This is a genomic window from Bradyrhizobium sp. CB82 (genome assembly GCF_029714405.1).
In the GTDB taxonomy this organism is placed as follows: Bacteria; Pseudomonadota; Alphaproteobacteria; order Rhizobiales; family Xanthobacteraceae; genus Bradyrhizobium.
The window spans coordinates 7174080-7401029 of the sequence record NZ_CP121650.1 but is presented as its reverse complement, the minus strand read 5'-3'; the positions used below and the strand labels follow the sequence as shown (position 1 = coordinate 7401029).

Here is a 226950-nt window from a genome sequence, read left to right as displayed (position 1 = left end):
GCAGGTCGAGACCATGATGGCGGTGGACAATGAGTTCGCCGGCCTCGTGCAGGCCTGGCAATTGCGGCTGGGCGTGTTGAACCAGATGGTCGGCTCGGTCGAGCCGCGGCCGATCGTGTGGGAAAACATCAAGGCCGCGATCGGGCCGACCCGGGCAACAGAGGAGCCGCAGGCGATGCCTGAGGCGCCGCCGCCTCCGGTGCCGGAGGTGCCAGAGCCACCGGTCGAGCCGGAAGCTGCGCCCGACATCGCGCCGCAATTCGGGCAGCAGGTCCATACGCCGGATTTCACGATCCCGCAGGTGCCGATCGTCGACGACACCAATGTCATCTATCTCGAAGGCCGCGTGAAGCGCTGGCGCAGCATCGCGTCCGCCGTCGGCGCGCTCGCCGCCGCGCTCTTCGTGGTGCTGTCGCTTCAGATCCTGCGGCCCGATGCGCTGCCTGGGGCGCTGCGTCCCGCGCCGCGGATTCAGACCGTCGAGGTGAAGACGCCTGCCGCGCCGCTTACGCCGTCATCGCAATATGTCGCGCTGTTGCAGGGACAGGGCGGTGGCCCCGCCTTCATCCTCACCATCGACGGCGCGACCAAGAATTTCACGGTCCGTAAAGTGGGCGCCACGCCGGAGCCGGGCAAAAGCTTTGAGCTCTGGCTGATCTCCGACAAGCTGCCCCGCCCGCGCTCGCTCGGCGTGATCAACAATGGCGACTTCACCGCGCGCCCAGTGCTCGCCGGCTATGATGCCGATGTCATCAATGCCGCGACCTACGCCGTCACCGTCGAGCCCGCCGGCGGCTCGCCCAGCGGCCAGCCGACATCCCCGCCGGTATTTTCCGGCAAGCTGATCGAGACCGTGCCGCCGTCCCAGCCGCAGGCCCCCGCAGGCGCCAAGAAGTAGCCGCGCCAATCCGGCGTTCTAGCCCACCCACCGCTGTCATTCCCCGCGAAGGCGGGGAATCTAGTACGCCGCGGCTTCTCCGTATCCTCGCGCTGTCTCCGGAATACTGGATCGCCCGCTTTTCGCGGGCGATGACACCGAGGGGTGGCGCGTCCCTTTCGCCCCCGCCTCGATGTCGCCGTGGTCCATTTCACCGTCGCATCTCGACAATCCGAGCGGACTCTGACGTCCCATTTGAACCTCCTGCCGTTTCAGTGCGTCAAATCCGCGCGATTGGGCAGTCCCGGCGGTGTTAGTGCCGGAGAGAAGGGGCGAGATAACCAGATGGATCCAGCGAAGACGCCGGGCATCTTCATTCATCAATATACGGGGCTGCCGCGTGGCCCGGCGTTCGAGCACTGGCGCGAACGGGCCTTTGGATCGTGCGGGCTCGACGTCGTGCCGAGCCAAGGGGACAGCATCGATTGCAGGCTGCAGGTCAGCCTGGTCGGCAACATCGTGCTCGCAATTCCCGAAGGCGCCTCCGCGCGGTTCTCGCGCACGCAAAGCGGCCTCGTCGACGGCTGCGACGATCTCGTGCTGATCTCGGTGCATTCGGGTCTCGTCCACGTCCAGCAGAACGGCCACACGATCGAGCTCGCGCCGTCGCAGATGGTGCTCGCTGATCTCAGCATCACCGGCTCCGTCGGACACACCGAGCAGGATCGTTTCACTACTATCCGCATGCCGCGCCGCGCGCTGCTTGAGATCAATCCGCGCGCCGAGGAGAAGATCTCGCAACTCCTCTCCGACGGCGCGGTCGCCGAAACCATCACGCGCTATCATGCGCTCGCCGCCAATCACGCGCCGCATCTCGATGCGGTTGGCCAGCGCCTCACCGCGCAGCACATGGTCGATCTCGTCGGCCTGCTGCTCGGCACCGATGCCGAGCACGCAGCGCTTGCCCGCGGCCGCGGCCACGCTGCCGCACGGCTCGATCTGATGCGCGCCGACGTGATGGCGGCCCTTGGCCGCAACGATCTCAGCCTGTCGGAAGTCGCCGGACGCTCGGGTCTGAGCCCGCGCCAGGCGCAGCGCCTGTTCGAGCAGGCGGACACCACCTTCACCGAATTCGTGCTCGAGCAGCGCCTCCTGCTGGCGCGAAAGCTGCTGCAGGATCCGCGGTCGCGCGCACGCAAGATCAGCGACATCGCGCATTCCTCGGGCTTTGCGGATCTGTCCTATTTCAACCGCGCCTTCCGCAAGCGGTTCGGCGCGACGCCGTCGGATCTGCGCGACGCGTGACAGCACCAATCCCGCTGCTTCGGAAGACCCGCATGGAATTTCACAAGACTCACGTTCCGCCGTTACGTTGGGGAACGGGACGGACGAATATCTCGAGCGAGAGCTGCTGGACGATGACAACCATCAGCACCTTGCGATCGGCATTTCCAGCGGCCAGCGGCAACTCGATGAGTTGGCAGCTACGATCGCGGATCTCAGATCAGTGAAGGCTGACCTGCTGGCCCGCTTTCCGGATCTGAAACGGCTGGACTGACGCACAGGGGTCAGCGAGCTCAATTTCGCATTGAGCGTGAGCGCGGTGGCGCGCCACGGGCGAAATCGAGGCGTTTTGTCGCTGTCCTATGTCGCTGCGAGGCTGCTTTTGCGCCTCGTGAAACACGCCTGAAACATTCAGCTTGCATCATCGTCCGATTGACGAGAGCGTCTCGGCGGCTTCGCAGAGTGACGCTTGCGAATTGCGCGGCGGGTTAGCTGTTTTCGAAGCACGTTTTGAAGCGAAGTCATTTTTAAGGTCACGCTGACGTGGCCGGGAGGGTCTCATGGGCGGGTTCATCGACCGGCCGTTTGCCCTGTTTGCCTTGCTGATGTCTGCTCTTTCCTCGCCGCTCGCGTCGGCGCAAACCATTGAGCAGGCTCCGACCAGCCTAGCATTGACGAGCACTGACGCAGCGATACTCGGCATGCGTCCGTCAAAGCCGCTGTCGCGTGGCGAGGAGGCGGCGCTCATGCCCAAGGATCGCTTCAGGGAATGCGCGCATTGCCCCGAGATGGTGGTCGTCCCCGACGGCAACTTCATGATGGGTGCAAGCGCAAGGGAGATGGGTAGCAGCGAGGACGAGCGGCCGCAGCATCAGGTGACGGTGCAGCGCTTCGCTGCGGGACGTTGGCCCGTCAGCCTCGCCGAATGGGGCGCCTGCGTGGCGGCAGGAGTGTGCAGTCCTCATCCGACCGAGGCCGGGCACGTGCGCGATCCCGTGACCGGCATCCTCTGGCAGGAGGCCAGCCACTACGTGCAGTGGCTGTCGCGATTGACGGGCCGCCCCTACCGGCTCCTCAGCGAGGCCGAACGCGAATACGTCGCGCGCGGAGGCACGATCACCGCGTTCTGGTGGGGCGATGGCGCCGATCCGCATCTCGCCGACATTGCGGCCGCCAATCTGGTCGCCGATATCGGCATCGTTACGATTGCGACCACGCCACCATCGGCCAATCCCTTCGGACTCTTTGGGGTTCACGGCGGCGTCTACGACTGGGTCGAGGATTGCTGGCACGACAACTATGTCGGTGCGCCGAATGACGGCTCGGCGTGGATCGCGGATGATTGCAAGGGCCACGTCCTGCGCGGCGGCGCCTTCAGCCGCGCGCTCCAGACCCGCCGCTCCGCTGCGCGCCTTTGGTTTGGGCCGCCGAACCGGATGAGCTATATGAGTGTGCGCGTGGCGCGGACGCTGGGGCCGTAGGAAGCGCAGAGCAGGACTGGGATGGCGCGTGTCGTTGTGCTCGGTGCTGGGTTTGCGGGGCTTTGGGCCGCCATTGGTGCTGCGCGCAAGCGCGACGAGATTGGTGCGGCCGGCAGCGACATCGAGATCCTCGTCATCGACCGCAATCCCTATCACAACATCCGCGTGCGCAATTACGAGGTGGATCTCAGCAAGGTCGCGCTTCCGCTGTCGCAGCTTCTCGATCCGGTTGGTGTCGGTCACAGGCTCGGTGACGTCGAAGCCATCGACGTCGAACGAGGCAACGTCACCATCGCGGCGAACGGTGCGCGCGACGCGGTGGCTTATGACCGGCTGGTGCTGGCGCTCGGCAGCGAGGTGCTGCGGCCGGATATTCCCGGTCTCGCCGAGCACGCGTTCGATGTTGATAATTATGCCGCTGCCATCAGGCTCGAGAAGCATCTGACGACGCTCGGTCGTAGCGCGCTTGCGCCGGGGCGAACGACGGTCGTGGTGGTTGGCGCCGGGTTCACCGGCATCGAGGTGGCCGCCGAGATGCCGGACCGGTTCGCGCGGGCCGGCATCGCGGGCGGCCGCATCATCCTGGTCGATCCGAATCCAGTGGTCGGTGCGACCATCGGCGAGCACGCCCATCCTATCATCGACGAGGCGCTCGCAGCGCTCGATGTCGAGACCCGGCTCGGCGTGCGGGTCGAAGCGATCGATGCGGCCGGCATCCGCTTGAGCTCCGGCGAAGTCATTCCGACGCGGACGGTGATCTGGTGCGCCGGCATGCGCGCAAGCCCGCTCGCCGTGACGCTGCCGGTCGAGAGGGACCGCCTGGGTCGCATCCTGGTCGATCCCTTCATGCGGGTCGCTGATCTCGCCCACGTCTTCGCGGCTGGCGATGTCGCCTCGAGCGTGGTCGACGGGCGGCACCCGACGGTAATGTCCTGCCAGTTCGCGCGCCCCATGGGCCGCTTCGCCGGCCACAACGTAATCGCCGATCTCACAGGTCGGCCGCTGCTGCCGCTACGGATCGACTGGTACGTGACCGTGCTCGATCTCGGCTCTTGGGGCGCACTCTACACCGAGGGTTGGGACCGCGAGGTGCGCACGACGGGGGCTGCGGCGAAAGCGACGAAACAGATCATCAATCACCAGCGCATCTATCCGCCGCTCACTGGCAAGAAAGAAGATTTGCTCGCAGTTGCTGCACCGACGGTGCAGGCGCCACCGCCGAGGAAATGACCTGCGTCGGCGTAGCAGGTTTCGTGCCGCCTTCTCAGCGTCATCGTCTGCCTTGTGCGCAATTGCGCACTTGGGCCGACGATCCAAATCCAGTGGCGATGCGAGGATACGGAGAGGCCGCGGCGTACTGGACTCCCCGCTTTCCGCGGGGAATCCAGCGATGAGTTTGGCAACAGCCACGTCTGCTCAACAACCATCACCCAGATATGAGAAAGCGCCCGTGGGGGGCGGGCGCTTTCTGTAGTCGACTTGGGGTTGGGGTCGTCTACATATCCACATGGCGACTTTGGGGGGCTGGTAAAGAGCCACGTGAATTCTTGAATTCCGTCAAATCTCCTCAGCGAACCAATGAAGCGTTGGAGCTCGTGATCGCGACCGGCTTGCCGGCCTTGACGACGCGAGCAGTCTGGGTCGTGCCGTCATCAGAAGTCGAGCGCGCCGTGACGCCGAGGCCCGCCACTGCGATGCCAGCGACGAGGGCAACGACCACGATCTTGAGATGGGTCGACCGATCCGCGCTGTAGATCGAGTGGTTCATGGAAGCCTCCTGCCGCCACCTACCGAAGTAGTCGCCGGCTTCATCGGCGAGGTTCATGCCTTCGGTGCCCAACAACCTAGTAATGCGGGGATTTGTTCCCAAGGGGCGATCACAAGGGCGTGAATAGACGTGAACAATCGCGATCGAAAAGTCCCGATCGTGAATATTTATTCAGGAAATTCAGCTTGTTAAGCCCTCTGGCGCGAGTTCCTGAGCCAAATCAGTGAGTTGCTTTAAAACTGTAAAAACCAGTTGCCTGTGGCGAAAAAACACAGGCGAAAGCCCGGGCAAATCAGAAGCAAATCAGATGCTTCCAACCGTTTTCAGCCGCGCCCGCGGATGGATTTCCGCTTGCGACAGCACGGTGGTTTGGGCGCGGAACCGCTCCACCAGGGAACGCACGAAGGGACGAATTGCCGCAGAGGTGACCAGTACCGGCGCCTCTCCCTCGCGGGCGGCGCGCTCGAACGCCTCGCGCACAGAGGTCATGAACTCGGAGAGTTTGGAGGGCTGCATGGCGAGGCTGCGCTCCTCGCCCTGGCCGATGATGGATTCGGCGAAGGCCTGCTCCCACTTCGCCGACAGCGCGATCAGCGGCAGGTAGCCGTTGAACGAGGTGTTCTGCGCGCAAATCTGCCGGGCGAGGCGAGCGCGGACATGCTCGACCATGGTCGAGGGATTGCGCGAGAAGGCGAGCGAGTCGGCGATGCCTTCCAGAATGGTCGAGAGATCGCGGATCGAGATGCGCTCGGCGAGCAGAAGTTGCAGCACGCGCTGGATGCCGGAGATCGTGACCTGGCCCGGCACGATGTCCTTGACCAACTCGCTCTGCTCCTTCGGCAATTCCTTGAGCAGCTTCTGCACCTCGCCATAGGACAGCAGATCGGACATATTCGTCTTGAGCAGCTCGGTGAGGTGGGTGGAAAGCACGGTCGCGGCATCGACGACGGTGTAGCCCTTCAGCGAAGCCTCCTCCTTGAGGCTGGCATCGATCCAGGTCGCGGGCAGGCCGAACGTCGGCTCGGTCGTGTGGATGCCGGGCACCTGCACCTGGTTGCCCGCGGGGTCCATCACCATGAACTGGTTCGGCCAGATCTTGCCGGCACCGGCGTCGACCTCCTTGATCTTGATGATGTAGGTGTTGGCCTCGAGCTGGACGTTGTCGAGGATGCGGACGGCCGGCATCACAAAACCCATCTCGATGGCGAGCGAGCGGCGCAGCGCTTTGATCTGCTCGGTGAGGCGGTCGGTGCCGTCGGGTCCATTGACCAGCGGCAGCAGCGCATAGCCGAGCTCGATCTTGAGGTCGTCGATTTTCAGCGCGGCCGAGATTGGCTCCTCGGCTGCGGCGGCGCCGGGCGCGCCCGGCATTCCCGGGGCGGGCGCGGCCTTGGCGACTTCCTCCGCCCTGATCGTGGTCCGCTTGTGGTTGCGCGCCGACCAGGCCAGCACGCCGGCGCCCGCGCCGAGCGCAAGGAAGGGAATGGTCGGGATGCCCGGCAGGATCGCCAGTACGAGCATCACAGCCGACGACATTGCGAGCGCCTGCGGATAGCCCGAGAACTGCTTCATCAGCGCCTTGTCGGCGGCCCCCGAGACGCCGGCCTTGGAAACGAGCAGGCCCGCCGCGGTCGAGACGATCAGCGCCGGCACCTGCGTGACGAGGCCGTCACCGACGGTCAGCAGCGTGTAGCTGCGCCCAGCGTCGGCGAAGGACAGGCCCTGCTGCGCGACGCCGATGATCATGCCGCCGACGACGTTGATGAAGACGATCAAAAGGCCGGCGATGGCGTCGCCGCGGACGAATTTGGAGGCACCGTCCATGGCGCCGAAGAAGCCGCTTTCGTCTTCCAGCGCCTTGCGGCGCTCCTTGGCGACCTTCTCGTCGATCAGGCCGGCGGAGAGATCAGCGTCGATCGCCATCTGCTTGCCAGGCATGGCGTCGAGGTGGAAGCGCGCCGCGACCTCGGCGATGCGGCCCGAACCCTTGGTGATGACGACGAAGTTGACGATGATCAGGATGGCAAAGACGATGATGCCGATGACGAAATTGCCGCCCATCACGAAGCTGCCGAAGGCTTCGATGACGTGGCCCGCGGCGTCCGTGCCCTCGTGCCCGCGCGACAGGATCAGACGGGTCGAGGCCATGTTGAGCGACAGCCTGAGCATCGTGGAGATCAGCAGGATGGTCGGGAAGGCGGAGAATTCGAGCGGCGCCTGGATGAACAGCGAAGTCATCAGGATCAGGATCGAGAGCGTGATCGAGATCGCCAGGAAGAGGTCCAGCACGATCGAGGGCAGCGGCAGGATCAGCACCACCAGGATGGTGAGGATGCCGAGCGCCAGCGCGATGTCGCCGCGCTTGAGGATGTTGCCGATCTCGGTAAGGGAGGGGAGGCTTGGCTTCGGGCCGCCCACGCCCTGACCTGCGGTGACGTCGACCATGGTTGCTGCCTCCCCGCGCGATTGCCGCCCACGCGCGCCAAACGTCTGCGCGGCGGCCGATGGGCCGCCGTTCCGAAAGTGAGGCACCGCACTGGCGTCCACGGGGGATCTCCCGTCTTACGCGGCCGACGACACTCGACTTCACCCGGCAATTTTTGCCCGGTGTATGGTTAGCAAAGGGTTAACGGAGGGTGCGGAGAGTACGAATCAGGGTCTTTTCAGACCGTCATTCCGGGGCGCGCGAAGCGCGAGCCCGGAATCCATCGTGCCGCTAGCGATGTGGAGATATGGATTTCCGGGCTCGCGCCAAGAGGCGCGCCCCGGAATGAGTGAAATACTGCCCGCCCTACTTGGCCTTCTGGAGCCTGGTCACGGTATACCCCGACGCCGCTTCCTCGGCCTCGAAGCTGACCTTGTCGCCGATCTTCACCTGCTTCAGCATCGCCGGGTCCTTGACGCGGTAGACCATGGTCATCGGTTCGTCCATGCCAAGGCTTTTGGCGGGACCGTGCTTGAGCGTGAGCTTGCTGGCGGCCTCGTCGATCTTCTTGACCTCGGCGGTGATGGATGCGCCCTCGGCCGCGAGGGCGCCGAGAGACAGGCCGGTGCTCAGCGCCAACGCTGCGGCGATACGGATGATCTTGCGCATGGGAGTCTCCATTGCTCACTTCACGGTGACGTGGCCGACCATGCCGTAGTCGCGGTGGTCAGGAATCAGGCAGGAAAATTCGAACGTGCCGGCCTTGGTGAATTTCCAGACGATCTCGGTCGTCTTGCCTGGCGCGAGCCGCACCCCGTTGGGGTCGTCGTGCTCCATGTGCGGATGCTTCTTCATCACCTCGGCATGCGCGAGATTCTCCTTAGGCGTGGCAAGCAGGAATTCGTGGTCCTCCCTGCCGACATTGCGCAGCACGAAGCGGATCTGCTCGCCGCGCCTGACTGTGATGTTCGAGGGCTCATAGGCCATCTCGCTCAGCGCGATCTCGATGACGCGTGCCGGTTTCTTGGGATCGCCGGGCTCGCCGGCCGAAAAGGTCTCGTGGGCGTGATGCTCGTGGGCGAATGCAGGCGCGGCCAAAAGCGAAAGTGCCGCCAGTGTGATCATCGTCGTCTTCTTCATGTTGTTCTCCAGTTGGTGGTTCGTCGAAACGCTCGTTCACATCTTCATTTTCTTCATCGACGCGCCTTGTTGTCGCGCCGGCTCCGCAGCCGGCGATGCGACCTCATAGGCAACCGTGCCCTGCGGGAATTGGTAGGGGCCGGGGTCGCTGTAATCGCCGCCCGCCATGCCTTCGCGGATCTTCATCACCGTGAACATGCCGCCCATCTCAATCGGCCCGAACTGGCCTGAGCCGGTCATCATCGGCAGCGTATTGTCGGGCGCCGGCATCTCCATGTTGCCCATCGCCATGCCCGACTGGCCCATCACCATGGCGTCGGGCGCGAGCTTGCCGACCGCACGCGCGAGATCCTTGCGCGAGACTCCGATGAGATTGCGCATGTCGTGGCCCATCGCGTTCATGGTGTGATGCGACTTGTGGCAGTGCAACGCCCAATCGCCGGGATTGTCGGCGAGAACGTCGAACACGCGCACGGCGCCGACCGGCACGTCGGTCGTCGTCTCCGGATATTGCGCGCTCTCGGGAATCCAGCCGCCGTCGGTGCAGGTCACCGCAAAGCTGTGACCATGCAGATGGATCGGATGGTTGGTCATGCTGAGATTGCCGATGCGCACGCGCACCTTGTCGCCGAGCCGCACCGGCAAGGGATCGATTCCGGGAAACACCCGCGAATTCCAGGTCCACATGTTGAAATCGGTCATCTCGTTGACCTTCGGCAGATAGGTGCCGGGGTCGATGCGATAGGTGCTCATCACGAAGACGAAGTCGCGGTCGACGGGCCGAAAATCTTGATCACGCGGATGCACGACGACCATGCCCATCATGCCCATCGCCATCTGCACCATCTCGTCGGAATGTGGGTGGTACATGAAGGTCCCGCTCTTCTTCATCTCGAACTCGTAGACGAAGGTCTTGCCGGGCGGGATGTGCGGCTGATTGAGCCCGCCGACCCCGTCCATGCCGCTCGGCACGATCATGCCGTGCCAGTGAACGGTGGTGTATTCGGGCAGCTTGTTGGTGACGAAGATGCGGACCTTGTCGCCCTCGACCGCTTCGATCGTCGGTCCCGGCGATTGGCCGTTGTAGCCCCAGAGGTTGGCCTTCATGCCTTCGGCGAATTCGCGCACCACGGGCTCGGCGACGAGATGGAATTCCTTCCAGTCGCCGTTCATGCGGAACGGCAGTGTCCAGCCATTGAGCGTGACGACGGGGCGATAATCCGGCCCACTGATCGGATGCAACGGCGGCTGCATCACCACCTTGTCCATGTGCGGGGCTTCCGGAATCGATGCGGCCTGCGTGCGGCCGCTAACCAGTGACGCGCTTGCAAGCGCGGCCGTGCCCAAGAATCCTCGGCGGGAAAACATCTCGGCCTCCATCTCAGTGCCCGCCATCGGCAGGCGCTGCCGCGGCGAAGGTCGTTGAATTGTCGGTGCCTCCCACAGCGGTGCCGCCGCCATTGACGGCGGTCTGCAACTCGGACTGCGCGAGGAAGAATCTTTGCTTGGCGTCGATCGCGCCGCGCAGCGAGGCGAGGCGCTGTCGCGCTTCGGCAAGCAGCGCGAAGATGTCGACCTGCATGCTGGAGAAGCGAAGCTGCATCTCCTCGGTGATGATTTTTCGCAGAGGCAGGATCTCGCGCTGGTAGTGGCTCGCGATGTCGTAGGTCGAGCGATAGACACGGTAGGCCTCGCGCGCTTCCGAGCGCACGTTGACGGCTCGCTCGGTGAGGCGATTGAAGGCGAGATTGTAGGTCTCGGTCGCCTGCCGCACGCGCACTTCGCCGCCGTCGAAGATCGGGATCTGGAACTGCACGTCGAAGCCGCGCTCGCGGAATGGCGCGCCTTCCGGATCCTGGGTCCGGCGGGAGATGCCGGCGAGATCGAGCAGCGTGACGAAGCGCGTCGCTTCCGTGAGGTTCAGCGACTTGGCCAGCGCCGTCAGTTCCAGCCGCGCGATCTGCAAGTCGATGCGATGGGCGACCGCATCGGCCTCGATCGAGGGCAGCGCCAGCGGGCGGCGCGGCAGCGGCGGCAACGCGTTGGGAAGCCGGAAGTCGAGCCCGGCGTCCCATAGCCCCATGAGCCGTGCGAGCCTTTCGCGTGCGCTCGTTGCCGCCTGGCGGGCGGTCGCGAGGTCGGCGGTGGTCTCGGCATAAAACACCTGCTCGCGGGCCTGATCGAGCTTGTTGATCGATCCGGTCTCGCCGAGCTTCACGGCGAGTTGCGCCGTGGACTCCGCGGTCGACTTCGCATCAGTCAGGAGCGCAACCATCTCGTTGGCGGCAACGGCGCGGACATAGGCGCGCCGCACGTCCGCGGCGAGCCGCAGTGTTGCCAGCGCCGCACGCAACTGCGCCTGGCGGAAACGGTCGCGGGCGATGTCGGAGCGAAATGGCAACGTCGCCAGCGCCAGGATATCGCCGACGACCTGGCGCTCGACTTCGCTGACGCCATCGCCAGCAATCCGCGAAACCGAAAAGACCGGATTTGGCGGCAGACTTTGCTCGACGAGATCGGTCTCGGCCAGTGCCAGCTCGTTATAGGCAGCTTGCAGCCCCTTGTTGTTGACTAGCGCGACCTGCACGGCGGCATCCGCGCTCAGCGTCCGCGACAGCAGGCGGCGAACACCGTCGTTGACTGCGTCGGCCCCCTCGGCCGTCCGAACGAAAGCGATATCCTTGTTGATGGTCCCTCTGGTCAGGTCGGCCACGGCGGTCATGCCGCTGTCCGGCGAGAACGCGGCGCAGCCGGACAGGCCGAGCGCGACGAATGCAAGCAGGCCGCGCGCGAATGGGTGTGCCATGCCGCTTTCCTACTGGTTCGACTTCGCTGGAGGCGTGGCCCCGTCGTTGCGCTCGCGCCACGGCGCCGGCGTCGCCGGCCTGAGGCTGCTGTAAGGCGCGATCGTCGAGCGGTAGCGGGCGGGCGCGACCTTCGCGGCGGGATCGGCAGGATCTGCGCTGGCGAGCGGTGCGGTCGTCGCGGGCATGCAGCCGGACAACGCGAGTGCGCTCGTGGCAACGATCGGCCAAATGAATCCAAAGCGTCCGCGCGCCGCAGATGCGGCGGCAAACTTCGCCCCGAGAAGCGTAAGCATCGGCAATCCCTGATCTGTCTGATGACCACGAGCCCGCGCGAGGATGCGCAGGCCTCAAATCGTGACGTCAGATCAGGCGATGGGAGGACGATAGAGCAGGGGCGGCGCCTCGCTGTGCAGGCTCACCGCGATCTCGGGCGCACAGGCGGAGATCGGCTGCACCGGCTTGGCGACATCCGGCAGGGCTGCCGGTAGCGCGCTCGCGCACATCATCGCGCAGCAGGGGCAGGGCGTGCCCTTGCCATCATGGTGATGTTGTGCGGGTCCATGCTGCGCAGCGGTCTGGTGATGCGCATGCGCAGCGGCGTGATCATGGCGGCCGTCAGCGTGCATCTCGCCCGCAGCGTGATGGTGCTCCGGCGCGAGAACGACCGACTGCAAGTCATCGCCAATGCAGGGCGCGGGACCGCTGCCCCAGGCAAGGGCAGCCGCCGGCGCGAGGACGCAGAACAGATAGGCGAGGGCGACGAACCGCCCTACCCTGATCCGCATGGCTCGCGTCAATTGCAACAACATCCCGTCGACATGTCCGTTGCGCGGCAATGTTGCACACGCAGATTGCAAACTAATGGCAAAGTGCGGTTCCGCCAAGCTCTTCTTACCGCTGCGCACCGCGCATGCCCAATATCGCAGCAGGATGCTTGACCGCAAGGCGGTCAGCGAAGAAGGTCGCGCCGTGCACGCGCCATATCATCCAGCCCAGAGACCAACCGGCTTCACCCCTGATTCGCGTCAGGCCTGGGTGCGGCTCGTGCTCGCGCTGGTGATCGGCTCGATCGGCGCTGTCGGCATGTGGGCGGTCGTGGTCGTGATTCCCGTGGTGCAGGCCGAATTCGCTGCCACCCGCGGCGCGGTGTCGCTCGCCTTCACGCTCATGATGTTCGGCTTCGGCCTCGGCGGCGTGATCGCGGGCAGGATCACCGATCGTTTCGGCATCGTGCCCGCGATGGCGATCAGCATCGCCTTTCTCGGCGTCGCCAACGTGCTAGCTGGGCTGTCGACCATGCTCTGGCAGTTCGTGGCGGTGTATTTCCTGATCGGGCTCGGCACGTCCGCGACCTTCGCGCCGCTGATGGCGGAAGCCTCGCACTGGTTCGAGCGCTATCGCGGGCTCGCCGTGACGATCGTGGCAAGCGGCAATTATGTCGCGGGCGCGATGTGGCCGCCGATCGTGAATTGGGGCGTGCAGACCGCCGGCTGGCGCATGACCCACATCGGCATTGGCGTCGTCTGCGCGAGCACGATGGCGATCCTGGTGCTGATCCTGCGCGCCCAGATGGGGGACGACAAGGTCAGCAATCACGCCAATGCGGCCCCGCCGCGCGTCGATCTCGGGCTGTCGACCAACACGCTGACGGTGCTGCTTTCGATCGCGGCGATCGCCTGCTGCGTGGCGATGGCCATGCCCCAGGTCCACATCGTCGCCTATTGTGGCGATCTCGGTTACGGCGTGGCCCGCGGCGCGGAGATGCTGTCCCTGATGATGGGGTGCGGCATCGTCAGCCGGATCGGCTCAGGCTTCCTGGCCGACAAGATCGGCGGCATCCCCACGCTCCTGGTCGGCTCGCTCGCGCAGGGCTTTGCGCTCGTCTTCTATTTGTTCTTCGACAGCCTGACCTCGCTCTACCTGATCTCCGCGATGTTCGGCCTGTTCCAAGGCGGCATCGTGCCGAGCTACGCCATCATCGTGCGCGAGGCGATGCCGGCCAGCGAGGCCGCGACCCGCGTCGGCATCGTGATCTTCGCCTCCGTATTCGGCATGTCCTTCGGCGGCTGGATCTCAGGCGTGATCTTCGATGCCGCCGGCTCCTATGCTGCCGCCTTCGCCAACGGCGTGGCGTGGAATGTGATCAATCTCGGCATCGTCCTGTTGCTCCTGGTCCGCTCGCGCATGAACGCTGCGAAGGCCGGGCCGGAGTTTGCGACCCCGAAGCGCGCGAACTCATAAAGCGTGGCATCGGTCTTGGGGCTAAACAGACTTTGGCTAAACAGACTTGGGCTAAACAGACTTGGGCTAAACAGATTTCTGCTCAATCAGAGCATTGTCGTTTTTCACCCTGCTGAGACATTGGCGCGGGGCCCCCGTCCCGCGTTTAGGACCACGGCGGCTCTTCGCTCGGCCCGGCTGCCTCGTGGTGGATCGTGCTACCCGCCGAACGCAACCCCGTCAGCAATACAGATCTTACAGAGGCGGCATCGAATCCAATATCCTTGGCGTTTGGTGGATGTGCCTCGCTGCCCTTCAATCGGAGCGCCAAGTGCAAGTGCTCGCAAAGGTGCTGAACGACGAGATTGACCTGATCGTCAGTCATGATCTGCTTTTCCTGCTACCATTTTTCTACCCGACTAGGTAGCACAAATGAAAACAGGGCGGTACGCGATTGAACCGCCCCAAGGATCAACCCCACGCGATTGCCGTTGGGCGGGCTCCAAAATCGTCCGCCTCTAAACGCACATCGCGGGTTCATGGCTGCACCCGCTAAACCGCCTGTCCAGCCTTCAGCAGCGAGCACCCCGTGATCTTGTAGCTTCCATCGCCTTGTTGCTCGAGCGTGTAGAGCGCTTCCCAGACTTCGCCATTGACGTCGATGATGTGGACGTGCTGGCCGATCCAGTCGCCCTCGACCTTGGTCTCACCGAACTCAAAACTCTTGTGCCGGTAGATCGGTGCGTAGGCATTCTCAACCATCGCCATGAAGATGTCGGCGGCCGGAAAGATCTGCTTGATCGCTGGCGCTGCGTAGGAATAGGCGGCCGCCGCATCGTCGCGGGCAAAGGCCTGCTCCTGGGCGCGGATCACGCTCTTGGCGGCTGCGATGTCGTCGGCATGCGCGGCCGTAAAACTCAGGAGTAACGTGATCAGCAACACCGCAATGCGCATCACTGGCTCCGTACTATCGTTTTCGCTTCGCCGCCGGTTTTGTCGTCTTGACGGTGGCGCGCGGCGATTGCTTGGACTGCACGCGCAGCCCGTCGACGAATACGTCGAGAAGCCGCAGCGTCGTCGATTGCCAGCCGGGCTGATCGTGCATATAGCACATGCCGATCAGCGCGCGCAGCAGGTCTTCGGGGCTGATGTCGGCGCGGACCTCGCCGGCCGCGACTGCGCGGGCAAGCAAGGTGCCGACGGCTCGGGTCAGGCGGTCGAGCGAAAAGGCATGCAGCTCCGATCCGCTCTGCACAGCGAGCGCCAGCGCTGCTGACATGCCCTTCTTGGTGGCGACAAACTCGACGTTCGAGCGCAGCCAGCGCCGCAGCGCATCAACCGGATCCTTCGCGCTTCTGAGTTGCTCGGCGAGCTCGCCGAGTTGCTCGACCTCGCGACGGTACACCGCCTCGAACAAGGCCTCGCGCGTCGGAAAATGACGATAGAGCGTACCGATGCCGACACCGGCGCGCCTGGCCACCGCTTCCAGGCTCGCTTCCGGCCCGCCGGCGCTGAAGACGGCTTTCGCCGCCTCCAGCACGCGCTCGCGATTGCGCACGGCGTCGGCGCGCGGCTTGCGGATGTTGTCGACCCGATCGTCCATGCGACCAATCTAGATCACGATCTGGTTAGATTGAACCCTTCACGAGGCGCATCGCGTTGTTTGCGCACGGGGTTTTGACCAATTCCAGAATCTTGGCTGCCACTTGCTAAACGGAGGATGCCTCCGTATATCTGGGCTCACATCGTCCCGGCTCGTGAGCCGGGGGCGGCGACAGACCGACTGCGGCCACGGCGGTGGCGTGCATGCGATCGACCATGTCCATATCTGATCGGAGCCCTGTATGACCCACTCCATCAGCCTCACCGTGAACGGTGCGCGGCGCGATTTGCAACTCGACGATCCTCGCGTCACGCTGCTCGATCTGCTGCGTGAGCGCCTGCAATTGACAGGAACCAAGAAGGGATGCGATCGCGGCCAGTGCGGCGCCTGCACCATCCTGGTCGACGGCAGAAGGATCAACGCCTGCCTCGCGCTCGCCATCAGCCATGACGGCGCCGACATCCTCACCATCGAAGGCATTGCGCGCGGCGACCAGCTTCATCCGGTGCAGGCCGCCTTCATCGCCCATGACGGCTTCCAATGCGGCTTCTGCACGCCAGGCCAGATCATGAGCGCGATCGGAATGATGCGGGAAGCGCAGGCGGGCGATGATCCCGAGCGCATCAGGGAATGCATCAGCGGCAATCTCTGCCGCTGCGGCGCCTATGCCGGTATCGTCGATGCCGTGCTCGAGGTGCAGACCAGTGAAGCCAACCAGAGGCGTTCCGCATGAAGCCGTTCGATTACGTCAGGCCCGCGTCCATTGCCGAGGCCGTTGCCGCCGCCGCGCAGCCCGGCGCGGCCTATCTTGCCGCCGGCACCAATCTGCTCGACCTGATGAAGGGCGGCGTCAGCCGCCCGGATCGTCTGGTCGATGTCACGCACCTGAAGGGGCTCGATCGGATCGAGCACCTCGCCGACGGCAGCCTGCGCATCGGCGCGCTGGTGCGCAATGCCGATCTCGCGCATGACACAGCCTTCGCAAAGGCCTATCCCGCAGTTGCGGAAGCGCTGCTGTCGGGCGCCTCCGCGCAGCTGCGCAATGCCGCGACCCTCGGCGGCAACCTCCTGCAACGAACGCGCTGTGCGTATTTCTATGATCCCGCCAGCCGCTGCAACCGGCGCGAGGCCGGCAGCGGCTGCGACGCGAACGGCGGCGAGAACCGGCTGCATGCCGTGCTCGGCTGGAGCGAGGGCTGCATCGCCACCCATCCGTCCGATTTCTGCATCCCCCTGGTTGCGCTCGACGCCATCGTCGAGATCGAAGGCAAGGGCGGCCGGCGCGAGCTGCCCCTCGACGAACTGCATCGTCTGCCGGGTCCAACGCCCGAGCGCGAGACGGCGCTCGAGCCGGGTGATCTGATCGTTGCGGTGCGCCTGCCGGCCTCAGCTCGCGATTTCGCGGGCCATGCGCGATACCTCAAGGTTCGCGAGCGCACGTCCTATGCCTTTGCCGTGGTCTCCGCGGCCGCGGCGCTCAAGATCGAGAACGGCACGATCGGTCACGCCCGCCTTGCGCTCGGCGGCGTCGCCGCAAAGCCCTGGCGCGCTCGCGCTGCCGAAGCGGCGCTGAAAGGTGCTTCGCCTGAGACATCCGCTTTCCGCGAAGCGGCGCAAGCTGCGCTCGCCGATGCAAAGCCATCCGGCGATAACGCCTTCAAGATCGAGCTCGCGCGCCGCATCGTCGTGCGCGCGCTGACCCTTGCCGCCACTGGAACGCCCGCGCGCATTCCGGCGCTGCCGGCCTCTCCCTTTGCTTCCGGAGCCCTGCATGCCTGAGATCAGCCTCACCTCCGCGCCCGCCCATATCCGTCACGGCTCGAACATCGGCCAGCCGCTGACTCGCCGCGACGGCGTTCTGAAGGTCAAGGGGCAGGCCGCCTACGCCGCGGACCATCATCCCCCTCGCATGCTGTTTGCGGTGATCGCAGTGTCCAGCATCGCGCGCGGCCGCGTGGCGGCGCTCGACGTCGCGGCAGCCAGGAACCACAAGGGCGTGGTCGACGTCATGACGTCGAAGCACAAGCCTGAGCTCGCGATCGACCCTGACATCAAGACCAACCCGTTCGTATTCCGGATGGAAGTCCTGCAGAGCGATGAGATCCGCTACGCCAATCAGCCGATCGCCGTCGTGATCGCGGAGACGCTGGAGGCGGCGACTGAGGGCGCGGTGCTGCTGGCGCCGCGCTACGACAGGCTTGCACCCCGCGTCGGTCTCGACGCCGGCGAAACGTTCGCGCCGCCCGTCGTCGGCGTCGGCAATCCTGCGGAAGTGCAGCATGGCGATATCGACGCCGGGCTCGCCTCGGCCGCAAAGCGGATCGAGGCGACCTACGAGACGCCGCCGCAATATCACAACGCCATGGAGCCGCACGCGATCGTAGCTAGCTGGGACGGCGACACGCTTTCGATCGATACGCCGAGCCAGGCCATGGTGATGGCGCGCGCCCGTGTCGCCGAGCTGTTCGGCCTTGCGCCGGACAAGATCCGCATCCGCAGCCCGTTCCTCGGCGGCGGTTTCGGCTCGAAAGGATTTTTGACGGGACCGCAGATCCTCGGCGTCATGGCGGCAAAGCTGGTCGGTCGGCCGGTGAAGCTCGTGCTGCGCCGCGAACAGATGTACGGTCCGGTCGGCCATCGCGCACCGACGCGGCAGCGCTTGCGCATGGGCGTCGACGCGGACGGGCGCTTCACCGCGATCGATCACCATGCGAAGACCGTGTCGAGCAGCTACGACGATTTCTACGAACCGGCTGCGGGCGCCTCGCACACGCTCTATGCCAGCCCTGCGATCAGAACCTCGCACGAGGCTGCGCGCGTCGACACCGGCACGCCGCTGTTCATGCGCGCGCCCGGCGAGGCAACGGGGTCGATTGCGCTCGAAAGCGCGATCGACGAGATGGCGCTCGCCTGCGGTATCGACCCGCTGGCTTTCCGCCTGAAGAACTATGCCGAAGTCGAGCCGACAACGGGCAAACCATTCTCGTCGAAGGCGCTGCGTGCCTGCTACGAGCAGGGCGCGGCGCGTTTCGGCTGGACGAAGCGGCCGCTTGCGCCACGGCAGATGCGCGATGATTCCGGTCTCCTGGTCGGCTGGGGCATGGGCACCGCGACCTTCCCGGCGCTGATGTTCCAGGCCGAGGCGCGTGCGGTGATCCGGCGCGAGGGCACCGGCGTGATGGAGACCGGCGCACATGACATGGGGCAGGGCGCCTGGACCGCATTCGCGCAGATCGCGGCTGATAGCCTTGGCCTCGACGTCGATCGCGTCGAGTTTCGCTCCGGCACCTCGGATCTGCCCGATGCCGGCATTGCCGGCGGCTCGGCGCATACGGCGACCGCGGGCAATGCGATCCACAATGCCGGCGCGGCGGTGATCGCGAAGCTCGCCGATCTCGCCACCAGCGACGAGCGCTCGCCGCTGTTCGGCGCCGGCAATGCCGGTGTGATCGCGCGCGACGGCAAGTTGTTCCGGCGCGACGATGAGAGCCGCGGCGAAAGCTATGCCGATATCCTCGCGCGGGCTGGCCTTGCCGAGATCGAAGCGCGCGGCAGCGGCGCACCCAACCCGGCGGCGCAAACCGACTACGCCATGCATGCGCATGGCGCCGTGTTCGCCGAGGTGAAGGTCGATCCGGAGCTCGGCCAGATCCGCGTCTCGCGCATGGTCGGCGCGTTCGCCGCGGGCCGCATCATCAATCCGCATCTGGTGCGGAGCCAGCTCCTCGGCGGCATGATCTGGGGCTTGTCCTTTGCACTGCACGAGGAAGCCATCACCGATCGGCGCAGCGGCAGGATCATGAATGCCAATCTCGGCGAGTACCACATCCCCGTGAATGCCGACGTGCCGCCGATGGACGTGCTGACGGTCGAGGAGCATGATCCACACGTCAACGCGCTCGGCATCAAGGGCGTCGGCGAGATCGGCATCACCGGCAGCGCCGGCGCGGTGGCCAACGCCGTGTGCCACGCGACCGGCGTGCGCGTCCGCCGCTTCCCGATCCGGATCGAGGAGCTGCTGACGCCGCGCTGACCTCGTGGCGCCGACCAAGACGAAGCGGCGCCGGCGTGCCTCAAAACGTCGGCGGCGTACAGGCCGAGACCACCTCGCACGGCTTGCCGCCGACGCAGCGGAAACGGTGTGGCCTGCGGCTTTCGAAATAATAGGCATCGCCGGGATTGAGGATGCGCCGCTCGTCCTCCACGGTGACCTCGAGCTTGCCGGAGATGACGACGCCGCCTTCCTCGCCGTCATGTACCAGCGGCACGCGGCCGGTGTCGCTGCCGGGCTCGTAGCGTTCCTTGAGGATCTGCAGGCTCCGGCCGAACAGATTATCGCCGACCTGGCGGTAGGAGATCGGCTTTTTGCCGACCTCGGTCAGCTCCTCCGCGCGATAGAAGATCTTGCGCCGCGTCTCCGGCTCGAGCGCGAAGAACTCGGCGAGGCCCATCGGGATGCCGTCGAGAATGCGCTTGAGCGCGCCGACGGAGGGGTTCATCTGGTTGGACTCGATCAGCGAGATCGTCGAATTGGTGACGCCGGAGCGTTTGGCGAGCTCGCGCTGCGACAGCTTGTGGCGGGCCCGGATGAATCGCAGCCGTCCACCGATGTCGACGCTCATGCCCAGAATCCCTGTTGCAGGTGTTGCGGATCGCGCAAATATGGACCGGCCGCCCCAGCCAAATCAATGGTTTGCGGATGCACAGAAAAGGACTTGTTGCGCTTTTGAAGCCGTGGCTCTGCTAGCAGGTCAGCAAAGGAGCGGCCCGTGACCCTTCACCAGATTCCGAACACCATCAAGACCGATTCGCACTGGATGCCGTTCACGGCCAACCGGCAGTTCAAGAAGGCGCCGCGCCTGTTCTCCTCGGCCGAGGGCATGCACTACACCACTGTCGACGGCCGCAAGGTGATCGACGGCTCCGCCGGCCTCTGGTGCGTCAACGCTGGTCACGGCCGCAAGCAGATTGCCGCCGCGGTCGAGAAGCAGCTGATGACGCTGGACTTCGCGCCCTCCTTCAACATGGGCCATCCGCTTTCGTTCGACTTCGCCGAGCGGCTGGCCGGGATCGCCCCGAAGGGGCTCGATCGCATCTTCTTCACCAACTCCGGCTCCGAGTCGGTCGACACCGCGCTCAAGATCGCGCTCGCCTATCATCGCGCCACCGGCCAGTCGAGCCGCACCCGCCTGATCGGCCGCGAGCGCGGTTATCACGGCGTCGGCTTCGGCGGCATGTCGGTGGGCGGAATGGTGGCGAACCGCCGCGCCTTTGCGACGCATCTTCCCGGCGTCGATCACATCCGTCACACCCATGATCTCGCCCGCAACGCCTTCGCCAAGGACCAGCCGGCGCATGGCGCCGAGCTCGCCGATGATCTCGAGCGCCTCGTCGCGCTGCACGGCGCCGAGACGATCGCCGCCGTCATCGTCGAGCCGGTGCCCGGCTCGACCGCGGTGCTGCCGCCGCCGCAGGGTTATCTGAAGCGCCTGCGCGAGATCTGCGACAAGCACGGCATCCTCCTGATCTTTGACGAGGTCATCACCGGCTTCGGCCGTCTGGGTACGCCGTTTGCCGCCAATTTCTTCGGTGTTACGCCGGACCTGATGACGACGGCCAAAGGCATCACCAACGGCACGGTGCCCTGCGGCGCGGTGTTTGCGAGCCGCAAGGTGTATGACGGCGTGATGACCGGCCCAGAGGCCCAGATTGAGCTGTTCCACGGCTACACCTATTCGGCGCACCCCGTCGCCTGCGCCGCCGGCCTCGCGACGCTCGACATCTACAAGGACGAGGGCCTGCTCACCCGTGGTGCAGGGATCGCCGACTACTGGCGCGATGCGCTGCATCAGCTCAAGGGCCTGCCGAATGTCGTCGATATCCGCAATTGCGGCCTGATGGGCGCGGTCGAGCTCGCGCCCCGCGAGGGCATGGTCGGTGCGCGCGGCTATGACGTCATGGTCGACTGCTTCAACACCGGTCTTTACCTGCGCATGAGCGGCGACTCCTTTGCGATGTCGCCGCCCCTGATCGTGGAGAAGAGCCACATCGACCAGATGGTCTCCATTCTCGGCGACGCCATCAAGCGCGTGGCCTGATAATTGCTCTCGCGGTCCTCGACCAGTTGTTCTTGCTAGCGGCGCGACACACGCCGCGGGAGTGGTGCGAAACGTGAAAGTCCTGATCCTCGGCAGCGGTGTCATCGGTGTCACTTCTGCCTACTACCTTGCGCGTGCCGGCCATGAGGTGACGGTCGTGGACCGTCAGCCGGAGCCGGCGCTCGAGACGTCCTTTGCCAATGCCGGCGAGGTCTCGCCCGGCTATTCCTCGCCCTGGGCCGGTCCCGGCGTGCCGGTGAAGGCGATCAAATGGCTTCTGATGAAGCACGGTCCGCTGGTGATCCGGCCGAAGGTCGATCCCGTGATGTGGGTCTGGCTGCTCAAGATGCTGCGCAACTGCACGTCCGCGCGCTACGCCGTCAACAAGAGCCGGATGATCCCGATCGCGGAATATAGCCGCGATTGCCTGCGTGATCTGCGCCGAGACATCGGCATTCAATATGACGAGCGCTCGAAGGGTACGCTCCAACTCTTCCGCCACCAGGCGCAGCTCGACGGTACCGCTGAGGACATCGCCGTGCTCAAGCAGTATGGCGTGCCCTATGAAGTGCTCAATCGCGAGGGCTGCATCGCAGCCGAGCCCGCGCTCGCCGGCGTGAAGGAAAAGTTCGTCGGCGGCCTGCGGCTGCCGGAGGATGAGACCGGCGACTGCCACATGTTCACGCAGGCGCTGGCTGCAGAGGCCGAAAAGCTCGGCGTGCGCTTCATGTTCAATACGTCCATCGACGGCATCGTCACGGACGCCTCGCGCGTCACGGGCGTTGCGACTGGTGCCGGCTTGTTGCAGGCGGATGCTTACGTCGTCGCGCTCGGAAGCTGGTCGTCACGCCTTGTTGCGCGGCTCGGCATCTCGCTGCCGGTCTTTCCGGTGAAGGGCTATTCGATCACGGTGCCGATCAAGGACGCCTCCGGCGCGCCGGAATCGACCGTGATGGACGAGAGCTACAAGGTCGCGATCACGCGGCTCGGCAATCGCATCCGCGTCGGCGGCACCGCCGAGATCTCCGGCTATTCCGACAAGCTTTACGCCGCGCGCCGCGCCACGCTCGACCATTCGCTGACGGATCTCTTCCCGCGCGGCGGCGATCTCTCCAAGGCGACGTTCTGGAGCGGTCTGCGGCCGATGACCCCGGATGGCCCGCCCGTGATCGGCGCGACGCGCTACTCAAATCTCCATCTCAACACCGGTCACGGTACACTTGGCTGGACCATGTCGTGCGGTTCGGGGCGGGTGCTCGCGGACATGCTGTCGGGCAAGAAGCCGGAGATTGACACCAGTGAGCTGACGGTGGATCGCTACGCCCACCGGTTTGGGTAAACGCCTCTCTCCGCGTCATTGCGAGGAGCGAAGCGACGGGCTATCCAGAGCGTCTCCGTGGTGGGATCCTGGATTGCTTCGCTTCGCTCGCAATGACGATGGGGAAGAGTCAGCTCGCCCCCGTCACGCAATTCACCCACAGCACCACGGCCTTCGCGCCATCGGCCGGGTTGGAAAACCGGTGCGGTCTGCGGCTGGCAAACCGAAAGCTGTCCCCTCGCTTCAGCGACCAGGTCTCCGTGTCCACCGTCAGCATCATCTCGCCCTCGAGCACCAGGCCGGCCTCCTCGCCGTCATGGGTGTAGAGCTCGTCGCCGGTCGAGCCGCCGGGCTCGAGATGCACCAGGAACAGGTTGAGTCGGTTCTCGGCGCCCGCGGCGCTGAGGAGCTGTTTCGAAATGCCGGTGCGCCAGAGCTTCAATTCGGGGCGTTGCATTCCACGCGTCACCACGGAATCGGATGCGCCATCTGTGCTCGGGCTTGCGCCAAACAGCGCGGCGATGCCGACGCCGAGCACGTCGGCGAGTGTCGCGAGCACGCGTAGCGAGGGCGAGGACAGGCCGCGCTCGATCTGGCTGAGGAAGCCGATCGACAGCGACGTGCGCTCGGCGACCGTCTCGAGCGAGAGTTGCCGTGTCCGCCTGAGATCGCGGATGCGACGGCCGACCGCGACGTCCATCGCCGGCTCGGCCGGGCTCATGGCCGGTTTGGCGACGGCCTTCTTCTTCACCGCCTTCGCGGCGGCCGGTTTGCGGATTCTTTTGCCACCGCTCACGTCAAACCGCTTCCTTCATGTGCATGAAAACCGCTTGCCAACGCCGCCAAAGTGTGGCCAAATTTTCATATTGGTGAAAATAAGCCGAAACGGCCCGACCCGCAATATCTGCCGTCACAAGCTGCGTGGATGCCGTCATCGGCCGAACCCAAGAGGGGGATTGCGATGAAGCGTTTCGTTCAAGCCGCGGTCGCGGCGCTCGCCCTTGCAGCCAGCGTGCCGGCATCCGCGCAGCAGGTTCTGAAGGTCGGCTCGACCCCGACAGGCATCCCCTTCACCTTCCTCGACACCAAGACCAACACCATCCAGGGAGTCATGGTCGACCTCATCACCGAGGTTGGCAAGGACGCCGGCCTCAACGTGCAGATCGAGCCGATGCAGTTCTCGGCACTGATCCCCTCGCTGACCTCGAGCAAGATCGACATCATTGCTGCCGCGATGTTCATCACCGCGCCGCGCAAGGAGGTGATCGACTTCTCCGATCCGATCTACACCTATGGCGAAGGGCTGGTGGTGCCGAAGGGCGACACCAAGGCCTATGCCTCGCAAGAGGATTTGAAGGGTGAGGTGGTCGGCGCCCAGGTCGGCACCGCCTTCGTCGATGCACTGAAGAAGTCGGGTCTCTTCGGCGAGGTGAAGGCATACGACACCATCCCCGACATTCTGCGCGACGTGAACACCGCCCGTCTCAAGGCCGGCTTCGCCGACTATCCGATCCTCGCCTACAATCTCAAGCAGGGCGGCTTCCCCGAGGTGCGCCTCGTTGCGAGCTACAAGCCCGTGACCGTCGGGTCAGTCGGCATCGGCGTGCGCAAGAGCGACACCGAGCTGCTCGGCAAGATCAACGCCTCGCTGGCGAAACTGAAGGCGAACGGCACCGTGGACAAGATCCTCGACAAATGGGGCCTGAAGGGCTGATCGCCGATGCAGGGCTTTTGGCGCGACACCGTCGAGTTCTTCCCGATCCTCCTGAACGGCGTCGCGCTCACGATCGTCGTCACCATCGGCTCGCTGATCCTGTCGACGTTGCTCGGGCTGGTCTGGGCCCTGATGCGGGTCTCCGGCGTCGGCTTCCTCGCGAGCGTCAGCGCCAGCGTGATCAACGTGATCCGCGGCATTCCGATCATCGTGCTGCTGTTCTATCTCTACTTCGTGATGCCCGATCTCGGCGTCACGCTCACCGCGTTGCAGGCTGCGATCCTCGGGCTCGGCATCGCCTATTCGGCCTATCAGGCGGAAAATTTCCGCGCTGGCATCGAGGCGATCGACAAGGGACAGATCGAGGCGGCGCAGACCATCGGCATGGGCTGGTGGCTCACCATGCGCCGCGTGGTGCTTCCTCAGGCGGTGCGCATCGTGCTGCCGCCCTATGGCAACGTCATGATCATGATGCTGAAGGATTCGTCGCAAGCCTCGACCATCACGGTCGCCGAGCTGGCCTTACAGGGCAAGCTGATCGCCTCCTCGACCTTCAAGAACACCAGCGTGTTCACGCTGGTGGCGCTGATGTATCTCACCATGAGCATCCCGCTGATCCTCCTGGTCCGTCATTTCGAGAAGCGGGCCGGCAAGCGATGATCGAGCTCGAAGACGTCCACAAGAGCTTTGGCAAGGTCGAGGTGCTCAAGGGCATCACCGCGTCTGTGCAGAAAGGCGAGGTGGTCTGCGTCATCGGTCCGTCCGGTTCCGGCAAGTCCACCATCCTGCGCTGCATCAACGGGCTCGAAAGCTACGACCGCGGCGACATCAGCGTCGAGGGTACGCGCGTCGATCGTAACGCGCCGTCGATCGTCTCGATCCGCACGCAAGTCTCGATGGTGTTCCAGCGCTTCAACCTGTTCCCGCATCGCACCGCGCTCGAGAACGTCCTCGAGGGACCGCTCTACGTCAAGAAGGAGCCGCGCAAACAGGCGATGGAGCGCGGCCGCGCCCTGCTCGCGCAGGTGGGGCTGGCCGAGAAGGCCGACATGCATCCGCCGCAGCTCTCCGGCGGCCAGCAGCAGCGCGTCGCGATCGCGCGGGCGCTCGCGATGCAGCCCAAGGCGATCCTGTTCGACGAGCCGACTTCGGCGCTCGACCCCGAGCTCGTCGGCGAGGTGCTTTCCGTGATGCGCAAGCTCGCCGACGACGGCATGACCATGGTCGTCGTCACCCACGAAATGGGCTTTGCCCGCGACGTCGCCGACCGCGTGCTGTTCATCGACGGCGGCGTCATCGTCGAGCAGGGGGCCGCGAAAAGCGTGCTCAACCAACCGCAGCATGCGCGGACGCAGGACTTCTTGCGCCGCGTGCTGCATCCGCTCTGATCTGGTGTCCGACATGACTGCGCCCGTGCGCCTGCCTTTGCCTCCGTCGCTCTACGCCGACACCGCTGTTGCGCCGGTGGTCGCGCCGCCGCTCGATGCGGACAAGACCATCTCCGTGGCGATCGTCGGCGGCGGTTACACCGGCCTGTCCACTGCGCTGCATCTGGCCGAGCAGGGTGTCGGCGCGCTGGTGCTGGAGGCGCAGGAGCCGGGCTGGGGCGCGTCCGGCAACAATGGCGGTCACACCAATCCCGGGCTGAAGCACGATCCCGATCGGATCGAGGCCGATTTTGGCCCTGATCTCGGCCGCCGCATGATCGAATTCTCCTACGGCACGACGAATTTTACCCACGACCTGATCCGCCGTTACCAGATTCCTTGCGAGGCGCGGCAGAACGGCACGCTGCGCGCGGCCTATAACGAGACGAGCGCTGCGGCGATCCAAAGCACTGCAAAGCAATGCATTCGCCGCGGCATGCCCGTGACGCTGCTGGGTCGCGCGCAATTGCGTGAGATGATCGGCACCGATCGTTACCTCTGCGCCATGCTGGATGCGCGTGGCGGCGATCTGCATCCCCTCAGCTACGCCCGTGGCCTGGCACGCGCCGCGATCTCGGCCGGTGCGAGCGTGCACGGGCAAACCCCGGCGCTCTCCCTGCGCCGCGAGGGCACGCAATGGCGCATCGAGACACCGCGCGCGGTGGTGCGCGCCGAAAAGGTGCTGCTCGCCACCAACGGCTTTACGGACGATCTCTGGCCAGCGCTCCGCCGTACCATCGTGCCGGTGTTTTCGTCGATCGCTGCCACGGCGCCGCTCTCCGACGAGGTTGCCCGTTCGATCATGCCGACGCGCCCCGTGCTCTACGAAAGCGGGCACATCACGGTCTACTACCGCATCGATCAGCAGAACCGCCTGCTGATGGGCGGCCGCGGCCCGTTGCGCTGGATCAATTCGCCGTCCGACGTCGCCTATCTCATGCGCTATGCCGAGCGGCTGTGGCCGCAGCTCAAGGGCACGAGCTGGACCCATGGTTGGAATAGCCGCCTTGCCATCACCAAGGATCATTATCCGCATGTGCACGAGCCGGCGGAGAACATCCTGATCTCGCTCGGCTGCAATGGCCGCGGCGTCGCGCTCTCTACCGCGATGGGCGCGCAGCTCGCACGCCGCCTGATCGGCGGCAGGAGCGTCGAGATCGACATGCCCATCACCGGCATCAAGCCGATCCCGCTGCATGCCCTCTGGCCGGTGGCGGTGACGAGCGCGGTGATCGCGGGCCGCGCGAGAGACCGGTTGGGGATCTAGAGAAGCGCCGCCCGATTTGGGGCGGCGCCTGGCAGGTTGTCGGCGATTTCAGCAGCGGCCCTGCTTCCACAGGCCGGGAGGGCATCCCGTGCCGCGCCAGCCGACCTTGCGCCCGTGATACCAGCCCGGCGGCGTGCCATGGTGATGTCCATGGAATCCGCCGTGGCCGTATCCATGACCGTGGCCACCTCCGGCAGATGCCGCGTTTGGCATGGTGAAGCCGGCCGCGATGATCAAGGTCGCGGCGAGCGCAAGCTTCTTCATTGGAATGATCTCCTCTTTGACGTACGCTTCTGTCCGTTCGATGAACGGACATCGGACGGGACTTCGCCCGCAAATATGGAGGAGTCGTGACGCTCAGCTCTCCGCCACCGCGTCGGCCCAGGGCTGGAAGATATCGACCGCGCCGGAGTTGACGTCGCCCTCGCGCATCACCACGCTCGGGCAGGCGAATTTCATCGGCACGGCCTGCACCTGCGTCTCCTCATAGTCGAACCGCGCCGCGAGCGCCTTGCGTGCGTCCTCCGGCAGCCGGCGGTCGCCGATCACGACGGCGCCTTCGCTGGCATCGATGCGTGGCTGGTGGATCGCGGCGTCGAGGTCCATGTCGTAATCCATTACGAAGGAGAGGAGCTGGGTCACCGCTGGGAGAATGCGACGGCCGCCGGAGGCGCCTACGGCGAGGCGTTTGCCGTCCTTGGTTTCGGCGATGACCGGCGTGATGTTGGCGAGGCAGCGTTTGCCGGGCGCGAGTGAGTTGGTCGTGCCGGGCGTCGGATCGAACCACATGATGCCATTGTTCATGGGAATGCCGGAATGCGGCGTCACGTATTTCGAGCCGAAGGTCGATAGCAGCGTCTGCGTCACCGCGGCCATGTTGCCGTGGCGGTCGACGACGGAGAAGTGCGTGGTGCAGCCGGGCGCGAGATATTCGGCGCCGAGCGAGCGCTTGCCGTCGGCATCGCCCATGTCCTGGAGCCGCTCGCGATAGGCGGCTTGTAGGGCGGAAGCGTACTCGCCGTACGCGACCGCATCAGGCGTGCCGCCGGGTTTGAGGTTCTGCTGCAGCAGGCGCAGCGCATGCGCGAGCGTCGGGCCTGCGGTGAGCTCGGGTGTCGCAACCACCTTGCCGTTACGATAGGGAATCGTGAGCGGCTCGCGCAGATGCGCGCGGAAGGCGGCCAAATCCTCGACCGAGAGGGTGCCGCCGTCGGCCCTGATGTCGGAGGCGATGCTCCTTGCGAGATCGCCCTGATAGAAGTCGCGCGGGCCTGATGCGGCGAGGTGCGCCAGCGTCGCCTGCAATTTCCGCTGCGGCAGCCGTGTCTCGGCCTTAATGCCCCACGGCGCGTTCGGCGGCAGCCCATCGATCAGGAACGCCTCGGCGCTCGCCGGATAGCGCCGCAAGTCGACGGCCGAGCTTGCGATCATCAGCGTCGTCCACCAGTCCACGAGCAGGCCTTCGCCGGCGAGCTTTGCGCTCGGCGCAACCAGGTCTTTCCACGGCAGCTTTGCGTGGCGGCGATGCGCCTCCTCCATGCCGCCGACGATGCCGGGCACGGCGATCGCGCCGGGGCCGTGGATGTTGCGATCGTCCTTCACCCGCGCCCAGGGGAAAAGATCGGAGGCAGCGCCTTGGCCTGTGATCGGATAATCCTCGACGCGCAGGCTTTGCGGCGCACGCATGTTGTAGTCGATCACCTCGTAGCGGTTGTCGCCGGCGCGATAGAGCACCATGATGCCGCCGCCGCCCATGCCGCTCATCCAGGGCTCCAGCACGTTCAGTGCGAAGGTGGTGGCGATCACCGCGTCGACGCAGTCGCCGCCCGCAGCCAGCACCTCCGCCCCGACCTCGGCCGCCCGGCGCGACTGCGCCGCGACGATGCCGCCCTTGGCGCGGTTGGCGGGCTTGCGGGGCTCTTGGGCGTAGCTGAACTGGTGGGACATCATGCGGGTCTCGGAGCCGATCTTGTTGCGTGAGACGGAATTGCGCTGGAGGGGCGCGGGAAGCGAACAATGGCATATCGCGGCCGACGATCCAGACGGAAGCGCCGCATGGCAGGTGTGAAGGAGACGCAAGAAGGCGCCGCGCATCTTAGCTCGCCCCGCTTGCGGGGAGAGGTCGGATTGCATCGCAAGATGCAATCCGGGTGAGGGGGAGTCTCCGCGAGTCCAACTGCCACCGTAATTTGTGGATGCAGCCCCTCACCCCGACCCTCTCCCCGTAAGAACGGGGAGAGGGAGAAGACCTTAACCCCCAATCCTCGCAAAGACTTCTTCGACCGGCACTGGCGGCTCGACGTTGAAGGTCTCACGCAGCACCTGGTCGAGTTCGTCGGCGCTGTCGATCGCGCGCTCGCTTCGCACCTCGCCGTCGCGCCCTTCGACCGTCAGGCGGCGGTCGGCGAGCTTGTAGCGCGCGTCCGCAGCGACGCGCTCCATGATCAGCCCTATTGAAAGCCTCAAATCGGCGTCGGGGCGATGGGAAGGATTTTGCGCTCCGGTCCGGCGAGCCAGGACCCGGAGTCGGGCTCAGAGCCGGTCGTCCCGGCGGCCGTTGCCGTGCTTGGCGTGCCATTTCGGCCCCGGGCCGCGCATGTAGTGCAGCTCGGGACGGTAGGGACTGCCCGCGAGCTTCACCAGCGTCTGCCACCGGGTGGCGATCGCGGAGACGTGGTGGCGAAGCAGCGTGAGCGAAGCGATCAGCATGGCCTTGTCCTCAGTGCGGCCTGCCGAGCATGGAGCTGAACGGCAAGTCGAAGATTTCCTCGCCGTCGTCGTCGCTGACGTGCAGGATCCAGTCGCGCCAGTCTTCGTCGCCGGGCACCATGATCATCGAGCGCATGATTTGCGCGGCGCGGTCGCGGGCCTCGGTCAGGTTCGACACGGCTGTGCCGCGCCGGTCGATCAACATGCCGTCAGTATTCGAGCAGTGAAAATAAACTTGGACCATAGCCGCCTCCTTGGGAGAGCGATTCGATGCAACCACTAATATCATTCTGACGACGTCCGAAATATTCGGGTTCAACCCGGTAAGGGAATTTACGGATGTTTCGCTTCACGGGACGGTGAGCGCCTTACGGATCATTAACCTTCGGCTGGACGGCGCTGTCGCGGCGTGGAACTCTCGATTTGCCGGGTCGGGGGAGGGTTAGCTAGCTTGCATTCCACGAGAACAACCTGTGGTCGCCTGCACATGTTCGCGGGCGTCCTGCTCGCCGGCCTTGGCCTTGCGTCGCCGGCATCGCCGGAACAGATCCGGAAAAGCGGCTATGCGATCGGCTCTGAAACCTGCGGCAGCGGCGATTTCGCCTTCCCGAGACTCAAGATCGACCTGAAGCAGGGGTTTTGCGCGGGTCTCGTCGCCAGCGAAGAGGATCATCTCGCGTTCCCGCGATCGATCATCCAGATTCCCGGTCACGAACTGTTCGTGGTCGCCGACATGGGCGGCTGGGGCCACTCCGACGGCCGGCTTCTGCTGCTCGATCCGCGCGCGGCCGAGGGCAAGCGCATCAAGGAGCTGCTCACGGGGGTCGAATATCCCTTCGGCCTGGCGATCGGCCCCGACAAGAAGCTCTATGCCTCCACCGACGAGACCATTTTCCGCTTCGAACCGCTGGCCGACAATCCGCACAGCACGGTCGAGACCATCCTCCATCACCTGCCGGGTCGCCGGCTGACGCTGCCTGACGGCACCAGGCTCGAGGAGAGCGCCCATCCACTCAAGCAGTTCGTGTTCGATCGCACCGGGCGGCTGTTCGTCAATGTCGGCTCGCATAGCGATGATTGCATCACCCACCCGCCGATCACGCGGCCCTGCGCGCCGGCGGAAGGTGCCTCAGCGCTCGCCGCGATCTGGATGTTCAAGCCGCCGTCCGGCGGCGTCTTCCCTGCATTGAAGCCCAACGATCCCAATCCGCCGCACGAGGTCTATGCGCGCGGCCTGCGCAACTCGATGGCGCTGGCGCTGCATCCGCAATTCCCTGATCCGGGCTATGCCTTCCTGCAAGGCGAGAACGGCCGCGACCTGCCTGATGTCTTCAAGCCGAACGAAGAGATCAACGCGATCGAGCAGGGCAAGCACTATGGCTGGCCCTATTGCTACGACCTCTCGACGGTGAGCCCGGAATTCAGGCTGGTGCTGCAAGCGTGGCCTTACAAGAATTTCTGCACCAACGGCGCGCTCTACAAGCAGCCGTTTTCGTTGCTGCCGCCGCACGGCGCTCCGCTCGGCATGCTCTATTATCACGGCCAAAAGTTTCCGGAACTGGAGGGCAGGCTGCTGATTGCCCTTCATGGTTATCGCCCGACCGGCAGTCGTCTGCTGGCCTATGACGTCGATGATCACGGCTTTCCCAGGATAAGTCCACCGCCGGTGCGCTATCATGTGAGCTGTGCCGCCGAGCCGACGCGCAGCTTCCAGACCAACGCGGGCGAGGTCGCGGCGGCGCCCTTCGAGGAGCTGGTCGCCGGTTGGCACCGCGTCAACGGCGCGCGGCCGCAGGGCGCGCCGGTCGGGCTTACCGTTGCGGAGGATGGCGCGATTTGGCTGGTCGAGGACAAGAACCAGACCGTGATCCGGATCGATCGCGCCGAGGGCAATGCGCCGGAGCCGCTCCCCTGCGACGTGCGAAGCGCGGCGCAGATCGACGAGCTCGCCGCGTTCGTTGCGAACGACGCGCAGCGCAGGGATCGGCTCTCGGCACTGCGCAAAGAGCTCGTGGAGAAGCACTGTGTCGGCTGCCATTCGGATTTCGGACTGAAGCAGGGTCAGTCCGACACCGAGAAGGATCGGACCGTGCTGCGCTTCATGTTGTCACAGGACGGCTGGATCTACCCCGGCGATCCAGACTCCGGAAAGCTGCGCACGCGCCTGCGCGGGCTCGGCGCGGAGAAGCTGATGCCGCCAGGCGGCGAGGCGCTGGCGAAGACCGAGACCGGCTACACCCGCCTGCTCGACTATGCGGACTTGCTGGTTGCGAAGATGGTTCCGGGAACACGCATGCGCATCAAGTCCGGCCCGCCGACGCGCAAATTCGTCGCGCGCAGCGGCAAGGAATGCGGCGAAATCCCGGTCGCCAAGGTCGTCGTCGTGACACAAAGGACCGCTGTAGACAAAGCCGGCTTCAGCCGGTTCTACCGGCCGGCCGATCCCTATCTCAATGGCGAATGCACCGACGACGATGGCTATTACATCCAGCAGAACTTTCTGGTGCCTTTGCAGTAGCATCTTCATGATCGTGGCGGCGCCGACGGCCCCTGCGCAGACAAAGCTGTTCGAAAGCGCGCAGGTGACGCCGGCGGGGGAATACACCTTCGGCATCGAAGGGCCGGCCGTCGATCTCGACGGCAATCTGTTCGCGGTCAATTTCGGCAAGCCAGGCACGATCGGCAGGTTGCCGGCGGGTGGTGCGGCCTCCGAGACGTTCGCCGAACTTCCGCATGGCAGCGTCGGCAACTCCATCCGCTTCGATCGCGACGGCACCATGTTCGTCGCCGACCACAAGGGGCACAATATCTTCGCGCTTCCCAGGGGCACCGCGGAGCCGCGACTCTGGTTTCATTCCGACGAGATGAAGCAGCCCAATGACATCACGATTGCGCGCGACGGCACGATCTATGCGAGCGATCCGAACTGGAAGGGACGCGAGGGCCACGTCTGGCGCATTGCCAAGGCTGCGGATGGATCGGTGCAGGGCCAGCTCATGACGGCGCCGCGTGCAATGGGCACCACCAACGGCATCGATCTCAGTCCCGACGGCAAGACGCTTTACGTCGGCGAATCCAACAGCGGCGAGGTCTGGTCTTACACCATCCGCGGCACAGAGCTCACCGACGCGAAGCTGCTCAAGACGTTCCAGCCCGACACCATCGACGGCTTGCGCACCGACGTCAGCGGCAGGCTCTATGTCGCGCGCATTCTCAAGGGCACGATCGCGGTCATGAAGCCCAACGGCGCTGTTCAGCGCGAGGTCGCGTTGAAAGGCAGGGAGCCGACCAACCTCGCCTTCGGCGGCGACGACGGCAAGACCGTCTTCGTCACGCAGCGCCAAGGCGGCTTCATCGAGGCCTTCCGCACCGATCAGCAGGGCCGCGAGCATTGCCTGCAACGCGGCCGTTGCTGAGCCGCGGTCGGCGATCCGCGCTCCACGCAGGGCACGCACGCAAGATGCGGCGTTCTTGCTTGCATCGTAGCGCCGCTAGAGCATGATCCGGAAAAGTGTGCAGCGGTTTTCCGAAAGGATCATGCTCAAACAATAGCCTAAAGCGCGATGACGATTCATCTCAATCTCATCGCGCTTTAGGATCAAGTCATCAGCGATCCCAAGGCAATGGAGCCGTCCACGTGAAAGCCGTCCATACCGAACTGCATCGCAGCCACGATCCACAATTCTTCCTGGTGCGCGGGGTCGTCAAGCGCACGACCGAACAGCCCGAGCGCGCGCACCGGCTGCTCAACGGTTTGAAGGACGGCAAGCATCAACTGGTCGAGCCGACCGCATTCGGGCAGGGGCCCCGCGCACGTATCCATAGCCCGGAATATCTGGCTTTCCTCTCCGAGGCCTGGGACGCCTGGACCGCGCTCGGCGATTCCGGTCCGGAGATGATCGGCAACATCCATCCGGTGCGGCATGCGGCGACCTATCCGACGCATATCGTCGGCAAGCTCGGCTGGCACACCGCCGACACCGCTGCGCCGATCGGGCCGGGCACCTGGGCTGCGGCCTGCGCTGCGACGGATGTTGCGACCACGGCGGCGCAGCTCGTAATGGACGGCGAGGATGCGGCCTACGCGCTCTGCCGTCCACCCGGCCATCACGCCTATCGCGACATGGCCGGCGGCTTCTGCTTCCTCAACAACAGCGCGATCGCGGCCGCGCATCTGCGGCTCAGACACGAGCGCGTCGTGATCCTCGACGTCGACGTGCATCATGGCAACGGCACGCAAGGCATCTTCTATGCGCGGCCCGACGTCTACACCATCTCGATCCATGCCGATCCGGTCGCGTACTATCCGTTCGTGTGGGGCTATGCGCATGAGCGCGGAGAAGGTGCGGGGCTCGGCACCAATCTCAACATCCCGCTGCCGATCGGCACAGGTGACGACGGGTACATGCAGGCGCTCGTGCGCGCCAAGACCGCGATCGATGCGTTCTCGCCCGGTGCGCTCGTCGTGGCGCTTGGCCTGGACGCCTCGGAGCACGATCCGCTGAGGGGACTTGCCGTCACGACGCCCGGCTTCCGCCGCATCGGCCAGGCGATCGCGCGGATGGGACTGCCGACCGTGTTCGTGCAGGAAGGCGGCTACCTCTCCGATATCCTCGGCGCGAACCTGACCTCAGTGCTCGCGGGCTTTGAAGAGGTGCGTTGAGGCCTGGCTTCGCCTCTCCCGCGCGCGGGAGAGGCCGGATTTTGCGAGAGCAAATTCCGTGTGCGTGATGCCGTGCCTTTTCGATCCAGTTGAGCTATTCTTCAAAAAACTGTGAAACGCGTCCACTCCGAGGTGGAGTTTTGGCTCTCAAAGTTTGTGGTTGAGGGCATATTCTCTTCGGCGGAGTGTACAGTCGAACGGAAGCAGCATGCTGGAGACGGAGCCGAGCGCGGCGACGGAAGCGGGTTTGAAAGGCTGGCTTGAGGGCGCGGGGCTCGGCCAATACACCGAACTTTTTGCACAGCATCGGCTCGATCTCGACGTCATGTCCGACCTGACGGAGGCCGATCTCGCGGAGCTCGGGCTGCCGCTCGGCGATCGCAAGCGGCTACGCCGGGCATTAGCGACGCTGCTTTTGCCGGAATCCGCCGAACCCCCGCCTGCCCTGCGTCCCACGGCGCGCACCGAGGTCGGCGCCGAGCGCCGGCAGCTAACCACCATGTTCTGCGACATGGTGGATTCGACCCCGCTCTCGGCCCAGTTCGATCCCGAAGACGTACGCGACATGATCGCGAGCTTCCGCGAAACCTGCGTCCACGTGGTCAAGCATTATGAAGGTTTTGCCGCCCGCTTCGTCGGCGACGGCATCCTGGTCTATTTCGGCTATCCGACCGCGCATGAGGATGATGCCGAGCGTGCGGTGCGCGCCGGGCTCGAGATCGTGCGAGTGCTGTCGACGGCCCGCGCGACCGAGTCGCGCGGCGCGCTGAGCCATGCGCCGGCGGTCCGCATCGGCATCGCCACCGGCCTCGTCGTGGTCGGCGATCTCGTCGGCCAGGACACGGAGGAGCGCGATTCGGCGGTCGGCGAAACCGTCAACCTCGCCGCGCGGCTCCAGGGGTTGGCGCCGCCGAACGGCGTGGTCATCTCCGCCTCCACCCAGTCGCTGCTGAAGGGCAAGTTCGACTACCGCAATCTCGGCGTCCAAGCGCTCAAAGGGCTCGCCGAGAAGGTCCAGGCCTGGCACGTGGTGCGGCCTTCGCGGGTGGAGACGCGCTTCGCCGCGTCCATGGGCACGCGGCTGACGCCGCGGGTCAACCGCGAGGAGGAGGTCTCGCTGCTGACGGCGCGCTGGCAGCAGGCGAGGCAGGGCGACGGGCAGGTCGTGGTACTGTTCGGAGAGCCCGGGATCGGCAAGTCCCGAATCGTGCAGGAGATATTTGCGGCCATCGCTGGTGACCGGCACGGGCAGATCTCGCTCCAATGCTCTCCATACTATACCTCAACCGCGTTCTATCCGTTTAGCGCGCAGCTCAAATTCGCGCTTGGGCTCGACCGTGAGGATGCGACAGCGACGTCGCTCGCCAATCTCGAAGCCGTCGTAGCCGCCACGGGAAGCGACGTTGCTCGGGTGACCCCGCTGTTCGCTGCGCTACTGTCGATCCCGACGGCAGATCGCTACCCGCCGCTCGATTTGTCGCCGCAGCAGCAGAAGGACGCGACGGTGTCCGCCATCGTCAACCATCTGGTCGGGCTCGCGCGCGCGCAGCCGCTGGTGATCGCCTTCGAGGATCTGCACTGGATCGATCCGACCTCGCGCGAGGTCATCGATCTCCTGGTCGACAAGGTCCAGGGCCTGCCGATCCTCGTCGTCATCACCGCGCGATCGGAGTTTCAGCCGAGCTGGAATGCGCATTCGCACATCACGACGCTGGTCTTGAACCGGCTGAGCCGGCAATTGCGCACGACCCTGGTCGAGCGCGTCGCGGGCCGGGAGCTGCCCAAGGAGGTCGTCGAGGAGATCATCGTCAAGACCGACGGCGTGCCGCTGTTCCTGGAGGAATTGACCAAGACCGTCCTCGAATCCAACCTGTTGACCGAACGGCACGGCCGCTACGTGCTGTCGGGCGAGTGGCGGCAGCTCGCGATCCCGGCGACGCTGACGGATTCGCTGATGGCGCGCCTCGACCGCATGGGCCCGTTCAAGAAGATCGCGCAGATCGGCGCCACCATCGGCCGCGAGTTCTCGTACGAGACGCTTCACGCCGTCGCCAACACGCCGGGCGACCAGATCGAGGCGGCGCTCGATCATCTGGAGGAAGCAGGCCTGATCGTGCGCCATGGCCACCCGCCGGATGCGCTCTACGCGTTCAAGCATGTGATGATCCAGAACGCGGCGCATGCCAGCCTGTTGCACAGCGAGCGGCGCAGGTTGCATTCGCGGATCGCCCAGGTGCTCGCCGAGATGTATCCGGAGAAGACCGCGCGCGAGCCCGAGCTTCTCGCCCATCATCTGACCGAATCCGGCCAGAGCGAGGGCGCCGCGAGCTTCTGGCTCAAGGCCGGCAAGCAGGCCGCGAAGACCGGCGCCAACCTGGAGGCAATCGGGCACCTGCGCCGGGGCCTGGGCGTCGTCCAGGCCAATGCCCGCATGCAGGGCGCCGACGAGATCGAGCTCGATCTGCGCATCGCGCTCGGCAACGCGCTGATCGCGGCCAAGGGCTACGCGGTGCAGGAGGTCGAGGAGAACTACATCCGCGCGCTCGAGCTCGGGCAGCAGCTGGACGACGAGGAGAAGGCGTTCGCGGCGACGCGCGGGCTCTGGGTCTGCCATTTCATCCGCGCGGACCTGACGCGTGCGCACGATCTCAGCGTCGAGCTGTTGAAGTTCGCCAAGCGCGTGCGGCTGAACGAACGGGCGCAGCCCGCGCAGAAGGCCGGCTATCTCATGGAGGCCCATCGCGCCATTGCGATGACCATGCTCTATCGCGGGCGTTTTGCGGCTGCCCAGCACCATCTGCGCCGCTGCATCAATCTCTACAGCCCCGATCTGCACGCCGACCTGATGGTGCGGCACGGCACCGATCCCGGCGTCGTGTCGCTATCCTATCTCGGCTATCTCCTGTGGTTCCTTGGCCGCTCCGATGCGGCACGCCAGCACAGCGAGCAGGCGATCGCCAACGCCGAGAAGATCCGACATCCCTTCACGCTCGCCTTCGCGCTGGTGTTCGGCGCCTATCTCTGCCAGCACCTGCGCGACGTCGAAGGCACCCGCGATCACGCCAACCGCGCCATGATGATCGCCACCGAACACAATTTCCTGCACTGGAAGCAGCAGGCCGCGATTCTGCGCGGCTGGGCACTGACGCAGCTCGGCGATGTCGACGAGGGCCTCAGCCAGATGCGCGTCGGCCTCGACGAGTACGAGGCGATGGATTCCTGGCTGGCCGGCTGCTGGTTCTGATGTCTTTTGGCCGAGGCCTATGCGAAGGCCGGCTTCCGCGAGGCGGCCTTGCGTGCGCTCGACGGCGCGCTGGCAACCGCGCGGCGCACCGGTGATCACTCCTACCTCGCTGAAGTCTATCGGTTGCAGGGCGAGATCACGCTCACCGAGGGCGGCCCGACCTCGGCCCGTGACGCAGAGGATCTCTATGAGCTCTCGCTCGACGTTGCCCGCAAGCAGGGTGCGCTGTCCTGGGAGCTCAGGACCTCGATCAGCCTGGCGCGGCTCTGGCGGGACACGGGCAAGGCCGGGCAGGCCGAACGGCTGCTCGGCCCCATCGTCGGCAAGTTCAGCGAGGGTTTCCTGACGCTTGATCTGACGCAAGCGATGCAGTTGCTGAAGGAACTCGACACCGAGGCCTCCGGCCGTCAACAGGTCGACGCGGAGTGATGAGCTTCGCCGTTTGATGGGGTGCGCGCCCTTCCGCGCCGTTGCGCATCCGACGCGACGGGCGAGTTTCATCAAGGCCATCGAAGCGACCTTCTAGCCCGCATTTCTCACATGGCCAATTGCTCTTTGACGAAGGAGAGGTGGATCGGCGGAAGACGATAAGGACCGTGGCGCCGAAGGCGCTGATAGCGATTTGGTTTTGAGTGTCTCCGTTGGGCCTTGGTGACGATGCCGCCGATTGAGCGCGTCGCAGCTTCGCGTGTCAGGCCGGCGAGGCGCGGGCTCGGGCGGCTTCGGCCAGGCGGCGCGCGGCGATGCTCCACTGTTGGGCGGCTGGGCAGGCCGAGGCCATGGCAATCTTGATGCGGCGGACGCTGATGCGCACCAGGGCCCCGATCTTGAGGAGCTTGAGGCGGATGGTGCCGCAGGTGGCATCCGCAAAGGTGGTTTCAGCCAGGCCGATGCGCCGCAGGGCACAGATCAGCACATAGGCCATCGAGGCGAACCACAGCCTGAGCTGATTGGCGCGCATGGTCGCTGCGGAAGTGCGGTCGGCGTAAAGGTCGAGCTGGCACTCCTTGATGCGGTTCTCCATCTCGCCGCGGGCGCAGTAGATGTCCTCATAGAGCTGTCGCGCGCCCGCCTCGCTGCGCTTGAGCGAGGTGACGACGAAGCGCGGATTGGCCTCGCCCTGCGTCCACTCCGCCTTGGCGACGACGCGGCGCCTTCGGCTCCAGGTGTCGAGCGTGCTCCACTGGAAGTCCTTGAAGCGGCGCGCCGGGCGGCCGGTCTTCTCGGCCGCAGCTTGAGCCGTTGCCAGTTCGTCTGCGATCGTGGCGACCAGGCGCGTGTTGCGGGCGAGCCCGAACAGATAGTCCACGCGGTTGTGCTCGCACCACGCCATCAGCGCCTCGCGCGCAAAGCCCGAGTCCGCCCGCAGCACGATGCGCACGAACGGCCAGCGGGCGCGGATCTGCCGGACAAGCCGCTCGACCTCCGCGATGCTGCCCGCGCTCGCGTCGATGTCGGAGGGGCGCAGCTTGGCCGCCAACAGATGCCGGCCGCAGAACACGTACAGCGGCAGATAGCAGTAGCAGTCGTAATAGCCGTGGAAGAAGCGCCCCTCCTGATGCCCGTGCAGCGGGTCGTCGGTGGCATCGAGATCGAGGATGATCTGCGCCGGCGGTCGCGTGTGCGCCTCCAGGAACAGCGTCACCGGCAGTGCCTCGATCGCCGCCGTGTCATGGGCGATCTTGTGATAGCGTGAAGGTTCGCTTTGGCTCAGCTCCAGCCGGTTCAGCGTCGACTTGCCGGCCACCGGTGCGCAGTCCCCGCGCCGGGCCGCAAGCTTGCCCGAAAGCACCGCCATCAGCGGATCGTGCCGCAATTCGTCATGGTCGTTGAGATCTTCATAGCCGAGCGCGATGCCGAAGACCCGCTGCCCGATCAACGTGCCGACCGCATGCTCGATCAGGTGCTGACGACGATGATCGCGAAAGCAATCCGCAAAGCGACCCACCAGATCGATCGCCCGATCCGTCGCGCCCAGCAGCAGCGCTCCGGCATCCGACGTCACCAGGCCAGCATCAAAGGCCGCTTCCACAGCCCGACCTTCAACCCTTCCAAAATCAAACTGCTCTGCGCTACACTCTGTTGGCATCGGGGCATTCCTTGAATCATCGCAAAGTCCTTCTCGCAAAAGAACTTTCGCTGATTCGCGCCCCGATGCGCCTCAACGCTGTGAAAAATGCGGGCTAGCTAGAAGCACTTCGCCATGATCCTGCCGGCGTGTCCCAAGATCGATTGCCAGGACGACTGAGACTCAGGCTCCGCCAATTTCGCGATAGGCGCGGGCTCGCGCCCCGCGGCGACGAAGCCATCACATAATGTTGTTGGATTAAGACGGCGGCAAATCGATCTCGCAAGAAGAAGAGCGAGCCTGTCGGAGGCCGCTCGATCGTTCGCCGTAGCCATCGGCACGGAGACTCGCAATGATAGTTGATAGGCGACGTGCCATTCTCGTGTACGCACTGTTGGCGGTGAGGATTATTGCTCTTGGTACTCCCACAGCGCTTGCGGCCAACGTAGAGGGCGCCTCGCCCCTTCACGTTGGACCATGGCCGATTCACAATGGCCACAATTACCAGCCAACTGAGCGTGAGCTGAGAGCGTTGCATCTGGAGGATGTCACGCCCGATCAGGCGCGCCAGATCGACCGATTGTACGACCAGCTACTGGCAGGCAGTGAAAAGGTTCGGGATCGACACCCCACGCTCAAGCAATGATCGCGTTTGTTGCCGAAGTCGATTTCGAAGGCTTGTTCGTTGCGGCCCTTGCGGGATTCTTGCACGACCAGGGAGACGGAAAATGCCCTGCAGGGCCTCCACGGCGTTGATCGTCTTACTCGTTCTTGGCTTTCCCCTGGTTGTTTTGGCGGATACCAATAACCGTGCCGGCCATCATGGTCGATTTGTGCAACGCCCCATGTCGATGACGCTCAACGGCCGCACCTGGGCTGTGAATGATGCCGCCAAGCCATTCAACGCCGAGCAGAAGGGGGCCTTTGCCGCATCACCGCTCGTGCCGAGTGTCCCATTCTGTCCAGGTGGCAGCTCCGGCAAACCGAAGCTACAGCGGGGCTTTACCTTGATTTGGAAAGTGAGTTCCCCGTCGTAGCCAGCCTCGGTAAATTGGCCCGCGATGACCCCTGATAATTCGTCCTGAGCGCGTTCATGCATTCCGTTGCACTGCTGACAGCCAGCTACGCCAAGGATCTCGAGCGCTTCTCGCTGCTCGCCGAGAGCATCGACACGTGGTTAACGGGATACACCAGGCACTACGTCGTCGTTAACGACGAGGACGTTCCCCTGTTCGCACGGTTCGCTTCCGAGAGGCGCGTCATCGTGCCGGTGTCGCGCTATCTGCCGCGATGGCTGTTCGCCGCGCCCTCGTTCCTGCGGCGGGGCAACCGGAAGGTCTGGCTGTCGCTGTTGTCCTCTCCGGTGCATGGCTGGCACATCCAGCAGATCGTCAAGATCGCGGGCGTGCTTGGTGCTTCCGAGCAGCGCGTCTGCATCCTGGATTCCGACAATCTGTTCTTCCGGGAGTTTGACGTCGGCCAATATGCAGGCTCCGCGAAGGCGCCGCTGTTCGTCACACGCGGTGCGATCGGCGCCGAGACACCGTTGCACTGCCTGTGGCTGCGCACCGTCGATCAACTGCTCGGCGTGCTGCCCGACACGCCCCTCCCGGCGGACGACTATGTCGGCAATGCGCTGGTCTGGGACAAGGATTCGCTGCGGGCGATGACCGATGCGATCAGGTCGGCGACGGGAACGAACTGGATCCTGGCGCTGTGCCGCCGCAAGAAGTTCTCCGAATATCTGCTCTACGGCCACTTCGTCGCCCATTCGCCAAAACATCTGGCGGCGCATGAGATTACCGAGGACAGCATTGCTGTGTCGCACTGGGAGGACACGCGGCTCGACCGCGCGGCGATTGAAGCGATGATGCGCGCCGCTTCGCCCCGGCAGGTCGCGCTCTGCATCCAGTCCTATTCGTCGACCTCGATCGAGGACATCCGCGACGTGTTCCGCCTGCGCTCACGCGCGCCGAGCCTTGCGCCGAGTGATCATTTCGGTGATGGCGCCCGGCTCGAAGCACCGAGAACGGTGCGATAGCAAGGCGAGCCGCTCAGGCGGCCTTCGCGAACTTGCTGATAACGTCCATCAGCGGCTTCGGCTGGAAGCTGCCGTCGAGCGGCAGCGGCCGGTTCGGCTGCTTGTCGGGCCGCTTGAACGTTCCGTTGATCCAGCTGTAGCGGTCCGAGATGCCCCAGCTCAGGATCGAATTGAGCGGGCCGCTCGCGGTGATCGCCGTCAAGAGGTCGTCCACGCGCTTTGCCACGATGGCATCGCGCTGCGCCGGATCGCCGGGCAGCTTCTGATCGTCGACGTCGAGTTCGGTGACGAGGATCTCGAGCCCCCACGAGCGCATCTCGGCGACGAAAGCGGCGAGTCCATCCTTGTCGATCTCGAGCTCGGCATGCAGATGTGACTGCAAACCGACCGCGTGCAGCGGAACGCCCTGATCGAGCAGGTCCCGGATCAGGTTGCGATAGGCCGCGCGCTTGGCGATGAAACTGTCCTTGGCGGACTCGATATCGTACTCGTTGATCGCAAGCTTCACGAACGGATCGGCAGCCGCCGCCGTGCGGAAGGCCAGCGGAATCCAGCGCTCGCCGAGCATACTCGACCAGTAGCAGTCGCGCCGATCGGTGATCTTGCGCGGATTGTCGGGGATCGGCTCGTTGACCACGTCCCACGAGGTCAGCTTGTCCTTGTAATAGGCAACGACGGTCGAGATGTGATCGACGAAGGCCCGCTCGGCCGCCTTCGTCTCCTTGATCTGTGTCGTCCAGTCCGGGATGTCGTGATACCAGGCCAGCGTGTGGCCGCGCATCGTCAGGTCATTTCGTCTCGCGAAATCCAGGATCGCGTCGGCGCGCTCGAATGCAAAGGTGTGCGGATCAGGCCGCAGCATCGGCCATTTCAGTTCGAGGACCGGTACGACCTGCGTGCAATATCTGCTGATGGCTTCGCCGAGCCGCGCATCCGCCTGCAAATCCCACAACGTGGCCGCGGCGCCATAGCCCGGACGTCGGCTGAGCTGCTTTGAGGTCTGGGCACCCGCAGATGAACCCGCAGCGAGCGCCGCGGTTGAGCCGAGGAGAAATTCGCGTCTGTCGAGGCTCGCCATGTGGGCACACCCTAGCGCGTCGACAGACGCTGCATTACGGCCTGCGCGATCTCGTAGTAGTGCAGCGCGCCTTTTTCGAGCGTGAGGTTGTCGAGGATGTAATCGCGCGGCTTGAAATCGTCCGCCTGGCTGTGTGCCCAGAACTCCGCCCAGCGCGCCCTGAAACCTTCCGTGTGCGCAAATTTCATGCCGCAGCGCTCGTCCCAATAGGGCACGGAGGAAACGCCTTCGAAGCTGACCTTGTGCGGAAAGTAGTTCGGATCCTGCCAGGCGCCGGCGCGATCCCAGGCGAACACCGGCACGTTGCTCGCAAGCGCCTGCTGGCAGGCGATCCCCTGGCTCTCGTGCTCGCACAGGAAGATCATGGTCCGGCAACGCGCGAGCGCGGCCTGATAATCATCCTCCTTGTAGTTGCCGTAGCGGATCTCGTCGAACGAGCGGCCGCTCGCGCGCAGATGCGCGCGGATCGGCTCGATCAGTTCCCGCTCGTAGCGATCGTGTTCCCAGCGGACCTTGTCGTAGAGCAGCACGTCGACGCTCTTCTGTGTGGCCGGCGTGGGCGCCCAGGCATCAGTATCGATGCCGACCGGCCAGGCCTCGACACTCGGCCAGCCGGGCCTGCACATTTCAACGTACCAGTCGCAGGGGACCACGATGTGTTTGATCGGGGCGCGCGTCAGCAGATCCGGATCGTCGATCGGATGATTGTACATGGCGACGCCGAGCAGGATCGGATTCTTCCATTCGATCCGGTCGAGCACGAAAGGCCGGCCGATGATGCAGGCGAGCTCCTCAGGATGCTGGCGGATATGGCGGTAGTCATTGACACGATAGCGGATGCCGAGCCTGTCGAGGCCAGCGCACAGATTGAGGAACACGCGCTGCTGGCCGCTGATCCACGGCTTGCCGAGCAGCAGGCGCCTGAGCAGCGGCCGCAGATGCCGGTCGCCCGGAAGCCAGCGGTCGTCCCTTTCCTCGAAGAAGAGATTGAGCACCATGGGCTCGCCGCGCGCGGTCGCGGGCTTGATCGGCAGCAACGCTGCGCTCATACCCTGTCCCGCGCCCTTGCGGCCGGCATCGGAGCAGCGCACATCCGCCCGCGCACGTTCAACAACTTCCATGTCAGTCGGGTCCACACTTGGCAACGCTCGGCGATGCTCGAAGGCATTGTTTCTATTGGGCGATTGAACCTACGAGTTCAAGACAACCGCAAATTTAACGCTAACGTACGAAATAGAGCCTAACGGGGAATTCGGCGGGCCGAATAGCCAAGTTATGTGAGTATTCTCGGGCGTGCTGCGGCGCAGTCGTCAAGATAGCCAAACCAACGTCCGACTGATTAACGAACCGTTAATTGCTGGTCCATTCACGCTCCCGTACTCGCATGCTGAATCGCCATTTCTCGATCTATCTAGCGGCCTACATCCTGCCCGCCGCCGTCGGCTTTTTCGCGATCACGACATATACGCGGCTCCTGAGCCCGGCCGAATACGGCGTCTATGTCGTCGGCCTCAGCATCGCGGGTATCCTGGGCGCGATTTTCTTCGCGTGGATCAGGCTGTCGGTCTCGCGCTATCAGGCGATGTCGCCGGAGGTGGATTTTCGCGGCACGGCGATGGTGGCCTTCGCGCTGACCGTATCCGCTCTCTGCGCCACCGCGCCGCTGACGTTCCTGTTCCATCGCGACGTCAGCTATGAGCTGCTGCTCGCCAGCGTGTTCGTCGCCATCACCGCGAATGCGGTCGATGTCGGTCAGGAATTCGAGCGCGCCAAATTGCGCCCCTACAGGTTCGCGGCAATCGCGATCGTGCGCAGCCTGTCGAGTGTCGGTTTCGGGCTGTTCGCGATCTGGCTGGGCTGGGGCGGGCTGGGTCTGCTCGCGGCGTTCGGGCTCGGCTCGCTGACCGGCGTCATTCTCAATCTCGCGGGCGATCAGACCAGGATCGCGCGCTGGCAGAAGAGCCAGCTCACGCAGCTCGCCCGCTACGGCTTGCCGCTGACTATCGGCGGCCTCTCGGTCGCGCTCTACTCGACCAGCGACCGGCTGATCGTCGCCTACCTTCTCGGCAAGGATGCTGCCGGCATTTTCGGCGTCGCCGCCGATCTGCCGCGGCAGTTCCTCGTGATGCTGGCCTCGAGCGTCGCTGCGGCCACCGTGCCGATCGTGTTCCGGACGTTGAGCCAGGAGGGCCATGCCGCGACCCGCGAACGGCTCAACGAAAGCCTCGAGCTCCTGCTCGTCGTCATCATGCCGGTCGCGATCTGGCTCGCGCTCGCTGCGGATCAGGTCGCCGGAACGCTCGTCGGCGTCGACTTCCGCGCCGGCGTGTCGGCGTTGCTGCCGATGCTGGTCGTCGCGCGGATGCTTGGTATCGCCAATCAGTTCTATGTCCAGATCAGCTTCCAGCTCGCAGAGCGACCGTTCATGCTGGCCGCGCAGTCGTTCCTCACGCTGGTGCTGAGCATCGCGCTGATGTTCGCCCTGATTTCGGGCTTTGGGCTGTATGGCGCAGCGCTGGCAACCTTCGCGACCGAAGCCATCGGCTTCGTGGCTGCGGTCGTTCTCATGCGCCGGGCCTATGTGCTGCCGTTCGACCCGAGCCGGCTCGCAGGCGTGGGCACCGCGGCCGCGATCATGGCTGTGGCGATCCTCGTGGCCCGCTCAGAGTTCAAGGGCACCGGCCTGTCGTCCCTGATCGCGGTGAGCTTGGCCGGCGGTATCGCCTATGCCGGCGCTGCCTGGCTGCTCAATGTCGCGAACGCCAGAATGTTGACGCTGCGGCTGTTGCGAAGCTTCAACCGGAAAGCCCTCGGTGTCTAGCTGATAGAACGAGCCGTGCAGCGGCGTCGCCGCCGCCTTGCCGAGGACGGTGCGCAGCGCGGAGCCGGCCAGCGCCTTCAGGCCTTCCGTCATCACGGTCATGCCGAGCAGAAAAAGACCTACGCCGCCGAGTACCGAGATTGCCGTGGACATGCGGGCTCCTGAAGTGAACGACGATCAGGCCAGCCGCTCGACTGTAGCGCAGTAGCAGACGTGAAGGCAGTCGACGAAATCGCATTGGAATTGCAGCGCATTGAACGTTCAGTAAAACTATTTGCTAAACACGGCCGTCGCGCTTCGATCGCGTGAAGCCAGGCGGCGTTGGCGCGGCCTGCATTCAAATGCAGAGAGCGAATCCCCCGAGAGGACAGCTATTTTGCTGCATCGCAGCGGGTCCGCAGATGAGCGCGGCCGCCGGAGAACTTTCGTCGTGCTTGCCGAAAACCGGCTTGACGACCTCGAGAATTTAGTAATAGGTTTAGTACTGTAAAAAAATAAACATCGCGCATCGAGCTGATGTGTGGGAGGAGCCCAGCCCGTCCGGATCCGTTTCCGGGCGCGGTCAGTCTCGTTCTCCATCACCTCATCGCTCATCAACTCGGTTTCAGGGTCTTGGCGTCGTTCCGAAAAAGGCGCGCGCCGAGCGGGTTCGGTGGTTCAACGATAGAGAGGAAACGGACATGCGAAGACTCAAATGGCTAGGTGGTGCAGTGACGTCTGCGGTCCTTGGGGCCGCCGCGCTGGTAGGGACGGGCGGCGGCGAAGCCGCGGCCCAGGGGAAGCAGCTCACGCTATGCTGGGCGGCTTGGGATCCGGCCAATGCCCTGGTCGAGCTCGGCAAGGATTTTACCAAGCAATCCGGCATCGAGATGAAATACGAGTTCGTCCCCTGGACGAGCTATGCCGATCGCTTCCTCAACGAGCTCAACTCGCACGGCAAGCTCTGCGACCTGATCATCGGCGACAGCCAGTGGATCGGCGGCGCCGCCGAGAACAAGTGGTACGTCAAGCTCAACGACTTCTTCGACAAGGAGAAGATCTCGATGGACGATTTCGTCCAGGCGACCGTCGTCGGCTATTCGCAGTGGCCGAAGAACTCGTCGAACTACTGGGCGCTGCCGGCGATGGCCGATGCGGTCGGCTGGACCTATCGCAAGGACTGGTTCTCGCGGCCCGAGATTCAGTCGGCGTTCAAGGCCAAGTACGGTCGCGATCTCGCGCCGCCCAAGACGTTTGACGAGCTGAAGGAGATCGCCGCGTTCTTCCAGGGCCGCGAGATCGACGGCAAGAAGGTCTATGGCGCCTATATCTTCACCGAGCGTGGCTCCGAAGGCATCACCATGGGCGTGACCAACGTGCTCTACAATTACGGCTTCAACTACGAGAACCCGAAGAAGCCGTACCAGATGCAGGGCTTCGTCAACTCGGCTGATGCCGCCAAGGGGCTTGAGTTCTACAAGGAGCTCTACAAGTGCTGCACCGCGCCGGGCCTGACCAACGCCTACATGCAGGAAGGTCTCGACGCCTTCAAGTCCGGCCAGGTGGCGATGCAGATGAACTGGTTCGCCTTCTTCCCCGGGCTCTACAAGGATCCGAATGTCGGCGGCGACAAGATCGGCTTCTTCGTCAATCCGGCCGGCCCGAATGGTCACTTCACCCAGCTCGGCGGGCAGGGCATCTCGGTCGTGGCGACGTCGGACCACAAGGACGATGCACTCGCCTACATCAAGTGGTTCGCGCAGCCGACTGTGCAGCAGAAGTGGTGGCAGCTCGGCGGCTACTCGGCGCTGAAGGCCGTCGTCAACGCGCCCGACTTCCCCGCGAGCGCGCCGTTCGCTCCGCAGTTCCTGGAGTCCATGGCGATCGTGAAGGACTTCTGGGCCGAGCCGTCCTACGCCCAGCTCCTGCTCGACATGCAGAAGCGCGTGCATGACTACGTCGTTGCCGACAAGGGAACGGCGCAGCAGGCACTCGATCTCCTCGTCAAGGACTGGTCCAAGGTCTTCAAGGAGCAGGGCAAGCAGGTCGCCTCGCAATAAACGAGACCGTTTGCATCGACCCAACTGGTTTCCCCGGGGAAGTGTCCCGGGGAAGCCGAACCAGCCAGCCGATGGACAAGATGACGACCATTTTGCAACCCGATCATGTTACGATCCCCGGCGTGAGCGAGCCCGCCAAATCTCGTGCCACGCGACGAGTTCGCGGCCTGTCGGACCGGGCCATCGCCTGGCTGTTCGTCGCGCCGACGATCGCGCTTCTGCTCGCGATCAACATCTTTCCGCTGGTCTGGATGATCCGGCTCTCCTTCACGAGCCTCAATCTCAGCATGTCCTACCTGCCGCTGCGGTTCGTCGGGTTGGACAATTTCACCGACATTTTATCCGACGAGGATGTCTGGATCAGGCTGCAGACCACGGCGCAATTCGTGATCTCGTCGGTGGCCTTGCAGGTGGTGATCGGGCTTGGCCTCGCGCTGCTCATCAACCGCCAGTTTCGCGGTCACAGCTTCTGGACCACGATGATCCTGCTTCCCATGATGCTGTCGCCTGCGGTGGTCGGCAATTTCTGGACCTTGCTGTTCCAGCCGCAGATCGGACCGTTCAATTACCTGATCAGCCTGTTCACCGGCGTGCCGCCGAGCTCGTTCAGCATGACAGGCGAGGTCGCGCTTGCGCCATGGACGATCGTCCTCGTCGATACCTGGATGTGGGCGCCCTACGTCATGCTGATCTGCCTGGCCGGGCTGCGCTCCATTCCCGACTACATCTATGAGGCCGCGGAAGTCGATCGTGCCTCGGCCTGGCGTCAGTTCTGGTCGATCACGCTGCCGATGACGGTGCCGTTCCTGATGCTTGCGGTCCTGTTCCGCGCCATCGAGAACTTCAAGATGTTCGACATGGTCAATCTCTTGACCTCCGGCGGACCGGGATCGACCACCGAGCTCGTCTCGATCACTCTGAAGCGCGCCGCGTTCGAGAAATGGCGCACCGGCTATTCCTCCGCGCTCGCCATCATCCTGTTCGTGACCGTGTTCGGTGCAGCCAACATCTACGTCAAGGTGCTCAACAAGGTGAAGCAGCGATGACCGCCACTGTTGCCAAATCTACCGCTCACTCCATCGTCGAGTCTACGCCGCGCGCAAGGGCGGTGGCGGGCAGCCTGGTCATCCTCTATGCGGTGATCACGATTCTACCGCTCGTCTGGATCGTCGCCACCGCGTTCAAGTCGCAGAGCGATGCCATCGCCTATCCGCCGAAGGTGCTGTTCCAGCCGACGCTCGAGGGCTATGTGAACCTGTTTACGGTGCGCACGCGGCAGACGCCGGACTTCATCGCCAAGCTGCCGCCGCCGGAGACCTGGTACGACAAGCTCGTGCGCCAGCACGATATGGTGATTGCCGGTCCCTCGAAGGTCGTGCCGCGTTTCGTCAATTCGCTCATCATCGGCTTCGGCTCGACGTTCCTTGCCGTCTTCCTCGGCACGCTCGCGGCCTACGCATTCTCGCGCTTTCGCATTCCGCTCGCCGACGATCTCCTGTTCTTCATCCTGTCGACGCGCATGATGCCGCCCGTTGCCGTCGCGATCCCTATCTATCTGATGTACCGCCAGCTCAATCTGACCGACACCAGGCTCGGAATGATCCTGCTTTACACGGCGGTCAACGTCTCGCTCGCGGTCTGGCTGCTCAAGGGGTTCATCGACGAGATTCCGCGCGAGTACGAGGAGGCGGCGCTGGTCGACGGCTACACGCGATTGCAGGCGCTGCGCAAGGTGGTGCTGCCGCAGGCGGTGACGGGCATCGCGGCAACCGCAATCTTCTGCCTGATCTTCTCCTGGAACGAATATGCCTTCGCGGTTCTCCTCACCAGCGGCGAAGCCCAGACCATGCCGCCTTTCATTCCCTTCATCATCGGCGAAGGGGGGCAGGACTGGCCGGCCGTCGCTGCCGCGACCACGCTGTTCGTCGTCCCGATCGTCCTGTTCACCGTTCTGTTGCGCAAACATCTGTTGCGCGGCATCACCTTCGGAGCTGTACGCAAATGACCGGTTCTGCGATTGCCAATGGCGGCTTGATGCGCTGGTTCCGGCGCGGCCCCTGGGAGACGGGAGCGACGATTCTGATCGGCGGCGGCATCGTGATGCTGATGCAGCCCTTCTCGCTCGATCTCTACAGCTATTCATTCGTGACGATCCTGGCCGGCACGCTCGGCTACGTCATTGTGAGCCATTTTCCGGAATAGGGCGGCAGAGATGGCACAGATCCGCGTTGAAAACCTGCGAAAATCGTTCGATCAGTTCACCGCCGTCGAAGGCTCGAACTTCACGATCGACGACGGCACTTTCTTTGCGATGCTCGGTCCATCCGGCTGCGGCAAGACAACGACGCTGCGCATGATCGCCGGCCTCGAGCTGCCGACCGAGGGCAAGATCCTGCTCGATGGCGAGGACGTTACCTTCGAGCGGGCATCCGCCCGGGACATCGCGTTCGTGTTCCAGCTGTTCGCGCTCTATCCGCACATGAACGTCGCGGGAAACATCGGCTTTCCCCTGAAGTGCCAGGGCATGGGTCGCCGCGAAATCCGCCAGCGCGTCGAGGAGACCGCGCGGCTGCTGCGGATCGAGCATCTGTTGCCGAGCAAGACGTCAAAGCTGTCGGGCGGCGACCGCCAGCGCGTGGCGCTCGGCCGGGCGATGGTGCGGCGGCCGAAGGCCTTCCTGATGGACGAGCCGCTGGGGGCGCTCGATGCCGAATTCCGCCATCTGATGTGCGGCGAGCTCCGCGATCTGCACGATCGCATCGGTGCGACCACGATCTACGTGACCCATGACCAGCTCGAGGCAATGTCGATGGCGGATCAGATCGCGGTCATGAACAAGGGACGCGTCGAGCAGATCGGCTCGCCGCAGGAGATCTACGACCAGCCGGCGAGCATGTTCGTAGCCGACTTCATCGGCTCGCCGTCCATGAACTTTCTGCGCTTTACGGGCGGCCTGCACCGCGGCGACCGCGCGATCAGCTTCCACGGCACCGACATTGCCGTGCCCGAGATCCGTGAAGACCGCGCGAGCGCCCCACTGGTGCTTGGGGTTCGCCCGGAGCACATTCGCTTTGCCGATACGGCTCGGGTTCGCGGAGAAGTGTTCGGCGCGGAATATCTCGGCACCACTCAGATCGTAACGGTCGACACGGCGCATGGGCGGGTTGCCGCGCGGCTGCCCTCCGCCACGTCAGTGCGGATCGGCGAGACCGTTGGCCTCGAACTTCACTCCGAGCGGCTGGCACTGTTTGACGCCGGCAGCGGCCTGGCGATACGGACCGCAAACGAAGGGAGCTCCCGCCATGGCTGACGTCATCCTGCGCAATATCAGCAAGCGTTTCGGCACGGTCGAGGCGGTGCGCGAACTTTCGCTGGAGGTCAATGACGGAGAGTTTTTGGTTCTGCTGGGGCCGAGCGGCGCCGGCAAGACCACGACGTTGCGGCTGATCACCGGACTGGAACGGCCCGATGCAGGCGCGGTCATGATCAATGGCCGCGACGTCACCCTGGACCCTCCGGGATCGCGGGATATTGCGTTTGTCTTCCAGCAATATTCACTGTATCCGCACCTGACGGTCTACGACAATCTGGCGTTTCCGCTGCGCTCTCCGGCGCGGCGCGTTCCCGAGCCGGTCATCCGCAAACGAGTTGAGCAAACGGCGGACCTTTTGCACATCGCGAGCAAGTTGAACAATCGCGCGACCCGCCTGTCCGGCGGTGAGATGCAGCGCGTGGCCATCGGACGCGCCCTGGTTCGGGACCCCTCGATCTTCCTGATGGACGAGCCGCTTTCGTCCCTGGATGCGAAGTTGCGCGCCGAGCTTCGTCTCGAGCTCAAGCGCATCCAGCTCGAACTTGGTGCGACCATTCTGTACGTGACGCACGATCAGGTAGAAGCGATGACCATGGCTACCCGAATCGGCGTGATCAAGGACGGTCAGCTTCTCCAGCTCGGCACGCCGCGGGAGATCTACCAAAGCCCGTCCTCCAGCTACGTCGCATCGCGGCTCGGCATCCCCCAAATCAACTTTCTCCCGGCCCGTCTTCTTTCCGGGATTGTTCTCCCGCCCGGAACGGAAACGGTCGGCATCCGCACCGAGCATCTGCAGGTCGCTGCGCGCAACGGCGGGCGGTTGGTCGGTCGCGTGCATCGGGTCGAGCACCTCGGCGAACAGAATCACGTTCACCTGGACTATAAGGGCCAGACGCTGGTGACGCTCGCGGATCCGCATCAACCGCTGCATGCCGGACAGGAGGTCGAATTGCGCCTGATGCATCCGCTTTACTTCGACGGAGCGGGGCAACGCATCAACGCGATGGTTCACTGAGGATAATTCAATGTCGCTGCAACCCGAGACATTCAAATCGCTGGTCAAGGTGGCCGCAGAGCAGGTCATCGCCAGTGCGTCGGAGCTCACGTCGCTGGATCAGGCGATCGGCGATGGCGATCACGGAGCAAACATGAAGCGCGGCTTCGAGGCGGTGCTGGGCAAGCTCGACGCGATCTCCGCGCAGCCGTTCGACGAGGCGCTCAAGACGATCGGCAAGACGCTGGTGATGACCGTCGGCGGCGCGTCGGGCCCCCTTTATGGCAGCTTCTTCCTTGCTGCGGGCGAGGCGCTCTCGCATGACAAGCATTTGCCGGACGATCTGGCGGAAGTTTTCGCAAGCGGGGTCGACGCGGTGAGCAAGCGCGGCCGCTCGCACGCCGGCGAGAAGACCATGCTCGACGTGCTCGTTCCCGTGCTGGAGACGTTGAAGACCGATGCCGGCCGACCCGACATCGTCGAGCGAATTCGTAGCACGGCGGCCGAGGCCGCGGCGCGGACTGCGCCGATGCAGGCGACCAAGGGACGGGCATCGTTCCTCGGACCTCGCAGCGTCGGACATGTCGATCCCGGCGCGCGGTCGAGCTGCGTCCTTCTGCAAGCCGTGTGCGCGAGCCTGGAGGGACGGCCATGAACGACACCGTCGGCATCGTGATCGTCTCGCATTCCAAGGACATCGCCAAAGGCACCGCCGACATGGTGCGGCAGATGGTCGGCAGCGAGATCAAGGTCGCCTTCTGCGGCGGCAATCCCGACGGCGGATTGGGTACCAGCGTCGCGCTGATCGTCGATGCCATCAATGACGCTTGGTCGCCCAAGGGCGTTGCGATTCTCGTCGATCTCGGCGGCGCGGAGACCAACAGCGAAATGGCGGTCGAGATGCTGGACCCTGAGCGGCGGGATCTCGTTGTCGTCTGCAACGCGCCGATCGTCGAAGGCGCCGTGATGGCGGCGACTGAAGCGGCTGGCGGCAGCTCGCTCGCCGAGGTGCGGGCCGTGGCCGAGGAACTCTCTGCCGACTGACGTCGGCGAAGCGATGATGGAATATGGCTATGCTGGAAACTTCAAATGTGAACGGACAGTTCTTCGCAGGCAACGTGCGGCTGGTGCACGCGGTCGGCATGCATGCGCGCCCCGCGGTCAAGCTGACCAAGCTTGCCAAGAAGTTCGAGGCGCAGATTTCCGTCCGCGTCGCCGGCGCGGCCGAGTGGATCAACGCCAAGAGCGTGGCCAAGATCATGGCCATGCGCGCCGCCCATGGCAGCATCATCGAGATCAAGGCGTTGGGCAGCGATGCCGAAGCCGCTGTCGCCGCGCTGGTCGATCTGATCGCGACCGATTTTCCGGATGGGACCGCCTAGCATGCGAGACAGCGCCTCAGGACCAGCCTACCGCGGCAGAACCGCCTCGATCGGCTTTGCCCAGGGCCCGTTCGTCCGGGTCGATGCGGGCGCGAACGGCGAACGGGTCGCCGGCACCCTGGTCGATGAAGCGCTGGCGCTGCGGAGTGCAATCGACACTGCGAGCCGGCAGATCGCCGAGCTTGCTGCAATCGCCGGTGGCGAAGCCGCGCAAATCCTGGAATTCCAGGTCGCGCTGCTGGAGGACGAGGATCTGATCAGCGCGATCCTGGCATCGATCGGCGAAGGTGAGCCCGCGGACGCCGCCTGGCGCACGGCGCTGGACGAGCATATCGCGGATTACAATTCAGCGCCGGACGAATATCTGAAGGCGCGCAGCTCTGATCTTGCCGATTTGCGCGATCGCGTGCTGAACATTTTGCGTGGCGGCGAAGGCCAGGCGCTGAAAATTCCGAGCGGCGCGGTGGTCTGCGCCGACGATCTGCCGCCTTCGCGCTTCCTCGAGATCGACTGGTCCGATGGCGGCGGCCTTGCGCTGCTGCGCGGCAGTCCCACGAGCCACGTCGCGATGCTGGCGCGCGCCCGCGGCATCCCGATGGTGGTGCAGCTCGGCACCGTCCCGGCGGCAGGGACAACGGCGCTGCTCGATGGCGAGGGCGCGACCCTCGAGCTCGATCCCAGCGTCGAGCAGATCGGCCTGTTCGAGAAGCGGCGAGAGATCCACCGCAAGAGCAGGGCTTCCGCACGGGCGATCCTGAGGCGGCCGGCGGCGTCCTGGCGCGGCGAACGGATCAAGCTCCTCATCAACATTCAGCGCGTCGAGGATCTCGACTATCCGGATGCGCAATATGCCGACGGCGTCGGCCTGATGCGCACCGAGTTTCTGCTGTCGGAGCGCGGCCTGCCAGACGAGGAGACGCAGTTTCAGGTCTACGACCAGGTCTTGCGCTGGGCCGATCGGCGTCCGGTGACGATTCGCACCTTTGACGCGGGCGGCGACAAGCCGGTGCCTGGCTTCACTCCTGACGGCGAGGCAAACCCCTTCCTCGGCGTTCGCGGCCTTCGTCTTTGTCTCGCGCGGCCCGAGATCTTTGCGGTTCAGCTCCGCGCGCTTGCGCGCGCGGCGGTGCGCGGAAATCTCAAGGTCATGTTCCCGATGGTCACCTCGGCCGACGAGGTCGAGGCGGCACGAAAGCTGTTCGCCGACGCCGTGCAGGGCTTGCAGGCGAAAGGCGCGGCCGCGATGCTTCCAGAGCTCGGAATCATGGTCGAGGTGCCGGCAGCTGCGCTTTCGATCGCCAGCTTCAAGAGCGCGTTCTTCTCGATCGGCTCGAACGACCTTGCGCAATACGTCCTTGCCTGCGACCGCTCGAATGGAGCGCTCGCGCCCCTGATGGATCCCCTGCATCCTGCGGTTCTCGAACTGATCAAGCGGACCGCGGAGCACGGCCGGCGCGCCGGGTTCCCGGTCAGCCTGTGTGGCGACATGGCGAGCGATTCACGCTGCATTCCCGCGCTGCTCGATTGCGGGCTGCGCGAGCTCTCAGTGAATGTTTCCGCGCTTGCGCAGATCAAGCAAACGATCGATCGTCTGGGCAGCGGAGGTGGGGCTTGACTGACGCCGTTGCCGATGAACCGGCGGAAGCCGGCGCCGTTGCCGTCTACAAGCGCATTTTCAAGGAGGTCCTGGACAAGCGTCCTTCGGGAATGCGGCTGCGGCTCGCCCATGCCATGGGAAAGAACCGGAGCTTCGTCAGCCAGATCTCCAACCCGGCCTATCCGGTGCCGATCCCGGTGCAGCATCTCAACACGATCTTCGACGTCTGCCACTTCCCTCCGCAGGCGAAGGCAGCCTTTCTGCGCGCCTATGCGCGCGCCCATCCGCGCAGGATCAGCCGGCTGACCGAGGGACCGCACGAGCGGACCTTGACGCTGCATTTACCCGATCTCGGCAGCGGCAAGCGGAATGCTCAGCTCGACGGGCTGCTCCAGGAGTTCGCGCGGCGGCTGATTGCCATCATGCAGGAAAAAGAATGAGGCAGGAAAATGAGGCATCAGTGATGGGGAGGGTCGCATGAAGAAGTTCATCAATTCCGTCGACGACGTCCTGGCCGAGAGCCTGGATGGCTTTGCCGCGGCGCATGCCGATCTCGTCACGCTGGGATCGGAACGCAAATTCGTGCGCCGCCGTGAGCTCAACCGGAGCAAGGTCGCGCTGGTTTCGGGCGGCGGCAGTGGGCACGAGCCGCTGCATGCCGGGTTCGTCGGCTACGGCATGCTCGACGCCGCCTGTCCGGGGCAGGTCTTCACGTCGCCGACGCCGGACCAGATCGTTGAGGCTGCCCAAGCCGTCGCTAGCGAGGCCGGCGTGCTGTTCATCGTGAAGAACTACGCGGGCGACCGCATGAATTTCGAAATGGCAGCCGAGATCGCCGAAGGCCGCACCGCCACCATCGTGACGGATGACGACGTCGCGGTCGAGAGCTCCACCCACAGCATCGGTCGCCGCGGCGTCGCCGGGACGCTGATCGTCGAGAAGATCGTCGGCGCGGCGGCCGAGAAGGGCCTTGATCTCGCCGGCTGCGTTGCGCTCGGCGAGCGCGTCAACGCGCACACGCGCTCGATGGGCGTGGCGCTGACGAGCTGCACGGTCCCGGCCGCGGGCGGGCCGACCTTCGCACTCGCCGAGGACGAGATGGAGATGGGCGTCGGCATTCACGGCGAGCCCGGACGCCGCCGCGTCAAGCTGGAGCGGGCCGATGCCGTCGCCTTCGAGATGACGACGGCCATCGCGGAGGATCTCGACGCGCGCGCGGGCACTGAAGCGCTCCTGCTCGTCAACGGCTTCGGCGGTACGCCCACGATCGAGCTCTATCTGATGTACCACGCGGCGCGCAAACTGCTCGAGAAGCGCGGCCTGCGCATCAGCCGCTCGCTGGTCGGCAGCTACGTAACCTCGCTCGACATGGCCGGCTGCTCGCTCACGCTGAGCCTGCTCGATGCCGAGACGACGGCGCTGTGGGACCATCCGGTGCGCACCGCAGCCCTTAAATGGTGAGCGTCGCCTGATATGGACCGCCGACCGATCCCGAACTCCGCCGCGATGGAATGCCGGCACCGCTAGCGGGCCGTCCACGCGCCGGTTTGCTCCCTGAAACTGGCCGTGCCATCAGGCACGGCAATTTTTTTTGGAAACGCGCGCGGCTCAATTTTCGGTGTTTTTCAGATTTTGGTTGGGCGCGCGACTCGACCGCCGGTGCAGCCGGTTGCCCGTACGGGACTGGAACCCCTGTGCCGGGATCTACGTTAGTCCGCCGGTACCACGCTGCTATTCCTACGGATGCGATGAACGGTGATATGCTTTTGGCTCGCGCCAAGGCGGCCACTCGCAATTCGGAGTGGTCGCGCCACGGTGGGACGGGCCCATGAAACGAACGGATCGCGCCAATGCAACTGAAGCCGTCGATCCTCGCTTCACGGATTTGGACGCGTGGTCGGGGATTGCAGCATTGGAGGCGATGTGGGAAGGTCAGCTCGCGGCCGTCGCGGCCGTTGGCCAATGTCTTCCTGCGCTCGCCGCGGCGACGGATGCGGCGGCGGACGCGCTCGGAGATGACGGGCGCCTGGTCTATGTCGGCGCAGGAACCTCGGCCAGGGTGGCCATCCAGGACGGTGCCGAGCTGACGCCAACCTTCGCCTGGCCTCAAGGGCGGGTCCACTTCATCATCGCCGGCGGAGAGAGCGCGTTTGTCACCAGCGTTGAAGGCGCGGAAGACGACGTCGACGACGCGATCGCCCAGATCGACGCCGCAAGGCTGTCATCGCACGACGTCGTCATCGCGGTTGCGGCGAGCGGTACGACCCCGTTCACCGTAGCGGCCTTGCGCCAGGCCGGCCGGTACCAGGCGGTGACCGTCGGCATTGCCAACAACCGGCAGGCCCCGCTGCTTGCAGCTGCGACATATCCGGTCCTCGTCGAGACGGGGCCGGAGCTCATCGCCGGCTCGACGCGGATGAAGGCCGGCACCGCCCAGAAGATCGTGCTCAACCTGATGTCGACCGGCATCATGCTGCGCCTTGGGCGCGTCTACCGCGGCATGATGGTCAACATGCTGCCCACGAACGTGAAGCTGAAGCGCCGCGCCGAGGCGATGGTCGCCCGCATTGCCGGCTGTAGCGAAGCGCAAGCCGCCTCTGCCTTGGAAGAGACCGGCGGCGACATCAAGTTGGCCGCCCTCGTCGTGCTCGGATACGACAAGACGGAAGCGGAAAAACTTCTCGCCAGCCACAAGGGCAATCTGCGTCGGGTGTTTGATGATTTGAGGTAATGGCAGCGAGTCGCCCCCGCTTGCGGAGCTCGTACGCCTCGCGTCACCTCGAAGGGGCGTTCGCAATTGCGCGAAGCCCTGGCGCCGTGGAACGAAGATCCTTCAACCGAACGCCTGTCGCCCCATACGCAAATGCCTGTTCGACCACGTCAAGGATCTGTGCGGCGGCCGCTTCGGGCGAAAGGCCTGCGGGCCGGATATTGGATATGCAGTTCCGGGTCGAATCCATCGTACCGATCCTCGGTCGCCAAGTGATGTAGGCACCGAGCGAGTCGGCAGCTGACAGACCAGGCCGCTCGCCGATCAGAACCATGGTCAGCTTGGCATCCAACAATTGGCCTATCTCGTCGCCGATGGCGACCCGTCCTTGGTCGACCAGAACCAGTGGACCTATGGTGCGGCCGCGGGCAACCAAGAGCGGCCGCAAGCAGTCGAGCACCGGCAGCAGGTTGGTTTCGATGGCCAGGGCCGACAGACCATCAGCGGCGATGATCGCGATGTCATCTCCCCGCGTCGAGCTCTCCAGAACAGAGCGCCCGCTGGCAGACAGGCGTCGCCCCAGATCCGGCCGGCGCAGATATTCCGTCCGATCTCTGGCGGCACTGTGGACGCGAGCGACACGCCAGTCCCGCTCACCAAGTGATTGCCCGAGAGCCTCGAAATCAAGCGCGGCATGAACGGCATCGCGGGCGCGCGCGTGATCGAGCATGAACTGGAGGCTTGTTGCGGTCAGCTGTCCGGAACCGGCGCGCCCGAGCCCGATCCGTGCCGGCGTGAAGCGTCGCAGCGGCGCGAGATGGTTGGCGACTGCGAGCTGACCGCTTTCATCTGGTGGACGGTCCGGCATCATCAGGCTTCCATGGCTTCGATCAGCGCCACAGCCGGGCCGATCGCTCCGGATGCCGGGCTTTCAAGCAGACGTCCGTCCGAGTCGGCAAGCCCCGTCCTGCGCAGCCAATCCTCGAACTCCGGCGCGCATCGCCGGCCGAGCGTGTGGCGGACAAAGAGAATGTCGTGATACGCCAGGCTCTGATAGTTCAGCATGACGTCGTCGGCGCCGGGAACGGCGATGACGAACGTCACCCCCGCCGCACTGAGCAGCGTGAGCAGCGCGTCCATGTCGTCCGCATCGGCTTCTGCGTGGTTGGTGTAACAGACGTCGCAGCCCATCGGCAGGCCGAGCAGCTTGGCGCAAAAATGGTCCTCGAGCCCGGCTCGCGTGATTTCCTTGCCGTTGTAGAGATATTCGGGACCTATGAAGCCGACGACCGTGTTCACCAGCAGCGGCTTGAACCGCCGCGCGACGGCGTAGGCGCGCGCTTCCATCGTCTGCTGATCGACTCCGAAATGCGCGTCTGCGGACAAGGCGCTGCCTTGCCCGGTTTCGAAGTACATGACGTTCTTGCCGATCGAGCCGCGGCCGAGCGAAAGCGCGGCATCATGGGCTTCCGCCAGAACGGACAGATCGATCCCGAACCCCCGATTGGCTTTTTCCGAGCCTGCGATGGATTGAAAGACGAGATCGACGGGGGCGCCGAGATTGATGGCCTGAATCGCGGTGGTGACGTGGCCGAGGCAGCAGGTCTGCGCCGGAATGTCGAGACGCTGCCGGACTTCATCGAGCAGCGTCACGATCCGCACATAGTCCTCTACGCTATCGGTCGCCGGGTTGACGCCGATCACGGCGTCGCCCACCCCGAACAGCAACCCGTCAAGCAGGCTGGCGGCAATGCCGCGGGAATCGTCGGTCGGATGGTTCGGCTGCAGCCGCGTTGAGAGCCGCCCGGCAAGCCCGATCGTATTGCGGAAGGCCGTCGTGACGCTGCATTTGGCGCCAACGACGATCAGATCCTGCGCGCGCATGATCTTGGATACAGCAGCGGCCATTTCCGGCGTCAGGCCCGGAGCCAGGGCAGCGAGATCGCCTGTGGTCGTCCGCGGGTCGAGCAGCCATTCGCGGAATGCGCCGACAGTCAAATGCGATACCGCCGCGAAGGCGACCTGATCATGACCGTCGAGGATCAATCGGGAAACCTCATCCTCCTCATACGGTACGAGATCGACATTCAGAAAGGTCTTGAGCGGAAGGTCGGCGAGCGCCATTTGCGCCGCGACGCGCTCGATGGCGCTCTGCGCCGCGATTCCGGCCAAGATATCGCCGGAGCGCGCCGGGGAGGCCTTGGCGAGCAGCGTTTTGAGGTCGGCAAAAGTCCAACGCGTGTCGTTGACCGTTGTGTGATAAGACATGCAGGAACGCCTCTCAAGAACGCCTCTCATGGAGATGCCGTACGACGCCGGCCTACTCGGATTCGGCGCCGGCTTTCCCCCGCGATCGACGCGCAAGCAAATTCGCGACGATCAAGAGGAGGATCGACAAGCCCATCATCAACGTGGCCGCCGCCGTGATCGCGGGACTCAACTGCTCGCGCAGGCCCGTGAACATTTCGAGCGGCAGGGTGCGCTGCTGGGCATTGGCGAGAAACTGCACCACGACGACTTCGTCGAACGACGTCACAAAGGCGAATGCGGCGCCAGACAAGACGCCGGGCAGGATCAGCGGCAGCATGACGCGAAGGAACCCGGTCAGCGGCTTCGCCCCGAGGATGGACGTCGCCCGCATCAGGTTGCGGTCGAAGCCAGCCAGGCTGGCGCTGACGGTCACCACCACGAATGGACTCGCCAGAACGGTATGCGCAAGGATGATGCCGCCGTAGGTGTTGGCGAGGCCGATGCGGGCGTAGAAGAGGTAGGTGCCGACCGCCGTCACGACGACGGGGACGATCAGAGGCGAAATCAGCAGAGGTACGACGAACCGCCGGCCCGGAAATTTGGGATCGGACAGGCCGATCGCGGTCAGGGTTCCCAATACGGTGGCCAGGATGGTCGTGCCAGATCCGATCAGCAGGCTGTTGCCGATAGCGGCGCGCCAACGCGGCGTCCCGAGCACGACCTCGTACCAGCGCGTCGAGACGCCAGCGAGCGGGAAGGTGAAGAAGGAGCCGCTATTGAAAGACAGCGGCACGGGTACGAAGATCGGCACGACCAGGAAGATCAGCACCAGCACGCACCAGAACCAGAGCGCTGCGACGCGGATCCGTTCGGCATTGGTCGGATAGGGCGACAACAACATGGCGCTTCATCCCATCTTGAAGAGGTCGAGCCCGAGATAGCGCGTCATCGTGATGTACAGGCCGAGCGTGGATGCGAGCAGCACGAAACTGAGCGCGGCGGCCATTTCCCAGTTGAGCTCGGCATTGACGTAGTTGGCGATGAAGTTGCTGATGAGCTGGTCGCTGGCCCCGCCGATCAGCACGGGCGTGATGTAGTAACCGAGGCACAGGATGAAGGTGAGCAGGCAGCCCGCCAGAACTCCCGGCATGACCTGCGGCAGGTAGATCCGCCGGAATACGGTGAATGGCCGGCCGCCGAGCGACTGGGCCGCTCTGAGTTGCGAGGGCTGAACCGAGCGCATCACGCTGTAGATCGGAAGAAGGGTGAAAGGCAGCTGAATGTGCGTCATCGCAATGATGAGGCCCGTGCGGCTGTACATCAGCTCGATGCGGTCGGACGTCACGCCGAGCCAAAGCATGAGATCGTTGAGGATACCGTATTTCTGCAGGATGACGGTCCAGGCGGCTGTGCGCACGAGGATGGACGTCCAGAACGGCAGCAGCACCAGAACTAGAACTATGCTGGCAATCGCCGGCCGCAGGTTGGTCATCAAGTACGCAAGTGGAAATGCAAGTGCCAGTGTCGCCAGCGTGACCAGTGTCGCGATCAGAAAGGTCCGGCCGAAGACACGCAGGAAAACCGCCTGATCGGCAGGAACCGTGCCGATCGTCCACTGGCCGGTCCAGCGAAGATCGAAGGCGCTGAGGAGAAAGAACGATGTGAACCTGTTCGTTCCTGCCCGGATTGCGCTCCAGCTTTTCTCCTCGCCGAGCATCGGCGCGGCCTTGATCATGGCCTCTTTAGTGGCCGCCGGATCCTGCGCGGCGAGGCGGGTCACGCGTAGCACTTGGCTGCGCACGCCGGGCAGGCGCGTGTTGAGGTTCTTGGCGAGTTCATAGACGGTCCCCGCGGCCTGGCCGTCTTTCAGATCGGTGGCGAAGGCGCGGAAGACCGTCTCGTCCGGCACGCCGGCGCCGCTGTCCTGCCGCAGCGCCGCGATGGTGTGCGGCAGCGCGTTGGCGATGGTCGGTTCGTAGACAGCTCGCGACAGCAACGCCACGATCGGCGCGCCGAAACTGAACAACAACAGCAGGAGCAGTGGCGCGGCCAGCGCGAGGGGGCGCAGGCTGTCGCTATGATCTCTCGCGCTGATCCATGTTTTGGGCGTTGGCATTGCGATCGACGACATGAAGCGATTCTCGCGTGGTGCGGGATCGGGCACAATGATCCGATCCCGTGGTGCCGGTGCTGCTATTGGGCGAGCCAGGCGTTGAAGCGCTTGACCAGATCCTCGCCGTGATCACCCCAGAATTCCACGTCGCCGACCAGATAGTTCTTCATGTGGTCGGGAGCGGTGGGCAGTTTCGGCAAGACATCCTTGGGAACGAACGGGGTCGAGTCCGACAGCACCGGACCATAGGGGATGAAGCGGCCGAGCTGGGCGCCTACATCGGGCTGGGCCACGTAGGCGAGATATTTGTAGGCAAGGTCGAGATTCTTGGCGCCCTTCGGGATGGCGATCATGTCGTACTCGACGATCTGGTTGTCCCAGACGATCGCGAATGGGCGCTTGTCCTGATCAATCGCGCTTTGAATGCGTCCGTTCCACGCCGTCGTCATGATCACCTCCTTGGAGGCAAGGAGTTGCGGCGGCTGTGCGCCGGCATCCCACCAGACGATGTCCTTCTTGATCGTGTCGAGCTTCTTGAAGGCGCGGTCGACGCCATCAGGCGTTCCCAGCACCTTGTAGACCTCGGCGATCGGCACACCGTCGGCCATCAACGCCCATTCGAGATTCTGCGCGGGCGCCTTGCGCATGGCGCGCTTGCCGGGGAATTTCTTGGTGTCGAAAATATCGAGCACCGAAGTCGGCGCCTCCTTGAGCACGCTGGTATCGTAGGCCAGCACGTCGCCATAGACATCGATGCCGACGCCGCAATCCAGCGCCGTGCCCGGAAGGAATCTCGAACGATCGGCGACCTTCGAATAGTCGATACGGATCAGAACGCCGGCGTCACACCCCTGGAGCACGGTCGAGGTTTCGACCGTGACGAGATCGATTGGCACATTGCCCGTCTCGACCATCGCTTTGATCTTGCCGAGCTCGCCGGTATATTCCTGCTCGTTGAACTTGACGCCCGCCTTCTTGGCGAAGGGCTCGAACCAGGCTTGCCGCAGCGCGGCCTGCCATGCGCCGCCGGTAGCCATGATGGTGAGCTCTTCGGCGCCGACGGGTTGAAGCTGGCAGATCATCGCGGCGCCCGCCAAGGCAAGCAAATTCGTCCTGCATACGCTCTTCATGAACCACTCCCCGTGTTCGATGCCTTGCCGTCTGCGACGGCGCCCGCCGGAAAAGCCCGGCAATCGGATGCCGGCCAGCAGAGCTCGATAGCTTCGCCCGCCGCCATTGTTGCTTCTGGTCCGATCTTCACCGTCAGCACCTGTCCGCTCGCCAGACGTGCGAGCAGACGCTGATGATCACCGTGATAGATGCAGCCGTCGACCGTCGCCTGAAGACGATTGTCCGATTGGCCGTTCGCGTTGGACAATGCGATCCGCTCGGGCCTGACCGTCAAGTGGACCGGAGCGCCAGGACGGAGGTCGCCGATCGCAAGCGCAGCGACTTTTGATCCCTTCGGCAGGGCAACGACGCAGCGCCCGTTGCTGATGCTTTCGACCTCGCCGTCCAGCGCATTGTTTTCGCCGATGAACCCGGCGACGAACGCAGTCGCCGGCTCGTTGTACAATGCGTCGGGCGTTCCGATCTGAACGATGGACCCGCTTTCGAAAATGGCGACGCGATCCGACATGGTCAGCGCTTCGCTCTGGTCGTGCGTCACATAGACGATCGTGACGCCGAGCATCTCGTGGATTTGCTTCAACTCGATCTGCATGTGTTCGCGCAGCTTCTTGTCGAGCGCGCCGAGGGGCTCGTCCATCAGAACGAGCGCCGGCTCGAACACGAGCGCGCGGGCGAGCGCGACGCGCTGTTGCTGGCCGCCTGAAAGCTGTGTCGGCTTGCGGTCCTTGAAGCGATCGAGCTTCACCATTTCGAGCGCGCGTGCGACGCGCGGTCCGATCTCGGTCTTTGGATACTTCCTTACCGAAAGCGGAAAGGCGACGTTGTCGGCCACGCTCATATGCGGGAAGAGCGCGTAGTTCTGGAACACCATGCCGATGTTGCGCTCGTAGGGCGGCAGGCGGTCGACCGATTTGCCGTCGAGCGTGATGACGCCCTGGCTTGGCCGCTCGAAGCCCGCCAGCATGTTGAGCGTCGTGGTCTTGCCCGACCCAGACGGCCCGAGGAAGGTCAGAAACTCGCCGCGTCCGACGCTCAGATTGAGCCGCCGCACGGCCTGGAAGGAGCCGTAGTTTTTCTCGACGTCGATGAAATCGACGAATTTGGCGTCGCGGCGTCCATCGCCGGCCGGCTTGCGGGTCAACGCCGAACCCGCCTGCTGGCTGACGCTTCCGGGGGCGGTCCACGAATTGGGACGGCGCTGCGCGGCCGTGCTCGAATTCTCGGGAATCATCGACTCTTGCTTGGCCCCAATCATTGCTGACCTCCAAGAACGCGTCTTCGTTTCCCAGTTATTGTATGACCATACAAGTCATCATTGAATGACGGTACAACCAGACAATAAGGGCGTCAATGCCAACTTATGCACATTTTTAGGTCAGATATGTGGACATTTGCTCAACGCTGACGCTTATTCTCTGGAGACAAGTTGAATTGTCTGGCGTATTCGCCCATGATAGGTGAAGCGTTCGGAGGAATGTGAACGCCAAGGACGCCGGCGCGGCATGCTCGAAAACCTGGAACTGCCCCAAAGCGATGCACCCATCTATCAGCGCCTGGCGGATGCCATCGGCGAGCGCATTGCGCGCGGCGAACTGGTAGCGGGCGAGAGGCTGCCGCCTCACCGCGAAATTGCACGCTCGCTCGGCATCAACGTCACGACCGTCACGCGCGCCTTCTCGGCTTTGCAACAGCGTGGTCTGGTCGAGGCGCGTCCCGGCCGCGGAACGCTGATCGCGATACGAGAGACGGAAGAAAGCTCCTTCAAATCCGCGCCCAGTGACGAAGCCGGATTGATCGATCTGTCGGTGAACCGACCGGCGACGTCAGCCTATCTCGAGGCACTGTCGACGCTCATGCCGCGCCTCGCCAGGGATCGCCGGTTCGGCAGCTTGCAGGACTATCACCCGCCCGAAGGTCCGCTATGGGCGCGCTCTGCGGTCGCGGATTGGCTCAATGGCGTTGCCGGCGACGGGGATGCCGGCCGCGTGGTCCTGACCGACGGCGCCCAGCACGGTCTCGCCTGCGTCTTGCGCGCATTGGCCCAGCGCGACGACGTCATCCTGGCGGATGCCATCACCTATCAGGGCATCGGCGCGCTCTGTCGATCGCAGGGGCTCGACCTGCGCGGGTTGCCGATTGACCGCGAGGGCATGCGGCCGGACGCGTTCGACACCGCCTGTACGACGTTGCGGCCGCGCGCCGTTTTTCTCGTGCCCAGCCTGCACAATCCGACGACGGTCACCTTGAGTGAAGAGCGCCGTCGTGCGCTTGCCGTCGTCGCCCGTCGCCACAACGTGCTGATCATCGAGGACGACGTCTACCGTCCTCTGCTTGATCGCGTCATTCCATCCTTCGCAGCGCTCGAGCCGGAACTGACGGTTCACATCAGCGGGCTCTCCAAATGCATCGCGCCCGGTCTTCGCTACGGCTTCGTTGTCGCGCCCCGCGCGGTTCTGGGCAATGTCGCGGCCGCGCTGCGCCTCGATTGCTGGAGCATCAGCCCGCTCACCGCGCTCATTGCCACCAATCTGCTCGAAGATGGGACTGCGACGCGGATCATCGAAGTCCAGCGTGAGGAACTGCGCAGGCGGCAAGCCGTTTTGCGCGAGGCGCTGGCGGCTTTCGACGTTCAGACCCACGAGACCTCGCCGCATGCCTGGTTGCATTTGCCCGAGCCCTGGCGAGGCGCCGGATTCGCCCGGGCCTGCCGTCAGCGTGGCGTCGGCTTGCTTCCGGCAGACGCATTCGCCGTCGGACGCGAAACTCTCGCCCACGCCGTGCGGATCAATCTGGGCGCGGCGCCTTCGGTCAATGATCTGCGTCATGCACTCGCGATCATCGCTGCGCTGTTGAATTCCGGCCATCTCGAAATCTCCGGCTCAGTCTGAGGCGTTATGGCAGCGCCGATCAAAACGGACGTCGCAGTCGTCGGTGCCGGCATCATCGGGCTTGCGATCGCGTTTCGGCTGGCGGCGGAAGGCCGGGAGGTTGTCGTCATCGACCCGAACGAGCCGGGGTCGGGAGCCTCATATGGCAATGCCGGAGCCATCGCGCCCTATGGCTGCGCGCCGATCGGCAACCCCGACGTTCTGCGCAGCTTGCCGAGCCTGCTCATTGGCTCGGACAGCCCGCTTGCCATCCGTCTTGCCGCACTGCCGGCCTTGCTTCCCTGGCTGTCGCGCTTTGTTTGGCAGTCCATGCCGGCTCGGGCGCGCCGCAATGGTCAAGCATTGGCGGGTCTCCTGAAGGACGCCATCCCCACCTGGCGTGATCTGGCGATGCAGGCGGGCGTTTCGGATCTCTTTCGCCACGAAGGCTGCCTCTATTTCTATCGCGACAAGATGCCGCCCCGAAACAGCGAATGGGCCGCGCGGCTCAGAGACGAATTGGGTGTTCGGCACGACAGGCTGACCTCGGCCGAGGTCGCAAAGCTCGAGCCTGCGCTTCCTCCTGCGGCTGGCGGTGTGTTCTTTCCGGATGCGGCGCACGTTGTCGACCCCGGCGCCTTGACTCGACGATTGGCGGCTGCGGCGGCGTCCAGAGGCGCTTCGTTTCAACGCGCTCGTGTCGAGCAATCGGAGCCTGGGGACGGCGGGCGCATCACGCTCAATTGCCGCGATCTCGTTGTCGATGCGCGCGCCGTCGTGCTCGCCGCCGGCGCATGGTCGCGCGCTCTCGCGCGGCAAGGTGGAGTGAACGTTCCCCTCGATACGGAGCGTGGCTACCACGTCGAATTCGCGATGGAGACTTGTCCCATCCAAAGGCCCGTAAGCCCTGTCGATCTCGGGTTCTATGTCACGCCGATGGAAGGTCGTCTGCGAGTTGCCGGCACGGTCGAGCTTGGCGGCCTGTCCGCGCCACTCAATCCCAATCGTATCGCTGTTCTCGAGCGCGGTGTGCGCAAATTGTTTCCGAATCTGGGATCCGTTCAGAACCAATGGTTGGGCTTTCGGCCGTCGCTTCCGGACTCGCTGCCGGTGATCGGACGCAGCCGACTTCATCCGGGTATCATCCTCGCGTTTGGTCATGGGCATCTCGGCCTGACGCTCGCCGGCGTGACGAGCCGCATCGTCGCAGGCCTCCTCGAAAATCGAAATGACATTTCGAACCTTTCGGCATTCCGGCCCGATCGATTCGGATGAGATGTTGTGCAGTTGAGAAGCAGAAATCATCTGCCCGAACTGAGCCTTCCTCCGTAAACCGAAGCGGACTTGGAAGCAGGCAATCCTCCGAAACTCGATACGAGCGTCGCGGCAGCAGGTGCGTGAGAGTCCCCTTAGAGCTTGAAATCGACGGCCTGGCGAACAACGGCCGCCTTGTCGAAGTCATTGATCTCATCGATAAGCTCGTTGGTAAAGACAGCGGCTGGCTCCCCGATCTGCCGGGGCAGATCCGAGTTCTTCGTGCTCTCGGATGAAATCCTGATCCAGGATTCCCACTCGGCCCTCGTGGAGGCGTCCCATCGCTGATCCGGATCGTCGGGCAAACGAATCCAATTTTCCTTGCGGCGGCGTAGTATTGTCTCGATCTCCCGCCTGCTTTCTTCCTCGGTTGGGCGTTCATCCTGGCGCCGTCCGGGTGCTACCCGACAAGGCGATCGCGTCCCCCAAAACTTGGCTCGTAGAGTCTTCTTGTCGACCTTGCCCACGCCTGTCATTGGCAGCTGATTGACGAACTTCACCTGCCTCGGAGCATGGGTGGCTCCTGTTCGCCTAGATATGAATTGCGTGCCCCAGCGATTTCAGCGCGGCCTCGTGAAAGGCTTCGCTTTGAGTGGGGTGCGCGTGGATGGTCATCGCGACATCCTCGAGGCGTGCACCCATCTCCAGTGCAAGACTGAAGGCCGCTGAAAGCTCGGCGATGCCGGCGCCGACGCCCTGGATACCCAACAGGAGGTGATTGTCGGCTCGCACGACCGTCCGGATGAAGCCGTCTTCCCGCTCCAGCGTCAGTGCGCGGCCGTTGGCCTTGAACGGAAAGAGGTCCGTCTTGACGTCGAAGCCCTGGCCGCTCGCCTCATTCGGTGACAAGCCGACGGTGACGATCTCGGGATCGGTGAAGCAGATCGCGGGGATCGAAATCCGGTCCCAGGCGCGACGGCGACCGGCAACGATTTCGGCCACCATTTCGCCTTGCGCCATGGCGCGATGCGCCAGCATCGGCTCTCCCGTGACGTCGCCGATCGCGAAGATGCCGTGCATCGAGGTGCGGCAGCGGTCGTCAATCCGGATGAAAGGTCCGGTCATGTCGAGATCGAGAGTCTCGAGGCCAAAGCCGGTCGTCGAGGGCCTTCGGCCGACTGTAACAAGGATTTTATCGGCATCCAGCGTCGTCTGCTCGCCGCTGGCAGTCTGGATCGCGAGCCCGGTGCCGTCGGCGACCGACGCTCTCGCGCCCGTCAGAACCGTGACTCCGAGCGCGCTCAGGCGCCTTGCGACGGGCTCGCTCAGGTCGCGATCATATTGGGGGAGAATGCGTGGTGCGGCCTCGACGACCGTGACCGCCGCGCCGATTTTAGCAAACGCAGTGCCGAGCTCAAGGCCAATGTATCCGCCGCCGACCACGACAAGCTTCTGCGGGATTTCGGTGAGCGCCAAAGCCTCGGTCGAGGAGATCACGCGGCCCCCAAAGGGAAGAAACGGCAGCGCAACCGGCTCGGAGCCCGTCGCGATCACCACCGTTTCGGCATGGATCACCTGTCGGCCGGATTGCGTTTCGACCTCGACGGTTTTGCCGTCGCGGAAACGGGCGTAGCCAGCCGCAAGCCTGACACCACCCCTCTTCAAAAGACCGGCCACCCCGCCGTTCAGACGTCGGACGATATTGTCCTTCCAGGCGATTGTTTTGGCGAAGTCGAGCGACGGCTTCGCCGCGATAATACCGAGCGCGCTCCGGCCCTCCGCGGCGCGCGCAACGGTTTCATACTCACCGGCCGCATGGATCAAGGCCTTGGAAGGAATGCAGCCGACATTGAGACAGGTTCCGCCAGGCTTTTCGGCCTCGACGATGATCGTATCGATGCCGAGCTGGCCGGCGCGGATCGCGCAGGTGTAGCCGCCGGGGCCCGCGCCGATGACAAGGAGCTTGCAGGTGATTTCGGTCATCGTCCTATGCGTCAATGAAGATCATGGCCGGTGTCTCCAGCTGTGTCTTGATCCGTTGTACGAACTGGGCCGCATCGAACCCATCGATGACCCGGTGATCGAAGCTGGACGACAAGTTCATCATCTGGCGCGGCACGAAGGCGGCGCCATTCCAATGCGGACGGACTGCGATGCGATTGACTCCGACGATTGCGACCTCCGGATGATTGATGATGGGTGTCGTCGCGAGCCCGCCCAGTGCGCCGAGCGATGTGATCGTGATGGTCGAGCCGGTGAGATCGTCGCGGGTGGCGCTGCCGTTCCGAGCCGCTTCCGCGAGCCTTGCGACCTCGGCGGCGCAACTCCAGAGGTCGCGCGCTTCCGTATGCCGGACGACGGGGACCACCAAGCCGGTCGGGGTTTGCGTGGCGATCCCGATATGAACGCCTGCGTGCTGGTGAACGATCCCGGCCTCGTCGTCGAAATGGGCATTGAGATGCTGCTGCTCGGCGATCGCGCGCACCATGGCGCGCATCAGGAACGGCAACATTGTCAGCTTGGGTTTACCCGGCTGCTTCTGGCTGTTGAGCTTCGCGCGCAAATCCTCGAGCGCAGTGACATCGACCTCCTCGACATAGGTGATGTGCGGAATGCGCGAGCTCGCAATCGACATCTTCTCGGCGATCTTGCGGCGCAAGCCGACGATCTTGACGTCGGTTACCGCGGTTTGGGTTGGATACGGCGTCGCCCTCGTTCCGGTACGGCTGCGCGCGAGATGGGCATCAAGATCATCATGGGTGATCCGCCCAGCGGGACCCGTACCGCGGATCTGACGCAAGTCGACGCCTGCCTCCCGCGCGCGGAGTCGAACCGCGGGGGCGGCCAGAGGCCGATCGCCAGCTCGGTCGAGCGGCGCTGCGGAGGGCTGCGATTTCACTGGGTTGGGCGGCACGTTCGCCGGCCCCTGCGGAGCGCTTGCGGCATGATCAGGCGTTTTGGCCGAAGCACTTGCTGCGGGCGATCCGAGCTTCACTACCTCCGGCGCCGGCTCATTCTTGCCGCCCACCTCGAGCCGAACGAAGTCCGAGCCGATGGCGAGCAGGTCGCCCACATTGCCCGCGAGCCAGATGACGCGCCCGTCCGTCGGCGAGGGGATTTCCACCGTCGCCTTGTCGGTCATGACGGCACCGAGCACGGCGTCTTCGCGCACGACATCGCCGACCTTCACGTGCCATTCGACGAGCTCGGCTTCCGCAATGCCTTCGCCGACGTCGGGTAGCCTGACCACGCGCTCGGCCATCTCAAGCCTCCAGCGTTTCCATCAGCGCGCGACCGATTCGCGCAGGGCCCGGAAAGTAATCCCATTCCTGCGCGTGCGGGTAGGGCGTATCCCAGCCGGCAACGCGCACGATGGGTGCTTCAAGATGATAAAAGCATCGCGTCTGAACCAGCGCGCAGAGCTCGGCGCCGAAGCCGGATGTGAGCGTTGCCTCATGCACGATGACGCAGCGTCCGGTCTTCTTGACCGAGGCTTCGATGGTGTCGAGGTCGAGTGGCAGCAGCGAGCGAAGATCGATGATCTCGGCATCGACGCCGGTTTCGGTCGCGGCGGTTTCGGCGACATGAACCATGGTGCCGTAGGCGAGGATGGTGACGGCCTTGCCCTGCCTGCGGATCGCGGCGCTACCGAGGGGAACTGCAAAGTGCCCGTCGTCGACCTCGCCGAGATCATGCTTCGACCACGGCGTCACCGGCCGGTCGTGATGACCGTCGAATGGACCGTTATAGAGCCGCTTCGGTTCGAGGAAGATCACGGGATCGGGGTCTTCGATCGCAGAGATCAACAGGCCCTTGGCGTCGCGTGGGTTCGACGGCACGACGGTCTTGATACCGCAGACATGCGTGAACAGGGCTTCCGGGCTCTGGCTGTGCGTCTGGCCGCCAAAAATGCCGCCGCCGGTCGGCATGCGCACCACGAGCGGGCAGGTGAATTGGCCGTTGGAGCGATAGCGCAGCCGCGCGGCCTCGGAGACGATCTGGTCGTAGGCCGGATACATATAATCGGCGAACTGGATTTCGACACAGGGTCTCAGGCCATAGGCCGCCATGCCCACTGCGATGCCGACGATGCCGAGCTCGCTGATCGGAGTATCGAAGCAGCGGCTCGTTCCGTATTTCGCTTGCAGGCCTTGGCTGGCGCGAAACACGCCCCCGAAATAGCCGACGTCCTCGCCGAACACGACGACGTTATCGTTGCGCGACATCATCACATCCATGGCGTCGCGAATCGCCTCGATCATGGTCCGCCGTGGCATGGTTCAGACTCCGGCTTCCTGGCGCTGGCGGCGCAGGTGGGGCGGCATATCCGCGAATACGCCCTCGAACATGTCGCGCGCCGAAGGACGTTGATCGGAATGGAGGGTACCGTAGCTCTCTGCCTCCTTTTGGGCCGAGACCACGGAGTCCAGGATCTCCGCCTCGGCCTGCTTGTGCCGCTCCTCCGACCAGGCGCCACGGACGATCAAATGGTTCTTCAGCCTGATCACGGGATCTCCGAGCGGCCACGCTTCGGACTCAGTCTTCGGCCGATAGCCGGCAGGATCGTCCGAGGTCGAATGCGCGCCGACGCGATAGGTCACGTGCTCGATCAGGGTCGGGCCGAGATTGCGGCGTGCACGCTCGCACGCCCATTTCGCGACCGCATGGGCTGCGAGGTAGTCGTTGCCATCGACGCGTAGCGCCGGAATGCCGAAGCCGAGACCGCGCGCCGCGAACGTGCCGGAGCCACCACGCGCGATGCCCTGGAAAGTCGAGATGGCCCATTGATTGTTGACGATGTTCAGCACGACCGGCGCGCGATAGGTCGAGGCGAACACGAGGGCCGCGTGGAAGTCGGATTCGGCCGTTGCGCCATCGCCGATCCAGGCGATAGCAATCTTCGTGTCGTTCTTGATCGCTGAGGCCATCGCCCAGCCGACCGCCTGAATGTATTGGGTGGCAAGATTTCCCGAGATCGTGAAGAAGCCGTGCTCTCTGGAGGAATACATCACGGGCAGCTGGCGCCCCTTCAGAGGATCGTGTGTGTTGGAGTAGATCTGGCAGGCCATCTCGACCAGCGAGTAGCCGCCGGCGATCAAAAGCCCGGCTTGGCGATAGGTCGGAAAATTCATGTCCCCCGGTTTGAGCGCCTTGCGAAAGGCGCAGCTCACGGCCTCTTCGCCCATGTGCTGCATATAGAACGACGTCTTGCCCTGACGCTGCGCCATCTGCATGCGCGCATCAAACGCACGCAATGTCATCATGTGACGCAAGCCCTCGAGCAGTTCGCTGTCCGAGAGCGCGCCAGCCCAGGGACCGACGGCCTCGCCGTCGCGATTGAGCACGCGAATGACCGAGAAGGCGAAATCACGTATCGTCTCGGCATCCACGTCGACGTCGGGACGATTGACCTGGCCTGCGCGCGGAATGCGGATGTTCGAGAAATCCGGTGTGCCGCCCGGGCGAACCGCCGGCTCCGGCACATGCAGCCTCAGTGGCGGATACTCGGCGGATTGAGCCGCCTCGTCTTGCGGGATCACGTCACGGATGAGGTTGGGGTCGGGCATTGGCTTTCACCTCTCACCTCGATTGCATCGATGCAGAATAACGCACCAACGCGGCGAACGAGCCGGTCGATGACGTCGCGGTCATTGATGTCTATGGAAGCCGAGATGCGGCAGGCGTTCGCGTCTGCCCGCGCGCTGACCGCAGCAACGGGCAGCCCTGCAACACGGGCCTGGTCGAGCAGGCGGCCGAGTGCGGCGTGCATATCGCTGGTCTGCAGTTCGAGAAAAAACACCGCATGCGTCTCATTTTGAAGTACATCGTACTGGTAAAAACCAGGATTGTTGTTCTTTTGATCTGGGTATAGTCTGAAATCGCGATAGGAATTTTCTATATCTCAGTCGCAAAGCCAGAATGGAGTTCTTGGTATGGCATCGGTCGGACGTGCCACAGGGCCTGCCAAAGCTCCGCGCAAGGATGCGCTTCGGCTCGACGAGATTGATCGCAAGATCCTGCGCGCCTTGCAGCAGGATGCGCGCCTGACGACGGCGCAACTCGCCGACAGGATCGGGCTCTCCACCACGCCATGCTGGAACAGGCTGAAGCGTCTCGAGACGCAGGGCTATATCGATGGCTACGTCGCGCTGCTCAATCAGGACAAGCTTGGCCTGCCCGAAACGGTCATCATAGAGCTGACGCTCGACCGCCACGACGAGGAGATGCTCGAACGCTTTGGCCAATTGCTTACGAATTTGCCGGAAGTGATCGAGGCCTATCTTACCACCGGCGATTACGATTACATCGTGAAGGTCGCGGTCGAAAGCACCGCCGGCTATGAACGCTTCCTGCGCGAAAAGCTCTATCGCATTCCGGGCATCCGCCACAGCCGCTCATCGTTTGCGCTGCGCTGCCTGAAGAAGCTGACCTCGGTGCAGGTTTAGTCACATGCGTCCGCGGCGATGGGAGGACGTCACGCGGTGTGACGCCCTCTCCTTGCGTTCGAGTTGAAAGCGTGCGGCTCGCCAGAACGCGGTCTTCTTGCCGATGATGCCGATATAGCTGGATCGCACCAGAGCTCACCAGCGCCCGTTCTTCTTGACGATGGACGCCGATCTGCTCCTCCAGGTTGCGGATCTGCATGCTGACCGCAGAAGGAGACCGGTTCGATTCCTCGGCAGCCTTCCGGAAGCTTTCGTGCTCGGCTGCAAGCAGGAAGGTTTGGAGAAGCTTGAGATTGATGTTCGACAAGTCTTTTTGCCTGGGGTTTGCGCTTAGACACGGCTTGGCCGAACGCGTGCCGGGGAAGGGCCTCGGTCGCGTAGTATATCTTGATTCAGGTCAGCAGCGGGTCAAAGCTGCCGCGCAAGGGCAACTCTTGAGGCAAAGCGGCGCTTCCGGGCACAATTTTCTAACCTCCTACAGAGCGTGAACGCCGCCGACTGCGCGCTGGCGGGCGGGAGTTTTTATTCCGGGACCGCAAGGCGATTGGCCGGCTTGTCCGGCGATCCGTAGGATGGGTGGTCGCGGACTTAACGTTCAGTAAAACGCAATACTAAACATAACTTTTCAAACTCGGGGTCGTTCTCGCCGCGCGCCGGAGCGGTGCGCTGCTGGCCATCAGAAGACTTTCCGGGGAGCAGATGGTCGCCCCTTGAACGTTGGTTCCCACGAGGAGAGCGAACGAGTCGTCCGCACGCAGATTGAGATCACTGTTGCTAACCTGCCTACTATCTGAAGGTGGAGAAATTCCGAGCGGCTCCGGCTTTTTTCGCACCGCATCCTTCGCAACGATCGAATCGCACCAAGCTCCGGTGATGCACTGCGGCGGTACAAAGCGCCCACATCAATAATTTTCATCGGTCTCGAAGAAAGCCACTTGACGGCCCATCGAATTTAGTATTTTGTTTAGTGAAATAAAAACATAAACATCGCTCGTCGAGGCGATGTTTGGGGAGACCGTCCGGACCCGTTTCCGGAGCGGCCCGTCTGGAAACCCGAGAGGAGACAACAATGCCCCACTGCTCCGAGCGTCTTGGATCTGGCAGAACCGCCCGTTGCGCAGTTTGTGATGGCAAGTTTGGTCTCGTCCGGTACTACTCGTGGCAAACTCCCCTTTGTTCCAAGAAGTGCGTCGATCGCTTCAGAGCCCGCCGGGCAAGTGACTGCAATTGGCTGGGCCGGCTCCAAATCGCCCTGTTCCGGGCGCCAGGCTTCACAACGTTGTCCGGTGGCCCTTAGCCAACGCGTTCTGAGGGACGCGGCCGACGTAAGCTGCGGCTCACGCCATTGAAATTGGGTGTCCCTCAGGTCGAGGCGCTGCCGTCGCCGTGACGCGGTCGCGTCGAGGTCGAGGGCGATGCCGTGCTCGACGTAGTGCGCAGGCAAAGGCCTTACGCCTCGTGCGGTAGTGGCCGGCTATAGCGGCGAGCGGCTAAACCTTCGTATCGTTCCTTGATCCCTTTGGATACCCGACGACCACATACATTCAATTGAGCCGCTGATCGCGATTATCTAGCTTTGGTGTGCGGTAGCGCTCCCGCTATCGCTGCCCTCTTGGGCGTTTCCTCCCTAGACTTGGGCCGCTTGTGGCAACGCAGGCGGCCTTCTTTTTGTGTGCACCCCCATCGGTTTCTCGGGTCCTTTGAGCCGCGGGCGTATGGTGCCAGAAACGCGCGACCGCACATTATGCAGAATGTCTGTTGCGAAGAAATTCGCGGTTGCAGTTACACTGGGGAGGCTCGCCAGAAGTCCGCTAAGCGCTTATAGCGACCAATTTCTGCTTCGTAGGGATGAGCCAAATCCGAACATCGCTTGCGATCCGTTTCCCCAGCTATAGCTTTCGCCGCGCTAGACCCGCACATACCCAGCAACCAGGTCGTCTGGGCGACCGCCTGGCACTCCCTCAGACTGCAAGACGATCCAAAGGAATCAAGACCCTCAACCTAAGCCCGCTCGATAGCCAACTATGCTCAACCTTGCCGCCGAGCTGATCAGCAATGCTGCGCTCCGCAAGCACACTCCCAAAGCCTTTAACTGACGGCGGAGCAACAATAGCCGGGCCGCCTTTCTCTTCCCAATCAAGTTGGAAGTCCCCGCCATGCGTCTCCCATGTGATGCTGATCGAACCGGTCGGCTCTGATAGCGCGCCATACTTGGCCGCATTCGTCGTGGTTTCATGCAGCGCGAGAGCGAGACTTGTCACGGCCATAGCACCCACGGGCACGGCAGGTCCCCTTAAGATGATGCGTTCGCCGGACGTATCATCTTCGTACGGCCGCACGATTGTTCGCACGACGTCTCCGACCGTCGTTCGCTCGCTGTGTGCCTCCGTACCCATGATCCCAGGACGGATTAGGTCCTTGGCCCGCATGAGAGCGTCCAGACGGCCTCGTAACGATTGAGCCATTTCCTGCGGCGTTCGAGCTGACCGAGCACTCAGACTGATGATGCCGTGGAAGATGGCGAACAGGTTCTTCACCCGGTGGTTCGCCTCGCGAGCAAGCAACCGTTGGCGCTCTTGTGCAACGACCCGCTCGGTCGTCTCACTAACGATGCAAAGAACACCGCCGATTTCGCCCGTTTCATCCTGAACCGGTGAATAGGAAATGTCGAAGTAAACGGTCTCTGGGTAGCCGTGACGCTCGATGTAGAATGGGCGATCCTTGGCGAAGACCGTCTCGCCAGTATCGAGGACGCGTCGGAGCAAGGGTTCCAAGTCGTCCCACAGCTCGGCCCAATTCTCGCGGGCAGGTCGTCCAAGAGCCCTCGGATGCTTCTGGCCTATCGTCGGCGCATAGGCGTCATTGTACAGCGCCACAAACTCCGGCCCCCAGAACAGCACGATCTGTGCTTTGGCGGGCAGCATAAGGCTGACCGCGCCCTTAAGGTGGGTTGGCCATCCGACGATTGGCCCCAAGCTGGTGGCAGACCAGTCAAGAGACCTAATGAGTGCGGCAGCTTCGCCCTCACCCTGGGGAAAATCGCCTTCAACTTTGCGAACGGTGCCCATGGCGTTCAACAAGCAGATTTTACCGTCGGGAACAAGGCTCGCGACACCAGCCTGTGTCAAGTCCGTTTCGTCTTGGCCGTGTAAAAACGGCCTTGCAGGGCAGCCAGTCTTGAAGCCAAGACTGGGCCAGCATCAGGCCGCGATCACGGCGACCAGCGGCCTGATCCGAGGATATTCATTGCTCGGGTCAGATTATAGGCCAGGACCGAGAGGGCCATCTCGGCGCGGCTACCTTTGGGAGAGTTTTGGTCAGGAATGCGTCGCTCCCATGCGTGCCTTCATCGTGCCGAACGGATGCTCGACAGTCTCGCGACGACGGCTGCGCGACGAGACGAGCGGGCCGATCCCAAACACCTCAATTTGGAAATGTTTGTCACGTGTGCAACTCATCGAGCAGAGCTTTGGCCTCCTTCAAGTCGAGCGTATCGAAGCCTTCGGTGAACCAACCATAGACCGGAGCGAGAAGATCGTGGGCTTCGCTGCATTTGCCCTGGGCGCGCCAAAGCCGGGCGAGATCGGTGGCGGCGCGCAGCTCAAGCGATTTCGCAGCTTGGCTCCGGGCGAGCTTGATTCCATCCTTCAGCCAGACCTCCGCTTCGATCCTCTCGCCCCTTGCCGCATAATACGCGCCTCTCAGCCTGTACAACTCCGCCTGATAGAACAATTGCGCGGTCGCCGCGGCGGTCTCGCTAGCACGGTCGAGCGCGTCGAACGCGGCGTCGAACTGGCCAGTGGCCGCATGAGCTTCCGCAGTGAAACAGTGCCACATGGGATCGTAAAGTCGGGCGCCGGTCCCATGCCAGCAGGCAAAGCCCGCGCGAACCTCCGCGATCCCTTCCTCATGTTGGCCGAGGTGGGCGAGTGCCACGCCCCGGCAGATGGTTCCTATAGCAAGTCGCGCAGAAAGGCCATGCTCGCGCGCGACGGTGATCGCTGCTTCAGCTTGCCGTCGTGCCGCCTGAAACTCCTGTCGCCACTGGCGTACGATTGCGGAAAAGGTTAGGGCCAGCGCATGGAAGCTTGGTGTCGCAAGTGCTTCGCTGAGAACCAGCCCCGCCTCGAGCGTCGCCACAGCGCGCTCTGGGAAGCCGAGGAGCCATTGGATACAGGAGAGATGAAGGCGGCCAATGACGCCGGGGGAATCCGCATAGAGCGAGATGTAGGCACGGCGGTTTCCCGAAGCCGCCGCTTCGTCAAATGAAATGGCTTGATCGAGCTGTTCACGCGCCTCGCTGAAGCGGCCGAGGAAGAATCGCGTGGAGCCCAAGCTGCGGTGGGCAAGAGCGCGTTGCAGCGATCGCCCCTGTTCCTGTGCGAGCACCGCCAGCTGTTCGGCGAGATCGCCAGCCCTGAGGAGTTCGCCGCGGGTGAAATAGCAATTCCACAACCCGCGCAGAACCGGAAACAGCTCGCTTGAGCGGCGGAGCCGCTCGCACAATTCCCTTGCCCGGAGATAGGTCCGCTCGACCTCCGGAGCGGCGTAGCCCTTAGTTGCGGTCAGCGGACCACCAATCGCCATTTGAAGCGCGAATTCTGTCTCGACACGTTGGGGCGTATCGGGCAGGGTCTCGACGAGTTTCAGCCCATTGCTGAGATGCGCGATCGCCTCGATATTTGCGGAACGCTCGCTCGCGCGCTCGCCACCGCGGAGCCAGTACCGAATCGCCCGCTCCACCATCTTTGCTTCCGCGAAGTGATGAGCCAACAGCTCGGGCCGCGTTTCCACTATTTCCGGAAAGTGACCCTCCATCGCAGTTGCGATTTGGGCGTGCAGCGACCGACGTGGGCCGCGCAGCAGCGTGCCGTAGGCGGCGTCCTGCACCAGCGCGTGTTTGAATAGGAAGGTCGCCTGCGGTGGCGTGCCTTGGCTGAACACGAGCCCGGCATCGCTAAGCCGCCCTAGTGACCTCTTCACCGCCTCTTCGTTGTTGTGCGCAACGAGGACCAGCAGCTCATAGGAGAACTCCCGGCCAATTGCGGCACCGATCTGTGCTATCTCTTTCGCGGTCGTCCCGATCCGGTCGAGCCGAGCCATCAGCGACGCATGCAAGCTCGCGGGGACTGCCCGCGCCGGCGAGGGAACCGCCGCCGCAATCTGCGTCGCTTCCAGCTCTTCCCCGGTCTCCAACACCGCTTTTGTCATCTCCTCGACGAACAAGGGGATGCCGTCGGTGCGTTCGATGATGTCCTTGCTAATGTCCGCCGACAGCGGTTTGTTACCGACGACGCGCTCGATCAGGGTGTTGACGTCACGCTGTCCGAGCCGGTTGAGGGCAAGAGTTGTGACGTGCGGCTGTCCGATCCATGGCGCCTCGAACTCCGGCCGAAACGTCACGATCAATAGCACGCGAAGGCTCGCAATCTGATCCACCGTGCGGCCAAACGCTTCCAGGCTCGTGGGGTCGGCCCAGTGCACGTCCTCCAAGATCATCAGCACGGGGCTGGAGCGCGCCAGGGCTTCCAACCGTATGCCGAGGGCCTCCAGCGTCTTCTGTCGGCGCTGTTCGGGACTAAGGTCCAGAGCGGGATAGCGTCCGTCGGCAGCGGACCGGGCATGGATTTCTGTTCCGGATATCTCTGAAATAGCAGGCGCAGCGCTTTTTCGCCTTCGACCGGATCGTTCACGACTTCGGCCCGCGCCGCCATGGACAGCCCGGTGATTTCCATGACCTGCGACGCATCGTCGTCGATCGCGAGAGATGCGCGGTTGTCGCGGGTCAGATTGAATGCTTTTTGGCTGTCTTTCCCGCACAGGAAATAGATCGCAAAGCCGTCGTTGGCGTAGCCTACGGTAGTTACCTGGGGCCAGCCGTCCGGGCGCAGCGTCGCGATGCGCATGGTGCGGTGCTGATCGAGCAATGCCTGAATCTTGCGCCTTGATATATCGTCCATGGTCAACCTTCACGTTCGCCCGCAGCATGGAGCACAATAGCGAAGATGAGCGAAGAGAGGTTGAGGCAAATCAAGGCGATGGCTGAGCGTACGCCGAGCTCGATCGTGTTACGGCCGGTGCAGCGATAAGAGTTCGCCGTTCAGTAGCCGGATCGGCCGTATCCGCGCATGTGGCGCTAGTTCAAGCACGATCTAGTTCTCGAAGGATTTGATCGCGGTGCGCAATGAATTGCGCTTGCGTGCAGAGAAATGTTTCCAAGAGTGTGCGGGGCCAAAGTTGCGTCGTACCCATGATGTTCAAGGTCTTCGATACGATGTTCTTGGTCGGAAACGTTCTGCTCGCCACGCAGCAGGTGACGCTCAGCTTGCTCTAGATGTTGAAGTTGGCGGGACCGATCCATCTTGGCTCCTCGCAATAGGCGGGAGCGCGATCGGGTCTCTCAGCCACCGACGCCTACGGCAGAGCCTTTGCCGGTGATGCGCGAATGATACACTAGATGGCGGCTTATTTCCGTTGTGGGCGCAAATTTAATTCAGGCGGCGAACGGCGTTGCCCCGGCAGGGCCCGATCAGGTGGACGAGCACGCGACCTCGCCGAGCCAATAACCATGACGATGAAAGGATCCGCCAACTAAGGCGGCCTTACTCTTGCGCCCTGTTCTGCCCTTGCACTGCAATGACGCCAAGGACTTTGAACGACTGCTCGAGCACGTCTCGCGACTGTTCAAGCGCTGCGCGGGTCTGCTCGAATGCTCGCCGCGCTCGTTCACAAGCCAGCTTCGCCGCCTTGATCTCTTCGCTTGTCATGATGCGGTAGTTCGCTTCTTCAGCAAGGTGGGCTTCAAGGGAATGGATTGGTTTGAATGGACGGCGATGCTGCATGAAAGTCTCCCTCCGCTTGCGGGTCCTAATCCGCATGGTTCAGCACCGGCGATCCTAATCAGGCCACTGCGATTTTCAACTCAGACCACGTCGGAAGCAGGCCAGCGGCCGGACCCGCATGCGAACGCCTTGGCAAATGAGGGTTTCGGGAACCCGCAGGTGGTCCTTGCGTCCGTTTCGGGTCGATTTCTGAGGCCGCCTCCACCTTGCGTTCATTAGGCGGGCGATAACGGCACGGCGGTAGGAGTATGTCCTTTGACCCGATGGCCGCTGCGGTCGATTGGCTCGACGCCTACCGTGATGGCGATATTACAGCAATGCTTGCAATGTACGCCGATAATGCCGTGGTTCACTGCAGTTGCGGGGACCGCGCGACGCAGTTGCCTCTGCGTTTTTGAACTTTTCCATAAATTTGGTACCAACTTCCAACAGATGGCAGCGCGATGTGGCGCAGTGCTGTATTCCAACGGCCCTAGTGCAGCCGTTTTGGCGCAAAACGGACACTTGGCCGAACCTCAAAGTCTCCGAAGGGCCCAGGCTGTGTAAAAAAAATCGTATCAGCATCGTGTGCAGACCGCACCGCCGGCAACTTGCCCGGCTGAACACATTTCTTCCTGGAAGCCGTCTCCGGGCGCGCGTAGCGCCCCCTAAAGCGTGATGGCATTAAGTTCGATAGCCTGAATTTTTGAGGTAGTTGGCGCATTCCTCTGAGGTAAAGGCATCGAGTGCGTTGCCGATTGCGGCGCAGACTGCGTCGACAGTTCGCGCGGCAGCTTTGCGAAGCAGGTGCTTGAGCTTGGCAAAGACCTGCTCGATCGGGTTCAGGTCGGGCGAGTATTTTGGCAGGAAGAAGAGCTTGGCCTCGACCGAACGGATGAGCTGGCGAACTGCTTTGCTCCTGTGGCTGCCGAGGTTGTCCAAGATGACGATATCGCCGGGTCGAAGGACGGGCAGAAGAACCTTCTCGACATAGGCGCGAAAGCTCACGCCGTCGATCGGCCCCTCGATGAACCATGGAGCATCGATCCGGTCGTGGCGCAGGGCCGCCAGGAAGGTCATAGTCTTCCAGCGGCCGTGGGGAACCTTGGCGTGAAGTCTACACCCGCGCGGCGCCCATCCCCGCAAGGGTGCCATATCGGTCCTGGTCCAGGTCTCGTCGATGAAGACCAGGCGCTCAGCTTCGACGCGATTTTGATACTTTGCCCACTGGGCTCGTCGCCGCGCCACCTCGGGTCGATCCCGTTCGCCAGCCGCCACGCTTTTTTTTGAAGCTGAGCTTCTCGGCATGTACGAAGTCCCAGACCGAGTGGTAGTCGACCTTCAGACCGCGACCGGCAAGCTCGGTAACGAGACCACGTATGGTGAAATCGCCGTCCTTGATCCGCTGCGACAGCCAGACGGCGTGGTCTCCCGAAACAGCCTTCGGCTTGTGACCGCCCATCTGGCCGGGTTCAACGCTGCCGGTCTGCTCGACCCGCTGCATCCAGCCGATAGCCGTGCTGATCGCTACTCCAAACTGTTTGGCCGCCTGATTGCGGGACATCCCGCCCTCGATCGCAGCCACGACACGCTTGCGAAGATCCAGAGAATACGGCTTGCCCATCCATGCTGGCCTCCGTCCAGCCAGCATGATGAATCAGAAACAAGCTGATTTGGGAATCCCAAATCGATTCAACTTAACCCCATCCCGCTTTAGGCCTTCTGTTGGCGTCCATTTGAATGCGCAAGTCCTTGGCTCAAGTAGCCAAGGCCTCCAGCAGCCCAGTCACGCCGATGATCGCCATCACGCGCTTTATGTTATAGGCGAGCACATTGAGCGCCATCTCAGTTGCCACCTTCGGCAGCCGTTTCGTGAGAAAGTGCGTTGCTCCCATCCAGCTCTTGATGGTGCCGAACGGATGTTCCGCTGTCGAACGACGCATTGTCATTTTCTCTGGATGGTGATCGAGGCGCGCCTGCACAGTCTCAAGCACGGCCTCGTGTTCCCATCGGGAGATCAGTCGCTCCTTGCCAGTGGTGCAGCTATGCTTGATAGCGCAACTCTGACAGGCGTCGGTCCGGTAGCGTCGTAACACCAAACCTTTGTCCGCGGTCGTAAAGAAGTAGGTAAGCTTTTGTCCGGCAGGACAAATGTACACGTCTTCCGCCGCCACGTACCGGAAGTCCTGCTTGCCGAAACCCCCTGCCGCCTTCGCGTTCGAGGTCATAGGCTTTGGTAGCGTGACGGCGATGCCGGCCTCTTCGCAGGCGCGAATCTCTTCGCTCGCGTAATAGCCGCGATCCGCCACAGCATCGAGCCTCTCAACGCCCATCTCAGTTCGCGCCTGCTCCGCCATATTCGACAGTTGATGGCGATCCGTGCCAACGTTCGTCACCTCGTGGGCCACAATCAGATGGTTCTTAGTATCGACTGCGGCTTGCACGTTGTAGCCGACGATCCCGGTGTCCTTGCCACTCGTTGCCATCGAACGCGCATCAGGATCGGTCAGCGAGATTTGCTTGTCTTTACTCTTCACCATCTCGGCATTGATTATACTGAGCCGCGCGATCTCCTCGTTCAGTTTCGCGATCTTGTCCTTAAACCGCTCAACCTTTGCCTCTGGCATTGCATCACCGCGGCGGTCGGCGGTCTCCAATTGCGCTATGTAGCGCGCGATGCTCTCCTCAATCCGCTCCAGACGCCGTTTCATCTTGGCTTCGGTGAAGTTTTTATCGCGCGCATTGACAGCCTTGAATTTGGATCCGTCAATGGCGACGCTCGCCTCGCTCAGCAAATCAAGCTCGCGGCACAGCGCCACGAAGGCACGGCAAACCTCACGAATGGCCTTGCCATTGTCCTTACGGAAATCCGCGATGGTCTTGAAGTCCGGTGCCAGATGCCCCGTCAACCAGATCAGCTCGATGTTGCGCTGGCACTCGCGCTCTAAACGACGGCTCGATGGGACGCGATTGAGATAGCCATAAATGTATATCTTGAGCAGCGTCGCCGGATGATAGCAGGGCCGCCCTCTTTCCAGCGGGACAAACCGACCAAAGCCGAGCTGGCCAAGATCAAGACCCTCAACGAAAGCGTCAACCGCGCGAACCAGATTATCCTCGGCTACATAGTCCTCAAGTGCCGCTGGGAACAAACTGCTTTGACTCCGATCAATCCCCTCCACGAAGCCTGACATCCAGCGCTCCCGATTCGCCGATTCACGCGCAGAATCATAGCATCGATGGGACTTTTCACACAGCCTGGACCATCAGCGACATCGGAAGGATGAAGACGCCAAGCGAGGCGGCTAATTTTCTTCTAGGTCTTGCACGGTACGAATTGTCTCAGCGCGACGAGCTAGGTCGTCATATTGTTGCGCGACTGTAAGCAAGGTCTTTTTCGTCTCGCTATGCTCCGCATTATCGGATTTGGTGCGGAACTCTTCCGCTCGCATCCGCCAATATCTAGCTGGGCGCATCCGTTCTATTCCCATGAGGATACCTCCCGCCGGAGCTTACGGGTCAAGTTGCTTGATCGTTTGAGCGGCTATCTCTTGGGGATTGCGAGTGCCGTCTTGGCCGATCTCGATGATCTTGCGGGCCACGATCTCGCAAATCGGATCGTTGCGATCCACCAGATACAGGTCCGTGAGCGCCAAATTGAACGCCTGCCCAAGCGTTTCGGAACGTTCCGATCCTATGCCGCGCCTTTCGAGTAAGCGATCTAGCGGCATCGTTCGCCTGTGGGCCGGCTGATCATTCCCGAGCCTGCGCTCCATACCATACGAAATCAAGAAAACAGTTGTTAGTTCAATCAGTTGTTGGTGGCTTCGCCTGTCTTGGCAATTTGTCCCTTAAACTATGTTAGTGCGATTAATTAGCCAAAATAGTAATTGGGGCATTCCAAGGCTTTTGCGTATTAGGAGTGATGCGGATGGGTGAACTCAGCAGAGCCGAACGCCTCCAAATCATGCTGTCGCAAACGGAACTCCGTGCCGTAGATACGTGGCGTTTTAGGAAGCGAATGCCGAGCAGAGCGTCGGCGCTACGCGAGTTGCTGAAGCGGGGCCTTGCTGCCGAAGGATTTTTGGAAGCGGATGAAGGGCAGAAGTCCAAGGATTTCTCTGTGGTCGATTGAGCGCTTCGTGCGACGAGAAGAAGAAACCGCTTAGGTTTCAAGACGCGACTGCGTTCTGTGTTGGCTTCTAGGCCGGTGCGGACGTTCGCGGGCCTCCACGGTGCCGAGGGCCCACACAGCCGATACGCCTCATCCTCGTACTCATCACATCACCGGTCGGTGGCGGGATCAGCTTCGCCCGCCGCCCTCAGGACGAGGGCAATGTCGACACCTCCTATCAAGCAGGCCGGATCGATTGGAGCGGCGAGCGGTGGTTCTTGAGCCGCCGCCGAACCGTCCTCACTTCGACGTAGAGATTGCGTCAGAGATCGGGTAGTGGTCGCCGCGGGCGCGATGCTGGTCGCGCAGTCACAACCAGAATGTTCGGGTCGGGGCTTTCTACCCTAAGGTACCCTGCAATCCTGTTTGCCAATTGCGCAACGCCAAGCCGCCAGGCCACGGTAAGGCCATTTGCGGATGTACTGGCCCGTTGAAGTCGTTCCACCAGAACTGCCTTCCTGCAGCTGCGGAAAGGTCAACCAGCGTTCTTCGCCGAAGCGCCGATGCTTGTCGGCGTAGACCGTCTCGCGCCGGGGCCCGGATGAACATGGACTGCCTTCGCCGTCAGCGGCTCACCGCATTCGGAGCAGATCATGACAGGATCAAACATCTTGTGGCAGTTCTTGTGTTCATGCAGCAGCGGTCGTCCGCGCGAGTCGACCATGTGGACGTTGCCCCAGTGCACAATCGACATGATGATTGGATAGAGATCGAGACCTTTTTGCGTCAGGATGTACTCGTAGCGCTTCGGCGCTTCTTGATACGGAATCTTTCGCAGTACGCCAAAGCGGACAAATTTCTTCAGCCGATCGGCCAGGAGATGGCGGGTGATTCCGAGCGACGTCTGGAAGTCATCAAATCTGCGGATGCGCAAGAAACATTCGCGCAGGATGAGGAGACTCCAGCGGTCACCGATCACCGCCACGGTACGGGCGAGAGAGCATGGCTCCTCCTCAAGGGTATCCCATTTCATTGACGTCTCCAGCGAATCCGTAGCGGCACTGCAAATAAATTCTAAATCAGAACTCACGGAAAATCAATGAGATGCGCGCATTCGCGCATCGTTATGCGCATTGTATGATAAACATCATATTGACAGTTCTAAAATAGAACTTTATCGGTGCAGCACGATCAATCGGGTGGCGAACAACGCCGCCGTCCAAGGGAAGGGCGTTCCATGGCTGCTCCGCTCAAGATCGAGTTTCATTTCGATTTCGGCAGTCCCAACGCTTACCTCGCCGAGCTCGCGCTGCCTGGCATCGAGCAGCGAACGGGAGCCAAATTCGACTACGTGCCGGTGCTGCTCGGTGGCGTCTACAAGGCGACCGGCAACATGTCGCCCGCCGAGTCGCTGCGCGGGATCAGGAACAAGCCGGAATACAATGCGCTCGAGACCCAACGCTTCCTGCGCCGACACAACATCACGAAGTTCACGATGAACCCGTTCTTCCCGGTGAACACGCTTGCGCTGATGCGCGGCGCTGTTGCCGCGGAGTTCGAGGGGGCGTTCGAGCCCTACTTCCGCGCGGCCTATCACCACATGTGGGTGGAGCCCAAGAAGATGGACGATCCGCAGGTCTTTCGCGAAGCCTTCCTTTCATCCGGGCTGGATATCGATCGCATTAGCGCCCGCGCCCAGGACGACGACGTCAAGAAAAGGTTGATCGAGAATACAAGCAACGCTGTGGCGCGCGGTACGTTCGGCTCTCCCACGTTCTTCGTTGGCAACGAGATCTATTTTGGCAAGGACAGCTTGCGCGACGTCGAGGACGAAATCCTCGCGCAATTGAACTCGGAGCGGCGCAAGAGCGCCTGACGGCGCGGAGGTATCAGAAAGAACCGAGCCCGCAAAGGGCCTCTTCAATGGGAGGTGTCATTGGCGAACTGGCAGCAGGTTGCAGCCGAAATCACGAATGCATTGCCGCAGCGCATCCATGAGGTGATGGACCCGTATGTTGCCGCCACGCCCGATCGGACAGCGCTGATCGATGACAACGCCAAATTGACCTATTGCGAGCTCGACCGGGCGGTCGGTGCGACCGCGGACGCGCTGCGCGCGCTCGACATCCGCGCCGGTGACCGCATCATGCTCGTCAGCGAAAATTCGATCGCGCTCGCCTGCCTGCTGTTCGCCGCAAGCCGCCTCGATGCCTGGGCGATCGTTGCCAACCCGCGGCTTTCGCCGCGCGAGCTCGACCAGATCAGGGATCACAGCGGCGCTCGGCGCATGTTCTTCACGGCAAAGGTCTCGGAAGAGGCGGCCGCACACGCGATGCGTTATGAGGCTCCGCTCCAGGATGTCGGGCCGCTCAACGGCATCGGCGTGTCTGCGCTGAACCGGGAAACCAAGGCCGAGCCGGTCGAGACCGACGGCGCACGCCAGGTGGCTGTGCTCATCTACACGTCCGGAACCACCGGAACGCCGAAGGGCGTCATGCTCACGCACCGGAACCTGCTGTTCTCGGCCCGGACCACCGCGACCTTGCGCAGCATGACCGCGGACGACGTGCAGTATTGCGTGCTGCCGATCTCGCACATTGTCGGCATCTCGCTTCTGACGATGACGCTGATGGTCGGTGCGGTCACCCGGCTGGTCACCAAATACAACCCCGCCGCGCTTGCCAAGGCATTGGCAGAGGAGGGCATCACGCTCCTGAACGGCGTGCCCGCCACCTACCAGCGGCTGCTGGAATACAAGCAGATGGCAGGCCTGCCGAAGCTGGAGCGCGGTGCGCTGCGCCTGATGAGCGTCGCCGGCGCGCCGCTCGACCTCGAGCTCAAGGCAAGGGTCGAGAAGGAGCTCGGTCTTCCGCTTGGCAACGCCTTTGGCATCACCGAATGTTCGCCCGGCATTTCCGGCGTTCGGGCGGAGGCGCCGCGCAGCGACAATTCGGTCGGCACTCTCGTGCCGGGCATCGAGGCTCGAATCGTCGCGCGTGACGGCACCATCGTGACCAACGGCGAGATCGGCGAACTGCACGTCCGCGGACCGAACGTGATGCGCGGCTATTACCGCGCCCCCGACCTCACGGCGAAAGCGATCGATCCGGACGGCTGGTTCAACACCGGCGACCTGGCGCGCTTCGAGGGCGATGCGATGTTCATCGTTGGCCGCACCAAGGAGATGATCATTCGCTCCGGCTTCAACGTCTATCCGGCCGAGATCGAGGCGGTGCTGAGCACGCATCCAGACGTGGTGCAATGCGCCGTGGTCGGGCGGCAGGTCCCAGGCAATGAAGAGATCGTAGCCTTCGTGCAGCTACTCAAAGGCTCCTCGGCAACCGCGCAGGACGTGATGGCGCATGTCGCGCCTGAGCTCACCTCCTACAAGCGACCGTCCGAGATCATCCTCATGGACGCGCTGCCGGCCACGTCGACCGGCAAGTTGCTGAAACGCAAGCTGGCGGAATCGCTGCGCAACTGAAGCGGGCGAGATCGCCTCAACATTTCACGAAGCTGGAGAAGTCATATGCAGAAGAGAAACAGGACGGTTGCGGTGATTGGCGCCGGTGACTTCATCGGCGGCGAGATTGCCAAGAAATTCGCCGCCGAAGGCTTCACGGTCTTCGCTGGCCGCCGCAATGGCGACAAGCTCGCGCCACTGGTCAAGGACATCGAGGCCGCAGGCGGCGAGATCCACGCGCGCTCACTGGACGCGCGCAAGGAGGAGGAAATCATCTCCTTCCTGAACGACGCCGACAAGCACGCGCCGCTCGAAGTCTGCATCTTCAACATCGGCGCCAACGTCAATTTCCCGATCCTCGACACCACCGAACGGGTGTTCCGAAAGGTCTGGGAGATGGCCTGCTATTCCGGCTTCCTTGCGGGGCGCGAGGCGGCGCGGTTGATGCTACCGCGTGGCGAAGGCAACATCTTCTTCACCGGCGCGACTGCGAGCTTGCGCGGCGGCTCCGGCTATACCGCCTTTGCCAGCGCCAAGTTCGGCCTGCGAGCCGTCGCACAGGCGATGGCGCGAGAGCTCGGGCCGAAGAACATTCATGTCGCGCACCTCATCATCGACTCCGGCGTCGATACCGAATGGGTGCGGCAGCGCCGGCTCGAAGCGCTCGGCCCCAATGCGCTCGACAATCCGGACCTGCTGATGCCGCCGGCGTCGGTGGCCGCGTCCTATTGGCAGCTCTACCAGCAGCCCAAGAGCGCCTGGACGTTCGAGCTCGAGATCCGTCCCTTCGGCGAGAAGTGGTAGAGAGCACGCCGATGGAGCTCGCGCTATCCGCGGAGGACGCTGCGTTTCGCGACGACGTCCGCGCATTCATCAAGAATAATTATCCGGCCGAAATGCGCGTCCCCAATCCGGAGACCGATCTTTCCAAGGAGCAGATGCTGCTGTGGCATCGCATCCTCCACAAGAAGGGCTGGATCGCGCCGCTCTGGCCCAAGGAATATGGCGGGCCCGGCTGGTCCATCACCCGCCGCTTCATCTTCGAGCAGGAGACCACGCGCGCCGGCACGATGCCGCCTTTGGCGTTCAGCATCACCATGGTCGGTCCCGTCATCTTTACGTTCGGTAATGAGGCGCAGAAGAAGAAGTTTCTTCCCCGCATCCTCTCGGGCGAGGACTGGTGGTGCCAGGGCTATTCGGAGCCCGGCTCGGGCTCGGACCTCGCCACCGTCCGAACCAAGGCGGTGCTCGACGGCGACCACTACGTCGTCAACGGCCACAAGACCTGGACCACGCTGGCGCAGCACGCCGACTGGATCTTCTGCCTGGTGCGGACCGATCCGGCCGCAAAGCCGCAATCCGGCATTTCTTTCCTGCTGATCGACATGAAGTCGCCGGGCGTGACCGTGCGTCCGATCATCACCATCGACGGCTCCCATGAGGTCAACGACGTCTTCCTCGAAAACGTCCGGGTGCCCGTCGAAAACCTGATCGGCGAGGAGAACAAGGGCTGGACCTATGCCAAGTTCCTGCTCGGCAATGAGCGCACCAGCATGGCCGGCATCGGCCGCTCGACGCGCTATATCGCGAAGCTGAAGAAGATCGTGAAGGCGGAGATCCCGGTAGACGATCCGGCGCATCTCGAATTCGTCAGGGACATCGCCCGCATCGAGCTGGATGTGCTGGCGCTGGAGGCAACCGAGCTGCGCGTCGTCGCCCAGATGGCTCGCGGCATCGATCCGGGGCCGGCGGCCTCGCTGTTCAAGATCCGCGGCACCGAAATCTTCCAGGACATCACCGAGCTGACCCATCGTGCGATCGGCAATTACGGGCTGGCGATCCGCGAGCATCCGGTGAGCGCCAATCATTTCATGCCGGGGCCGGATTACGGCCACACCGCATCGGAGAAATATTTGAACTCGCGCAAGCTCTCCATCTACGGCGGATCGAACGAGATCCAGCGCAACATCATCGCCAAGGCCGTGCTCGGTCTCTAGCGAACGGCGGCACGGGAGGAATCGGATGGATATCCAGTTCACGGAAGAGCAGGAGCTGCTTCGATCCAGCGTCCAGCGCCTGCTGCGCGACCAGTATGGTTTCGATGCGCGCCGTAAGACCGTCGCGAGCGAAGAGGGGTACAGCCGCAGTCAATGGCAGTCATTTGCCGAGCTAGGCCTGCTGGCGGCGCCGTTCTCCGAGGACGTCGGCGGTCTCGGCGGCGGCGCGCTGTCGACCATGATCGTCATGCAGGAGTTCGGCCGTCATCTCGTGGTCGAGCCCTTCGTCGAGACCGTTGTGCTCGCGGGCGGCCTGCTCGAGCGCGTCGGATCCGCCGAACAGAAACAGGCGTTCATTCCGGGCATCATCGCTGGCACCAGGACCTGGGCGCTGGCCTGGACCGAAAAGAACTCGCGCTTCGATCTCGCCAACGTCACCACCACGGCACGGCGCCAGGGAAACGACTATGTGTTGACCGGCGGGAAGACCGCGGTCATCGGCGCGCCCTGGGCGGACTTTCTGATCGTTTCGGCGCGCACTTCTGGTCAACAGCGCGATCGCGGCGGCGTCAGTCTCTTCGTGGTTGATCGCCGGGCCGCCAATTTGGCTCTACAGAGTTTCAAGACGATTGATGGCCGCCGCGCGGCGGAGATCAGCCTGCGTGGCGTCGCCGGCCAACTGCTGGGTGAGGAGGGCAAGGGGGTGGCCGCGCTGGAAGCCTGCCGCGACCGTGCCATGGGCGCGCTCTGCGCCGAGGCCGTCGGTGCGATGGCTGAATTGAATGCCGCGACGCTGGACTATTCCAAGACCCGCAAACAGTTCGGCACGACGATCGGCTCGTTCCAGGTGCTGCAGCATCGGATGGTCGATATGTTCATCGCCCATCAGGAAGCGCTCTCATTGATGCAGCACCTCACGCTCAGCCTGGATGCAGGCGAGCCCGGTGTCTCGCGTCTCGCGTCGGGCTCCAAGTCGAAGATCGGCTATGCCGGCAGATTCATCTCCGACCAGGCGGTGCAGCTGCACGGCGGTATGGGCATGACCGAAGAATTGAACGTCGGACATTATTTCAAGCGGATTTCCTCCATCAACATCCAATTCGGCGATCCCGCCTTTCACCTGTTGCGCTACGCGCAGCTCGATGCGGCCGCCTAGCAGAGAGGCACACATGACGACTGAAGCAGTGATCGTTTCCACCGCGCGTACCGGGGTCGGCAAGGCCTATCGGGGCGCGCTCAACAACACTGACGGTCCAACCCTGGCCGGGCATGTGATGGCGGAGGCCGTGAAGCGCGCAGGGATCGCGCCCGGCGAAGTCGAAGACGTGGTGACGGGCTGCGCGATGCAGCAGGGCACCATGGTGATGAATGTCGCCCGCAAGGGCGCAATCCGCGCCGGCCTGCCTGTCACGGTGGCCGGCACCACGATCGACCGCCAGTGTGCTTCCGGTTTGCAGGCGATCGCGGTGGCTGCGCGTTCGGTGATGCTCGACGGCGTCGAGATCGCGATCGGCGGCGGCATCGAATCGATCAGCCTGGTGCAGAACGATCACATGAATCGCTTCCACGCCATCGACGACGAACTGATGGCGATGAAGCCAGAGATGTACATGTCGATGCTGGAGACGGCTGAAGTGGTTGCCGATCGTTACAAGATCGGACGCGACCAGCAGGACGAGTACAGCCTCGAATGCCAGCGCCGTGTCGGTGCCGCGCTTCAGGGCGGCCGCTTCAATGACGAGATCGTGCCGATCACGACCAAGATGGCCGTCGTCAACAAGGACACCAAGGAAGTGACGTATCAGCAGGTGACCTTGTCGAAGGACGAGGGCCCGCGTCCTGACACGACCGCCGAGGGCCTTGCAAAGATCAAGCCGGTGTTCGAGGGCAAGACCATCAGCGCAGGCAATGCCAGCCAGCTCTCGGATGGCGCCTCCGCTTGCGTGATCATGAGCGACAGAATCGCCGCGCAGAAGGGCTTGAAGCCGCTCGGCATCTTCCGCGGCTTCGTCGCCGCCGGCGTCGAGCCGGACGAAATGGGCGTCGGCCCGGTTGCTGCGATCCCGCGGCTCCTCAAGCGTCACAACCTCAAGATCGATGACATCGATCTCTGGGAGCTCAACGAGGCTTATGCGGTTCAGGTGATCTATTGCCGCGACAAGCTCGGGATCGATCCGAATAAGCTGAACGTCAACGGCGGCTCGATCGCGATCGGTCATCCCTATGGCATGACCGGCGCGCGGCTTACGGGGCATATCCTGCTCGAAGGCCGGCGGCGCAAGGCGAAGTACGGCGTGGTGACCATGTGCATCGGCGGCGGTATGGGCGCGGCCGGTCTGTTCGAAATCGTCCACTGATCGGAAACGGAGTTTTCACGTGAAGACAGCAATCACCGAACTGTTCGGCATCCAGCATCCGATCATCCAGGGCGGCATGCACTATGTCGGCTTCGCCGAGATGGCCGCGGCCGTGTCGAATGCCGGCGGTCTCGGCATCATCACTGGCCTGACGCAGAAAACGCCGGAGCTCCTCGCCAAGGAGATCGCGCGCTGCCGTGACATGACCGACAAGCCGTTCGGCGTGAACCTGACCTTCCTGCCGACACTGTCGGCTCCGCCCTATCCGGAGTACATTGCAGCCATCCGCGAAGGCGGCATCAAGGCGGTCGAGACAGCGGGCCGGAGCCCAGAGGCCTACATGCCGGCGCTGAAGGCCGCCGGCATCAGGGTGATCCACAAATGCACCTCGGTGCGGCATTCGCTGAAGGCCGAGAAGATCGGCTGCGACGCCGTCAGTGTCGACGGTTTCGAGTGCGGCGGTCATCCCGGCGAGGACGACATCCCCAACATGATCCTGCTGCCGCGGGCGGCGGATGAGCTGAAGATCCCGTTCGTGGCCTCCGGCGGCATGGCGGACGGGCGCAGCCTAGTTGGTGCGCTCGCGATGGGCGCGGCCGGCATGAACATGGGCACCCGCTTCGTCGCCACCAAGGAAGCGCCGGTCCACGACAACGTGAAGCAGGCGCTGGTCAAGGCGACCGAGCTCGACACGGTCCTCGTGATGCGCGCGCTTCGCAATACCGAGCGCGTGCTGAAGAACAAGGGCGTCGACGAGCTGCTCGAGATCGAGCGCGAGAAGGGCGCAAATCTGAAGATCGACGATATCCTCGACCAGGTGGCCGGCGTCTATCCGAAGGTGATGGTCGATGGTGAGATGGATGCGGGTGCGTGGAGTTGCGGCATGGTGGTCGGGCTGATCCACGACATCCCGACGGTCAAGGAGTTGATCGACCGCATCATGGCAGAGGCGGAAGCGATCATCCGCCAGCGGTTGACCGGCTTCCTTGACGGCAGGGTCGAGACGCAGCGGGTGCGCGCGGTCGCCTGACGAAGGATGAGATACGAGCACGTCAACACTGGGATAGCTGACGGCTTCGCGACGCTGACGCCGCAGCGGTGCAGAGAAAAGTACACCAGGGAGGAAGAGCATGCCCGTCGTCGGTAGCCATCAATATCCCACCATGGAAACCGTGATCTACGGCAAGCCCGCGGCGGAGGCGTTGCGGGAGGAGGCAGAGCGGCTGGGCGCCAAGCGCGTCTATCTGATCGCGAGCCGCACGCTCAACACCACGACCGACGAGATCGAGAGGATCCGGACGGCGCTCGGCGCGCGCCATGCCGCGACCTTTGACGGGGTGCCGCAGCACACGACCCGGGACGTGGTGACGCAGATCGCTCGGCAGGCCAAGGACGCCCAGGCTGACCTCGTCGTCGCGATTGGCGGCGGTTCGGTGGTCGATGCGGCAAAGATCGTGCTGATGTGCATGGAGCACGAGATTTTTGAGCCAATGGGGCTCGATGGCTTCGAAACCACGCCGGACCGCCGCTTCGGGCCATTCCGGACCCCGAAGGTGCGGATGATCGCCATCCCGAGCACGCTCTCCGGCGGCGAATACAATTCGGGCGCGCTGGTCACCGACACCAGCCGCAAGCTGAAGCAGATTTTCAATCACCCGATGATGATGCCGCGTAGCATCATCCTTGATTCGGCGATCACCAGATACACGCCCGAGAAGCTTTGGCTGGGATCTGGCACGCGCGCAATGGATCACGGCATCGAGGCGATCTGCTCCAGCCGTCCCAATGTGCTCGTCGACGCCGTGTGCCAGCAGGGATTGCGTTATCTGTCCGACGGGCTCCGTCGCACCAGGGATAATCCGAACGATGAAGCGGCGCGGCTGAGCTGCCAGTTGGGGTCCTGGATGTCGGCCTTCGGCTTGCAGTCGCGCGTTCCGATGGGCGCCAGCCATGCCATCGGCCATGTCCTTGGCGGGACCTGCGACGTGCCGCATTATTTCTGCACGGCGGTGATGATGCCAAGCGTGCTCCGATACAATCGCCCCGCCACGGAAGCCGCACAGAGGTTGGTCGCAGCGGCGCTTGGCGCACCGGAACTGGATGCCAGCGACGCTTTCGCGACGTTCGTCGCGGAGCTCGGCTTGCCGCGGAGGCTCGCGGACGTCGGCGTTGCCGAGGACCATTTCGAGTTGATCGGCAAGAACGCAATGCTCTCGATCTTCACGCGGGCGAACCCTCAGCCGATCCGTGAGCCCGGCGACATCGTCAAGATCCTCAAGCTGGCCGCCTGACGCGGCCACCGGAAGTCTGTCACGCCTTGCCGCAGGCAGGGCGTGCGTAAACAACAATGGAGGGAATCTGCGATGTCCTGGGGCATGAGACTGGTTTGCGCACTGGTGATTACGATGTCCGCGCCCTGTTGGGCGGGGGATGCGCCCGGCGTCACAGCGACGAAAATCAAGATCGGCGGCATCTTTCCCCTGAGTGGACCCGCCTCCTCGATCGGTCAGGTCGGGCAGGGCGTGCAGGCCTATGTGCAATCGATCAACGATCGCGGCGGCATCAACGGCCGCAAGATCGAATATGTCATGCTCGACGATGCCTATAGTCCCCCCAAGGCTTTCGAGCACGCGCGAAGGCTGGTGGAAAGCGACGAGGTCGCGTTCATGTTCAGCCAGCTCGGCACAGCGGGCAACTCGGCTGTCGCCAAATATCTCGCTGCGAAGCGCGTGCCGTCTATTGCGATTGTCACCGGCGCGAGCAAGTTCACCAACGTCAAGGACTATCCGCTGACGACCACCGGTCTCGTCAGCTACGACACCGAAGGCAAGATCTACGCAAAATACCTGACGCGGGCGCTGCCCGCGGCGAAATACGCAATCCTCTACCAGAACGATGATCTCGGCCGCGACTACGTCAACGCCTTCAAGGCGGTGCTTGGCGCCGATTTCGACAAGCGTGTGGTCACCGCCAGCTACGAGGTCACGGAGCCGACGGTCGACTCGCAGGTCGTTGCGCTCAAGAGCTCCGGCGCGCAGGCGCTGTTCGTCGCGGGCACGCCGAAATTCGCGGCACAGGCGATCCGTCGTGCAGCCGAGACCGGATGGAAAGCGACGGTCCTGATCAACTTCCCGTCGTCGTCGGTCGCCGGCACGCTGAGGCCCGCAGGCCTCGAAAATTCGGTCGGTGTCATTGTCGGCACCCCGAACAAGGACCCGAACGACCAGAAATGGACGGACGATGAGGCGGTCAAGGCCTATCGCGCCTTCTTCGAGCGATATCTGGCCGGCTCCGACATCACAAACACCAGTTACCTGACCGGGTACCAGCAGGGCATGGTGCTCGAACAGATCCTCAAGCAATGCGGCGACGATCTTTCGCGCGAGAACATCATCAAGCAGGCAAAGTCGCTGAAGAACTTTGATCTGCCGACCGCGCTGCCCGGCATCAAGATCAACACCAGCGACAGCAACAACATGATCTGGACGCAGCTTCAGCTTCAGCGCTGGAACGGCTCCCGCTGGGAGCCGTTCGGCGACATTCTGGACGCAAGCTCGGAGTAGCGGTTCTGCTCCGGCGCTTACCTGCGAGTTCATCAGGAGAAATCCACGATGGCCGATTTGCGCATCTTCTCATATCTGCCGAACCCGCGTGTGTGGAAGGCAACCATCGCTGCACGGTTCTGCAGCGTGGATGTCGAGGTCAGGGGCGCGGCCGCCAAGGAACTGAGAGGCTGGCTGTGGGATTACGACGCCCGTCCTCTGGCCGAGGAGGAGCGCCAATCGCTGTCATCCCTCGCGCGCACCGGGCGGGTCGGGCTGACCGGCGCGCAGCTCTTTAAGACCGATGCCTTTCTGGCGGCGCAGCCGTTCGGCAATGTGCCGGCCGCCTTCGGGCCCGGCGGCGAGGTTGGGATCTTCGAGTCCAACAGCATCATGCGGGCAGTGGCGCGTCTGGGGGAAGCGACGTACCGGCTCTACGGTCGAGACGCCTATGAAGCCTCCAGGATCGACGGCTTTCTCGATGTCAGCCTGGTATTTGCGAGGGATACGCAGATCTATCTTCTTGCGCTGTCGGGTGGCACAGTCGATGCGAGCATTCACGCCCGCGCGAAGGAGGCGTTCGCGATCTACATGTCGGGGCTCGAACAGGCCTTGTCGCCGCGGCGGGATACACTGGTGGGAAACGGGATCACGTTGCCTGATATCTGCTTTGCGGCCGAACTTGCGCTGTTCATGAACGAGCATGCGCGGGCCGACCAGTTGCACAAGCTCGGGCTGGACAGGATCCTGCATCCGGCGGTGCGGGATGAATATCCGCGGACCTTTGCTCATTTCGCTCGTCTCGTAGAGCACGTGCATTTCCAGCCTGATCTGAAGCCATACGTCGAAAAGCTGTTGGCGAAGGCTGGCAACTGACCTGCCGGCCGAACCTGGAGGACTAGACTAATCGCATGACCACGCCTGTCTGCCTGATATCCGGTGTCGGCCCTGGCACAGGTTCCGCTCTCGCCAGGCGGTTTGCCGAGGGTGGCTATCGCGTCGCTCTGCTCGCCAGGAACGAGGAGCGCCTCGCGGCCCTTCAGAAGGAACTGCCGGGCGCGAAAGGATTCCGCTGCGATGTTTCCGATCCCGAGCAGATCGACGCGGTAGGGTCGGCCGTGGAGCGCGATCTCGGCAATCCCGCCGTGGTCATCCACAACGCCGTCGGTGGTGCGTTCGGCACATTCCGCGAGATCGATCCGTCGATCCTGAATCGCAACTTCCAGGTCAATACCATGGGACTGTTGTATCTGGCGCGGCGGTTCGTCCCCGCGATGGTGACGGCGGGAAAGGGTGCGATCGTTGCCACAGGCAACACCTCGGCCCTGCGCGGCAAAGCCGGTTTCGCCGGCTTCGCGCCGACCAAGGCGGCGCAGCGAATCCTCGCCGAAGCGATGGCGCGTGATCTCGGGCCACAGGGCGTTCACGTCGCTTACGTCGTGGTCGATGCCGTGATCGACCTCGAGTGGACACGGAAACGCTGGCCAGATCGGCCGGACGATTTCTTCATCAAACCGCGCGCTATCGCCGAGGAGATCTGGCACGTCGCCCACCAGGATCGAAGCGCATGGTCGTTCAATGTTGAATTGCGGCCGTTCGGAGAAAGCTGGTAGCCGAGAAGCGCTTCGTTGCCGGCAGGATGTGGCAGATTACTGCTACAGAAGCGGCGAAAATTTCGTGTGTGAATCGGGCGCGAATGACCGCGGCGCGGCTGAAGAACTTGGAGGCTGCCGGTCTGGTGAAGCGGCGGGTCTACAGCAAGCGCCCGCTACGCTACGAATACCTTCTCACCGAGAAGGGTGAAGTGTTTCATCCGGTGATCCTGGCACTTCGGGCCTGCGCAGAGACCTGGATCAAGCCGCAAAGGGAAACTCGCGCGGTGAACGATACCCACCTGATCTCCGGTAAGTCGGCGGGCCTCGGTCCGACCTGCGAATCCTGCGGCAGTCTCCTCAGTCGGAAGGATATGATGGCGCAGCGGAGGGAGCGGGGCGCGGGCAGAAGCGTTCAGGGCGAAGCGTCAGGCGGCCGACCCTCAATGCCGCGTTGACCGTTATGCTGAAAAGGAGCAGACGCGTTGGCAAATCGCTGACCCAGCCTCGACAATTTGGCTGACAAGCAACCCAGCTGAACCTCATCGGTAGTTTGCGTTCTTCGAGGGTGGCTCTGGCGGGCGCCGCATCGCCCCTCATGACCACCAACAAAATCCACACGATGTAACCGGCGGTGGTGCCGAGCGACAACCAGGATCGATAGCTGGTCCGGTGAGTGCGCATCAGACGTTACCTCGGTGAGCTATCGCGTTTGATTGACCATGTTGCGGCGGCGTGTGTGTTCCGACGTCATGGCAATCAGGGTATTCGCTTATTGCTGTTTCGGCGGTGCATGCCGGTGGGCCATGCAAAGCATGGCCTATCGTTGGCTTACGAAGCGGCTGGGAAGAACGCCGGTCCACATGCCTGCATTTCCGGACACCTTGATGCAGCCGGTGGGATCCGCCGTTGTCCGGACGGCGCCGATGCAGCCATCCGGCTTCAGGACGGATACGAACACGAAGAGGCAGAGCACTTTGGCGGCGAACACGGCGAGGGTAAAAACGTCTTTCATGTCTGCACCTGATCAGTCGAATTCGGCTATGGTGGTCATACGACTTCCGCGCGGCCGCGGCTTTGCTCGGATTGTCGATGTTTTGTCATTTGTTGCTGTCGGCGCGATTGCTTCCATTGGCGCGAACGCGTCGCGTGGATCGCGCCGCTTGGACTGGTCGAGGTCTTGGTTTGAAACGACGTCCAGCTTGGTCGCAGATTCAGCCGGGAGTGGCATTCCCGAATGCGTGGTATCGAACACTACCCGTTCCGGCCATTTGTGGTCCGAACGGATGCGCAGACTGATCCTCTCGTCGGGAGGAGGGGCCGAATGCAAATGCGCAGGGGAATCTGGCAGCCACCAATCGGCGGCAAGCAGCGCGACGAGGAGGGCGCTTCCCACCCACACAAAATACTGACGTATCGGCATAGCAGTCAGTCCCGTCGTGGCCGGGCAACCGCCGTTAGGCGCGACGGCGAGTTTGCCTTATGCGGAGATAGTTGAATCACGGGCCGCGGGCTTTGCGCCCGCTGCTATGGTTTTGTCATTTGTTGCTGGGATCACGCCATTCGGCTTCACACGAGATAACCAGCGACTCCATCCCATAACAATTTCAGCGCCGTCACGACCAACAATCCGTAGCAGACCCGATAGATCTGGCGCTGGTCCAAGCTTCCGTGAAGCCGCCAACCCGCCCACACGCCAGCGGGAATGGCGAGCAGGCAAATCGCCATCAACGTCCAGACGTTTCCTGTCGGCTTCACCAGCAAGAGCCAGGGCACGGCCTTGGTCGCGTTGCCCGCGGTGAAGAACAGACTGGTTGTTCCTGCGTAGACCTCCTTGCTGAGGCCGAGGGGCAATAGATACATCGCAAGCGGCGGCCCGCCCGAATGCGCTACCATTGTCGTGACTCCCGAGGCGATGCCGGCGGTGATCGCCTTCGGTGTTGAGCGTGGACTTGCCGTCACCTCCGCGCCCGCAACAAGCCACAGAGCGACAAAGATCAAGGTGATCGCGGCCATCGCGATCGCGATTGCGCGGTGGTCCAGGAAACGAAACAGCAGATACCCGAATCCAATTCCGGTCACGAGACCCGGTAACAGCAGTAGAAGATCTGGCTTCGACCATGTCGAAGGCTTCCAGTAGCGTAGGACGAACAAGTCCATCGCGATGAACAATGGCGCGAGAAGGCCGCCGGCGGTGACCGGATCCATCACGAGCGACAATAGCGGAATGCCCACAATCGAGAATCCGCCGCCAAACGCGCCCAGCCTGAGAAAGGGCCGTACGCGGAAAGGGTCCTTCCAGGCAGCTGAAGGTTCGCTCGATATGGGCCAGCGATCCTCCCAAGCGAAGCCGTCTTCCGAAGTCCGGGGCGATATGGCAAAATCGGAAGGTATCCTCCCGGATTATGGAAGGGATCCGATGGATCGCCTGGAAGCGATGTCGACCTTTCTGACCGTGGTCGAGCAGGGTAGCTTGTCCGCGGCGGCGAGGCGATTGAAAACGCCACTCACAACAGTCAGTCGCAACGTATCCGAGCTCGAGGCTCACCTGCGGACGAAGCTCTTCAACCGATCGAGCCGGCAGCTGGTGCTGACGGATGCAGGTACGTCCTACGTTGCGGCTTGTAAGCGCATCCTCACTGATGTGCTCGAAGCGGAGCGTACCGCCTCCGGTGAGTATACCACGCCGACGGGAGAGCTGGCCGTGACGACCCCGCTGGGCCTTGGGCGCATCATTCTGATGCCGATCATCGCGGACTTCCTCAAGACCTATCCGGATATCAAGGTGAGGATGATCCCCATCGATCAGAAGCTGAACCTGGCCCAGGAGCAAATCGATGTCGCGGTGCGCATCGGCGAGTTGCCGGATTCGAGCCTGGTCGCGCTGCGGCTCGGCAGGACGCGCCGGGTGGTGTGCGCCAGTCCCGCCTATCTGGCGGCGCGCGGAACGCCGCGTACGCCTGAAGATTTGGCCGGACATGATTGCATCAGCTATCCCTGCTTCTCGCCACCCGATGTCTGGACATTCCTCAAGGGCAAGGCGACCATAGCCGCGCCGGTGCATACGCGGCTCACCGTCGGCAGCGCGGAAGCGGCTTGTACGGCAGCCCGCGCTGGCGTGGGAATTTCCATCCGTCGGGAACGCACAACTCCGACGAGGCCGTTGTTGGTGCCTTTACGAGCCTCGATGCAATTGGCAGTGTGGTCGGGTGGCGAGTCCAGCAAGCGAACTCCAAGCTGCTCCGAAGGCTGGTCAGGTCGAGATCGCCTTGGCCGATCCGACCCTGTCGCGTAGAACGAACTTCTGGATCTTGCCGGTGGACGTCTTTGGCAACTCTCCGAACACGACGGCCTTCGGCGACTTGAACCCCGGTAGGTGCTCGCGGCAGTAGCCGAGCATGTCGGCTTCGGTGGCGGTCGCGTCCGGCTTCAGCTCGACGAAGGCGCAAGGTACCTCGCCCCACTTTGGATCCGGCTTGGCGACCACGGCAGCGAACAGCACCGACGGATGCTTGTAGAGCACGTCCTCGACCTCGACCGAGGAGATGTTCTCACCGCCGGAGATAATGATGTCCTTGGAGCGGTCCTTGATGATGACATAGCCGTCTTTGTCGACCACGCCGAGGTCACCGGTATGGAACCAGCCGCCGGCGAAGGCATCGCGCGTGGCGTTGGCGTTCTTGAGGTAGCCCTTCATTACGATGTTGCCGCGGAACATAACCTCGCCGATGGTCTCACCGTCACGCGGCACCGGCTGCATGGTATCGGGATCGATGACGGTGACAGCCTCCTGCAGCGGGTAAGGCACACCCTGCCGGCGGGTGAGCTGCGCGCGGTCATCGGTCGAAAGGTCGTCCCAACCAGGCTGGACCGCGCAGAACGCCGCTGGGCCATAAACCTCGGTCAGGCCATACACATGAGTGAGTTTGATGCCGATGCTCTCGGCGCCGGCGAGCACGGCGACCGGCGGGGCTGCGCCGGCGATCAAGCCGTGGACGGATTTGGCCGCGTTGCCACGAGGCGCGCCCGGCGCATTGATGAGCGCGTTGTAGACGATCGGCGCGCCGCTCATGTGGGTGACGCCATGTCGGGCAATCAGGTCGAAGATCTTGGCGGGGTCGACCTTGCGCAGGCAGACGTTGATGCCGGCGGTAACCGCAATGGTCCAGGGAAAACACCAGCCATTGCAGTGGAACATCGGAAGCGTCCACAGATAGACCGGGTGCGTGCCCAGGTTGGCTGCCAGCACATTGCTGACTGCGTTGAGATAGGCACCGCGGTGACAGGTGACGACGCCCTTGGGATCCCCCGTGGTGCCAGATGTGTAGCTGAGCGCGATGGCATCCCACTCGTCTTCGGGATAGCGGGGCAGGAACTGCGAATCGCCCTGGATGATTGCCGATTCATATTCGACCTCGCCGATCCGTTTGCTGTCCTTGAATGCAACATCGTCGACGTCGAAGATAAACGGCTTCGGCGCGGTCATCAGTGTGGTTGCCTCCGCGATCAGGTCAGAGAATTCCGGGTCGACGAAGACGACCCTTGCGCTGCCATGGTCCAACTGAAACGCGATTGAAGCAGCATCGAGCCGCAGGTTTAGTGTGTTCAGCACCGCTCCCGCCATCGGTACGGCAAAGTGAAGCTCATGCATGGCCGGCACGTTTGGTAGCATGGCCGCGACGGTGTCGCCCCCACCGACGCCGAGCGCGGTGAGATAGGAGGCCAGCCGCCGACACCGATCGTAAGTCTCGGCCCACGTGAAGCTGTGGTCCTCATAGATAGTGCTCGTGAGGTGCGGATACACGGTGGCCGTGCGCGCGAGGAAACTCAGCGGCGTCAGCGGTTGGAAATTGGCCGGGTTCTTGTCCAGGCCAATGTTGTAGGGGTCCAGCATGTCTCCTCCTGTTGCACGAACATTGGGCTGGCGTTCCGAACGGCTTGGTCGCGAGCCAACCGGGCGCCGTCTTAGCATCGCGCCTGCAGCCGCAGAATCGGTCAACTAACGTATTGCAGCAATCCGATGCGCAACGCAGACTCAACCATACCATCCGGCCGTTTTCGCAATTCAAATGACAAAGCTCGAAGGACTATTCGAGCGAACTCGACGGGAGAAAATCTACAGGAGGAGCAAATGCCCAACAGCTCGCAACATCTTCGGAATAGAGCAGCAAAGCGCTGTGCGATCTGTAACGGAAAGTTTGGTCTCGTCCGGTACTACAGTTGGCGAACTGCCCTCTGTTCAAAGAAGTGCCGCGAGCAGTTTAAATGCCGCGAGCAGAACGATCGTAGATGGTTGCTCCGCAGGGTTCAGGCCGCCTGACAAATAGCTTCTGTCGTGAGGCGCACATAAGAAAATTTCACCGCTCGCATTGTAATGTTGTCCGCGCGAAAACGTTGGGTGCGTGGCCCAGGTAGGGAACGCTCGCGAGATGCTGGTCATGAGCGCTTCGAATGTCCATTCGTACCTTCCGGCACTCGAAGCATTAAACTCCTAACTATCCGCAGTGTTCGGCGAACGGATTATCGAAATCGGTCAACTGACGTATTGTCGAATGGCGGTGCGCGGAAGAAAATTCGGCTGTCTGTAGCGAGAAAACCGGGCCAGGCGTTCGTCCGATGAGAAACGATCCGTCGAGGTGTGATCTGCATTCGGAATGCCCGGCGGCCGTCGCGTACGGCCGGTGTCGCAGCGGTATTGCTCAAAATGGATGCACGTGTGCGTGCGCATTCCGTCGCTGCGCTCGTCTGCACCCAGTCGCCTATGCAAGGAGCTAACCTATGGACACTGCCACCGCCTCGTCGTCCTGCACGTGCATCCCGGACACGCCTAACACGGATGCCGTAAAGCATCCTCTCGATCCCTTGACGGCCGCCGAAATCGCTGCGGTGATCCGGATCGTCCGCAATGATCTACAGTACGGCGCCGAATTTCTCTTCGAGACGATCGAACTTCTCGAACCTGAGAAATCACTCGTACGTCAGTACAGGCCCGGAGATCCCATAAAAAGAGTGGCGCGGGTCAATCTGTTCGAGGTCAGGGAGGATGGCATCTGGCGTCTGACGGTTTCGCTTGCGCAAGGAAAAGTTCTCACGTCGAAATATTTGCGAACCGCCAAGCCGATGATCCAGCTCGAACAGTTCACGGCCATCGAAGACGCCGTGCGGGCGGCTCCCGAGTTCATTGCCGCCTGCAAGAAGCGCGGCATCGATGACATGTCGCTTGTCTGCATCGATCCGTGGTCGGCGGGTAATTTCGACATTCCGGGTGAGGATGGCCGATATCTCGCGCACGTCTTCGCCTGGCTGCGTCTGCGGGAGAACGACAATCTCTATGCGCACCCGATCGGTGGCCTGAACGCCGTCGTCGATATCAAGACCTACGAAATCATCCGCGTCGACGACCATGAGATCATCCCGATTCCTGAGGCAGAGGTGAATTACGAGGCGGAGTTCATCAAGAACCCGCGCGCCCCCTACAAGCCGCTCAATATCGTACAGCCCGAGGGCGTTTCGTTCAGGCTCGATGGACATCGGCTGGAATGGGATCGCTGGTCCGTGCTTGTCGGTTTCAATTCGCGCGAAGGCCTGACTCTGCATGACATCAGCTACGACGGGCGGCCGATCGCGCATCGCGCGTCGCTGGTGGAAATGGTCGTCCCGTATGGCACCACAGACAAGGGACATTTCCGGAAGAATGTTTTCGACATCGGCGAGTACGGCATCGGCAAGCTCGCCAATTCGTTGAAGCTCGGCTGCGACTGCCTCGGCGCGATCGCTTATCTCGACGCACATCTCGCGACGATGGACGGCAGGGTGGTCACCATCGAAAACGCCATCTGCATCCATGAGGAGGACGCTGGCCTGCTGTGGAAGCATTGGGACTTTCGCTCCAACAACGTCGAGTCGAGGCGTGCCCGCAGGCTGGTCATCTCTTGCATCGCGACGGTCGCCAACTACGAGTATGGCCTGTTCTGGTACTTCCACACGGACGGCTCGATCCAGTTCGAGCTCAAGGCGACCGGCATCATCAACACCGCCGCATGCCATCCGGGCCAGCCCGGCAAGTATGGCAAGGAAGTCGCCCCCGGCGTCGTGGGCCACATCCACCAGCACATCTTTTGCGCGCGGCTGGACATGAACGTCGATGGCGAAGACAACAGCGTCGTCGAGCTCAACACCCAGGCTGATCCCTGGGGACCCGACAATGTCTATGGCAACGGCTTCTATGAAGAGGAAACGGTTCTGAAGACGGAGCTGGGCGGGTGCCGTCAGGCGAACCCGGCGACGCATCGGGCCTGGAAGGTTATCAACCCCAATCGCAAGAATTGGGTCGGCACGCCGACGGGCTACAAGCTCGAGGCCAGCCATCCGGTGACACCATTCATCCATCCGGAGTCGCCGTCGGGCAGGCGGTCGACCTTCATCAAGAACCAGCTCTGGGTCACGGCCTTCGATCCCGAAGAGCGATATCCGGCTGGCGAACACATGAACCACTCGGACGGAAGTGGTGGCGTCGCTGATTTCGTCAGGAAAAACCGGAATATCGAGAACACTGATATCGTGCTCTGGCACGTCTTCGGTCTTCACCATCAGGTCCGTCCCGAAGACTTTCCCGTTCAACCCTGCATCTTCACCGGCTTCAAGCTGATGCCCAGTGGCTTTTTCGATCGCAATCCCGGCATCGATCTCGCGCCTGACAGGAACGCCGCGAGTTGTCATGCGCAGGCCGCTGAGTAGGGCACGGCTCGCTACCGGATCTGTTGCATCGCAGCTCGTCCGACCGGCATCGCGGGCCGGTCGCCTCTCGTCGGTTGGATGGGCAGCGCGCTCTAAGTCGATGACCTCTGCAATCTTCGCTTTCGCGATCTTTGCAGGCTCGGCCGCGCGCGTCCTCCCCGCGTTGCTGGCCGTCCCCATCCAGCAGGACCTGGGGTGGCAAACCTCCGACGTGGCCTGGCCGATTACGCTCGGCGTCGCAGTCTCCGCATGCGCATCGCCGTTCGCGGCGCATGGCCTCGAACGATGGGGCGTTCGATCGCCGCTGGTCGCCAGCCTGGTTCTCCTTGCGCTATCGCTTGCATCGACGACGCGCGCGACGTCGCCATGGCACCTCGCTGTGGCCTGGGGACTGGGCGTTGGATTCAGTGGCTCTTTGAGCGCCTCCCTTCTAGGCGCGATAGTCGGGAGTCGTGGCGACGCGTCGCATTGCGGCACACGCTCCGGTCTCCTGGCGTCGATGCAGTTGCTGGGATCGGCGGCGGGACTGCTGGTGGCATCGCGCGCGGTCAGTGCGCTCGATTGGTGCTTCGTGTTCCAGGCCGCCGCCGTCGGCGTGCTGGCCACGGCCTTCGCAGTCGCTCTTGTCCCTGCATCCGGACGAGGAGCCACTCCACAGAAGCCCAAGCCCAACCGATACGCGTCACCGTGTCCAACGGGGAAGAACTGGCGGTTCTGGGCCCTGGCAACGGTCTTCTGCATCTGCGGCGCGTCGACATCTGGCTTGATCGACGGCCGGCTCGGTATGCTCTGCATGGGCGCGGGCCTCAGCCTCTCGTCGAGCGCCGACGTAATGGCCATCGTTGTGATCGGCGGCGCGATCGGAAGCACGGTGAGCGGATATCTCGCGGATCGTTATCCCGCGCAAACGCTGCTGGCGGTCTATTTCGTGCTCCGCGCGCTCCTCTTGCTTTGGCTTCCGTTTACCGGCTTCAGCGTTGTCGAATTGGCCCGGTTCGGCGCGCTCTATGGCCTCGATGCGGCACTGACGTTTCCTGCGCTCATCAGGCTGATGTCCGGAAATCTCGGCATGTGCCGCGTCGGCAGAGCGATGGGCTGGATGACGGTCGCACACCTGGCAGGAGCCACGATTGCCTCTGCCGGGGTCGGAGCCCTTGGTCTCGCAGCCTATGCGGTCGGATTCGCCTGCGTTGGCCTTGCCTGCCTCGTGGCCGCGGGGCTCGTGGTGCTTCTGAGGGATGCGCCCGCGCAAGACGCGCCATCCGGCTGACGTGGTCGCGGCCCGTCAATGGCCGGCGAGGTTCCGAGACCGCCGGGAAGGGGACTCCGCCAGCAGCAGTCCTTCGGACACCGCAAGTGCCGCGAGTCGCGTGCGCGAGTCGCAGCTCATCTTCGAGGATGTGCTCGATATGCGTGGAAACCGTGCGGGGCGACACGAAGAGTTGCTCGGCGATGTTGGGATTTGAAGCGCCACTGGTCACGAGATGCAGGATCTGAATCTCCCGAAGCGAGAGATTATACGGCCAGCGAATGCATTGCTCAGTGATAAGGAGGATATTTCCGCGGCAGGGCGTGATCGTGACCTGGTGGCAGCGGCCGGCCTCGTCCGGCCAGACGAAACGTTGAGCTCTGGCGGACTTCGCCTTCTCCAGCACGAGCCGACGAAGCTCTCCGCCCTCGATGAGATGGGGTCCCGGACTGCGGTTGGGTAAGTGAAATGCAAAACCGTTCGGCGAGACCGCGATCGCGTAGGCGCCTGGCGCCAGCTCATCGGCCAGAAGCTGTGGTGTCCTGAGCTGATCGCAGATGTTCAGCAGAATCGGGCGGAAGCGCTCCGTCATCTCGCGGTGCTCGTCCTTGGCGTGCGCCTCCTTGGACCAGCTCATGTGGATGGCCCCGATGTAGCGGCCATCCGCGACGCGCAGGCACATCGTCGAGCCTTCCCTGAATCCATCCGGCATCAGGTATTCCTGAGCGGTGAATGTATCTGGCAAATTGAGATTCCAGTCACGCTTGTAGTCTCGCCACCGCAGTGAGTGCGTGTCCTTCTCGCGCGCGATGGCGTAAGCCGGGCATGAGTTAGGGAATCCGTCGAGCACGTAGGACATCGTTCTGTCCGTATACCCGTCGACGGCCAGAAAGCGATGGGTTCGGGATATCGGATCCATCGCGACCAGGGCGATCGCCTCGCTCCTCACGAACTCGCGCAACAGACGGGTTACCTGCGTTGCCTGATCAATGATCTGATCATTCAGGGCTGCCGCCGGTGTATCGAGCCGTATTGCTGCTGTCATCGTATGGTCGATCGCTGCCGATTTCACGGTGAGCCTCCAGCTCGTGAAAGATCTTGCCGACGGTTCGTGATCGAATCTTCTTCTTGGCCGCTAACTATCCGTTAGCCCCGGCGGGATTGCGGAGACCTCCGCGGTCTAAGAGCAAGGACCGCGCCAACCAATTCGAGGTGCCACATCGCTACAGTGGCCATTCGCTCCGCCGATCTCGACCGTCCTGGATCGAAGCCACAAGCGGAGGCGAAAGCTGCAATTGCATGTTAGAGGCGGTCATTCCTTTAGTCAAAGCAGTGTCACAATCAGGGCCAGCAATTCTGACGCAAAAGGGCTGCAACGCCGTCGACTGATGAAAATCTGGGCTTGGCTTGCTGCGCAAGTTATCACCCCAAGCCCTGTTCGCGCCCGCAGCGTAGGTTCTGGATCACCTCCTGGCCCGTCCCGACCGGCTCCAAAATCGGTCAGCTGACGTATTGCTGAAAATCGCCGGGAAACCGAAGCTTCGATTGCGCGGTTCGACTGTACTTCACCAGTCCGGTCATCCGGATGCAGGTCCAGGGCCGCAATCACCCGGCGGTCGCATGGATGCGCCGTCGTCATTCACATGAAATCCGGCCGGTCTCGGTTGCGATGCCGAGAACCCACGCGCGCGATTGCAGGAGGTCACTCAGATGGTTTTGGGACTCACCAGGCGTTCAGTGACTGCGGGCATCGGCGCGGCTATCGCTGCGCCATTCGTTGGACGGCCGGCGCTTGCGGCGCAGCCGATCGTTCTCGGCGTTCCCTACTGTCAGACGGCCGCTGCCGGTGTTGCGGATCATCAGGATTTCCTGAATGGCACGACGCTGGCGATGGAAGAGATCAATGCTGCAGGCGGCATCCTCGGGAGGCCGCTAAAGCTGTTCACAACCGACATGAACGTTCTTTCGCCGGAATCCTCCAAGCAGGCGCTTGCCGCCTGCGTGGACGCCAAGGTCGACGCGATCTCCTTTGCTTTTACGCTCGTCCCGTTGCCGGCGATGGACGCGACCGTGAAGTACAAATGTCCCTACATCAACGGAAACGCACAACGCGCCGGCACCTCTGCCGTGAAAGAGCAACCGGATAAATACAGCCACATCTTCCAGTTTTGTCCGTCTGAGGTGAACTATGGATGGAGCTACGCTCTCTGGCTGGAAGACCAGGAGCAGGGGGGCGTCTGGAAACCAAAGAACCGCAAGGTTCATATCATTCAGGAGCAGATCGGTTACTGCCAAACGATATCGCGTGCGGCCCAGGAAGCGATCAAGCGGCGCGGCAAGTTCGAAGTCGCCCGCATTACGGATATCCAGTATCCCGTGCAGGACTGGGCACCGGTCATTCGCGAGATGAAGGAGGTCGATGCCGCCGCGATCATGGTGGACCATTGGGTGGCTGCTGAATACGCCGCTTTCTGCAAACAGTTTGTGGCAAGCCCGGTGCGCGATTCGCTCGTCTATCTTCAGTACGGCCCCTCGCAGCCGGAATTCCTCGAGCTTGCCGGTTCGGCGGCGAACGGCTTCGTCTGGGGCACGACCATGGGCATCTATGGTGACGAGAGGGGGCTCGCCTACAGGCAGAAGTACAAGAAGCGTTTCCCCGGCATTGCCGGGCTTGCCTACACCGGCATTGCCTACGATCAGACCTACTACCTCAAGAAGGCCTGGGAAGCGGTCGGCGATCCCCGGAAGTTCAGGGAGGTCTGCGACTGGATCCGGGCCAACCCGCAACGCGGCGTCTGCGGCTACGTCGATATGGGCAACCCATATCAGGAAGCGCTCCATTTCCCAGACAATGGGGGGGACGAATTGCAGGCGCGCAAGCTCGAGGCCGGCGTCGCGCAGCTCTATGTCCAGATCCAGGGTGGCGAGCACAAGATCGTCTATCCCGGTCCGGTCTCGGAAACGAAGCTGAGCTCTGCGCCGTGGTGGAGCTGATGCTCAGACAACTCTCACGAAACGGTACGGCTGAACAGGGCGGAAAGGCCGCCCTGTTCTCCTGCAGCGGCATCTCGCTCGATCTCGGCGGTCGCGAGATCCTCCGCGATATCAACCTGCATGTTGAGGCCGGGGAAGTGCTGGGCATCATCGGACCGAACGGCGCGGGCAAGACCAGTCTGTTTGAAATCCTCTCTGGCCGTATGCCGCCAAAGAGCGGCTCAGTGTGGTTCAAGGGCGAGAATGTTACGGGCTTGCCGTTGTATTCCCGCTCGCGCCTGGGGATCGGCCGCACGTTCCAGACGCCGGTGGTCCCTGACGAACTGACCGTCGGCGAGACGTTCAAGGCGGCGCGTCAGGCTCATCGTCCGTTTCTCACCAGGTTCGATGCTGAATATGGCGCCGATCTCGTCGGTCTGAAGATCAGTGACGATACGCCGGCGACGCAGCTCGAGACCTTCAACCGGCGCAAATTGCTGCTGGCCTGCCTGCTGATGCGCCGGCCCTCGTTGCTGCTGCTGGATGAGCCGGCGGCCGGCCTGATCAATTCGGAGGTCGACGAGATCGATACTCTGCTGCGGATCCTCGCCAAGGAAATGAACATTGCGATCCTCATCGTCGAGCACCGCATCGAGCTCCTCGGGACGATCGCGGACCGCATTCTGGTAATGGATGCCGGGGAGGTCATTTCCGAGGGGCTGATGGACGACGTCATGGCGGACCCGAAGGTCCACGCGGCCTACTTCGAGGATTTCAGCGAAGAGGCCGATGCATGAATATCTCCGTGAGCAACCATTTGCCGGGCGCTCCGGCGCGTCAGCCGCAGCGCGAGGTCCTGAACGTCAAGCGACTGTCCGCAGGCTATGGGCCGGTTCGCGTCATCCACGATCTCGACCTCGTCGTTCAGTGTGGGGAGCGGATCGGCATCGTCGGCTTGAATGGCCATGGCAAGTCGACCCTGTTCTATGCAATCGCCGGACTTACCGGCTGGCAGCGCGGCTCGATCAAGCTGAACGGCAGGGAGGTCGGTCGCACGCGAAGCCAGGGGCCGGGGCGCTACACCCACGAGATCGTGCGCGCAGGATTGGCGTTGATTCCTCAAGGCGACGAGATCTTCCATGGCCTGACCGTCGAGGAGCATCTCGATTCCGGGGCCTACACCGCGGCGGCCTGGCGCGATCGCGCTGCGCGCAAGCTCCGCATCCTGGAGATATTTCCACCGTTGCGGAAGCTGATGGGCGTACCCGTGGGGCGCCTGTCGGGCGGCGAACGGCGCATGGTGTCGATCGGCCGCGGCCTGATGACGGATGCGTCGCTCTTCCTCGTCGACGAGCCATCGCTCGGGCTGGCACCCAAGATCGGCAAGAGCGTGATCAACGCACTGATGGCTGTCAAGCTCGGGAATGCCGCGATGATCATTGCGGAGCAGAACGTTGCGCTGCTCGAGGGACGGGTCGATCGCGTCATCGGCATGCATGTCGGAAAGCTCAAGGGTGAGGCTTCGGCGGCACTCGCGTTGAACGTTTATCGAAAGGCGTAAAACGTGGATATCTGGTTCATCGTCAGCAACACCATCGTCCTTGCGTGCATTTACGGCACGCTTGCGATCGGAATTTCGATCACGTGGTCGAGCCTCGGCCTGCTCAACCTCGCCTACGGCTTCATATTTGCATTCGCGGGCTATGGCGCCTGGCTGTTTGCCCAGCATGTCTCCACATCGGGGCCTGCAGTACTGGCCGCGGGTATCCTCGCAGGCGCGCTCGGGGGAGTGGTCATCTGTGCGGTTGGGTTCATACCGATCCACGACAAACCAAACTTCACCATTCGGGGTCTGATTGCGACGCTCGCGATCAATCTGATCGGCACGCAATTCCTGCTCTGGTGGTTCGGCCCGCGATCGAAGAGCCTGCCTGAAATCTTCGGCAACTGGTCGGTGTCCTTGCCGGGTGTGGTCTTCACCGCGGACAAGGTCGGGAACGTGGCGACATCCGTCCTGATATTGGCGGTCGTTCTGAGGTGGATGCAGTCGAGCCGCCGCGGCCTCGAAATCCGCGCCATGATGATGAATCCGCATGCGGCATCCATCGTCGGCATCGGCGTTCGGCGAACCTCGTTTTACGTCATGGGCATCACGGGCGGGTTGGCGGGCCTCGCGGCCGTTCTCCTCTCCCAAACCTACTATATTTCGCCGTTCGGCGGACTGATGCCGATGATCAAGGGCGTCAGCATTGCGCTTTGCGGCGGGCTGGGCAGCGTGCGCGGCGCCGTTATCGCGGCGATCGTGCTCGGCCTGAACGAGGCGCTGACGGGCATATCGATCGGCGGCCGCTACGTTCTCATCACCCAGTTCGTTGTGATCATCGTCATCCTCTTGGTCCGTCCGCGCGGCATCGCCGGGCTGCTCGACAAGGCGAGGGAGGCCTGAGCAATGTCAATTGATAGCGGCGTCAAGTGGCGCAATCCGCTCTTCGTCTGGGGCGGCAAGCGTGACGTCGAAGAGCTTCCGACCATTCCGTTCCGCAGCCACCAGGAGGTCTGGGAAAGAACTCGTCGATCGGCGACGAAGCTGAATGCCGTCGGCCGTCTTCGCTACTACTACAAATGGCCAGGCCACGGCGGAACGATGTGGAATCGTCTTCGCTACTGGCCGACGCGTCGCCGCGTGCTTCGCCTGCGCGGGGAGTATAACCCAAAGACCTTGCGCGCGGAGAAGACGATCGTCGACAAGCGGCCGATCTGGTGGATGTTGGGGCTTCTTGCGCTGGCGATCGCTCCCCTGTTCACGCCCGGCGATCTGCAGAACACGCTGCTGACGGCGGGAGCCACCTTCGGCATCTATTCCGCCATCAGTCTGTGCTGGATGCTCATCATGGGCACTGCGGGCGTCTTTTCGCTCGCCACCTATGCAGTCGTCGGGACGGCCGCGTTCGTCACGGCATTGCTTGCGGTCAAGTTCGCATTACCCTGGTGGTTGTTGCCGCCGATCGGCGCGCTGGTAGGGCTGGTCTTCGGCGGGATCATCGCGCTGCCGGCCACGCGGCTCGACGGATTCTATTATGCGCTTCTCACCCTTGGGCTCAACGAGCTCTGCCGGGTCTACTTCGTGACGTCGAAGGAGTTCGGGTCCGCGAATGGCGGCCTGTATGGCGCCAGGACCTATATACCGGAAGACTGGTCGCAGCTCGGTCAGCTGCTCCTGGCGTATTACGCCTGCTTCGGCCTGATGCTGCTCGCGTTGCTGCTCTACCGGTTCGTCAACGGCCGCAGGCTTGGACGAATCCTTCGCATGGCGCCCGAAAAGCGCGAGGCCTTCGCCGAGGCGACGGGAGTCAACTTTCGCCAGGCGCGCGTCTGGGTGTTCCTCATCTCATCTGCGGCGCTGGGCTTCATCGGCGGATTCTACACCTCGAATTTCGGCGGCGTGGCGTTCTCGATCTTCAACTTCGATACCGTGCTGCTCGGCCTCGCCATGCTGGTGATCGGTGGCGTTGGACGTGCGGAAGGGGCGGTGGTCGGCACCCTCATCGTTGTATTCTTCGACCAGGTGCTGAATACGTGGGGACCGGCTCGTTTCATGATCATCGGGCTCATCATGCTCCTGGTCGTGCTTTACCTCCGCAACGGGCTGTTCGGGATCAAAGCGCAGTTCCGTGCCTGGCGCGACAAGAAGAAGAGCGAGCGGCGATCGACCCGAGCGGAGAAGGGCGGCGAGATGCTACCCGAGGAGGCGACCGAGGCCGACGACAAGAGCGTCATCTACCAGCGGCGCCACGACAAGATGACCCGCGACCATCTCAAGACGCTGGTGTCGCCGGAGATCATCGAGGAGCATCGCCATTCCCTCAACGGGCAGCACAGTGAGGCGCTGGAACGGCTGCTGATCTACTTCCGCACTCGTCCTCAGGTGGAGAAGTACGCCATCATGGCCGTGGAACGCTTCGAAGGCTATCGCATCGTCGCTCTATCCGGACATCGCGGCGTGGCGCCGCGTGTAGTCGAGGACCGGATCTACGCGACGCCGGATGAGGCCTGCCACGGCGTCTTCATGCGGCGCGTTCAGGATCTGCTGGAGTCCTGATCACGGATGAAGCGTGTCCGTCCTGCGCGGCGGACGTTGGGCTCGTAAACGAGGGAGTTGGTGGTGACACCGGTCAGACTTTTTGGCTACACGGACAGGATCTCGGTCAAGCCGGGCGAGACCATTCAGTTTCATGTCAGCGCCGAGGGGACGGATACCGCTGAGGCGCAACTGGTGCGCCTGATCCATGGCGATCAGAACCCAGCAGGACCAGGCTTCGTCGAGGAACAGGTGGCGTGTGCCGCGAACGGCAGGTGGCGGGTCGAGCCGCAGTTCACCCAGGTAGGATCGTTTCTCGAGGTCGATGATCCCGAGGGGCGGCTGGCGTTCGCAAACAGCTTCACTCTGTTCGCCTTCGTTCACCCGACTTGGCCAGCATCCGGAAAGCGGCAGACCATAATCGGCCGATGGGACGGCGATCGAAAGCAGGGCTACGGGATCGGCATCGACGAGAAAGGCTATCTGCAGTTTTGGATCGGACGCGGCGAAGAGATCGAGCGCCTGACGGCCAACGTGCCGCTGCAGGTGCAGATGTGGTATTTCGTGGCCGCGACCTTCGATGCCGAGACCCGGCGTGCGACCTTGCACCAGGTCGGTGTCGGCAACAGGTACAACGGCCTGTTAGGCAAGGTTGCGCTGGTGGACTACGAATCCCGCAAATCTGCGGGCTTCCGGAGCAGGCCCGGCAGCCTGGACTCAACTCCGTTTCTCATGGCAGGTTCGCGTAGCCGCGACGCGCAACAGCGTACGTGCGTGTCGGAGCTCTATTGGGGCAAGATCGACCGGTGCGGCGCGTTTGACCAGGCCCTACAGCCCGCCGAGCTCGACACGATCAGGAGCGGGCTCGTACCCGCGATGGACAGCCTGGTCGCGTACTGGGATACGAGCGCTGGATACACCGACCGCGGCATCGGTGATCTCGTGGTCGACGTCGGCCGGCACAAGCTGAATGCCCGAGGATACAATCGGCCCGTTCGCGGCCAGACCGGCTGGAACTGGGACGGCTTCACCGATTGTTTCCGTCTGGCTCCGCAAGAGTTCGGGGGGATCGAGTTTCATGCCGACGCGCTGACGGATTGCAATTGGAAGGCGACCAAGACCGTCGCCCTGCCGCTCGGCCTCAAAAGCGGCTGTTATGCCATGAGGCTGCGATCTGGCTGGGGAAAGAGCGTGAGCGAGGAGCATGTCGTCTTCTTCGTGCGGCCGGGAAGGCCGCGGGCGCGTATTGCATTCCTGTTTCCGACACTCACCTACCTTGCCTTTGCGAACGAGCGCCTGAGCTTCGATCACCCGGAGCGCGAAGCTTTGACGGGACAGCCGGCTGTGCTGTCCGATATCGACATCGAGATGTATATGCGAGCCGATTTCGGGCTGTCGACATACGACATGCACGCCGATGGCATTGGCGTGTGCTACAGCTCCTATCACCGTCCGGTCATGAACATGCGGCCGAGGTACAGGATGCCGAGCCTCGATGTGGCTTCGGGATTGGCTGCGGACCTATCGATCATCGCATGGCTGGACCAGAGCGGCTTCGAGTACGAGGTCCTGACCGACGAGGACCTCCATCGCGACGGGTCGGAGGCGTTGTCGCCGTACGCATGCGTTATCAGCGGCTCGCGCCCGGAATACTACACCGAGCGAATGCTGGATGCGACCGAGGATTATATCGCCGGCGGCGGTCGTTACATCTATGCAGGCGGCAACGGGTTCAACGCCACGGCCGGCATTCGCGACGGCGAACCATGGATCATGGAATGTCGACGTCGCGATGATGGGTACAAGCCGTGGGTGTCACGTTACGGCGAGCACTACATGGCAACGGACGGGATGCGTGGTGGTCCCTGGAAGGTGCTCGGACGGGCGACCCAGAAGCTGGTTGCCATAGGCCTGAGCAGCTCGGGCGGTGGACGAAGCGAACCATACCGGAGGATGCCGGACAGCTATCACCGCACCGTATCCTGGATCACCAAAGGTGTCGATGGCGAGATCATCGGTGACGCCGGTCTTGCCAATGACGGCGCCGCGGGGCTGGCGCTCGACTATTATGACCGCGCTCTGGGCACGCCGCCGCACACCAAGATCATCGCCTCGTCAGGGGGCCACACGGACAGCTATGTCGTGAACCAGCAACTCGTCCTCTATTCCTACCTTGGGCTCTATGGGTCGTACGACTGGCGGGTTCATGCCGACATGACCTACTTCACGGCCCCCCATGGCGGCGCCGTGTTTGCATGTGGCTCGGTCGCATTCGCGCAATCGCTGCCGATCAACACTTTCAGGAACAGCGCATCCCGAGTGCTGGCGAATGTCGTGGAGGCATTCGCGGGGGCCGGCAGATTACCCGGGTTCGCATGGGTCAATGAGGAAAAGCAGTGGGCATGAAACAGCCGTCGCAGAATGGCGTGCCGGTACGCCCGGCCGACATGCTTCGCGTCAGGCATTTGCAGTTCTGGAGAGTTGAGAATGTTGCCTCTCGAGTATGACAGGTCCCAGGACCGTGACATCATCGTCCGGGATCGGTTCGACGGCTGCCGCCGCGAGTTTTTGCGGACACTCGTGACTCCCGAGGTGATCGAAGAGCACCGGCGGTCGCCTCTGGGACAGCACAGCGAAAGGCTCGAGCGACTGTTGATCTATTTCCGTCAACGACCGCTCGACGAAAGATATGCGGTCAGAGCAATCGAGCCGTTCCGCCGTTATCAGGTGGTCAAGCTGTCGGGGCGTCGGGGAGTTCCACCGCGTGTGATTGATACGGGCATCTACACATCCGCGAACGAGGCCCGTCACGGCCTGTTCCTGCGCTGCATCCGCGACCTTCTCGAAACCTAGCGCAACACGCCCGCCGGGCAGGGCACCTTGTCCGGCTTCTCGATGGGAAACTCCGCACCATGGCGCAGATCAAGATATTCGGTTACGCAGACAAGATCTCGGCGAAGCCGGGCGATACCATACAATTTCATGTCAGTGCCGACGGCACGTCGACCGCTGAAGCTCATCTCGTGCGCCTGATCCATGGCGACGAGCATCCGCATGGTCCGGGATTCATCGAGGAAGAAATCGACTGCGTCGCCAACGGCACCTGGCAGGTCGAGAAGCAGTTCACGCAGGTTGGTGCCTTCCTCGAGGTGACCGACCCCAATCGCAAGCTCGCGCTGGATAGCAGCATCACGCTCTGTGCATTCATCTGGCCGACATGGCCGGATGTCGGGCATCGACAATGCCTGCTCGGCCGCTGGGACAATGACAAGAATCACGGCTACGGCCTCGGGATCAATCCGAGCGGTAGGCTGGAGTTCTGGGTCGGTTGCGGAAACGAGATCGACTATCTCCAGGCTGAGCTGCCGTTGCAGAAGCAGGCCTGGTATTTCGTCGCGGCCACTTTCGATGCGCGAAGCGGTCGCGCCACGCTGTACCAGGAAGGCGTCGTGAACCGCTACAACAGCCTGCTCAGCAAGGTCGCGCCGGTCGACTACCGATCGCATGTGTCGGAGGTGTTTCGGTTCAGACAGAACAACCTGGTCGATACGCCGTTCCTCGTGGCCGGCTCGCGCGACTGGCACGCACTGCGCGGTCACTTCGTATCGCAGCTCTACTGCGGAAAGATCGATCGTTGCGGTGTGTTCGATCGCCCGTTGGGTCGCGAGGAACTCGACGCGATCCGCGCGGGCGGACAGCCTCCATCATACGGCATGGTGGCATATTGGGACACCACGAAGGGTTACACCGACCACGGCATCGGCGATGTCGTGGTCGACATTGGACCAAACCGCCTTGACGCGAACGGCTACAACAGGCCGGTACGTGCGCAGACCGGCTACAACTGGAACGGCCGCAACGACTGCTTCCGCCTCGCCCCGCATGAATACGGCGGCATCGAATTCCATGCCGACGCGATGATCGACAGCAACTGGAAAGTCACAAAGACGTTCGAGCTGCCCGAAATACTGCGCAGCGGCGCCTACGCCATGAGGTTACGCGCCGGCGACGGCAAGGGCCTCGCCGAGGAGTACATCGTTTTTTTCGTCCGGCCCCGCGTGCCGACCGGGCGCATCGCTCTGCTGTTTTCCACGGCAACCTATATCGCTTATGCCAATGAACGTTTCGCGACCGACGGCCAGATCGTGCAGCCAATGGCCGGTCAACCGCCGACAATCTCCGAGGTCGACATTGAAATATATGAAAATCCGGAGTTCGGCGGGGGCTGCTACGACTCGCATGCAGATGGCGCAGGCATCTGCTATTCGAGCTATCGCCGCCCGCTGGTGAACATGCGGCCGAAATACCGGATCTCCGCCTTCGACCTGCCCTGGAATTTTCCGGCTGATCTCTCGATCCTGGCGTGGCTTGAGCACAAGGGATACGACTACGACGTCCTGACCGATGAAGATGTTCATCTGGAGGGTGTCGCCGCAATGGCCCCCTATGCATGCATCCTCAATTCCACCCATCCGGAATATCATTCCGAGCGCATGCTCAATGCGCACGAGGATTACATCGCCGGCGGTGGGCGCTTCATCTGCATGGGCGCGAACAGCTTCTGCTGCAATGTGGCGTTTCGCGATGACGAGCCGTGGATTATGGAGTGCCGCAAGACCGGTGGACACTGGATCGCCTGGGCAGCACGGCCGGGCGAATACTACCTTGCCACGACGGGGCAGATGGGTGGAATCTGGACCGGCTTTCAGCGCTGGGGGCAGAAGCTGGTCGGCAATACGTTCGCCGGCGAGGGCTTCGCCCATAGCCAGCCCTACCGGCGGATGCCCGACAGCTACGATCCTGCGCTCGCCTGGATCACCGAAGGAATCGAAGGCGAGATCATCGGTGATTTCGGCCTGGGCAACGGCGGGGCGGCGGGCATTGAGATCGACTGCTACAAGCTGGGGTTCGGCACGCCGCCTAACACGAAGATCATCGCATCCTCGGGTGGTCACCCCGACAACTACATTGCCCACGACGAGGAGGGTGCGCACGCGCATCAGGGTTTCAGCGGAACGCACAACTACATCCTGCGGGCCGATATGGTGTACTTCGAGGCGCCGAACAACGGTGCAGTGTTTGCAACCGGATCCATCGCATTCGGAAGTGCCCTTCCCATCAACGGCTTCGAGAACAACGTCTCGCAGCTCCTGAGCAACGTGGTGAACGCGTTCGTCAAGCCGGGTCCGTTGCCCGGTTCGTCGAACAGGCCTAGGGAGAATATAGGAAGATTTGAGCGAGTTGATCCCTAGATCGAGCCAAATCCAGCTCACGTGGCGAGGTGTCGAGTCCAGGGTCCAGAGATGACAAGCAGAGCGCGCGCAATTGGGTCGATTGTGATTTCGAGGAAGGTCCGGAATGATTGACTTGCACTACGCGCCGACCCCTAACGGTTGGAAGATCTCGATTCTGCTTGAGGAACTGGGGCTGCCGTATACTGTCGTTCCTATCGATATTCGCGCCGGTGAGCAGTTCAGGCCCGAGTTTCTCGCCATCAGCCCGAACAATCGTATTCCAGCGATTGTTGATCGCGCGCCGGCCGACCGTGGCGAGCCTATCTCCGTATTCGAGACGGGTGCTATCCTGATCTACCTGGCAGAGAAGACGGGACGCTTTCTGCCAGTGGATGTGCGCGGCCGTACCCGGGTTGTCCAATGGGTGATGTGGCAGATGGGCGGTCTTGGACCGATGCTTGGTCAGCACGGTCATTTCCGTCTCTATGCGCCGGAGAAGATCCCGTATGCGATTGACCGTTATCAGCGTGAGGCGACGCGATTATATGGTGTGCTTGACGCTCAATTGGGCAAGACCGGGCGCTTTGTCGCTGGCAACGAATACACGATAGCCGACATGGCCTGTTTCCCGTGGACGATGACCCATAAGGCGCAAGGTTTCACACTCGACGACTACCCGAACGTAAAGCGCTGGTATGCGGAAGTTCGCGAACGGCCGCAAGTGCAGGCCGGCCTTGCGGTCGGCAAATTCGTGAAAGAGCCGTTCTCCGACGAGGCAAAGCGAATCATGTTCGGCGCATCCGGGGTCGTCACGGAATGAACGGCGATGGAGGCCTCTGGCGAGTGAAGATCGAAATGCTGGCTCGCAGCATCGCGTACCGGAGAGATGGTGAGTGTAACGATCGATGATCGAGTTTTTCTTCGACTGCTCAAGTCCGTGGACCTATCTCGCCTTCCACAACATTCAAAAATTGGCGAAGGAGTTTGGCGAGTCGCTTTCGTGGCGGCCCGTGCTGGCTGGCGGCATTTTTAATGCGGTCAATCCGGGCGTTTATGCCTCGCGCGAAAATCCGATCGTGCCGAAAGCGCAGTACATGCTGAAAGATCTCGCCGATTGGGCTCGTTCGGCCGGTCTTGTGATCAAGATGCCACCGACGGTCTTTCCGGTGAACAGCGTAAGGGCGATGCGCGGCTGCGTCTGGCTCGGCAGCGACGGGATGGTCCCGTTCGCAACTGCCGTGTTCGAAGCCTATTGGGGTGAGGACAAGGACATCTCCCAGGATTCTGTGCTGACGAACATTTGCAAGAAGGTGAGCATCGATCCTGCGGAATTTTTCCGAAGTATCAACGAAGAGGCGGTCAAGAATCAGCTCAGACTCAACACAGACGAGGTAATCGCACGCGGCGGCTTCGGATCGCCGACAGTCTTCATTGACAGAACCGATATGTATTTTGGCAATGATCGTCTGCCTTTGATCCGCGAAGTGTTGGAGTGTCGGAAGACACGGTGTCATTTGGCCTGCAATATTGCCCCCTAAGCCAGCTAGGGGATCGGCGCCCAAAGTTTGCGGGCTGATTGACAAAGCGATTACGACAACTTGGGAAGCTCGAGGCGGTGGGCGGCAACGATTTCATCCAAATGCGGAGGCGAACCGCCAGTTTTCGGCCGTAGCTCGAATGGTGGTTTCGGTCTAAGAAGGCCAAAATGCCTTATCTTTCAATGGGGGGTGACTGACACTCTCTCCGCCGCACTGCTGTTCCACGTATCCGGCGGTTTTGCTATGGCCGCGATCGAGTGAGTCGCGCGACACCGGCTGCTTCGACGAGATCGCTTGCGCCTGATCGGCAGCCCTCGTTCGATATTTCTCTATGAGCGTAGAGCTGCGCTCTCCCCGTACTCACCAACCGCTCGGGGTCTCGTCCAGGGGAGATCGGTAGCGTCTCCCAGATGCGAATGAGTCTGCTGATCGAGGCAGCCTGCGTCTTCCGCATGACGTTGGCGCGACAGAGCTTTACCGCCACCTCGCTGCTCTCGGGATCGAAAGCGACCTGCTTGTTGACAAGACCGCCCGGGTTGCTCGGGTTTGTCCTCCTCACAACGGGTCTAGGCGCCAACTCCGCTGATCCTTCCCATCGGCTGCGACGATCTTCCAGGCCTTGTTCGGAAACGGCCGCTTGCAGCACCTTGTCCCGTTCCCGTGAGGCGCATCCCGGGTGTCGTACTCCTTGGTGGTGAGGATCGCGACGTTTGTGCCTGGCGCTGTCAGAGGCCTTTGTCGGTGCCGGTGCCCAGCGCGCCAAGCACTTGGAGGCTTGCCCCCCTTTCGGTGTGAACGCGAGCTTGCCATTTGCCCGGAATTTGACCGCATATTGCGCGGGCGATATCCTATGCCGGCAGGGGCCCTTGCAATTTGTATGGGGTGCTCATGGAATGGTCGACCAAGCCGCGACGCGCGGACCAACCCTTTGGAAGCTGGGCGGACGACCTTGCCGCGGCATTTGTTCGTCTTGAGCCGCGCAGGCTTGCGGACGAGCCGTTTGAAGGCGCCATTTCCAGAGCTGACGCTGCGCCAATCCAGGTCTCCCTGGTGACGGCGACGCGGCATACGGTAGTTCGTCTTGCCTCACATATTTCCGGGAGCACCGACGATCTTTGTTTCGTCAACCTCCAGATCGAAGGGCTCGGGCGCACCAGCCAACGCGACCACGAGCAGACCTGTGCGCCCGGCGATCTCGCCGTCGCCGATACGACGGAGCCGTTCGAGATCGCCAACTGTCACAATTTCAAGCTCTTCTGCTTCGCCGTCCCGCGAAGGCTGCTGCCGAAGCAACTGCTCGATCGTCCGCAGCTCAACCTGTCTCGCACGGAGACGGGCCGGGCTCTCTCCAAAACTCTTTGCGGCTATGCCGAAATCTGCCTCGCCGATCATCAGCGTTTGAGGGCCTCGGCCCTGATCGGTTCGCATGTGGTCGATCTGATCGCACACGCGCCCGACGTGCTGAGCGATCTGTCCGCCGAGCGCGTGCACGTCCCCGTTCTGCTGTCGATGATGATCGATCATATCGAGCGTCACAGCGAGGATTCCGAACTTGGCGCGGCGGCGCTTGCCGCGAAGTTTCGTTGCTCCGAGCGCTACGTCCATCGTCTGTTTGCCATGACGGATCGCTCTGTCAGCGAACACGTCAATGACCGGCGGATTGCGGCCTGCACGCGCGTGCTGGTTGATCCCAAGTCCGCTCACAGAACCATAGCCGAAATCGCCTTTGGCGCGGGCTTTCGCGACATCTCGCATTTCAACCGTCTGTTCAAGCGCAGCCATGGTTTGGCTCCCCGCGAGTTCCGTCGCGCGAGCAGCGCACGCTGACTGATCCGGTTCACTCCACGCCAAGAAATCGGACGGTGCCGTCCAAGATTATCTTCTGATCCCGGGATAGCCATGCCCCGACGGCTGACATCCGGGATCAGAGGACATGGCCATGGCGATCGATTTCACCCTCACGACCCAACAGCGGGACCTTCAGCGCGCGTCGCGCAAGTTCGCCAAGGAGGTGCTCAGCGAGGCCCGGCGCGCCGAGCTGCTGGCAACACCGGAAGAACGCTTTCTCGCGACCAGGCCCGCCTATGAGGCGATGGTCGCGGCCGGCAATTTGCGCAAGTGCATTCCGGCCACGGCGGGTGGCGAGAATGCTGGCTTGATCGACATGGCGATCCTGGCCGAGGAATTCTATAGCGTGAACGCCAGTGTGACGCTGACGGTGCTCGGCACCGTGCTCGGTCTCTTGCCGATTCTGCTCGGCGGCACGCCGGACCAGTGCAAGCGCCTGCTGGTGCCATTCCTGAAGACGGGTGGAGCGCCGCTCGCAGGCTTCTGCTCCAGCGAGCCGGGCGGCAGCGCCAATTCCGGCTCGCCTCCGCCCGGCGAAGGTGTCCGCACCACCGCACGGCGGGAAGGGGACACTTGGGTGATCAACGGCCGCAAGAAATGGGTGTCCTCGGCAACGGGATGGAACCGCGAAGGCGCCGATGTCCTGTGCGTCGTGTGCCGGACGGATGCAGCGGCGCCACCCAATGAAGGGATCTCGATCATCGCCGTCGAGGGACCGGTCAAAGGACTGATATTCGAGCGCGCCATCGACACGATCGGCCACCGCGCGCATTTGGTGCCGCAGTTCGGATTGCAGAATGTTGCGACACCGCGCCGCAATCTGTTGGGCCAGGAGGGGGCAGGTCTCGCGCTTACGGCGGCCGCCTTCACGGGGACCGCGGCGCTCGTCGGCATCTTCGGCGTGGCGTTGATGCGCGCGGCCTTCGAGTTCGCGCTGCATTTTGCCCAGACCGAAAAGCGCGGCGGCGTTCACCCGATCATCGAGCATCAGGCGGTCGGATACGCGCTGGCCGATGCCAAGACCACGATCGAGGCCGCGCGCTACCTCAGCTGGCGCGCCTGTCACGCGGTCGATACCCAGTCCCCGGGGGCCGATGAGCTTGCCATCGAGGCCAAGATCTTTGGCTCGGAAGCCGCGGTGCGCGTGATCACCGATCTCATGCGGGTGGTGGGCGTCGACAGCTACGATCACGAAGCGCCGTTCGCTCGTCTGCTCCAGGACGCGCTGGCACTCCCAATCTTCGACGGCGGCAATATGGGCGTGAGGCGACGGCAACTGCACATGATGTTTCGGCAAGGCAGCTACGATCCGCTTGCGGCAAGCGGCGCAGCTTGAGGGAGATGGCCATGGGCACAGAACGGAAAGTCGCCGTCGTCACGGGAGCATCCCAGGGGATCGGCGCGGGGATTGCCGAGGCCTTTCGGCAGCGAAACTACAGGGTCGTCGCGACATCGCGATCAATCAAGTCAGGCGCTGATGCCGACATGCTGGTCGTGCCGGGCGACGTCGGCGATCCCCAAACGGCGCAGCGGGCGTTCAGCGCGGCGCTCGAGCGTTTCGGCCGGGTCGACACGCTGGTCAACAATGCCGGCATGTTCATGGCGAAGCCGTTCACCGCTTACACGCTGGCCGATTATGAGGCCTACGTCTCGACGAACGTTGAAGGGTTCTTTCACATGACCCAACGTGCGCTCGACATCATGGGCGAGCAGGGGCGCGGCCATGTCGTCACGATCACGACGAGTCTCGTCGACCAGCCGATGAACAGCGTCCCGGCCGCCCTGGCGTCGCTTACCAAAGGCGCCTTGAATGCGGCCACCAGGGCGCTCGCGATCGAGTATGCGAGCACTGGTGTCCGCGTCAACGCCGTCTCACCCGGCATCATCAAAACGCCGATGCATCCACCGCAGGCGCATCAAGCGTTGGCCGCACTCCACCCCATGGGCCGGATGGGAGACATATCCGACGTTGTCGATGCGGTGCTGTACCTCGATGGCGCAGGGTTTGTAACAGGTGAGATTCTCCATGTCGATGGAGGGCAGGCTGCCGGCCACCACCGCACTTAGGCAGGCGCATGCGGTCGATCTGCTAACTCGCTGCTCTTGCCCAGCGGAGGCCGCCACCGCAGTGCTCACGAAGAGAGACTCTGTAGCGATTTGGGCGCCAGCTCGACCGCCGCTGCGTTGGGGCTGCCCAGCTGAGCAACTTTGTCGGTAGTGATGAGATTAGTCGCTCGCAATTCCTCCCGAGAGAGTTCATGTAAATCTTCCCACGGCGGAACGTTCAGCGACAGTGACAACAAACTCGGGCAGATCCTGTCGGGGGGAACGTAGGTAGCGCTCCAGTGACTCGCACCCCCAACGCCTGACGGCGGCCCCGACATGTTGGATAGTAGGTACGCCGCACTGCAGCATACTGTTCTCCGTCTCCACCTCGCGCCTTTGGGCGATCAGGGCTATTCTTTCCTCACTTGATCCTAGTTTCGGCGAACCGCACGAAGCGGGCCCCGTACCGTTGGCGGCTTCCCGCGTGCGAGAGATTAGGTGCCCAGCTTTCGTTAGTGATCAAATGACGCATGGTGGCCAAAAGGGTTTCGGCATGACCAAGCACGGCCGATCGGGGCACGCAACCCGGTCGCCCCGTTTCCGCTTCCTGCAGAAGCTCGAGGCACAGAAGAACGATCGCAAGGATCGCTCCCGGATCAAGGACCCGAAGCAGTCCGTCGACGAGCTATTCCATTCGCGGAAGCCAGCGCGAACCTAACGGACTATTCGGTCAACCGACCATGCCTGAGAACGCGCAACGAAATCGCAACGAATTGGGTGAAATGACCGTGAACAAAGCGGGACGGAAGTGGCCGCCACAGCAAGAAAAATCAACAACTTAGAGACAATGTTCACTACGTTCGGGACGCAGGGAACGCCCTCGGTCGGTCGCCACCTGAACGGAATGTCGGTATCGGTGGTTGCGCTTCCCGATTTGAACCTATCGATCGATGGCCTCGTAGTCGCAGTTGAACCGGTAAAGTCCGAGTAGCGCGGGTTCGGATCAGGCAGTGCAATCACTATGATCGTGCGACGAATGCCCATTTTATTCTGTTGTCCGGCTATGATCTCAAGCAGGTCATTCTCAATCCGCCGTCAAGAGAGGTCGGAATTGGTCGGCGAGCGCGGTGACCCGCTGCCAGCGACACCACACCTTGGGGACACGACCTCACGTCAACTTGCATTACGCCAGCATGTCCGACGCGAAGCAACGGAGATGGCATCGAGAAAGCGGTCGATATCCTCCTCGCTGGTGTAGGCGTGAGGTGCGACGCGATTGACGGCCTCGAGGCCTCGTGCCTCGAGATCCGCCCGCGCATAGTCGCGATCGACCACCGCCGCGGCGATGTTAGCTTCGGCGAGATAATCGTTCAGCTCGGCCGGCGCGAGAGCGTCGGTCGTGAATGTAAGGAACGCGGACTCGGCCGCGTCGTCTTCGAACACGGTCACGCCCGGAATGGCCGTCAGCCCCGCATGGATACGGACGAGGCGCGCGCGGATCAGGTCACGAATATTCTCGATCCCGTGCTGCAGCATGTGCGTGATGGCCGCACCCAGCCCGAGCCTGCCGGCGACCGAAAATTCGTAGGTTTCGAAGCGTCGCGCATCGGCGCGCGTGGCGTAGCTGTCGATCGCTGTCCAGCTCGAACCGACCTGGCTCAAAACGGGAGGATCGCCGAGCCGCTCCAGGGCACGATCCGAGAGCGCCATGATGGCCTCGCCGCGAGGACCGCGCAGCCATTTGCGGCTTGGCGCGACCAGCAGGTCGGCGCCCGTATTCGCCATCCCGACGGGAAATTGTCCAACTGCCTGGGCGCCGTCGACAAGGACTAGGCATCCCTCCGGCCGCGGCAGCGCGGCGAGGAGCTCCACGGGTTGCCTCACGCCAAATCCGCTCGCCGCCACCGGAAGGCAGATCGCGACTGTCCGCTCATCGATCAGATCGGCAACACGCTTCACGTCAATGCGGCCGGTCCGCTCGTCGACCGGCATGATGTCGATCGTGATGGCGTCGACCAGACGCCGCTTCATCAGGTTGAGGACATTGCCGGCCCATTCCGACCGTGCGACCAGGACGCGCGAACGCCGCTTCACCGGCATGGCCAGGAACGCCATGGCCCACATCGTGCCGGCGCTGCCGCCGAATGCAACATTGTGCGGGCGGCATTGCAGGAGTTCGGCGGCGGCGGCACGGACGCCATGGAGGTCATCCCGTGCCCGCGCGGCTGCCCAGTGCGGGCCGACGCCGGCTTCCTCGGCGAGGTGACGCATGACCGTCTCGGTCACGATGCGCGGTGGCAGTCCGGCGCCGGCCGCGTTCAGATGAACAACCGTTGCAGTGCCGGGCGTGTCGGCGCGAAACGCGGCTGCGTCGAAATGGTCGCGGGAAGGGGCGATGCGCATGGTCATTTCTCTCCTTGGTGTCGTTCCGGCGAGTCATTTGCGACCGCCGCCGGAGTGATGAGATCGAAATCGTCATCGGCTCCGGATCATTGTTCGAGCATGGTCTCCGCGCAGACGCCTGTAGCGCCTGTTGCGAGGGAAAACCGCCGCGTGCGTCTCCGGATCATGATGGGAATCTCATTGGCGCAATATCTTGGACAGGAAAATGCGTGCGCGCTCGGTCGAAGGCTGTGCGAAGAAGACGGAGCTCGGAGCATCCTCAAGGATGCGTCCGCCGTCCATGAACACGACACGATCGGCAACATGGCGCGCAAACCCCATCTCGTGGGTCACGACCATCATGGTCATGCCGTCGCGCGCGAGCTCGGTCATGACGTCGAGCACATCCTTGATCATTTCGGGGTCGAGCGCCGATGTCGGTTCGTCGAACAACATCGCGATCGGATCCATAGCCAGTGCGCGCGCGATGGCGACCCGCTGCTGCTGGCCGCCCGAGAGCTGGGCCGGATGGCAACCGGCCTTGTCGTCCAGGCCGACACGGCGAAGCAGCGTCATGCCCTTTTCACTGGCCTCGGCCTTCGACCGGCGCAGCACCTTGACCTGAGCCAGCGTGATGTTCTCGAGCACCGACAAATGCGGATAGAGCTCGAAGTGCTGGAAGACCATGCCGATCCGGCTTCGGAGCCGGGTGAGGTCCATGTTGCGGTCGCCGACGGACACGCCATCGACCACGATCGACCCGCTCTGGAAGGTCTCGAGACCGTTGACGCATTTCAGCAGGGTTGACTTGCCCGACCCCGACGGTCCGCAGACGACGACGGCTTCGCCTTTCCGAATGCTCATGGAGCAGTCGTTCAGGACTTCCAGCGCTCCATAGCTCTTCGAAATCCGCGTAATCTCGATGGTTGCGGGCTGCTCGACGGATGCGGGTACGATCGGGGACGCCTTACGGACGGCGGAGATGGTCATGGACTTACCGACTGCCTGTTGAGGAGCTGGATCGATTGGGAGGCGGCGAAGCAGAGCGTGAAGTAGATGACGACGGCGAACAGATAGAACTCGACCAGATGTCCTTCCCGGTTCGCCGTCACGGAGACCGCCGTCATGAAGTCGTGCAGGCCGACGACATAGACGAGCGAGGTGTCCTGAAACAACGCGATGCTCTGCGACAACAGGATCGGCAGCATCTTCCGGACCGCCTGCGGCAGGATCACGAAGCGATAGGCTTGCAGCGGGCCCAGCCCGGATGCGAGGGCGGCCGCGAGCTGCTGCTTCGGTACGCTCTGGATGCCGGCGCGTATGATCTCGGCATAATAGGCGGCCTCGAAAATGACGAAAGCGACCAGCGCCGATGTGAACGCGCCGATCGGACGGCCGATCACCAGCGGCACCAGGAGATAGAACCAGAAGATCACCATGATCAGGGGCACGGAGCGCAGCCCGTTGACATAGCCGGCCGCCAGGGCGGCGATCGGTCGTGGCCCGGCGATGCGCATCACGGCGAGGAGGGTGCCGAGCAGCCCGCCGCCGGCCATCGCCAACAGCAACAGGCCGAAGCTCGTCAGCAGGCCGTCCCAGAGAAACGGCGCCACGGCCTTGAGGAGATCGGGATCGAAATCGCTCATGGATCAGGCCCGCGCCATCAAACCGGGAATCGCAACCAGCCGCTCGACGGCACGCAGCGCGACGATCACCACCGTCGTCAGGACGACATAGGTCAGCGTCGCGGCGGTGAACGCCTCGATGCCATGAAACGTCGCGCTTTCGATCTGGCGGCTCTGACCGGTGAGCTCGAGCAGGCCGATCGTCAGCGCGAGCGAGGAATTCTTGACCACGTTGAGAAATTCGGACGTCAGCGGCGGCAGGACGTTCCGCGCAGCGATCGGCAGCAGGATGTAACGATAGCTCTGCGCAAGGGTCAGGCCGCTGGCCGCCGCGGCCATCGCCTGGCCGGGCCCGATCGCCTGGATGCCGGCGCGAGTCTGCTCGGCAACGCGCGCCGCCGTGAACAGGCCGAGGCCGATGACGGCGGTCCAGTATTCCGGCAGCGGCAGGTCGCGCTTGATCCAGTTGCCGATCGGAGCCGGCAGCAGTTCCGGGAGCACGAAATACGAGACGAACAATTGCAGCAGCAGCGGGATGTTGCGGAAGGTTTCGACATAGGCCGTGCCGAACGTTCGCGCAGCACGGTTGGGCAAAGTCCGGAGCATACCGACCGTCACCCCGACGGCGAGGGCCAGCACCCAGGCCGCGCCCGCAACCAGCAGGGTCCATCCCAGCCCTGCCAGCAGCCAGCCGAGATAGGGCTCCGAGACCAGCACGCTCCAGTCCCAGCGATAGGTCATTGCGGCAGAGCCTGGATCGCGAAGGCCGTCTTGAGCTCGGGCTCGATCTCGATTCCGAGCGGGCCGAACCATTTCGCGTAGAGCTTCTCGGCCTCGGGCGAGCGGAACGTATCGGCGAAGGCGCGCTTCACGAGCAGGGCGAATTCCAGGTCCCCGCGCTGCATCATGGCCGAATAGGGATCGTAAGTGAGCAGGCGCCCGATCACCTTGAGCGCTCCCTTCGGCTGCGCCTTGGTCGCGGCGTAGACCTTGATCTGACCGCCATCGGCCGCAAAGCCGTCCACCCGGCCGCTGGCCACGAGCAGCGCGCCTTCGCCGAGATCCTTGGCATAGACGAGCTCGATGCCGAGCTTCTCGGTATCGTTCAGCATCCGCAGGGACTGCTCGTTGCTCGATCCCTGAAGCACGGCAACCCGCTTGCCCTTGAGATCTTCGACCTCCCTGGCGCCGTTGTCGGTCTTGACCAGGACCTGCGTGCCCGTGATGTAGAAGATCGGCGAGAATTCCACCTGCTCCTGCCGCGACAGGGTGTTGGTGGTCGTCCCGCATTCCAGGTCGATGGTGCCGTTGGCGACCAGCGCAATGCGGTTCGTGGTGTTGATCGGCACATATTTGACCTCGAGGCTCGGCATCTCGAGCCGGGCCTTCACGGCCTCGACGACCTTCATGCAGAGGTCGATGGAATAGCCTTCGACTTTCTGGTCACGGTCGATGAACGAGTAGGGGGCGGACGCTTCGCGATGCCCGATGGTAATCGCATTGCGCGCGGCGATCCGTTTCAGGATCGGACTGTCGCCAGGACCGGCCGCGTGGGCCTGGGCCGCCAGGGCGATCGCGCCCCACAGGCCGGCAATCGAGTAACACCAAAAGCTTCGCCCTTGCATGGAGGTCTCCTCAAGAATGATGGCCGTACGTCACCGCTCGCCGCGGCGGCAGCACAGCCGGCGGGCGATCGGGGAGTCCCAAGAGATGTCCCAGATGAGGTCAACACCCGGCTCGGCCGAAATCGACAGCGCCGGGATCAAGGAAGATTAACCGTGGCAAAGCGGCTCGGCCAATGCCGATCGCTCGGTCTGCGATGCGAAATTCGCATGATGCGCCGCGAGTGTGACGTGTCATCATCATGCCAAGGCGGTCAGGGCCGCCTTGGCATGAGTGGTGCGATGCTCGACATACGCTGGCTTGAAGACTTCATCGTCGTCGCCGAGACGCGCAACATCACCAAGGCCGCCGAATTGCGCAACGTCACTCAGTCCGGCCTGAGCCGCCGCATCCAGTCGCTGGAGAATTGGGCCGGCGCGCCCCTGATCGACCGCCGCCACTCACCGCTCGAACTCACCGAGGCCGGTCACAAGCTGGTGGATGTCGCCAACGAGGCGCTCGGTCGCCTGAACGGCATTCGCCGCACGATTCGTGAGGACCAGAACGAACGCCTGCGAAGCATCCGCTTCGCGGCCCCGCATATTCTGTCGGTCACGTTCTTTCCGCGCTGGCTGCTCGCCATCCAGGCGAAGCTCGGCTCCACCCGACTGTCAGTCACCTCGGACAATCTGCCGGGCTGCGCCAGCCTGTTTGAAGATGGCGCGGTCGATTTCGTCGTCTGTCTTGTCGATGCGGAAGGAGCGATTCTGCGCGGTGCGGGCCGGCCATTGGCCATCGAGCGCTGCGCATCGATCTCGATCGGCAAGGAGCGGCTCATTCCGCTCTCGGCCCCCGCCGCCGACGGCAAGCCGCTGCATCGGCTCGACCTCAACCCGCGGCTCTCAACATCCTATCTCGCCTATAGCCGGGAATGCTCGCTCGGCTGGGCGGTCGAAGACCTCATCGCGCGCCGGCCCGATCTGGTGCAGCTCCATAGTCTCTACGACAACTCTCTGGCCGATGGCCTGCGGACCATGGCGCTTGCAGGCCTGGGTGTTGCGTGGCTGCCGCTGACGACCACGCATAACGACATCATTCGCGGCAAGTTGGTGCGAACCGGCGATCCGCTACTCGCCATCGATCTCGATGTTCGGCTCTATCGTCCTGCGCAGCGGCTGGCGAAGAAGGCCGAGGAGCTCTGGTCCCGGTTGACGACCGAAGGACTGGGAGCTCTGCTGGGGCCCGCTGCTTTCCCTCCTGACATCGCCACGACGATTCACACCGAGGACGTGCAGACGCTTCGTCAGTAAGCCGGCGAGGCTGCTCCTGTACCTTCAATCGAATGCTTGGTTAACGCTTTGTGGTTGTCGGCAGGTGACCACGGCTTACGGCTGCATCGTTTGTCTCAACGTCTGCTTGTTATGACGGCAGATTGCACCGGCTCGTGCCGCCGATATGAGCGGATATCGGCATGATGCGAAGTTGTCATGGTCGAATTCGTCTTCGGAATTGGACAAATCATTTCGCGCCGCAATAATTCGACCATCGCAATCGCAGCAAAGGGGCTGACGCGATGCTCGACCGACGTGGCTTCATCGCATCAGGTGGTGTTCTCGCGCTTGTCCCCGGCGGAGCCGCAGCCGCGCCCACGGCGGACGTGGTCACGAAGGACAATCCCGCCGCGACTATTGATGCGACCGTCGAACCTCTTTACGCCCTGACGCCGCGCGAAGCAGAGTTTCTGGCGGCCGTTGTGGATGCCTTCATTCCAGCCGACGACCTGTCGCCATCAGGTTCCGAATGCGGTGTGGTCGCCTTCATCGATCGGCAGCTCGCTGGCGCTTACGGCGCGGGCGCGCGGCTCTATCAGGAGGGCCCTTTTCAGCCGAGCAACGGACAGCCGCAGTTCGGATCGCAGTCTCCGCTGGCGCCGCTGGCTTTCATCCGCCTCGGCATCGCCGAGCTCGACGCGTGGGCGGCCGCGCAGTGCGGCGCCCGGGTCAGCCAGCTGTCGCCACCGATGCTGGAGGCGCTGCTGCGGGACGTCGAAGCAGGCAAGGTCGCTTTTCCGCGCATCGATGCGCGCGCATTCTTGGCCGCGCTGCTGCAACTTTCGATGGAGGGCTTCTTCTCGGATCCGATCTATGGCGGCAACCGCGGGAAGGCATCGTGGCGGATGATCGGCTATCCAGGGCTGCCCGCGACCTATGCAAAGGCAATCAAGAATCATCGGGGGCGGCGCTATGAGGCCGAACCTCGATCGATTGCAGATTTCCTCTGACCGATTGGTGAACAGGAGCGCGTCATGGCAAAGGTCTTGAAGGCGACGGATGCCGTGATTGTCGGCCTCGGATGGACGGGCGCGATCATGGCGCGCGAGCTCACCCGCGCCGGCCTCGACGTGGTGGCGCTGGAGCGGGGACCGGATCGTGACCCCGCTGCTGACTTCGCATTGCCGGCGATCCGCGACGAGCTACGCTACTCGGTTCGCCAGGAGCTGATGCAGGACCCGAAGATGGAAACGGTCACGCTCCGCCACCGCCTCGACGACAAGGCGAGGCCGGTTCGGCGGTTCGGCGCCTTTCTGCCTGGTGACGGCGTCGGCGGCATGGGCACGCACTGGAACGGCAATACATTCCGCTTCCTTCCCTCCGACCACAATCTCAGAACGCATCTCACCGAGCGTTATGGTCGTGCGCGCATTCCCGACGACATGACGATCCAGGACTGGGGCGTCACCTATGATGAGCTGGAGCCGCATTATGCGCGGTTCGAAGCCCTCTGCGGCGTATCGGGCAAGGCCGGCAATATCGGGGGCAGGATTCAGGCGGGCGGCAATCCTTTCGAAGGGCCCCGCAGCGGCGAATATCCGAATGCGCCGCTGGTATCGTCTCATGCCAACGAGCTGTTCCGGCGCGCGGCGACCGAGCTCGGTTTGCATCCGTTTCCGGCACCGGCCTCCAACTCCAGCGCACCCTATCGCAATCCGGAAGGGGCCCAGCTCGGGGCCTGCCAGTACTGCGGCCATTGCGATCGCTTCGGATGTGAAGCGAACGCCAAGGCCACGCCGCTGAGCACGCTCGCGCCTGCGCTCGGCAAGGCGCCCGGCTTTCGCAAGGTGACCAATGCCTACGCGACGCGCGTGCTTTACGATGCGCAGACCCGACGCGCGACGGGGGTCCGCTACATCGACCTGAGGTCCGGCGAGACTTACGATCTGCCGGCGGAGATCGTCATTCTCTCGGCCTGGGTGTTCGGCAATACCCGCCTGATGCTGTTATCGGGGATCGGCCAGCCCTACGATCCCCGCGCCGGCACCGGCGTCGTCGGCAAGAACTACTGCTACCAGATCCAGCCGACGGTGCAGCTGTTCTTCAAGGACGAGGAACTGAACCCGTTCATGGGCGCCGGCGGTCTCGGCATGGTGGTAGACGACTTCAACGGCGACAATTTCGATCACGCCGATCTCGGCTTCCTCGGCGGCGGTTACATCTCGTTGAACAGCACCAATGGCCGACCGATTTCGTTCCGCCCAACTCCACCCGGAACGCCCGCATGGGGCGCGGCCTGGAAACGGGAAACCGCGAAATGGTACCGCAAGACCGCGTTGGTGCTGTGCGAGGGCATGAACTACGCATCGCGCGCCAACTCGATCGATCTCGATCCGACCTATCGCGACATGTTCGGTCAGCCGCTGCTGCGGATGACGTTCAATTTCACGCAGAACGATCGCGCGATGGCCGATTATCTGCTCGGGAAGGCTGCGGAAATCGGTCGCGCGATGAATGCGACCATCGTCGCGCCGCAGCCGCGCAAGGGCGATTTCAACGTCGTCTCCTACCAATCGAGCCACAACACCGGCGGCACGATCATGGGGCGCACGCCCGCGGACAGTGTGGTGAACCGCTATCTGCAGAGCTGGGACGCGCACAATCTGTTCGTGCTGGGATCATCGGTCTTTCCGCAGAACGCCGGCTACAATCCGACTGCAGCGGCGGCGGCCACGGCCTATTGGTGCGCGGATGCGCTGGTCAAGACCTATCTGAAATCCCCTTCGCCAATGGTGCAGCTGTGACGATACTCTGGATGCCTGGACTGGGTCTTGCCACGCTGCTGTTCGCAGCGACTGCCAACGCCCCGATCGCCGTGGCCGATATCGTCGCCGGCAAGGCGCTGTTCGAACAATGCGCGGCCTGCCACGGCGCGACCGGCGATGGCACCGAACAGGGCCCGTCGCTGCATGGCGTTGTCGGTCGCAAGGCCGGCCAGATGCAGAATTTCCGCTACTCGCGCGCGATGCAGCGTAGCGGGATCGTGTGGAGCGAGGAGACGCTGGCGCGATACCTGTCCGATCCCCAGGATGTCGTTCCCGGCAATCGCATGCCTTTCGGGGGGCTCGCCACGCCCGAGGAGAGCAAGGACGTCGTGAGCTACCTGGAAAGCCTGAAGTAACCCATCGCGAAAGACCGATCGAATGCACATCCGGCGCATATCCCTGCGCCGGACACGCCACCCCTTTGCCTGAAGCCGGACCAAGCAACGATCAGATTCCCTTTCCAATAAGCAAGAGGACGAGAATGCCGAAGACCCTGATACTTGGATGCTGCTCGACCGGTGCAAAATATACGCCTCTGAATCACCATCTGTCCGGCGATGCCGTGCTCGATCGCATCTGCACCGGCGTCGACATCGCCGTCACCGAAGAGGAGATCGCGCGCGAGGTGGAGGAGCTGACCAATCTCGGCTGCCGCTATTATCACTATCATGGCCGCAATCCGTTGACTCGCGAACAGACCACGGACAACGACATATATCGCAGGGTCAGCCTGCTGGTACAGCGCCTGTCGCCCGACATGTTGATAAGCTTCGGGGCCAGCCGGAACGGCCGGGAGGTGATCCAGCGGATCAGCGCGCATGGCGAGTGGGAGCGGGTCAGCCACGCCGGCCTGTCGCTCGGCGCGGGCGGCGCACATTTCATCACAATGCAGGCCGCCATCGAGCTGCAGATCGTCTGCGACCTCGAAGATCGCATCGGTCCGCTGACCCGCGAGCTTGTCGACAGCGACTTATTCCTGCGCGAGGTCGAGCGTTATCAGCCATCGACCCGTCAGGAGGAGGTGAAGATGAACACCAACTCGACGGCGAACGGCAACAATTACGGCCGGTCATCGCCCGCGGTGCAGCTGACCGCCTATGGACAGGCGGTGGCAGCACGCCGGCGGCTGCATCTTCTCGACGAGATCGAGTGGGTCCAGACCATCCGCAGCTATGCGATGTCGCGCATGGCGATCGCGCGGCATGACATCAGGCTGGCCGGAGCCGACCAGCTCAATGTCACCCTGCTGTTCGGCTTCTCGCCGAAGCTGCCGTTCCCGGAGACCTACGATCAATTCCGGTCCGTCGTCTCCGTGGCCAAATCGCTCGAGCGCGATACCCCCGAAGGGGTGCGCAAACGAAAGGTCTCGATCACGGTCGGAGCCGCGATCCTGCCGCATCATGCCGCGCGCGAGGTTCGGGTGATGGACGTGGGGCGGTTGGCAGGCCATCCGCTCGACGCCATGCGCAGGGTGATCGGCTATGCCGCGCAGGATGACAGCGAGGTGGATGTCGTGCGCGTCGGCATGGAAGACACACCGTTCCTGCTCGGCCACGACGGCAAGATCAGGCCGACCACCAATGTCGAGCTGTGCACCGTGGCTGCCGACATGCTGGATCGTCACGGCGTCACGGTGCAGACCGATCCCTCCGATATCACCGAGCGGCGGGCTCCGTTGATGCGCGCAGCCGCATGATCAGCATTGCGCCGGGCCGGGCCGGCGCGATTCCGACAGTGCAAATCCGTTGAGAGTCATGATGACCTTGACCGTCCTCGTGCCGATTTTCGCGATGCTCGCTCTGGGCTTTGCCGCCGCCCGGAGCGGGCTGCTCACGGCAGAGGCCAATGGCGGGCTTCTCAAGCTGGTTGCCTGCTTCGCAATTCCGGCGCTCCTCTTTCGATCGCTCGCGGGAGGCGCGCCGGCGGCTGGCGACGGCGAGATAGCGTTGATCTATCTGCTCGGCTGTGCGGCACTGCTCGTCATCGCCTTCATTTACGGGCGTCTTGCGCTCGGCTTGAGTCTGGCCGAATGCGTCGTGTTCGGGATGGGCGTGATCTATTCGAACTCCTCGCTGATCGGTGTTCCGATTGCCCAGGCTTTGCTCGGGAACCAGGGCGTCGCACTGCTGAGCCAGATCATCGCCATTCACACGCTCGTCCTGATTCCGCTCGCTACGCTGTTGCTGGCATTCGGCAACAGCGCAAGGGGAGGCTCGAAAGCGCTGATGTCCGCAATCAGCAACCCGATGACAGTCGCTCTGGCCGCCGGCCTCGTCTGGCGCCGCACCGGGCTCGCTGTTCCGGAGCCGATCGATCACGTCATCGGCATGCTGGCGGCCGCGGCGCCGGCATTGTCGTTGATTGCACTGGGGGCGACCGTGGCGCGCGTGCCGCTGCCGACCAATTTCGCGGCGCCAGTCGCGGCGGTCGTGCTCAAGCTCGTCATTCACCCGCTGCTGATCTGGTCGATTGCGCATGCGATGGGTTTGCCCAAGGAGCAGATCCTGATCGCAACGATGACCGCGGCGCTGCCACCCGGCATCAACGTCTATGTCCTGGCGTCGCATTTTGGTCGCCATGCCGAGGACGCCGCGCGCTCGTTCGCGCTGGCGACGACGCTGTCGGCCGTCAGCATTTCCATTGTCGTCCAGGCGATCGCCTGGCGCTGAGTCCAGTCACGAAGGGAGAGCACGCATGACACCGACAATTGCGATCATCGCACCTGGTGCAATGGGAAGCGCCATCGCGGCACGCCTGAACCGGCAGGGCGTGAAGGTCCTCACGTCCCTCGAGGGCCGCGGCTCCAAGAGCAGGGCACGGGCGGAGGCGGCGGGCATGCAGCATGCCGAGGATCAGCGCCTGGTGGACGAAGCCGGCGTGATCTTCTCGATCGTGCCGCCAAGCGAGGCGAATGCGCTTGCCCAGCGCTTCGCCGTGAGACTTGGGCGCGCCGTTCATGCGCCGCTCTTCGTCGATTGCAACGCCGTCGGCGTCTCGACGATGACAGGCATCGACCGTCTGTTCCGGCGCGCTGGCGCGCGCCTCGTTGACGGCGCAATCATCGGCTTTCCGCCGAAAGGCGATGATCCGGGACCCGCCTTTTATTTTTCGGGCGATGCGGCGCCGGAACTCAAGGAGTTGACGAAGTATGGTCTCGACGTCCGCATCGTCGACGGTCCAATTGGTGCGGCCTCGGCATTGAAGCTGTCCTACGCGGGCATTACCAAGGGGCTGGTGGCGATCGCGACCGCGATGGTGCTGGCTGCCGAACGCGCGGGAGCAAGCTCTGCGCTGAAGGCGGAACTGGCGGCGAGCCAGCCGCAACTGTTGGCCCGCTTCGCCAAGACGCTGCCGGACATGTACCCGAAAGCCTATCGCTGGGTCGAGGAGATGCACGCGATCTCCGAGTTCATCGGCGGGGAGTTCCCGGAAGCGCTGATCTACAAGGGTGCGGCCGGTCTCTATGAGCGGATTGCTGCCGACGTCTCGGAGGAGGGTGACGCGTGCGGGCGCATCGATGCTTTCCTGGCGTCGTAGCGGTGCCAACGGCTGCGGAGACGTAGCGCGATCGCCGCGAATCCTCGCAGACGACGTGTCTTCGAACCGGAGCCCTTCAGCGCATTCCAGGCTGCCTGATTGGCTTGATCGAACGACTTGCGGGATTCCGCGAGCGCTGCGCTTAGGACGGACCATGACTCGCTGCCAGCTTGCTTCAGATTCTGCAGGCGTGCTTCCGCCTCTGATGCATCGGATTTCATCTGCTGAAGCTAAAAGACCAGAGCTTTGCCACGTGCTTGAATAGCGTCGCGCGCCGGCTGTTGCAGATAGTCGTGCACCACCTTGCCGAGGCCGAGCGTGAGGTCGGCGCGGATGTGGACGGCTGAGACGATCTCCAGGACCGGCAGTTCGGCGACAGGCGCCAAGGCGTGTGGGGTAAGGGCCAGGGCCGCCGGTCCGGTCCATGCACCTTTCAGCACGATGTCCTCGAGATGATATTGAACGAGCTCGCAGATGCGTGGGCTGCCGTCGACGTGCGGGATGATCTTGAGCAGGAAGTTCGGCTCGCTAAGCGTGGCCTTGACCTTCGCCAGGTCGGCTTCGCGGTGCTTGTAGCCCATCGTCCCCGTGGCGACACGGAGCGGGCCGTAATCCAGCGTGCCGATCAGGGTGTCGATCTCGGTCCGCAACGTCGGCTGTGCGAGCTTTTTCGGGAAGCCCCATAGCTCGCGCCCGCCCGCAATGGGTCCTTCGTCGTTGAGGAACATGCAATGGGTGTAGCTGCCCTTGCGCCCGCGGAAGGAGACGGGGATGACCTGTCCGCTTTCCGTGTAGTCGCCAAAGCCGTTGGAATCGGGCATGCGGATGAACTCGTATTTGACGAGAGCTTCTCGCTCGTCGACCTCGAGTGGACCCGGAACCACGGCCCGGAGCTTTGTCGGATCAGTATGATAGGTGATGATCAGGTACTCGCGATCGACGAACCGGTAGGGCCCGGGCGAATAGGCCGGGTTGGTCAGTGGCATGGCGAAGGCCCGTTGTTTCACATCAGTCTCGCGCATTTGCGTTATCTCCAGGCGATGAGGTTCGGTTACTCGCGGCCGTCGTGTTCGAGATCGAAGGTGAAGACCCCGTCAGGACTCGAAGGCCGAGCGAGCACCTCGGGATGGCGCAAGGTGCGCAATGCGTCGTGATAGCCGGCAAGCCAATGGTCCTGCATGGACAGCCGCGAGAACTCGTAGTCCTTGGAATGCCCCTCGTGATTGCGCGCGCGATAGATCAAGTGGACGATGTTATAGACGTTACGCGAGACCGCCGTGCTGAGCAGTTTCACGGTTTCATGCTGACTGAGATCGTCGGGCAGCCTCCCCAATAGATCGGTGAGTGCGCGCCGCAGGCGCTGCACGTGCTTGAACTGGTCGGTGCTGGCGCGCGTGCGGCTCGAATACTGGATTTCCTTGTGCCGCGTGACGACCTCAGCCATGTTGCGGGGAAGTTGACCGCGCGCGCTCCAGAGGTCGACCTGGAATGCGAGCATGTCCTGCGGGGCATCAGATTCGATCACCCACTGCAGCGGCGTGTTGGAGACGAGACCGCCATCCCAATAGTGCTCGCCCTCGATCTCCACCGCCGGAAAGCCCGGCGGCAGCGCGCCGCTCGCCATGATGTGCTCCGGCCGGATCGTATGGGTCGTGTTGTCGAAATAGACGAAATTGCCGGTTCGGACGTTGACCGCGCCGGCGCTGAAGCGCGTCATCCCGGCATTGATACGATCGAAATCGACCAAGCGCTCCAGCGTGGTCTTGAGCGCGCGTGTGTCATAGATGCTGGTCGCATCGCTGGCTCCGCCGGGCTGCAGCCAGGGCAGGACGGGACGGGCGGAGAAGAATCCGGTGGCGCCACACGTGGCCGCCAGACCTGCGCTCATCTGGTTGATGAGGTTGCGCGTATTGTCGCTCCGCGCCCAATCCAGGAAAGGATTGCCGGACCAATCCCAGGGGGCCGTCGAGGTCACCTGGGTCCAGAAATCGCGCAGGCGGTTGACACGGGACTCGGGCGGATTGCCAGCGATGATGGCGGCATTGATGGCTCCGATCGAGATGCCAGCAACCCAGTCGGGATGAATGCTGGCTTCGGCCAAGGCTTCGTACACGCCCGCCTGGTACGCGCCAAGCGCACCGCCGCCTTGCAACAGCAGCGCGATGCAGTCGAACGGAAGCTGCCGTTGTGCGGATGAGAGCTGTGATCGAGGCTGGAAGTTCATGGCGTGTGTGCTCTTTGAGTGCTGATGAACATGCTCGTGTTAATGGCGGCTCGTGTCTTGCTTTCCGACCTTGGGAGGCTCGAGCAGCACCTCCTTCAAATGGTCCCCGGAGGCGACGACGATCACGAAGTTGAGTTTGCCGTCCTGTCGGATCAGTCCACCGGCCAGCGCGCTGCCGGCCGCCGCTTTCTCGGCGACCTGCACGGCATCCGACAATTCCGGCTTGATCCATTTCAAGGCGACGATGTTGGCGAGGTCTTCCCGATCGAGCTCCTTCAGCGACGACGTCATCTCCTTGCCGGTGATGCTTCCGGTATTTGCGTCGATGGCGTTCTCCCACACGTGCTCATTCCGGATCGTGCGAACGCGGTAGACGGGCGGGCCGTCGATCTCGAAGCTGATGTCGGCGGTCTTCGAACCGTCATGCAGGCGCTCCGCGATCGCCATCGCCCGGCTGAGCGGGACGCGTATGGTGCGAAATTCCGAAAGCACGCGTTGGATAGCGGCCTCTTCGACCTGGCTTTGCGCGCTCGCGCTTCGGCTGTCTGCATCTGCAGATTTTTGTACGTCAGCGACGGCGCCGGTCGCGGCGAGCGTGGCGGACCACATGATCAGGGCAAACAAATGCTGCTTCGACATCGGATCAATCTCGGTGTGGTTGGTCAATCGCCTGCGACGGGCGTGTGAGCGACGACGATCTCCTTGTCGGAGGGCGTGGGCAGCGACTGATTGGTATCGATCACGACGCGCTCCGGTGCCTTCACGTCGGAGTGAATGCGGATCGGAGGCCGCGCAGGATCCGGCTCCGCGAAGCGGCTTGGCAGTTGGGCCGGGAGCACCCAACCGGTTGCCCAAAGCAAGCAGAGCAGGGCGGCGCCGACCGACAGAAAATAGCCGCGCAAGGGAAGGGCGGTGTCGGTCGATCGGCTCGTGCGCATTGACATGACGGATCGTCGGCTCACGGCACGCGGCTCCCGACAACGGCATCACTCTGTCGCATCGTCAGATACTCCACGGGCGCGGATGCCGGCGCGCACGTTCGGCGTCGAGATAACCGCGCTCGTCGAGCCATTCGGTTGGACAATAGGCTGCGGCCTTCGGATCGATCATGAGCCCGTCACGCTGGAGCGCTGACCGTGTTCCGGTCACACCAGTCCACACGACCTCGCCGCTGGTCGGGTCCACTTCCATTCCGTCAAAGACTTCGATGAAGTTCAGCATCTCGGTTCCCAAGTCTTTCCTCACGCCGTGTGCGTGAGGCGGTTGATTTCATCAGGCGCAATGCGTCTGCGCGCGAGTTCGGACTCGATCACGTCGAACACGCATTCGACCGGCGCGATCCAGACGTTGACCCAGTAGATGATGCAGTCGCGGGCGATCAGCAGGGCCGGTGTCATGCGACCGTCCTCCGCTCCAGCCGGACGGTGCTGGGTTGGCGTGTGGCGAGCGTATGAGCCCACGCGATCATCGCGATCGCGACGCCAAGCAGCAGGCTCAGGGCCACGAGGAACAAGGCGACAATGACGTTCAGCGATGCGGCGGCGAGGCCGGGCAACGGATTTTCGCGCATCAACGCAAACAGCAGTGTTGACATTCCGCGTCTCCTTAATAAAATACACCGTATAGGTCATATAAATCATGCGCTGCGGCCGAAGTCAAGACGAGTGCGTCACAAGCGCGTGTGCAGGATCAGGGCGGCGAAGCTCCGCCAGGTTCAACCAGAAGCCTTGAGCAGAGAAGGGATCTGACATGACGAGATTGATGCCGGCGTTGTTCGTAGCGGCCGTAGTCGCGCTTGGCAGCGCAGCAGCTTTTGCCCAGGAGAACCGCGGCACACCGGAGCAGCGGGCGGCTTGCACGCCAGACGCCTTTCGCCTGTGCAGTGCCTACATTCCCGATCCATCCGGAGTCGAAGCCTGTCTGCGGCTCAGGAAATCGGATCTGAGCGAAGCCTGTAAAGCGGTGTTCGAGCAGGCGTCCACCGGATCAGTCAGGGGCAGATAACCACCGACGTTGCGGCGTGATGTGACCTGGGCTGCCTTGGACCACATCCGCACTGCAACGGGATACAGGAGCGATCTTATGAGCACGGTGTACATACCGGCCCTGGCTGCCTTCGGCGGCTCTGCGTTCGGCGCGCTCTCGACCATCGTCAGTGGATGGTTTAGCGGACGCCGAAGGCGTCGCGAGCTTCATCATGCCCGCTCCTTCTCGAAGCGCGAACAATTGTACCATAGCTTCATCGAGGAGGCATCACGGCTCTATGCCGAGGCCCTGGTCAATGATCAGGCCGAAATCCCGCAACTGGTCAGCCTCTATACACTGGTCGGGCGCATGCGGATCTTGTCGAGCAACGAGGTCGTTCAGGCCGCCGAGAGAGCCGGGCACCTGATCATCGAAACGTATCTTTCGCCAAATCGCACATTCGTCGATCTCCCCAGATTCATCGAGGAAATGGATCCCTTGCGCGATTTCGGGGAGGCCTGTCGCCGCGAGCTGATGAACCTTCCGGCGCAGTGAGAGACGTTATGCGCAGGCAGATTGAAGATCGAACGAGCAGCGCCCCCCGAAGGATCTTGCAGACCGCCATTCATCTCTATGGCGAGATGGGACACAACAAGAATGCGAATGCTTCCAAGCCAACCGTTCAAAAAAGACAGCTAGTACGACCAGTCCGTCTCGCAGGCTGCCAGGAAAAAGCCGACGCGCTCGCGCACGAATCCCGGAAGTTCCTTCTTCAGGTCCTTCTGAGTTTCACCGACGAGTGAACGAAACAGCATCGGTAGCAGAATCAGGTCGAGAAAGATCTGCGCGGTAGCACGGCTTCGCTTGGCGCTGAAAGGGCTCTTCGGGGTGCGAGCGAGCTTCTGCGTGGCGTCGTCCAGCAGCTGGGACACCGCGGCCAGGGAGCGATCGCGCGCAGCGTCGTGAACGTTGCGGCTCAGTTCGGGGAACCGCTGCGATTCCGCGATCGTCACGCGCACCATGCCGAGCGATTCTTCGACCACTCTTTCGACGATGGCTGTCCCCAGGCTCATCAACTTGTCCTCGATGGTGCGGCCCTCGGGCGAGAAGCCCTCGAAGTCCGTCAAGCCGTCGATGGTGCGGGCAACCACCGCCGCGAACAGCGCGTCCTTGCCGGGGAAATGGGCGTAGATCGTTGGCTTGCTCGCAGGAGCGAGCTCGGAAATGTCGTCGATGCTGGCGCTGCGGTACCCCTTCTCCAGAAACAGCTGCTGGGCAGCGTCGAGGATTCGCGCCTGCGCGTCGCCGGCAAGATCCTTGGGCGGTCTGCCACGCTTCGTCTTCTTCATTTTGGACCTCCGAATTCACGAGTCTGTGCGCATTGCTTTCCGACTTGACACGACGGGTGAAGAAAGGCAAGAAAAAGAAAATATACGGTATAGTTTATTAACTCGTCAGGTCGCAACGCTTCGCAGGCTTGGCGAGTGCTCCCGAAAGGTCGGGGTCGCAAAGGTGGAGCGTTTGCCCCCCGATCGTTCGTGTCGAATAGGAGAATGTCGTGACTGTTTTGAACCCGGACCGGCCCGGCTTGCAGGAAGGCGTGCTGCTGCGCGAGCTGCATCACAGGGTCACCAACGGTGTTGCCTTCGCCATCGACCTGGTCTCCGCCGCCGCCATCCGGGCCGAGGGGACGGAAGCCAAGTGCGCGCTCAGCGATGTCGTCGAGCTGCTGCATGGCTACGCCGATGTGCATCGTGCGCTGGCCATGCCCGCGGGTGAAACGCTGATTCATGCCGCGACCTACATTCGCAAACTGGGCCTTGGCATGCGCCGGGCACTCCTGGACCGGATGAACATTCAGCTGGCATTCGCGACCCAGTCCCTCGCGCTTCAGCCGGAGCGCTGCTGGCATCTGGGGCTGATCGTCCATGAGCTCGTGATGCACGCGACAAGGCACGCTTGTTTCGACGCACGGGCCGGGCAGATCAGGATCAAGCTGACGCGTACCGGTGCGCTGGTGAACTGCATGATCCTGGACAACGGCTCGCGTCCCGCGCGGGAGACTTCCGACCGCGAATTGCGAATTGCCAGGGATATCGCGCGGGTCCTCGGCGGCCGGATTGAGCAGGGCTTCGGCCCCGAATTCACCTCGATCGTCCTCTCGTTCCCGCTGACCGAACGCGAACGGGGCGCAAACTGGTCGATCGCAACGCGCCAGATGAGGGCTCTGCGCCGCACGAGAGCCACCGCTACAAACGAAGCAGTGCTCACCGCAAGCGCCGCGGCCGATCAACGCGGGCCCACCGCTGTGACAGATCCCTTTGCGGGACGACTGCGCCAGCAAGAACGCGAATTGGTCGTCCCTCACCAATCCGCCGATGCGCTTGGCGGGCTGTTGTCGCCTTCCCATCATACGGACGCGCCATGACAAGCCAATCCTCCAACCCCGTTCGAACGCCACATGTGGGGAAGGCCCTCGCCGCAGCGACCGTGCTTGCCAGCGTTGCGCTGACTGGTTGCAACGATCACGCGGCGCAGACGACCACACGGGCAACGCTGGTCAGGACCACGATCGTGCAGCCGCGCGACCGGCAAGCCGCCATCACATTGACCGGAGAGGTCCAGGCGCGCTTCCGTGCCGACCTTTCGTTCCGCGTCAGCGGACGTGTGATCGCTCGCACCGTGGACGTTGGTGCTCACGTCAACAAGGGCGACGTCCTCGCCCGGCTCGATCCGGCCGAGCAACAGGCCGATGTCGATGCCGCGACCGCGGCAGTGGCCTCCGCCGAAGCCCAGCTGCGCGTGGCGAAGGCTACGTTCGAGCGGCAGAAAGCGCTGATCGCAAGCGGCTTCACCACCCGGACCGTCTACGACCAGGCCCAGGAAGGCTTGCGGATGGCGGAGGGTGTGCTGGAAGCGGCCAAGGCGCAGCTGGGCACTTCAGCGGATGCGCTTGGCTATACCGTGCTGCATGCCGAAGCGGACGGCGTCATTACCGCACGAAATCTCGAGGTCGGCCAGGTCGTTCCGGCTGCCCAGCCCGTGTTCTCGCTTGCTCAGGACGGGGAGCGGGATGCCGTCTTCGAGGTCTACGAATCCGTCTTCCTTGGCCAGACCGAGAGCCGCCGCGTGACGCTGGCGCTAGTCTCCGATCCCGACGTGATAGCGACGGGAGAGGTGAGAGAGATTTCACCTGTTATCGACGCGAAGAGCTCCACGATCCGCGTCAAGGTGTCTATCGACACTCCGCCGGCCGCGATGACGCTGGGCAGCGCCGTCGCCGGAACGGTCAATGCGAAAGCTCAGCAGGAGATCACCTTGCCCTGGAGTGCGCTGATGGCCACCGGCACGAAGCCCGCGGTCTGGACGGTCGATCCGAAGACGCAGACAGCGTCGCTGAAGCCGGTCACGGTCGGCGCATACGAGGCCGGTCAGGTGCTGATCAAGGCAGGCCTCGAGCCCGGCGAGCGTGTCGTCGTCGACGGCGGCAAGCTTCTGAGCGTCGGCCAGTCCGTCACCGAAGAAGGAGCTCGGTCATGAAGCGACGGGGCGTGATGATCGCTGGCACGCTCGCGGCGGCCTCGTTGCTCGCCGGCTGTCAGCAGGAGACGAGCGCGCCTGAGCCGGTGCGCCCGGTGCTCTCGATGCTAGCCAAACCGAACAGCGGAGACAGTACGCTTGCCGTCGGTGTCGTCGAGCCGCGCTACAAGACCAATCTTGGCTTTCGCGTGCTCGGACGGCTGACCTCGCGTCCTGTCTACGCTGGTGACATCGTCAGGGAAGGACAGATCATCGGCACGATCGATCCCACCGCGCTCGATCTCGCCGTTCGCGCGGCGAGGGCGCAGCTGGCGAAGGCCGAGGCGCAGCTTGCGACGGCCAAGGCTACGGAGGAGCGGCAACGCACGCTCATCACCAGCGATGCGACGACGAAGCAGACACTCGACAATGCAGAGCAGGCGCGCGCCGGCGCCGAAGCGAGCGTCGCGCAGGAGCAGGCGAGCCTGACCAAGGCAATCGAGCAGCTCGGCTATGCCCAGATCAAGGCCGACTTCGGCGGCGTCGTCACCGCCGTCGGAGCGGAAGTCGGCCAGGTGGTCTCGCCCGGTCAAACCGTGGTGATGGTCGCGCGCCCGGACATTCGCGAGGCGGTCGTCGACATCGGGGAAGACCTCCCGGTCCCGCTCGAAGTAGGTCTGCCGTTCACCGTCAGTCCCCAGCTTCTGCCCGCCGTTCAGGTTGTGGGCAGGATTCGCGAGATCGCGCCGCAAGCGGATCCCGTGACGCGGCTGCGGCGCGTCCGGATTGCACTCGACAACCCGCCCGAAAGCTTCCGTCTCGGCGCAACCGTCACGGCAAAGCTGGGCAAGGAGCAGGCCAAGGTGCTGCGCCTGCCTGCGTCAGCGGTGCTCGCCAAGAATGGCGCCGATTTCGTCTGGGTGGTCGATCAATCCACCAGCACCGTCTCCTTGCAGAAAATCGAGGGTATCGCCGAGCCGGCGGGCATCCGCGTCACCGGCGGGCTTGCCGCAGGCACTCGCGTCGTCACCGCCGGCATTCACAGCCTCAAGCCGGGACAGCACGTCCGCATCGAACAGGATCAAGAGCCATGAAGTCGTTCAACCTCTCCGACTGGGCGCTCGGGCATCGCTCGCTCGTCTGGTATTTCATGATCGCCTTCATGGCGGCCGGCCTGTTTGCCTATCTTCAGCTCGGGCGTCAGGAAGACCCTGACTTCACCATCAAGACCATGGTGATCCAGGCGCAATGGCCCGGCGCCTCGCCCGAGGAGATGACGCGCCAGGTCACCGACCGGATCGAGAAGAAGCTGGAGGAGCTCGAATCGCTCGACTACACCAAGAGCGTGACGGTCGCGGGCCAGACCACCGTCTTCGTCTACTTGCGCGATTCGACCAAGGCGGCCGACGTCAAGCCGACCTGGGTGCGCGTCCGCAACATGATCGCGGACATCAGGGGCGATTTCCCGCAAGGCGTGATCGGACCCGGCTTCAACGAACGCTTCGGCGACGTCTTTGGCAACATCTATGCCTTCACCAGCGACGGCTTGAGCCAGCGGCAGCTCCGCGACCAGGTCGAGGACATCCGCGCCAAGGTGCTGACCGTGCCTGATGTCGGCAAGGTCGACATTCTCGGCGCGCAGGACGAGGTGATCTATCTCGAATTTTCCACCCGCAAGATCGCGGCGCTCGGCCTCGACATCCACGCCATCATGAATTCGCTTCAAGGGCAGAATGCGGTGGCACCCTCCGGCATGCTCCAGGAGGGGCCGGAGCGGATCAGTGTGCGCGTGAACGGCCAGTTCACCTCGGAAGCGAGCCTGAAGGCGGTCAATCTTCGCATCAACGATCGCTTTTTCCCGCTGACCGATGTTGCGACCATCACGCGTGGTTACGCCGATCCGCCCTCAACGCTGTTCCGATACAACGGCCAGCCTGCCATTGCCCTCGCGATCGGCATGAAGTCCGGTGCCAACCTGCTCCAGTTCGGCGAGGCGCTGAAGGAGGAGATGACGAAGATCATCGCCGACCTGCCGATCGGCGTCGGAGTGCACCTCGTTGCCGACCAGCCCGTGGTGGTCGAACACGCCGTCTCGGGCTTCACCGAAGCGCTGTTCGAGGCCGTGATCATCGTGCTCGGCATCAGCTTCCTGAGCCTGGGCATGCGGGCCGGCCTCGTGGTCGCGATCGCCATTCCGCTCGTGCTCGCGATCACCTTCGTCGTGATGGCCTATTGCGGCATCTCGCTGCAACGCATTTCGCTGGGGGCCCTGATCATCGCGCTTGGCCTGCTGGTCGACGATGCCATGATCGCGGTCGAGATGATGGTGGCGCGGCTCGAGATCGGCGATCCCCTCGAAAAGGCGGCAACCCACGTTTATACGTCGACCGCATTTCCGATGTTGACGGGAACGCTGGTCACCGTGGCCGGCTTCATCCCGATCGGGCTCAACAGCAGCAACGCCGGCGAGTTCACCTTCACCTTGTTCGTGGTGATCGCGGTATCTCTGATCGTCTCATGGATCGTGGCCGTATTGTTCACGCCGCTTCTCGGCGTCACCATCCTGCCTGCGAAAATGAAGGGACATCACGAGCAGAAGGGCCGCCTGGCGCAGATGTTCGCGCGCCTGCTGCTGTTCTGCATGCATCACCGCTGGAGCACCGTCGCCGTGACGGCCGGCGTCTTCCTTCTCGCCCTGTTCGGCTTGCAGTTCGTGCAACAGCAGTTCTTTCCTTCGTCAGACCGTGCCGAGCTCGTCATCGACTGGAACCTGCCGCAGAACGCTTCGATCACCGAGACCAACACGCAGATGGCTCGCTTCGAGCGCGAGCAGTTGCAGGGCAATAACTCGGTCGAGCACTGGTCCACCTATGTCGGCACCGGTGCGCCGCGCTTCGTGCTGTCGTTCGACCTGCAGACCGCCAACACCTGGTTCGGCCAGCAGGTGATCGTGACCAAAGGCGGCATCGCCGCGCGCGACAAGCTCAAGTCGCAGTTCGAGGACTATTTGAGGAAGACCTTCCCGGGCACCGACACCTACGTCAAGCTGCTCGAGGTCGGCCCTCCCGTCGGCCGTCCGGTGCAATACCGCCTGAGCGGTCCTGACATCGCTGAGGTCCGCGACCTCTCGCAGAAGCTTGCCGGCGTCATTCGCAGCAGTCCTGATCTCGGCAACGTGGTGTTCGACTGGATGGAGCCGGCGCGTGTCGTCAAGGTCGATGTGCTCCAGGACAAGGCGCGCCAGCTCGGCGTGACCTCGGAAGACATCGCTACCACCCTGAATTCGGTGCTCCAGGGCTCGCCGATCACGCAGGTGCGCGACAGCATCTATCTGGTCAATGTCACGGGACGAGCGACTGCGCCGGAACGCGCCTCGATCGACACGCTGCGCGACCTGCAGATGACCGGGCTCGGCGGCCAATCGGTGCCGCTCGGGGCCGTCGCCAATCTGCGCTACGAGCTGGAGCAGCCCACGATCTGGCGGCGGGCGCGGATTCCCACGATCACGCTGAAGGCCGGCGTCGTCAGTGACGTTCAGCCGAAGACGATCGTCGACCAACTCGCGCCGAGGGTGGCGGAATTTGCAAAGCAGCTGCCCGCGGGCTATTCGATCAAGATCGGCGGCTCAGTGGAAGAGAGCGCCAAGAGCCAGGGGCCGATCATCGCGGTCGTGCCGTTGATGCTGTTCGTCATGGCTACCGTGCTGATGGTACAGCTGCAGAGCTTTTCGCGCCTGTTCCTGGTGTTCGCGGTTGCGCCGCTCGCGTTGATCGGCGTCGTCATGGCCATGTTGCCGAGCGGTGCGCCTCTGGGCTTTGTGGCCATCCTCGGCGTGCTGGCCCTCATCGGCATCCTGGTCCGAAACTCCGTGATCCTGATCGTGCAGATCGAGGATCTCAAGAGGGAGGGCAGGCCGGCTTGGGATGCCGTAGTGGAAGCGACCGAGCATCGCATGCGGCCGATCTTGCTCACGGCCGCCGCGGCAAGTCTCGCGCTCATTCCAATCGCGCGGGAGATTTTCTGGGGCCCGATGGCCTATGCCATGATGGGCGGCATCATCGTCGGCACGCTGCTGACGCTGCTGTTTCTGCCGGCGCTTTACGTGGCGTGGTTCAGGATCCAGCCGGACGGCGAGGACAGATCGCCTCCCCAGGAACGCGGAACTCCTGCGTATGATACAGAGGCCGGACTGACGGCTACTCACGAAGCGCCCGCGCTTGCGCTCGAGCCGTAAATCTAGAGCCGTTTGGAAATGGAGAGGGTTACGACGATGCGGGTGATCCCGGCCCTGTCGGCCTATCTCCAGGGCCTTCATCCAATATAGGCCGCGCAGACTACTCGGTGGAGCTCCGTTGGGTGCCCATCGTAGAATAGGATGTTGCAGCGAGGAAAACGGACGAGCAGCCGAAAGGTGCGCTCTTGCTTTTGGCAGATGGTCCGCTTCACTAAGAGCGCGCTTGGTAAACTCGCAGGCCCGGCCTCGCAGGTGAAAAAAGCTGAGCTCCCGCCGAAGAAAATCAAACATGCGCGATGTCGGCGACAAGCACTGAACCCGTCGAGGATTCGGTTATTGCCGATGTATCATTAGCCGCATTCCGCGCGACATTGGTACAGGCCGGACCTGCGCAGGATTTGACGCGGGCAACGCATTCGCCATTCGCCTGCAAGACAAAGACGTGACCGAGCGAGGCATGGGCTACGAACAGACGGCCGTTAGTGTCCATCGCCAATCCGTCAGGGCCGCTCGTTCCGAAGAAAGTATGGAATCGCCCGACTTTTGCGACTCCACCATCATTCGTCAGCGGAACGCGCCAGACGCTATTGTCGCGTGTCATTGCCACGAAGAGAACCGCTTCTTCACGATCGAGCACGAGGCCGTTGGGGCTTGGTCCGTTTGCAATCAGGCACTCCAGCCGGCCATCGGCACGCAGGCGATAGACGCGCCCGGTCGGATCATGCAGCCCTGTCTGTCCCTGGTCGGTGAAGTAGATGTCCCCGTTTGAAGCGATGTGGAGATCGTTGCATCCCTTGAACGATTCCGAATTGCGATGCCGTAGCAGCGGTCGGATCGCGCCCGCTTGCAGATCGACTTCCATCAACCCGTTCAGGTAGTCGGCGACCAAGATGCGTCCGTCACGGGCAATCTTCAGCCCGTTGGGCCAGCCGTCATACTCTACGACGAGAGACCAGACCCCCTCGGACGAAATCCGGAAGATGCGTCCGAACGGGATATCGACGATGTAGAGATTGCCGTCGCGATCAAATGCGGGCCCTTCGATGAAGCAGTCGACTGGTGCGCCGCCCTTGTTGGCGTCCGCCCAGGCGGAACGTACGCCGCGGCGACGGAATTCTTCTGGCATGGCCGAGAACAGCCGCGTCAGGACGAGCTTCGGTGGCTGCTCCAGATACATCATGGCGCGACATACAGATGGCGGCGCTGCTGGCCCTCATACTTATAGCCGAACAGCTTGGGCATCGGCCCCTTGTTGCGGTCCTTGCGTCCGGCCTGCTCCCAGGCATGGGACAGGATACCGACGGCGCGCGACAGGCAGAAGATGCCACGAGCCAGCGGTGCGGCAAAGCCGAGTTCGCCATAGATGACTGCGGTAGCGCCGTCGATGTTCATCGGAATGAGCCTGCCCTTGCGTCGCTGCATCACGCGTTCGATCGCCCGCGCCGCCTTGGCATAGTGGCCTTCGACGCTGCCGTCTGCGACGGCCGCATCCACAAGCGCCAGAAGCGGCGCCGCGCGCGGATCGACAGGATGGAAGCGGTGACCGAATCCGGGCAGATATTTGCTGCGCGTCGCGGTGAAGTGGTCGATAGCGGCTGCCGCCGCCGCGTCGATCTCTTCTTCCTGGCTGCGGCGGAGCACGTAGTCATAGAGCTCGATTGCCTGCTCGCCGGCGCCGCCATGCACGTCATCGAGCGTGTTGATCGCTGATGCCATCGCGCCGTTCAGTGGCAGGCCACAGCTCACGGCCATCTGCGCGATCGCGATCGACGGTGCATGCGGTCCGTGATCGACGGATGCGACGAGCGCGGCCTGCAGCAGCTTCTCCTGCTGCGGTGTCGGCAGTTCACCGCGCAGCATCAGCCAGATCATCGCCGGGAACGAGATGCGGCCGATCAATTCCTCGATCGGATATCCGCGATAGGCGATGCGCCCGGGAGATCGCCACCGACTGCTTGCCGGCATTGACGGCGACGAAGGACAGCCCCTGTAGGCGCTCCGACATTTTGGGGTCAGCGCCGAGCCGGCGTGCAAGATCGCCGCCTTCGGGATTTTCGATCTTGATCACCTCGGCGCCGAGGCGGGCGAGGTGATACCCGCAGAACGGACCGGCGAGCACGTTCGACAGGTCGAGGACACGAATGCCTAATAGCGGCAGGGACATCTGATCAACTCCAGAAGATGAGGCGAGTGAAGCGCCTCATCACTTCAATTGCTTTGCGGCCTGTTCGACGAACTTGTTGGTGAAGGTCTTGGAGAGGTCGATCTCCGCCGCTGCGATCTTGGGATCGTAGTCGCTCAGCACAGCGAGCGGCACTTTGGCGGACTCCGGGTCCATCAGACCGGTCTGCGAAAACAGGTCTTTCGACGCCTTGAGGATCTCGATGTTGACCTCGGTGTTGTCGGTCTTGTAGCCGGCCGGGATGGCCTCGACCAACTGCTCGGTCGGCACCGAATTGATCCAACGATGGGTTTTCAGCAAGGAGTTGACGAGCCGCTGTACCGTCTCCAGATTCTTGTCGATGAAGGATTGCTGCAAATAGAGGCAGGCGGTCGGATAGACGCCCCCGAACGCCTGCTTCGACCCTTCGTGGGTGCGCGCGTCGAACAGCGGCACCGCCGCCTTCTTGCGCGCGAGCATCGTGGCGATCGGATCGAAATAGACCAGCGCGTCGATGTTCTTGGCCTCCAGCGCGACCATGCCTGGCGCACCGCTGCCGACCGCGATGATGTTGACGTCGCGGGGGCCGAGCCTGGCCTTCTTGATGTAGTAGCGCGCCATCGTGTCGGTCGACGAGCCCGGTGCGGTGATGCCGAGCTTAAGTCCTTTCAAGTCGGCGCCGGTCTTGACCTTGTCGGCGAGGTCGCTGCGCACCCCGATCAGCACGCCCGGAGTGTCGTTGAGCAGGAACATGCAGGAGATCGCCTTGCCCTGAGCCTGCATCTGGCGAGCGTGATCGCCTCGTCCAGATCGTGGGTGATGAAGATCAGCGAGCGGCGATCGGCCTGCCAGAGATCGAGCAGGATGCGGTGCATCAGCCGCCTTGTATGGACATCGAGCGCCGAGAACGGCTCGTCCATCAGCACGATCCGCGGTTCCATGATCAGCGTCTGGGCCATCGCCACGCGTTTGCGCTGGCCGCCCGAGAGCTGTTGCGGATAGCGCTCCTCGAATCCCCTGAGTCCAACCTTGGCAAGCCACGGCCGTGCGTGCGCGCGCGCCTGTTCGACCGATTTTCCCTGAAACACGAGGCCGAGGCCGACATTGTCCTGCGCAGTCTTCCAGGGCAGCAGTCCTTCCTGCTGCAGCATGTAGCCGGATTGATCGTTCAGGCCGGAGAGAGGCTTGCCGAATATGCGGACATCACCGGCGGCGGGCTTCAGCAGTCCGGTGACGGTGTTGAGGATGGTGGATTTGCCGCAACCGGTCGGGCCTACCACCGCGACGAACTCGGTCTCGCCGACCATCAGGTCCATGCTTTTGACGGCGATGAACTCGCCGAAGCGGATCATCACGTCGCGCAAATCCACGGCTGTTGCGGGCCCTTCCATAATCAAACTGATTTTGATTCCGCCATTCGGACATCGACGCAAGCCCGCGTCATCTGCCCTGCGGACGCGCATTCGGCCCAAATAGTGTCGCGGATTGCCCTTGGAACCGGGGGCTCGTAGAGTTGCTCCCGGTCCGTGAGCGAAGGCCGTGCGAGATGTCCGATACGGTATTCGATCAGAAAGCTTGGCTTCAGCGGATCGGCTATTCCGGGCCAGTTGCGTCGACGCTGGCAGTATCCAAATGACCAGGATGGAAAAGCTGAAAAATCCTTGAGACAGCGAAGTGCGCTCCAATCGACGTTTATCGGATTGCATCAGGCGCAGCGCGTTTTAGCTCGATCCGCGGCCCGGGCCGCAGCGACCATCATCCAGTCCCGCAGTAATCCTCTGTCTTCCCTCGAGAAGGAGGCCCGGCGCTTGAGATCCTCCAGTGTCTCGCCAGGATGGCATTGCTCGTAATCCTCTCGGATCAAGGACTCCAGGTAAATCCGCTCCTCCTCAGCGGAGAGGTGCGAATGGCTGTGAGAGTCGGTCGGCATGGTTTACGACTTGCGGCGCCGGCACAATGGTGAGCGTGGAGATTTAGTTCATCAAGATGAGCGCGACGAGGGCCGATGGCAGCCGATCGTAGACGGTACGGCCCAAGCTTCGATTTCGTGGGGGCGAGTCAGCTCCCGATAGGTGTCGAGCACTCATTGCCGGCTGCTTGCGGTCAAGTCATCATGATGCGTCTCGCATGGGTTCCCTTCTCGGCATTCTGCCAACATTCTGCTTCATTGACCGCGAGGAGCGGCTGCCTGTGCATTGTCTGGCGCGCCTTCGGCGAGGTTGCGAAGATTGTCGGCGGCTCACCGATTTTCGCGGCACCAACGTGTACGTTGGCAAAAAGCGATCGTTAGGACCATCTCCGGAACCATACAGACTTCCTCCCGAGGGGGTTAAGGTTCTTCGCAAGCGTACGGGCTGTTTGAGGCTCAAAGATCCATTTCGCCGGCACCAGCGGGGACGCTTTGGCCAGCTCCATTCTTCTTTTTCGGCACCTCAGCAACCATCGCTTCCGTCGTGATCAACAGCGCGGCGATCGAAGCTGCATCCTGTAGCGCGGACCTCACGACTTTGGTCGGATCGATGATGCCTTTCGCGAGCAGATTGCAGTACTCTCCTGTCTGTGCATCAAAGCCCCAGGCGTAATCCTTGCTCTCAAGTATCTTCCCGACAACGAGTGAGCCGTCGTCGCCGGCATTCTCTGCAATCTGGCGTGCGGGCCAGCTGAGAGCTCGCTTGACGGTGTCAACGCCATGGCGTTGATCGTCGTTTGCCGGCTTGAGTTTCGCCAGCGATGCAGTGGCACGCAGCAGCGCCACCCCGCCACCCGGAAGAATACCTTCTTCGACAGCAGCACGCGTCGCATGCATGGCATCATCGACGCGATCCTTGCGTTCCTTGACCTCGATTTCGGTTGCGCCGCCGACTCGGATCACGGCGACTCCGCCGGCTAACTTTGCGAGCCGCTCCTGCAGTTTTTCGCGGTCATAGTCCGAGGTGGATTCCTCAATCTCCGTCTTGATCTGCCGGACGCGCGCCTCGATTTCAGACTTTTTGCCGGCACCGCTGACGATCGTTGTGTCATCTTTGTCGATCATCACCCTCTTGGCTCGTCCAAGCATGTTCAACGTGACATTTTCGAGTTTGGTGCCAAGATCTTCGCTGATGAAGTTGCCGCCGCTGAGGATAGCGATGTCCTGCAGCATGGCTTTGCGACGATCCCCAAAACCCGGAGCTTTGACGGCGGCGACCTTCAGCCCGGCGCGCAGCCTGTTGACGACCAGTGTCGCGAGGGCTTCGCCCTCCACGTCCTCCGCGATGATCAGCAAGGACTTTCCACTTTGTACCACTGCCTCGAGCAACGGCAGCAGAGTCTGCAAGCTTGAGAGCTTTTTCTCGTGGATCAGAATGTAGGGTTCCTCGAGCTCGACCCGCATCTTCTCGGCGTTGGTCACGAAATATGGCGAGATATACCCGCGGTCGAACTGCATGCCCTCGACGATCTCTAGTTCGGTCTCGAGCGATTTGGCTTCCTCTACCGTAATGACACCTTCGTTGCCGACCTTCTTCATTGCATCCGCCAAGAAGCGTCCGATTTCCCTGTCGCCGTTGGCGGAAATGGTGGCGATCTGCGCGATCTCTTCGTTCGAAGCGAGCTTTCTCGAATTTTTCCTCAGCTCGCCGACCACTGCCTCGACCGCAAGATCGATGCCGCGCTTCAGATCCATAGGATTCATGCCGGCCGCAACGCCCTTGGTTCCTTCGCGCACGATAGCATGCGCGAGTACGGTCGCAGTCGTGGTACCGTCGCCGGCCTGGTCAGAGGTTTTCGAAGCAACCTCCCGCACCATCTGTGCTCCCATGTTCTCGAACTTGTCTTCAAGCTCGATCTCCTTGGCGACGGTAACCCCGTCCTTTGTGATCCGCGGCGCACCAAAGCTCTTTTCGAGCACGACGTTACGACCCTTCGGCCCCAGCGTCACCTTCACGGCATTGGCAAGCACATCAACGCCCCGAAGCATCTTCTCCCGCGCCGCAGCTGAAAACCGAACCTCCTTCGCGCTCATGATCATTCCTCCCGAAGAATAACCTGGCTGCCCGTATCAAAAGCGTCGACTAGCAACCTTTCTGTCGGCCCGGTCCCAGCGAGCATCCAGAATGTCTGTCTACATCATGATCAGATATTCGATGGTGCCGTAGATTGATCTCGCTCCCGGATCATTTCCCGAACAACACGCGCTCGCCAACCGTGACAGCGATAGGTGTGAGACTTCCGGACTCGTCACGACCGCCAGGGCCAACCGCAGTGACTTCCCCGTTACCACTTCTCCTTTCGTCGTGTCGGGAATGACAATGCCGCCCGGCGATTCCTTCGCTGCCTCGATCCGTTTCATCAAGACACGACGCGCGGTGGACAAGACCTCACGGCCTCCTCCTGATCGAGGGATTTCGATCCCCTTGCTGCTTGGGCCGAAGAAACCCAGCTGCTAAACGACCTAGGTCACCAGCAGCTCTTTTCAAGAGCCTCTTGACCGGTGGAGAGGGGTGACGCCTTTACCGTTCGGCTCCGGTTTACTCCCGACACAAAGTCGGCAAAGAATTCGCGACCCTGGCACGGACTGCGCCTTTGAGGCGCTCAAAGGCGCGCTGCTCGATTTGACGTACTCGCTCGCGTGAAACGCGATACTCTCCGGCCAAGTCATCCAGAGTCTTCGGCTCATCTGCGAGCATCCGCGCTTCCAGAATTGCGCGTTCGCGCGCCGATAGAACCCTGAGTGCTTCCGAGAGGGCCGCCTGTCGTCGCCGGTAATCATCAGCATCCGTCAGCAGGCTTTCGGGATCAGGCGAAGGATCGACCAGCCGGTCTTGCCATTCCTGGGTGCTGTCTTCATCGCTGATCAAGACGTTGAGAGAGGCGTCGCCGCGGAGCCGCCGGTCCATCTCGATCACCTCCGGCGGACTAACCTTCAGTTGCTCGGAGATGTAGCTCACCTGATCCGTGCGCAGATCGCTATCCTCAAAAGCGGACAATTTGTTCTTGAGCTTCCTAAGCTTGAAGAACAGTCTTTTTTGGGATGCCGTTGTGCCCAGCTTGACTAGCGACCAAGACCTCAAGATGTACTCCTGAACCGACGCCTTGATCCACCACATGGCATAGGTAGCCAGACGAACGCCTCTTTCGGGTTCAAAGCGTTTGACAGCCTGCATCAATCCGAGATTTGCCTCCGAAATGAGATCGGCAATCGGCAAGCCGTAGCGGCGATATTTCATCGCGATCTTTGCCGCTAGCCTGAGATGACTCGTCACCAGGTGATAGGCGGCCTCGCGATCTCCATGATCTCGCCAGCGCCTGGCGTAGGCGGCCTCCGCCGATGCTTCCAGCAGCGGGAATTTCCGGATCTCAATCAGATAGCGAGAGAGCCCTCCATCTGGGGAAAGGGAGGGAAGTGCTGCGATTCTTGCCATGACACCCGCTCCTTCTTCCTGGATGCACACCCGCGAGGTTATCTAGACGGGATCGCCGCCTTGGCGGCCACCCAAAGCGCGCAGTTCCAGGCGCTCCGACAAACGGCAATGTATGAAAATTGTTCCGCCCCCGATCCCGAAAACACTCATGGATGGAAGGGGGCAGAGGTTACCGGACGGTAGGCTTCAGATCACCCTTTTGACCCATTGACGGCTCGGTCCGATCACGCGTCCACAGCGTCGAGAGGGTCGGTAAGAATTACTGTCGAATCTCCCTTCGCCTTGGCCGGCTCCACCAGAATGAGGCCCCTGCAGTTTAAGGTCGCCTACTACGTGCAGGTGAAGGCAACGCTCCTATCGCGGAGAACTTGTGGAAGCTCGCAACGGCTCAACAAGACTTTGGGGCGCGGACTTATCAGGTGACCAGGCGGAGATCCTATACCTGCCTCGCCGGTCGCTTTTCGCTCACCGGGCCGATCCCTCGGCATAGACGAATCGAGGCGTCCGACAAGTCTGCTGTTGGGCGCGAAGGGTCAGCAAAGTGCAATGAAGGCGAACCTCGTGCTCGACCAGGACAGGTGAACTGAACAGACGACCTGACCTGCTGGTTATTCCACCAACGCCTCGCCTCGCCAAAACCAGGCTGCTCTTGCTTTCTGCAGCGGAAGAAACGGCGACCCTTGAAGTGTCATCGCGCCGTTCTAAGATTCTTTACCGCCTGGGTTCAATTGCTTGCTGCCCTGATGAAGGCGCTTCGCACGGCCTCTGCAGAGCACGGTGTGCTATGCGGATCGTGAGTGGCTTCACGTGCTTACGCGACGTGAAAAGTTCACAAAAGCGTCCTCGATTGGCGGCGGAGCAGTCGATGATCAGCGTCGCTGGCATGGTACATTCGTGAATGCCGTCGACACGCTGGCAGGCCAAGTCGGAGCCAGTTTGATGATTGACAAAAAGCGCCAAGGGACCTTTGCGGGTGCAGCAGAGCTTGTCGTGCACGCTGAGGCGGCGACCCGCTACCTGAAAGAGATGTGTGAAGCGTGCGCGAACGGCGACAAGGCGGCGACGCGAACAGCACTACGCCAGGCGATCAGCCAGCTCGAAATAGCTAGAGCCTTGTTACGAACCGGCTCTGATTGAACAGAAGCAGAGCCGTCGAGCATCTCGCAACGAGGCTAACATGACTGCAGAGCTTCATGAGGCATTGACGGAGGCGCTTGATCGCGTGACGCTGGTCGTCAACAGGCTGCGCGGTGGCCTCAAGGTTGCAGCTGTGAAGGCGCCGGGTTTCGGCGATCGCCGCAAGGCCATGCTTGACGACATCGCCATACTCACTGGCGGCACCGCGATCTCCGAGGATCTCGGCATCAAGCTCGAGAATGTCACGCTCAACATGCTTGGCCGCGCCAAGAAGGTGGTGATCGACAAGGAGAACACCACTGTTGTCAATGGGGCGGGTGCCAGGAAGGACATCGAAGCCCGCGTTGCACAGATCAAGGCGCAGATCGAAGAATCCACATCGGACTACGATCGCGAGAAGCTGCAGGAGCGGCTCGCGAAGCTCGCTGGCGGCGTTGCTGTGATCCGCGTCGGCGGCGCCACCGAGGTCGAGGTCAAGGAGAAGAAGGACCGCGTTGACGACGCGCTCCACGCCACCCGTGCAGCAGTCGAGGAGGGTATACTTCCCGGCGGCGGCGTCGCGCTGCTCCGTGCGCTCAAGGCGCTCGACGGCGTCAAGACGGTCAACGCCGACCAGAAGGCCGGCGTCGACATCGTGCGTCGCGCGATCCAGGTGCCGGCTCGGCAGATCGTCCAGAACGCCGGTGAGGACGGCTCCCTGGTGGTCGGCAAGCTGCTCGAGAACGGCAACTACAATTGGGGCTTCAATGCTGCAACCGGCGAATACCAGGATCTGGTGAAGGCCGGCGTGATCGACCCCGCCAAGGTTGTCCGGACGGCGTTGCAGGACGCAGCCTCGGTTGCCTCGCTATTGATTACGACGGAAGCGTTGGTGGCCGACAAGCCCAAGAAGGCGGAGGCTCACACGTCGGCTGCGCCGTCGATGGACTTCTGACAAGACTTGCGCCCGGCCATCGGCCGGGCGCTCCCCTCACTTCCGAGCAAGGAGACCGCGAACACGACGAAAAACTGGGGTTCACGATGAGCACGCAGATCGAAGCTCTGTTGCGCAAGAGCGAAGCTGTTCTGAACTGGCTCATGCTGGCCTCGAGTTTCGCAACTATCGCATGGGTAAGTTTTCGAACGATAGGAGGATGAGATGATCAGAGATCAAACCATTGGCTCCGCTCGTGCGGAGAAGCACAAAAAACATATTACCAGCCGCGTCACCCGAAACATGTTGACAGCCTTGCTGGCATCGGCCCTGACGCTGCCGTCGCTGGCCGCCTGGGGAATTGAGAGTTCGCCGCAACAGGCTGCGGCGAAGTCCGGCGACATGCTGCCTTTGCCACCGATTCGATATCTCGACTCGATGCCCTGGATGAACTGGACCGCTCCCGCGCCGACGCTGAGGATCGATACGCTGATGTCCCCGAGCGTCACGCCTTGGGGAATCCTGCAACCTCCTCGGGATCGGACACAGACCTCACCGGCATTCAGCTAATCGATCCTGTGGTGGCGCAATGCGGGCAGCCCAGCGCGGCCCGCGTTGTGCTGACTAATCTTTCGTGTGCCCATGTTGGAATTGCAAACCGCACCAAACTCGGCGTCCCCGGCTAGGTGGTCCGCCCCACTCCCTGCGAACGATGCCGTTCGTCGCTTCCTTGTTGAGAGCAACGGCGGGTCGTTTTGCATTGCAGAAAACTGCTAGACGATCCGAGCACGCCGACGGAGGAGCGGGGCCGGCTGATGCGACTGCTTGGCGAGGCTGAAGCCCAACTCCAGGGTCTCGCCGCATGAGAGCACCCCGAAATTAACCGTGGGAGTCGACCCCAAAAATTTTTGGAGATGCTCTTGAAATCGAATTCGACCCTTCTAATTCGATTTGTGCCGCCTGTGGCGGTGCCGGGCGCCAGCTTTGGGTCCGGCGGACTGAACAGGGCGCCGGACCGGTGTCTTGCACTGGTGTCTTGCGCTCCTTCGTATCCATCTTGCTCTTAGGAGGACTTGGCTATGAGGACCTACGACTTTGCTCCCCTGTGGCGTTCGACCATCGGCTTCGACCGCCTTTTCGATCTCCTCGACGAAACCCAGCACAGGCCCGAGGACAACTATCCGCCCTACAACATCGAGCGGCTTGGCGAAGATCGCTACCAGATCTCGCTGGCGCTGGCCGGTTTTCGCCCGGAAGAGATCGCCGTGACAGCCGAGCAGAACGTGCTGACCGTTGAAGGCCGCAAGAGCGACAAGGACCAGCACGAATATCTCTACCAGGGCATTTCAGCTCGGCCGTTCAAGCGGCAATTCAACCTTGCCGATTACGTCCAGGTGAAGTCCGCGACGTTCGACAGCGGCCTGCTTCGGATCGAGCTCGTCCGCGAGATCCCCGAGGCCATGAAGCCCCGGCGCATCGCCATCGACGGCGGCGCCTCCGCCGGGCAAATCACGCAGAAGGCAGCCTAGGCCGCCTCATGCCTGATCACGTCGCGCGGACAGCAGTCGTCCGCGCGTCGACCAGCTTCATGAGTCAAGGAGGATATCATGGGTATTCGTGATCTTGTTCCGTGGACGAAAGGTCAGCAGCTGTCGACCCGGCAGGAGCCTTTCGATCCGTTTCTCACGCTTCATCGCGAGATGAACCGCCTGTTCGACGATGTCTTTCGCGGGTTCGGCCCGCTTGGTCGTGTTGGCAATCCGTTAATGGAGGGCCAATTCGCCTGGCCTCGGCTCGAACTCAGCGAAACCGACAAGTCGGTCACGGTTTCGGCCGAACTTCCCGGTCTCAGCGAAAAGGACGTTCAGGTCGAGATCGCCAACGGCGTTCTTTCGATCCGCGGCGAGAAAAAGGCCGAACGCAGCGATGACTCGAAATTCGTCAGCGAACGCTACTACGGATCGTTCGAGCGCCAGATTTCGCTGGAGGGCGTCGAGGAAGACAAGGCCCAAGCGGACTTCAAGAACGGCGTTCTAACGGTGACGCTTCCGAAGTCTGAGCAATCGAGCCGCAACGTCAAGCGTATCGCGATCAACACAAACTGAAAGCAAGAAGGCGGCGGCATAATCCCGCCGCCTTCGACCTCGTCTCATATCAACCCGTCTCTCGACGAAAGGAGCCAAAAGGAGACACCACATGAGCCAGGCCAATCGTACTGGCAATAGCGTTGAGCCATTTTTCCACCCGGTATCTCATTACGATTCACCCGACGCTGTCTTGGACGATGCCAAGCTATCGACCGACGAGAAGCGAGTAATCCTGTCGTCCTGGGCATCGGATATGTATGCCGTCGAATCCCACCCGGCCCTTCGTGAGGTCCCAGGCATTAGGCATCGACTCCGTCTGGACGACATCCTGGCGGCATTGAAGCAGCTGGACGAGGACAACGATCCACCGCCACGCGGGGGATTGGCAATGCGGCTGCCTCGTTTCAGCAAGCTTGAATGCACTGCTTCCGACGAGCAGCGCAAGTTGGAGAGGCTGGCGGCGACGAGGCGGTATCGGTCGATGCCGACCGCGCGCACAGCAAGTCATGCGCGGTGGACTCGCGAGGCAAATGTGCGGCGATACCGCAGGCTGCTGAGCACACGACTGACCGACATTGAACGCGACTTCATCGAGCGAAGGCTCGCTGAAGAGCTCCAGGGTTGACAGGACCCAGGGGGCAGTGGGGTCGCCTCGGTGATGTCTACGATTGATGACAGCTTCGGTGAGATCAGATCCGTGCGGAACAACATCTGGCGCTGCCGTAGATTGCTTCAGACTGAACTCGCCGATGCCGAGCGCGAAACTGTGGAGAAGCGCCTTCGTGAACTGCTAGCAAGGTTTGAAGGACTGTTAGCGTCTGCATTCCCTTTGACCTTGAAACTCTGACATAAACTCAGAGGAATGGTCCTGCGGCGTGTGGTGGCTGCTAGCCACTTCTGCAATCATGCGCGCGCTGATTTGGTCCGCGCGAACATCGAGGACCATCACTAGGTATGAGGGCTCGCGGCGGCTAACATCAAATCCTTGCGTCGCGCCTATGCTGAAACAAGACCGCTAAGCGGAGCACGGAAATTTTTCGGCGCTTAGCACTCGCCCCTTGACAGCGCCAACGGTCGTCCTAAGTCAAAGCTACGAGGGGCGACCATGATCCTTCCTCGCCCCGCCAACAAGCTATCTGGGGTGCAAACATGATCATGGGATTTGCCGATCCGTTCGATGCGCTACTCAATCTTCAACGATCGCTAGAGGCGACCCTGTCCTCCGATTGGCTGCAGGATCTAACGGCTAGTCGCGGCCCGTTCCCGCCCATCAACGTTTTCCAGCAAGGCGACGACATCCTTGCGATTGTCGAGCTGCCAGGTGTCAGCAAGAGCGACCTGCAGATCGAGGCAAAGGAAAACGCCATCCGCATCTTCGGCAGGAAAATGGTCGACTATCCAGAGGAGGTCAGCCTGCACCGCCGTGAGCGCACCTCGGGCGAGTTCGACCGTACACTGTCGTTCCCGGTGCAGATCGATCCGGACGGAATCAAGGCCGAATATCGGGACGGCATCTTGGCGCTATTCCTGCCGCGAGCGGAAAGCGACAAGCCACGCAGTATTAAGATCACCTGAATGGCCAAGCCGTCACCCGTTCCTTGCCGCTGTCGGAGAGAGCGGGATGGGCTAAGAGCTTTCGAGGAGGCACGAACATGGCTTCGAAACAGGAACTGCAGGTCGCACAGAAGCGCGAAGTAGAGAAGAAGGAAGAGACCACTATCCCGGCGCGGATATTCATGCCGAACGCTGATATCTATGAGACAAAGGATGGGTTGAATGTAGTCCTCGAAATGCCGGGTGTTGACAAGAACAGCGTCGATGTCCGAGTCGAGGATAAGGTGCTCAAGATCGACGGCAAGCTTGATTTCTCGAAATACCAGGGCCTGCAGCCGCTCTATACCGAATATAACGTCGGCCACTTCTCGAGGAGCTTCCGGCTTTCCGACACGATCGATCAGGGTAAGATCGCGGCTGAGCTCAGGGATGGTGTGCTTTCGCTCAGGCTACCGTTCGCTGAAAAGGCGAAGCCGCGTGCCATTCAGGTCAGCGGATAGCCGTGAAGCGAAGACTTTCTCGTCAATCGAGAGAGCCGACGGTCTCAAATCTGCTCAGCTCGGCGCATCGGGCCAGACGAAGGAGGCCGCAGGCTGGAAGCTTTAGCTTCCTGCTTCGGCCGCCGGTCCGGATGAGAGATGAGCCCGCTGCGAAGACCAGGATCTGTACCACTAAGAAATGATCTGATGCGGAATCTCGATGACAACAATTCCCATGACCGCCGCGGGTCACGCCACTCTCGAAGATGAGCTGAGGCACCGCATCAAAATCGAACGACCTCGTCTGGTTCAGCGAATTCAGCAGGCGATCGCCAGCGAAGCCAACTTGGTTGAGAACTCGGAATATCAGGCTGCGCAGGCGGAGCAAAATGTCAACGAGGCTCGAATAGCCGAGTTGCAAAACAAGCTCGCGCGTGCGGAAATCGTCGACGTATCCAAGCTTTCCGGCGATACGATCAAATTTGGTGCCACCGTGACGCTGGTCGACGATGATACTGGTGAGAAACGGACTTGGCAGATCGTCGGCGAGCCGGAAGCAGACGCGAACAAGGGAAAGATTTCAGTGACTTCACCGATCGCGAAGGCATTGATTGGCAAGACCAAAGGCGTGACCGTACTCGTCGAGGCGCCAGGTGGCGCCAAGGCCTTCAAAATCCTGCAAGTGAAATGGTGTGAGGCCAAGCGAAAGAGACAAGAACAGGTCTGAGGCTAAAAGTGGCCACGGGCTGCCTCAGTCCCTAGCGGAGCCGGCTAAGTCTAAGGTTCTCCGATAGCTGAGTCAGCCAATACCAGACCGTAGGTTAGATCGCCCGACCGCAGCCACCTGAGTAAGCGTCGAACCGCCCCCGTCCCTGCGGCCGGATTGAAGCGATGCCCTGGCCAACATGAGGCACGACACGTGGCAGGGGCCTGCATTAGGACCATTCAGCAGCGTTGCGCGATAGCGAATCGGAACGATAAAGGATTCTGGAGATGAAAGTGCGCTTGTCCGACATAGCCCCTTCCGCCATTCTGGCGGATCACTACCGCATGCAAGCTGAGCTGTGCCATCAAATGGCTCGGATGACCGTGAGTCCTTTCAAAGAGGGCTGGATGGAGCTTGCGGCAGAGTGGACGAAGTTGGCGCGGGAGAGATGCAAAGGACAGAGCGGCCGGGATGCCCGCGCGGCCATCCCTTGATGCGCCTTTATGATGGCAGGTTAATCGTGCGGATGACGCCCGCACACGACAACGTCTTCGACTTCAATACTTTTCTTCACACCGGCCAGGATGTTCTCGCCTCGGCGAGGCGTCTTAGCTGATCCGAAATTGAGTCTGGCCGAGAACCGCGCCATCCTCGCGTCATGTGCCTCTGGTGCCTCCGTGCAGTGGACGGGAACGGTCCCCTCGACCCGCCGGGCGGAAAGCCGATGCGCCTGCGCCCGGTCGCGCGTCGCGCGGAATCGCGCACTTGAGCCCATAATGCTGCAGTGCCGGCTGCGCGATGATGCAAGGAAAATCGGCGCTAGAAAATAAACGGACCTGATCTATGACTGACATCGCACGGTTGTATCAAGGCGCTTCTATTGGGTCCTGTTGCGCTCGAGTACAAGAAACCCGGAGTGGCAGCCGGCGCGCTTCACCGGAGTTATCGGCCACAGCGCCGACGCGAAATGGGACTTTATCGGCTTCAACAGCGACGTCGGTCACTACTTCGTCGAGGTTGTCGACATCGGCCCCGAGCTCACCGGCGGCGCTGTCCTAAGTGGGACCAGGTTCTGCTCAACACGTATGGCCATCACCATCCCGACTATTTGTCCGACGCCGTCGAGAAAATGCCAAGCACGATCCAGCTGGCGAACGAAAAGCGCACGTATCTGGTGCGGTGATTCCGATCAGACGGAACGAAGCCTGATAAGTTGCTGATTCCATTGGTGGGCCCGGCAGGACTCGAACCTGCAACCAGACCGTTACGAGCGGCTAAAACCCGCATGTTAAAAAATATCAATAAAATCAAAGACTTAAAAAGCAAATTCTTTTGCGCGAATGCAAGATTGGGAACGCCCGTTTGCATTCATTCACACTTGTCTGCGTTCATTCTGCAAACCCAAGACGATCTCGATTTCTCGCCGGACATGAGTTGAAAATCCAAAAAAATCCAGATCCTGTCCTGCCAGCCAATTTCGCGCGTCGACTACGCCAGAGATTTGTTGGGGCATAGGCTGTTCAGCCGCTTCGCTGTCATCCGAGACAGGCCGAGCGTCACAAAGCTAATCATCGTTTTATCTGAGGCGCCAACCTCTAAGTAGAGCGCAAGTGAAGGAATACTTGCGGCCAAGTCATTGAGCCCTCTCGCTGAGAGCACGTGTGCGAGAATTGCACTATAGCAGCCGAAGGCCCTCACGTAGTTGAAGCGAAGCTCCTTCTCGACCAGCTCAAGTGTTGCCCGTATGTGTGTGCTTATCGATGCCTTCTGAAATCGAGCACGATCATCAATTAGTTCTGGGATAGGGATTCCCTGCATCCATTTTAAGAGCATAACTGCGAAAAACCGGTTCTGTTTTTCACTGTTTGCCTTTGGGAGAATGGTGCGGTGGAGAAGATCGAGGACCTTTACGTAAGAATCAAACGCCGCTCCCTCTCGCGGGTGTGCCGGCAAGAAACTGCGAGCGACACTCCTGGATCCTGAGGCTATCGTGGATGTCAAGTGGTCGTGCAAATCTTGCTGTCTATGTGCTGAAATCGTGGGAGACAATCTCAGCAGCTTCGCAGGTAAAGAAATCCGCTTGTCGGCTTGGGACAAAGCAGTTTCCAGTTGTTGCCGTGATGTAAGGCTGGGTGAAGTATAGGAGCGATCGAGCGTCGTCGCTATTCGTCCACTCTTGTAATCACTCAGGAGTCGAACGAAGGCAGTTTCCAATTCCGCCTTTGCACTTATGGTGGCCGTGGATGTGTCGTCAATGACAGCGGTCAGATCGGAGCCTCGCAGGTCTACTGCCTGCTGCATCGCCGGTATGATTGGCGACAGACGTGGACCCGACAGCGGTTTCTCTTTCCAGTCTTGATAGTTGAGCAGATATATATTTCCTTGGAACTCCTTCCGCAGACGACCAGCTCGACCAGCCAAATTCCAGAAGTCGATTGACTGAAGTGGTGTGCTCTTCTTCCGTTGGGGCGAGTGCATAAAAATGTTCTGCGCAGGCATGTTTACACCAGCCAAGAGTGTGCTCGTGCAAACTAGATACTGGAGCTGTCCAGCAGAAAATGTCTGCTCGATCGCGTTTCTCAGCACAGTGGGGATGTTACCGTAGTGAAATCCGACGCCATTTAGTACCGTCGCCGCCAAGCCGTATTTCGAGTGCACCGCCTCCTTTGCTAGGTTCGACAGCTCTTGTAGAGCCTGAGAAGCAGGCTGATGATCATCCTTGCCTGCGCGTAATGCACTAATCTGAAGAGCGATCTTCTCAGCATCTGCTTGACCATCCGCATACACGATAGACTGTTTCTCAGATCCAAATCGGTGAGAGAGATGAACCAGGCAGTCGATCTTAGAAGCTAAAGTCTGTCCTAATCGAGCTTTACCGATCTCGTTGCGGTTTTCGCCATCTCTAGCAAAGAGTGCAACATCGCCGTGCTTGACCCCGGTAACTTCAACTTCAATGAAGTTCTGAGACACCGTGGCTTCGCTAGTAAACTGGGGGCGAATGTCCGACCTCCCAGTCATGTGGCCAAATACCTCTAGGTTCGAGATTGTCGGACTCGCAAACAGCAGTTGCGTGTCGGCTTTGCGAGCGATGAGTTCATCAATCACGCCCTGAAGAAGGATTCCTCTATCGCCTTCTTGGACGGAATGTGCCTCGTCGATTACGAGGAAGTCGACTTCGCGATGTGGATCGTTGTTAAGCAGGATCTGAAGCCGCTCCTGGGTAAAGACAAAAACGACCTTAGATGGTAGCTGTTCGTCAGGCTCGGGAGGAACAGTTATGACCTCAACATCTTGGACTGAGGCATCGGCTAACGCTAACTTCAGATCGGCCTGGACTTGTGAAATCAGAGCTCGAGTAGGAACGACATAGCATGCACAAAACTGGGGGCGCGAAGCGTAGGCGTTTGATATGAAAGCCTGCAGTATGAATGATTTACCAGTCGATGTTGGCGCTGATATTGCGATCGACGTTCCGCTACTGAGACTGTCCCAGAGTGATTTCTGAAAGTCAGTAAGTGAGAATCGGTTCCGCGCGATTGATATCTCATTGGCGCCGCGCCTCACCATTTCTTCCTGGGCGATCGCCCAAGGCGTCGAAGCCAAAGCTTCTCCTATGGGCGAGCTGGTCAATATGCTTGGAAAGTTGCCAAGTCTGACGAGAACAGCTCGAACAGCGCCATCTAGGCCGTCGATGGTGCCGGAAAATAGTTCATGTACATACGTTGCGAGCCGATACGCTGCCAAACGTTGCGCGGGTTGAGATGAGCAGGCAAGTATCGCGGCTGCTTCTACGTACCGACTGGCTTTGTGCCTATCAACCGCGACAACAGGCGTAGTAGGTTCGACACCAGCAGACCTTGCGATCCAAAGTCGCTCCAAAATCTTCATGGCTTCCGGAAGTCGTGGGTTCGACCAAACCTTATCAATAAGCACATCGATCATTTGGCCCATCCGATCCGCGCTTGCCAGTCATCTCGCAGCTGGGTCACCGACTCCACAGGGAGGAAGAAGACCTCTAATCGGTGATGACTGATATTGTTTCTGGCGAGCATTGACTGAAGAGACTTGGTGGCTTTCTCAAGCTCTGCCTCAAGCTGTTTTGCAAAGAAGGTTTCGATGTTACTAGGATCTACCGTTGCAAGTTTCGAGAACGCCGCGAAGTCGAACCCTATCAGGCACGTAGATGCGTAAAGCTTATGATCGTAGGTGTCGCTCAATGGGTCGAGGTACTCGACAATCTTAGCTTGCGCGCTAGTCGGCAAGCCGGTTGTGCTAATAAAGCGGCGTACTAGCCTGATATCTTCTTTGAGTTTTGAGTGTTCCAATGCGCTGGAAATCGAGTCGACGGCATCACCCAGGGCGCTTCCGATTGTTTTGTGAATCTTAGCCTCACCCCAGAAGAATATTAGCTTGTTCGATTGTGCGTAGGTAGAGCAACAGCTCTCCGCATTCGCCATTTCGATTGGTCGATTTTTGCGCTTTGATGAAAAGCTCGGCGGCGGAGTCGCGCAAACCGATGTATGCGAGTAGCTTCTCCTGTTCGCTCGCGGTTCGAACCTTGTCATGCACCGCATCGATTTCAGATCGACTCAGAGCAAAGTTGCAAATGTAGAGTGAAATGTGTTCCAGCAGTTCTCCCAATCGGGGCTTCGAGCCCTGGAATGGGAGGTAATGACCGCGGATCGTTATGTAATTGTTGCTGCAACTTTTGGGGGTCAGCGAACGTATTAGTTTCGCCAACGAAGAGAAGTCGCCTTGCAATGAGGCCACTATATCCGCAGCGCTGATAGGATTTGGCTTCGACACAATCGACTCACACGCTCGGGGCCGACTGCCGCATTCGGCTGTCTAACTGCCGGATGTTGATGATGTTACACAAACCTTATACGAGAAATCGATGCGTGACCCGTCACGCCTGACTACCCCAAAGCACTTGGTATTGAAGTCAGCCCGCATGACCTCAAAATGATGAATGCCATTGCCGACCTTGTCGCACCAGTCGGGGTGCCGTTTTAGAAGCTCTGTTAAAAATTGCGCGTCGGATTCTGACACCCAATCGTCAGGGCGGTACCGTGAGAGCATCTCTTTGAAAAAGAGCAGGGCCTTCTGCTGCGTTGCGAAGGCAAGCGGTCCAATCCGCAGTGGTTTTGCTTTCCCCATCCTTCTGCCAAATGCGACTCAACTTATGAATATTAGCTTCGCAACTGAAGCGTGCAAGGTCTTCCGCGCATGACTATGGTTTAAGAGTGTGCCGGGAAGGCTGAACGGCGTTGAGAGGCCGTATCGGTTTCTGCACCGCGATAACGTACAGGGGCATGTTACCGCCAGACACGTTCATTATCCGAGATCGCCCTCAAGGCTCTTCAAAATCCTGCTCGGAGTGGTGTCCAGAGCCTTCGCCAGCCGCAAAAGCATTACGATGGTTGGCGATTTTAGCCCTCGTTCGATCTGGCTGACATACGTCCGATGGATAGCAGCATGGTCCGCCAGCCCTTCTTGGGAGAGCCGGGCAGTTTGCCTGAGGCCAGCGATGATTTTTCCGAAGGCTGCGTTTGGGGGCTCTTCACACCTCCATAGTCTTGGCTCGAACACTAAAGCGCTACAGACTATAGTATTCACGCCTGCGTGGAATAGGCGGTGAGCGTTCAGGTGCTTCATGAGTAAGTATCCGCCCGACACACCGCTTCGGCTCGACGTCGCTTTACGGGAAGCCTTTCACGCGGGAGGCATGACGATATCGGGATTGAGAAAGGAAATCGCGAGAGGCCGCCTTGAGGTCGAACTTATAGCCGGCAAGCATTTCACGACGTTGGTCGTGATCGCCCGCATGAGGGAGCTGTGTCGTGTACCAAAGAAAAACGAAGCACTGAGCCACTCTGACACGACGCAGGCGGCGGCAGAGGCGAGCCAGCGGCGTTTCCTCGCTCGCCTCGAAAAGGATCGAGCGAAACTCAACTCAGGACACAAACGACGCGCAATACGGACAAAAACAGATTCGAAAAAATAGAAGATACAGCGGGACCCGAACCGGGACCCGGGATTATGGAACATCCTGTAAGTCATTGATTCCATTGGTGGGCCCGGCAGGACTCGAACCTGCAACCAGACCGTTATGAGCGGCCGGCTCTAACCATTGAGCTACAGGCCCCGCCGCGAGGCGGCCGCGAGAATGCGGCCGGCAACGGTGCGCCGTCCGTTTACAGGGCCTGAGCCGAGGGTGCAATGCCGACCCTGCTCACGGAAATGCAGGCGCTGCCCCTAGGCAGGCCTGGGATGCCGTTTACGAATTGCCGAAATTGGTGATGTTGCACTTATGCGCCTGTTTTGCCCGACGTGTCAACTGTCTCGACGTCGCGCGCATCCGTTCGGGCACCGCCATTTGCTCCTTTGCATGGGGTTGTTTTCGATATTTTGGTCGGAGCGGGACCCGCTCCGCCCGTTCACGGGTCCGGCCAGGGGGCGATATCGTCGATCAGTCCACCGAAACGCCGGCGAACTCGACCACCTTGCGCCATTTCTCGGTCTCGCCCTCGACCAGCTTGCCGAATTCGGCCGGCGTCATCGGCCTGGGGATGCCGCCGGTCTCGGCGAGCCGCGCCACCAGCTTCGGGTCCTTCAGCGCCTCGCCGACGGCCTTGTTGAGGAGATCGACGATCTCGCCCGGCGTGCCCTTGGGCGCGGAGATGCCGTAGAAGCCGACCGATTCGAATCCCGGCACCGTCTCGGCGATGGCCGGCACATCGGGCACGCTCGGCCAGCGTTTTGGCGAGGTGACGCCGAGCGCGCGGACATTGCCGCCGCGCGCCTGTTCCAGCGCCGAGGGCAGGTTGTCGAAGATCAGCTGCACCTTGTTGGAGATGATGTCGGGGAAGGCGATCGCCGAGCCGCGATACGGCACATGCACCATGTCGCATTTGGTCATCGCCTTGAACAGCTCCGCCGACATGTGCACGGAGGTGCCGTTGCCGGAGGACGCGTAGGAGATCTGGCCGGGATTGGCCTTGCAGTAGTCGATGAACTCCTGGACGGTCTTCACCGGCATGGCATTCGAGACGACCAGCATGTTGGTGAGCTGCATGATGCTGGCGACCGGCGTCGTGTCGCGCAGGAAGTCGAACGGCAGCTTCTTGTACAGCGAGGTCGAGATCGCGTTGTTGGGCGCGACGAACAGCAGCGTATAGCCGTCGGGCGGCGCATTGATCGCCGCGGCGGCCGCGATGTTGCCGCCGCTTCCGGTGCGGTTCTCGACGATGAATTGCTGACCGAAACGATCCGACAGCCATTGCGCCATGATCCGCGCCACGATGTCGACCGGGCCGCCCGCGGCAAAGCCGATCAGCCAGTGCACCGGGCGGTTCGGGTAGTCGGCGGCGGAGGCGGGGGATGAAAGGCCGGCGAGGCTGGAAAGAAGGGCAAGACCGAAGAGACCGTGACGCAAAACTCCCAACATGACGCCTCCCATTGCTTTATTCTCGTTGCCGCCATGCTTCCATAAAATCCGGCCGCTGCCTACATCGTCACGAGTTCAGTTCGACGCGGGCAGGGCCTGCGCGCCGAGGAGCCCTCATGAAACTCTGTTCGCTGATCATGCTGGGCGCAGTGCTGTTTGCAGGCGCAGCCTCAGCCCAAACCCGAGAGGACAGAGACAAGGCCATTTCGACAACGACGATCAGCCTCGGTACCGCCACGCCCGGCGGCGGCTTTCCGCTTTATGGCAACGCCTTCGCCGACGCGATGAACGCCGCCGATCCGCAGCTCATCATTGCCCCGCGCAACACCAAGGGCAGCAACGAGAACATTCCGCTGCTGGAGAAGGGCGAACTCGATCTCGCCCTCGTCGCCGGCGAGCCGGCCTATGAGGCCTTCGCCGGCATCGGCCGCGCGCCGGTGCGGCTGAAAATCCTCACGGCGATCTATTCCAACCCCGGCATGTTCGTGGTGCGGGCGGATAGCCCCTTCAAAACCATTCGCGATCTCGTCGGCCAGCCGGTGGCGTTCGGCGCGAAGGGCTCGGGGCTGCCGATCCTTTCGCGTTACGTGCTGGACGGTCTCGGCCTCAAGCAGGAGGAGGACTTCAAGGCGATCTATCTCGACCGCGCCGGCGAAGGCCCTGCGATGGTGGAGGACGGCCGCGTCGCCGCACTCTGGGGCGCCGGCATCGGCTGGCCCGGCTTTGCCGCAGTCGCGTCGAGCCCATCCGGTGCGCGCTTCATCGCACCGAGCGCCGAGGAGATCGCGCGCATCCGCGCCAAACATTCCTTCCTGAAGCCGCTCACGGTGCCGGCCGGGTCCTACCCGAAGCAGACCGAACCGATCGCCTCGCTCGGCTCCTGGAGCTTTGTGCTCACGCGCGAGGATTTGCCGGACGATATCGCGTACCGATTGGCCAAGACGCTGCACGGCGCCGAGGCTGTGTTCTGCAAGAAACTCGCGCAGGCCTGCGAGACCACGGCCGCGAACACCGTCGCGGCCGTGCCGAAGCCGGAATTGATTCATCCCGGCGTGATGAAATATTTCCGCGAGATCGGCGTGGCAAGATAGCGAAGGGAAGGCTTTATTCGCTATTCGCCGCTTGCCGATCTCACTTCTTCACCAGCGGACACGCGGGATCTGGCGGGCCGAACGCCTGGTCGCCTGGAATGGTCGCGAGGATCTTGTAATAGTCCCAGGGATATTTGCTTTCCTCCGGCGACTTGACCTGGACCAGCCAGAGATCGTGCACCATCAGATTGTCCTCGCGCAGCTTGCCGTTGCGGGCAAAGAAATCCTCGATCGGCTTCTCCCGCATTTTTGCCGCGACCTTGAGCGGATCGTCGGTGCCGGTCTCCTTGATGGCATCGAGATAGTGCATCACCGACGAATAGACGCCGGCCTGCCACATCGTCGGCATCCGGTTCATCTTGGCGAAATAGCGCTTGGCCCATTCGCGGGTCTTGTCGTCCATGTCCCAATAGAACGAGGTCGTCAGCAGCAGGCCCTGCGCCGCTTGCAGGCCGAGGCCGTGGATGTCGGTGATCAGCGCGAGCAGCGCCGCCATCTGCTGGCCGCCCTTGAACACGCCGAACTCGGCGCCGGTCTTGATCTCGTTCATGTTGTTCGGGGGACCGGCGGCAATGCCGATGATCTTTGCCTTCGAGGCCTGCGCCTGGAGCACGAAGGAGGAGAGATCCGGCGTCGCCAGCGGCGGCCGCACCGAGCCCAGTACCTTGCCGCCACTGGCCGTCACGACCGCGGAGGCGTCGCGCTCCAGCGAATGTCCGAAGGCATAGTCGTCGGTGATGAAGAACCAGCTGTCGCCGCCGCGCTTGACCACCGCCTGCGCAGTGCCGACCGCGAGCGCGCGGGTGTCGAACACCCATTGGATGGCGTAGGGCGAGCAGAATTTGCCGTGGAAATCGGCCGTCCCGGTCGAGTGGGTGATGAACAGCTTCTTCTTCTCGTTGGCCATGTTCTGCACCGCCAATCCGACCGCCGACACCGGCACGTCGACGATGAGATCGATCTGATCGACGTCGTACCAGCGCCGCGCGATCGCGCCACCGATATCCGGCTTGAGCTGGTGGTCGCCGACCACGACGCTGATCGGCTTGCCGAGCACTTTGCCGCCGAAATCATCGATCGCCATCTGCGCCGCCGTCACCGAGCCCTGGCCGGTCGGCGTCGAGGCCGGGCCGTTCATATCGGTGAGCACGCCGATCTTGACGACGTCGTCGGACACCTGCGCCGAGGCGGTGCCCGACAGCAGCGTCACGGCCGCGATCGCGGCGACAGCGGACAATCCTGTTCTGCCTGGTGACACGCTATTCCTCCCCTCATGCGGCTCGTTGGCCCCTGTTCCCTTGATCGCGGCCGGGTATGGCCCGGCTGAATTGGTTTCTTTTGCAACTATTTGGGGCCGGGCGTCAACGTTGGTCAGGCGGCGAACCGTATCTGACCCGCCGGCGAGGGATCATAGCCGGTCAGCTCCTCGGCACGCTGGCGCAGCTTCTTCTCGCCGAGGAACCGGATCAGCGCCTGCATCGGCGGGCGGAAATAGCTGCGCTGCCGCATGGCGAGATCGAAATTCTCCCAGAGCAGCGGCACGAAATCGAGCTGGGCCGACTTGGCCGCCCCGCGCGTTGCGACGCCGCAATCGGCGTGGCCGGCGCGGATCGTGGCGGCGAGGTCGGGCCCGGTGAGGCTCGGCGCATCCAGCCGGCGCAGATCCCGAAAGGAGGCACCGGCGCGCTTGAGCAGCACATCGAGCAGCATCTGCGCGCCTGCGCCCTCTTGTCGCAGTACCATCCTGGCCCCGAGTGCGAGCACGTCTGACAGGCTGCGCAGACGCTTCGGGTTGCCCGGCGCCACCAAGAGGCCCTGCTCGCGGCGCACCAGGCCGACCAGCACGGCATCGTGCAGGTCCGGCGCGGTGCGCAAAGCGGCAGCATTGGCGTCATTGGCGAAATTGTCCGAACTATCGAGGCCGTGACAATGCAGCGCCGCCGCCATCACCTCGTCGCGCTGCAAGCGCTCCAGCCCTCGGGCCGTGCCCTCGTTGAGCGAAGCGAGGCCGGAGCCGGACTCCCGGAGGCTCCATTCCAGCAGGCTGTCCTGACTGCCGCCGACGATCGGCGGCGGCTCGGTCGCCTGCATGCCGGCCGGGCGCGCCAAGCCCGACAGCACCCACAAATCGAGTTCATGGCGCGGGAACAACCACTTCCCCGTCACCTTGCTACAGGGGATGGCTCCGGTGGTGACGAGCTCATAAAGCTTGCGCTCCCCCAACCGGAGGTAGTCTGCCGCCTCACTTGTAGTCAGGAATTCCATTCTGCATTCCTATGCATATCTTTGTATGTTTTTTGGCGTTTGACGTGGGCCGGAATTTTTGCAGTTGAATGTGCCTATGGGAACCATGCCCGATCATCTCAGTGCTTTGCAACTCATCCTGAGCGGCGATCCAGCGTTGCTGGCGATCGTACGGCTCTCATTGGGTGTGAGCCTTGCGGCGGTCGCTTTGGCGTCGGCGATCGGTATGCCGCTCGGCGCATTGCTGGCGCTGACGCATGTCCCTGGCCGCACCGTCCTGGTGGTGCTGCTCAACGCCATGATGGGCCTGCCGCCGGTCGTGGTCGGGCTTGCGCTCTACCTGCTGCTGTCGCGCTCTGGGCCGCTCGGCGAACTCGGAATCCTCTTCACGCCGACGGCGATGGTGATCGCCCAGACCGTGCTGATCGTGCCGATCATCGCTGCGCTGACCCGGCAGACCGTGGAGGACCTCTGGGTCGAGTATCGCGATGAGCTTCGCGCCATGAATGTGAGCGCGGTCGGCCGCATGACGACATTGTTGTGGGATGCGCGCTTCAGCCTGCTGACGGCGCTGCTGGCCGGCTTCGGCCGCGCTGCTGCGGAAGTCGGCGCGGTCATGATCGTCGGCGGCAATATCGACGGCTTTACCCGCACCATGACTACCGCTGTGGCGCTCGAGACATCCAAAGGCAATCTGCCGCTGGCAATGGGCCTCGGCGCGATCCTGATCGTCATCGTGCTCGCCATCAACGCGGCCGCATGGGGCACACGCGTCTGGTCGCAACGGGTGACGGGGTGACCATGCGGGCGCCGATCAGCGATCTTCCCGTGATGCTCGAGGACGTCTCGCTACAGAGGGGCGCGGCTGCGATCCTCGATCGCATCAGCCTCACGATCACGTCGGGTGCGCCGACATTGCTGATCGGCCCCAACGGCTCCGGCAAGACCAGCCTGCTGCGGCTGTGCATGGGACTTGTGGCGCCGACGGGCGGCCGCATCAGTTGGGGTGGCCGCAACGATCCGGCGCCGACGCGGCGCGCCTTCGTGTTCCAGCGTCCGGTGATGTTGCGACGCACGGCTGCAGCCAACGTCACCTACGCACTGGCGCAGGCCGGCGCGCCCCATGCGCACCGGACCGAGCGCGCGGCAGAGCTGCTGGAGCGGGTTGGCCTTGCCGATCTCGCCCACCGTCCGGCGCGGCTCCTGTCCGGCGGCGAGCAGCAGCGGCTGGCGCTGGCCCGCGCGCTTGCGCGCGATCCCGAGCTCCTCCTGCTGGACGAGCCGACGGCCAATCTCGATCCTGCCGCGACGCGTGCGGTGGAGGAGATCGTCACGAGCGCGGCGCAATCCGGCATCAAGATCGTGATGGCTTCGCACGATCTGGGCCAGGTGCGGCGGCTTGCGGGCGAGGTGGTTTTCCTTGCGCGCGGGACGCTGTGCGAGCGCGCGCGGGCGAGCGAATTCCTGGACCATCCGTCGACGCCGGAAGCGCAGGCTTTCCTGCGCGGCGATCTCGTGATTTGAAGTGGAGTTTTCTGATGGCCTCTCGCCGCCCGTTCCTCGCGATCGCGATGCTGCTGGGCATCGCCTTGATCAATTCGACTTCGTCTGCCGAGGATCGCTCGATCGTCGTGGCCTCGACGACGTCGACGCAGGACTCCGGCCTGTTCGGCTATCTCCTGCCGATGTTCAAGGCCAAGACCGGCATCGACGTGAAGGTGATCGCGCAAGGCACTGGCCAGGCGCTCGACACCGCACGCCGCGGTGATGTCGATGTCGTGTTCGTGCACGCAAAACCGCAGGAGGAGAGGTTCGTCGCCGACGGATTTGGCGTGAAGCGTTTCGACGTGATGTACAACGACTTCGTGCTGATCGGGCCGAAGAGTGATCCCGCCGGCGTCAAGGGCAAGGACATCGCGACCGCGCTGAAGGCGATCGAGGCCAAGGGCGCGCCCTTCGTCTCGCGCGGCGACCGTTCCGGCACCCATGCCGCCGAGCTTGCACTCTGGATCATCGCCGGCATCGATGTAGCGAGCGTCAAGGGTGCCTGGTATCGCGAGATCGGGCAGGGCATGGGCGCGGCGCTCAACACCGCGAGTGCGATGAATGCCTATGTGCTCTCCGATCGCGGCACCTGGATCGCATTCAAGAACCGCGGCGATCTCGACATCGTCGTCGAGGGCGACAAGCGGCTTTTCAACCAATATGGCGTGATGCTGGTGAACCCGGAAAAATATCCCTCGGTGAAGAAAGAGCTGGGACAGGCTTTCATCGACTGGCTGATCTCGCCGGAGGGCCAGGCCGCAATCGCCGGCTACAAGATCGACGGGCAGCAGCTGTTCTTTCCGGATGCCGCCAGGAAGCCTGACTAGGCGAGTTGCCAAACGGAGCGCAGCGTGGTCCACGTGAAGGATGACCCAGCGCCTGCCGCCGTCGCTCACGCCGCTCGATCTCGCGCTCGCCGCGCTGCTGCGCGGCGTTGAGCCGGTCGCGCCTGCCGATCTGCCCCTCGCCGATGCGCTCGGCTGCGTTGCGGCCGGAATGCCGCCGCTCGGCGCCTCTCCGCCACACGATATCGCTGCCACGGACGGCTGGGCGTTGCGCGCCAGCGATCTCGTCGGCGCGTCCTCCTACGCGCCGCTGTCTTTGACGGCGCCTCCGGTTTGGGTCGAAGCCGGCGACGCGATACCTGAGCGATGCGATTGCGTGCTCGATGCCGACGCGGTCGACACTGCGGGTCCGATCACCGAAGTGCTCACCGAAGGTTTTCCCGGGCAGGGCGTCCGGCGCGCGGGCAGCGATATCGCCAATGGCACCTCGATCGTTCCCGAGGGCATGCCTGTCCGCGCGACCGGCCTTCTGCTGGCGCGAGCTGCGGAACTGAAGACACTGAGCGTCCGCCGTCCCCGGCTGCGCGTCATCAACATGGCCGGTGGTGTTGCGGCTGCGCAGCTCGTTGTGGATCAGGCTCGTGCTGCGGGCGCGGAAGTGACGATGGCAGATGCGCCTGGGCGCGATGCTGCGTCGATTGCGAAGGTGCTCGACACCACGGCCTGCGACCTGCTGCTGACGGTCGGCGGCACCGGCGTCGGTCGCAAAGATGCTGCCGTCGCCGCGCTGGCTGATTGCGGCGAGGTCCTGGCCCACGGCATTGCGATGCAGCCTGGACGAACGGCGGCGATCGGAAAAATCGGATCAGTTCCGGTCGTCGCGCTGCCGGGCGCGCCCGATCAGGCATTTGCGGTGTGGGTCGGGCTGCTCCGTCCGGTGCTGGATCATCTGTCGGTGCGGGCCTCACGCAAATCCGTCGCCTTGCCGCTCGCGCGCAAGATTGCGTCAATCGTCGGCATGGCGGAGATCGCGCTACTGGCCGAGGAACAAGGCGCGTGGCTGCCGCTCGCGGTCGGTGAGCTGTCCTTGCAGGCGATCGCCCGCGCCGATGCATGGCTGCTCGTTCCGGGCGACAGTGAAGGCTTTGCGGCGGGTGCGCCGGTCGATGCCTATCTGATGTGGGAATGATAGGGGTTCCGGCATGAACGAGATTCCGCAACCGAACGTCCGCAGTTCAGTGGATCAGGAGCAGTTCCTCAAGATCCTCTCCCGCGAGGAAGCGCTGGCGCGCTTTGAAGCGGCTTTGTTCCCCCGCGCGCTGCCGAGCGAGATGCGCGCGCTTGCGGCTACGCTCGGAAGTGCGCTCGCCGAAGACATCTTTGCGCCGATCGACGTGCCGCCCTTCGACCGCTCCAATGTCGACGGCTTTGCCGTCCGCTCGGCAGATCTTGCCCCGGCGAGCGAGGCCTCGCCCGTGCGTCTTGCCCTGAACGGCGAGATCATCGCCTGCGGTACGGCGCCGGTCCTTCAGGTCGCCTCCGGCACGGCGACGGCGATCGCCACCGGCGGTCCGCTGCCGCGCGGCGCTGATGCGGTGGTCATGGTCGAGCATACCCAGCCGGCTGGAACGGGCGCGATCGAGGTCCGCCGCGCGGCTTCGCCGGGCCAGTTCGTGTCGTATGCCGGTTCGGACATCGCGCGCGACGAAGCCCTGCTGCGCAGTGGCGCCATCGTCGGTTCGCGCGAGATCGGAATGCTCGCGGCCTGCGGCATCGCCGAGGTCAAGGTCGTGCGCAAGCCGCGCGTTGCGGTCATCTCGACCGGCGATGAACTGGTGCAGCCCGGCGAGATGCTCGCGGCCGCCGCGATCTACGACACCAATGGCGCGATCGTCACTGCCGCGATCGACGAGAACGGCGGCGCGGCGCATTTCGTCGGCGCGGTTCCGGATGACGAGGCCAAGCTCGAGGCCGCGATGCGCGAGGCGCTGGCGGCGGCCGACATGCTGGTGCTGTCGGGCGGCACGTCGAAAGGCGCGGGCGATGTGTCCCATCGCATCATCGGGCGCCTCGGCCAGCCCGGCATCATCGCCCACGGCGTCGCGCTCAAGCCCGGTAAACCGCTTTGCCTTGCGGTCTGCGATGGCAAGCCGGTGGTCATCCTGCCGGGCTTTCCGACCTCTGCGATGTTCACCTTCCACGACATGATCGTGCCGGTGTTGCGGCAGATGGCGGGTCTGCCGCCGCGCGCGGATGCCAAAGTGAGTGCGAAGGTGCCGGTGCGGATTGCCTCCGAGCTCGGCCGTACCGAGTTCGTGATGGTGTCGCTGGTCGATGGTAAGGACGGGCTGATCGCTTACCCCTCCGGAAAGGGCTCGGGTGCGATCACGTCGTTCGCGCAGGCCGACGGCTTCCTGCGCATCGATGCGCTTGCCGACCAGATGCCCGCCGGCACCGAGGCCGAGGTGACGCTGTTCACGCCGCATGTGCGCGTGCCCGATCTCGTCATCATCGGCAGCCATTGCACCGGGCTCGATATCGTCGCCGCGCCGCTCGCGCACGCGGGCCTTAACGTGCGCTCGATCGCGGTGGGCAGTCTCGGTGGCCTCGCGGCTGCTCGACGCGGCGAGTGTGATCTCGCGCCGATCCATCTGTTCGACGACAAGACCGAGACCTACAACACGCCGTACCTCGCCGAAGGCCTCGAGCTCGTGCCTGGATGGCGGCGGATGCAGGGCATCGTGTTCCGCCGCGGTGACAGGCGGTTCGAGAGCCTGAGCGCAAAGGACGCCGTCGCTGCGGCGCTCGCCGATCCTGCCTGCATCATGGTCAACCGCAACCAGGGCGCCGGCACGCGCATTCTGGTCGATCGTCTGCTCGGCGGCGCGCGGCCGGAAGGTTATTGGAATCAGCCGCGATCGCACAATGCCGTGGCCGCCGCGGTGGCGCAGCATCGTGCCGACTGGGGCTTGACCATCGCGCCGGTCGCTCAGGCGTTCGGCCTCGGTTTCATTCCGCTTGCAGAAGAGCATTATGATTTCGCGCTGGTGAGCGCGCGCAAGCAGCGCCCGGCGGTGCAGGCTTTTCTTGACGCGCTTGCCTCGGACGAAAGCCGCGCGGCGCTGGCGCGGGCCGGATTCCCGCCGGCGTAAAATCGAGGGAGAGTACCGGTGGCGTAAGGTCTGGGGCTATGACGCCTGGACCGGATTGCTCGCCGCCTGAGCGGCCTGCTCGCGCACGCGTTCGCGCTCTTCCGCTTCGGTAAGCGCACGCTGTACCGCGGGCGCGAGCGGTTTGGGATCGGGTTCCCCAAAACTCAGTTTTATTGCGCCAAGCGCTCATCCAGCGCCGCCAGCCGCCCGGCTTCCGCGATGTCCTCGATCGTGTTGGCATTGAAGAATGGATCGAGCGGCTGAACCGGCCATGTCACCGTTGCGAGCGGATAGCGCGCGGTCCAGCGGTCGATCTTGCGGACGTCCTCGACGACGAGCGCTTGGCGCAATTCCTCGCGCAAGGCGACGCGCCACAAGCCGATCACCGGATGCGACTGTTCGCCGGAAGCGGCGACGGCGAGTTGCGCATTCTCTGCGGCGCGCGCCGCGTGCAACCTTGCGACGAGGTCGCGCGGCAGAAACGGGCAGTCGCCGGCGGCGCTCAGCACCCATTCGATGCGGGGCCGGTGCGCCGCTGTCCAGTCGAGCGCGGCGAGAATGCCGGCGAGCGGTCCGGGATAGCCCGGCACGTCATCGGCGACGACGGTCAATCCAAATGCAGAAAAACGCGAAGGCTCGCCATTGGCGTTGAGGATCAGCCCGTCACATTGCGGCTTCAGGCGCGCGATCACGCGCTCCAGAATCGTGCGGCCGCCGATCGTGCGCATCGGCTTGTCGCCGCCGCCCATGCGCCGAGCCAGGCCGCCTGCAAGCAGCACGCCCACGGTCGGCGGAATCTCAGTCGTCACCACCTTCACCCTTGCGCTTGTGCTTGGCCGACTCCTCCTCGACATAAGCGAGGTTCTGGTCGTAGACGATGCGCTCTTCGCCCGAGAGCGCGATGAAGCGCTTGCCGCGGGTCCGCCCGATCAGCGTCAGCCCGACCTGGCGGGCGAGATCGACGCCCCACGCGGTGAAGCCCGAGCGCGATACCAGGATGGGGATGCCCATCCGCACCGTCTTGATCACCATCTCGGAAGTCAGCCGGCCCGTGGTGTAGAGGATCTTGTCGCCGGCCTCGACGCCGTGGCGGTACATCCAGCCCGCGATCTTGTCGACGGCGTTGTGGCGGCCGACATCCTCGGTGTAGCAGAGCGGCGTGCCCTCCTTGCACAGCACGCAGCCGTGGATCGCGCCGGCCTCGAGATAGAGCGAGGGCATGGTGTTGATTGTCAGCGTCATCTGGTACAGCCAGGAGGTGCGCAACTCGGCCTTCGGCAGCGCAACGCTTTCCACCGCTTCCAGCAGGTCGCCGAACGCAGTGCCCTGCGCACAGCCCGAGGTCTGCGTGCGCTTCTTCAGTTTCGCCTCGAAATTGGTGTGGTGTTCGGTGCGCACCACGACGACCTGGAGGTCGTCGTCATATTCGACCTCGGTGACGACGTCGCTGTATTTCAGCATGTTCTGGTTGAGGAGATAGCCCAGCGCAAGATACTCCGGATAGTCGCCGATCGTCATCATGGTGACGATCTCCTGGGCATTGAGATAGAGCGTCAGCGGCCGTTCCATCGGCACCTTGGTCTCGACCCTCGCGCCGGCTTGGTCGACGCCGACGACGCTCTGCGTCAGGCGCGAATCGTCCGGGTTCGGGACGATCAGGGGGACCGGGGCTTTGTCGATCTTCATCATGGACGCGAGGTTAGCATGACATTCGCCTCAGGCCGATATAAGCATGTGAGGGAATGAGGGAAACGCCTCCGCTCGCAATGACGGAGATGGTGGTTCCAGCCGTGTGATATGGCTGGCGGAGATCGAGTTGTGATGAAAATCATCGGCCTGGCGGGATGGAGCGGAGCGGGCAAGACCACGCTGTTGACGCGGCTGATTCCGCATTTCAATGCGCAAGGCCTGCGCGTCTCCGTAATCAAGCATGCCCATCACCAGTTCGACGTCGACGTGCCCGGCAAGGATTCCTGGCGCCATCGCGAGGCGGGTGCGGCCGAGGTGCTGGTGGCCTCTGAGAGGCGCTGGGCGCTGATGCATGAGTTGCGCGGTGCGGCGGAGCCGCGGTTGCCGGAACTGCTCGCAAAGCTGTCGGCGGTCGACCTCGTCGTGGTCGAAGGTTTCAAGCGCGAGCCGCATCGCAAGATCGAGGTTCACCGCGCCGCCAATTCCAAGCCGCTGCTATTTCCCGACGATCCCGGCATCGTCGGCATTGCGACCGACGGTGCAGTTGAAACCAGGCTGCCGACGGTCCATCTGGATGATATCCCGGCCGTGGCCGCGCTGGTCTTGGGCTCGGCAATGACGGCTGACGAAGCGATGGCGAAGAGCGCGCTCGCGCGCTGACGAGGCATCATGGCGCAACTGTCCGACGATTGCTTTGCCTTCGGTGGGCCGATGATGTCGGTTGATGACGCCGTCGCTCTGATTGCGGCCCGTGTCAGCGCGATTACCGACATCGAGACCGTGGCGCTGGTCGATGCCGACGGGCGCGTGCTCGCGTACGATGTCGCCGCGCCGCTGCCGCTGCCGCCGTTCACCAACTCCGCGGTCGACGGCTATGCGGTGCGCAATGTGGACCTGCCGCAAGCGAACGAAGAAGCGTTTCCACTCGACGGACGTATCGCAGCCGGTGCTGCAGCCGATCATCCGGTCAAGCCCGGCCATACTGCACGCATCTTCACGGGCGCGCCGATGCCGAAGGGGGCCGAGACCGTCTTCATGCAGGAAGATGTGCGTATTGACGCGAGCGGCAAGATCGTTTTGCCGCCTGGGCTGAAGCCTGGCGCCAACGTCCGGCCCGCTGGCGAGGATATTCCGCAAGGCCACGTCGCCTTGCCCGCCGGCCAGCGCTTGCGGCCACAACATGTCGCGCTCGCCGCCGCCTTCGGCCTGACCACGCTCGACGTCGTCAGGCGCATTCGCGTTGCGGTGTTCTCGACCGGCGACGAGCTGGTCTCGCCGGGCGAAGCGCGCGCGCCCTCGCAACTCTTCGACTCCAACCGCTTCATGCTGATGGCGATGCTGCGCCGGCTCGGCTGTGAGGTCAGCGACCTCGGCATTTTGCGCGACGAGCTAGCCTTGCTCGCGGACGGGCTAAAGCGGGTCGCAGGCCAACATGACCTGATCCTCACCACCGGAGGTGTGTCGACCGGCGAGGAGGATCACGTCAAGGCCGCAGTCGAGAGCATCGGCACTCTGGTGTTGTGGCGAATGGCGATCAAGCCGGGCCGGCCCGTCGCCATGGGCGTTATCGGCGGCACGCCGCTGATCGGCTTGCCCGGCAATCCCGTTGCGAGCTTCGTCACCTTCGTCCATGTGGTGCGGCCGACGGTGCTTGCGCTCGCAGGCGGCCTGCCGGAACCGATGCTTCCGATTCCCGTGCGCGCCGCCTTCACCTACAAGAAGAAGGAGGGCCGTCGCGAATATGTCCGCGTCTCCTTGCGCGAGGCCGAGGATGGCGCGCTCGAGGCCATCAAGTTTCCCCGCGAAGGCGCCGGCCTGTTGTCCTCGCTGGTCGAGACCGATGGGCTGGTCGAACTCGGCGAATCTGTCACGCGCGTCGAGCCGGGGCAGGGCGTCGGGTATCTGTCCTATGCCAACGTGATGTGATGGGCCTTGCGTTGACGCCATCGACCCGCCCCGCCATGTTGCGGTCATGACCAGAACGACGCTCGATCTCACCGGGCTGAAATGCCCGTTGCCGGCGCTGAAAACGCGCAAGGCGCTGAAGCCGTTGAAGACAGGCGACCAACTCGAGGTGCATTGCACTGATCCCCTGTCGGTGATCGACATTCCCAATCTGATTCGTGAGACGGGCGATAAGGTTGAGATCACCGAGCGCAGCGAGACGCGCATCGTGTTCCTGATAGAAAAGGTGAATGGCCCGATAGAAGGGGCGAATGACGCAGTGCACTCCTAGATTGCGGCTACCGACTTTCGCCTACCGTCAGCGCCGCGCCGTGAAAGCATGCCGCGCCGAGGTGAAGTCGAAGGGCCTCACGGGCGACGACCGCTGGTTCAGACTGCATGAGCAAGACCTGAAGGCCGGGGCAGCTTGAAGCGGGTGAGGGGGCGTGGAGGTTTTGGAAAGCTGCATGCCCCTTAAATGCTTATTGGAACACAAGAATTCTCTTGGCATCTGGTATGCCAAGAGCTAGACTTGGAGTTGTTCTAAAGAAGGGATACGAGACGCATCGATGAGCCACGACGTGCACCAGGTCCGCTCGTTCGAACATCCGGGCGAGGGACGGAAGCGAGCCAAGGCCACGTCCAAGGGGCGGCAGGTCGACCCGACCGCCGCCCATGAGATCGAGCAATTGCTCGGCAACAGGCCCCGCCGGCGCGACCTGCTCATCGAATATCTCCACCTGATCCAGGATAGGTATCACCAGATCTCGGCCGCGCATCTCGCAGCGCTCGCCGACGAGATGGAGCTCGCCTTCGCCGAGGTGTTCGAGACCGCCACCTTCTATGCGCATTTTGACGTCGTGAAGGAGGGCGAGCCTGACATCGCGCCGCTTACCATCCGCGTCTGCGACTCCTTGACCTGCGCGATGCTCGGCGGCGAGAAGCTGCTCGAGGACCTCCAGCGCGCGAGCGGCCCCCGAATCCGTGTCGTGCGCGCGCCCTGTGTCGGCCGCTGCGATACGGCGCCTGCGGCCGAGGTCGGCCACAACTTCATCGATCAGGCTACCGTGGGCAACGTGCTGGCCGCTGCGAAAGCCGGCGACACCCACGCGCATCTGCCGAAATATATCGACTACGACGCCTATGTCGCGGCCGGCGGCTACAAGCTTCTCAATCGCCTGCGCTCCGGCGAACTGCCGAAGGATGACCTGCTGAAGGCGCTTGACGATGCGTCGCTGCGTGGACTTGGTGGCGCGGGTTTTCCTACGGGACGCAAATGGCGCGCGGTGCTGGGGGAGCCCGGTCCGCGGCTGATGGCGATCAATGGCGACGAGGGCGAGCCCGGCACGTTCAAGGACCGCTACTATCTCGAAACCGATCCGCATCGCTTCATCGAGGGCATGCTGATCGGTGCACACGTGGTCGAAGCCTCCAACGTCTACATCTACATTCGCGATGAATATCCAGCCTCGCGCGAGATTCTGGAACGTGAGATCGCTAAGCTGCCGGCGCGCGGTCCGACGCTGCATATGCGGCGCGGGGCGGGCGCCTATATCTGCGGCGAGGAATCCTCGCTGCTCGAAAGCATCGAGGGCAAGCGCGGCCTGCCCCGGCACAAGCCGCCATATCCGTTCCAGGTCGGCCTGTTCGGCCTGCCGACGCTGATCAACAATATCGAGACGTTGTGGTGGGTGCGCGACATCGTCGAGAAGGGGGCCGACTGGTGGAAGGGCCACGGCCGTCATGAGCGCCATGGCCTGCGCAGCTTCTCGGTCTCGGGCCGTGTCAAGAATCCCGGCATGAAGCTGGCGCCCGCCGGGATTACCGTGCGCGAGCTGATCGACGAATATTGCGGCGGCATGGCCGATGGCCACACGTTCTACGCCTATTTGCCGGGCGGGGCGTCCGGCGGCATCCTGCCGGCGTCGATGGATGAGATCCCCCTCGATTTCGGCACGCTGGAAAAATACGGCTGCTTCATTGGCTCTGCCGCGATCGTGATCCTGTCGCAAAAGGACAACGTCAGGTCCGCCGCACTGAACCTGATGAAGTTCTTCGAGGACGAGAGCTGCGGCCAGTGCACGCCGTGCCGCGTCGGAACCCAGAAAGCGGCACTCCTGATGCAGCGGCCGGTCTGGAACCGTGCCCTGCTGGACGAATTGAGCCAGGCGATGCGCGATGCCTCGATCTGTGGGCTCGGTCAGGCGGCATCGAATCCGCTTGTCTCCGTGATCAAATATTTCCCCGACGAGTTCAAGGAAGCGGCCGAATGACCAGGATTGCGTTCGAGCTCGACGGCAAGCAGGTTGAAGCGGGTCCCGGCGAGACCATCTGGCAGGTGGCCAAGCGCCAGGGCCGCGACATCCCGCATCTGTGCTATTCGCCGGCTCCCGATTATCGGCCCGACGGCAATTGCCGCGCCTGCATGGTCGAGATCGAAGGCGAGCGCGTGCTCGCCGCCTCCTGCAAGCGCACCCCGTCGGTCGGCATGAAGGTAAAGACCGAGAGCGCCCGCGCAGTCGCTGCGCAGAAGATGGTGATGGAGCTGCTCGTCGCAGACCAGCCGGCGCGCGAAACCTCGCACGATCCAGACTCGAAGTTCTGGCGCTGGGCCGAGACCACCGGCGTTACCGAAAGCCGCTTCCCGGCGGCCGAGCGTTGGGCAACCGATGCCAGCCATCCGGCGATGCGCGTCAATCTCGATGCCTGCATCCAGTGCGGGCTGTGCGTGCGCGCCTGCCGCGAGGTGCAGGTCAACGACGTTATCGGCATGGCTTATCGTAATCACGATTCGAAAATCGTGTTCGACTTCGACGATCCAATGGGCGAGTCCACCTGCGTGGCCTGCGGCGAATGCGTGCAGGCCTGCCCGACCGGCGCCCTGATGCCGGCCGTGATGCTCGACGAGAAGCAGGCGCGCGTCACCTATGCCGACAGGAAGGTCGATTCGCTCTGCCCGTTCTGCGGTGTCGGTTGCCAGGTGACCTATGAGGTCAAGGACGAGAAGGTGATCTATGCCGAGGGGCGCGATGGCCCCGCCAATCACAACCGTCTTTGCGTCAAGGGCCGCTTCGGCTTCGACTATATCCATCATCCGCATCGCCTGACGAAGCCGCTGGTGCGGCTGCCGAACGCGAGGAAGGACGCCAACGACCAGGTCGATCCCGCCAACCCCTTCACCCATTTCCGCGAAGCGTCGTGGGAGGAAGCTCTCGACATCGCGGCCAAGGGCCTCGTCAAGATCCGCGATATCAACGGCGTGAAGGCGCTGGCTGGCTTCGGCTCGGCCAAGGGCTCCAATGAAGAGGCCTATCTGTTCCAGAAGCTGGTGCGTACCGGTTTCGGCTCGAACAACGTCGATCACTGCACGCGGCTGTGCCACGCCTCGTCAGTCGCGGCTCTGTTCGAAGGCTTGAGCTCGGGCGCGGTGTCGGCGCCGTTCGCCGCCGCGATGGATGCCGAAGTGATCTGGGTGATCGGTGCCAACCCGACCGTGAACCATCCGGTCGCAGCGACCTACATCAAGAACGCGGCGAAGAAGGGCGCAAAACTCTTCGTCATGGATCCCCGTCGGCAGGCGTTGTCGCGCCACGCCACCAAGCATTTGCAGTTCAAGCCTGGTGCCGACGTCGCGATGCTGAATGCGATGATCAACACGATCATCACCGAAGGCCTGACCGACGATCAGTATATCGCCGGGTATACAGAGGGTTTTGAGGATCTGAAGGAGAAGATCAAGGAATTCACGCCGGAGAAGATGGCGCCGATCTGCGGCATCCCGGCGCAGACGCTGCGCGAGGTGGCGCGAATCTACGCGCGCGCCAAATCCTCGATCATCTTCTGGGGCATGGGCATCAGCCAGCACGTCCACGGCACCGACAATGCACGCTGCCTGATCGCGCTCGCGCTGATCACCGGCCAGGTCGGCCGTCCCGGCACCGGCCTGCATCCGCTGCGCGGTCAGAACAACGTTCAGGGTGCGTCCGACGCCGGCCTGATCCCGATGTTCCTGCCCGACTATCAGCCGGTCGGGCGTGACGACATGCGCGGCAATTTCGAGAAGCTATGGCAGCAGGATCTCGATCCCGTGCGCGGCCTGACCGTCGTCGAGATCATGAATGCGATCCATGCCGGCGAGATCAAGGGCATGTATATCGAGGGCGAGAATCCCGCGATGTCCGATCCCGATCTCCAGCATGCGCGCGAGGCGCTCGCCATGCTGGATCATCTCGTTGTGCAGGATCTCTTCGTCACGGAGACCGCGTTCCACGCCGACGTCATCCTTCCGGCCTCGGCGTTTGCGGAAAAGGAGGGCTCCTTCACCAACACGGATCGCCGCGTGCAGCTCGCGCGCCAGGTCATCAAGCCGCCGGGCGATGCGCGGCAGGATCTCTGGATCATCCAGGAGATCGGCAAGCGGATGGGCTTGCCGTGGAATTATTCGGGTCCCGGCGACGTCTATACCGAGATGGCGGAGTTGATGCCGTCGCTCAAGAACATCAGCTGGGAGCGGCTGGTGCGCGAGGGCGCCGTCACCTATCCGGCCGACGCTCCCGACAAGCCCGGCAACGAGATCATCTTCACAACGGGCTTCCCGACTGCGAGCGGCCGCGGCAAGATCGTGCCGGCCAAGGTGATTCCGCCGGACGAGTTGCCGGACGACGAATATCCGATGGTGCTCTCGACCGGTCGCGTGCTCGAGCACTGGCACACCGGCTCGATGACGCGTCGCGCGCAGGTGCTCGACCAGATTGAACCGGAGGCGGTGGCCTTCATGTCGCCGAAGGACATGCGCAAGAAAAAGCTCGTGCCCGGCGACTTCATTCGCCTGCAGACCCGCCGCGGCGCGGTCGAGGTCAAGGTCCGCTCCGACCGCGACGTGCCGGAGAACATGGTGTTCATGCCGTTCTGCTACGCGGAAGCGGCCGCCAATCTCCTCACCAACCCGGCGCTCGATCCCTTTGGCAAGATCCCCGAGTTCAAGTTCTGCGCCGCGCGCGCCGAACGCGTCGAGATGCGCGACGCGGCGGAATAGGGCTCACAGCCAACTTGCGACAGTTGCGGCGAGCTCCGCCCCACGATCGCTGTCATGCCCCGGCTTGACCGGGGCATCCAGTATGACGCGGTCCCTCCGTACCTCTCTCTCTCTCTCTCTCTCTCTCTCTCTCTCTCTCTCTCTCTCTCTCTCTCTCTCTCTCTCTCTCTCTCTCTCTCTCTCTCCCTCTCTCTCTCTCTGGAATACTGGATCGCCCGACCAAGTCGGGCGATGACGGTTGAGAGTGTGTGCGCTCGTCATTGCGATGGTAGCGAAGCAATCCAGAATCTCGCCACGGAAAGACTGGATTGCTTCGTCGCTTCGCTCCTCGCCATGTCGGTGATAGATGATGACGCATGTCCAAAGTGACCCCCGCCACACGCGCGCTCGCCGCTGCCTCCGTATCCTTCACCGTCCACGCCTATGACTATGATCCCGACGCCGAGAGTATCGGGCTTCAGGCTGCTGCCGCGCTTGGTGAGGATCCGGCACGGGTACTGAAGACGCTAATGGCGCTCGTCGATGGCAAGCCGGTTTGCGTCGTCGTTCCTTCCGACCGGGAAGTCTCGATGAAGAAGCTCGCGGCCGCCGCCGGAGGCAAGTCGGCGCAAATGATGAAGTCGCTTGAGGCCGAGCGCGTCACCGGCTTCAAGGTCGGTGGCATCAGCCCGTTCGGGCAGCGGCGCGCGGTGAAGACCATCATCGACGAGGGCGCGCTCGCGCACCACCTCGTCTACGTCAATGGCGGGCAGCGCGGCTTGCAGGTGCGGCTCAGCCCGCGCGAGGTGCGCGACGTCTTGAAGGCCGTGGCCGCCGATGTACTGGCCTGATCCACATGGGATCAGACCGGCACCTCCGCCATCATCCGAGCCATATGAACGGGAATGTCCCGTCGGGATGCTCGGAAGGTTGCGGCGCACGGATGTGCGATGCAGGCGTTTCGCGGGTCCGACAGGCATGTGCGGCTGGCCGCGTTGGCACAACTCGCGCGCCCTCGGTCGGACGGGCCGTCGCCGCAACGGGAGCGGCGGTAAGTGCAACTGTGCCGACCGCGAGCGCTGCCAACGCCAGGACAGCGCAGCGCATCTTGCAGACAGTCATGGGAATTCTCCTTGCAACAGTTGCGGCAGGCTCCGACAGCCCGTCGTTCATCCCAGAGATCGCGATGGCCGCGATCCCATTCCCACAAGGTTTCGTGATCGATCGTCCCGTGACGTCTCGCTATTGCTTCTGCAAGAGCTTCAGCCTGCATCGCAGCGCCTCACGAATGTGGGCGCGCGCCAGTTTTTCGGCATTGTCGCCGTCGCGGGCGGCAATGGCGCCGATGATGCCCAGATGCTCCCTGTGGCTGGTCTCGGGCCGGCCGTTGACGGAGAACGTGGTCGGGCCGAGCAGCGCGATCCAGTCCTGGAGTTCCCTGGATGCATTGTCGAGATAGCGGTTGCGTGCGGCTCGGCAGATCGCCTCGTGGAAGGCGCGGTTGAGCCTGGCCATCTCGGCGGCGTCGCCGGAGGTTTCGGTAAGGGCCTGCTCGATATCCGTCATCGCGTCGATCTCGAGGCGTGAGGCGTGCTCGGCGGCGAGCCGGGCCGCCGCGCCCTCCAGGATCTCGCGCATGGTGTAGAGCTCGAGCACCTCGGAAATGTCGAGATCGCGGACGATCACCCCGCGACCCGCAGCCGGCTGCACGAAGCCGCGCGCGGCGAGCCGCCCCAGTGCCTCGCGCACCGGCGTGCGGCTGACATTGAGCCGCTGCGCGACCTCCTCCTCTCGCAAGCGGTCGCCGGCGCGGTAGCTGCCGGCCTGGAGTGCCTCGCACAGCGTGCGGAACACGGCTTCGCCCAGTGCCACACCGGAATCGCGATCGATCGTTCCGCTTGTCTTCGCGGGGCGCCTGGCCATGCTCCCTCCGATCCTGGCGCATCGTTCCCATGCAAATCGGAGCGTTGCGCAACTCTTGTATATCTTTGTATACAAAAGTGCGCAATGGCGGTAACGTCAGAAAACATCGAATGGCTCCAGCTCTGGGGATCTGTCAGGCAGGATGAGCAAAAAATACGACGTGCTGGTGATCGGCGGCGGCAATGCGGCGCTCTGCGCCGCAATCGCCGCGCGGCGCGGCGGCGCCTCAGTCGTCGTGCTGGAAGGCGCGCCGAAATTCTATCGCGGCGGCAATACGCGCCACACCCGCAACATGCGCTGCGCCCATGACGCCGCGACCGAGATCCTGACCGGCCCGTATACCGAAGAGGAGTTCTGGAAGGACCTGCTGCTGGTGACGGGCGGACAGACCGACGAGGAGCTGGCGCGCCACATGATCCGGGAGTCCAAGGACATCCTGAACTGGATCGTGGAGCAGGGCGTGCGCTGGCAACCCTCGCTCGGCGGCACGCTCAGCCTCGGGCGCACCAACTCCTTCTTCCTCGGCGGCGGCCGGGCGATGCTCAATGCGCTGTATCTCACCGCCGAGCAGCTCGGCGTCGAGATCCATTACGACGCCGAGGTCACCGATCTCGTCATCGAGGACGGTATGTTTCTGGCTGCGCGTCTGAAGCGGCCGATCGATGGCGCAAACGAGATCCGAGCGACCTCGCTGGTCGCTGCCGCCGGCGGCTTCGAGGCCAACATCGAATGGCTGAAGGAATATTGGGGCGATGCTGCCGACAATTTCCTGATCCGCGGCACGCCCTATAACCGCGGCTCCATCCTGAAGATGCTGCTTGCCAAGGGGGTACAGGACGTCGGAGATCCCACCCAGTGCCACGCGGTCGCGATCGATGCGCGGGCGCCGAAATTCGACGGCGGTATCATCACACGGCACGACTCCGTCGTGTTCGGCATCGTCGTCAACAAGCATGCGCAGCGCTTCTATGATGAGGGCGAGGACATCTGGCCGAAGCGTTACGCGATCTGGGGCCGACTGGTCGCGGCGCAGCCGGACCAGATCGCCTACATCATCTTCGACTCGACCGTCGTCACGAGTTTCATGCCGACTCTGTTCCCGCCGATCGCGGGGCAGACGGTTGCCGAACTCGCCGGCAAGCTCGATCTCGATCCGGCGGCGCTGGAAAAAACCGTCGCCGATTTCAACGCCGCGGTGCGGCCCGGTATCTTCGATCACACCATTCTCGACGACTGCCGCACCGAGGGCATCACGCCGCCGAAGACGCATTGGGCGCGGCGGATCGAGACGCCGCCCTATCTCGCCTATCCGGTGCGTCCCGGAATCACATTCACTTATCTCGGTACGCGCGTGACCAGGGAAGCGCGCATGCTGATGAAGGACGGCAAGCCATCGGCCAACATGTTCGCGGCCGGCGAGATCATGGCTGGCAACGTGCTGGGCAAGGGCTATGCCGCCGGCATGGGCATGACCATCGGCAGCGTGTTCGGGCGAATCGCAGGACGGGAAGCGGCGAAACATGCACGGAACTAGGATTCTTGACGAAGCCGATCGTCTGATGACGGTCTGCAATTCCTGCCGCTACTGCGAGGGCCTGTGCGCGGTGTTTCCCGCGATGGAGATGCGACGCGCCTTCTCCGACGGCGACCTCAACTATCTCGCCCATCTCTGCCACGCCTGTGGCGCCTGCTACGTCGATTGCCAGTTCTCGCCGCCGCACGAGTTCAACGTCAATGTTCCGAAGACGCTTGCCGTTGCTCGCGCGGAGTCCTATGCGGCCTATGCCTGGCCGCGAGCCCTGTCCGGCGTGTTCGCGCGCAATGGTCTCGTCATCAGCCTCATGGCCGCGCTCAGCATGGCCGCCTTCATCCTCGGCTTTGCGGCGGCGCACGACCGTGACGTTTTATTCGGCGTTCACACCGGCCCCGGCGCCTTCTACAAGCTGATGCCGCACAACGCGATGGCGGCACTATTCGGCGCCGCGTTACTTTACGCGATCCTGGCGCTGGTGATGAGCGTTCGCACATTCTGGCGCGACATCGGCGCGCCGATCGGCGGCCGCGCGGATAGTGGCTCAATCTTTCAGGCGATCCGCGATGCCGGCGAGCTCCGCTATCTCCATGGCGGCGGCGTCGGCTGCTACAATGAGGACGACCGGCCGACCGACCGACGCAAGCTCTACCATCACCTCACCTTCTATGGCTTCCTGCTGTGCTTTGCCGCGACATGCGTCGGCACGCTCTATCACTACCTGCTCGGGCGCGAGGCGCCGTATCCATGGTGGGACTTGCCGGTCGTGCTCGGCACGCTCGGCGGCATCGGCCTCGTCGTCGGACCGATCGGTCTGTTTGCCGCCAGGATGCAGCGAGATAGCGAGCTGCTCGATGAGGGCCGTTACGGCATGGATGTCGGCTTCATCGCCATGGTGTTTCTGAACGGCATCACCGGCCTCGCGCTACTGAGCCTGCGCGAGACCGCTGCGATGGGCCCGCTGCTCGCACTGCATCTCGGCGCGGTGTTCGCGCTGTTCATTACCATGCCCTACGGCAAGTTCGTGCACGGCATCTACCGCTTCACGGCCCTGGTGCGCTATGCGCAGGAACGGCGCAGCGCAAGCTAGCCTTGAGCCCTTTGACGGCGACCTCGTCCATTTCGTCGGCGATCGTGTGATCCCCGTCTCCAGCCAAGCGGTCGACGCAGCGCATTTCGGCTACCTCGGCCGCAGCCGACAAAGCTCTGGAATGCCTGCCGGCGGCGCCATTCCGGTCAGGCGTTCGCGCACCAGCATGGCGAGCGCTGAAAATGTCCGGGGAACGCGGATGACGGTAAATGGGCTATGAAACTTGCGGTGGTAGACCGGCAAAAACGCCACGCGGCCGGAACTTGCCGGTAAACATGCTGGCGCACGCCGCGGATCATCCAGGCGCAATTTACCCGATTGAAAGCTTTGGAGCTCCGCGAGGCGTCAGACCAGCACGGCCTTGCGCACGCGGCCGGCGTCGCCGAACACACGCAAATAGCGCTCGATCTCGGACGGCATGCCGGTCGCCTTCTCCGGATTGTCGGAAAGCTTTACGGCCGGCTGTCCGTCGACCGACGACACCTTGCAGACGAGTGAGATCGGATCGAGATTGACCGAGCCATCGGGCGGGCAGCCGACGAAATCATTGGTCAGGTTGGTGCCCCAGCCGAAGGAGAGACGTACCCGGCCCGAGAAGTGATGGTAGGTCTCCTCGATCGAGCCGACATCCATCGCATCGGAAAAGACGAGCAGCTTGTCTTTGGGATTGCGGCCCTTCCTCTCCCACCATTTGATGATCTCTTCGCCGGCCTGGATCGGCGGCGCGCTGTCGGGCCGGAAGCCGGTCCAGTCGGCCACCCATTCCGGTGCATCGCGCAGAAAGGCTTTGGTGCCGAAAGCGTCGGGCAGCGCGATCAGGAGGTTGCCGCCATAGGTCTGGCGCCACTGGTCGAGAATGCGATAGGGCGCGAAGCGCAGCTCCTCGTCGTCCTTGGCGAGCCCGGCTGCGACCATCGGCAGCTCGTGCGCATTGGTGCCGATCGCCTCGAGATCATTGTCCATGGCGAGCAGGACGTTGGAGGTGCCGATGAAGGATGGCCCGAGCCCTTCCTTCACCGCCTCGACACACCAGCGCTGCCAGAGGAAGCCGTGGCGCCGGCGCGTGCCGAAATCGGAGAGCCTCAGGTTTTCGAGCTGGCGGAGCCGCTCGACCTTGGTCCACAGCTTGGCCTTGGCGCGGGCGTAGAGCACGTCGAGCTCGAAGCGGCCGCGGCCCTTGATCGCCGAGCGCGAGCGCAGCTCGTTGAGGATCGCGAGCGCCGGGATCTCCCACATCGTGGTGTGGGTCCAGGGACCGTGGAAGTGCAATTCGTACTGCCCCTCGACCTTGCGCAGCTCGTATTCGGGCAAGCGGAATTCGGCGAGCCAGCGGATGAAGTCGGCCGAGAACATGTGGGTCTTGCCGTAGAAGGTGTTACCGGCAAGCCAGATCAGCTCTTTCTTGGTGAATCGGATGGTGCGGGCGTGGTCGAGCTGGGCGCGCAGTTCGCCCTCGTCGATGATCTCGGCAAGGCGCACATGGCGCGAGCGGTTGATCACCGAGAATGTCACCCTTTGATCCGGGTAGAATTCCCGAATCATTTGTAACATCAACAGCTTGTAGAAGTCGGTGTCGAGCAGGCTGCGGACGATCGGGTCCAGCCGCCAGCTGTGGTTATAGGTTCGGCTCGCTATATCGGTCACGGTCATGGCCGAATTCTAGCGTGGCTGATGCGGCGCAACCAGTGGGTTTGGCGAGGGGAGGGTCGGCCGCTCTTCATGCCGCCGCGGCCGTCGCCGCGACCGCCTCGAGCTGGCTCCGGATCCAGCGATGAGCCGGGTCCTTCTGGTAACGCTGGTGCCAGACCATGAACATCGGCAGTTCGGCGAGCATTTTTGCACGTGAGGCAAGCGGAATGTGCACATGCGCGAAGTCGCGCATCAGGCCCCTTGCAAGCAGGCTCGGCATGCTCGCCAGCATGTCGGTGCCACGCAGGAAGGACGGCACGCCGGAGAAGCTCGGCACTGATATCGCGATGTCGCGGTGGAAGCCGTTTGCCGCAAGCCTGCGGTCGAAGTCGAGCCGCTCGTTGTCGGTATAGACCACGGTGACGTGGCGCGCGGCGAGATAGGCACTGCGCGTCACCGGCGCCGAACGCGCAGTTCGGTCGTAGTAGCAGACGTAGTGATCTCGCAGCAGGCGCTTCTGCACGATGTCGATGCCGGATGGCGGCAGCGGGCTGATCAGGAGGTCACAGCGGTTCTCGCGCAACATGGCAGGCGAGGGGGATTTCGAAGGGATCACGCGCAAATTCAGGCTCTTCACCCGGGCTGCGACATGGCCAAAGAAGCGCGGCAGCAACAGGTCGCGCTGGAAATCATTGGCGGCGATCGTGAGCGACACATTCGCCGCTTTCGGCTCGAAGGTGACGCCGCCGGCAAAGCTCCGCATCTCGTCGATCAGCGCGCGCGCCTTGGCGGCCAGCGCCTGGGCGTGCGCAGTAGCGACGATGCCGCGGCCGGATTTGGCGAACAGGGGATCGCCGGCGATGCGCCGCAGCTTTTTCAGCCCGTGGCTGACGGCGGATTGGGTGAGGCCGAGCCGGGTCGCGGCGGCCGTCACCGAACCCTCTTCCAGCACGGCGAGAAACAGCGACAGCGAATGGCCATCGAGGGCCAAATGATCGATTTCTCTCATGCAATACATTATAATTCATCTATTTATCTTGAGAATAGGGCGGCGCATGCTCTCCCGATAAGCCGCGCCCGACCGGGCGCCAGAGGGAGACAACGCCAGATGACCGCCCAGGCCGCTCGTATCGCAGCCGCGCAGGACGCCCGCCTCAACCGCCCCGAGCCGTTCACGCCGCCGCTTGGCGACGGCGGCTTCTTCCAGCGCGACCGTTCCATCCATCCGCCGGCGCACGCACCCGGCTACAAATCCTCGGTGCTGCGCTCCCCGCGCCAGTCGCTGCTCTCGCTGGAGAACTCGATCTCGGAGATCACCGGGCCGGTGTTCGGTCACAACGACCTCGGGCCGCTCGACAACGACCTGATCCGCAACTATGCCAAGGACGGCGATCCCGTCGGCGAGCGCATCATCGTGCACGGCCGGGTGATGGACGAGACCGGCCGCGGCGTGGCCCACACGCTGGTGGAGTTCTGGCAGGCCAATGCCGGCGGCCGCTACCGGCACAAGAAGGACACGTATCTGGCGCCGATCGATCCGAATTTCGGCGGCTGCGGCCGCGCGCTCACCGACGATAGCGGCTACTACTACTTCCGCACCATCAAGCCCGGCCCCTATCCCTGGCGCAATTACGTCAACAGCTGGCGCCCGGCGCACATCCACTTCTCGGTGTTCGGCTCGGGCTTCGCGCAGCGGCTGATCACCCAGATGTATTTCGAGGGCGATCCCCTGATCCCGGTCTGCCCGATCCTCACGACGATCCCGGACAAGGACGCGCTCGACCGTCTCGTCGCCCCGCTCGATCTCAATGCCAGTACGCCGTTCGACTCGCTCACCTACCGCTTCGACATCGTGCTGCGCGGAGCGCGCTCCACCTATTTCGAAAATCGCCCGGAAGGAAACTGAAGTCATGGCGCAGCCGCTCAACTACCTCAAGGAAACCGCCTCCCAGACCGCCGGGCCCTACGTCCATATCGGGCTGATCCCGGGCATGGCCGGCTTCGACATATTCGAGAAGAACTTCTCCAACGTGCTCGTCACGCCGAACACCAAGGGCGAGCGCATTACGCTGGAGGGCCGCGTGCTCGACGGCACCGGCACGCCGCTGCGCGACGTGCTTCTGGAGATCTGGCAGGCCAATGCGGCCGGCCGCTACAACCATCCGGCCGACCGCTCGGCCGGGGCACTGGAGGAGGACTTTCGCGGCTGGGGTCGCGCGGGTTCGGATTTCGACAGCGGACTGATCACCTTCGAGACGATCAAGCCGGGTGCGATCACCGATAAAGCGGGACGCAAATGTGCCCCGCACGTCAATGTCTGGATCGTCGCCCGCGGCATCAATATCGGGCTCAACACGCGGCTCTATTTCTCGGATGAAGAGGCCGCCAACGCCGCCGATCCCGTGCTCAACCTGGTCGAGCAGCCGGTGCGGCGATCGACCCTGATCGCCAAGCGCAGCGAGCGCGCCGGCAAGGTCGTGTACGCCTTCACGATCAATCTACAGGGGCCCGAGGAGACCGTGTTCTTCGACGTCTGACGCCCTTCAATGCCTCACGAGAATCCGGCCTCGTCCAACGACGAGGCCGGATTTTTTGCGAAAAGCCCACACGGAGTGGTTCACAGCTGTTCTCACACGCTGTTCGCGGACGGATGCGCGAATCGCGCGCCACGATTGCCGTGGCGGTGCTGAGAAGCGTTTTCGAACGCTCCGAAGACGGCGATCGGTCTTTGTTTAGACCAAATTTCGCCAAACTGGTATTGGCCCTTAAGCGCTGGGGCAGGGACCGTTCAATATGGAGTCCTGCATGTTTAAGCCTGTTCTTGTTGCGTTTCTGTTTGTCATGACCAGTACAATCGCTTCGGAAGCACGTCCTTCCCGCACCAGCACGGCACCGGAATGCAATGTGACGATGCCGTGCGACTTCTCATATTCTCAGGTTCGTCGCGAGAGAGTTTCGCTGGACACGCGACGAACGCACCTCGTGATGCGAGGAGCAGTCGCCGACGCTCCAACCGCCGTGAGTGAGGTGAATGTTTCCGGCACCCAGATCGTCGGCGGTCGCCCATCCGGATGCCCGCGGAGTTTCTGTGGTTGCGGCGCTGCCTTGCATGTCTTCGGCCGTATCGTCCCGGAATTGAACCTTGCGGCCAACTGGCTGCGCTTTCCGCGGACATCGCCCGCGCCGGGGATGGTTGCGGCCCGCCGTGGACACGTCTTCGTCTTGGAGCAACACCTCCAGGGCGACATGTGGATGGCGTACGATGCCAATTCAGGCGGTCGCTCAACGCGAATTCACGCGCGGTCACTGCGAGGGTACACCGTCGTCAATCCGCACGCGACGTAACGACAATCAGTTCGCCAGGTTGCTCCCCGCCCAGAAATCATCATTCATCGCCATGTAGCTGCGCGCGAAACGCGCGCGGCGAAAGTCCGGTGGCGGCGGCGTAGACCCGGCTGAAATAGGCGGGATCCTCGAAGCCGAGCGCGTATGCGATCGTCGACACCGGCAGGTTGGTGTAGACGAGGTTGCGCCGCGCCTCGCGGATCAGCCGGTTGAGGATCAGGTGCGAAGCGGTGTCTCCGGTGGCAGTACGCGTGATCCGGTTGAGATGGGTTGGCGTCACCGACAGCGCCTTGGCATAGTCCGCAACGCTCCAGCGCTCGAGATGTCGCGCTTCCAGCAGCCCCTCGAAGCGGCGAAACAGGTCGGAATCCGCTGATCCGCTGCCGCTGCTCTTGCCGACGAGTTCGCGTGCCACGAGGCCAATCACCGCCGCCGACAACGCGCGCAGCACGTGCGCCCGGCCGAAGCTCCGCCCTGCGTGCTCGGCAAAGATCTGCTTCATGGTGGTGCGGATCTGAGGCGTGCCGCGCACCACGGCCGATTGCGACAGCGCGCCGCGCAGACCTTCCGAGGCGAGTAGTGCCTCGTCGAGAATTTCGGCTGCGATCGTCAGCACCCAACCTTGAGTATCGGGCACGAAGCGGAAGCCATGGACGTGGCCGACCGGCACGTTGACGATCTGCATCGGTTTGAGCGGCACCAGGCGCCCGTCGAGCGTCGCCTCGCCGCCGCCGCGCTCGATCAGCAGCACCTGGTGCAGCCGCGCGTGGCGGTGCACGGCGAGCGTCCAATCATGCAGCACGGATCGGGAGGCGATGGTCTCGCAATGCACGACGTCGGGCAGATCGCCGGATTCGCCGAACAAATTGTAGACCTTGATGGCCGATGTCGAGGGGGCAGGTGGCATGTTCGAATTGTACAAGATAAAGGCCGATCCCTCCATCGGTTTGCCGGGCGAAATCTGCGAAAAACGCGCAAACGGAGGACGGGAAAATGAAAGTTCAGGTCTGTATCATCGGCGGCGGCCCGTCGGGACTGCTGTTGTCCCAACTCCTGCACCTGAAGGGCATCGACACGGTCGTGCTGGAGAAATACAGCCGTGACCATGTGCTCGCGCGCATCCGCGCAGGTGTGCTGGAGCACGGCTTTGCCAAGCTGATGCGCGAGGCGCAGTGCGGCGAGCGGATGGACCGTGAAGGCGAGATCCACAAGGGGTTCGAGATCGCCCATGACGGCGTGCTCTCGCATATCGACCTTCACAAACACTCCGGTGGCAATTCGGTGCTGGTCTACGGCCAGACCGAGCTGACACGCGATCTCTACGAGGCGCGCGATCGTCTCGGCGGCAAGGTCGTGCACAATGCCGAGGACGTCACGCCGCACGATCTGAAGTCGGACAGGCCGTTCGTGACCTATCGTGCGAACGGGCAGACCATCCGCGTCGATTGTGACTACGTCGTCGGCGCCGACGGCTTCCACGGCGTCAGCCGCAAGTCGATCCCGAAGGATGTATTGCGCGAATACGAGAAGGTCTATCCGTTCGGCTGGCTCGGCGTCCTGTCACGCACCAAGCCGGTCTCGCCGGAATTGATCTATGTGAAGCACGAGCGCGGCTTTGCGCTGTGTTCCCTGCGTTCACAGGTGCTCAGCCGCTACTACATTCAGGTGCCGCTGACCGACAAGGTGGAGGACTGGCCGGACGAGATGTTCTGGGCCGAGTTGAAGTGCCGCTTGCCGGACGCGGTCGCCGCGCACCTGACCACCGGGCCATCGATCGAGAAGAGCATCGCGCCCCTGCGCAGCTTCGTCGCCGAGCCGATGAGCTATGGCCGGCTGTTCCTCGCGGGGGACGCCGCCCACATCGTGCCGCCGACCGGCGCGCGCGGGCTCAATAGCGCAGCCTCCGACATCTACTATCTCTATCACGCGATGATTGCCCATTATCAGAAGGGCGACGATTCCGGGCTTGAGGGCTATTCAGCGAAGGCGCTGGCGCGGATCTGGAAGGCGCAGCGCTTCTCGTGGTGGATGACGATGATGCTGCATCGTTTCCCCGACCGGATCGAATACGAGGACAAGCTCCAGCAGACGGAATTGAGCTATCTGTTCTCGTCCGAAACGGCGCAGCGGGTCTTGGCGGAGAACTATGTGGGGTTGCCGTTTTGAGGCTTTGGAAACGGATCGATCCGAGCGCAGGCGCATTCTCACCCTTCCAGGAGAAGGTAAGAAAGGTGTCCGTCCCATCGCTTGTTCAACGTCGCTATTGTCCTCCGGCGTGCTGAACCGGCGTCCAACCTTCTGGCGTCGGATGTTCAGCAGGTCACGTGAAAAAGACCAATCTTCCTCGCATGTGAGTGGTTGAACGTATCAATCGCCTTGGGCGTCGGTTCGAGCAGGACGGTGCAGCCCTTTTTCGCAAAGTATGCCTCAGCTTCCGGCGATAGATGCACATTGCCCTCTTGGCCGGTGCCAAGAACGAGCTGCTCGCATCCGTCCTCAAAGACGAACTTCGCTTCGTCCTTCGAGAGGACGTGCGAGGTGCCGTAGTACTTCTTCGACAGCTTTTTCTTCCGCTTTGCCACCTCGCCGGACAGGCGAATAATCACGTCGTGATCATAGGTCTTTCCGTCAATCGTGATCGTGCCGAATGTAGTGCCCTCGATCTCCATGGCCTGACCTCCTCATGATCTCGGCGCCAGGTCTCGCTTTCGCTTCGGCAGCCGAGCCGGGTATCGATGTCGGAAGCGCCCGTCGATCGCGTCTCCCTGAGGCATCGGCCGCCGGGCGCTGCAGTCACGGCCGCGCCAACTGACTGCGCGCAGGCCGTTCGAGAGTCCGAAGCTGCTACGGGAGCTCGGATATCAGCTTGCTCCACTCGGCTTCGGTCCAGGCGCGTGAGGTGCTGGTACGCACATTGCCGAGAGAACCGAGCGCAAGTGCGAATTTTGTGATGTGATCGCCGAGCGGTGCTTCGGCGAGGACCAAGATGTCATGCGCACCCGAGGTGAGATAGACTTCCTTGATCTCGACTCCGACTTTCCTGGCAAGGGCTTTCGCAGCCTCGCTGCGCTTGGGCGCATCCTTGACGTTACGAATTCCCTGGTCGGTCCAGTTGATCGTCAATATGAACGTCGCCATGTCGATCCTCCATGGGTTACATCTGCGCGTCGGCTGCCGCGCGCGGCAGGCCAACTTGCTTTATGTTGAAATTGAGGGGGCGCCACAAAGGTAGGCGCTGCTTTCAGACTGCGATGCCTGCCGATGGCCTGATCGCTGCCCGTTCTGTCAACTGGCGACGTCGGCCCGTCCCATTGAAGGGGCAGCTCTTTGCAGACTACGCCATGTCACGTGCCCGAAAAAGAGGGCTCTCCGGGTTGTGACCGGAGGCCCGCGCTGGGAGCTCCTGCTGTTCCCGGAGTTTATGTCGCTTAGCCGATTGTTTGCGCGCAGCTGGATGGCTGGTCGCTGATGCAGCGCGACGGGCATGGTTGCCGATCAGTCTTACAAGGCTGCTATTTTGCTTCCAGCGTGTTGATCGGCGTCCAATCCGCTGGAGGCGGATTGAACGCAAGTTCGCTCGCCCGCTTCTCGAACAGCGCGGACGGCTGATCAATCGCCGCCACGCGACCGAACCATTCAGTCGCCTCAGCAAACTCACGTGCCCGCCAGCACTTCAACCCCTCGGCGTAGGCTGCGAGTGCCTTTATCTGTTCCACCGTCTTCGCGCCTCGCTCCGCAAGCGGCTCGTAAACCTTGATCGGCTCATCGCGCCCCTTGACCCTGATGGCATCGAGCTCGCGCCAGGCAAAGACGTCGGCGGTCTGCGCGACCGTCGTTTCGGACGCCATGATCGAGGTCGCGAAATACCTGTTGGCGCCTTCGAGGCGCGAGGCGACGTTCACGGTGTCGCTCATCACGGTGTAGTTGAAGCGGCGGCGCGAGCCGATATTGCCGACCACGGCCTCGCCGGTGTTGAGGCCGATCCGGTGCGCAAGGCTTTCGAAGGCGACGTGGCTGCGGTTGAGCTCGTCGAGCCGTGCGTTGCAGGCAAGCGACGCGCGGACGGCACTGCACGCGTGATCGGGATCGGCGACCGGGGCGCCGAACACGGCCACGATGGAATCGCCGATATATTTGTCGACGTAGCCGCCATGGCTTTCGATGACGTCGGTCATGGCGGAAAGATACTCGTTCATCAGCGCGACCAACTCGCCCGGCGTCATCTTTTCGGCGATCGAGGAGAACCCGGCGAGGTCCGAGAAAAACACGGTGACGTTGCGCATCTCGCCGCCGAGCGCCGGCATCCTGCCGGAGGCCACCATACCCTCGATGACCTGCGGAGCGAGGTAGAACGCAAAGCTCCTGCGCAGGAAACGCTCATCGCGGTCGGCGATCACAAAACGGTAGCCGATCATTATGGCGGCGGCGGCAAGGCCAGCCAGTACCGGCTCCGTGAGCGGAAGCGCCAATCCACGTACGAACAGGCTCACGGCGCAGGCGGTGTAGAGTACGCTCAGTGCGAGATAGGAAAGGAACGCCGCCGTCGGCACGAGCAGGCACGCCGCGAATGCGACGATCGTTGCGAAGAAGATCGCCACGATGCTCCGCAGCGGAAAGTCAAGCTCCGTCACCGCATCGCGTTCCATCAGGTTTCGCACCGCGGTTGCATGCACGAAAACGCCGGCGATCAAGCCAAGCGACGCTGGCGCCGGCGGCGATGAAGCGGGCAGGGCACATCGCGGCGCGGGTGCACCGTCGAACCTGCGCGACAATCGCATCGACGTCAGCTTGCGGTCTTCGGAATTAAGAACAGTGCCGAGGATCACCACCTTGCCGTCGAAGGCGCGGCGGAAGAACTCGCTGTCGCCCTTCTCGACGCAGGCGCGCAAGTCCGCGAACGAAAACGTCGGGACATCGCCGCCGGCGCCACGGAAGTTGAGGGTGAGCGTGTTCGGCACGGCGCTCGGGATCGCATAACCCGCAAATTTCGCTGTGCCGTCCGGCGCAAGCTCCAGTGTCGTGCCGAGCGCGCGCGAGGCTAGCTCGACGGCCATGCCGGGCACTCGTTTGCCGTCGACCGTGAACGCTAGGGGTACTCGCCGGATGACGTCGTCGAGATCGGTGTTGACGTTGAGCGCGTGAATATTGTTGCGTACCGCCAATTGCTGCGCGCGATCGGGAACTTCCGGCTGGACCTTGCTCAGGATCTGGCCGAGCACCAGCTTTCCGGCATCGGACTGCTGACGCAAAACGCGAAGAAAATCGCGGTCAAAACCCCTCATGCGCGCGCCGAGCGGCGCATCACCAAAGGGAATCTCCGATTGTTCGATCGAGCTTTGAAAGATGACGTCGAAGCCGACCACCTTGGCCCCGCCATCGACCACGGCGGTTAGCACACGCGCGATCTCGCGCGTCCAGGTCTGCGTTGGCGAGCCCTTGAACGGCGGCGTGTGATAGGTTTCGTCATCAATGGCGATGACGACGACGGGCGAGACGGCTCCATCGCGACGATCACCGAACAGCTTGGCGCGCAGAGCCGTCAAGATGTCGAGCGAAAGTCCTTGCAGCGTATTGAGAGGCGGCGAGGAGAAGACGGCGCCTGCGAGCAGCGCGATCGCGACCGCCGCAACGATGTCCCGCCTGCCGATCCCTCGCATCACCCCGTCGCGCGCCGCCTATTCGAGCCGCAGCAAGCGGCCGACGATCGGCGTCGCAGACGAGGTCGCGTGAGCGTCGACCTGGAAGGTGTAGCGCCGTGCGCCGAGGGTCGCGAGATAGGTGCCGCCGGGGGTCAGCGTCTTGCCGGCCTTTGCGAAGTCATAGAATTTGCCGGCGATCAGACCATCGCTCTTCAGCAGTACGGTGATGGTGGGCTCCTTGCCGTCCGTGCGCTCAATGACCAGCGTGCTGCCGCTCCTGGCCTGGATCAGCGGCGAGACCCCGTAGATCGTGGGCAGCTTTGCCGGCGCGCCCTTCGCATCAGAGCGCACGGTGCGGAAGGTGGTTGCCGCGCTCTGGTTGGCTTCGCGCTCGGAGAGCTGGGCGGCGTTGGCGTCGCAGGGCACCTTGACGCGCTGGACGTCACCGAGCTGCACCGAACTCTGCTCGGCGCCGACGAGGACGACCCCGCCGGTGATGGTCTCGCGCCAGCATGATTTGAGATAGCCCAGCACCAGCGTGCCCTTTGGGCCGAGTTTGATGATCTTGCCGGGCGCCACGTAGTCCATGAACTCGATGCCGTCGATCTTGCCCTGCACGTCCTCGACGATTGCGGCCGGAGTTTCGGCCCACGCGGGCGCCGCAAGGCACAACGCGCCGGTCATGGCACCGATCAGGCGTCTCATGAGCTTTCTCATCCAATTCAATAGGTCCCTGGCGTTCCCGCGTAGCAGGGGACGGCCGCACGAAATGTGACCAGAATCACTCATGCTATTGGTGCACTTTATTCGGGATTGGTTCAATGCGAAGCACGCAGGGCGTGATGCCGCCCGACCGGCCGGGAAGCCGATTTGGCGGCACCGTCAAAGCTGCCGATCGACGAGCTCGCCGACCGGCACGCCCAGAGTCTGCGACGGATACTCGCCGAACATCGCACGGTAAAAATGCGAGAACCGCCCGAGCTCGTAGAAGCCCTGCTGCATCGCGACGGTCGCCACCGTCGTCGTGCCGGGGATGCTTTCGCGCAGGATCGAGTGGATGGCGCACAGGCGCTTGTGGCGCAGGAAGGTCACCGGTCCCACACCGAACACTTCGTTGAAGGCGCGGTGCAGCGAGCGACGCGGCACGCCGAGCGCGACGCAAATCTCCGAGATATGCACCGGACGGGTCCCGGCTTCCTCCAGATAATCCTCGACCTTGCGGATGATTCGTCGCGCCGACGGCAAGCGTGCATTTCCGTCCGGTGGCAATGAGGACAGGATCGTCATACCCATGCACTCGGCGATCGATCGCTTCCAGAATTCGGCGGATGATGTGGAAAGGGCGCCGTCATGCGTGCCCAGCTGGAGCACGATCCGGCTCAGCCGGGACGCAGCGACGTGGCCGACGTCGAGATCGGCGCGAAAGTGCTTCTTGTGGCGCCAACTTTCGGGATCGGCAAGCCGCGGCTCGCCGCCGAAGATCGACGCGACCTCGTCGAGGTCGAGCCGCATCGCCGCATAGGCGGAGCCGCCGTGGAAGATGCCGTCATGCTCGACCAGCGGCGGCATGACCAGCACGTCGGTCGGCCGCATATCGAACGACCAGTGGTTGACCCGATCTTCGGCCGTCAGCAGCATGCCGACGATCAGCTTGTCGTCGCTGGAGATCCGCTGCGTCCGCATGCCAACATTGAAGGAGCCGATACTGAGCGAAAAGTCGCCGATGCCCACGTGAGACAAGGTGCCGCGGAGCCTGCCGCGCCCGAGCTGCATCACGTCGACATGCGTCCCGTGGACGGCCTGGTGCAGCCCTTCGAAACCGTCCAGCCTTCGCGAATCAACCAGTAGATGCGTCCCCATGTCGTCAGCGTGATGCCGAAGCGTGTTGATTCTGCGGCAAGTTGCAGTCCCGTCCCCATCGCGGCGGCGCGTCGAACTCCCCTCCGAAATTGAGGAAAATCTTCCTGTCTCCTATAGCGACGCGCTCGCCTATGCGCGCTGGGCGGGCAAGGACCTCCCGACCGAAGCGGAGTGGGAGTTCGCCGCCCGCGACGGCCTCGACGGTGAGGAAATTCGCCTGGGGCAACACGCTGACGCCCGGCGGCAGGCACATGGCCAATGTCTGGCAGGGAAGCTTCCCTGTCCAGAATCTCGGCGAGGACGGGTTTGAGCGTACCTCGCCGGTCATGGCCTTTCCTCCGAACGGCTACGGCCTTTACGACATGATCGGCAATGTCTGGGAGTGGACCTCGGACTGGTGGTCGCCACGGCATCACGCCGACGCAGCGAAGCCCTGCTGCATCCCGCTCAACCCTCGCGGCGGCCAGGAGGAGGCAAGCTACGATCCCTGCCAGCCCAACATCAAGATTCCGCGCAAGGTCCTGAAAGGCGGCTCCCATCTCTGCGCGCCGAACTATTGCCGCCGCTATCGCCCGGCCGCGCGTCATGCCGAGCCGGTCGACACATCTACGTGTCACGTCGGGTTCAGGTGCGTGGTGCGCCAGCGTGGCACGAACTAGCCGAGTGCAACTGGCCGCGTCGCCCGCAATGCTGCACAAAACATTAGAGGAGGCATCGTCATGAAGTTCTTTCGCGAACGAGTCCTCCCGGCCGTTCCGGAACGGCTTTCAGGCGTCGATCATCACCGTGTAGCCTTGGAGAATAGCCAGACGCTCCTCACTGGGCCCTACATTTTCTACGCGATCGGCGAGCCCGGCCAGTTGCGCACGCCGTTCAGGCAAGGGCGAACCGGCGTGATTGCTGCAGCGTTGCTCAACCGATTCGAGGAGATGCTGGCGGAGCAGCGGCTCGGGGAATCCGGACTGACCTTCCTCTTCATGACGCGGACCGGATCGTCGGTCACCCCGACATGCGCCGGCTCGAGGACAGGATCGCGCCCGGCAATGATCGCCGGCCGGCCAGGACGAGTGGATCATCCATGGGCAGGGTGGCGTCGGGCTGAAGCTTCGATGGCCGATCGCCTCGCCCGTGCGAGGAATCATTCGCTCAGCGTCGCTGAAACATTTGTAGGAAAGATTCGTCTATGAAACGGCCGAACGTACGTCGTTGCGAATCGTGGAGCAGGGCTGCGGTGGACGCCATCAGCGCCGGCGTGGATGTGATGCGCGGTGCCGCCCCCGCCACTTGAAACGGAAAGATGCGCGCAATTTGTTTGACCCGATTTGCGGAGCGTTAACCGTGGTCGAATGGCCGTGCGATCGGCCATTGTCGTGTCCCAGACTTGGTAGCAAATACGCGACATTCATTGCTGGTGTTTCCCATGCTGAAAGACGGCAAATACGCTGCATGGTTCAGGACCTCGCGTGGCCAGGGGACCGGGATCGTGCGCCTCGTCCAGGGCCGGATATCGGGCAGCGACAGCTTCTTCACCTACGGCGGCTCCTACCAGGTCGACCAGGATCGCTTCACTGCGGTGCTGACCACCCGCCGCCATGCCGATGGCATGCCGACGGTGTTCGGTCCCGACGAGGTCGAGGTCAATCTTTCCGGCATCTGCACTGGCGCGATGGCGACCTGTTCCGGACACGCCAACGAGGCGCCCGACGTGCTGTTCGAGGCGACACTGATCTACAGCCAGGATGAGGTGCCGGCGACGGACGCCAAATGCGCGGTCGTCAAGCTCAAGCCGGACAAGCTGCCGAAGGCGATGGACAGCCGTTCGCGCCCGCCTCCGCCGCGCGCGGCCGGACCGTCAAAGAGTCCGCTGGCCTGATGCTGTTTTTCGCGGCGACGAGATTGCCACGTCTCGCGAATATGCCGCTTCATGGAAAACTTCATCTTTTGGTCGTGACAGCAAAGCTACGTCGGATTTTTCTCACAGAGATCCGGGAAGCCCCATCGCGCCAAATCAAACTAAGTATCAAACGCCGATCCTCCAGGAAGCGATGATCGCGAGAGAGTGATCTGCTCGCGTATTTGAGAAATATATTTGACGAATACTGGTTGCCGCTTCTACACTCTTGACCAAAATAAGAGTGGAGGAAACAAATGCGGTGGCCTTTGGCATCGCGTAGTGTTGCTGTTCCGGCCGCCACTCCTCGCATCCCCTTCAATATCGCCAAGCCCAACCAGGAGCAGATCGTTCTCCTGATCACGATCGTGCTGCTGATCGTGTTCGGCTTCACGCTGAATGGCTTTGCAACCATTTCCAACCTGCTCAATCTGTTGCGAAGCATTTCCATCCTCGGCGTGCTTGGGCTCGGAATGGGGCTGATCGTGATCAGTCGCGGCATCGATCTCAGCGAAGTCGCGACTCTGGCGGGCTGCTGGGCGATCGGCCTGATCGAAATGCAACGCGGCATGCCGGTTGGAGGAGCTGTCCTGCTGGCGCTTTCGATCGCGCTCCTGATCGGTGTGATCAACGGCGTCATGGTTGCGTTCGTGGAGGCGCCGCCGTTGTTCGTGACGCTCGCGGCAGGCTTCGTCATCTATGGCCTCGCGTTCTGGCTCGCGCCGGCCTGGGTGGTCTATGCGCCGAAGGACGCACCGGGACTGATGTTCGCGGGCGCCGGGCGGCTGTTCGGCATTCCCGTCCCGATCCTGGTGTTCGCCGTCTCGGCGATCGCGATGCATCTGTTCCTGTCTCGCACTTCGATCGGCCGTTTCATCTATGCTCAGGGCGACAATCCGGAAGCGGCGCGGCTGACCGGCATTCCGTTGCGGCCGCTGATCGTTCTCGAATATGCGATGGTCGCGTTTCTCGCCTGGCTTGCCGGCCTGGTATGGGTCGGTACGACAGGCAGCATGCAGATGGCGATCACGCAGGGCACCATGATCTTCGACGTCGTGCTGGTTGTCGTGATCGGCGGCATCAGCCTGATCGGCGGGCGCGGCAGCGTGTTCTCCGTCGTGGTCGGCTGCATCCTGATCGGCACCCTGCTCAACGCCTTCACCATCATGGACGTCAACAGCGAAGTTCAGAATATCATCAAGGGCGTGGTGCTGCTCGCGGCCATCGTGCTCGACAATTTCCTGCATCCGCGGGATGAGGAGACGGCACGGCAGGGTGACTGACGCGGAATGCCGATCAACGGCATCCCGTCTCGACAATCAACAAACAAAGACGAGGAGGATCCCATGAATAGGAAGTTCTGGACGATCGCGGCGACAGGTGTGGCGCTTGCTGCGTTGCCGATGTTGGCAGCCGCGCAGGAGGAAGGCGGCACCAAGACCGCGCGCGAGCTTCGCGCATCCTACGACAAGTCGCTACAGGGAAAGACGATCGCATACCTGCCGATCGCGCTCGGCGTCCCTCTCTCCGATGAATGGGGTCGGGTGGTGCAGGAAGAGGCGGAGTGGCGCGGCATGAAGTTCATCGTCCGCGATCCCAACAACAACCCGTCGGCGATGCAGCAGGCCTTGACCGCGCTGGTCGACCAGAAGCCGGACGTGCTGATCGTGCAGAATCCGAGCGTCACGCTGCTGATGAAGGATCTGAAGCGCGCCGAGAGCCAGGGCACGCATGTCATCCAGATCAACATGTCCTCGAACTACAAGTCCGGCGCCTTCGTCGGCGCCGACTGGCGCGAGATCGGCAAGATGCTGGCGACCGAAGCGGTCAAGGCCTGCGGCGCCGGCACTGGCAAGTCCGGCAAGGTGCAAATCATCCAGGGCGAACTGACAGCGGCGGCCAGCGTCGACCAGGTCGGCGGCATCATGGAGGTGCTAAATAAGGATACCAACATCAAGGTGGTCTCGAACCAGGCCGCCAATTGGGACGCCAACACCGCGCTGAACATCACCGCCACCGTGATCCAGCAGCACCCTGATCTCTGCGCCTCGATCGGTTTCTGGGGCATCATGGAGTCGGGCGCGGCGCAAGCGATCCGCAACGCCGGCAAGATCGACGAGGTCAAGGTGTTCGCCTCAGGCGAGGGCTCCTCGCTCGACTGCGATCAAGTCAACTCTGGCAATTTCTACAAATTCCTGAGCTACAAGGCGACCGAGCAGGGTCACGACCTGATGTTCGCCGCCGAAACGCTGCTGATGCTCGGCGACAAGCCCGGCACCCGCAATCTCGAATTTTACACGCGGCCGATCTGGCTCGATAAGACCAACGCCTCCGGCGCCAACTGCTTCGCACTTCCCAAGAAGAGCTGACCTGAACGCCAGCCGGCGTGCGCCGTCGCACGCCGGCTGCTTGGGAGTTCCACGATCATGTCGACGATCGAAGCCTTTGCCGAGTCCCTCACAATGTCGGCGCGGCGGTTCTCGCCCCGCCTGCTGCTGTCCGAGCTTTTGCTGAAGCAATGGTTCGAGCCGGTCGTGCCGTTCACCGTCATGATCGGCCTGTGGCTCTATTTCGCGCTCACGATTCCCGATTACGCCTCGTTGCAGAACACGTTGTCGCTGCTTAGGCTATTCGCCGAATTCGGCTTCGTGGCGCTCGCCATGGGATTTTGCCTGATCAGCGGCGGTATCGATCTGTCGGTCGGTGCGATCTTCGCGCTGTGCAATTTTACCGCGCTGTTCTTCCTGGTGGTGATGGAATGGCCGGTCGGTCTCGTCGTGGTGGCGACGCTGGTCGTCGGCGCCGCGCTCGGCAGTATCAACGGCTTCCTGATCGGCTTTCTGAAGACCCGGCCTTTTCTCACCACGCTGGTGACGCTGATCATTCTCCGCGCCTCGGTCAATCTTCTCAACACCGGCTACGCCCAGGTGTTCGCCACCAACTCGGTCGACAGCGATGCCTGGGATTTCATCGGCACTGGCAGCATGCTCGGCATTCCCGTCAATGCGGCGACGCTGTTCGTCGTGCTGCTCGTTTGCCACATCTTCCTGTCGCGCTCGCGCTATGGCTGGCATCTGACCGCGATCGGCGCGAGCCGCAAGGCCGCACGGCACGCCGGCATCCGCGTCCGCCTGATGCTGTTCCTGACCTATGTGCTGTCGGGCACGCTGTGCGCGGCGAGCGGCATCTTCTACGCTGCGCGGCAGGCGAGCACGGACTCCACGACCGGCGTGGGCTGGGAATTCCAGGCGCTGACCGCGGTCGTGCTCGGCGGCATCTCGCTCGCCGGTGGCAAGGGCACGGTGTGGCGGGCGATGATCGGGGCGTTGATCATCTTCCTCCTCATCAACGGCCTCGTGCGGATGGGCATTCCCGGCTACGTCACCTCGGCAGTGACGGGCATGATCCTGCTCGCCGCCGTCGGCGTCGACGTCAAATGGTCGAAGAACCGCGGCAAGGCGATCCAGAAGATCTATGTGAACCCCGCCTATGTGGCGTTGGCGCCGGCGCCTTCGGTGCAACCGGGTGCAGCATCGCCCTATGCCCAGAACGAACGGCTGATCAATGCGCAGGCGATCGGGCTCGACCAGGTCGAGGGGCCGGAAGACGTCATCGTCGACCGTCAGGGCCGGGTCTACGGCTCGACCCGCGACGGCAACGTGATCCGCTTTTCCGGGCCGAATTTCGAGACGCGCGAAGTGTTCGCCCATATCGGCGGCCGGCCGCTCGGCATGCAGTTCGACCGTGACGAAAATCTGATCGTGGCGGTAGCCGGCATGGGCGTCTACGGTATCGCGCCAGACCAGCGCGTATTCAAGGTCACCGACGAGACCAACCGCACCTGGTACAAGCTCAACGACGACTCGCGCCTGCGCATGGCCGACGACCTCGACATCGCGCCCGACGGCAAGATCTATTTCAGCGACTGCACCACGCGCTACGAGATGACGACCAACACTCTCGACATCCTCGAAGCACGTCCCAATGGCCGCGTGGTCTGCTACGATCCCGCGACGAAGACGACGCGCACGGTCATCAACCATTTCTATTTCCCGAACGGCGTTTGCGTCTCCCATGACGGCAAGTCGGTGCTGATCGCGAGCACCTCGCTCTGCAAGGTCTTCCGCTACTGGATCGACGGGCCGAAGAAGGGCAAGACCGAAATCCTGATCGACGAACTGCCTGGCAACCCCGACAACATCAATCGCGCCTCTGACGGCGCTTACTGGCTGGCGCTGGTCGGTATCCGCACGCCAACCTTCGATCTATCCGTACGCAAGCCGGGCTTCCGGCTGCGCATGGTCAAGCAGGTGCCTGCCGACGAGTGGCTCGCGCCGGCGCTGAACCATGGCTGCGTGCTGAAGTTCAACGAGCAGGGCGAGGCGCTGGAATCCTGGTGGGATCCGACCGGCATCTCGCATTCGACGCTGACCTCGATGCGCGAGCACAAGGGCTATCTCTATCTCGGCGGGCTCGAGAACAACCGCATAGGCCGCATCAAGCTCGACGGTGTCGACGAGAGCTGGACCGGCTACGACGCCTATTGGGGCGACAAGAGCAGGGCGGCGAGGTAGCGATGGGATTTTTCAATCACCTCCTGCGCGACATCCGCAGCGTCATCGATCGCGATGGCGGCCAGAACGCGATCCCGCCGCTCGATGGTGCGCTCAGCCCCAACGACCGGCTCGATGGCTGCACGGCGATCGGCGAGCCCTTGCCCGGCGTCGACGACGTCGTCGCGGCCGCGGACGGTGCAATCTACGTGTCTGCTGGCAAGCGGGTCCTGAAGCTCTCGAGCGATGATCTGTCGACACGGACGCTGGTTGCCGAGTTCGAGGGCGAGGCGGGTGGGCTCGCAATCCACCCGGATGGGCGGCTGCTGGTTTGCGTCGCCGGGCGTGGTCTCGCCGCGATTGATCCGGCCAATCCCAGCCCGCGCTGGCTGGAGACTGTCGACGGCCGCGCTCTCGTAGGTCTGCTGTCGGTCACAGCGGCGCCGGACGGGCGCGTCTTCGCGGTCGAGGGCTCGACCGGCCGCACACCGGAGCAGTGGCGGCGCGATCTGATGGAGAAGCAAAGCAATGGCCGACTGATCGTCTGTGCAGCAGACCTTGGGAACGCATCCCTGCTGTTGCGCGATCTGCCGTATCCCTATGGCGTCACGGTCTCGGCCGACGGTGGCAGCCTGTGGCTGACCGAAAGCTGGGCCCATCGCCTCCGCCGCTTCCCGCTGAGGGCCAGTGGCCTGGGGCAGGGCGAGGTCATTGCCGGCAATCTGCCGGGCTATCCTGCAAGGCTGCATCCAGACGGCAGTCGGGGCTTCTTCCTCGGCCTGTTCGCGCGGCGCACGCATCTCATCGAGTTCGTGCTGAAGGAAGACGATTTCCGCGAGGAGATGATGCGCGCGATGCCGGAGAACTACTGGATCGCGCCGGCGCTTGCCGGCGGCGCCGACTGCCTGGAGCCGATGCAGATCGGCGGTGTCAAGGCGCTCGGCATCCAGAAACCATGGGCCCCGCCGCGCTCCTACGGATTACTCGTGCATCTCGACGTCGACGGCGAGGCGGCCGACAGTCTGCACAGCCGCGCCGGCGGCCGCTTCCACGGCATCACGGCTGCCTGCAAGACGCGCCAGGGCGTAGTGATCGCCGCACGCGGCACCGGCTGTCTTCTGCTCCATTCGGGAGAACTCAGATGAGCGACGGCGCGAATCTCGCCAACGGCGCGGCTGAACCCGTCCTCGAGATCATCGGTGGCAGCAAGATCTATGGCGGCGTGCACGCCATCGAAGGCGTCAATTTCAACCTCTATCCCGGGGAGGTGCATGCGCTGGTCGGCGAGAACGGCGCCGGCAAATCAACGCTCTGCAAGGCGATCGCGGGTGCGATTGGGCTCACCTCGGGCGAGTTCCGGCTCGATGGCAAGCCCGCCAATTTCGAGCAGCCGCGCGATGCTCTGAACGCCGGCATCTGCATGGTCTATCAGGAGACGAGCCTGGTGCCGACCATGACCGCGGCGCAGAACATCGAACTCGGCAACGAAAAGCTCCTGACGCGCTTTCGCACGCTGAACATCCAGGCCCAGCAGCTCCTGCAATCGCTCAACTTCCACGTCGATCCCGCAACGCCCGTCGCGATGCTTGGCACCGCCAAGAAGCAGATGGTCGAGATCGCGCGCGCGATCTACAACAAGGCGCGCATCATCATCTTCGACGAGCCGACCGCATCGCTGACGCCCGAGGAGATCGTGCATTTCTTCCATCTGGTGCGGGAGCTGCGCGCCCGTGGCGTGTCGATCATCTACATCTCGCACGCGCTGGAAGAATCGCTCCAGATCGCGGATCGCATCACGGTGCTGCGCGACGGCAGGCTGGTGATCACCGCGCCGGCAAAACAGCTCACGCGCGATAGCCTGGTGCAGCACATGGTCGGCCGCGAGGTGGCGCAGGCCGTCTATGGCCGCAAGGAGAAAACCCACCAGCGCCGCGAAAAGGTGCTGACGGTCGAGAACGTCACCATGGGCATGGCGGTGAAGAACATGTCGTTTTCGGTCTATGCCGGTGAGGTCGTCGGTATTGCGGGCTTGATCGGCTCGGGGCGCACCGAGATCGCAAAAGTCATCTACGGCGCGCTGAAGCGGAACCTGATCAATGGCGGCACTATTCGCCTGCGCGGAAAGCCGATCCGCTACCGCGTGCCGCGGCAGGCGATCAACGGCGGCATCGCCTACATCACCGAGGACCGCAAGGCCAACGGCTTCTTCGAGACCATGGTGGTCGATGACAATGTCTATCTCGGCAAGCTCGCCACCAAGAAGGGTTTTAGCTTCCTCTTGTCGCGCGCAAGGCGCGGCAAGCTTGCCAACTATTGGGTCGAGCGTCTCAAGATCAGCGCGCTTCAGCGCAAGGCAAAGATCATCGAGCTGTCCGGCGGCAACCAGCAGAAGGTGGTGCTGGCCAAGACGCTGGTGCAGGATCCCTCGATCATCATCTTCGACGAGCCAACGCGCGGCGTCGATGTCGGCACCATTCCGCACATCCATGCCGAGATCAGACGGCTCGCCGACGAGGGCAAGGCGGTGGTCGTGATCTCCTCCTACCTGCCGGAGGTGCTCGCGGTCTCCGACCGCATCCTGGTCGCCCGCACCGGGCGCATCGTCGCCGAGTTCGACGCGGCGGAAGCGACGCAGGACAAGATCCTCTACGCAGCAGTGCATTGAGGTGCGTGACGACAAAGCTGCTTCAAGGCTCTCCGATCGTCGTCGCATGCCGCAGCCGGCACGTCATCGGCTGGTGCCAACGATTGGAACACGAGACAAGCCAAGACGACGATCAGCATGGCCATCTAATTTGCGGAGTTGCCGGTCATCTTAGCCGCGCCTGTCAGCTGCCCGGCAGTTCCACCCGGGAGTAGATCACATAGCTCCTCCGAGTGATCCGCCGGCCTCCGGCGTTCGCGGCGGGCGATCCGAGCTTCTGACGCGAGAGGAGGGCGACAAGCGCGGGGTGGCTTGAGGTGTCCTCCGATCCCAAAGGAAGGCATGGTCGACGCCAGGCCAAGCGGACATGATGCCTTCGAATCAGGCATAAATCTGCTGCCGGAATTTCACGTTGCCGCGGGTGTTCAACCTGAACAGGTCGAAGCACAATACGACCTGGAGGTTGGGGAGGATGTCATGAAGAAAGCCGTTTGTCTGGCAGGTGCAATGTTCTTGGGTGCGACAGTTTTGGGCACGACGGCCAGCGCCGAGGTGATCAAGCTGACAGCCGAGCTCAAGGGCAGCAACGAGGTGCCGCCGAATAGCAGTTCCGGCTCCGGCAAGGCCGAGGCGACCTTCGATACCGACAGCAAGGTCCTGACTTATGCGGTCACCTATTCAGGCATGACCGGGCCTGCGGTTGGCGCGCATTTCCACGGCCCTAGCGAGCCCGGCAAGAACGCCGGCATCGCGCTGCCGCTCAAGTCGGCACAGAGTCCGATCCGGGGCACAGCCACGCTCTCGGATGCACAGGCCGCGGATCTCCTGGCAGGCAAGTGGTACGCGAACATCCACACCGCGGCGAATCCGGGGGGCGAACTCCGCGGGCAGATGGCGAAGTAGACGCTCGGCACTCTGCGAAGGGCGCCAGACGCCGTTGCGGTTCCTGCCTATTGCTGGCGAGCAATCCCGAGCTCTTTCTGGAGCTGCGGGGTGAGGCCCATGGCGCCCTCGGTCCGGCCTTTGCCGGTTCCGACATCTCGCGTGCTCGACGAGGTGGTCGAAGTTGACGTCGCAGGCGTCATCGACGAACCCGCCGGAGCGCGATATCCGCTGCGGATTCCGTTCGGAGAGGTATTTTGAGCCCACGCATTTCCACCGGCAAACAGCGAAGCAGCCAAAAGCGCCGTTACAATTCTTGTCATGAGCGGCATCTCTCCGCAATGTCCGCCGGAGAATAGGCCGTCGAGACGTCATCCGGCAAGTCTGCTACCGACCAAGTCTGCTACCGACCAAGTCTGCTACCGACCAAGTCTGCTACCGGCCAACTCTGCTACCGACCAAGTCTGGTATCGACCAAGTCTGTTGCCGACCAGTTCTTCTGTTGAGTCGTCTTCGCGAGGCGCTGGATCAGGAGCGTGACCGGGGCAAGAACGCCAACACGGTTTGCGCAATGCTGACCCCGACGACGCCGCCGGCCGCCTTCTGAATGACGTCGAAGAATGCCGCATCCCGGTCGGGCCGCAGCGCTTGCAGGAGTTCGAGCGAAATGGCGACGCCGACCACGAGCAGGCAGGGCTGGACGAAGCGACCGGGCAACAGGAAGGCCAGCAGGAAGCCCAAGACGCCGTAGGCGCTGAAGCGTTCGATCACGACGACCCAATAGGCTTCGTGATGGCCGATCAGCACAGGCCGTCCCGCCAGCGCGGCGAGAGTGGCGTAGACAATGAGCGCGAGGCAAATGCCCGTTGCGGCGATGAGCTTGTTCCGGGTCATGCCCTACCATAGAGCAACGGGAGATACGGCTGCCGCAAAAGCTGCCCGTATCGTTAAGATGTCGTGCTCCCGGAACATGGCTGCGCTCGCCGATTTGATGAACCGTCGTTTCAAGCATGCCGCGCGTCTATGCTACGAGGGAGGCCTCGGTGGTTGCACCATCAGACGCGGTTTGCCGGCGCCGTGCGTCTAGAAGCGCCATGAACCGGGCGAACGGCAATGGCGCGGCGACGAGATAGCCCTGGCCCTCCTCGACACCGCAGGAGATCAGCGCGCGGACTTGCTCCTCTGTCTCGATGCCTTCGGCAACCACTGTCATGTGCAGGTCGCGCGCGAGCTGGACCAGCATCTCGACGATCGTCGTGGTCGACGCATCCACCGTGATGGTGTCGACGAAGAACTTGTCGATCTTGATGGTGTTGGCGCCCAATCCCTTCAGTCGCGAAAGGCCGCTGTGGCCGACACCGACGTCGTCGATGGCGACGCGGAAGCCGTAGTCGCGCAGTTCGCGCACCACGGACGCCGCGCGCGCGAGATCGTCGAGCTCGTCGCGTTCGGTCACCTCGACCACGATCTGCCGCGCCGAGACCATTGCCGCCAGAACTGTGCTGCGCAACGTGTCGACGAAGCCGGCACTCAAGAGATGTTCTGGCACGACGTTGAACGACAGTTTGAAGTCCTTGTCCGCTTTCATGTGCGGCTGCAGGTCGGCAAGCGCGCTACCCAGGATATGCCAGGTCATGCCCTGGATGCGCCCGCTGGATTCAGCAAGCGGGACGAAATTCATCGGCGGCACCACCGAGCCGTCCTCGCGCAGCCAGCGCGCCAGGATCTCGCAGCCGATGATCCGGCCGGTGCGTAGCGCGAAGATCGGCTGGAAATACGGCTTGAACTCGCTGCGCGCGAGGCCACGGTCGAGATCGGCGACCGGACCCTCCGTGCGCCGGGTTTTGGACAGCAGGATGCCGAAGAGCACGCCGAGCGCGAGAGCGAGCGCCATCGCCGGCCAATAGACTTCCGAATTCCACGTCGACAGCACCGCGCGCTCGACGCGAATGGTGGTGCGAAGGGGATAGCGCGCCGAGCTCTTGTCGAAATCGGTGGCCTCGCGCAGCGCCTGGTCGGCGTCGAGCGTGAACTCACCGAGCTTCTCGCCATTGCTCAGCGCGAGCAGCACCTCGCTGTGCGCGCGCAGTTCGGCCGGCATGATGTCGAACAGGCTCGAATTGACACCGAGGATCGCGACCAGCGCCTTCCCGCGGTCGATGTCTCGGAGCACGCCGAGCGCGTCACCGCCGAACTGCTCGACGCGGAACAGGAGCAGTCCCGCATCGCGTGATCCCAGCATGTCGGCGCGGTCGACCCAGCCCTTGTCGAATTCCAGCGTCTCCGAATAGGCCGAACAGATCACCGAGCCGTCGGCATTGACGAGGCGAACGTCCTTGATCGCGGAATGCTGGTAGACGTGGAGGCGGATCGCCTGGAGCGAAGCGGAGCTGCAATCGGCAAGTCCGCGGCCCGCGAGCTCGTCGAGGCTCGCGGCGGCAAAGTCGATCGCGAACTCGGAACGGCGCAGCACCACCTCGGTCAATTCGTCGAGCTGGCGCGCCTGCTGATGGCGGATGAAGCTCGTCGCGGCAAGGTGGCCCGCCAGCACAAAGAGCAGCGTGCTCGCGAGCACGAGCGCAATGAAGGAGATAGGCGGCCGCACTGGTTTCATCCGGTCCGCGAGGGGTTAAAAGAGGATGACCGGAATCCTACCTTCCGAGGCGCTAAGATAAGGTTTAAGCCGTCCAGAGCGGCCCACAGCCAAAGGTTGAGACCGCCTGAATCGAGCCGCTATTCCGAAAGAATTCCGGAACCGGCCCGTCGGCCCCAGTTCTTCTTGGCGGACTTGGACTTGAGCGACAGACCAAGCCGCAACGCCATGCGTTTGATCGCGTCGGGTGACCGTCCCAGCTGCTTGGCCGCCTCTTCCAAGGTGATTGAAGACTTGGCTAGCTCCATTAACCGGCGGTCTTCCTTGAACGACCAGGGCTTGCGGGGCATGACGAAAACGATCCTCTCAGCGTCGACGCAACGACAAAGCCGCCAAGCGACCCATGTTCGCTCGACGGCTTTGCTTGGGTGGGGCCGGGCCTTGGGGAAGCCCGGTGCTGAGATGGATAAGTGATTGGCGAAAACTCGCAACAAAGACCGCGGATTAAGCTAACTGCTCAACCTTACCGCGACGAACTTGGCGCGCGCCGCACCGTACAACCACGGGAGTTTCGCTAGCCGAGGCCGCACTTAGCTGATCAGGCTGCGGCGCAGCGCGGCAATGCCTGGCGCGACCGCATCCGGTTCGACGAAGCGTAGCTGGCCCGGGTCACATCTATTTCAAGGGGTGAGCCTTCTGGTGCCATGCCCAGGCGGTGCGGATGATCGTGGGCAAGTCGGAGTGATGCGGCACGAAATTAAGGACTTTGCGCGCTGCCGAGGGATCGGCGACCAGGTAGGTGGGATCGCCCGGCCGCCGCGGTTTGATCACGTGCGGCACCTCGCGGCCGGTCTCCTGCTTGATGGCGGAGAGGATTTGGCGCACCGAAAACCCGGCGCCGGTGCCGAGATTGAAGCTGCCGCCGACATGTCCTTCGAGCAAGAGCTTCAGCGCAGCAAGATGTGCGGCGGCAAGATCGGTCACGTGGACATAGTCGCGGATGGCGGTGCCGTCCGGCGTGTCATAGTCGTCGCCGAACACCGCAAAATCGCCGACATGGCCCTGCAGCGCCATCATCGCGCGCGGGATGAGATGTGTCTCGTTGTCGCGTAGTTCGCCAATGCCGCCGGCGGGATCGGCGCCGCTGGCGTTGAAGTAGCGCAGACAGAACGCGCCGAAGCCGTAGGCCGCGCGATAGTCGGCGAGCATGCGCTCAATCATCCATTTTGAGGCGCCGTACGGATTGATTGGGGCGCAGGCGAAGTCTTCCGGCAGCGCCTTGCTATCTGCGTTACCATAGACGGCACCGGTCGAAGAGAACACGATGCGATGGCAGCCGGCATTGCGCATGGCCTTCAATAGCGACAGCGTGCCCTCCACATTGTTGATGTAGTACTTCTGCGGATCAGCGACGGACTCGCCGACCAGGCTAGCAGCCGCAAAATGCATCACCGCCGAAATATTCTGATCGGCGAAGGCCCTCGCAAGCGTTGCTTCATCCAAGAGGTCGCCGTTGACGAACGGGCCCGACACGAAGCGGCGATGTCCGGTGGAGAGATTGTCGTAGACGATGGGCTGATAACCGGCCGCAGCCAGGGCGCGACAGGCGTGTGAGCCGATATAGCCGGCGCCTCCCGTAACGAGGACAGTTGGTCGGTTGGTCATTTCGTCTCCGCGGCTTGGCAGTGGAAGAATATTTTGAATCGAGCCTTGATAGTGTGCACGGACCGGGGTGGTCAAATCGCTCCCGTCCATTAGCCTTAATCTTCACCGGGTTTGGCAGCATGTGAGCGTCGATCCGGCCTAATGGCGCTGAATTGATGGCCGGCCAAATTGCCTGCATGTTCCGGATCTTGGGCTCCGATCGATGACGCAAGGACGTATTCACTGCACACCCGATCGAAAATCAAATCCAGTTCTGCGCGCACAGCGCTTTGCTGTCATCTCCAAAGAATCACGTTGCGTTTCTTCGAGACAACTCGCGTCACGAGATCGTCGAATTCGTTTTGCTAGTCTCGCAAAGAACCAGTGAATATCGACATGCTGCACAGAGCTCTAACGGCATTGCCGCCTATAAAGATCAGACAGCGGGCATTCGAAGGCGCATTTTTCAGCGCGACGCTGATTGCGATGGCAGGCTGGGTCTATCTCATTACGCTGTTGCTGGCGAAATTGTTCCTCTGGCTCCTCGGTTAATGTGACTCGAAGTTCATTTCGCAGGCAGAGCGCTGCCAAAAGAATTTTCGAGCGAGGCAAGAATTTTCAGCGACGTTCATCATGATGTCGTCACAACTGCACGATGAGAATGGCACGAATGAACAGGGTATCCGGGGAGATCGAAACGTTCCGCAAATGGAAAGATTGCGATGGCGCCGGTCCTGATCCTGCTCTTGATCTTCTTCGCTGGTTTCGGCCTTGGTTATGCGATGCGTGCGTGGCGATCTCGTAAGCGTCGCGAGCGCCAGCGGCTTTACGCCCCCTATGATCCCTCCCGTTCTCGGGCGGCTGCGCCGCTGGCTAGCACCCGACGGGCATTTTGAGGGACGACAATCCTGGCCTGGGAGCTGTGCGTGCGATGATCATCGGGAGTAACCAAGGCGGGTTAGGTTAAATCGCGCCCGCCGTTGTTCGGTCGGCAGTCGGTAGCTAGGTTGTAGCTAGGTTGGATACGAATTTTGCAAGCATTTGATTGCCGTTCGTGTTGCGTTGACTGAGGTCTTACGTGATGATCTGGCCGATTGCCGCTCGTGGATGCTCCGCTTTTTGTCAGGGCCTGTGGTCGACGTCTCGACGCGCTGACCGGTCCCTGGATCGCGAATGAGGCGCGCGCTGTGACTAGCCTGAGGAAAAACGCCCCGCGTCGGTACTTTGTCGATGAGGTGGGAAGACGCGTCTTGATCGGCCTGACGCACGAAGAGACATTCGAATTCGAGCGGCTTGACGGCCAGCCGGCCTTCCACCATGAAGGCAGGCAGGCCGCACACGATCAAGGGGGCCCGTGGGTGGCCAGCGGCGAAGAGCGCTGGCTGGAGCTCTACGCCAAACATGAAGGCGCCTGGAAGGCCTGGGTGGCACAAAGCCGGGCAGAGCGGGACGAAAGGTTTAGCCTTTATTAACCATGCCGGACCATTTTCTGGTCTGGCGCTTCAAACCGGAAAATGCACGCATGTTCCAGCTGTTCTTGCGGGCTCGTACCCACAATTTCCTGAGGGATCGCCTGGGCGGCGAGGCGTTCCGGGCCCGTTCACCTGAGCGGGATGCCGAGACCGACCGGACTCGCATCGAAGTCATCATGGAGGCCATCGAGTACGCCTTGCAGGCGGCCGAGCGCGAACAGGCCGGATTGAATCGGCGCGTTGAGGACGTCCTCGCGCGGGCTGCGGTGACCATCGGGAATGGCGACGACGAGTACCTCGAGCGGGAAGCGCTCGACAGCCACCATCAGGATCTGTTCGACAAGGAGATCCAGAACGGCCAGCGCAGGCTCAAGGAGCTCGGCTCCTCGATTGCGCATTTCAAGTTCTTGAAAGCGGCGATGCTGAGCCGGTTTCCGGAATACCGGCCGATGGCCGGCAACAATTAGGCGTTCGATTTGAAGGAGCGAGGCAAGTGTCGGTCAGGATTACGCGCAGAGCGCTCGGATTGGCATTCGTCCTGATGTTAGTCGCGCCCGCGACCGCTTCAGCGGTCACTGCCGAAGTGGCCCGTGCGTGCGACGCGGCTGTAGCCAAGGCCTTTCCACCGCGCCAGATCGGCAATCCTGCTGCAGGCAGCACCAAGGGAACGGGCAAGCAGCAGCGCGACTACTTCAACAAATGCGTTGAGAACAATGGCAAGGTCGACGATGCGCCGGCGGATGCGTCCAAGGATAACAAGCCGAGCAAGTAGTCATCTTCTCGGCGGCGGGCAGGGCGAGTAGAACGCGCCGTTCGTCGCATTGATGCGTTCGACGCACTGGTTGGGATCGGTCACGTCGCCGGCGACGGTGAAGTCATAGCCCATGCCTTTGACCACTACGATGTAGCGGCCCGGGGCGAGCGTGAAGCCGTCCTGTTCCGGCTGCAGCAATAGCATCCTCGGCTGATCCTCGACCGGGCTCACCTTGTAAGGGAATGACATGCTGCGGATGACCCAGGAATCGCCTGCGTTGACCATCGCCGCCTTCCCTGTCGCATCGACGCCCATGGCACGCGATACTTTTGCAACGACTCGGACTTCATTGCCGCTGGCGTCGATGCCTCCGTCGGGCCTGAACACGATGAACTTGACATCCCCACTGGTTACCGTGGTCGCGCTTGGCGTGGTGATCGCGGCCGAAATTGCCACCCGACGATCGGGGATCTTGCCGGGCACCATCTTAAGCTCTTGAAGCTGGCCATCGCTTAGGACGTAGACGCCAAATGCGATTGGCAGAGGCATCGCGGGGCGCGCAGGCTGGGGCGCTTCTTTTGGTATGTCCGCAAGCCGCTCGGCAGTTTCGCTCGCGCGCGGCGGCGGTACTGGTTGAGGCTGCGCAGCCGTCGAGGAACGCTGCGATAACTCTGCGAATTGTGTTCTGACCCGCGGCCAATACGCGATCACGGCGCCAACAATCACAACGAGCAGGAGGATGGCGGCCGGTCGAATGATGGAGTTGAAGGTGCCTGCGCTTTTGGCGCGATCAGCTGGCGCTATGGGCAATGACGTGACGGGACGGCTCGACTCTGCTTCGAGGTTCGGAAGCGAAGGCGGAAAATCTGTGGTGATGGGGAGCGGTTGAGATGCGACAGACGGCGAAGCGGGAGCGGCGCGCGCAAAGGACCGTTCGACCTCTCGAATGGCGCGGTCCAGGACCTGCAGGGTCTGGCGAGACTCGCTAGCGTCTGCGTGCGTGAACTGTTCCAATAGCTTGATGCGGGCAAGCTCATAGACCATCTGCCGCATCTGCTCGGGGTCGCTTGAGATGGCGCGGACCTGTGCCGAAAGGACGCGGGCGAATTCGGCCCGCATCGCCTGCGTCTTCGGGGTCATATCCGCGGTATCGCCGGGGTCGGTCATCAAGGCCGATCAAGTAGCTCGGAAAATACGGTTTCGCTAGGTGCTTGCAGACAAACGGCGCATCGGCAGTTGAGTATCAGCAAGGATTAGGTCCGCGATGGCGCTTGCTTTTGCGCGAAAACCTGTGACATTCCGCAAAATTTCTCTGTTCCGGTGCTTGACCATGCGCGGCGTCATCGCAGCTTTCACGCTTTCGGCCTTCCTGGTGCAGCCTGCCGTCGCGCAAGGCGTGAAGGATCCGGCCAACTTTCCCGGGAAAAGCGCCCAGGACAGCAAAAAGGCGCAGAGCGCCCAGGACCCGTCGAGGCCGACGACTATTCGGAACTTTGCGACGGGGAGTTTGCCTAGCGGAATGGCAGCGCAACGGGTTTGGAAAGATGGCAAGCTTACCACAATTCCCCGTTACTGAGCCGTAAGGGAACGATGGGCTGCCCCGGGACGTTCTCGCTCGGGAGACGCGCTATGAAACGCTTGGCTTTGATCGCAGTCGCGCTTGTCGGGCCTGCCGGTGCCTGGGCTCAAGGGGTCAATGACCCCTCAACGCCCAACCGCAACGTGATCATCGTCAACCCGTCTCAGCCTGCGCCTCCGAACGCCACTCCGAATATTCCGAGCCGCATCGAGGCGCCACTTACCAGGGGTGCTCGTGCCCAGCCCTGGCGCGGAAGCAGCACGCGAGGGAGCGCCTCAAGTCGGCGGTAACGCGCGAGTCACTGATTGTTCGGCGTCATCCTGCCGCCGGCAGAAGTAGCTGCGAAACGCAGCCCACCACATGAGTTGAAACGCAAAGTTTGCCCGTGCGTGGGGAGGACAGGGTCAGCTCGAGACCCAGGCGGACGTGCACCTTGTCCGCGGGCACCCATTCAAGAGGAGCTGTGACGTTGCAGACCGCTCGGCACGCCGGTCCTGTTCTCGCGCAGGGACGACACGGATTCCGGACTATTGCCGCTGTCGCCCTTGCCATCGGATTTTTCCAATCTGTGCCCGCCTGCGTAGCGCAAGACGAACTCGGGCCAACCGTCAACGACTATCTCTCTCCGGGGCCACCCGAGCCCTCGCGCGACGAGTGGCGGCAACGGGTTGAAGAGGCAAAGCGGCGGGCAAAGGACATCGCTCGCGAGCGCAGCGATCATCGAGAACTCTATGCACCGACCCCAGAGGACCCCGACATCGTCGCAAGCGAGCGTGTCCTCAACGACGAAAGCCTGCAGCGCGGCGACATCATCACGACCAAGAAGGGCACATTTGTCTATCAGGGCAGATCGGACCAGCCGCGGCGTGAGGGCGATTTCGTGCCGATTGAGCCAGGATCCAGGCGCTAAGATCCGATTTGAATTGACTAATACTTCTTCAGCAACGCGTTGAACTTGGGATCGATGGTTTGGGTGGCGTCGAGCAGAAGCGACTTCCCTTCTGGCGATGCTTGCACATAAACCGCAACCAACGGCGCATCGAAGCGTGCGCGGCTCGCAAGCACCAACCGAATGTCGGATTGCGCCAGGAGCCGAATCTCCTCGTCAGATGCAGCCGAGGTCGATGTCACGGTCTGAAGCCTGGAAAATGCTACGTCCACCGGGACCGCGCCGGTCAAATAGGACATCTTCAGCGATGCTGTCGCCGGGGCGCGCATTTCGGCTTTCAGCGTGCCAAGTGCCAGCCAAAGCGCGGGTCTGACGGGAGAGATCTTAAGTGCTGCAGTCACGGCGTCCTGCGCCGATTTGTTCTCCGCGGCCCGACCGCTTGCATCGCTGGCGGGATGATGGATGACCTGAGCTGTCATCCGCGCCGCGTCGCTTGCTAGCAAGTCGCCGTCAAACGACACCAGCCGCGCAAAGCTGCCAGACGATGCGTTGGCATTTGTCGCCGCGAGGGGACCTGCGAACACATCGCTGGCGCGGAATCTCAGCAGCGTGAGATCGCCATAGAGGCTCACCCCGGCATAAAGGATCAGCGTCGCTGCAACGGAGATACCAAGGCCGCGAAGCCAGTTCGTCGGGTGCATAGGAACTCTAAAAGCCAATTCTGCGGCGGGCCGGAATGCCATGCTTTGAGGGCTAGATCGCAAGCAGACTATCGCCCTGGATCGTCAATAGCGTCAAGTTGCCCGTGGCATAGGCGCCGGTGTCGATGTTGATGCGGTTCGGCCGGATATCCGGCGCGCTGACCGGCGTGTGGCCGTGGACGACATATTTTCCGAAGCGCTCCTCGGAGGCGAGGAATTCGTCGCGAATCCAGAGCATGTCTTCATCGCGTTGTCGCTCCAGCGGGACACCCGGCTTTACGCCAGCGTGGACGAAGAAGAAGTCGCCGCAGGTGAAGGAGGAGGGGAGCTGCTGCAGGAACGCCAGATGCTCGGGCGGGATTGCGCGCTTGAGCCCCTCGATCAACTCGACCTGCTCCTCCGCGGATGGATTCATGGTCGGCGTGATCCCGTAGGAGACCAGTGTGAGCAGGCCGCCATAGTGGCGCCATTCCTGCAATCGGGCCGGGTCCTTCAACACCTCGAGCAGGAAGACCTCATGATTGCCTTTCAAGCAGACGGTCTCATGGGTCCTCGAGCGTTCGATCAAGAGGTCGAGCACCCCACGCGAGTCAGGACCGCGGTCGACATAGTCGCCAAGGAAGACCTGGATGGCGCGTACGGGCGCTGAGCGTGCGAGATCGGCATCGATCACGGTTAACAGCGGTTGAAGCAGATCAGCGCGGCCATGCACGTCTCCGATCGCATAGACGCGGACGCCATCGGGAAGCCGGGGCTTGGTCTTCTTACGAAAGCGTCTGGAAAGGCCCATTGGGTCGGTCGAATCGCTTGTTTCTTAAAGTCGCGCAAATCAGCGCTGCTCTTAGCAGAGCAGGTGCCTGCCCGGTATTGTTAATTGTTTCCGGAAGCGTTGCGTTGAGTTTGATTCAATGGCGGCTGCCTCGTTGAGGCATATTTCAAGACGCCGTTTGTAGGGTCACCCCGAAGATAGAACGGGGGGCGCAGGATGCGCAAAGTAGCTAAGTTCCTAACCGTTGCGGCCGCCATGTTCGGAGCTGCGATCGGAGTCCAGCAGAG

Annotated in this window: 207 protein-coding genes, 1 tRNA gene and 9 pseudogenes (2 of these 217 running past the window's edge); 122 read left to right on the top strand and 95 right to left on the bottom strand. The window is 62.7% G+C overall.

Annotated features, from left to right (window positions below):
- From QA640_RS35755 to QA640_RS35740, 4 genes are all read left to right on the top strand, one after another.
- Positions 1-898, top strand: the 3' portion of a protein-coding gene (locus QA640_RS35755) for an anti-sigma factor (RefSeq protein WP_283037485.1). Its footprint begins 74 nt before the window's first position; only the last 898 of its 972 coding nucleotides appear in the window; its start codon lies off the left edge, out of view; its stop codon occupies positions 896-898.
- 324 nt (positions 899-1222) lie between these two features.
- Positions 1223-2182, top strand: coding sequence for an AraC family transcriptional regulator (locus QA640_RS35750; protein ID WP_283037484.1), 960 nt, complete (start codon positions 1223-1225; stop codon positions 2180-2182).
- 539 nt (positions 2183-2721) lie between these two features.
- Positions 2722-3642: a formylglycine-generating enzyme family protein gene (locus tag QA640_RS35745; RefSeq protein WP_283037483.1), complete on the top strand. Its 921-nt coding sequence runs from the start codon at positions 2722-2724 to the stop codon at positions 3640-3642.
- A 21-nt stretch (positions 3643-3663) separates the two neighbouring features.
- Positions 3664-4872 carry an NAD(P)/FAD-dependent oxidoreductase gene (locus QA640_RS35740; RefSeq protein ID WP_283037482.1) on the top strand — a complete coding sequence of 403 codons (1209 nt, stop codon included), beginning with the start codon at positions 3664-3666 and terminating at the stop codon, positions 4870-4872.
- A 337-nt stretch (positions 4873-5209) separates the two neighbouring features.
- Here the strand turns inward: QA640_RS35740 and QA640_RS35735 are convergent, their stop codons facing one another.
- From QA640_RS35735 to QA640_RS35700, 8 genes are all read right to left on the bottom strand, one after another.
- The gene (locus QA640_RS35735) at positions 5210-5410 is read right to left on the bottom strand and encodes a hypothetical protein (RefSeq protein ID WP_283037481.1); all 201 of its coding nucleotides are present in this window, start codon (positions 5408-5410) and stop codon (positions 5210-5212) included.
- Between the two features lie 303 nt (positions 5411-5713).
- The gene (flhA, locus tag QA640_RS35730; protein WP_283037480.1) at positions 5714-7855 is read right to left on the bottom strand and encodes a flagellar biosynthesis protein FlhA; all 2142 of its coding nucleotides are present in this window, start codon (positions 7853-7855) and stop codon (positions 5714-5716) included.
- Between the two features lie 346 nt (positions 7856-8201).
- Complete coding sequence (locus QA640_RS35725; RefSeq protein ID WP_283037479.1) at positions 8202-8504, bottom strand: copper-binding protein; 303 nt, start codon at positions 8502-8504, stop codon at positions 8202-8204.
- A 15-nt stretch (positions 8505-8519) separates the two neighbouring features.
- Complete coding sequence (locus QA640_RS35720) at positions 8520-8975, bottom strand: cupredoxin family protein (protein ID WP_283037478.1); 456 nt, start codon at positions 8973-8975, stop codon at positions 8520-8522.
- Positions 8976-9011: 36 nt separating this feature from the next.
- Complete coding sequence (locus tag QA640_RS35715) at positions 9012-10343, bottom strand: copper oxidase (RefSeq protein ID WP_283037477.1); 1332 nt, start codon at positions 10341-10343, stop codon at positions 9012-9014.
- Between the two features lie 13 nt (positions 10344-10356).
- Positions 10357-11781, bottom strand: coding sequence for a TolC family protein (locus tag QA640_RS35710; protein WP_283037476.1), 1425 nt, complete (start codon positions 11779-11781; stop codon positions 10357-10359).
- Positions 11782-11790: 9 nt separating this feature from the next.
- Positions 11791-12075 carry a hypothetical protein gene (locus QA640_RS35705; protein WP_283037475.1) on the bottom strand — a complete coding sequence of 95 codons (285 nt, stop codon included), beginning with the start codon at positions 12073-12075 and terminating at the stop codon, positions 11791-11793.
- Between the two features lie 72 nt (positions 12076-12147).
- Positions 12148-12591 carry a hypothetical protein gene (locus tag QA640_RS35700; protein WP_283037474.1) on the bottom strand — a complete coding sequence of 148 codons (444 nt, stop codon included), beginning with the start codon at positions 12589-12591 and terminating at the stop codon, positions 12148-12150.
- Positions 12592-12817: 226 nt separating this feature from the next.
- On the opposite strand from QA640_RS35700, the gene QA640_RS35695 reads away from it, so the two are divergent.
- Positions 12818-14023 (top strand): MFS transporter, encoded by a 1206-nt coding sequence (locus tag QA640_RS35695; RefSeq protein WP_283042983.1) that lies wholly within the window; start codon positions 12818-12820, stop codon positions 14021-14023.
- A 145-nt stretch (positions 14024-14168) separates the two neighbouring features.
- Here the strand turns inward: QA640_RS35695 and QA640_RS35690 are convergent, their stop codons facing one another.
- From QA640_RS35690 to QA640_RS35680, 3 genes are all read right to left on the bottom strand, one after another.
- Complete coding sequence (locus tag QA640_RS35690; RefSeq protein ID WP_283037473.1) at positions 14169-14387, bottom strand: hypothetical protein; 219 nt, start codon at positions 14385-14387, stop codon at positions 14169-14171.
- A gap of 167 nt (positions 14388-14554) precedes the next feature.
- Positions 14555-14956, bottom strand: coding sequence for a DUF4864 domain-containing protein (locus QA640_RS35685; protein WP_283037472.1), 402 nt, complete (start codon positions 14954-14956; stop codon positions 14555-14557).
- 13 nt (positions 14957-14969) lie between these two features.
- A complete protein-coding gene (locus tag QA640_RS35680; protein ID WP_283037471.1) occupies positions 14970-15605 on the bottom strand; it encodes a TetR/AcrR family transcriptional regulator in 636 nt (211 codons plus the stop codon).
- Between the two features lie 241 nt (positions 15606-15846).
- Between QA640_RS35680 and QA640_RS35675 the strand changes: the two genes are divergently transcribed.
- From QA640_RS35675 to QA640_RS35665, 3 genes are read left to right on the top strand one after another with little or no spacing between them, the layout of a single operon-like run.
- Positions 15847-16338, top strand: coding sequence for a 2Fe-2S iron-sulfur cluster-binding protein (locus QA640_RS35675; protein WP_283037470.1), 492 nt, complete (start codon positions 15847-15849; stop codon positions 16336-16338).
- Positions 16335-17384 (top strand): xanthine dehydrogenase family protein subunit M, encoded by a 1050-nt coding sequence (locus QA640_RS35670; protein WP_283037469.1) that lies wholly within the window; start codon positions 16335-16337, stop codon positions 17382-17384. The genes QA640_RS35675 and QA640_RS35670 overlap by 4 nt, the downstream gene beginning before the upstream one ends.
- Positions 17377-19638, top strand: a complete 2262-nt coding sequence (locus QA640_RS35665) for a xanthine dehydrogenase family protein molybdopterin-binding subunit (RefSeq protein WP_283037468.1) — start codon at positions 17377-17379, stop codon at positions 19636-19638. Before QA640_RS35670 ends, QA640_RS35665 begins: the two co-directional genes overlap by 8 nt.
- Positions 19639-19678: 40 nt before the next feature.
- On the opposite strand, the gene QA640_RS35660 is transcribed toward QA640_RS35665, so the two are convergent.
- Positions 19679-20227 (bottom strand): cupin domain-containing protein, encoded by a 549-nt coding sequence (locus QA640_RS35660; protein ID WP_254103686.1) that lies wholly within the window; start codon positions 20225-20227, stop codon positions 19679-19681.
- Between the two features lie 147 nt (positions 20228-20374).
- Between QA640_RS35660 and QA640_RS35655 the strand changes: the two genes are divergently transcribed.
- Positions 20375-21703, top strand: coding sequence for an aspartate aminotransferase family protein (locus tag QA640_RS35655; RefSeq protein WP_283037467.1), 1329 nt, complete (start codon positions 20375-20377; stop codon positions 21701-21703).
- Between the two features lie 73 nt (positions 21704-21776).
- Positions 21777-23042: a D-amino acid dehydrogenase gene (locus QA640_RS35650; protein ID WP_283037466.1), complete on the top strand. Its 1266-nt coding sequence runs from the start codon at positions 21777-21779 to the stop codon at positions 23040-23042.
- 109 nt (positions 23043-23151) lie between these two features.
- Here the strand turns inward: QA640_RS35650 and QA640_RS35645 are convergent, their stop codons facing one another.
- The gene (locus QA640_RS35645) at positions 23152-23817 is read right to left on the bottom strand and encodes an XRE family transcriptional regulator (protein WP_283037465.1); all 666 of its coding nucleotides are present in this window, start codon (positions 23815-23817) and stop codon (positions 23152-23154) included.
- A gap of 165 nt (positions 23818-23982) precedes the next feature.
- Between QA640_RS35645 and QA640_RS35640 the strand changes: the two genes are divergently transcribed.
- From QA640_RS35640 to QA640_RS35625, 4 genes are read left to right on the top strand one after another with little or no spacing between them, the layout of a single operon-like run.
- The gene (locus tag QA640_RS35640; protein ID WP_283037464.1) at positions 23983-24735 is read left to right on the top strand and encodes an ABC transporter substrate-binding protein; all 753 of its coding nucleotides are present in this window, start codon (positions 23983-23985) and stop codon (positions 24733-24735) included.
- A 6-nt stretch (positions 24736-24741) separates the two neighbouring features.
- Complete coding sequence (locus QA640_RS35635) at positions 24742-25395, top strand: amino acid ABC transporter permease (RefSeq protein WP_283037463.1); 654 nt, start codon at positions 24742-24744, stop codon at positions 25393-25395.
- Positions 25392-26123: an amino acid ABC transporter ATP-binding protein gene (locus QA640_RS35630; protein WP_283037462.1), complete on the top strand. Its 732-nt coding sequence runs from the start codon at positions 25392-25394 to the stop codon at positions 26121-26123. The genes QA640_RS35635 and QA640_RS35630 overlap by 4 nt, the downstream gene beginning before the upstream one ends.
- 13 nt (positions 26124-26136) lie before the next feature.
- The gene (locus QA640_RS35625) at positions 26137-27429 is read left to right on the top strand and encodes an FAD-dependent oxidoreductase (protein ID WP_283037461.1); all 1293 of its coding nucleotides are present in this window, start codon (positions 26137-26139) and stop codon (positions 27427-27429) included.
- Between the two features lie 48 nt (positions 27430-27477).
- Here QA640_RS35625 and QA640_RS35620 read toward each other — a convergent pair whose 3' ends face one another.
- From QA640_RS35620 to QA640_RS35600, 5 genes are all read right to left on the bottom strand, one after another.
- Complete coding sequence (locus tag QA640_RS35620) at positions 27478-27693, bottom strand: hypothetical protein (protein ID WP_283037460.1); 216 nt, start codon at positions 27691-27693, stop codon at positions 27478-27480.
- 93 nt (positions 27694-27786) lie between these two features.
- Positions 27787-29376, bottom strand: a complete 1590-nt coding sequence (locus tag QA640_RS35615) for a gamma-glutamyltransferase (RefSeq protein WP_283042982.1) — start codon at positions 29374-29376, stop codon at positions 27787-27789.
- 303 nt (positions 29377-29679) lie between these two features.
- Complete coding sequence (locus QA640_RS35610) at positions 29680-29871, bottom strand: hypothetical protein (protein ID WP_283037459.1); 192 nt, start codon at positions 29869-29871, stop codon at positions 29680-29682.
- Between the two features lie 90 nt (positions 29872-29961).
- The gene (locus tag QA640_RS35605) at positions 29962-30138 is read right to left on the bottom strand and encodes a hypothetical protein (RefSeq protein WP_283037458.1); all 177 of its coding nucleotides are present in this window, start codon (positions 30136-30138) and stop codon (positions 29962-29964) included.
- Positions 30139-30148: 10 nt separating this feature from the next.
- The gene (locus QA640_RS35600) at positions 30149-30382 is read right to left on the bottom strand and encodes a hypothetical protein (RefSeq protein ID WP_283037457.1); all 234 of its coding nucleotides are present in this window, start codon (positions 30380-30382) and stop codon (positions 30149-30151) included.
- Positions 30383-30625: 243 nt separating this feature from the next.
- Between QA640_RS35600 and QA640_RS35595 the strand changes: the two genes are divergently transcribed.
- From QA640_RS35595 to QA640_RS35580, 4 genes and pseudogenes are all read left to right on the top strand, one after another.
- Positions 30626-32656, top strand: coding sequence for a PQQ-dependent sugar dehydrogenase (locus tag QA640_RS35595; protein WP_283037456.1), 2031 nt, complete (start codon positions 30626-30628; stop codon positions 32654-32656).
- Between the two features lie 7 nt (positions 32657-32663).
- Positions 32664-33554, top strand: coding sequence for an SMP-30/gluconolactonase/LRE family protein (locus QA640_RS35590; protein WP_283037455.1), 891 nt, complete (start codon positions 32664-32666; stop codon positions 33552-33554).
- Between the two features lie 221 nt (positions 33555-33775).
- The gene (locus tag QA640_RS35585; RefSeq protein WP_283037454.1) at positions 33776-34801 is read left to right on the top strand and encodes a histone deacetylase family protein; all 1026 of its coding nucleotides are present in this window, start codon (positions 33776-33778) and stop codon (positions 34799-34801) included.
- 208 nt (positions 34802-35009) lie between these two features.
- A pseudogene (locus QA640_RS35580) lies at positions 35010-38474 on the top strand (AAA family ATPase).
- Positions 38475-38736: 262 nt separating this feature from the next.
- Here QA640_RS35580 and QA640_RS35575 read toward each other — a convergent pair.
- On the bottom strand, positions 38737-40134 hold the full coding sequence (locus tag QA640_RS35575; protein ID WP_283037453.1) for an IS1380 family transposase: 1398 nt from the start codon (positions 40132-40134) through the stop codon (positions 38737-38739).
- Between the two features lie 707 nt (positions 40135-40841).
- Here QA640_RS35575 and QA640_RS35570 point away from each other — a divergent pair.
- Both QA640_RS35570 and QA640_RS35565 read left to right on the top strand, forming a co-directional pair.
- The gene (locus QA640_RS35570) at positions 40842-41150 is read left to right on the top strand and encodes a hypothetical protein (protein ID WP_283037452.1); all 309 of its coding nucleotides are present in this window, start codon (positions 40842-40844) and stop codon (positions 41148-41150) included.
- A 56-nt stretch (positions 41151-41206) separates the two neighbouring features.
- A complete protein-coding gene (locus tag QA640_RS35565) occupies positions 41207-42154 on the top strand; it encodes a DUF6492 family protein (RefSeq protein ID WP_283037451.1) in 948 nt (315 codons plus the stop codon).
- A 13-nt stretch (positions 42155-42167) separates the two neighbouring features.
- Here QA640_RS35565 and QA640_RS35560 read toward each other — a convergent pair whose 3' ends face one another.
- The gene (locus tag QA640_RS35560) at positions 42168-43232 is read right to left on the bottom strand and encodes an endo-1,4-beta-xylanase (protein ID WP_283037450.1); all 1065 of its coding nucleotides are present in this window, start codon (positions 43230-43232) and stop codon (positions 42168-42170) included.
- Between the two features lie 11 nt (positions 43233-43243).
- Positions 43244-44230, bottom strand: a complete 987-nt coding sequence (locus QA640_RS35555; protein ID WP_283042981.1) for a glycosyltransferase family 1 protein — start codon at positions 44228-44230, stop codon at positions 43244-43246.
- Positions 44231-44616: 386 nt separating this feature from the next.
- Between QA640_RS35555 and QA640_RS35550 the strand changes: the two genes are divergently transcribed.
- The 14 genes from QA640_RS35550 to QA640_RS35485 all read left to right on the top strand — a co-directional run bounded on the left by QA640_RS35550 (position 44617) and on the right by QA640_RS35485 (position 58109).
- Entirely contained in the window at positions 44617-46053 is a 1437-nt protein-coding gene (locus QA640_RS35550) for an oligosaccharide flippase family protein (RefSeq protein WP_283037449.1), read from the top strand.
- A gap of 680 nt (positions 46054-46733) precedes the next feature.
- Positions 46734-48092, top strand: coding sequence for an extracellular solute-binding protein (locus tag QA640_RS35545; RefSeq protein WP_283037448.1), 1359 nt, complete (start codon positions 46734-46736; stop codon positions 48090-48092).
- A gap of 71 nt (positions 48093-48163) precedes the next feature.
- The gene (locus QA640_RS35540; protein WP_283037447.1) at positions 48164-49138 is read left to right on the top strand and encodes a sugar ABC transporter permease; all 975 of its coding nucleotides are present in this window, start codon (positions 48164-48166) and stop codon (positions 49136-49138) included.
- Entirely contained in the window at positions 49135-50097 is a 963-nt protein-coding gene (locus QA640_RS35535; protein WP_283037446.1) for a carbohydrate ABC transporter permease, read from the top strand. The genes QA640_RS35540 and QA640_RS35535 overlap by 4 nt, the downstream gene beginning before the upstream one ends.
- The gene (locus QA640_RS35530) at positions 50094-50294 is read left to right on the top strand and encodes a hypothetical protein (RefSeq protein ID WP_283037445.1); all 201 of its coding nucleotides are present in this window, start codon (positions 50094-50096) and stop codon (positions 50292-50294) included. The genes QA640_RS35535 and QA640_RS35530 overlap by 4 nt, the downstream gene beginning before the upstream one ends.
- A 10-nt stretch (positions 50295-50304) precedes the next feature.
- Positions 50305-51402: an ABC transporter ATP-binding protein gene (locus QA640_RS35525; RefSeq protein ID WP_283037444.1), complete on the top strand. Its 1098-nt coding sequence runs from the start codon at positions 50305-50307 to the stop codon at positions 51400-51402.
- Complete coding sequence (locus QA640_RS35520; protein WP_283037443.1) at positions 51395-52420, top strand: ABC transporter ATP-binding protein; 1026 nt, start codon at positions 51395-51397, stop codon at positions 52418-52420. Before QA640_RS35525 ends, QA640_RS35520 begins: the two co-directional genes overlap by 8 nt.
- A 10-nt stretch (positions 52421-52430) precedes the next feature.
- On the top strand, positions 52431-53054 hold the full coding sequence (dhaL, locus tag QA640_RS35515; protein ID WP_283037442.1) for a dihydroxyacetone kinase subunit DhaL: 624 nt from the start codon (positions 52431-52433) through the stop codon (positions 53052-53054).
- Complete coding sequence (gene dhaM / locus QA640_RS35510) at positions 53051-53443, top strand: dihydroxyacetone kinase phosphoryl donor subunit DhaM (protein WP_283037441.1); 393 nt, start codon at positions 53051-53053, stop codon at positions 53441-53443. The genes dhaL and dhaM overlap by 4 nt, the downstream gene beginning before the upstream one ends.
- Positions 53444-53472: 29 nt before the next feature.
- Positions 53473-53781: an HPr family phosphocarrier protein gene (locus QA640_RS35505; RefSeq protein WP_283037440.1), complete on the top strand. Its 309-nt coding sequence runs from the start codon at positions 53473-53475 to the stop codon at positions 53779-53781.
- Position 53782: 1 nt separating this feature from the next.
- The gene (gene ptsP / locus QA640_RS35500) at positions 53783-55396 is read left to right on the top strand and encodes a phosphoenolpyruvate--protein phosphotransferase (RefSeq protein ID WP_283037439.1); all 1614 of its coding nucleotides are present in this window, start codon (positions 53783-53785) and stop codon (positions 55394-55396) included.
- A complete protein-coding gene (locus QA640_RS35495; RefSeq protein ID WP_283037438.1) occupies positions 55393-55818 on the top strand; it encodes a hypothetical protein in 426 nt (141 codons plus the stop codon). The genes ptsP and QA640_RS35495 overlap by 4 nt, the downstream gene beginning before the upstream one ends.
- Positions 55819-55855: 37 nt before the next feature.
- Positions 55856-56839, top strand: coding sequence for a dihydroxyacetone kinase subunit DhaK (gene dhaK, locus QA640_RS35490; protein ID WP_283037437.1), 984 nt, complete (start codon positions 55856-55858; stop codon positions 56837-56839).
- Positions 56840-57206: 367 nt separating this feature from the next.
- A complete protein-coding gene (locus tag QA640_RS35485; RefSeq protein ID WP_283037436.1) occupies positions 57207-58109 on the top strand; it encodes an N-acetylmuramic acid 6-phosphate etherase in 903 nt (300 codons plus the stop codon).
- A 43-nt stretch (positions 58110-58152) separates the two neighbouring features.
- Here the strand turns inward: QA640_RS35485 and eutC are convergent, their stop codons facing one another.
- From eutC to QA640_RS35455, 6 genes are all read right to left on the bottom strand, one after another.
- Positions 58153-58959 (bottom strand): ethanolamine ammonia-lyase subunit EutC, encoded by an 807-nt coding sequence (eutC, locus tag QA640_RS35480; protein ID WP_283037435.1) that lies wholly within the window; start codon positions 58957-58959, stop codon positions 58153-58155.
- Positions 58959-60356 carry an ethanolamine ammonia-lyase subunit EutB gene (locus tag QA640_RS35475; protein ID WP_283037434.1) on the bottom strand — a complete coding sequence of 466 codons (1398 nt, stop codon included), beginning with the start codon at positions 60354-60356 and terminating at the stop codon, positions 58959-58961. Before QA640_RS35475 ends, eutC begins: the two co-directional genes overlap by 1 nt.
- Positions 60357-60408: 52 nt before the next feature.
- Positions 60409-61239: an ABC transporter permease gene (locus QA640_RS35470; RefSeq protein WP_283037433.1), complete on the bottom strand. Its 831-nt coding sequence runs from the start codon at positions 61237-61239 to the stop codon at positions 60409-60411.
- Between the two features lie 6 nt (positions 61240-61245).
- Positions 61246-62469, bottom strand: a complete 1224-nt coding sequence (locus tag QA640_RS35465; protein WP_283037432.1) for an ABC transporter permease — start codon at positions 62467-62469, stop codon at positions 61246-61248.
- Positions 62470-62531: 62 nt separating this feature from the next.
- The gene (locus QA640_RS35460; protein ID WP_283037431.1) at positions 62532-63581 is read right to left on the bottom strand and encodes an ABC transporter substrate-binding protein; all 1050 of its coding nucleotides are present in this window, start codon (positions 63579-63581) and stop codon (positions 62532-62534) included.
- Positions 63578-64837, bottom strand: a complete 1260-nt coding sequence (locus QA640_RS35455; RefSeq protein WP_283037430.1) for an ABC transporter ATP-binding protein — start codon at positions 64835-64837, stop codon at positions 63578-63580. The genes QA640_RS35460 and QA640_RS35455 overlap by 4 nt, the downstream gene beginning before the upstream one ends.
- Positions 64838-65084: 247 nt before the next feature.
- Between QA640_RS35455 and QA640_RS35450 the strand changes: the two genes are divergently transcribed.
- Together QA640_RS35450 and QA640_RS35445 are read left to right on the top strand one after the other, a co-directional pair.
- Positions 65085-66470: a PLP-dependent aminotransferase family protein gene (locus QA640_RS35450; RefSeq protein WP_283037429.1), complete on the top strand. Its 1386-nt coding sequence runs from the start codon at positions 65085-65087 to the stop codon at positions 66468-66470.
- A 6-nt stretch (positions 66471-66476) separates the two neighbouring features.
- Positions 66477-67724 (top strand): FAD-dependent oxidoreductase, encoded by a 1248-nt coding sequence (locus tag QA640_RS35445; RefSeq protein WP_283037428.1) that lies wholly within the window; start codon positions 66477-66479, stop codon positions 67722-67724.
- A 134-nt stretch (positions 67725-67858) separates the two neighbouring features.
- On the opposite strand, the gene QA640_RS35440 is transcribed toward QA640_RS35445, so the two are convergent.
- Genes QA640_RS35440 through QA640_RS35415 form a run of 6 tightly spaced genes read right to left on the bottom strand, consistent with a single transcriptional unit; the run spans position 67859 to position 73503 of the window.
- Positions 67859-68263 carry a hypothetical protein gene (locus QA640_RS35440; protein WP_283037427.1) on the bottom strand — a complete coding sequence of 135 codons (405 nt, stop codon included), beginning with the start codon at positions 68261-68263 and terminating at the stop codon, positions 67859-67861.
- A 31-nt stretch (positions 68264-68294) separates the two neighbouring features.
- On the bottom strand, positions 68295-69686 hold the full coding sequence (gene lpdA / locus QA640_RS35435) for a dihydrolipoyl dehydrogenase (RefSeq protein WP_283037426.1): 1392 nt from the start codon (positions 69684-69686) through the stop codon (positions 68295-68297).
- A 4-nt stretch (positions 69687-69690) separates the two neighbouring features.
- Positions 69691-70965, bottom strand: a complete 1275-nt coding sequence (locus QA640_RS35430; RefSeq protein ID WP_283037425.1) for a dihydrolipoamide acetyltransferase family protein — start codon at positions 70963-70965, stop codon at positions 69691-69693.
- A 1-nt stretch (position 70966) separates the two neighbouring features.
- Positions 70967-71980: an alpha-ketoacid dehydrogenase subunit beta gene (locus QA640_RS35425; protein ID WP_283037424.1), complete on the bottom strand. Its 1014-nt coding sequence runs from the start codon at positions 71978-71980 to the stop codon at positions 70967-70969.
- 3 nt (positions 71981-71983) lie between these two features.
- On the bottom strand, positions 71984-73270 hold the full coding sequence (locus QA640_RS35420; RefSeq protein ID WP_283037423.1) for a 3-methyl-2-oxobutanoate dehydrogenase (2-methylpropanoyl-transferring) subunit alpha: 1287 nt from the start codon (positions 73268-73270) through the stop codon (positions 71984-71986).
- Complete coding sequence (locus tag QA640_RS35415) at positions 73240-73503, bottom strand: hypothetical protein (protein ID WP_283037422.1); 264 nt, start codon at positions 73501-73503, stop codon at positions 73240-73242. The genes QA640_RS35420 and QA640_RS35415 overlap by 31 nt, the downstream gene beginning before the upstream one ends.
- Before the next feature lie 133 nt (positions 73504-73636).
- Between QA640_RS35415 and QA640_RS35410 the strand changes: the two genes are divergently transcribed.
- Positions 73637-74149 carry an Lrp/AsnC family transcriptional regulator gene (locus QA640_RS35410; RefSeq protein ID WP_283037421.1) on the top strand — a complete coding sequence of 171 codons (513 nt, stop codon included), beginning with the start codon at positions 73637-73639 and terminating at the stop codon, positions 74147-74149.
- 175 nt (positions 74150-74324) lie between these two features.
- On the opposite strand, the pseudogene QA640_RS35405 reads toward QA640_RS35410, so the two are convergent.
- From QA640_RS35405 to QA640_RS35365, 9 genes and pseudogenes are all read right to left on the bottom strand, one after another.
- Positions 74325-74456, bottom strand: a pseudogene (locus tag QA640_RS35405) (LysR family transcriptional regulator); the annotation flags it as partial.
- Positions 74457-76110: 1654 nt separating this feature from the next.
- Positions 76111-77277 carry an HWE histidine kinase domain-containing protein gene (locus tag QA640_RS35400; protein WP_283037420.1) on the bottom strand — a complete coding sequence of 389 codons (1167 nt, stop codon included), beginning with the start codon at positions 77275-77277 and terminating at the stop codon, positions 76111-76113.
- 83 nt (positions 77278-77360) lie between these two features.
- Positions 77361-77532: pseudogene (locus QA640_RS35395) on the bottom strand (IS5/IS1182 family transposase); the annotation flags it as partial.
- A 58-nt stretch (positions 77533-77590) separates the two neighbouring features.
- Positions 77591-79681: a hypothetical protein gene (locus tag QA640_RS35390; protein ID WP_283037419.1), complete on the bottom strand. Its 2091-nt coding sequence runs from the start codon at positions 79679-79681 to the stop codon at positions 77591-77593.
- The gene (locus tag QA640_RS35385) at positions 79648-80109 is read right to left on the bottom strand and encodes a pyridoxamine 5'-phosphate oxidase family protein (RefSeq protein WP_283037418.1); all 462 of its coding nucleotides are present in this window, start codon (positions 80107-80109) and stop codon (positions 79648-79650) included. Before QA640_RS35385 ends, QA640_RS35390 begins: the two co-directional genes overlap by 34 nt.
- 642 nt (positions 80110-80751) lie before the next feature.
- Positions 80752-80991: a hypothetical protein gene (locus tag QA640_RS35380; protein ID WP_283037417.1), complete on the bottom strand. Its 240-nt coding sequence runs from the start codon at positions 80989-80991 to the stop codon at positions 80752-80754.
- Positions 80992-81654: 663 nt separating this feature from the next.
- A protein-coding gene (locus tag QA640_RS35375) for an IS630 family transposase (RefSeq protein WP_283037416.1) occupies positions 81655-82594 on the bottom strand; the annotation gives its coding sequence in 2 pieces (ribosomal slippage) (positions 81655-82249 and positions 82248-82594; 942 coding nt in all).
- 133 nt (positions 82595-82727) lie between these two features.
- On the bottom strand, positions 82728-84164 hold the full coding sequence (locus QA640_RS35370; protein ID WP_283037415.1) for an IS1182 family transposase: 1437 nt from the start codon (positions 84162-84164) through the stop codon (positions 82728-82730).
- Positions 84165-84482: 318 nt separating this feature from the next.
- Positions 84483-84626 (bottom strand): hypothetical protein, encoded by a 144-nt coding sequence (locus QA640_RS35365; protein ID WP_283037414.1) that lies wholly within the window; start codon positions 84624-84626, stop codon positions 84483-84485.
- Between the two features lie 275 nt (positions 84627-84901).
- Here QA640_RS35365 and QA640_RS35360 point away from each other — a divergent pair, with 275 nt between their 5' ends.
- Positions 84902-85105 carry a hypothetical protein gene (locus tag QA640_RS35360; protein WP_283037413.1) on the top strand — a complete coding sequence of 68 codons (204 nt, stop codon included), beginning with the start codon at positions 84902-84904 and terminating at the stop codon, positions 85103-85105.
- Between the two features lie 514 nt (positions 85106-85619).
- On the opposite strand, the gene QA640_RS35355 is transcribed toward QA640_RS35360, so the two are convergent.
- A complete protein-coding gene (locus QA640_RS35355) occupies positions 85620-86117 on the bottom strand; it encodes a helix-turn-helix domain-containing protein (protein WP_283042980.1) in 498 nt (165 codons plus the stop codon).
- Positions 86118-86321: 204 nt separating this feature from the next.
- Between QA640_RS35355 and QA640_RS35350 the strand changes: the two genes are divergently transcribed.
- From QA640_RS35350 to QA640_RS35295, 12 genes are all read left to right on the top strand, one after another.
- On the top strand, positions 86322-86960 hold the full coding sequence (locus QA640_RS35350; protein ID WP_283037412.1) for a 2-hydroxychromene-2-carboxylate isomerase: 639 nt from the start codon (positions 86322-86324) through the stop codon (positions 86958-86960).
- A gap of 60 nt (positions 86961-87020) precedes the next feature.
- Positions 87021-88568: an AMP-binding protein gene (locus QA640_RS35345; protein WP_349253657.1), complete on the top strand. Its 1548-nt coding sequence runs from the start codon at positions 87021-87023 to the stop codon at positions 88566-88568.
- A gap of 45 nt (positions 88569-88613) precedes the next feature.
- On the top strand, positions 88614-89351 hold the full coding sequence (locus tag QA640_RS35340; protein WP_283037411.1) for an SDR family oxidoreductase: 738 nt from the start codon (positions 88614-88616) through the stop codon (positions 89349-89351).
- Between the two features lie 11 nt (positions 89352-89362).
- Positions 89363-90544, top strand: a complete 1182-nt coding sequence (locus QA640_RS35335; protein ID WP_283037410.1) for an acyl-CoA dehydrogenase family protein — start codon at positions 89363-89365, stop codon at positions 90542-90544.
- A gap of 25 nt (positions 90545-90569) precedes the next feature.
- Entirely contained in the window at positions 90570-91700 is a 1131-nt protein-coding gene (locus QA640_RS35330) for an acyl-CoA dehydrogenase family protein (RefSeq protein WP_283037409.1), read from the top strand.
- A 13-nt stretch (positions 91701-91713) separates the two neighbouring features.
- Positions 91714-92901 carry an acetyl-CoA C-acyltransferase gene (locus QA640_RS35325; protein WP_283037408.1) on the top strand — a complete coding sequence of 396 codons (1188 nt, stop codon included), beginning with the start codon at positions 91714-91716 and terminating at the stop codon, positions 92899-92901.
- A gap of 19 nt (positions 92902-92920) precedes the next feature.
- Complete coding sequence (locus QA640_RS35320) at positions 92921-93931, top strand: nitronate monooxygenase family protein (protein ID WP_283037407.1); 1011 nt, start codon at positions 92921-92923, stop codon at positions 93929-93931.
- A gap of 100 nt (positions 93932-94031) precedes the next feature.
- Positions 94032-95192, top strand: coding sequence for an iron-containing alcohol dehydrogenase (locus QA640_RS35315; protein ID WP_283037406.1), 1161 nt, complete (start codon positions 94032-94034; stop codon positions 95190-95192).
- Positions 95193-95306: 114 nt separating this feature from the next.
- Complete coding sequence (locus QA640_RS35310) at positions 95307-96464, top strand: ABC transporter substrate-binding protein (RefSeq protein ID WP_283037405.1); 1158 nt, start codon at positions 95307-95309, stop codon at positions 96462-96464.
- A 48-nt stretch (positions 96465-96512) separates the two neighbouring features.
- Positions 96513-97319, top strand: coding sequence for a glutathione S-transferase (locus QA640_RS35305; RefSeq protein ID WP_283037404.1), 807 nt, complete (start codon positions 96513-96515; stop codon positions 97317-97319).
- Positions 97320-97354: 35 nt separating this feature from the next.
- Positions 97355-98056: an SDR family NAD(P)-dependent oxidoreductase gene (locus QA640_RS35300; RefSeq protein WP_283037403.1), complete on the top strand. Its 702-nt coding sequence runs from the start codon at positions 97355-97357 to the stop codon at positions 98054-98056.
- An 83-nt stretch (positions 98057-98139) separates the two neighbouring features.
- Complete coding sequence (locus tag QA640_RS35295; protein ID WP_349253656.1) at positions 98140-98493, top strand: winged helix-turn-helix transcriptional regulator; 354 nt, start codon at positions 98140-98142, stop codon at positions 98491-98493.
- Positions 98494-98855: 362 nt separating this feature from the next.
- Here the strand turns inward: QA640_RS35295 and QA640_RS35290 are convergent, their stop codons facing one another.
- From QA640_RS35290 to QA640_RS35280, 3 genes are all read right to left on the bottom strand, one after another.
- A complete protein-coding gene (locus QA640_RS35290) occupies positions 98856-99050 on the bottom strand; it encodes a hypothetical protein (RefSeq protein ID WP_283037402.1) in 195 nt (64 codons plus the stop codon).
- Positions 99051-99062: 12 nt separating this feature from the next.
- Complete coding sequence (locus QA640_RS35285) at positions 99063-99458, bottom strand: hypothetical protein (protein WP_283037401.1); 396 nt, start codon at positions 99456-99458, stop codon at positions 99063-99065.
- A gap of 146 nt (positions 99459-99604) precedes the next feature.
- Positions 99605-100360, bottom strand: coding sequence for a sulfite exporter TauE/SafE family protein (locus QA640_RS35280; protein ID WP_283042978.1), 756 nt, complete (start codon positions 100358-100360; stop codon positions 99605-99607).
- A gap of 94 nt (positions 100361-100454) precedes the next feature.
- Here QA640_RS35280 and QA640_RS35275 point away from each other — a divergent pair, with 94 nt between their 5' ends.
- Positions 100455-101330 carry a LysR family transcriptional regulator gene (locus QA640_RS35275; RefSeq protein ID WP_283037400.1) on the top strand — a complete coding sequence of 292 codons (876 nt, stop codon included), beginning with the start codon at positions 100455-100457 and terminating at the stop codon, positions 101328-101330.
- On the opposite strand, the gene QA640_RS35270 is transcribed toward QA640_RS35275, so the two are convergent.
- Complete coding sequence (locus QA640_RS35270) at positions 101289-102929, bottom strand: acyl-CoA synthetase (protein ID WP_283037399.1); 1641 nt, start codon at positions 102927-102929, stop codon at positions 101289-101291. The genes QA640_RS35275 and QA640_RS35270 overlap by 42 nt on opposite strands.
- Positions 102930-103813: 884 nt before the next feature.
- Between QA640_RS35270 and QA640_RS35265 the strand changes: the two genes are divergently transcribed.
- The 13 genes from QA640_RS35265 to QA640_RS35205 all read left to right on the top strand — a co-directional run bounded on the left by QA640_RS35265 (position 103814) and on the right by QA640_RS35205 (position 120844).
- The gene (locus QA640_RS35265) at positions 103814-105772 is read left to right on the top strand and encodes a primary-amine oxidase (RefSeq protein WP_283037398.1); all 1959 of its coding nucleotides are present in this window, start codon (positions 103814-103816) and stop codon (positions 105770-105772) included.
- Positions 105773-105872: 100 nt separating this feature from the next.
- A complete protein-coding gene (locus QA640_RS35260) occupies positions 105873-107042 on the top strand; it encodes an MFS transporter (RefSeq protein ID WP_283037397.1) in 1170 nt (389 codons plus the stop codon).
- A 442-nt stretch (positions 107043-107484) separates the two neighbouring features.
- Positions 107485-107808, top strand: a complete 324-nt coding sequence (locus QA640_RS35255; RefSeq protein ID WP_283037396.1) for a hypothetical protein — start codon at positions 107485-107487, stop codon at positions 107806-107808.
- 923 nt (positions 107809-108731) lie between these two features.
- Positions 108732-110015: an ABC transporter substrate-binding protein gene (locus tag QA640_RS35250; RefSeq protein ID WP_283037395.1), complete on the top strand. Its 1284-nt coding sequence runs from the start codon at positions 108732-108734 to the stop codon at positions 110013-110015.
- A complete protein-coding gene (locus tag QA640_RS35245) occupies positions 110003-110791 on the top strand; it encodes an ATP-binding cassette domain-containing protein (protein WP_283037394.1) in 789 nt (262 codons plus the stop codon). Before QA640_RS35250 ends, QA640_RS35245 begins: the two co-directional genes overlap by 13 nt.
- Complete coding sequence (locus QA640_RS35240; RefSeq protein ID WP_283037393.1) at positions 110788-111555, top strand: ATP-binding cassette domain-containing protein; 768 nt, start codon at positions 110788-110790, stop codon at positions 111553-111555. Before QA640_RS35245 ends, QA640_RS35240 begins: the two co-directional genes overlap by 4 nt.
- 3 nt (positions 111556-111558) lie before the next feature.
- Positions 111559-112440 carry a branched-chain amino acid ABC transporter permease gene (locus tag QA640_RS35235; protein WP_283037392.1) on the top strand — a complete coding sequence of 294 codons (882 nt, stop codon included), beginning with the start codon at positions 111559-111561 and terminating at the stop codon, positions 112438-112440.
- Positions 112441-112443: 3 nt separating this feature from the next.
- Positions 112444-114093 (top strand): branched-chain amino acid ABC transporter permease, encoded by a 1650-nt coding sequence (locus tag QA640_RS35230; RefSeq protein WP_283037391.1) that lies wholly within the window; start codon positions 112444-112446, stop codon positions 114091-114093.
- A gap of 63 nt (positions 114094-114156) precedes the next feature.
- The gene (locus QA640_RS35225) at positions 114157-116478 is read left to right on the top strand and encodes a N,N-dimethylformamidase beta subunit family domain-containing protein (protein ID WP_283037390.1); all 2322 of its coding nucleotides are present in this window, start codon (positions 114157-114159) and stop codon (positions 116476-116478) included.
- 81 nt (positions 116479-116559) lie between these two features.
- On the top strand, positions 116560-116925 hold the full coding sequence (locus tag QA640_RS35220; RefSeq protein ID WP_283037389.1) for a hypothetical protein: 366 nt from the start codon (positions 116560-116562) through the stop codon (positions 116923-116925).
- Positions 116926-116984: 59 nt separating this feature from the next.
- Positions 116985-119324, top strand: a complete 2340-nt coding sequence (locus tag QA640_RS35215) for a N,N-dimethylformamidase beta subunit family domain-containing protein (RefSeq protein WP_283037388.1) — start codon at positions 116985-116987, stop codon at positions 119322-119324.
- A gap of 106 nt (positions 119325-119430) precedes the next feature.
- Positions 119431-120126 carry a glutathione binding-like protein gene (locus QA640_RS35210; protein ID WP_283037387.1) on the top strand — a complete coding sequence of 232 codons (696 nt, stop codon included), beginning with the start codon at positions 119431-119433 and terminating at the stop codon, positions 120124-120126.
- A gap of 85 nt (positions 120127-120211) precedes the next feature.
- On the top strand, positions 120212-120844 hold the full coding sequence (locus QA640_RS35205) for a 2-hydroxychromene-2-carboxylate isomerase (RefSeq protein ID WP_283037386.1): 633 nt from the start codon (positions 120212-120214) through the stop codon (positions 120842-120844).
- Between the two features lie 394 nt (positions 120845-121238).
- Here QA640_RS35205 and QA640_RS35200 read toward each other — a convergent pair.
- Together QA640_RS35200 and QA640_RS35195 are read right to left on the bottom strand one after the other, a co-directional pair.
- A pseudogene (locus QA640_RS35200) lies at positions 121239-121373 on the bottom strand (DNA-binding response regulator); the annotation flags it as partial.
- Between the two features lie 557 nt (positions 121374-121930).
- Positions 121931-122626: a hypothetical protein gene (locus tag QA640_RS35195; protein WP_283037385.1), complete on the bottom strand. Its 696-nt coding sequence runs from the start codon at positions 122624-122626 to the stop codon at positions 121931-121933.
- A 157-nt stretch (positions 122627-122783) separates the two neighbouring features.
- On the opposite strand from QA640_RS35195, the gene QA640_RS35190 reads away from it, so the two are divergent.
- Together QA640_RS35190 and QA640_RS35185 are read left to right on the top strand one after the other, a co-directional pair.
- Positions 122784-124028 (top strand): acyl-CoA dehydrogenase family protein, encoded by a 1245-nt coding sequence (locus QA640_RS35190; RefSeq protein WP_283037384.1) that lies wholly within the window; start codon positions 122784-122786, stop codon positions 124026-124028.
- An 11-nt stretch (positions 124029-124039) separates the two neighbouring features.
- Positions 124040-124759, top strand: a complete 720-nt coding sequence (locus tag QA640_RS35185; protein WP_283037383.1) for an SDR family oxidoreductase — start codon at positions 124040-124042, stop codon at positions 124757-124759.
- 1152 nt (positions 124760-125911) lie between these two features.
- On the opposite strand, the gene QA640_RS35180 is transcribed toward QA640_RS35185, so the two are convergent.
- The 5 genes from QA640_RS35180 to QA640_RS35160 form a co-directional block, all read right to left on the bottom strand.
- Positions 125912-127141, bottom strand: a complete 1230-nt coding sequence (locus QA640_RS35180) for an aminotransferase class V-fold PLP-dependent enzyme (protein WP_283037382.1) — start codon at positions 127139-127141, stop codon at positions 125912-125914.
- A 177-nt stretch (positions 127142-127318) separates the two neighbouring features.
- Positions 127319-128110, bottom strand: a complete 792-nt coding sequence (locus tag QA640_RS35175; protein WP_283037381.1) for an amino acid ABC transporter ATP-binding protein — start codon at positions 128108-128110, stop codon at positions 127319-127321.
- Complete coding sequence (locus QA640_RS35170; protein ID WP_130362648.1) at positions 128107-128766, bottom strand: amino acid ABC transporter permease; 660 nt, start codon at positions 128764-128766, stop codon at positions 128107-128109. The genes QA640_RS35175 and QA640_RS35170 overlap by 4 nt, the downstream gene beginning before the upstream one ends.
- 3 nt (positions 128767-128769) lie before the next feature.
- Positions 128770-129486 carry an amino acid ABC transporter permease gene (locus QA640_RS35165; protein ID WP_283037380.1) on the bottom strand — a complete coding sequence of 239 codons (717 nt, stop codon included), beginning with the start codon at positions 129484-129486 and terminating at the stop codon, positions 128770-128772.
- Positions 129483-130370, bottom strand: a complete 888-nt coding sequence (locus QA640_RS35160) for an amino acid ABC transporter substrate-binding protein (RefSeq protein WP_283037379.1) — start codon at positions 130368-130370, stop codon at positions 129483-129485. Before QA640_RS35160 ends, QA640_RS35165 begins: the two co-directional genes overlap by 4 nt.
- A gap of 279 nt (positions 130371-130649) precedes the next feature.
- On the opposite strand from QA640_RS35160, the gene QA640_RS35155 reads away from it, so the two are divergent.
- The 7 genes from QA640_RS35155 to QA640_RS35125 all read left to right on the top strand — a co-directional run bounded on the left by QA640_RS35155 (position 130650) and on the right by QA640_RS35125 (position 137980).
- Positions 130650-131657, top strand: coding sequence for a LysR family transcriptional regulator (locus QA640_RS35155; RefSeq protein ID WP_283037378.1), 1008 nt, complete (start codon positions 130650-130652; stop codon positions 131655-131657).
- A 263-nt stretch (positions 131658-131920) separates the two neighbouring features.
- Positions 131921-132628 (top strand): gluconate 2-dehydrogenase subunit 3 family protein, encoded by a 708-nt coding sequence (locus QA640_RS35150; protein WP_283037377.1) that lies wholly within the window; start codon positions 131921-131923, stop codon positions 132626-132628.
- 24 nt (positions 132629-132652) lie between these two features.
- The gene (locus QA640_RS35145) at positions 132653-134422 is read left to right on the top strand and encodes a GMC family oxidoreductase (RefSeq protein ID WP_283037376.1); all 1770 of its coding nucleotides are present in this window, start codon (positions 132653-132655) and stop codon (positions 134420-134422) included.
- A gap of 11 nt (positions 134423-134433) precedes the next feature.
- Positions 134434-134799 (top strand): c-type cytochrome, encoded by a 366-nt coding sequence (locus QA640_RS35140; protein ID WP_283037375.1) that lies wholly within the window; start codon positions 134434-134436, stop codon positions 134797-134799.
- A 125-nt stretch (positions 134800-134924) separates the two neighbouring features.
- The gene (locus QA640_RS35135) at positions 134925-136139 is read left to right on the top strand and encodes a 3-keto-5-aminohexanoate cleavage protein (RefSeq protein ID WP_283037374.1); all 1215 of its coding nucleotides are present in this window, start codon (positions 134925-134927) and stop codon (positions 136137-136139) included.
- Between the two features lie 61 nt (positions 136140-136200).
- The gene (locus tag QA640_RS35130; RefSeq protein WP_283037373.1) at positions 136201-137112 is read left to right on the top strand and encodes an AEC family transporter; all 912 of its coding nucleotides are present in this window, start codon (positions 136201-136203) and stop codon (positions 137110-137112) included.
- 25 nt (positions 137113-137137) lie between these two features.
- Positions 137138-137980: an NAD(P)-dependent oxidoreductase gene (locus QA640_RS35125; protein WP_283037372.1), complete on the top strand. Its 843-nt coding sequence runs from the start codon at positions 137138-137140 to the stop codon at positions 137978-137980.
- A 230-nt stretch (positions 137981-138210) separates the two neighbouring features.
- On the opposite strand, the gene QA640_RS35120 is transcribed toward QA640_RS35125, so the two are convergent.
- Genes QA640_RS35120 through QA640_RS35090 form a run of 7 tightly spaced genes read right to left on the bottom strand, consistent with a single transcriptional unit; the run spans position 138211 to position 141798 of the window.
- Positions 138211-139002, bottom strand: a complete 792-nt coding sequence (locus QA640_RS35120; protein ID WP_283037371.1) for an acetoacetate decarboxylase — start codon at positions 139000-139002, stop codon at positions 138211-138213.
- Between the two features lie 29 nt (positions 139003-139031).
- Positions 139032-140204: a DUF3734 domain-containing protein gene (locus QA640_RS35115; RefSeq protein ID WP_283037370.1), complete on the bottom strand. Its 1173-nt coding sequence runs from the start codon at positions 140202-140204 to the stop codon at positions 139032-139034.
- 39 nt (positions 140205-140243) lie between these two features.
- Complete coding sequence (locus QA640_RS35110; protein ID WP_283037369.1) at positions 140244-140843, bottom strand: PepSY domain-containing protein; 600 nt, start codon at positions 140841-140843, stop codon at positions 140244-140246.
- Positions 140844-140866: 23 nt separating this feature from the next.
- A complete protein-coding gene (locus QA640_RS35105; protein ID WP_283037368.1) occupies positions 140867-141148 on the bottom strand; it encodes a hypothetical protein in 282 nt (93 codons plus the stop codon).
- A 58-nt stretch (positions 141149-141206) separates the two neighbouring features.
- Entirely contained in the window at positions 141207-141425 is a 219-nt protein-coding gene (locus QA640_RS35100; protein WP_283037367.1) for a hypothetical protein, read from the bottom strand.
- A 20-nt stretch (positions 141426-141445) separates the two neighbouring features.
- Entirely contained in the window at positions 141446-141601 is a 156-nt protein-coding gene (locus QA640_RS35095) for a hypothetical protein (protein WP_283037366.1), read from the bottom strand.
- Positions 141598-141798 carry a hypothetical protein gene (locus QA640_RS35090; RefSeq protein WP_283037365.1) on the bottom strand — a complete coding sequence of 67 codons (201 nt, stop codon included), beginning with the start codon at positions 141796-141798 and terminating at the stop codon, positions 141598-141600. The genes QA640_RS35095 and QA640_RS35090 overlap by 4 nt, the downstream gene beginning before the upstream one ends.
- 155 nt (positions 141799-141953) lie before the next feature.
- Between QA640_RS35090 and QA640_RS35085 the strand changes: the two genes are divergently transcribed.
- Both QA640_RS35085 and QA640_RS35080 read left to right on the top strand, forming a co-directional pair.
- Positions 141954-142208, top strand: a complete 255-nt coding sequence (locus QA640_RS35085; protein WP_283037364.1) for a hypothetical protein — start codon at positions 141954-141956, stop codon at positions 142206-142208.
- A gap of 21 nt (positions 142209-142229) precedes the next feature.
- Complete coding sequence (locus QA640_RS35080) at positions 142230-142724, top strand: hypothetical protein (protein ID WP_283037363.1); 495 nt, start codon at positions 142230-142232, stop codon at positions 142722-142724.
- 140 nt (positions 142725-142864) lie between these two features.
- Here QA640_RS35080 and QA640_RS35075 read toward each other — a convergent pair whose 3' ends face one another.
- A complete protein-coding gene (locus QA640_RS35075) occupies positions 142865-143518 on the bottom strand; it encodes a TetR/AcrR family transcriptional regulator (protein ID WP_283037362.1) in 654 nt (217 codons plus the stop codon).
- 209 nt (positions 143519-143727) lie between these two features.
- Between QA640_RS35075 and QA640_RS35070 the strand changes: the two genes are divergently transcribed.
- Genes QA640_RS35070 through QA640_RS35055 form a run of 4 tightly spaced genes read left to right on the top strand, consistent with a single transcriptional unit; the run spans position 143728 to position 149922 of the window.
- A complete protein-coding gene (locus tag QA640_RS35070) occupies positions 143728-144597 on the top strand; it encodes a sensor histidine kinase (protein WP_283037361.1) in 870 nt (289 codons plus the stop codon).
- Complete coding sequence (locus QA640_RS35065) at positions 144594-145709, top strand: efflux RND transporter periplasmic adaptor subunit (RefSeq protein WP_283037360.1); 1116 nt, start codon at positions 144594-144596, stop codon at positions 145707-145709. Before QA640_RS35070 ends, QA640_RS35065 begins: the two co-directional genes overlap by 4 nt.
- The gene (locus QA640_RS35060; RefSeq protein WP_283037359.1) at positions 145706-146782 is read left to right on the top strand and encodes an efflux RND transporter periplasmic adaptor subunit; all 1077 of its coding nucleotides are present in this window, start codon (positions 145706-145708) and stop codon (positions 146780-146782) included. The genes QA640_RS35065 and QA640_RS35060 overlap by 4 nt, the downstream gene beginning before the upstream one ends.
- The gene (locus QA640_RS35055; RefSeq protein WP_283037358.1) at positions 146779-149922 is read left to right on the top strand and encodes an efflux RND transporter permease subunit; all 3144 of its coding nucleotides are present in this window, start codon (positions 146779-146781) and stop codon (positions 149920-149922) included. The genes QA640_RS35060 and QA640_RS35055 overlap by 4 nt, the downstream gene beginning before the upstream one ends.
- A gap of 283 nt (positions 149923-150205) precedes the next feature.
- Here QA640_RS35055 and QA640_RS35050 read toward each other — a convergent pair whose 3' ends face one another.
- The 8 genes and pseudogenes from QA640_RS35050 to rpoH all read right to left on the bottom strand — a co-directional run bounded on the left by QA640_RS35050 (position 150206) and on the right by rpoH (position 157485).
- Positions 150206-151102: an SMP-30/gluconolactonase/LRE family protein gene (locus tag QA640_RS35050; protein WP_283037357.1), complete on the bottom strand. Its 897-nt coding sequence runs from the start codon at positions 151100-151102 to the stop codon at positions 150206-150208.
- Entirely contained in the window at positions 151099-151887 is a 789-nt protein-coding gene (locus tag QA640_RS35045; RefSeq protein WP_283037356.1) for a citryl-CoA lyase, read from the bottom strand. The genes QA640_RS35050 and QA640_RS35045 overlap by 4 nt, the downstream gene beginning before the upstream one ends.
- Positions 151862-152086 (bottom strand): annotated as a pseudogene (locus QA640_RS35040) (CoA transferase); the annotation flags it as partial. The pseudogene QA640_RS35040 and the gene QA640_RS35045, both read right to left, overlap by 26 nt.
- 39 nt (positions 152087-152125) lie before the next feature.
- On the bottom strand, positions 152126-152866 hold the full coding sequence (locus tag QA640_RS35035) for an ABC transporter substrate-binding protein (RefSeq protein WP_283037355.1): 741 nt from the start codon (positions 152864-152866) through the stop codon (positions 152126-152128).
- Complete coding sequence (locus QA640_RS35030; protein WP_283037354.1) at positions 152803-153474, bottom strand: ABC transporter ATP-binding protein; 672 nt, start codon at positions 153472-153474, stop codon at positions 152803-152805. The genes QA640_RS35035 and QA640_RS35030 overlap by 64 nt, the downstream gene beginning before the upstream one ends.
- A 974-nt stretch (positions 153475-154448) precedes the next feature.
- Positions 154449-156086, bottom strand: a complete 1638-nt coding sequence (groL, locus tag QA640_RS35025; protein ID WP_283037353.1) for a chaperonin GroEL — start codon at positions 156084-156086, stop codon at positions 154449-154451.
- Between the two features lie 99 nt (positions 156087-156185).
- Positions 156186-156413: pseudogene (locus QA640_RS35020) on the bottom strand (co-chaperone GroES).
- Between the two features lie 178 nt (positions 156414-156591).
- Positions 156592-157485, bottom strand: coding sequence for an RNA polymerase sigma factor RpoH (gene rpoH / locus QA640_RS35015; RefSeq protein ID WP_283037352.1), 894 nt, complete (start codon positions 157483-157485; stop codon positions 156592-156594).
- A gap of 939 nt (positions 157486-158424) precedes the next feature.
- Between rpoH and QA640_RS35010 the strand changes: the two genes are divergently transcribed.
- The 9 genes and pseudogenes from QA640_RS35010 to greA all read left to right on the top strand — a co-directional run bounded on the left by QA640_RS35010 (position 158425) and on the right by greA (position 164382).
- Positions 158425-158622: a hypothetical protein gene (locus QA640_RS35010; protein WP_283037351.1), complete on the top strand. Its 198-nt coding sequence runs from the start codon at positions 158425-158427 to the stop codon at positions 158620-158622.
- A 70-nt stretch (positions 158623-158692) separates the two neighbouring features.
- Positions 158693-159556 (top strand): annotated as a pseudogene (gene groEL, locus QA640_RS35005) (chaperonin GroEL); the annotation flags it as partial.
- A gap of 204 nt (positions 159557-159760) precedes the next feature.
- On the top strand, positions 159761-160105 hold the full coding sequence (locus QA640_RS35000; RefSeq protein ID WP_283037350.1) for a hypothetical protein: 345 nt from the start codon (positions 159761-159763) through the stop codon (positions 160103-160105).
- A gap of 509 nt (positions 160106-160614) precedes the next feature.
- Positions 160615-161064, top strand: a complete 450-nt coding sequence (locus QA640_RS34995) for an Hsp20 family protein (protein WP_283037349.1) — start codon at positions 160615-160617, stop codon at positions 161062-161064.
- Positions 161065-161142: 78 nt separating this feature from the next.
- Positions 161143-161640, top strand: a complete 498-nt coding sequence (locus tag QA640_RS34990; RefSeq protein ID WP_283037348.1) for an Hsp20/alpha crystallin family protein — start codon at positions 161143-161145, stop codon at positions 161638-161640.
- A 91-nt stretch (positions 161641-161731) separates the two neighbouring features.
- Positions 161732-162247: a hypothetical protein gene (locus QA640_RS34985; RefSeq protein WP_283037347.1), complete on the top strand. Its 516-nt coding sequence runs from the start codon at positions 161732-161734 to the stop codon at positions 162245-162247.
- Positions 162248-162777: 530 nt separating this feature from the next.
- Positions 162778-163197, top strand: coding sequence for an Hsp20/alpha crystallin family protein (locus QA640_RS34980; protein WP_283037346.1), 420 nt, complete (start codon positions 162778-162780; stop codon positions 163195-163197).
- A 77-nt stretch (positions 163198-163274) separates the two neighbouring features.
- Complete coding sequence (locus tag QA640_RS34975; RefSeq protein ID WP_283037345.1) at positions 163275-163676, top strand: Hsp20/alpha crystallin family protein; 402 nt, start codon at positions 163275-163277, stop codon at positions 163674-163676.
- Between the two features lie 199 nt (positions 163677-163875).
- Positions 163876-164382, top strand: coding sequence for a transcription elongation factor GreA (gene greA, locus QA640_RS34970; protein WP_283037344.1), 507 nt, complete (start codon positions 163876-163878; stop codon positions 164380-164382).
- A 1467-nt stretch (positions 164383-165849) separates the two neighbouring features.
- Here greA and QA640_RS34965 read toward each other — a convergent pair.
- From QA640_RS34965 to QA640_RS34955, 3 genes and pseudogenes are all read right to left on the bottom strand, one after another.
- The gene (locus tag QA640_RS34965; RefSeq protein WP_283037343.1) at positions 165850-168303 is read right to left on the bottom strand and encodes a DEAD/DEAH box helicase; all 2454 of its coding nucleotides are present in this window, start codon (positions 168301-168303) and stop codon (positions 165850-165852) included.
- Positions 168300-169131: pseudogene (locus QA640_RS34960) on the bottom strand (DUF1837 domain-containing protein). Before QA640_RS34960 ends, QA640_RS34965 begins: the two are co-directional and overlap by 4 nt.
- A 567-nt stretch (positions 169132-169698) precedes the next feature.
- Positions 169699-170019: a helix-turn-helix transcriptional regulator gene (locus QA640_RS34955; protein WP_283037342.1), complete on the bottom strand. Its 321-nt coding sequence runs from the start codon at positions 170017-170019 to the stop codon at positions 169699-169701.
- Here QA640_RS34955 and QA640_RS34950 point away from each other — a divergent pair.
- Positions 170018-170368: a hypothetical protein gene (locus tag QA640_RS34950; RefSeq protein ID WP_283037341.1), complete on the top strand. Its 351-nt coding sequence runs from the start codon at positions 170018-170020 to the stop codon at positions 170366-170368. The two genes, QA640_RS34955 and QA640_RS34950, sit on opposite strands and share 2 nt — an antisense overlap.
- A gap of 65 nt (positions 170369-170433) precedes the next feature.
- On the opposite strand, the gene QA640_RS34945 is transcribed toward QA640_RS34950, so the two are convergent.
- Together QA640_RS34945 and QA640_RS34940 are read right to left on the bottom strand one after the other, a co-directional pair.
- Positions 170434-170509 (bottom strand) — tRNA-Ile (locus QA640_RS34945).
- A gap of 324 nt (positions 170510-170833) precedes the next feature.
- The gene (locus QA640_RS34940) at positions 170834-171811 is read right to left on the bottom strand and encodes a tripartite tricarboxylate transporter substrate binding protein (protein WP_283037340.1); all 978 of its coding nucleotides are present in this window, start codon (positions 171809-171811) and stop codon (positions 170834-170836) included.
- Between the two features lie 116 nt (positions 171812-171927).
- Here QA640_RS34940 and QA640_RS34935 point away from each other — a divergent pair, with 116 nt between their 5' ends.
- Positions 171928-172902, top strand: coding sequence for a TAXI family TRAP transporter solute-binding subunit (locus QA640_RS34935; RefSeq protein ID WP_283037339.1), 975 nt, complete (start codon positions 171928-171930; stop codon positions 172900-172902).
- A gap of 40 nt (positions 172903-172942) precedes the next feature.
- On the opposite strand, the gene QA640_RS34930 is transcribed toward QA640_RS34935, so the two are convergent.
- Entirely contained in the window at positions 172943-174139 is a 1197-nt protein-coding gene (locus QA640_RS34930; RefSeq protein WP_283042977.1) for an ABC transporter substrate-binding protein, read from the bottom strand.
- A gap of 134 nt (positions 174140-174273) precedes the next feature.
- Positions 174274-175167: a helix-turn-helix transcriptional regulator gene (locus tag QA640_RS34925; protein ID WP_283037338.1), complete on the bottom strand. Its 894-nt coding sequence runs from the start codon at positions 175165-175167 to the stop codon at positions 174274-174276.
- Between the two features lie 85 nt (positions 175168-175252).
- On the opposite strand from QA640_RS34925, the gene QA640_RS34920 reads away from it, so the two are divergent.
- Genes QA640_RS34920 through QA640_RS34900 form a run of 5 tightly spaced genes read left to right on the top strand, consistent with a single transcriptional unit; the run spans position 175253 to position 180628 of the window.
- A complete protein-coding gene (locus QA640_RS34920) occupies positions 175253-175945 on the top strand; it encodes an ABC transporter permease (protein ID WP_283037337.1) in 693 nt (230 codons plus the stop codon).
- Between the two features lie 2 nt (positions 175946-175947).
- A complete protein-coding gene (locus QA640_RS34915; protein ID WP_283042976.1) occupies positions 175948-176670 on the top strand; it encodes an ATP-binding cassette domain-containing protein in 723 nt (240 codons plus the stop codon).
- 47 nt (positions 176671-176717) lie between these two features.
- Positions 176718-177518, top strand: coding sequence for an extracellular solute-binding protein (locus QA640_RS34910; protein WP_283042975.1), 801 nt, complete (start codon positions 176718-176720; stop codon positions 177516-177518).
- 40 nt (positions 177519-177558) lie between these two features.
- Positions 177559-178665, top strand: coding sequence for a molybdopterin-binding protein (locus QA640_RS34905; RefSeq protein WP_283037336.1), 1107 nt, complete (start codon positions 177559-177561; stop codon positions 178663-178665).
- A 13-nt stretch (positions 178666-178678) separates the two neighbouring features.
- Complete coding sequence (locus QA640_RS34900; protein ID WP_283037335.1) at positions 178679-180628, top strand: molybdopterin biosynthesis protein; 1950 nt, start codon at positions 178679-178681, stop codon at positions 180626-180628.
- Positions 180629-180798: 170 nt separating this feature from the next.
- On the opposite strand, the gene mobA is transcribed toward QA640_RS34900, so the two are convergent.
- Together mobA and fdhD are read right to left on the bottom strand one after the other, a co-directional pair.
- Entirely contained in the window at positions 180799-181482 is a 684-nt protein-coding gene (mobA, locus tag QA640_RS34895) for a molybdenum cofactor guanylyltransferase MobA (protein ID WP_283037334.1), read from the bottom strand.
- On the bottom strand, positions 181427-182317 hold the full coding sequence (gene fdhD, locus QA640_RS34890) for a formate dehydrogenase accessory sulfurtransferase FdhD (protein ID WP_283037333.1): 891 nt from the start codon (positions 182315-182317) through the stop codon (positions 181427-181429). The genes mobA and fdhD overlap by 56 nt, the downstream gene beginning before the upstream one ends.
- Positions 182318-182449: 132 nt before the next feature.
- On the opposite strand from fdhD, the gene mobB reads away from it, so the two are divergent.
- From mobB to ybaK, 6 genes are all read left to right on the top strand, one after another.
- On the top strand, positions 182450-182977 hold the full coding sequence (gene mobB, locus QA640_RS34885) for a molybdopterin-guanine dinucleotide biosynthesis protein B (RefSeq protein WP_283037332.1): 528 nt from the start codon (positions 182450-182452) through the stop codon (positions 182975-182977).
- 9 nt (positions 182978-182986) lie between these two features.
- Positions 182987-184243 carry a gephyrin-like molybdotransferase Glp gene (glp, locus tag QA640_RS34880; RefSeq protein ID WP_283037331.1) on the top strand — a complete coding sequence of 419 codons (1257 nt, stop codon included), beginning with the start codon at positions 182987-182989 and terminating at the stop codon, positions 184241-184243.
- A gap of 46 nt (positions 184244-184289) precedes the next feature.
- Positions 184290-184553 carry a sulfurtransferase TusA family protein gene (locus QA640_RS34875; protein WP_283037330.1) on the top strand — a complete coding sequence of 88 codons (264 nt, stop codon included), beginning with the start codon at positions 184290-184292 and terminating at the stop codon, positions 184551-184553.
- 277 nt (positions 184554-184830) lie between these two features.
- Positions 184831-186534: an NADH-ubiquinone oxidoreductase-F iron-sulfur binding region domain-containing protein gene (locus QA640_RS34870; protein ID WP_283037329.1), complete on the top strand. Its 1704-nt coding sequence runs from the start codon at positions 184831-184833 to the stop codon at positions 186532-186534.
- Entirely contained in the window at positions 186531-189296 is a 2766-nt protein-coding gene (fdhF, locus tag QA640_RS34865) for a formate dehydrogenase subunit alpha (RefSeq protein ID WP_283037328.1), read from the top strand. The genes QA640_RS34870 and fdhF overlap by 4 nt, the downstream gene beginning before the upstream one ends.
- A 356-nt stretch (positions 189297-189652) precedes the next feature.
- Positions 189653-190126 carry a Cys-tRNA(Pro) deacylase gene (gene ybaK, locus QA640_RS34860; protein ID WP_283037327.1) on the top strand — a complete coding sequence of 158 codons (474 nt, stop codon included), beginning with the start codon at positions 189653-189655 and terminating at the stop codon, positions 190124-190126.
- A 391-nt stretch (positions 190127-190517) separates the two neighbouring features.
- Here the strand turns inward: ybaK and QA640_RS34855 are convergent, their stop codons facing one another.
- The gene (locus tag QA640_RS34855) at positions 190518-191198 is read right to left on the bottom strand and encodes a GntR family transcriptional regulator (RefSeq protein WP_283037326.1); all 681 of its coding nucleotides are present in this window, start codon (positions 191196-191198) and stop codon (positions 190518-190520) included.
- Between the two features lie 142 nt (positions 191199-191340).
- On the opposite strand from QA640_RS34855, the gene tcuA reads away from it, so the two are divergent.
- Positions 191341-192732 carry an FAD-dependent tricarballylate dehydrogenase TcuA gene (gene tcuA / locus QA640_RS34850; RefSeq protein ID WP_283037325.1) on the top strand — a complete coding sequence of 464 codons (1392 nt, stop codon included), beginning with the start codon at positions 191341-191343 and terminating at the stop codon, positions 192730-192732.
- Entirely contained in the window at positions 192719-193819 is a 1101-nt protein-coding gene (tcuB, locus tag QA640_RS34845; RefSeq protein WP_283037324.1) for a tricarballylate utilization 4Fe-4S protein TcuB, read from the top strand. Before tcuA ends, tcuB begins: the two co-directional genes overlap by 14 nt.
- Before the next feature lie 345 nt (positions 193820-194164).
- Here tcuB and pncB read toward each other — a convergent pair whose 3' ends face one another.
- Together pncB and QA640_RS34835 are read right to left on the bottom strand one after the other, a co-directional pair.
- Complete coding sequence (gene pncB / locus QA640_RS34840) at positions 194165-195469, bottom strand: nicotinate phosphoribosyltransferase (protein ID WP_283037323.1); 1305 nt, start codon at positions 195467-195469, stop codon at positions 194165-194167.
- Between the two features lie 67 nt (positions 195470-195536).
- The gene (locus QA640_RS34835) at positions 195537-196466 is read right to left on the bottom strand and encodes a LysR family transcriptional regulator (RefSeq protein WP_283037322.1); all 930 of its coding nucleotides are present in this window, start codon (positions 196464-196466) and stop codon (positions 195537-195539) included.
- 90 nt (positions 196467-196556) lie between these two features.
- On the opposite strand from QA640_RS34835, the gene pcaH reads away from it, so the two are divergent.
- From pcaH to QA640_RS34820, 3 genes are all read left to right on the top strand, one after another.
- A complete protein-coding gene (gene pcaH / locus QA640_RS34830; protein ID WP_283037321.1) occupies positions 196557-197354 on the top strand; it encodes a protocatechuate 3,4-dioxygenase subunit beta in 798 nt (265 codons plus the stop codon).
- Between the two features lie 4 nt (positions 197355-197358).
- The gene (gene pcaG, locus QA640_RS34825) at positions 197359-197985 is read left to right on the top strand and encodes a protocatechuate 3,4-dioxygenase subunit alpha (protein WP_283037320.1); all 627 of its coding nucleotides are present in this window, start codon (positions 197359-197361) and stop codon (positions 197983-197985) included.
- A 268-nt stretch (positions 197986-198253) separates the two neighbouring features.
- A complete protein-coding gene (locus QA640_RS34820; protein WP_283037319.1) occupies positions 198254-198793 on the top strand; it encodes a hypothetical protein in 540 nt (179 codons plus the stop codon).
- A gap of 40 nt (positions 198794-198833) precedes the next feature.
- On the opposite strand, the gene QA640_RS34815 is transcribed toward QA640_RS34820, so the two are convergent.
- Positions 198834-199736 carry a helix-turn-helix domain-containing protein gene (locus tag QA640_RS34815; RefSeq protein WP_283037318.1) on the bottom strand — a complete coding sequence of 301 codons (903 nt, stop codon included), beginning with the start codon at positions 199734-199736 and terminating at the stop codon, positions 198834-198836.
- 50 nt (positions 199737-199786) lie between these two features.
- Between QA640_RS34815 and pobA the strand changes: the two genes are divergently transcribed.
- Entirely contained in the window at positions 199787-200959 is a 1173-nt protein-coding gene (pobA, locus tag QA640_RS34810) for a 4-hydroxybenzoate 3-monooxygenase (RefSeq protein ID WP_283037317.1), read from the top strand.
- 146 nt (positions 200960-201105) lie between these two features.
- Here pobA and QA640_RS34805 read toward each other — a convergent pair whose 3' ends face one another.
- The 5 genes from QA640_RS34805 to QA640_RS34785 all read right to left on the bottom strand — a co-directional run bounded on the left by QA640_RS34805 (position 201106) and on the right by QA640_RS34785 (position 206292).
- A complete protein-coding gene (locus QA640_RS34805) occupies positions 201106-201462 on the bottom strand; it encodes an MTH938/NDUFAF3 family protein (protein ID WP_283037316.1) in 357 nt (118 codons plus the stop codon).
- 175 nt (positions 201463-201637) lie between these two features.
- Complete coding sequence (locus QA640_RS34800; RefSeq protein ID WP_283037315.1) at positions 201638-201931, bottom strand: GYD domain-containing protein; 294 nt, start codon at positions 201929-201931, stop codon at positions 201638-201640.
- A 374-nt stretch (positions 201932-202305) separates the two neighbouring features.
- Entirely contained in the window at positions 202306-204450 is a 2145-nt protein-coding gene (locus QA640_RS34795) for an adenylate/guanylate cyclase domain-containing protein (protein ID WP_283037314.1), read from the bottom strand.
- Positions 204451-204468: 18 nt separating this feature from the next.
- Entirely contained in the window at positions 204469-205137 is a 669-nt protein-coding gene (locus tag QA640_RS34790) for a hypothetical protein (RefSeq protein WP_283037313.1), read from the bottom strand.
- A gap of 177 nt (positions 205138-205314) precedes the next feature.
- Positions 205315-206292, bottom strand: coding sequence for a helix-turn-helix domain-containing protein (locus tag QA640_RS34785; protein ID WP_283037312.1), 978 nt, complete (start codon positions 206290-206292; stop codon positions 205315-205317).
- 106 nt (positions 206293-206398) lie between these two features.
- Between QA640_RS34785 and QA640_RS34780 the strand changes: the two are divergent.
- The 8 genes and pseudogenes from QA640_RS34780 to QA640_RS34745 form a co-directional block, all read left to right on the top strand.
- Positions 206399-206951: pseudogene (locus QA640_RS34780) on the top strand (SUMF1/EgtB/PvdO family nonheme iron enzyme); the annotation flags it as partial.
- 761 nt (positions 206952-207712) lie between these two features.
- On the top strand, positions 207713-208165 hold the full coding sequence (locus tag QA640_RS34775) for a hypothetical protein (protein WP_283037311.1): 453 nt from the start codon (positions 207713-207715) through the stop codon (positions 208163-208165).
- Between the two features lie 275 nt (positions 208166-208440).
- Positions 208441-209466, top strand: a complete 1026-nt coding sequence (locus tag QA640_RS34770; protein ID WP_283037310.1) for an ABC transporter permease — start codon at positions 208441-208443, stop codon at positions 209464-209466.
- 63 nt (positions 209467-209529) lie between these two features.
- Positions 209530-210552, top strand: a complete 1023-nt coding sequence (locus QA640_RS34765) for a sugar ABC transporter substrate-binding protein (protein WP_283037309.1) — start codon at positions 209530-209532, stop codon at positions 210550-210552.
- Between the two features lie 57 nt (positions 210553-210609).
- Complete coding sequence (locus QA640_RS34760; protein ID WP_283037308.1) at positions 210610-212757, top strand: SMP-30/gluconolactonase/LRE family protein; 2148 nt, start codon at positions 210610-210612, stop codon at positions 212755-212757.
- A 2-nt stretch (positions 212758-212759) separates the two neighbouring features.
- Positions 212760-213881 carry an SMP-30/gluconolactonase/LRE family protein gene (locus QA640_RS34755; RefSeq protein ID WP_283037307.1) on the top strand — a complete coding sequence of 374 codons (1122 nt, stop codon included), beginning with the start codon at positions 212760-212762 and terminating at the stop codon, positions 213879-213881.
- Positions 213878-215401: a sugar ABC transporter ATP-binding protein gene (locus QA640_RS34750; protein ID WP_283037306.1), complete on the top strand. Its 1524-nt coding sequence runs from the start codon at positions 213878-213880 to the stop codon at positions 215399-215401. The genes QA640_RS34755 and QA640_RS34750 overlap by 4 nt, the downstream gene beginning before the upstream one ends.
- 456 nt (positions 215402-215857) lie before the next feature.
- Entirely contained in the window at positions 215858-216283 is a 426-nt protein-coding gene (locus QA640_RS34745) for a CHRD domain-containing protein (protein ID WP_283042974.1), read from the top strand.
- A 507-nt stretch (positions 216284-216790) separates the two neighbouring features.
- Here QA640_RS34745 and QA640_RS34740 read toward each other — a convergent pair.
- The 4 genes from QA640_RS34740 to galE form a co-directional block, all read right to left on the bottom strand.
- Positions 216791-217156: a VanZ family protein gene (locus tag QA640_RS34740; protein ID WP_283037305.1), complete on the bottom strand. Its 366-nt coding sequence runs from the start codon at positions 217154-217156 to the stop codon at positions 216791-216793.
- Positions 217157-217283: 127 nt separating this feature from the next.
- The gene (locus QA640_RS34735) at positions 217284-218876 is read right to left on the bottom strand and encodes an EAL domain-containing protein (RefSeq protein ID WP_283037304.1); all 1593 of its coding nucleotides are present in this window, start codon (positions 218874-218876) and stop codon (positions 217284-217286) included.
- Between the two features lie 119 nt (positions 218877-218995).
- Positions 218996-219205, bottom strand: a complete 210-nt coding sequence (locus tag QA640_RS34730; protein ID WP_283037303.1) for a hypothetical protein — start codon at positions 219203-219205, stop codon at positions 218996-218998.
- A 325-nt stretch (positions 219206-219530) separates the two neighbouring features.
- Entirely contained in the window at positions 219531-220520 is a 990-nt protein-coding gene (gene galE / locus QA640_RS34725; RefSeq protein ID WP_283037302.1) for a UDP-glucose 4-epimerase GalE, read from the bottom strand.
- Positions 220521-220883: 363 nt separating this feature from the next.
- On the opposite strand from galE, the gene QA640_RS34720 reads away from it, so the two are divergent.
- The 4 genes from QA640_RS34720 to QA640_RS34705 all read left to right on the top strand — a co-directional run bounded on the left by QA640_RS34720 (position 220884) and on the right by QA640_RS34705 (position 222743).
- The gene (locus tag QA640_RS34720; RefSeq protein WP_283037301.1) at positions 220884-221051 is read left to right on the top strand and encodes a hypothetical protein; all 168 of its coding nucleotides are present in this window, start codon (positions 220884-220886) and stop codon (positions 221049-221051) included.
- Between the two features lie 698 nt (positions 221052-221749).
- Complete coding sequence (locus QA640_RS34715) at positions 221750-221971, top strand: hypothetical protein (protein ID WP_349253655.1); 222 nt, start codon at positions 221750-221752, stop codon at positions 221969-221971.
- 50 nt (positions 221972-222021) lie between these two features.
- Positions 222022-222438, top strand: a complete 417-nt coding sequence (locus QA640_RS34710; protein ID WP_283037300.1) for a hypothetical protein — start codon at positions 222022-222024, stop codon at positions 222436-222438.
- A 59-nt stretch (positions 222439-222497) separates the two neighbouring features.
- Complete coding sequence (locus tag QA640_RS34705; RefSeq protein WP_283037299.1) at positions 222498-222743, top strand: hypothetical protein; 246 nt, start codon at positions 222498-222500, stop codon at positions 222741-222743.
- Here QA640_RS34705 and QA640_RS34700 read toward each other — a convergent pair whose 3' ends face one another.
- Positions 222744-223211, bottom strand: a complete 468-nt coding sequence (locus QA640_RS34700; RefSeq protein WP_283037298.1) for a hypothetical protein — start codon at positions 223209-223211, stop codon at positions 222744-222746.
- Between the two features lie 778 nt (positions 223212-223989).
- Between QA640_RS34700 and QA640_RS34695 the strand changes: the two genes are divergently transcribed.
- Positions 223990-224301: a hypothetical protein gene (locus QA640_RS34695; protein WP_283037297.1), complete on the top strand. Its 312-nt coding sequence runs from the start codon at positions 223990-223992 to the stop codon at positions 224299-224301.
- Positions 224302-224872: 571 nt separating this feature from the next.
- On the top strand, positions 224873-225214 hold the full coding sequence (locus QA640_RS34690; RefSeq protein WP_283037296.1) for a hypothetical protein: 342 nt from the start codon (positions 224873-224875) through the stop codon (positions 225212-225214).
- A gap of 17 nt (positions 225215-225231) precedes the next feature.
- On the opposite strand, the gene QA640_RS34685 is transcribed toward QA640_RS34690, so the two are convergent.
- Positions 225232-225894 carry a hypothetical protein gene (locus QA640_RS34685; protein ID WP_283037295.1) on the bottom strand — a complete coding sequence of 221 codons (663 nt, stop codon included), beginning with the start codon at positions 225892-225894 and terminating at the stop codon, positions 225232-225234.
- Between the two features lie 52 nt (positions 225895-225946).
- Entirely contained in the window at positions 225947-226684 is a 738-nt protein-coding gene (locus tag QA640_RS34680) for a metallophosphoesterase family protein (protein ID WP_283037294.1), read from the bottom strand.
- 195 nt (positions 226685-226879) lie between these two features.
- Here QA640_RS34680 and QA640_RS34675 point away from each other — a divergent pair, with 195 nt between their 5' ends.
- Positions 226880-226950, top strand: partial view of a transglutaminase-like cysteine peptidase gene (locus tag QA640_RS34675; protein ID WP_283037293.1) — the 5' end (the start) only. The gene runs 553 nt beyond the window's last position; the window shows 71 of its 624 coding nt (coding positions 1-71); it begins with the start codon at positions 226880-226882; its stop codon lies beyond the right edge, outside the window.

What these genes read in the sequence shown, in the direction of transcription:
- QA640_RS35750 (WP_283037484.1), top strand. Translation starts at nt 1,223, where the DNA reads ATGGATCCAGCGAAGACGCCGGGCATCTTCATTCATCAATATACGGGG.
- QA640_RS35745 (WP_283037483.1), top strand. Translation starts at nt 2,722, where the DNA reads ATGGGCGGGTTCATCGACCGGCCGTTTGCCCTGTTTGCCTTGCTGATG.
- QA640_RS35740 (WP_283037482.1), top strand. Translation starts at nt 3,664, where the DNA reads ATGGCGCGTGTCGTTGTGCTCGGTGCTGGGTTTGCGGGGCTTTGGGCC.
- QA640_RS35735 (WP_283037481.1), bottom strand. Translation starts at nt 5,410, where the DNA reads ATGAACCACTCGATCTACAGCGCGGATCGGTCGACCCATCTCAAGATC.
- flhA (WP_283037480.1), bottom strand. Translation starts at nt 7,855, where the DNA reads ATGGTCGACGTCACCGCAGGTCAGGGCGTGGGCGGCCCGAAGCCAAGC.
- QA640_RS35725 (WP_283037479.1), bottom strand. Translation starts at nt 8,504, where the DNA reads ATGCGCAAGATCATCCGTATCGCCGCAGCGTTGGCGCTGAGCACCGGC.
- QA640_RS35720 (WP_283037478.1), bottom strand. Translation starts at nt 8,975, where the DNA reads ATGAAGAAGACGACGATGATCACACTGGCGGCACTTTCGCTTTTGGCC.
- QA640_RS35715 (WP_283037477.1), bottom strand. Translation starts at nt 10,343, where the DNA reads ATGTTTTCCCGCCGAGGATTCTTGGGCACGGCCGCGCTTGCAAGCGCG.
- QA640_RS35710 (WP_283037476.1), bottom strand. Translation starts at nt 11,781, where the DNA reads ATGGCACACCCATTCGCGCGCGGCCTGCTTGCATTCGTCGCGCTCGGC.
- QA640_RS35705 (WP_283037475.1), bottom strand. Translation starts at nt 12,075, where the DNA reads ATGCTTACGCTTCTCGGGGCGAAGTTTGCCGCCGCATCTGCGGCGCGC.
- QA640_RS35700 (WP_283037474.1), bottom strand. Translation starts at nt 12,591, where the DNA reads ATGTTGTTGCAATTGACGCGAGCCATGCGGATCAGGGTAGGGCGGTTC.
- QA640_RS35690 (WP_283037473.1), bottom strand. Translation starts at nt 14,387, where the DNA reads ATGACTGACGATCAGGTCAATCTCGTCGTTCAGCACCTTTGCGAGCAC.
- QA640_RS35685 (WP_283037472.1), bottom strand. Translation starts at nt 14,956, where the DNA reads ATGCGCATTGCGGTGTTGCTGATCACGTTACTCCTGAGTTTTACGGCC.
- QA640_RS35680 (WP_283037471.1), bottom strand. Translation starts at nt 15,605, where the DNA reads ATGGACGATCGGGTCGACAACATCCGCAAGCCGCGCGCCGACGCCGTG.
- QA640_RS35675 (WP_283037470.1), top strand. Translation starts at nt 15,847, where the DNA reads ATGACCCACTCCATCAGCCTCACCGTGAACGGTGCGCGGCGCGATTTG.
- QA640_RS35670 (WP_283037469.1), top strand. Translation starts at nt 16,335, where the DNA reads ATGAAGCCGTTCGATTACGTCAGGCCCGCGTCCATTGCCGAGGCCGTT.
- QA640_RS35665 (WP_283037468.1), top strand. Translation starts at nt 17,377, where the DNA reads ATGCCTGAGATCAGCCTCACCTCCGCGCCCGCCCATATCCGTCACGGC.
- QA640_RS35660 (WP_254103686.1), bottom strand. Translation starts at nt 20,227, where the DNA reads ATGAGCGTCGACATCGGTGGACGGCTGCGATTCATCCGGGCCCGCCAC.
- QA640_RS35640 (WP_283037464.1), top strand. Translation starts at nt 23,983, where the DNA reads ATGAAGCGTTTCGTTCAAGCCGCGGTCGCGGCGCTCGCCCTTGCAGCC.
- QA640_RS35635 (WP_283037463.1), top strand. Translation starts at nt 24,742, where the DNA reads ATGCAGGGCTTTTGGCGCGACACCGTCGAGTTCTTCCCGATCCTCCTG.
- QA640_RS35630 (WP_283037462.1), top strand. Translation starts at nt 25,392, where the DNA reads ATGATCGAGCTCGAAGACGTCCACAAGAGCTTTGGCAAGGTCGAGGTG.
- QA640_RS35625 (WP_283037461.1), top strand. Translation starts at nt 26,137, where the DNA reads ATGACTGCGCCCGTGCGCCTGCCTTTGCCTCCGTCGCTCTACGCCGAC.
- QA640_RS35620 (WP_283037460.1), bottom strand. Translation starts at nt 27,693, where the DNA reads ATGAAGAAGCTTGCGCTCGCCGCGACCTTGATCATCGCGGCCGGCTTC.
- QA640_RS35615 (WP_283042982.1), bottom strand. Translation starts at nt 29,376, where the DNA reads ATGTCCCACCAGTTCAGCTACGCCCAAGAGCCCCGCAAGCCCGCCAAC.
- QA640_RS35610 (WP_283037459.1), bottom strand. Translation starts at nt 29,871, where the DNA reads ATGGAGCGCGTCGCTGCGGACGCGCGCTACAAGCTCGCCGACCGCCGC.
- QA640_RS35605 (WP_283037458.1), bottom strand. Translation starts at nt 30,138, where the DNA reads ATGCTGATCGCTTCGCTCACGCTGCTTCGCCACCACGTCTCCGCGATC.
- QA640_RS35600 (WP_283037457.1), bottom strand. Translation starts at nt 30,382, where the DNA reads ATGGTCCAAGTTTATTTTCACTGCTCGAATACTGACGGCATGTTGATC.
- QA640_RS35595 (WP_283037456.1), top strand. Translation starts at nt 30,626, where the DNA reads ATGTTCGCGGGCGTCCTGCTCGCCGGCCTTGGCCTTGCGTCGCCGGCA.
- QA640_RS35590 (WP_283037455.1), top strand. Translation starts at nt 32,664, where the DNA reads ATGATCGTGGCGGCGCCGACGGCCCCTGCGCAGACAAAGCTGTTCGAA.
- QA640_RS35575 (WP_283037453.1), bottom strand. Translation starts at nt 40,134, where the DNA reads ATGCCAACAGAGTGTAGCGCAGAGCAGTTTGATTTTGGAAGGGTTGAA.
- QA640_RS35570 (WP_283037452.1), top strand. Translation starts at nt 40,842, where the DNA reads ATGCCCTGCAGGGCCTCCACGGCGTTGATCGTCTTACTCGTTCTTGGC.
- QA640_RS35565 (WP_283037451.1), top strand. Translation starts at nt 41,207, where the DNA reads ATGCATTCCGTTGCACTGCTGACAGCCAGCTACGCCAAGGATCTCGAG.
- QA640_RS35560 (WP_283037450.1), bottom strand. Translation starts at nt 43,232, where the DNA reads ATGGCGAGCCTCGACAGACGCGAATTTCTCCTCGGCTCAACCGCGGCG.
- QA640_RS35555 (WP_283042981.1), bottom strand. Translation starts at nt 44,230, where the DNA reads ATGGTGCTCAATCTCTTCTTCGAGGAAAGGGACGACCGCTGGCTTCCG.
- QA640_RS35550 (WP_283037449.1), top strand. Translation starts at nt 44,617, where the DNA reads ATGCTGAATCGCCATTTCTCGATCTATCTAGCGGCCTACATCCTGCCC.
- QA640_RS35545 (WP_283037448.1), top strand. Translation starts at nt 46,734, where the DNA reads ATGCGAAGACTCAAATGGCTAGGTGGTGCAGTGACGTCTGCGGTCCTT.
- QA640_RS35540 (WP_283037447.1), top strand. Translation starts at nt 48,164, where the DNA reads ATGGACAAGATGACGACCATTTTGCAACCCGATCATGTTACGATCCCC.
- QA640_RS35535 (WP_283037446.1), top strand. Translation starts at nt 49,135, where the DNA reads ATGACCGCCACTGTTGCCAAATCTACCGCTCACTCCATCGTCGAGTCT.
- QA640_RS35530 (WP_283037445.1), top strand. Translation starts at nt 50,094, where the DNA reads ATGACCGGTTCTGCGATTGCCAATGGCGGCTTGATGCGCTGGTTCCGG.
- QA640_RS35525 (WP_283037444.1), top strand. Translation starts at nt 50,305, where the DNA reads ATGGCACAGATCCGCGTTGAAAACCTGCGAAAATCGTTCGATCAGTTC.
- QA640_RS35520 (WP_283037443.1), top strand. Translation starts at nt 51,395, where the DNA reads ATGGCTGACGTCATCCTGCGCAATATCAGCAAGCGTTTCGGCACGGTC.
- dhaL (WP_283037442.1), top strand. Translation starts at nt 52,431, where the DNA reads ATGTCGCTGCAACCCGAGACATTCAAATCGCTGGTCAAGGTGGCCGCA.
- dhaM (WP_283037441.1), top strand. Translation starts at nt 53,051, where the DNA reads ATGAACGACACCGTCGGCATCGTGATCGTCTCGCATTCCAAGGACATC.
- QA640_RS35505 (WP_283037440.1), top strand. Translation starts at nt 53,473, where the DNA reads ATGCTGGAAACTTCAAATGTGAACGGACAGTTCTTCGCAGGCAACGTG.
- ptsP (WP_283037439.1), top strand. Translation starts at nt 53,783, where the DNA reads ATGCGAGACAGCGCCTCAGGACCAGCCTACCGCGGCAGAACCGCCTCG.
- dhaK (WP_283037437.1), top strand. Translation starts at nt 55,856, where the DNA reads ATGAAGAAGTTCATCAATTCCGTCGACGACGTCCTGGCCGAGAGCCTG.
- QA640_RS35485 (WP_283037436.1), top strand. Translation starts at nt 57,207, where the DNA reads ATGAAACGAACGGATCGCGCCAATGCAACTGAAGCCGTCGATCCTCGC.
- eutC (WP_283037435.1), bottom strand. Translation starts at nt 58,959, where the DNA reads ATGATGCCGGACCGTCCACCAGATGAAAGCGGTCAGCTCGCAGTCGCC.
- QA640_RS35475 (WP_283037434.1), bottom strand. Translation starts at nt 60,356, where the DNA reads ATGTCTTATCACACAACGGTCAACGACACGCGTTGGACTTTTGCCGAC.
- QA640_RS35470 (WP_283037433.1), bottom strand. Translation starts at nt 61,239, where the DNA reads ATGTTGTTGTCGCCCTATCCGACCAATGCCGAACGGATCCGCGTCGCA.
- QA640_RS35465 (WP_283037432.1), bottom strand. Translation starts at nt 62,469, where the DNA reads ATGTCGTCGATCGCAATGCCAACGCCCAAAACATGGATCAGCGCGAGA.
- QA640_RS35460 (WP_283037431.1), bottom strand. Translation starts at nt 63,581, where the DNA reads ATGAAGAGCGTATGCAGGACGAATTTGCTTGCCTTGGCGGGCGCCGCG.
- QA640_RS35455 (WP_283037430.1), bottom strand. Translation starts at nt 64,837, where the DNA reads ATGATTGGGGCCAAGCAAGAGTCGATGATTCCCGAGAATTCGAGCACG.
- QA640_RS35450 (WP_283037429.1), top strand. Translation starts at nt 65,085, where the DNA reads ATGCTCGAAAACCTGGAACTGCCCCAAAGCGATGCACCCATCTATCAG.
- QA640_RS35445 (WP_283037428.1), top strand. Translation starts at nt 66,477, where the DNA reads ATGGCAGCGCCGATCAAAACGGACGTCGCAGTCGTCGGTGCCGGCATC.
- lpdA (WP_283037426.1), bottom strand. Translation starts at nt 69,686, where the DNA reads ATGACCGAAATCACCTGCAAGCTCCTTGTCATCGGCGCGGGCCCCGGC.
- QA640_RS35430 (WP_283037425.1), bottom strand. Translation starts at nt 70,965, where the DNA reads ATGGCCGAGCGCGTGGTCAGGCTACCCGACGTCGGCGAAGGCATTGCG.
- QA640_RS35425 (WP_283037424.1), bottom strand. Translation starts at nt 71,980, where the DNA reads ATGCCACGGCGGACCATGATCGAGGCGATTCGCGACGCCATGGATGTG.
- QA640_RS35420 (WP_283037423.1), bottom strand. Translation starts at nt 73,270, where the DNA reads ATGCCCGACCCCAACCTCATCCGTGACGTGATCCCGCAAGACGAGGCG.
- QA640_RS35410 (WP_283037421.1), top strand. Translation starts at nt 73,637, where the DNA reads ATGGCATCGGTCGGACGTGCCACAGGGCCTGCCAAAGCTCCGCGCAAG.
- QA640_RS35385 (WP_283037418.1), bottom strand. Translation starts at nt 80,109, where the DNA reads ATGGACGATATATCAAGGCGCAAGATTCAGGCATTGCTCGATCAGCAC.
- QA640_RS35380 (WP_283037417.1), bottom strand. Translation starts at nt 80,991, where the DNA reads ATGCAGCATCGCCGTCCATTCAAACCAATCCATTCCCTTGAAGCCCAC.
- QA640_RS35370 (WP_283037415.1), bottom strand. Translation starts at nt 84,164, where the DNA reads ATGTCAGGCTTCGTGGAGGGGATTGATCGGAGTCAAAGCAGTTTGTTC.
- QA640_RS35360 (WP_283037413.1), top strand. Translation starts at nt 84,902, where the DNA reads ATGGGTGAACTCAGCAGAGCCGAACGCCTCCAAATCATGCTGTCGCAA.
- QA640_RS35355 (WP_283042980.1), bottom strand. Translation starts at nt 86,117, where the DNA reads ATGAAATGGGATACCCTTGAGGAGGAGCCATGCTCTCTCGCCCGTACC.
- QA640_RS35350 (WP_283037412.1), top strand. Translation starts at nt 86,322, where the DNA reads ATGGCTGCTCCGCTCAAGATCGAGTTTCATTTCGATTTCGGCAGTCCC.
- QA640_RS35340 (WP_283037411.1), top strand. Translation starts at nt 88,614, where the DNA reads ATGCAGAAGAGAAACAGGACGGTTGCGGTGATTGGCGCCGGTGACTTC.
- QA640_RS35335 (WP_283037410.1), top strand. Translation starts at nt 89,363, where the DNA reads ATGGAGCTCGCGCTATCCGCGGAGGACGCTGCGTTTCGCGACGACGTC.
- QA640_RS35330 (WP_283037409.1), top strand. Translation starts at nt 90,570, where the DNA reads ATGGATATCCAGTTCACGGAAGAGCAGGAGCTGCTTCGATCCAGCGTC.
- QA640_RS35325 (WP_283037408.1), top strand. Translation starts at nt 91,714, where the DNA reads ATGACGACTGAAGCAGTGATCGTTTCCACCGCGCGTACCGGGGTCGGC.
- QA640_RS35315 (WP_283037406.1), top strand. Translation starts at nt 94,032, where the DNA reads ATGCCCGTCGTCGGTAGCCATCAATATCCCACCATGGAAACCGTGATC.
- QA640_RS35310 (WP_283037405.1), top strand. Translation starts at nt 95,307, where the DNA reads ATGTCCGCGCCCTGTTGGGCGGGGGATGCGCCCGGCGTCACAGCGACG.
- QA640_RS35305 (WP_283037404.1), top strand. Translation starts at nt 96,513, where the DNA reads ATGGCCGATTTGCGCATCTTCTCATATCTGCCGAACCCGCGTGTGTGG.
- QA640_RS35300 (WP_283037403.1), top strand. Translation starts at nt 97,355, where the DNA reads ATGACCACGCCTGTCTGCCTGATATCCGGTGTCGGCCCTGGCACAGGT.
- QA640_RS35295 (WP_349253656.1), top strand. Translation starts at nt 98,140, where the DNA reads ATGACCGCGGCGCGGCTGAAGAACTTGGAGGCTGCCGGTCTGGTGAAG.
- QA640_RS35290 (WP_283037402.1), bottom strand. Translation starts at nt 99,050, where the DNA reads ATGAAAGACGTTTTTACCCTCGCCGTGTTCGCCGCCAAAGTGCTCTGC.
- QA640_RS35285 (WP_283037401.1), bottom strand. Translation starts at nt 99,458, where the DNA reads ATGCCGATACGTCAGTATTTTGTGTGGGTGGGAAGCGCCCTCCTCGTC.
- QA640_RS35275 (WP_283037400.1), top strand. Translation starts at nt 100,455, where the DNA reads ATGGATCGCCTGGAAGCGATGTCGACCTTTCTGACCGTGGTCGAGCAG.
- QA640_RS35270 (WP_283037399.1), bottom strand. Translation starts at nt 102,929, where the DNA reads ATGCTGGACCCCTACAACATTGGCCTGGACAAGAACCCGGCCAATTTC.
- QA640_RS35265 (WP_283037398.1), top strand. Translation starts at nt 103,814, where the DNA reads ATGGACACTGCCACCGCCTCGTCGTCCTGCACGTGCATCCCGGACACG.
- QA640_RS35260 (WP_283037397.1), top strand. Translation starts at nt 105,873, where the DNA reads ATGACCTCTGCAATCTTCGCTTTCGCGATCTTTGCAGGCTCGGCCGCG.
- QA640_RS35250 (WP_283037395.1), top strand. Translation starts at nt 108,732, where the DNA reads ATGGTTTTGGGACTCACCAGGCGTTCAGTGACTGCGGGCATCGGCGCG.
- QA640_RS35240 (WP_283037393.1), top strand. Translation starts at nt 110,788, where the DNA reads ATGAATATCTCCGTGAGCAACCATTTGCCGGGCGCTCCGGCGCGTCAG.
- QA640_RS35230 (WP_283037391.1), top strand. Translation starts at nt 112,444, where the DNA reads ATGTCAATTGATAGCGGCGTCAAGTGGCGCAATCCGCTCTTCGTCTGG.
- QA640_RS35220 (WP_283037389.1), top strand. Translation starts at nt 116,560, where the DNA reads ATGTTGCCTCTCGAGTATGACAGGTCCCAGGACCGTGACATCATCGTC.
- QA640_RS35215 (WP_283037388.1), top strand. Translation starts at nt 116,985, where the DNA reads ATGGCGCAGATCAAGATATTCGGTTACGCAGACAAGATCTCGGCGAAG.
- QA640_RS35210 (WP_283037387.1), top strand. Translation starts at nt 119,431, where the DNA reads ATGATTGACTTGCACTACGCGCCGACCCCTAACGGTTGGAAGATCTCG.
- QA640_RS35205 (WP_283037386.1), top strand. Translation starts at nt 120,212, where the DNA reads ATGATCGAGTTTTTCTTCGACTGCTCAAGTCCGTGGACCTATCTCGCC.
- QA640_RS35195 (WP_283037385.1), bottom strand. Translation starts at nt 122,626, where the DNA reads ATGGCTGCGCTTGAACAGACGGTTGAAATGCGAGATGTCGCGAAAGCC.
- QA640_RS35190 (WP_283037384.1), top strand. Translation starts at nt 122,784, where the DNA reads ATGGCGATCGATTTCACCCTCACGACCCAACAGCGGGACCTTCAGCGC.
- QA640_RS35185 (WP_283037383.1), top strand. Translation starts at nt 124,040, where the DNA reads ATGGGCACAGAACGGAAAGTCGCCGTCGTCACGGGAGCATCCCAGGGG.
- QA640_RS35180 (WP_283037382.1), bottom strand. Translation starts at nt 127,141, where the DNA reads ATGCGCATCGCCCCTTCCCGCGACCATTTCGACGCAGCCGCGTTTCGC.
- QA640_RS35175 (WP_283037381.1), bottom strand. Translation starts at nt 128,110, where the DNA reads ATGACCATCTCCGCCGTCCGTAAGGCGTCCCCGATCGTACCCGCATCC.
- QA640_RS35170 (WP_130362648.1), bottom strand. Translation starts at nt 128,766, where the DNA reads ATGAGCGATTTCGATCCCGATCTCCTCAAGGCCGTGGCGCCGTTTCTC.
- QA640_RS35165 (WP_283037380.1), bottom strand. Translation starts at nt 129,486, where the DNA reads ATGACCTATCGCTGGGACTGGAGCGTGCTGGTCTCGGAGCCCTATCTC.
- QA640_RS35160 (WP_283037379.1), bottom strand. Translation starts at nt 130,370, where the DNA reads ATGCAAGGGCGAAGCTTTTGGTGTTACTCGATTGCCGGCCTGTGGGGC.
- QA640_RS35155 (WP_283037378.1), top strand. Translation starts at nt 130,650, where the DNA reads ATGCTCGACATACGCTGGCTTGAAGACTTCATCGTCGTCGCCGAGACG.
- QA640_RS35150 (WP_283037377.1), top strand. Translation starts at nt 131,921, where the DNA reads ATGCTCGACCGACGTGGCTTCATCGCATCAGGTGGTGTTCTCGCGCTT.
- QA640_RS35145 (WP_283037376.1), top strand. Translation starts at nt 132,653, where the DNA reads ATGGCAAAGGTCTTGAAGGCGACGGATGCCGTGATTGTCGGCCTCGGA.
- QA640_RS35140 (WP_283037375.1), top strand. Translation starts at nt 134,434, where the DNA reads ATGCCTGGACTGGGTCTTGCCACGCTGCTGTTCGCAGCGACTGCCAAC.
- QA640_RS35135 (WP_283037374.1), top strand. Translation starts at nt 134,925, where the DNA reads ATGCCGAAGACCCTGATACTTGGATGCTGCTCGACCGGTGCAAAATAT.
- QA640_RS35130 (WP_283037373.1), top strand. Translation starts at nt 136,201, where the DNA reads ATGACCTTGACCGTCCTCGTGCCGATTTTCGCGATGCTCGCTCTGGGC.
- QA640_RS35125 (WP_283037372.1), top strand. Translation starts at nt 137,138, where the DNA reads ATGACACCGACAATTGCGATCATCGCACCTGGTGCAATGGGAAGCGCC.
- QA640_RS35120 (WP_283037371.1), bottom strand. Translation starts at nt 139,002, where the DNA reads ATGCGCGAGACTGATGTGAAACAACGGGCCTTCGCCATGCCACTGACC.
- QA640_RS35115 (WP_283037370.1), bottom strand. Translation starts at nt 140,204, where the DNA reads ATGAACTTCCAGCCTCGATCACAGCTCTCATCCGCACAACGGCAGCTT.
- QA640_RS35110 (WP_283037369.1), bottom strand. Translation starts at nt 140,843, where the DNA reads ATGTCGAAGCAGCATTTGTTTGCCCTGATCATGTGGTCCGCCACGCTC.
- QA640_RS35105 (WP_283037368.1), bottom strand. Translation starts at nt 141,148, where the DNA reads ATGTCAATGCGCACGAGCCGATCGACCGACACCGCCCTTCCCTTGCGC.
- QA640_RS35100 (WP_283037367.1), bottom strand. Translation starts at nt 141,425, where the DNA reads ATGCTGAACTTCATCGAAGTCTTTGACGGAATGGAAGTGGACCCGACC.
- QA640_RS35095 (WP_283037366.1), bottom strand. Translation starts at nt 141,601, where the DNA reads ATGACACCGGCCCTGCTGATCGCCCGCGACTGCATCATCTACTGGGTC.
- QA640_RS35090 (WP_283037365.1), bottom strand. Translation starts at nt 141,798, where the DNA reads ATGTCAACACTGCTGTTTGCGTTGATGCGCGAAAATCCGTTGCCCGGC.
- QA640_RS35085 (WP_283037364.1), top strand. Translation starts at nt 141,954, where the DNA reads ATGACGAGATTGATGCCGGCGTTGTTCGTAGCGGCCGTAGTCGCGCTT.
- QA640_RS35075 (WP_283037362.1), bottom strand. Translation starts at nt 143,518, where the DNA reads ATGAAGAAGACGAAGCGTGGCAGACCGCCCAAGGATCTTGCCGGCGAC.
- QA640_RS35065 (WP_283037360.1), top strand. Translation starts at nt 144,594, where the DNA reads ATGACAAGCCAATCCTCCAACCCCGTTCGAACGCCACATGTGGGGAAG.
- QA640_RS35060 (WP_283037359.1), top strand. Translation starts at nt 145,706, where the DNA reads ATGAAGCGACGGGGCGTGATGATCGCTGGCACGCTCGCGGCGGCCTCG.
- QA640_RS35055 (WP_283037358.1), top strand. Translation starts at nt 146,779, where the DNA reads ATGAAGTCGTTCAACCTCTCCGACTGGGCGCTCGGGCATCGCTCGCTC.
- QA640_RS35050 (WP_283037357.1), bottom strand. Translation starts at nt 151,102, where the DNA reads ATGATGTATCTGGAGCAGCCACCGAAGCTCGTCCTGACGCGGCTGTTC.
- QA640_RS35045 (WP_283037356.1), bottom strand. Translation starts at nt 151,887, where the DNA reads ATGCCGGCAAGCAGTCGGTGGCGATCTCCCGGGCGCATCGCCTATCGC.
- QA640_RS35035 (WP_283037355.1), bottom strand. Translation starts at nt 152,866, where the DNA reads ATGCAGGCTCAGGGCAAGGCGATCTCCTGCATGTTCCTGCTCAACGAC.
- QA640_RS35030 (WP_283037354.1), bottom strand. Translation starts at nt 153,474, where the DNA reads ATGGAAGGGCCCGCAACAGCCGTGGATTTGCGCGACGTGATGATCCGC.
- groL (WP_283037353.1), bottom strand. Translation starts at nt 156,086, where the DNA reads ATGAGCGCGAAGGAGGTTCGGTTTTCAGCTGCGGCGCGGGAGAAGATG.
- rpoH (WP_283037352.1), bottom strand. Translation starts at nt 157,485, where the DNA reads ATGGCAAGAATCGCAGCACTTCCCTCCCTTTCCCCAGATGGAGGGCTC.
- QA640_RS35010 (WP_283037351.1), top strand. Translation starts at nt 158,425, where the DNA reads ATGATTGACAAAAAGCGCCAAGGGACCTTTGCGGGTGCAGCAGAGCTT.
- QA640_RS35000 (WP_283037350.1), top strand. Translation starts at nt 159,761, where the DNA reads ATGATCAGAGATCAAACCATTGGCTCCGCTCGTGCGGAGAAGCACAAA.
- QA640_RS34995 (WP_283037349.1), top strand. Translation starts at nt 160,615, where the DNA reads ATGAGGACCTACGACTTTGCTCCCCTGTGGCGTTCGACCATCGGCTTC.
- QA640_RS34990 (WP_283037348.1), top strand. Translation starts at nt 161,143, where the DNA reads ATGGGTATTCGTGATCTTGTTCCGTGGACGAAAGGTCAGCAGCTGTCG.
- QA640_RS34985 (WP_283037347.1), top strand. Translation starts at nt 161,732, where the DNA reads ATGAGCCAGGCCAATCGTACTGGCAATAGCGTTGAGCCATTTTTCCAC.
- QA640_RS34980 (WP_283037346.1), top strand. Translation starts at nt 162,778, where the DNA reads ATGGGATTTGCCGATCCGTTCGATGCGCTACTCAATCTTCAACGATCG.
- QA640_RS34975 (WP_283037345.1), top strand. Translation starts at nt 163,275, where the DNA reads ATGGCTTCGAAACAGGAACTGCAGGTCGCACAGAAGCGCGAAGTAGAG.
- greA (WP_283037344.1), top strand. Translation starts at nt 163,876, where the DNA reads ATGACAACAATTCCCATGACCGCCGCGGGTCACGCCACTCTCGAAGAT.
- QA640_RS34965 (WP_283037343.1), bottom strand. Translation starts at nt 168,303, where the DNA reads ATGATCGATGTGCTTATTGATAAGGTTTGGTCGAACCCACGACTTCCG.
- QA640_RS34950 (WP_283037341.1), top strand. Translation starts at nt 170,018, where the DNA reads ATGAGTAAGTATCCGCCCGACACACCGCTTCGGCTCGACGTCGCTTTA.
- QA640_RS34955 (WP_283037342.1), bottom strand. Translation starts at nt 170,019, where the DNA reads ATGAAGCACCTGAACGCTCACCGCCTATTCCACGCAGGCGTGAATACT.
- QA640_RS34940 (WP_283037340.1), bottom strand. Translation starts at nt 171,811, where the DNA reads ATGTTGGGAGTTTTGCGTCACGGTCTCTTCGGTCTTGCCCTTCTTTCC.
- QA640_RS34935 (WP_283037339.1), top strand. Translation starts at nt 171,928, where the DNA reads ATGAAACTCTGTTCGCTGATCATGCTGGGCGCAGTGCTGTTTGCAGGC.
- QA640_RS34925 (WP_283037338.1), bottom strand. Translation starts at nt 175,167, where the DNA reads ATGGAATTCCTGACTACAAGTGAGGCGGCAGACTACCTCCGGTTGGGG.
- QA640_RS34920 (WP_283037337.1), top strand. Translation starts at nt 175,253, where the DNA reads ATGCCCGATCATCTCAGTGCTTTGCAACTCATCCTGAGCGGCGATCCA.
- QA640_RS34915 (WP_283042976.1), top strand. Translation starts at nt 175,948, where the DNA reads ATGCGGGCGCCGATCAGCGATCTTCCCGTGATGCTCGAGGACGTCTCG.
- QA640_RS34910 (WP_283042975.1), top strand. Translation starts at nt 176,718, where the DNA reads ATGCTGCTGGGCATCGCCTTGATCAATTCGACTTCGTCTGCCGAGGAT.
- QA640_RS34905 (WP_283037336.1), top strand. Translation starts at nt 177,559, where the DNA reads ATGACCCAGCGCCTGCCGCCGTCGCTCACGCCGCTCGATCTCGCGCTC.
- QA640_RS34900 (WP_283037335.1), top strand. Translation starts at nt 178,679, where the DNA reads ATGAACGAGATTCCGCAACCGAACGTCCGCAGTTCAGTGGATCAGGAG.
- mobA (WP_283037334.1), bottom strand. Translation starts at nt 181,482, where the DNA reads ATGTCGAGGAGGAGTCGGCCAAGCACAAGCGCAAGGGTGAAGGTGGTG.
- fdhD (WP_283037333.1), bottom strand. Translation starts at nt 182,317, where the DNA reads ATGATGAAGATCGACAAAGCCCCGGTCCCCCTGATCGTCCCGAACCCG.
- mobB (WP_283037332.1), top strand. Translation starts at nt 182,450, where the DNA reads ATGAAAATCATCGGCCTGGCGGGATGGAGCGGAGCGGGCAAGACCACG.
- glp (WP_283037331.1), top strand. Translation starts at nt 182,987, where the DNA reads ATGGCGCAACTGTCCGACGATTGCTTTGCCTTCGGTGGGCCGATGATG.
- QA640_RS34875 (WP_283037330.1), top strand. Translation starts at nt 184,290, where the DNA reads ATGACCAGAACGACGCTCGATCTCACCGGGCTGAAATGCCCGTTGCCG.
- QA640_RS34870 (WP_283037329.1), top strand. Translation starts at nt 184,831, where the DNA reads ATGAGCCACGACGTGCACCAGGTCCGCTCGTTCGAACATCCGGGCGAG.
- fdhF (WP_283037328.1), top strand. Translation starts at nt 186,531, where the DNA reads ATGACCAGGATTGCGTTCGAGCTCGACGGCAAGCAGGTTGAAGCGGGT.
- ybaK (WP_283037327.1), top strand. Translation starts at nt 189,653, where the DNA reads ATGTCCAAAGTGACCCCCGCCACACGCGCGCTCGCCGCTGCCTCCGTA.
- QA640_RS34855 (WP_283037326.1), bottom strand. Translation starts at nt 191,198, where the DNA reads ATGGCCAGGCGCCCCGCGAAGACAAGCGGAACGATCGATCGCGATTCC.
- tcuA (WP_283037325.1), top strand. Translation starts at nt 191,341, where the DNA reads ATGAGCAAAAAATACGACGTGCTGGTGATCGGCGGCGGCAATGCGGCG.
- tcuB (WP_283037324.1), top strand. Translation starts at nt 192,719, where the DNA reads ATGCACGGAACTAGGATTCTTGACGAAGCCGATCGTCTGATGACGGTC.
- pncB (WP_283037323.1), bottom strand. Translation starts at nt 195,469, where the DNA reads ATGACCGTGACCGATATAGCGAGCCGAACCTATAACCACAGCTGGCGG.
- QA640_RS34835 (WP_283037322.1), bottom strand. Translation starts at nt 196,466, where the DNA reads ATGTATTGCATGAGAGAAATCGATCATTTGGCCCTCGATGGCCATTCG.
- pcaH (WP_283037321.1), top strand. Translation starts at nt 196,557, where the DNA reads ATGACCGCCCAGGCCGCTCGTATCGCAGCCGCGCAGGACGCCCGCCTC.
- pcaG (WP_283037320.1), top strand. Translation starts at nt 197,359, where the DNA reads ATGGCGCAGCCGCTCAACTACCTCAAGGAAACCGCCTCCCAGACCGCC.
- QA640_RS34820 (WP_283037319.1), top strand. Translation starts at nt 198,254, where the DNA reads ATGTTTAAGCCTGTTCTTGTTGCGTTTCTGTTTGTCATGACCAGTACA.
- QA640_RS34815 (WP_283037318.1), bottom strand. Translation starts at nt 199,736, where the DNA reads ATGGAGGGATCGGCCTTTATCTTGTACAATTCGAACATGCCACCTGCC.
- pobA (WP_283037317.1), top strand. Translation starts at nt 199,787, where the DNA reads ATGAAAGTTCAGGTCTGTATCATCGGCGGCGGCCCGTCGGGACTGCTG.
- QA640_RS34805 (WP_283037316.1), bottom strand. Translation starts at nt 201,462, where the DNA reads ATGGAGATCGAGGGCACTACATTCGGCACGATCACGATTGACGGAAAG.
- QA640_RS34800 (WP_283037315.1), bottom strand. Translation starts at nt 201,931, where the DNA reads ATGGCGACGTTCATATTGACGATCAACTGGACCGACCAGGGAATTCGT.
- QA640_RS34795 (WP_283037314.1), bottom strand. Translation starts at nt 204,450, where the DNA reads ATGCGAGGGATCGGCAGGCGGGACATCGTTGCGGCGGTCGCGATCGCG.
- QA640_RS34790 (WP_283037313.1), bottom strand. Translation starts at nt 205,137, where the DNA reads ATGAGACGCCTGATCGGTGCCATGACCGGCGCGTTGTGCCTTGCGGCG.
- QA640_RS34785 (WP_283037312.1), bottom strand. Translation starts at nt 206,292, where the DNA reads ATGGGGACGCATCTACTGGTTGATTCGCGAAGGCTGGACGGTTTCGAA.
- QA640_RS34775 (WP_283037311.1), top strand. Translation starts at nt 207,713, where the DNA reads ATGCTGAAAGACGGCAAATACGCTGCATGGTTCAGGACCTCGCGTGGC.
- QA640_RS34770 (WP_283037310.1), top strand. Translation starts at nt 208,441, where the DNA reads ATGCGGTGGCCTTTGGCATCGCGTAGTGTTGCTGTTCCGGCCGCCACT.
- QA640_RS34765 (WP_283037309.1), top strand. Translation starts at nt 209,530, where the DNA reads ATGAATAGGAAGTTCTGGACGATCGCGGCGACAGGTGTGGCGCTTGCT.
- QA640_RS34760 (WP_283037308.1), top strand. Translation starts at nt 210,610, where the DNA reads ATGTCGACGATCGAAGCCTTTGCCGAGTCCCTCACAATGTCGGCGCGG.
- QA640_RS34755 (WP_283037307.1), top strand. Translation starts at nt 212,760, where the DNA reads ATGGGATTTTTCAATCACCTCCTGCGCGACATCCGCAGCGTCATCGAT.
- QA640_RS34750 (WP_283037306.1), top strand. Translation starts at nt 213,878, where the DNA reads ATGAGCGACGGCGCGAATCTCGCCAACGGCGCGGCTGAACCCGTCCTC.
- QA640_RS34745 (WP_283042974.1), top strand. Translation starts at nt 215,858, where the DNA reads ATGAAGAAAGCCGTTTGTCTGGCAGGTGCAATGTTCTTGGGTGCGACA.
- QA640_RS34740 (WP_283037305.1), bottom strand. Translation starts at nt 217,156, where the DNA reads ATGACCCGGAACAAGCTCATCGCCGCAACGGGCATTTGCCTCGCGCTC.
- QA640_RS34735 (WP_283037304.1), bottom strand. Translation starts at nt 218,876, where the DNA reads ATGAAACCAGTGCGGCCGCCTATCTCCTTCATTGCGCTCGTGCTCGCG.
- QA640_RS34730 (WP_283037303.1), bottom strand. Translation starts at nt 219,205, where the DNA reads ATGCCCCGCAAGCCCTGGTCGTTCAAGGAAGACCGCCGGTTAATGGAG.
- galE (WP_283037302.1), bottom strand. Translation starts at nt 220,520, where the DNA reads ATGACCAACCGACCAACTGTCCTCGTTACGGGAGGCGCCGGCTATATC.
- QA640_RS34710 (WP_283037300.1), top strand. Translation starts at nt 222,022, where the DNA reads ATGTTCCAGCTGTTCTTGCGGGCTCGTACCCACAATTTCCTGAGGGAT.
- QA640_RS34700 (WP_283037298.1), bottom strand. Translation starts at nt 223,211, where the DNA reads ATGGTGCCCGGCAAGATCCCCGATCGTCGGGTGGCAATTTCGGCCGCG.
- QA640_RS34695 (WP_283037297.1), top strand. Translation starts at nt 223,990, where the DNA reads ATGGCGCTTGCTTTTGCGCGAAAACCTGTGACATTCCGCAAAATTTCT.
- QA640_RS34685 (WP_283037295.1), bottom strand. Translation starts at nt 225,894, where the DNA reads ATGCACCCGACGAACTGGCTTCGCGGCCTTGGTATCTCCGTTGCAGCG.
- QA640_RS34680 (WP_283037294.1), bottom strand. Translation starts at nt 226,684, where the DNA reads ATGGGCCTTTCCAGACGCTTTCGTAAGAAGACCAAGCCCCGGCTTCCC.